197 protein-coding genes, 1 tRNA gene and 2 pseudogenes (1 of these 200 running past the window's edge) are annotated in these 230,686 nt (G+C 54.9%); 102 read left to right on the top strand and 98 right to left on the bottom strand.

The window, feature by feature from the left end:
* Positions 1-132: 132 nt before the first annotated feature.
* The 4 genes from trxC to M0G74_RS06610 form a co-directional block, all read right to left on the bottom strand.
* Complete coding sequence (trxC, locus tag M0G74_RS06625) at positions 133-582, bottom strand: thioredoxin TrxC (RefSeq protein ID WP_248215727.1); 450 nt, start codon at positions 580-582, stop codon at positions 133-135.
* Between the two features lie 165 nt (positions 583-747).
* Positions 748-948, bottom strand: a complete 201-nt coding sequence (locus M0G74_RS06620; protein ID WP_248215726.1) for a hypothetical protein — start codon at positions 946-948, stop codon at positions 748-750.
* Positions 949-1,018: 70 nt separating this feature from the next.
* A complete protein-coding gene (locus M0G74_RS06615) occupies positions 1,019-1,342 on the bottom strand; it encodes a hypothetical protein (protein ID WP_248215725.1) in 324 nt (107 codons plus the stop codon).
* Between the two features lie 564 nt (positions 1,343-1,906).
* Positions 1,907-4,075: a PHB depolymerase family esterase gene (locus M0G74_RS06610; protein ID WP_248215724.1), complete on the bottom strand. Its 2,169-nt coding sequence runs from the start codon at positions 4,073-4,075 to the stop codon at positions 1,907-1,909.
* 293 nt (positions 4,076-4,368) lie between these two features.
* On the opposite strand from M0G74_RS06610, the gene M0G74_RS06605 reads away from it, so the two are divergent.
* Entirely contained in the window at positions 4,369-4,827 is a 459-nt protein-coding gene (locus M0G74_RS06605; RefSeq protein WP_248215723.1) for an ATPase, read from the top strand.
* 476 nt (positions 4,828-5,303) lie between these two features.
* On the top strand, positions 5,304-5,855 hold the full coding sequence (locus tag M0G74_RS06600) for an NUDIX hydrolase (protein ID WP_248215722.1): 552 nt from the start codon (positions 5,304-5,306) through the stop codon (positions 5,853-5,855).
* Here M0G74_RS06600 and M0G74_RS06595 read toward each other — a convergent pair.
* The 7 genes from M0G74_RS06595 to murI form a co-directional block, all read right to left on the bottom strand.
* Entirely contained in the window at positions 5,831-7,123 is a 1,293-nt protein-coding gene (locus tag M0G74_RS06595; RefSeq protein WP_248215721.1) for a hypothetical protein, read from the bottom strand. The two genes, M0G74_RS06600 and M0G74_RS06595, sit on opposite strands and share 25 nt — an antisense overlap.
* Positions 7,124-7,529: 406 nt before the next feature.
* The gene (locus M0G74_RS06590) at positions 7,530-7,988 is read right to left on the bottom strand and encodes a hypothetical protein (protein ID WP_248215720.1); all 459 of its coding nucleotides are present in this window, start codon (positions 7,986-7,988) and stop codon (positions 7,530-7,532) included.
* Between the two features lie 419 nt (positions 7,989-8,407).
* Positions 8,408-9,328: a hypothetical protein gene (locus M0G74_RS06585; RefSeq protein ID WP_248215719.1), complete on the bottom strand. Its 921-nt coding sequence runs from the start codon at positions 9,326-9,328 to the stop codon at positions 8,408-8,410.
* Positions 9,329-9,463: 135 nt separating this feature from the next.
* A complete protein-coding gene (locus M0G74_RS06580) occupies positions 9,464-10,531 on the bottom strand; it encodes a 3-deoxy-7-phosphoheptulonate synthase (protein ID WP_248215718.1) in 1,068 nt (355 codons plus the stop codon).
* A gap of 240 nt (positions 10,532-10,771) precedes the next feature.
* Positions 10,772-14,257 (bottom strand): UvrD-helicase domain-containing protein, encoded by a 3,486-nt coding sequence (locus tag M0G74_RS06575; RefSeq protein ID WP_248215717.1) that lies wholly within the window; start codon positions 14,255-14,257, stop codon positions 10,772-10,774.
* Positions 14,254-16,980: a PD-(D/E)XK nuclease family protein gene (locus M0G74_RS06570; RefSeq protein WP_248215716.1), complete on the bottom strand. Its 2,727-nt coding sequence runs from the start codon at positions 16,978-16,980 to the stop codon at positions 14,254-14,256. The genes M0G74_RS06575 and M0G74_RS06570 overlap by 4 nt, the downstream gene beginning before the upstream one ends.
* A gap of 107 nt (positions 16,981-17,087) precedes the next feature.
* On the bottom strand, positions 17,088-17,912 hold the full coding sequence (murI, locus tag M0G74_RS06565) for a glutamate racemase (protein WP_248215715.1): 825 nt from the start codon (positions 17,910-17,912) through the stop codon (positions 17,088-17,090).
* A gap of 163 nt (positions 17,913-18,075) precedes the next feature.
* Here murI and rmuC point away from each other — a divergent pair, with 163 nt between their 5' ends.
* The 3 genes from rmuC to M0G74_RS06550 are packed head-to-tail and all read left to right on the top strand — an operon-like array spanning position 18,076 to position 20,882.
* Positions 18,076-19,470: a DNA recombination protein RmuC gene (gene rmuC, locus M0G74_RS06560; protein ID WP_248215714.1), complete on the top strand. Its 1,395-nt coding sequence runs from the start codon at positions 18,076-18,078 to the stop codon at positions 19,468-19,470.
* A 3-nt stretch (positions 19,471-19,473) separates the two neighbouring features.
* Positions 19,474-20,409, top strand: coding sequence for an AEC family transporter (locus M0G74_RS06555; protein WP_248215713.1), 936 nt, complete (start codon positions 19,474-19,476; stop codon positions 20,407-20,409).
* The gene (locus M0G74_RS06550; RefSeq protein WP_236250344.1) at positions 20,406-20,882 is read left to right on the top strand and encodes a DUF2489 domain-containing protein; all 477 of its coding nucleotides are present in this window, start codon (positions 20,406-20,408) and stop codon (positions 20,880-20,882) included. Before M0G74_RS06555 ends, M0G74_RS06550 begins: the two co-directional genes overlap by 4 nt.
* 19 nt (positions 20,883-20,901) lie before the next feature.
* Here M0G74_RS06550 and trmA read toward each other — a convergent pair whose 3' ends face one another.
* Positions 20,902-21,990, bottom strand: a complete 1,089-nt coding sequence (trmA, locus tag M0G74_RS06545; protein ID WP_248215712.1) for a tRNA (uridine(54)-C5)-methyltransferase TrmA — start codon at positions 21,988-21,990, stop codon at positions 20,902-20,904.
* 129 nt (positions 21,991-22,119) lie between these two features.
* On the opposite strand from trmA, the gene M0G74_RS06540 reads away from it, so the two are divergent.
* Complete coding sequence (locus M0G74_RS06540) at positions 22,120-22,527, top strand: secondary thiamine-phosphate synthase enzyme YjbQ (RefSeq protein WP_248215711.1); 408 nt, start codon at positions 22,120-22,122, stop codon at positions 22,525-22,527.
* A gap of 24 nt (positions 22,528-22,551) precedes the next feature.
* Here M0G74_RS06540 and M0G74_RS06535 read toward each other — a convergent pair whose 3' ends face one another.
* The 12 genes from M0G74_RS06535 to M0G74_RS06480 form a co-directional block, all read right to left on the bottom strand.
* Complete coding sequence (locus M0G74_RS06535; RefSeq protein ID WP_248215710.1) at positions 22,552-23,757, bottom strand: hypothetical protein; 1,206 nt, start codon at positions 23,755-23,757, stop codon at positions 22,552-22,554.
* A gap of 3 nt (positions 23,758-23,760) precedes the next feature.
* Complete coding sequence (locus M0G74_RS06530) at positions 23,761-24,552, bottom strand: outer membrane lipoprotein-sorting protein (protein WP_248215709.1); 792 nt, start codon at positions 24,550-24,552, stop codon at positions 23,761-23,763.
* Positions 24,553-24,636: 84 nt separating this feature from the next.
* On the bottom strand, positions 24,637-24,807 hold the full coding sequence (locus M0G74_RS06525; RefSeq protein ID WP_248215708.1) for a rubredoxin: 171 nt from the start codon (positions 24,805-24,807) through the stop codon (positions 24,637-24,639).
* 33 nt (positions 24,808-24,840) lie between these two features.
* Positions 24,841-26,376 carry a 3-oxoacyl-[acyl-carrier-protein] synthase III C-terminal domain-containing protein gene (locus tag M0G74_RS06520; RefSeq protein ID WP_248215707.1) on the bottom strand — a complete coding sequence of 512 codons (1,536 nt, stop codon included), beginning with the start codon at positions 26,374-26,376 and terminating at the stop codon, positions 24,841-24,843.
* Between the two features lie 815 nt (positions 26,377-27,191).
* The gene (locus M0G74_RS06515) at positions 27,192-27,632 is read right to left on the bottom strand and encodes an SRPBCC family protein (protein WP_248215706.1); all 441 of its coding nucleotides are present in this window, start codon (positions 27,630-27,632) and stop codon (positions 27,192-27,194) included.
* Positions 27,633-27,639: 7 nt separating this feature from the next.
* Positions 27,640-28,629 (bottom strand): fatty acid desaturase, encoded by a 990-nt coding sequence (locus M0G74_RS06510; protein ID WP_248215705.1) that lies wholly within the window; start codon positions 28,627-28,629, stop codon positions 27,640-27,642.
* Positions 28,626-30,983 (bottom strand): MMPL family transporter, encoded by a 2,358-nt coding sequence (locus tag M0G74_RS06505; RefSeq protein WP_248215704.1) that lies wholly within the window; start codon positions 30,981-30,983, stop codon positions 28,626-28,628. The genes M0G74_RS06510 and M0G74_RS06505 overlap by 4 nt, the downstream gene beginning before the upstream one ends.
* A 428-nt stretch (positions 30,984-31,411) precedes the next feature.
* Complete coding sequence (locus M0G74_RS06500; RefSeq protein WP_248215703.1) at positions 31,412-31,747, bottom strand: TusE/DsrC/DsvC family sulfur relay protein; 336 nt, start codon at positions 31,745-31,747, stop codon at positions 31,412-31,414.
* Positions 31,748-31,754: 7 nt separating this feature from the next.
* Entirely contained in the window at positions 31,755-32,036 is a 282-nt protein-coding gene (tusB, locus tag M0G74_RS06495; RefSeq protein ID WP_248215702.1) for a sulfurtransferase complex subunit TusB, read from the bottom strand.
* A 1-nt stretch (position 32,037) separates the two neighbouring features.
* Positions 32,038-32,403, bottom strand: a complete 366-nt coding sequence (gene tusC, locus M0G74_RS06490; RefSeq protein ID WP_248215701.1) for a sulfurtransferase complex subunit TusC — start codon at positions 32,401-32,403, stop codon at positions 32,038-32,040.
* Positions 32,404-32,407: 4 nt separating this feature from the next.
* Entirely contained in the window at positions 32,408-32,800 is a 393-nt protein-coding gene (gene tusD, locus M0G74_RS06485) for a sulfurtransferase complex subunit TusD (protein ID WP_248215700.1), read from the bottom strand.
* 69 nt (positions 32,801-32,869) lie between these two features.
* Positions 32,870-33,553: a Bax inhibitor-1/YccA family protein gene (locus M0G74_RS06480; protein WP_160153592.1), complete on the bottom strand. Its 684-nt coding sequence runs from the start codon at positions 33,551-33,553 to the stop codon at positions 32,870-32,872.
* A 133-nt stretch (positions 33,554-33,686) separates the two neighbouring features.
* On the opposite strand from M0G74_RS06480, the gene M0G74_RS06475 reads away from it, so the two are divergent.
* The gene (locus M0G74_RS06475) at positions 33,687-34,265 is read left to right on the top strand and encodes a protein tyrosine phosphatase family protein (protein ID WP_248215699.1); all 579 of its coding nucleotides are present in this window, start codon (positions 33,687-33,689) and stop codon (positions 34,263-34,265) included.
* 19 nt (positions 34,266-34,284) lie between these two features.
* Here M0G74_RS06475 and M0G74_RS06470 read toward each other — a convergent pair whose 3' ends face one another.
* From M0G74_RS06470 to M0G74_RS06450, 5 genes are all read right to left on the bottom strand, one after another.
* Positions 34,285-36,915 (bottom strand): endonuclease/exonuclease/phosphatase family protein, encoded by a 2,631-nt coding sequence (locus tag M0G74_RS06470; RefSeq protein ID WP_248215698.1) that lies wholly within the window; start codon positions 36,913-36,915, stop codon positions 34,285-34,287.
* A 37-nt stretch (positions 36,916-36,952) separates the two neighbouring features.
* Complete coding sequence (locus M0G74_RS06465; RefSeq protein WP_248215697.1) at positions 36,953-38,266, bottom strand: glycosyltransferase; 1,314 nt, start codon at positions 38,264-38,266, stop codon at positions 36,953-36,955.
* Positions 38,263-40,512: a hypothetical protein gene (locus M0G74_RS06460; RefSeq protein ID WP_248215696.1), complete on the bottom strand. Its 2,250-nt coding sequence runs from the start codon at positions 40,510-40,512 to the stop codon at positions 38,263-38,265. The genes M0G74_RS06465 and M0G74_RS06460 overlap by 4 nt, the downstream gene beginning before the upstream one ends.
* Positions 40,512-41,216 (bottom strand): TVP38/TMEM64 family protein, encoded by a 705-nt coding sequence (locus M0G74_RS06455; protein WP_248215695.1) that lies wholly within the window; start codon positions 41,214-41,216, stop codon positions 40,512-40,514. The genes M0G74_RS06460 and M0G74_RS06455 overlap by 1 nt, the downstream gene beginning before the upstream one ends.
* A gap of 169 nt (positions 41,217-41,385) precedes the next feature.
* The gene (locus M0G74_RS06450) at positions 41,386-42,669 is read right to left on the bottom strand and encodes an MgtC/SapB family protein (protein WP_248215694.1); all 1,284 of its coding nucleotides are present in this window, start codon (positions 42,667-42,669) and stop codon (positions 41,386-41,388) included.
* A gap of 120 nt (positions 42,670-42,789) precedes the next feature.
* Here M0G74_RS06450 and M0G74_RS06445 point away from each other — a divergent pair, with 120 nt between their 5' ends.
* The 7 genes from M0G74_RS06445 to M0G74_RS06415 all read left to right on the top strand — a co-directional run bounded on the left by M0G74_RS06445 (position 42,790) and on the right by M0G74_RS06415 (position 48,509).
* Positions 42,790-43,080, top strand: a complete 291-nt coding sequence (locus tag M0G74_RS06445; RefSeq protein WP_248215693.1) for a hypothetical protein — start codon at positions 42,790-42,792, stop codon at positions 43,078-43,080.
* 260 nt (positions 43,081-43,340) lie between these two features.
* Complete coding sequence (locus M0G74_RS06440) at positions 43,341-44,558, top strand: site-specific integrase (protein ID WP_248215692.1); 1,218 nt, start codon at positions 43,341-43,343, stop codon at positions 44,556-44,558.
* Entirely contained in the window at positions 44,555-45,001 is a 447-nt protein-coding gene (locus M0G74_RS06435) for a hypothetical protein (RefSeq protein WP_248215691.1), read from the top strand. Before M0G74_RS06440 ends, M0G74_RS06435 begins: the two co-directional genes overlap by 4 nt.
* Positions 45,002-45,152: 151 nt before the next feature.
* Positions 45,153-45,338, top strand: a complete 186-nt coding sequence (locus M0G74_RS06430; RefSeq protein WP_248215690.1) for an AlpA family phage regulatory protein — start codon at positions 45,153-45,155, stop codon at positions 45,336-45,338.
* A 107-nt stretch (positions 45,339-45,445) separates the two neighbouring features.
* Positions 45,446-47,713 carry a DUF3631 domain-containing protein gene (locus tag M0G74_RS06425; RefSeq protein ID WP_248215689.1) on the top strand — a complete coding sequence of 756 codons (2,268 nt, stop codon included), beginning with the start codon at positions 45,446-45,448 and terminating at the stop codon, positions 47,711-47,713.
* A complete protein-coding gene (locus M0G74_RS06420) occupies positions 47,713-48,072 on the top strand; it encodes a hypothetical protein (protein ID WP_248215688.1) in 360 nt (119 codons plus the stop codon). Before M0G74_RS06425 ends, M0G74_RS06420 begins: the two co-directional genes overlap by 1 nt.
* On the top strand, positions 48,069-48,509 hold the full coding sequence (locus tag M0G74_RS06415) for a hypothetical protein (RefSeq protein WP_248215687.1): 441 nt from the start codon (positions 48,069-48,071) through the stop codon (positions 48,507-48,509). Before M0G74_RS06420 ends, M0G74_RS06415 begins: the two co-directional genes overlap by 4 nt.
* 436 nt (positions 48,510-48,945) lie before the next feature.
* Here the strand turns inward: M0G74_RS06415 and M0G74_RS06410 are convergent, their stop codons facing one another.
* From M0G74_RS06410 to rne, 6 genes are all read right to left on the bottom strand, one after another.
* A complete protein-coding gene (locus M0G74_RS06410; RefSeq protein ID WP_248215686.1) occupies positions 48,946-49,500 on the bottom strand; it encodes a recombinase family protein in 555 nt (184 codons plus the stop codon).
* Between the two features lie 579 nt (positions 49,501-50,079).
* Entirely contained in the window at positions 50,080-50,658 is a 579-nt protein-coding gene (locus M0G74_RS06405) for a hypothetical protein (protein WP_248215685.1), read from the bottom strand.
* Complete coding sequence (locus M0G74_RS06400) at positions 50,655-50,984, bottom strand: DUF4325 domain-containing protein (protein ID WP_248215684.1); 330 nt, start codon at positions 50,982-50,984, stop codon at positions 50,655-50,657. The genes M0G74_RS06405 and M0G74_RS06400 overlap by 4 nt, the downstream gene beginning before the upstream one ends.
* 4 nt (positions 50,985-50,988) lie before the next feature.
* The gene (locus tag M0G74_RS06395; RefSeq protein WP_248215683.1) at positions 50,989-51,939 is read right to left on the bottom strand and encodes a hypothetical protein; all 951 of its coding nucleotides are present in this window, start codon (positions 51,937-51,939) and stop codon (positions 50,989-50,991) included.
* Positions 51,940-52,457: 518 nt separating this feature from the next.
* A tRNA-Ser gene (locus tag M0G74_RS06390) sits at positions 52,458-52,545 on the bottom strand.
* A gap of 122 nt (positions 52,546-52,667) precedes the next feature.
* Positions 52,668-55,784 (bottom strand): ribonuclease E, encoded by a 3,117-nt coding sequence (rne, locus tag M0G74_RS06385; protein WP_248215682.1) that lies wholly within the window; start codon positions 55,782-55,784, stop codon positions 52,668-52,670.
* Positions 55,785-56,675: 891 nt separating this feature from the next.
* Here rne and rluC point away from each other — a divergent pair.
* Together rluC and M0G74_RS06375 are read left to right on the top strand one after the other, a co-directional pair.
* Positions 56,676-57,665 (top strand): 23S rRNA pseudouridine(955/2504/2580) synthase RluC, encoded by a 990-nt coding sequence (rluC, locus tag M0G74_RS06380; protein WP_248215681.1) that lies wholly within the window; start codon positions 56,676-56,678, stop codon positions 57,663-57,665.
* Positions 57,666-57,714: 49 nt separating this feature from the next.
* On the top strand, positions 57,715-58,359 hold the full coding sequence (locus M0G74_RS06375) for an HAD-IA family hydrolase (RefSeq protein ID WP_160153601.1): 645 nt from the start codon (positions 57,715-57,717) through the stop codon (positions 58,357-58,359).
* Positions 58,360-58,387: 28 nt separating this feature from the next.
* Here the strand turns inward: M0G74_RS06375 and M0G74_RS06370 are convergent, their stop codons facing one another.
* Positions 58,388-58,975 (bottom strand): Maf family protein, encoded by a 588-nt coding sequence (locus M0G74_RS06370; protein ID WP_248215680.1) that lies wholly within the window; start codon positions 58,973-58,975, stop codon positions 58,388-58,390.
* A gap of 170 nt (positions 58,976-59,145) precedes the next feature.
* Here M0G74_RS06370 and M0G74_RS06365 point away from each other — a divergent pair, with 170 nt between their 5' ends.
* The 15 genes from M0G74_RS06365 (at position 59,146) to M0G74_RS06295 (ending at position 71,840) form a co-directional block, all read left to right on the top strand.
* Positions 59,146-59,688, top strand: a complete 543-nt coding sequence (locus M0G74_RS06365) for a YceD family protein (protein WP_160153603.1) — start codon at positions 59,146-59,148, stop codon at positions 59,686-59,688.
* A gap of 79 nt (positions 59,689-59,767) precedes the next feature.
* Positions 59,768-59,959: a 50S ribosomal protein L32 gene (gene rpmF, locus M0G74_RS06360; protein ID WP_043316110.1), complete on the top strand. Its 192-nt coding sequence runs from the start codon at positions 59,768-59,770 to the stop codon at positions 59,957-59,959.
* 27 nt (positions 59,960-59,986) lie between these two features.
* Complete coding sequence (gene plsX / locus M0G74_RS06355) at positions 59,987-60,997, top strand: phosphate acyltransferase PlsX (protein WP_348983700.1); 1,011 nt, start codon at positions 59,987-59,989, stop codon at positions 60,995-60,997.
* Positions 60,998-61,101: 104 nt separating this feature from the next.
* Complete coding sequence (fabD, locus tag M0G74_RS06350; protein ID WP_248215679.1) at positions 61,102-62,046, top strand: ACP S-malonyltransferase; 945 nt, start codon at positions 61,102-61,104, stop codon at positions 62,044-62,046.
* A 69-nt stretch (positions 62,047-62,115) separates the two neighbouring features.
* Positions 62,116-62,871, top strand: coding sequence for a 3-oxoacyl-ACP reductase FabG (fabG, locus tag M0G74_RS06345; protein ID WP_160153606.1), 756 nt, complete (start codon positions 62,116-62,118; stop codon positions 62,869-62,871).
* 224 nt (positions 62,872-63,095) lie between these two features.
* A complete protein-coding gene (gene acpP / locus M0G74_RS06340) occupies positions 63,096-63,332 on the top strand; it encodes an acyl carrier protein (RefSeq protein ID WP_010130751.1) in 237 nt (78 codons plus the stop codon).
* A gap of 167 nt (positions 63,333-63,499) precedes the next feature.
* Entirely contained in the window at positions 63,500-64,741 is a 1,242-nt protein-coding gene (gene fabF / locus M0G74_RS06335; RefSeq protein ID WP_248215678.1) for a beta-ketoacyl-ACP synthase II, read from the top strand.
* A gap of 61 nt (positions 64,742-64,802) precedes the next feature.
* The gene (locus M0G74_RS06330) at positions 64,803-65,675 is read left to right on the top strand and encodes an aminotransferase class IV (RefSeq protein ID WP_248215677.1); all 873 of its coding nucleotides are present in this window, start codon (positions 64,803-64,805) and stop codon (positions 65,673-65,675) included.
* A 166-nt stretch (positions 65,676-65,841) separates the two neighbouring features.
* Complete coding sequence (mltG, locus tag M0G74_RS06325; RefSeq protein WP_248215676.1) at positions 65,842-66,873, top strand: endolytic transglycosylase MltG; 1,032 nt, start codon at positions 65,842-65,844, stop codon at positions 66,871-66,873.
* Positions 66,874-66,961: 88 nt separating this feature from the next.
* Positions 66,962-67,600 carry a dTMP kinase gene (tmk, locus tag M0G74_RS06320; protein ID WP_248215675.1) on the top strand — a complete coding sequence of 213 codons (639 nt, stop codon included), beginning with the start codon at positions 66,962-66,964 and terminating at the stop codon, positions 67,598-67,600.
* A complete protein-coding gene (locus M0G74_RS06315; protein ID WP_160153610.1) occupies positions 67,597-68,658 on the top strand; it encodes a DNA polymerase III subunit delta' in 1,062 nt (353 codons plus the stop codon). Before tmk ends, M0G74_RS06315 begins: the two co-directional genes overlap by 4 nt.
* A gap of 139 nt (positions 68,659-68,797) precedes the next feature.
* Positions 68,798-69,151 (top strand): PilZ domain-containing protein, encoded by a 354-nt coding sequence (locus M0G74_RS06310; RefSeq protein WP_160153611.1) that lies wholly within the window; start codon positions 68,798-68,800, stop codon positions 69,149-69,151.
* Between the two features lie 178 nt (positions 69,152-69,329).
* Positions 69,330-70,106 (top strand): TatD family hydrolase, encoded by a 777-nt coding sequence (locus M0G74_RS06305; protein ID WP_248215674.1) that lies wholly within the window; start codon positions 69,330-69,332, stop codon positions 70,104-70,106.
* 32 nt (positions 70,107-70,138) lie between these two features.
* Positions 70,139-70,771 carry a dUTP diphosphatase gene (locus tag M0G74_RS06300; RefSeq protein ID WP_160153613.1) on the top strand — a complete coding sequence of 211 codons (633 nt, stop codon included), beginning with the start codon at positions 70,139-70,141 and terminating at the stop codon, positions 70,769-70,771.
* A gap of 88 nt (positions 70,772-70,859) precedes the next feature.
* Positions 70,860-71,840, top strand: coding sequence for a malate dehydrogenase (locus M0G74_RS06295; RefSeq protein ID WP_160153614.1), 981 nt, complete (start codon positions 70,860-70,862; stop codon positions 71,838-71,840).
* Between the two features lie 111 nt (positions 71,841-71,951).
* Here M0G74_RS06295 and asnS read toward each other — a convergent pair whose 3' ends face one another.
* A complete protein-coding gene (asnS, locus tag M0G74_RS06290) occupies positions 71,952-73,352 on the bottom strand; it encodes an asparagine--tRNA ligase (protein WP_248215673.1) in 1,401 nt (466 codons plus the stop codon).
* Positions 73,353-73,692: 340 nt separating this feature from the next.
* On the opposite strand from asnS, the gene M0G74_RS06285 reads away from it, so the two are divergent.
* From M0G74_RS06285 to M0G74_RS06255, 7 genes are all read left to right on the top strand, one after another.
* Positions 73,693-74,214, top strand: coding sequence for a DUF2244 domain-containing protein (locus M0G74_RS06285; protein ID WP_160153616.1), 522 nt, complete (start codon positions 73,693-73,695; stop codon positions 74,212-74,214).
* 70 nt (positions 74,215-74,284) lie between these two features.
* On the top strand, positions 74,285-74,761 hold the full coding sequence (gene bcp, locus M0G74_RS06280; protein WP_248215672.1) for a thioredoxin-dependent thiol peroxidase: 477 nt from the start codon (positions 74,285-74,287) through the stop codon (positions 74,759-74,761).
* 364 nt (positions 74,762-75,125) lie between these two features.
* Entirely contained in the window at positions 75,126-75,572 is a 447-nt protein-coding gene (locus M0G74_RS06275) for a helix-turn-helix domain-containing protein (protein WP_160153618.1), read from the top strand.
* Positions 75,573-75,705: 133 nt separating this feature from the next.
* Positions 75,706-76,038, top strand: a complete 333-nt coding sequence (gene yajC, locus M0G74_RS06270) for a preprotein translocase subunit YajC (protein ID WP_160153619.1) — start codon at positions 75,706-75,708, stop codon at positions 76,036-76,038.
* Between the two features lie 87 nt (positions 76,039-76,125).
* Positions 76,126-77,178 carry a D-cysteine desulfhydrase family protein gene (locus M0G74_RS06265; protein ID WP_248215671.1) on the top strand — a complete coding sequence of 351 codons (1,053 nt, stop codon included), beginning with the start codon at positions 76,126-76,128 and terminating at the stop codon, positions 77,176-77,178.
* Positions 77,179-77,197: 19 nt separating this feature from the next.
* The gene (locus M0G74_RS06260) at positions 77,198-77,392 is read left to right on the top strand and encodes a hypothetical protein (RefSeq protein ID WP_248215670.1); all 195 of its coding nucleotides are present in this window, start codon (positions 77,198-77,200) and stop codon (positions 77,390-77,392) included.
* A gap of 34 nt (positions 77,393-77,426) precedes the next feature.
* Entirely contained in the window at positions 77,427-79,085 is a 1,659-nt protein-coding gene (locus M0G74_RS06255) for an AGCS family amino acid carrier protein (RefSeq protein ID WP_248215669.1), read from the top strand.
* An 85-nt stretch (positions 79,086-79,170) separates the two neighbouring features.
* Here M0G74_RS06255 and M0G74_RS06250 read toward each other — a convergent pair whose 3' ends face one another.
* A complete protein-coding gene (locus M0G74_RS06250; RefSeq protein ID WP_160153622.1) occupies positions 79,171-80,505 on the bottom strand; it encodes a glutamine synthetase family protein in 1,335 nt (444 codons plus the stop codon).
* 310 nt (positions 80,506-80,815) lie between these two features.
* Here M0G74_RS06250 and M0G74_RS06245 point away from each other — a divergent pair, with 310 nt between their 5' ends.
* From M0G74_RS06245 to cysB, 5 genes are all read left to right on the top strand, one after another.
* A complete protein-coding gene (locus M0G74_RS06245; RefSeq protein ID WP_248215668.1) occupies positions 80,816-82,123 on the top strand; it encodes an FAD-binding oxidoreductase in 1,308 nt (435 codons plus the stop codon).
* Between the two features lie 185 nt (positions 82,124-82,308).
* Positions 82,309-84,693, top strand: coding sequence for a TonB-dependent receptor (locus M0G74_RS06240; protein ID WP_248215667.1), 2,385 nt, complete (start codon positions 82,309-82,311; stop codon positions 84,691-84,693).
* A gap of 114 nt (positions 84,694-84,807) precedes the next feature.
* The gene (locus M0G74_RS06235) at positions 84,808-85,488 is read left to right on the top strand and encodes a TetR/AcrR family transcriptional regulator (protein WP_160153625.1); all 681 of its coding nucleotides are present in this window, start codon (positions 84,808-84,810) and stop codon (positions 85,486-85,488) included.
* A 9-nt stretch (positions 85,489-85,497) separates the two neighbouring features.
* On the top strand, positions 85,498-86,427 hold the full coding sequence (locus tag M0G74_RS06230; protein WP_248215666.1) for a 5'-nucleotidase: 930 nt from the start codon (positions 85,498-85,500) through the stop codon (positions 86,425-86,427).
* Positions 86,428-86,689: 262 nt separating this feature from the next.
* Positions 86,690-87,664, top strand: coding sequence for an HTH-type transcriptional regulator CysB (cysB, locus tag M0G74_RS06225; RefSeq protein WP_160153627.1), 975 nt, complete (start codon positions 86,690-86,692; stop codon positions 87,662-87,664).
* 120 nt (positions 87,665-87,784) lie between these two features.
* Here cysB and M0G74_RS06220 read toward each other — a convergent pair whose 3' ends face one another.
* From M0G74_RS06220 to M0G74_RS06210, 3 genes are all read right to left on the bottom strand, one after another.
* Positions 87,785-88,057 (bottom strand): hypothetical protein, encoded by a 273-nt coding sequence (locus tag M0G74_RS06220; protein ID WP_160153628.1) that lies wholly within the window; start codon positions 88,055-88,057, stop codon positions 87,785-87,787.
* A gap of 205 nt (positions 88,058-88,262) precedes the next feature.
* Positions 88,263-89,597, bottom strand: a complete 1,335-nt coding sequence (pabB, locus tag M0G74_RS06215) for an aminodeoxychorismate synthase component I (protein WP_248215665.1) — start codon at positions 89,595-89,597, stop codon at positions 88,263-88,265.
* A 110-nt stretch (positions 89,598-89,707) separates the two neighbouring features.
* A complete protein-coding gene (locus tag M0G74_RS06210) occupies positions 89,708-90,574 on the bottom strand; it encodes a pyruvate, water dikinase regulatory protein (protein ID WP_248215664.1) in 867 nt (288 codons plus the stop codon).
* A gap of 302 nt (positions 90,575-90,876) precedes the next feature.
* On the opposite strand from M0G74_RS06210, the gene ppsA reads away from it, so the two are divergent.
* Positions 90,877-93,240, top strand: a complete 2,364-nt coding sequence (gene ppsA / locus M0G74_RS06205; protein WP_248215663.1) for a phosphoenolpyruvate synthase — start codon at positions 90,877-90,879, stop codon at positions 93,238-93,240.
* Positions 93,241-93,683: 443 nt separating this feature from the next.
* Positions 93,684-94,319 carry a L,D-transpeptidase family protein gene (locus M0G74_RS06200; protein ID WP_248215662.1) on the top strand — a complete coding sequence of 212 codons (636 nt, stop codon included), beginning with the start codon at positions 93,684-93,686 and terminating at the stop codon, positions 94,317-94,319.
* A gap of 134 nt (positions 94,320-94,453) precedes the next feature.
* Here M0G74_RS06200 and M0G74_RS18230 read toward each other — a convergent pair whose 3' ends face one another.
* Entirely contained in the window at positions 94,454-94,582 is a 129-nt protein-coding gene (locus tag M0G74_RS18230; RefSeq protein WP_282450050.1) for a hypothetical protein, read from the bottom strand.
* Between the two features lie 34 nt (positions 94,583-94,616).
* Between M0G74_RS18230 and rraA the strand changes: the two genes are divergently transcribed.
* The 4 genes from rraA to M0G74_RS06180 all read left to right on the top strand — a co-directional run bounded on the left by rraA (position 94,617) and on the right by M0G74_RS06180 (position 100,617).
* The gene (gene rraA, locus M0G74_RS06195; protein WP_248215661.1) at positions 94,617-95,105 is read left to right on the top strand and encodes a ribonuclease E activity regulator RraA; all 489 of its coding nucleotides are present in this window, start codon (positions 94,617-94,619) and stop codon (positions 95,103-95,105) included.
* A 1-nt stretch (position 95,106) separates the two neighbouring features.
* Entirely contained in the window at positions 95,107-95,949 is an 843-nt protein-coding gene (locus tag M0G74_RS06190; protein WP_160153633.1) for a DMT family transporter, read from the top strand.
* Between the two features lie 164 nt (positions 95,950-96,113).
* Positions 96,114-98,327 (top strand): acyl-CoA dehydrogenase, encoded by a 2,214-nt coding sequence (locus tag M0G74_RS06185; protein ID WP_248215659.1) that lies wholly within the window; start codon positions 96,114-96,116, stop codon positions 98,325-98,327.
* A 55-nt stretch (positions 98,328-98,382) separates the two neighbouring features.
* Positions 98,383-100,617: an acetyl-CoA hydrolase/transferase C-terminal domain-containing protein gene (locus M0G74_RS06180; RefSeq protein WP_248215658.1), complete on the top strand. Its 2,235-nt coding sequence runs from the start codon at positions 98,383-98,385 to the stop codon at positions 100,615-100,617.
* An 8-nt stretch (positions 100,618-100,625) separates the two neighbouring features.
* On the opposite strand, the gene pta is transcribed toward M0G74_RS06180, so the two are convergent.
* The 3 genes from pta to M0G74_RS06165 all read right to left on the bottom strand — a co-directional run bounded on the left by pta (position 100,626) and on the right by M0G74_RS06165 (position 105,727).
* Positions 100,626-102,764 carry a phosphate acetyltransferase gene (gene pta / locus M0G74_RS06175; RefSeq protein ID WP_248215652.1) on the bottom strand — a complete coding sequence of 713 codons (2,139 nt, stop codon included), beginning with the start codon at positions 102,762-102,764 and terminating at the stop codon, positions 100,626-100,628.
* Between the two features lie 14 nt (positions 102,765-102,778).
* A complete protein-coding gene (locus M0G74_RS06170) occupies positions 102,779-104,014 on the bottom strand; it encodes an acetate kinase (RefSeq protein WP_248215650.1) in 1,236 nt (411 codons plus the stop codon).
* A gap of 114 nt (positions 104,015-104,128) precedes the next feature.
* Positions 104,129-105,727 (bottom strand): isocitrate lyase, encoded by a 1,599-nt coding sequence (locus tag M0G74_RS06165; protein WP_160153638.1) that lies wholly within the window; start codon positions 105,725-105,727, stop codon positions 104,129-104,131.
* A gap of 224 nt (positions 105,728-105,951) precedes the next feature.
* On the opposite strand from M0G74_RS06165, the gene M0G74_RS06160 reads away from it, so the two are divergent.
* The 4 genes from M0G74_RS06160 to M0G74_RS06145 all read left to right on the top strand — a co-directional run bounded on the left by M0G74_RS06160 (position 105,952) and on the right by M0G74_RS06145 (position 112,609).
* A complete protein-coding gene (locus M0G74_RS06160; RefSeq protein WP_160153639.1) occupies positions 105,952-106,887 on the top strand; it encodes a LysR family transcriptional regulator in 936 nt (311 codons plus the stop codon).
* A gap of 141 nt (positions 106,888-107,028) precedes the next feature.
* Positions 107,029-109,203, top strand: coding sequence for a malate synthase G (locus M0G74_RS06155; protein WP_248215648.1), 2,175 nt, complete (start codon positions 107,029-107,031; stop codon positions 109,201-109,203).
* Positions 109,204-109,400: 197 nt separating this feature from the next.
* The gene (locus M0G74_RS06150) at positions 109,401-110,228 is read left to right on the top strand and encodes a formate dehydrogenase accessory sulfurtransferase FdhD (protein ID WP_248215646.1); all 828 of its coding nucleotides are present in this window, start codon (positions 109,401-109,403) and stop codon (positions 110,226-110,228) included.
* Positions 110,229-110,275: 47 nt separating this feature from the next.
* Positions 110,276-112,609, top strand: a complete 2,334-nt coding sequence (locus M0G74_RS06145; RefSeq protein ID WP_248215644.1) for an FdhF/YdeP family oxidoreductase — start codon at positions 110,276-110,278, stop codon at positions 112,607-112,609.
* A gap of 29 nt (positions 112,610-112,638) precedes the next feature.
* Here M0G74_RS06145 and M0G74_RS06140 read toward each other — a convergent pair whose 3' ends face one another.
* The gene (locus M0G74_RS06140; RefSeq protein WP_248215642.1) at positions 112,639-114,045 is read right to left on the bottom strand and encodes a sensor histidine kinase; all 1,407 of its coding nucleotides are present in this window, start codon (positions 114,043-114,045) and stop codon (positions 112,639-112,641) included.
* Entirely contained in the window at positions 114,042-114,710 is a 669-nt protein-coding gene (locus tag M0G74_RS06135) for a response regulator transcription factor (RefSeq protein WP_160153644.1), read from the bottom strand. The genes M0G74_RS06140 and M0G74_RS06135 overlap by 4 nt, the downstream gene beginning before the upstream one ends.
* A gap of 228 nt (positions 114,711-114,938) precedes the next feature.
* Here M0G74_RS06135 and M0G74_RS06130 point away from each other — a divergent pair, with 228 nt between their 5' ends.
* Positions 114,939-116,477, top strand: coding sequence for a SulP family inorganic anion transporter (locus tag M0G74_RS06130; protein ID WP_248215640.1), 1,539 nt, complete (start codon positions 114,939-114,941; stop codon positions 116,475-116,477).
* 224 nt (positions 116,478-116,701) lie between these two features.
* On the opposite strand, the gene M0G74_RS06125 is transcribed toward M0G74_RS06130, so the two are convergent.
* From M0G74_RS06125 to M0G74_RS06100, 6 genes are all read right to left on the bottom strand, one after another.
* Complete coding sequence (locus tag M0G74_RS06125; RefSeq protein ID WP_248215638.1) at positions 116,702-117,163, bottom strand: GNAT family N-acetyltransferase; 462 nt, start codon at positions 117,161-117,163, stop codon at positions 116,702-116,704.
* 2 nt (positions 117,164-117,165) lie between these two features.
* Positions 117,166-118,374 carry a cupin domain-containing protein gene (locus M0G74_RS06120; RefSeq protein ID WP_248215636.1) on the bottom strand — a complete coding sequence of 403 codons (1,209 nt, stop codon included), beginning with the start codon at positions 118,372-118,374 and terminating at the stop codon, positions 117,166-117,168.
* 34 nt (positions 118,375-118,408) lie between these two features.
* Entirely contained in the window at positions 118,409-119,782 is a 1,374-nt protein-coding gene (purB, locus tag M0G74_RS06115; protein WP_248215634.1) for an adenylosuccinate lyase, read from the bottom strand.
* A 70-nt stretch (positions 119,783-119,852) separates the two neighbouring features.
* Entirely contained in the window at positions 119,853-120,488 is a 636-nt protein-coding gene (gene hflD / locus M0G74_RS06110) for a high frequency lysogenization protein HflD (protein ID WP_248215631.1), read from the bottom strand.
* On the bottom strand, positions 120,485-121,669 hold the full coding sequence (mnmA, locus tag M0G74_RS06105; protein ID WP_348983694.1) for a tRNA 2-thiouridine(34) synthase MnmA: 1,185 nt from the start codon (positions 121,667-121,669) through the stop codon (positions 120,485-120,487). The genes hflD and mnmA overlap by 4 nt, the downstream gene beginning before the upstream one ends.
* 218 nt (positions 121,670-121,887) lie before the next feature.
* Positions 121,888-122,628, bottom strand: a complete 741-nt coding sequence (locus M0G74_RS06100) for an rRNA large subunit pseudouridine synthase E (protein ID WP_248215630.1) — start codon at positions 122,626-122,628, stop codon at positions 121,888-121,890.
* A gap of 217 nt (positions 122,629-122,845) precedes the next feature.
* Here M0G74_RS06100 and icd point away from each other — a divergent pair, with 217 nt between their 5' ends.
* On the top strand, positions 122,846-124,096 hold the full coding sequence (gene icd, locus M0G74_RS06095) for an NADP-dependent isocitrate dehydrogenase (RefSeq protein ID WP_248215628.1): 1,251 nt from the start codon (positions 122,846-122,848) through the stop codon (positions 124,094-124,096).
* A gap of 253 nt (positions 124,097-124,349) precedes the next feature.
* Here the strand turns inward: icd and cspD are convergent, their stop codons facing one another.
* Positions 124,350-124,634 carry a cold shock domain-containing protein CspD gene (cspD, locus tag M0G74_RS06090; RefSeq protein ID WP_160153652.1) on the bottom strand — a complete coding sequence of 95 codons (285 nt, stop codon included), beginning with the start codon at positions 124,632-124,634 and terminating at the stop codon, positions 124,350-124,352.
* Positions 124,635-124,995: 361 nt separating this feature from the next.
* On the opposite strand from cspD, the gene clpS reads away from it, so the two are divergent.
* Positions 124,996-125,391 (top strand): ATP-dependent Clp protease adapter ClpS, encoded by a 396-nt coding sequence (gene clpS / locus M0G74_RS06085; RefSeq protein WP_160153653.1) that lies wholly within the window; start codon positions 124,996-124,998, stop codon positions 125,389-125,391.
* A gap of 135 nt (positions 125,392-125,526) precedes the next feature.
* On the top strand, positions 125,527-127,812 hold the full coding sequence (clpA, locus tag M0G74_RS06080) for an ATP-dependent Clp protease ATP-binding subunit ClpA (RefSeq protein WP_248215626.1): 2,286 nt from the start codon (positions 125,527-125,529) through the stop codon (positions 127,810-127,812).
* Positions 127,813-127,942: 130 nt separating this feature from the next.
* On the opposite strand, the gene infA is transcribed toward clpA, so the two are convergent.
* The 4 genes from infA to trxB form a co-directional block, all read right to left on the bottom strand.
* Positions 127,943-128,161: a translation initiation factor IF-1 gene (gene infA, locus M0G74_RS06075; RefSeq protein WP_010130378.1), complete on the bottom strand. Its 219-nt coding sequence runs from the start codon at positions 128,159-128,161 to the stop codon at positions 127,943-127,945.
* A gap of 311 nt (positions 128,162-128,472) precedes the next feature.
* A complete protein-coding gene (locus tag M0G74_RS06070; protein ID WP_248215624.1) occupies positions 128,473-129,192 on the bottom strand; it encodes an arginyltransferase in 720 nt (239 codons plus the stop codon).
* Between the two features lie 222 nt (positions 129,193-129,414).
* Complete coding sequence (gene aat / locus M0G74_RS06065; RefSeq protein WP_248215623.1) at positions 129,415-130,185, bottom strand: leucyl/phenylalanyl-tRNA--protein transferase; 771 nt, start codon at positions 130,183-130,185, stop codon at positions 129,415-129,417.
* A 180-nt stretch (positions 130,186-130,365) separates the two neighbouring features.
* Complete coding sequence (trxB, locus tag M0G74_RS06060; protein ID WP_160153656.1) at positions 130,366-131,307, bottom strand: thioredoxin-disulfide reductase; 942 nt, start codon at positions 131,305-131,307, stop codon at positions 130,366-130,368.
* Between the two features lie 444 nt (positions 131,308-131,751).
* On the opposite strand from trxB, the gene M0G74_RS06055 reads away from it, so the two are divergent.
* The 7 genes from M0G74_RS06055 to M0G74_RS06025 all read left to right on the top strand — a co-directional run bounded on the left by M0G74_RS06055 (position 131,752) and on the right by M0G74_RS06025 (position 139,642).
* Positions 131,752-134,076, top strand: coding sequence for a DNA translocase FtsK (locus M0G74_RS06055; RefSeq protein WP_248215622.1), 2,325 nt, complete (start codon positions 131,752-131,754; stop codon positions 134,074-134,076).
* 94 nt (positions 134,077-134,170) lie between these two features.
* Positions 134,171-134,788 (top strand): outer membrane lipoprotein chaperone LolA, encoded by a 618-nt coding sequence (gene lolA, locus M0G74_RS06050; RefSeq protein WP_160153658.1) that lies wholly within the window; start codon positions 134,171-134,173, stop codon positions 134,786-134,788.
* Entirely contained in the window at positions 134,781-136,121 is a 1,341-nt protein-coding gene (locus M0G74_RS06045) for a replication-associated recombination protein A (protein ID WP_248215619.1), read from the top strand. The genes lolA and M0G74_RS06045 overlap by 8 nt, the downstream gene beginning before the upstream one ends.
* Before the next feature lie 90 nt (positions 136,122-136,211).
* Positions 136,212-136,586: a fluoride efflux transporter CrcB gene (gene crcB, locus M0G74_RS06040; protein WP_160153660.1), complete on the top strand. Its 375-nt coding sequence runs from the start codon at positions 136,212-136,214 to the stop codon at positions 136,584-136,586.
* A gap of 18 nt (positions 136,587-136,604) precedes the next feature.
* Complete coding sequence (serS, locus tag M0G74_RS06035) at positions 136,605-137,882, top strand: serine--tRNA ligase (protein ID WP_160153661.1); 1,278 nt, start codon at positions 136,605-136,607, stop codon at positions 137,880-137,882.
* 17 nt (positions 137,883-137,899) lie between these two features.
* Positions 137,900-139,279, top strand: a complete 1,380-nt coding sequence (gene cysG / locus M0G74_RS06030; protein WP_160153662.1) for a siroheme synthase CysG — start codon at positions 137,900-137,902, stop codon at positions 139,277-139,279.
* A 99-nt stretch (positions 139,280-139,378) separates the two neighbouring features.
* The gene (locus tag M0G74_RS06025) at positions 139,379-139,642 is read left to right on the top strand and encodes a hypothetical protein (RefSeq protein ID WP_160153663.1); all 264 of its coding nucleotides are present in this window, start codon (positions 139,379-139,381) and stop codon (positions 139,640-139,642) included.
* Positions 139,643-139,744: 102 nt separating this feature from the next.
* Here the strand turns inward: M0G74_RS06025 and M0G74_RS06020 are convergent, their stop codons facing one another.
* On the bottom strand, positions 139,745-140,350 hold the full coding sequence (locus tag M0G74_RS06020) for an NAD(P)H-dependent oxidoreductase (protein ID WP_248215617.1): 606 nt from the start codon (positions 140,348-140,350) through the stop codon (positions 139,745-139,747).
* A gap of 108 nt (positions 140,351-140,458) precedes the next feature.
* On the opposite strand from M0G74_RS06020, the gene M0G74_RS06015 reads away from it, so the two are divergent.
* Complete coding sequence (locus M0G74_RS06015) at positions 140,459-141,403, top strand: LysR family transcriptional regulator (RefSeq protein WP_248215615.1); 945 nt, start codon at positions 140,459-140,461, stop codon at positions 141,401-141,403.
* Positions 141,404-141,488: 85 nt separating this feature from the next.
* Here the strand turns inward: M0G74_RS06015 and M0G74_RS06010 are convergent, their stop codons facing one another.
* Positions 141,489-143,846, bottom strand: a complete 2,358-nt coding sequence (locus M0G74_RS06010) for a penicillin acylase family protein (protein WP_248215614.1) — start codon at positions 143,844-143,846, stop codon at positions 141,489-141,491.
* Between the two features lie 333 nt (positions 143,847-144,179).
* Here M0G74_RS06010 and M0G74_RS06005 point away from each other — a divergent pair, with 333 nt between their 5' ends.
* From M0G74_RS06005 to M0G74_RS05980, 6 genes are all read left to right on the top strand, one after another.
* Positions 144,180-146,756, top strand: coding sequence for a TonB-dependent receptor (locus M0G74_RS06005; RefSeq protein ID WP_248215610.1), 2,577 nt, complete (start codon positions 144,180-144,182; stop codon positions 146,754-146,756).
* A gap of 178 nt (positions 146,757-146,934) precedes the next feature.
* A complete protein-coding gene (gene egtB, locus M0G74_RS06000) occupies positions 146,935-148,317 on the top strand; it encodes an ergothioneine biosynthesis protein EgtB (RefSeq protein ID WP_248215609.1) in 1,383 nt (460 codons plus the stop codon).
* Positions 148,317-149,315, top strand: a complete 999-nt coding sequence (gene egtD / locus M0G74_RS05995) for an L-histidine N(alpha)-methyltransferase (protein WP_248215607.1) — start codon at positions 148,317-148,319, stop codon at positions 149,313-149,315. The genes egtB and egtD overlap by 1 nt, the downstream gene beginning before the upstream one ends.
* Entirely contained in the window at positions 149,299-149,853 is a 555-nt protein-coding gene (locus M0G74_RS05990; RefSeq protein ID WP_248215606.1) for a DUF411 domain-containing protein, read from the top strand. Before egtD ends, M0G74_RS05990 begins: the two co-directional genes overlap by 17 nt.
* Positions 149,854-149,940: 87 nt before the next feature.
* A complete protein-coding gene (locus M0G74_RS05985; protein ID WP_248215604.1) occupies positions 149,941-150,957 on the top strand; it encodes a hydrolase in 1,017 nt (338 codons plus the stop codon).
* 122 nt (positions 150,958-151,079) lie between these two features.
* Positions 151,080-151,598 (top strand): acyl-CoA thioesterase, encoded by a 519-nt coding sequence (locus M0G74_RS05980; protein ID WP_248215600.1) that lies wholly within the window; start codon positions 151,080-151,082, stop codon positions 151,596-151,598.
* Between the two features lie 36 nt (positions 151,599-151,634).
* Here M0G74_RS05980 and M0G74_RS05975 read toward each other — a convergent pair whose 3' ends face one another.
* A complete protein-coding gene (locus tag M0G74_RS05975; RefSeq protein WP_201276811.1) occupies positions 151,635-152,303 on the bottom strand; it encodes a TetR/AcrR family transcriptional regulator in 669 nt (222 codons plus the stop codon).
* 347 nt (positions 152,304-152,650) lie between these two features.
* Between M0G74_RS05975 and M0G74_RS05970 the strand changes: the two genes are divergently transcribed.
* Entirely contained in the window at positions 152,651-153,421 is a 771-nt protein-coding gene (locus M0G74_RS05970) for an outer membrane protein OmpK (RefSeq protein ID WP_248215597.1), read from the top strand.
* Between the two features lie 141 nt (positions 153,422-153,562).
* On the opposite strand, the gene M0G74_RS05965 is transcribed toward M0G74_RS05970, so the two are convergent.
* The 4 genes from M0G74_RS05965 to M0G74_RS05950 all read right to left on the bottom strand — a co-directional run bounded on the left by M0G74_RS05965 (position 153,563) and on the right by M0G74_RS05950 (position 157,361).
* Positions 153,563-154,570, bottom strand: a complete 1,008-nt coding sequence (locus M0G74_RS05965; protein WP_248215595.1) for a 2-oxoglutarate and iron-dependent oxygenase domain-containing protein — start codon at positions 154,568-154,570, stop codon at positions 153,563-153,565.
* Positions 154,571-154,711: 141 nt separating this feature from the next.
* Entirely contained in the window at positions 154,712-155,497 is a 786-nt protein-coding gene (locus tag M0G74_RS05960; protein WP_248215592.1) for an ABC transporter permease, read from the bottom strand.
* Positions 155,494-156,303 carry an ABC transporter ATP-binding protein gene (locus M0G74_RS05955; protein ID WP_248215590.1) on the bottom strand — a complete coding sequence of 270 codons (810 nt, stop codon included), beginning with the start codon at positions 156,301-156,303 and terminating at the stop codon, positions 155,494-155,496. The genes M0G74_RS05960 and M0G74_RS05955 overlap by 4 nt, the downstream gene beginning before the upstream one ends.
* A gap of 68 nt (positions 156,304-156,371) precedes the next feature.
* Positions 156,372-157,361 carry an ABC transporter substrate-binding protein gene (locus M0G74_RS05950; RefSeq protein WP_248215589.1) on the bottom strand — a complete coding sequence of 330 codons (990 nt, stop codon included), beginning with the start codon at positions 157,359-157,361 and terminating at the stop codon, positions 156,372-156,374.
* Positions 157,362-157,961: 600 nt separating this feature from the next.
* On the opposite strand from M0G74_RS05950, the gene M0G74_RS05945 reads away from it, so the two are divergent.
* On the top strand, positions 157,962-159,320 hold the full coding sequence (locus tag M0G74_RS05945; protein WP_248215587.1) for an amidohydrolase family protein: 1,359 nt from the start codon (positions 157,962-157,964) through the stop codon (positions 159,318-159,320).
* A 728-nt stretch (positions 159,321-160,048) separates the two neighbouring features.
* Here M0G74_RS05945 and M0G74_RS05940 read toward each other — a convergent pair.
* The gene (locus M0G74_RS05940; protein WP_207002363.1) at positions 160,049-160,273 is read right to left on the bottom strand and encodes a hypothetical protein; all 225 of its coding nucleotides are present in this window, start codon (positions 160,271-160,273) and stop codon (positions 160,049-160,051) included.
* A gap of 444 nt (positions 160,274-160,717) precedes the next feature.
* Between M0G74_RS05940 and M0G74_RS05935 the strand changes: the two genes are divergently transcribed.
* The 5 genes from M0G74_RS05935 to M0G74_RS05915 all read left to right on the top strand — a co-directional run bounded on the left by M0G74_RS05935 (position 160,718) and on the right by M0G74_RS05915 (position 165,318).
* The gene (locus M0G74_RS05935) at positions 160,718-161,824 is read left to right on the top strand and encodes an ATP-binding protein (RefSeq protein WP_207002365.1); all 1,107 of its coding nucleotides are present in this window, start codon (positions 160,718-160,720) and stop codon (positions 161,822-161,824) included.
* 44 nt (positions 161,825-161,868) lie between these two features.
* On the top strand, positions 161,869-162,417 hold the full coding sequence (locus M0G74_RS05930) for a helix-turn-helix domain-containing protein (protein WP_207002367.1): 549 nt from the start codon (positions 161,869-161,871) through the stop codon (positions 162,415-162,417).
* 281 nt (positions 162,418-162,698) lie between these two features.
* Positions 162,699-163,301, top strand: coding sequence for a TIR domain-containing protein (locus M0G74_RS05925; RefSeq protein ID WP_248215585.1), 603 nt, complete (start codon positions 162,699-162,701; stop codon positions 163,299-163,301).
* Positions 163,265-164,725: an SIR2 family protein gene (locus tag M0G74_RS05920; protein WP_207002371.1), complete on the top strand. Its 1,461-nt coding sequence runs from the start codon at positions 163,265-163,267 to the stop codon at positions 164,723-164,725. Before M0G74_RS05925 ends, M0G74_RS05920 begins: the two co-directional genes overlap by 37 nt.
* Before the next feature lie 8 nt (positions 164,726-164,733).
* Complete coding sequence (locus M0G74_RS05915) at positions 164,734-165,318, top strand: toll/interleukin-1 receptor domain-containing protein (RefSeq protein WP_207002372.1); 585 nt, start codon at positions 164,734-164,736, stop codon at positions 165,316-165,318.
* Between the two features lie 1,405 nt (positions 165,319-166,723).
* Here M0G74_RS05915 and M0G74_RS18225 read toward each other — a convergent pair.
* Complete coding sequence (locus M0G74_RS18225; protein WP_277987244.1) at positions 166,724-167,005, bottom strand: ATP-binding protein; 282 nt, start codon at positions 167,003-167,005, stop codon at positions 166,724-166,726.
* Positions 167,006-167,716: 711 nt separating this feature from the next.
* Here M0G74_RS18225 and M0G74_RS05905 point away from each other — a divergent pair.
* Positions 167,717-169,432 carry a hypothetical protein gene (locus tag M0G74_RS05905; RefSeq protein ID WP_207002374.1) on the top strand — a complete coding sequence of 572 codons (1,716 nt, stop codon included), beginning with the start codon at positions 167,717-167,719 and terminating at the stop codon, positions 169,430-169,432.
* A gap of 1,203 nt (positions 169,433-170,635) precedes the next feature.
* On the opposite strand, the gene M0G74_RS05900 is transcribed toward M0G74_RS05905, so the two are convergent.
* The 3 genes from M0G74_RS05900 to M0G74_RS05890 form a co-directional block, all read right to left on the bottom strand.
* A complete protein-coding gene (locus M0G74_RS05900) occupies positions 170,636-171,460 on the bottom strand; it encodes a metallophosphoesterase (RefSeq protein ID WP_248215583.1) in 825 nt (274 codons plus the stop codon).
* 117 nt (positions 171,461-171,577) lie between these two features.
* Positions 171,578-173,023, bottom strand: coding sequence for a DEAD/DEAH box helicase family protein (locus M0G74_RS05895; RefSeq protein WP_248215580.1), 1,446 nt, complete (start codon positions 173,021-173,023; stop codon positions 171,578-171,580).
* 3 nt (positions 173,024-173,026) lie between these two features.
* The gene (locus M0G74_RS05890; RefSeq protein ID WP_207002384.1) at positions 173,027-173,554 is read right to left on the bottom strand and encodes a hypothetical protein; all 528 of its coding nucleotides are present in this window, start codon (positions 173,552-173,554) and stop codon (positions 173,027-173,029) included.
* Between the two features lie 125 nt (positions 173,555-173,679).
* On the opposite strand from M0G74_RS05890, the gene M0G74_RS05885 reads away from it, so the two are divergent.
* Complete coding sequence (locus tag M0G74_RS05885) at positions 173,680-174,000, top strand: helix-turn-helix transcriptional regulator (protein WP_207002386.1); 321 nt, start codon at positions 173,680-173,682, stop codon at positions 173,998-174,000.
* A gap of 85 nt (positions 174,001-174,085) precedes the next feature.
* On the opposite strand, the gene M0G74_RS05880 is transcribed toward M0G74_RS05885, so the two are convergent.
* The gene (locus M0G74_RS05880; protein WP_207002388.1) at positions 174,086-175,048 is read right to left on the bottom strand and encodes a site-specific integrase; all 963 of its coding nucleotides are present in this window, start codon (positions 175,046-175,048) and stop codon (positions 174,086-174,088) included.
* Between the two features lie 222 nt (positions 175,049-175,270).
* Between M0G74_RS05880 and M0G74_RS05875 the strand changes: the two genes are divergently transcribed.
* The 4 genes from M0G74_RS05875 (at position 175,271) to M0G74_RS05860 (ending at position 179,268) form a co-directional block, all read left to right on the top strand.
* The gene (locus M0G74_RS05875) at positions 175,271-176,266 is read left to right on the top strand and encodes a DNA-binding protein (protein WP_248215578.1); all 996 of its coding nucleotides are present in this window, start codon (positions 175,271-175,273) and stop codon (positions 176,264-176,266) included.
* A 1-nt stretch (position 176,267) separates the two neighbouring features.
* The gene (locus tag M0G74_RS05870) at positions 176,268-176,561 is read left to right on the top strand and encodes a hypothetical protein (RefSeq protein WP_248215576.1); all 294 of its coding nucleotides are present in this window, start codon (positions 176,268-176,270) and stop codon (positions 176,559-176,561) included.
* Between the two features lie 116 nt (positions 176,562-176,677).
* A complete protein-coding gene (locus M0G74_RS05865) occupies positions 176,678-178,912 on the top strand; it encodes a heavy metal translocating P-type ATPase (RefSeq protein ID WP_248215574.1) in 2,235 nt (744 codons plus the stop codon).
* Entirely contained in the window at positions 178,909-179,268 is a 360-nt protein-coding gene (locus M0G74_RS05860; protein ID WP_248215572.1) for a cupredoxin domain-containing protein, read from the top strand. The genes M0G74_RS05865 and M0G74_RS05860 overlap by 4 nt, the downstream gene beginning before the upstream one ends.
* A gap of 299 nt (positions 179,269-179,567) precedes the next feature.
* Here M0G74_RS05860 and M0G74_RS05855 read toward each other — a convergent pair whose 3' ends face one another.
* The 10 genes from M0G74_RS05855 to M0G74_RS05810 form a co-directional block, all read right to left on the bottom strand.
* Complete coding sequence (locus M0G74_RS05855; protein WP_248215571.1) at positions 179,568-180,101, bottom strand: cytochrome c; 534 nt, start codon at positions 180,099-180,101, stop codon at positions 179,568-179,570.
* Between the two features lie 39 nt (positions 180,102-180,140).
* A complete protein-coding gene (locus M0G74_RS05850) occupies positions 180,141-180,440 on the bottom strand; it encodes a hypothetical protein (protein ID WP_248215569.1) in 300 nt (99 codons plus the stop codon).
* Positions 180,441-180,561: 121 nt separating this feature from the next.
* A complete protein-coding gene (locus M0G74_RS05845; protein WP_248215566.1) occupies positions 180,562-181,401 on the bottom strand; it encodes a copper resistance protein B in 840 nt (279 codons plus the stop codon).
* A gap of 11 nt (positions 181,402-181,412) precedes the next feature.
* The gene (locus M0G74_RS05840; protein ID WP_282450047.1) at positions 181,413-183,404 is read right to left on the bottom strand and encodes a copper resistance system multicopper oxidase; all 1,992 of its coding nucleotides are present in this window, start codon (positions 183,402-183,404) and stop codon (positions 181,413-181,415) included.
* Between the two features lie 7 nt (positions 183,405-183,411).
* Positions 183,412-183,939, bottom strand: a complete 528-nt coding sequence (locus M0G74_RS05835) for a DUF411 domain-containing protein (RefSeq protein WP_248215564.1) — start codon at positions 183,937-183,939, stop codon at positions 183,412-183,414.
* A gap of 720 nt (positions 183,940-184,659) precedes the next feature.
* On the bottom strand, positions 184,660-186,528 hold the full coding sequence (nqrF, locus tag M0G74_RS05830; protein ID WP_248215562.1) for an NADH:ubiquinone reductase (Na(+)-transporting) subunit F: 1,869 nt from the start codon (positions 186,526-186,528) through the stop codon (positions 184,660-184,662).
* Positions 186,525-187,256 (bottom strand): hypothetical protein, encoded by a 732-nt coding sequence (locus tag M0G74_RS05825; protein WP_248215556.1) that lies wholly within the window; start codon positions 187,254-187,256, stop codon positions 186,525-186,527. Before M0G74_RS05825 ends, nqrF begins: the two co-directional genes overlap by 4 nt.
* Positions 187,257-187,352: 96 nt before the next feature.
* Positions 187,353-190,076, bottom strand: a complete 2,724-nt coding sequence (locus M0G74_RS05820; RefSeq protein ID WP_248215554.1) for a TonB-dependent receptor — start codon at positions 190,074-190,076, stop codon at positions 187,353-187,355.
* A gap of 182 nt (positions 190,077-190,258) precedes the next feature.
* The gene (locus tag M0G74_RS05815; protein ID WP_248215552.1) at positions 190,259-190,642 is read right to left on the bottom strand and encodes a hypothetical protein; all 384 of its coding nucleotides are present in this window, start codon (positions 190,640-190,642) and stop codon (positions 190,259-190,261) included.
* A gap of 253 nt (positions 190,643-190,895) precedes the next feature.
* On the bottom strand, positions 190,896-191,042 hold the full coding sequence (locus tag M0G74_RS05810; protein WP_207002426.1) for a hypothetical protein: 147 nt from the start codon (positions 191,040-191,042) through the stop codon (positions 190,896-190,898).
* A gap of 135 nt (positions 191,043-191,177) precedes the next feature.
* Here M0G74_RS05810 and M0G74_RS05805 point away from each other — a divergent pair.
* A pseudogene (locus M0G74_RS05805) lies at positions 191,178-191,606 on the top strand (DDE-type integrase/transposase/recombinase); the annotation flags it as partial.
* A gap of 179 nt (positions 191,607-191,785) precedes the next feature.
* Here M0G74_RS05805 and M0G74_RS05800 read toward each other — a convergent pair.
* Positions 191,786-192,121 carry a YnfA family protein gene (locus M0G74_RS05800; protein WP_348983699.1) on the bottom strand — a complete coding sequence of 112 codons (336 nt, stop codon included), beginning with the start codon at positions 192,119-192,121 and terminating at the stop codon, positions 191,786-191,788.
* A gap of 98 nt (positions 192,122-192,219) precedes the next feature.
* On the opposite strand from M0G74_RS05800, the gene M0G74_RS05795 reads away from it, so the two are divergent.
* Both M0G74_RS05795 and M0G74_RS05790 read left to right on the top strand, forming a co-directional pair.
* Complete coding sequence (locus M0G74_RS05795) at positions 192,220-192,945, top strand: DUF6351 family protein (protein WP_348983693.1); 726 nt, start codon at positions 192,220-192,222, stop codon at positions 192,943-192,945.
* A 274-nt stretch (positions 192,946-193,219) separates the two neighbouring features.
* Positions 193,220-194,251, top strand: a pseudogene (locus M0G74_RS05790) (IS481 family transposase).
* A gap of 93 nt (positions 194,252-194,344) precedes the next feature.
* Here M0G74_RS05790 and M0G74_RS05785 read toward each other — a convergent pair.
* On the bottom strand, positions 194,345-196,528 hold the full coding sequence (locus M0G74_RS05785; protein WP_207002430.1) for a heavy metal translocating P-type ATPase: 2,184 nt from the start codon (positions 196,526-196,528) through the stop codon (positions 194,345-194,347).
* Between the two features lie 73 nt (positions 196,529-196,601).
* Between M0G74_RS05785 and cadR the strand changes: the two genes are divergently transcribed.
* From cadR to M0G74_RS05755, 6 genes are all read left to right on the top strand, one after another.
* The gene (gene cadR, locus M0G74_RS05780; protein WP_207002432.1) at positions 196,602-197,024 is read left to right on the top strand and encodes a Cd(II)/Pb(II)-responsive transcriptional regulator; all 423 of its coding nucleotides are present in this window, start codon (positions 196,602-196,604) and stop codon (positions 197,022-197,024) included.
* 71 nt (positions 197,025-197,095) lie between these two features.
* Positions 197,096-197,467, top strand: coding sequence for a hypothetical protein (locus tag M0G74_RS05775; protein WP_207002434.1), 372 nt, complete (start codon positions 197,096-197,098; stop codon positions 197,465-197,467).
* 75 nt (positions 197,468-197,542) lie between these two features.
* Positions 197,543-198,841 (top strand): TolC family protein, encoded by a 1,299-nt coding sequence (locus M0G74_RS05770; RefSeq protein ID WP_248215551.1) that lies wholly within the window; start codon positions 197,543-197,545, stop codon positions 198,839-198,841.
* A 17-nt stretch (positions 198,842-198,858) separates the two neighbouring features.
* The gene (locus M0G74_RS05765; protein ID WP_248215550.1) at positions 198,859-200,124 is read left to right on the top strand and encodes an HlyD family efflux transporter periplasmic adaptor subunit; all 1,266 of its coding nucleotides are present in this window, start codon (positions 198,859-198,861) and stop codon (positions 200,122-200,124) included.
* Between the two features lie 12 nt (positions 200,125-200,136).
* Positions 200,137-203,286, top strand: coding sequence for a CusA/CzcA family heavy metal efflux RND transporter (locus tag M0G74_RS05760; RefSeq protein ID WP_248215548.1), 3,150 nt, complete (start codon positions 200,137-200,139; stop codon positions 203,284-203,286).
* Positions 203,287-204,145: 859 nt separating this feature from the next.
* Positions 204,146-205,390, top strand: coding sequence for a tyrosine-type recombinase/integrase (locus tag M0G74_RS05755; protein WP_248215547.1), 1,245 nt, complete (start codon positions 204,146-204,148; stop codon positions 205,388-205,390).
* Between the two features lie 144 nt (positions 205,391-205,534).
* Here the strand turns inward: M0G74_RS05755 and M0G74_RS05750 are convergent, their stop codons facing one another.
* Genes M0G74_RS05750 through M0G74_RS05735 form a run of 4 tightly spaced genes read right to left on the bottom strand, consistent with a single transcriptional unit; the run spans position 205,535 to position 210,838 of the window.
* Positions 205,535-205,987 (bottom strand): hypothetical protein, encoded by a 453-nt coding sequence (locus M0G74_RS05750; RefSeq protein WP_207002442.1) that lies wholly within the window; start codon positions 205,985-205,987, stop codon positions 205,535-205,537.
* A complete protein-coding gene (locus tag M0G74_RS05745) occupies positions 205,984-208,329 on the bottom strand; it encodes a hypothetical protein (RefSeq protein WP_207002444.1) in 2,346 nt (781 codons plus the stop codon). Before M0G74_RS05745 ends, M0G74_RS05750 begins: the two co-directional genes overlap by 4 nt.
* Entirely contained in the window at positions 208,326-209,840 is a 1,515-nt protein-coding gene (locus M0G74_RS05740) for a site-specific integrase (RefSeq protein WP_207002446.1), read from the bottom strand. The genes M0G74_RS05745 and M0G74_RS05740 overlap by 4 nt, the downstream gene beginning before the upstream one ends.
* The gene (locus tag M0G74_RS05735; RefSeq protein ID WP_207002448.1) at positions 209,837-210,838 is read right to left on the bottom strand and encodes a tyrosine-type recombinase/integrase; all 1,002 of its coding nucleotides are present in this window, start codon (positions 210,836-210,838) and stop codon (positions 209,837-209,839) included. Before M0G74_RS05735 ends, M0G74_RS05740 begins: the two co-directional genes overlap by 4 nt.
* 436 nt (positions 210,839-211,274) lie before the next feature.
* Between M0G74_RS05735 and M0G74_RS05730 the strand changes: the two genes are divergently transcribed.
* The gene (locus tag M0G74_RS05730) at positions 211,275-211,535 is read left to right on the top strand and encodes a hypothetical protein (RefSeq protein ID WP_248215542.1); all 261 of its coding nucleotides are present in this window, start codon (positions 211,275-211,277) and stop codon (positions 211,533-211,535) included.
* Positions 211,536-211,598: 63 nt separating this feature from the next.
* Here M0G74_RS05730 and M0G74_RS05725 read toward each other — a convergent pair whose 3' ends face one another.
* A complete protein-coding gene (locus M0G74_RS05725; RefSeq protein ID WP_248215540.1) occupies positions 211,599-212,279 on the bottom strand; it encodes an NAD(P)H-binding protein in 681 nt (226 codons plus the stop codon).
* The gene (locus M0G74_RS05720; protein ID WP_248215538.1) at positions 212,269-213,777 is read right to left on the bottom strand and encodes an alpha/beta fold hydrolase; all 1,509 of its coding nucleotides are present in this window, start codon (positions 213,775-213,777) and stop codon (positions 212,269-212,271) included. The genes M0G74_RS05725 and M0G74_RS05720 overlap by 11 nt, the downstream gene beginning before the upstream one ends.
* A 196-nt stretch (positions 213,778-213,973) precedes the next feature.
* Here M0G74_RS05720 and M0G74_RS05715 point away from each other — a divergent pair, with 196 nt between their 5' ends.
* Positions 213,974-214,303 (top strand): hypothetical protein, encoded by a 330-nt coding sequence (locus M0G74_RS05715; protein ID WP_248215536.1) that lies wholly within the window; start codon positions 213,974-213,976, stop codon positions 214,301-214,303.
* Between the two features lie 160 nt (positions 214,304-214,463).
* Positions 214,464-215,333, top strand: coding sequence for a mechanosensitive ion channel domain-containing protein (locus M0G74_RS05710; protein ID WP_248215529.1), 870 nt, complete (start codon positions 214,464-214,466; stop codon positions 215,331-215,333).
* Positions 215,334-215,335: 2 nt separating this feature from the next.
* On the opposite strand, the gene M0G74_RS05705 is transcribed toward M0G74_RS05710, so the two are convergent.
* The 3 genes from M0G74_RS05705 to M0G74_RS05695 form a co-directional block, all read right to left on the bottom strand.
* Entirely contained in the window at positions 215,336-215,563 is a 228-nt protein-coding gene (locus M0G74_RS05705; RefSeq protein WP_248216166.1) for a zf-HC2 domain-containing protein, read from the bottom strand.
* On the bottom strand, positions 215,563-216,264 hold the full coding sequence (locus M0G74_RS05700) for an RNA polymerase factor sigma-70 (protein ID WP_248215527.1): 702 nt from the start codon (positions 216,262-216,264) through the stop codon (positions 215,563-215,565). The genes M0G74_RS05705 and M0G74_RS05700 overlap by 1 nt, the downstream gene beginning before the upstream one ends.
* Positions 216,265-216,359: 95 nt before the next feature.
* Entirely contained in the window at positions 216,360-217,439 is a 1,080-nt protein-coding gene (locus M0G74_RS05695; protein WP_248215525.1) for a DNA-binding protein, read from the bottom strand.
* A gap of 223 nt (positions 217,440-217,662) precedes the next feature.
* Between M0G74_RS05695 and M0G74_RS05690 the strand changes: the two genes are divergently transcribed.
* Positions 217,663-218,739 carry a tyrosine-type recombinase/integrase gene (locus M0G74_RS05690; protein WP_248216165.1) on the top strand — a complete coding sequence of 359 codons (1,077 nt, stop codon included), beginning with the start codon at positions 217,663-217,665 and terminating at the stop codon, positions 218,737-218,739.
* Between the two features lie 31 nt (positions 218,740-218,770).
* On the opposite strand, the gene M0G74_RS05685 is transcribed toward M0G74_RS05690, so the two are convergent.
* Genes M0G74_RS05685 through M0G74_RS05675 form a run of 3 tightly spaced genes read right to left on the bottom strand, consistent with a single transcriptional unit; the run spans position 218,771 to position 220,412 of the window.
* The gene (locus M0G74_RS05685) at positions 218,771-219,118 is read right to left on the bottom strand and encodes an AzlD domain-containing protein (protein WP_248215518.1); all 348 of its coding nucleotides are present in this window, start codon (positions 219,116-219,118) and stop codon (positions 218,771-218,773) included.
* Between the two features lie 56 nt (positions 219,119-219,174).
* The gene (locus M0G74_RS05680) at positions 219,175-219,882 is read right to left on the bottom strand and encodes an AzlC family ABC transporter permease (RefSeq protein WP_248215516.1); all 708 of its coding nucleotides are present in this window, start codon (positions 219,880-219,882) and stop codon (positions 219,175-219,177) included.
* Entirely contained in the window at positions 219,879-220,412 is a 534-nt protein-coding gene (locus M0G74_RS05675; RefSeq protein ID WP_248215514.1) for an XRE family transcriptional regulator, read from the bottom strand. Before M0G74_RS05675 ends, M0G74_RS05680 begins: the two co-directional genes overlap by 4 nt.
* A 299-nt stretch (positions 220,413-220,711) precedes the next feature.
* Between M0G74_RS05675 and modA the strand changes: the two genes are divergently transcribed.
* From modA to modC, 3 genes are read left to right on the top strand one after another with little or no spacing between them, the layout of a single operon-like run.
* A complete protein-coding gene (gene modA / locus M0G74_RS05670) occupies positions 220,712-221,479 on the top strand; it encodes a molybdate ABC transporter substrate-binding protein (protein ID WP_248215512.1) in 768 nt (255 codons plus the stop codon).
* Complete coding sequence (modB, locus tag M0G74_RS05665) at positions 221,463-222,161, top strand: molybdate ABC transporter permease subunit (RefSeq protein ID WP_248215511.1); 699 nt, start codon at positions 221,463-221,465, stop codon at positions 222,159-222,161. The genes modA and modB overlap by 17 nt, the downstream gene beginning before the upstream one ends.
* Positions 222,151-223,326: a molybdenum ABC transporter ATP-binding protein gene (gene modC / locus M0G74_RS05660; RefSeq protein WP_248215506.1), complete on the top strand. Its 1,176-nt coding sequence runs from the start codon at positions 222,151-222,153 to the stop codon at positions 223,324-223,326. Before modB ends, modC begins: the two co-directional genes overlap by 11 nt.
* A gap of 15 nt (positions 223,327-223,341) precedes the next feature.
* Here modC and M0G74_RS05655 read toward each other — a convergent pair whose 3' ends face one another.
* The 3 genes from M0G74_RS05655 to M0G74_RS05645 all read right to left on the bottom strand — a co-directional run bounded on the left by M0G74_RS05655 (position 223,342) and on the right by M0G74_RS05645 (position 228,679).
* Positions 223,342-224,196: a TOBE domain-containing protein gene (locus tag M0G74_RS05655; protein WP_248215504.1), complete on the bottom strand. Its 855-nt coding sequence runs from the start codon at positions 224,194-224,196 to the stop codon at positions 223,342-223,344.
* A gap of 101 nt (positions 224,197-224,297) precedes the next feature.
* The gene (locus M0G74_RS05650; RefSeq protein WP_248215502.1) at positions 224,298-227,471 is read right to left on the bottom strand and encodes an efflux RND transporter permease subunit; all 3,174 of its coding nucleotides are present in this window, start codon (positions 227,469-227,471) and stop codon (positions 224,298-224,300) included.
* Positions 227,472-227,476: 5 nt separating this feature from the next.
* Positions 227,477-228,679 (bottom strand): efflux RND transporter periplasmic adaptor subunit, encoded by a 1,203-nt coding sequence (locus M0G74_RS05645; protein ID WP_248215499.1) that lies wholly within the window; start codon positions 228,677-228,679, stop codon positions 227,477-227,479.
* A gap of 416 nt (positions 228,680-229,095) precedes the next feature.
* Between M0G74_RS05645 and M0G74_RS05640 the strand changes: the two genes are divergently transcribed.
* Together M0G74_RS05640 and M0G74_RS05635 are read left to right on the top strand one after the other, a co-directional pair.
* Positions 229,096-229,761 carry a TetR family transcriptional regulator gene (locus tag M0G74_RS05640; RefSeq protein ID WP_248215497.1) on the top strand — a complete coding sequence of 222 codons (666 nt, stop codon included), beginning with the start codon at positions 229,096-229,098 and terminating at the stop codon, positions 229,759-229,761.
* A gap of 361 nt (positions 229,762-230,122) precedes the next feature.
* On the top strand, positions 230,123-230,686 hold the 5' portion of the coding sequence (locus tag M0G74_RS05635; RefSeq protein ID WP_160153692.1) for a carboxy terminal-processing peptidase. Its footprint extends 1,539 nt past the window's final position; the window shows 564 of its 2,103 coding nt (coding positions 1-564); its start codon is at positions 230,123-230,125; its stop codon lies off the right edge, out of view.

Raw genomic sequence — 230,686 nt, 5'->3', positions numbered from 1 at the left:
GAAAGAGACGGCCTGGGCAATTGGCGATACGGCAATCAAGGCAGTACACAGTGAAAGTGTTCGCGCGTATTGCGGTATAGCCAATCGATTTTTACGACGCATGAAATTCCCCCGGAAAAGCACACACAAACGTTAGCTGGACGGCAGGTTCTGCCCCAGCCACTGTACGAATTGTGGCTTGGGCAGGGCGCCGGAAAGCCGTGCAATTTCGCGGCCACGATGGAACACCATCAACGTGGGAATTGAGCGAATCTGAAAGGCGCCGGCCGTCTGCTGGTTGGCTTCTGTATCCAGCTTCACAAACACTGCCCGTGTCGCCATTTCCCCGGCCACTTGGCTGAACACTGGCGCAAACTGCTGGCAGGGGCCGCACCAGGTGGCCCAAAAGTCCACCACGACGGGCAGATCGCTCTTGTCGATAAAGCGGCGAAAACTGGCCTCGTTGGCGTTGACGGGCTCGCCGCTAATCAATCGCGCACGGCACTTGCCACACAGGGGGCCATCGCCCAGGCGCTGGTAGGGCACGCGATTTGGTGTGGTGCAGGCCGGGCAGACGATCTGGGTGAGTTGTGCGTCGGACATCAGAAATTTCCTCAAGCGGGCAGGGTGTCATGGTGAATCGGCCTTGGAAGGCACACCATCCACCTGCCGAATTATTAGTTCTGCCAGCAACTCTGGTTTTGCCATCCACAAAATGCGAGCGGGGCAGTCGAGCGTGCATCAAACAGTCCGGTACCGTCCCCGCACCTATTGTGCCGGCTTATGGCCAAGTACGCGGGCCGGCAGCATAAGCAGGGCGCGCAGGAAGGCAAACAGGGCCTCGAAAGTGATGCCGATGAGGCGAAACGGCAGGGACAGCAGCCATACCAGTGGCCAGAGGATGAGTGCCAATAGCGCTAGTGGCCAGCACAGCACGAAGAGTATTAGCCAAATCAAAAATTTGAGCATCGGTCGTCCTTGTTCGCAGCATTGCTGCGTCTTCAATAGGATGAAATTTCACTAGCTACCGAACGCGGGCTTAAATCCGGCGCCCGGTTTTCATGTCTTTGATGACCAGTTCCCACTCGGAAACACCGTCGATCACCGGAATATTCGCATTTACATGGGAACTGGAGTGGGGCTGTATCACCCAGGCATAGGTTGCTCCGGGCTCTGCAACAATGATCTTGCCATCAGAGCGGCCGATTAGTTCGTAGTTCAATTGCCCCCATTTGTAATCTGAATTGTTGGTGACCTCAAACGTTACCTTGAGGTGTGGGCCAGAGCGCCCTTCAAACTGCACTACGCTGATTTGCCGGGATAAAAATTTCTGCTGGTAATCCAGGAAATTTTTGGAATCCATTGGGTTAAAAAAATAGAAGTAGAGCGCGAACAGGGGGACGAGCAGAAAGGCGGACAGGATTTGTGGGTTTTTGTACCAGTGCTGGTATCCCTGACAATAAGGGCATTTCTGGCAATTGTTTTCAATTTCTTTTTTGCAAAGTTTACACGCTGTCATATTCACCTAATCCCCGGAAAATACTTGGGGCCCATAGCATCCTTGGGGGCATTGTTATTGTTCGCGTATCACTGAAAATCGACCGTTCGGTGTACGTTTGCTGCACGCCTCCGAATTGACCACTCCCAGGAATGAATCCCTGCGATTGCCCAATATATACAAATACGAGCGCGCTCTTCAATTACTCACGGTTACAGAATAGAGACTGGATGAATGAGTGGATCGGATGCACAGTATTTGGATGAAATAGGGAGTAAAGAGATCAGGGAGGGCGGGAAATCGCCACCCGGGCCCTCGTAATCGACAAGGGCAGGGTGGCTCAGGGGTTCTGGCTCCCGGGCGGGTGTAACGCCGTCGTATCAGGAGCCTTTGCATACGATCAGGCAGGTTACGGGCTGGCGGATCAAATCATGGACAGTTGCCTTTCACATAGTAACCAGCGGCGGTCTCTGCCAGTGTGCTGGTCACGAACACGTTGTACAGACCCAGGTTATCGCCGGAGCCGGCCGCATAGGCGTAGCTGCCGTTGGTGGTGGCGCGCCCGGCCTGCACATGGCTGTAGTTGCTGGCGGTGTACTCGGTGCAAGTGACATCACCGTCCGGAGTGCTGTCGCAGGCATTACCGATGCCATCGCCATCGTTGTCTTCCTGACCTGCATTGGCAACGGCCGGGCAGTTGTCCGCGCTGTCGTTTACACCGTCACCATCGCTATCTACCGGCTCACCGTCCGGAGTGCTGTCACAGGTGTTGCCGATGCCGTCGCCGTCGTTGTCTGCCTGATCGGCATTGGCCGCGTTGGGGCAATTATCCAGCGCGTCCTCGACGCCATCACCGTCCGTGTCAGTGGCTGGTTCACCGCTGCCGCCGCCAGAAGAACAGGCCTGGACCGGGCCGGCGCAGCTGCTGTCGCCATCGGCAACCCACTGGCAATCACTACCGGACGGATACTCGCGCATGGTGAACGGATTGGTGCCGAACGCCAGGTAACAGGCTGAGTAACCCACGCCCCAGGTGATATGGCCGGCACTGATATGGAAGTTGTAGTCGCCGGTCTGGCCGGCATCGATATTGAAGGTGACGCTGTCCTGGCTGGAAAGGGCGGTCGCATCGGTCGCAGTAACCGTTGCGGTGTTGTCACCTCCTGGCAGGTTACAGCCTTGGGCGGAATAGCTGTTCCCGGACACACTGGCGGTCACATTGCCGCTGGCAAAGGCCACCTCCACCGTTTGCAGATTCTGGTTCGCATCCACCACGGTGCCAGTCACGGTCGCGCACTGGCCACTGACACTGGCCGCGGTATTGCTCAGCACCGGTGGGGTAGCCGGCGGCTCCGGGCCTACGCGTGTGGTAATACTGGCGGCATCGCCTTCCGCGCTCTCGTTGTCGGTTGCGACCGCGGTCACCTGATAGAGGCCATCGGCCAGGCTGGAGCTGGTTGCGCTGAAGAATCCGACTGCATCCACCGTGGATACACCCAGGGCTTCCACCTCTACCGGTGTGCCGCTGTCCATATTGCTGATGGTGATGGCAACACCGGCCACACTGCCCTCGGCGTCCAGCGCAGTACCGCTGATCGTGAGCAGGCCGCTGCTTTCGCTGGCCGCCAGATTGCTGATTTCAGGGCCGGTATTGCGGTCAACACGCTTGTTGTTGGCAGCGAAGTACTGACCGAGATAGGACGCGTAATTGATGCTATTGGCCGAAATATAGCCACCGGTGGCACCTGCACCTCCGGACCAGGCGTGGGGCACATCATTTAGCCACAGCATGGAAACACGACCGTCTTGCCACAGGGTTTCTTCCGCGGTGAGGTTGCCGGACTCGCTGATGGTATTAGTGCCGGACAGCTTCGCCACACCGTAAACCCCGGCCATGCCGTCGGAGTTCTGCTCGTTGTAGCACTGGTTCACCGTGGTATCCGCATCGCCATGGGCGATGGACGCGACTTGGGTCGAGAAGTGGCTCTGGTAGCTACCGGCATAGGTGTTACAGCGCGACGTCACGTCCGCAGCCTCGCAGGGACCGAGCGCACCGTTGGAGCTGGTGCCGATACTCGGGCCGGCACTGATGCCCATACCGGCGAATACGTCCGGCGCCAGGCAGGCGGTGGTATTGGCAAAAGCCGCACCGGATGAAAGGCCGGCGATATACACCTGATCCGGATCGATGTTGCGGCTGGCGTCGCCACTCATGGTGTTGGCTAGTGAAATCAGATTCTTGTAATCGCCAGCGGAGCGCGACTTGGTTCCCTGCCAGTAGGACCAGCAGCTATAACCGGCCTTGTTCATGGCATCCGGCACCGCAACGACCATGCCGTACTGCTCCGCCGCCTCTTCCAGGTTGGCAGTAAGGAAATTGTCCGTAGGCTGCACACAGCCGTGCAGCACGATCAGCAGGGCCTTGCCGTTACCGATGGGCGATACCGAATCCGGTGTATACACATGCACGGAACTGAAGCCACCAATGGACTGGCTTTGCTGCCAGCTACCGGCGCTGGTCGCCATGCCAAAGAGTGTCGAAAGAAAAAACAGAAATAGGGCAGGGACGCCCGTATTGGACGTTCGTTGATGATTCATCGCTAGTACCTTCATTATTTGAATTATGTTCTGACTGCACAAACGATATACGCGCTAGGCAGCAGGCAAATCGCGCGGAAGACGTTTGCCATCCCAGCATATGCGCGGGTTGGGAGAGGGCCACTAGACCAAGGTTGTAGAGAGGCGCTGAAAATATCTACTGATTCGCAAAATCGGGCTAGCTTTACCAAAAAGCCCAGCTGCGGCCCTGCGATCATTACCTGCAACCCGCTGGCGGGAGAACAACCTACGCGACTTTTGTCGCGCCGATTTCATAGCTGGTGGAGGTAAAGGTGCAAGTCGAAACCCTGAGAGATGTACTTGTGTGGACCCGGGAGTTCCACAAGAATCTATCCGAATGCCTGCAACACTGTGCCGGCAAGAACGAGAACACCCGCTCCCAGATGCTACTGGCATACCTGGCGGTGCACGAACAGGAACTGGCGCAGACCGTCGCCGGTTTCGTCGAAACCGCGGACACCAGGGCGTTGGATACCTGGTGCTACGACTACATGGACAAGCACCCCATTTTGCACAGCGAGCACTGTGACGCGCCTTTCCAGGATCTTGAGCCGGAAGAGATTATGAGTATTGTCACCGACCGGCACGATCAGGTGATCGAGCTTTACCGCTATCTATACGGTAGAGCGGATATAGAGGAAACCCGTGAGCTGATGGAAGAGTTGAAGTCGCTGGAGGAGCAGGAAATCAAGCAGATGGTACAGGGGGTGAATCGGATGCAGGATATGTAATTCAATAAGGGAAGATGCCCCTAAACACCTTGTGAAGGCTATTCACAGAGTCCTCCTCGGTCTTCGAATTGGTACTGGCATGTATTGCCTTGACAGTTTTCATAAACGGCATACAAGTCGGTGCAGTACTGATCAGGATTGTACGAAACGATCATGCCTGTATCGGAATAGTTCGCTATAGCTCCGTCCTTAGTGTGAGCATCCGTGACTGTTCTTTTTATACGTCCGAGACCTTCAACACTTTTAGACCAAGAGCCTTCGGTAAAACAGCAATTAATGCGGTCAGTAAAGCTAGTTCCAGGATGGAGTCCAACAAAGTTCAATACTAGGTTCATTGTTTACATCGATGTTCACATTAGCTCTGAGTTGCGTCCGGCTTTGCCCGCCGGAAATACGAGTGAAACGATTTATTTTCCGTGTGAATCAACTTGTTATATGTCATCATGTGATTAACTAATTGCTAAAAAGTATTCGATATGTATAGAGGGAATCATAAAAAAGGCGAAATTGAAATAACTCGCCAGAACATTGAGTTCAAAAATGAATACGCAACGCTCTACAATGATGATGTTATTTTCCCGTCTGGTGTTCATGGGAAGTACCTACGTTTTGTTTGGAACGCTCCTTATGGGGTAATGATTTTCCCCAAAGATTCAGAGGGGAGACTGCTTCTTGTAAAGAACTTTAGACATGAAAACAGAGGCTGGTCCTGGGAAATACCAAAAGGTTTCGGAGAGATAAATCTAACTCCTTTAGAATGCAGCAAAAAGGAACTTTTCGAAGAGACGGGCTGCAAAGGAAGCAACTGGAAAGTTTTTAAAACCATTACAGAGAAGCAATCAAAAACATTTTTGTTTAACGTAGAAGTTGATTCTAAAGCTTCAATTAACTACCAAGAGAGCAAAGAAGCAATTTCGGAAATTCGCTTCTTTAAACAAAGTGAGTTACATGGACTGCTTTTAAGCGATGAAGTGATTGATCCAATGACAATGTTTTTCATTGCTCAAAATTTATCTACAGATGTGTAAATGGTTTCATTTTTATCATCGTTGCTAAAGTGTTTTGCTTTAATTTTATCATTATCTGCAGAGCTCTCTAATTCAGCTTGAAGCTTATACTTTTCTCGGGTCAATTTTTGTTCCGAAAGTTTAGATCTTCGATCTATAAACTCACTCATAAAAAAGTTAGCTATTGATAATGTGCCACCAGAAAGAGTGTCTGTTAGAGAGAGGCCTAATGCAAAAACCCCTCCTTCTTGAGAGATCTTTCTCATTGGCTCCAAAAACCTTTTTCCTTTAAATTGTTTTGATGTTTTTATACCAAGATGGCGCCGTATGATGTATTGGTCAATGAGGTTTTGGTATGCAATTAAGGAATCCAATGTGTTTTCTAGTGAGTTATCACTAGAAACGCCATTATTGATTTGTTTCTGGTACGTTTTAAATTCGTAGCTATCTCTAAGAAACAGAATATCATCTGACATTAGTTTTGATAAGGCTTGCTCATAACTACTTAAATGTAAATCTGTAGTTATTTCGATCGGTTTTTCTTTTTCTATTTTCTGAGGATCCTGAGGATACGCTAACTCGAAACTACCTTTATGATGTGGAGAGTATATTGGGTTGGTATTCAATACTTTTGGAATTCCAGTAACATATGGCGCATCAGAAAATCTAATAATGTCGTCTTTATGTTTGCTCCATACGTCATGCTTGCCAATTTTGCGTAAATCTGATTCAAAATTCTTGTGCAAAAAAACTCTGCCTAGCCCTTGATCACGGTCTGCTTCTAACAATAAGCGTTCAACTAACAATTTTTGTATGTCGGAACCAAAAACTTGCCTAGCATTTTTACCTCTAAAGATTTCAAAGATGTTGTTTGTATAGTTATCTCGCAACGAAGAATAGGTGTATGGAATTATTTCACATCTTTCATTCACAAAGTCTAAATCACTATCTGACAGAAACTGATCAAGCTCCATGTTTTGCTTTTTTTCCTTATGAAAGGCGTCTCTCACTTTAGTAAGCCTGTCACAATTTGATGTTCCTGAGGGGTCTCTAACTGCAATTGAGACAAGATCCTGAGACATTAAAGCTTTGAACTCAGTACTTTCACTAATCAATGAGCGGAAGTTGGTACAATTAACTGCTTGTGCGTCAGAAATCATTAACTTTTCATTAAAGAGCAAACTATGCTTAAAGTGCGCTTCAAACGAGTTTTTATGAGACAAGTCTCTAGCAATTGGAAGCTCCGTATCCGCTAACATCCAATAAGCTCTATTTATTCCCTTATTCATATTCATATCCTTAGTTTGATATCTCGCAGGTGTATAATGCCCGCGGAGGCCTGAAGGGCCGGGACATTCTTCTTGGAATGGTTATGCTTGGTTAGCGGCACTGGTGAAAATGTGCATATATAAGTACATTATTGATCCCGTCGTCGCTCAAATCTGGATATCTTTTCTGAAGCTCGAAGCTTAAGTTTCTAGCTGATTCTTCAAGATCCAAGTCCTTTTTTAGTTCCAGCGTTAGGAACTCATTACTCCAGGTGGCTATTTCGTGTAAACGAGTGAGCAAAGTGGGACTGTACTCGTCACGCACCCTATCTATATCCAATATGTGTTCAGAAAGTGCATTTATGTCTTCTTTCATGATACCAATATCGAGCCTGACTTTTCGGCTGCATTGCATTGTTAGCTTATGCTACAGGGTGGACTGCTCAAAAACCCTTTCCGCACCAGAAATTTCGCTCACTAACTCAGACAAGGATTTTCGATAGAACCAAATTGGTGGTAAATCTTGGCTCTCTCGAAGCACTAACATACATGAAGACTCTTTACACGAAATTCCTTTTCCGAAAAATTTCAATTTTTTATAAGTTGTTGGGCTTTTCGAAAATTCTATTTGGAGATGGCCATTATTGTTAATGATATTACCTGAAGGGAAGATATCCATACCCTTGCCGTAATTATCGCCATAGCTTAACAACATTATTGCGCTCAAGTCTTTTTCGATCTTTAGGCGATACACGAGAATGCCATTTCCATTAATTGCGTGCCAAACTCCAGGAAGCTCTGAATCTGTAATCGGCTCAGGCATTTCAACGAGTGCCCGAATTTGAGAACAAGTAAAAAAGAGTAGTACCAAGAATATGATCTTCATATATTGGCCCCTAAGCTAACAGTTTGATAGTGGGCGGTGTTACACATATCCTGCTGCCCACTATTTTCATTCAATCCAAATGTCGTATAAGCCGTTTATATCAGGCATTTAGCTCAAATTACGAAGATTGTGCCACTGATGAATATGTTCGTCACGCCCCATATCCCCCTCAAATCAAAATTGCTAACTAATTGATTTATCAGGGAGAGTCGGAAAAACAATCGATTTGCCGAGAGAGAGATCGGGCAAGGTGATCAATTTGCTGGCCAGTGGCGCTCTTCTTATGCCCGTATAAATCTTGGTTCTTGAGGTTTTCAACAATAAAAAAGGGCCGGCAGTGCCGACCCATTGAAATTCACTGTATTTTGATAGGGTTGACCAATAAGTAAATGACCCTTTCTAGCTAATCCTGGCTTTATTTAAATACCCAAATTTGGCAAAACGAAAGACCTGGTATTGGGGTGCAACCTGATCCACAACCCAGGGTTCGTATTCAGTTGCTTCAGGGCTTCCTCTCTATCTGAGTTCAGTCGGGTATTCAGCGCATTCGCATAGGTCTGGACTTTGGCCGGTGCGGTATCGGCGTCGACGACGGATTGCACCACTTTCTTCGCCTGCAGAATCGCCGCTGGACCGAGGGTGAGAATGTACTGTGCGGAGCGACATTCGGTTTCATCTTGCTCATTAACCGCGCTGCCGCCAGCTTTGAACTTGCTGATATGGTGTTCCAGAATACTGCTGGAAATCGGGATTATTCCGGCAACGTGATTGCTCTGGGCACCGGAGAAGGGCTTGATGTAGGCGAGGTGGGATGCCTGGTTTTCTTCCGGACCGTGGCCGATAAAGAAGATATCCAGTCCTCCGAGGGCTTCCAGTTTGTTCAGGTATTTGACCAGTCCGGCTTCCAGATCGTCGGTATCGGTCTGCATGGGCGTAAAGCTTTTGATTTTTTTGAAGAAGTCAGGGCCCAGAATGCGCTCGAAGTCCCGCACGAAGCTGAAGCAGTTGCTCATGCTCATTGGAGCCAGGGCGTCCTGGGTGAATACGTTCAGGCGGCCGAGCAGTTCGTCGTGTTCTGAGGATTTGGCCAGTTCTCCCAGCAAGCGGTGCAGGGCCTGTGCGCCGCGGCCGCCGAGTAGGGCGATGTTGATATCGCCTTCTTTGGCGGCGGCAGATTCGAACAGTTCGTTCAGCATGGCTTGGCCGACTTCTGCTTCGGAGTCGAGTACGGTTGGGGCGATACCGTGGTCGGTCAAGTCTGCGTTTTGCGCTGTGGCTTGAGCCAGCCATACGTTGCCGGCTTCTTCGTTCCGGGTGATGGTTGTGTTGTTGTTTTCCATGGGTTTTACCTCGTTGTTCTCGTCTGCGGTCACTGCAGTTCTGGTCAGGCGTGAATTTTAACTACAAAAAAGCCGGCAATGCCGGCTTTTTGTGAGCTTTGTTCGGCTGGTTCTCAGCCGTTGCGTGCCTTATCCCTAGCGAGCTTTCAGCGTTCCCCGCAGTTGCTCGGCCATGTTCAGCAGCAGGGACTCGGTGGTTTCCCAATCGATACACTTATCGGTTACGGATACGCCGTATTCCATCTGGCTGCGGTCTGCGTTGATCTTCTGGTTGCCAGCCTTGAGGTTGCTTTCCACCATGATGCCGATGATGGACTTGTTGCCATCCAGGATCTGGTGGGAAACGTTGTCGACGACCAGCGGCTGCAGTTCGTGGTTTTTGTTGGAGTTGGCGTGGCTGCAGTCGACCATGATGTTGGGCACCAGGCCGGCGGCTTCCAGTTCTTTCTCGCACACGGCAACGCTTACGGAGTCGTAGTTCGGCTTTTCGTTGCCGCCGCGCAGTACCACATGGCCGTATTTGTTGCCGGCGGTGTGGATGATGGCGACCTGGCCTTCTTTGTTGATACCCAGGAAGCGGTGCGGGTTAGCGGTGGACTGGAGGGCGTTGATGGCTACTTCCAGGCTGCCGTCGGTGCCGTTTTTGAAGCCCACAGCGGAAGAGAGGCCGCTGGCCATTTCGCGGTGGGTCTGGGATTCGGTGGTACGGGCGCCGATGGCGGACCAGGAGATCAGGTCCTGCAGGTACTGGGGCGAAATGGGGTCCAGTGCTTCGGTGGAAGTGGGTAGTCCCAGTTCGGCGATATCCAGCAGCAGTTTGCGGCCGATATGCAGTCCTTCTTCAATTTTGAAGGAATCGTCCAGGTGCGGGTCGTTGATCAGGCCTTTCCAGCCCACGGTGGTACGGGGCTTCTCAAAATAGACGCGCATCACGATCAGCAGAGTGTCGGAGACCTTGTCGGCCAGTTCCTTGAGGCGGTGGGCATAATCCATCGCGGCGTCCACGTCGTGAACGGAACAGGGGCCGATGACAACCATCAGGCGGTGGTCTTTGCGGTCCAGAATATCGCGCACTGCGGCGCGGCCGGCGGCTACTGAAGCTTCTGCAGCCGCGCTGACGGGCAGTTCCGATTTCAGCGCTTCCGGGGTGATCAGGATGTCCTGGGAGACGACGTTCAGGTCGTCGAACTGCTGCGTAGTCATGATGATAATTCGCTACTTTCTGAATAATTTAATCGCGTCCATGCCCGCGGCTCGTGCGCTGCGGGGCAGTTATGCTACCCAGTGCCACAGGAGAGGGCTAGGGTTTCATTTGAAACAGTTTTATGTGTCACGGCTTTTGTGCTTGAGCGCAATATCTGTCATTTCGTTTTGCTGTCACGGGGGATGGATTTGCGCTATGCCGTGATCCGGCCGCCATGTGTAGGATAAGTTTCCCTGTGGTCAATCCGGTGGAAGTTCCACCAATTGCTGTAACAGCGGGAAGTAGAGGGCACAACGGATGGATCTCTCACCGCGCTGGTAAAACAGCCGGCGGTAGTTCTCCAGCTGTCCTCGGTACTTTTCCTGCTGCTGCTCGATAAACGTATCCAGAGCCTCGCCCGCGACAGGTTCCGCGGTTTTGTAATCGATGATCCAGCGGGTGCTGGTGTTCTCATCAATAAACGTGCGGTCGATGATATTGCGCCGCAGCTGGCGGCCGCCGCTGTGGAATTCCAGCTCTGCGGCGGACTCGCGGTGGCTGGCGTCCAGCAACCAACGCCCGGTTTCACAGTTCAGCGTGTTTAACACCGCCTGTTCCACTTTCTCTTGTGCTTTCTCCAGATTGCTGCCGCTCAGCCCGGCCTGCGCCAGGCGCAATTTCCACAGCGGACGCAGCTGTTCACTCAGCTCGATTGGTGACTTGGTCAGCATAGCCGGGTTTTCACTGAGGGTGGCCAGGGTCTCGTGGGCTACGGTGCCGGCGTGGCGAAACCAGCGCAGGGCAACCTGGCCCATGTCGGGGAGGTTGGGCTCGCTGGTCTCTAATGGTTGGTAATCCGGTGTGCGGTACTGAGCCAGCCATTCCCGGACAGGGATGGCCGGGCTCTGCCAGGATTTCGGGACGCGCAGCAAATAATCGTGGTCTTTGCGGTAGTGCGACTCACCCTCTTGCTGTTCCGGGGCTTCCGGCCAGTGGCACCAGTTACTTGTTTCCTCCTTGGGAATGGACGGCCAGATGCTGGCCAGAAGGGCGGCAGCACCTGGGGCCTTGAGAGTGCCTTTCTTTTCATCCCGTTTGACGCAGGCGAGCAGGTGCAGGGAGCGGATGGCGCGGGTGCAACCGACATAGAGCAGGCGGGTTCCCTCTAAACGTTCTCGTTCGCTGTTGTCGTGTCGCAGGTAGTCGAATAGCGGGTCCCTGTCGCCGCGGGCGCTTTTGGGGGCCAGCATAAAGCGGCTTTCACCTTCTCTGTTGAGCCATTCGGCCCAGCGCAGCAATTGGTCGCCACCGGGCTTGCCGCCCTGGTCGAGTCCGGGAATCAGAACGTGTTCAAACTCCAGTCCCTTGGATTTGTGAATGGTCATCACCTGCACGCTGGCGTCCTGGCCGGGGCGGGCGAAGAGCCGTTCCAGTGCGTTGTAAAACTGGGTCCAGTCGGCAATGGTGCTGCCGGTATCGAATTTTTCCAGCAACTGGAAAAAGTCCTGTACATTGTCCAGTTCACTTTTGTGGGCCACAGTGGCAGGGCCGCCGAGGGCCAGCCACAATCCTTCGATCCAGGCTCTCAATGGTTTGCGGCCGCGCTGTTGCCAGGCTTGCAGCAAAGGTACGGCGCTGCGTTGCAGGCGCTGGCGGGCGTCTTCACTCAGCATCGGTATTGCGTTGATTTCCGCGAGTGCCTGTAGCAGTGGACGCGCACTGCTGTCCATGGGCCCCCGGCTGCCTGAATCGTTATCAGTACCGTTGCCCCAATTTGCCAGCGTGAAAAGGTCCGGTAGCTGCAGTCCGCACCAGGGAGCACGCAATACCGAGAGCCAGGCGATACGGTCGCTGGGGTCGAGCAGGGCGCGGGTAAGGCTGAGCAGATCGAGCACCACCATCTTGCTCGCCAGCGGCGCCAGATCCGGGGCCTGGAAGGCAATGCCCGCAGCGCTCAGTGCAGGCAGTACACGGCCCAGGTGTTTTTTCTTGCGCACCAGTATCGCGATGCGGCCATCGGGGTCCCGTTCGCGCAACTGTTGCACTAGGTGCACGGCCTGTTCGGCTTCCAGATCCCGGGTTTCGTCGTTGACACAGCCGTAGAAATTGACCGCAGGAGCGGGCCATTTAGTGCTCTTGAATGCGTGGGATTGCAGGTAGCGCACGGCACCGCGGCTGATGTTGTCTTGTGCCGGAAAAGCGTGCTGGAAAGTATCGTTGACCCACTCCACCACTGCGCCTTCCGAGCGGAAGTTCACCTGTAGATCGAGCGGCTCCAGCTCAACCCGATTGTCGTCCTGGCCGATACCGCGGGCACGGGCGTCGAGGAAAATACCCACGTTGGCGTTGCGGAATCCGTAACAGGACTGCATGCCGTCGCCGACGATAAACAGGGTGCGGCCGTCACCGGGTTCCCAGCCGGCGGTCAGTTTTTCCAGCAGCTGCAATTGCATCTGCGAGGTGTCCTGAAATTCGTCCACCAGAATATGCTGGGTTTGCAGATCCAGTTTTAGCGCCAGGTCGGTAGGCGCATCGCTGTTGCCGAGGGCCATCAATGCGGCCTGGGCCACCTCGGTGTAATCGGTGGCACCCAGTTGCTGGAAGACCAGTTTCAATTGCGCGACGAGTCGCGGCAGCACTTGCGCCAGCGCCTGCAGCAGTTCCCACTGTTCCGGATGTAGCCCCGTTGGCAGGTTGCGGGCCTCGTCGAAGGCTTCGGTTACCGTGGTAGTTTCACTGAGTTCTGCAGACAGTGCGTAGAGACGTTGCTTGTAGGCGTCGGCTCCGGGTAACTCTTTTTCCGTGGGAAAGCCGTGGCGCTTGTCCACCCGTTTACGCGGGCCATTCTTGTCGGTGACCAGCATATTGATCAGTGCCAGCCAGTGGGGCAGGGCGCTGGCATCGGTGCCGGGTAATTCGTCGATACCGGCACAGTCAGCGAGTGGGTGGGCAATGGCGTTGTCGCGCAGGTAGGCACCGGCAAAGTCCGCTAGCTCCAGGATTTCTCCCTGGTAAATGGAGAGACACTCGGCCAGTTGCGTCAGGCGGTCGGCCACCAGCTCATCAATGGCAAAGTGGAAATAATCCTGCGCACCTTCCTGCCCCACACTCAGTAGCGGGCCCAGCCACTGGTCGCGTTTTTCCAGCAGAATTTGCAGCAGCTTGTTGAGTTGGCCGAGATCATTGTCCAGGTGCAACAGCAATTGTTGCAGGGCGATATCCGCGGTGTCGCCGTCGAGGGACTTGAGCAGGTTCACCACGGCCATTTCAAACGCGATCTGGGTTTGCTCGAGGGGCTCCCCGGGTGCGCCCAGTCCGCTTTCGATGGGCAGCTGGCTCGCGAGGCTGCGGCAGAGTCCGTCGATCGTCTGGATGCGCAAGCGCTGGGGCATTTGCAACAGTTGCCAGTTCAGTTCGCGGTCCCGTGCCAGCAATGCGCTGGCGAGATCCCAGGTAATGGCGTCGTGGGGGTTGTCTGGCCTCTGGGTATCGCGCGCGGTCTGCAGCGCCTCGATCAAGCGCTCGCGCATTTCGCCCGCGGCTTTGCGGGTAAAGGTGATCGCCAGCACTTCTTCTGGTTGCTGGCAGCTGGCGAGAAGCTTCAACACCCGCTGGGTGAGCAGGCCAGTTTTGCCGGAGCCCGCTGGGGCAGAGACCGCGAAACTGCGGGTGATATCCAGGGCGCGGGTACGGGCGCTGGCGTCGACCGGTTGCGAGACGGCCTGGGTGGATACTACTTCGCTCATTGTGCTGCCTGCTCTGCCATGTTTCTCTCCGGCCAGCGGTTCAGCGGCCAGAGCTCGCTCTGGTTGGTGTTGTCCTGAGGGCGGTCGAACTGCAGGGAGGCGACGCCGCCGCGGTACTCTCCGGCGAGCAGCTCCAGACCCTGCTGCCAGTAATCGCTGAGATCTTGCCAGGTGGTGTAAGGGGCATCTTTCTGGGTGTCGGCCACCGCCTTGATGCCGTTAATCGGCTGATCCAGTTCACCGCAGCCGCTCCATTTGCAATCGCTGGTGCGCACTTGGCCGAAGGCGATGGCACGTGCCTCCGGTTGGAAGAGGGCGTAGAGCGGCAGCTGCGGTTCGCGAATCCGATCCTGCAGCCATTCGTTAATGCTGGGGGTACCGGTCTTGTAGTCGATCACCAGCTGCTCGCTGCCTGCGAGTAGATCGAGGCGGTCGAGTCGCAGGTTGAACTGCAGTCCGCCAATGGTTACCTGCTGGTCCCACTCAATTTTTTCGACGGTAAAGGCGGGGCGCTGGGACTCCAATTCCAGCCACTGGTCCATCAGTCGCAGCAGCCGCTGTTGTTCCATCGCCCAGAATCCGGCGGGTAGGTGGCCGTGCTTTTTACGGACGTCGCGCAGGGCATTGTCGATGGCAGTTTGAATCTGTTTATTGCGTTCGTCTTCACTCAGCGCATTGAGATGCGTGGAGTCGCGGCAGGCCTGCCAGAATTCCGCCAGCACCTGGTGCACCACATTGCCACGCTCCGCTGGGCTGAGACCGATACTCGGGGCCATAAAACCGCTGGCGCCGAGGCGGTAGCGCAGCTGCGCGTTGAGGGGGCAGAGTGCCTGAGCTTTTAATACCGAGGCACCACCGCGCACGCGCTCGCACTCGATGGGCAGTAACGGCGGCAGTCTGGTGTCGGCCACTTTTTCCAATGCGATGGCGTTGGCCAGTTGCTGATTGTGCTCGGTGAGGCCGTCGCTGCTGAAGACTTCAGATTTTTGCCGTTCGCCGAACAGGTTGCTCAGTCCCTGATGAACGCCGTCTTCCTCGCATGCGTAACTGACCACGATGTCGCCGCTGGCATTCAGCAAATCGTCGGTGAGCTCGCGGGCGAGTTCCAGCTCGCGCTCGGCGCTGGCGCGCGGCATTTTCCAGTGCTTTTGCCACTGGATCGGGAGCAGCGGATTCGGCGATGGGGCTGTCGGCCACTGTTGCTGGCCAAAACCCACCAAACGCAGGTGGTCGAAGGCCAGGCCGCCGGCTTCCAGTACCCCGAGAATCTGTAGGGGCCCATCGCGGGTTTCCGCCTGGAAGGGGGTGCGGCTGGCAATCTGGCGCAGTTGTTGAAGCGCCTGGGATGCGGACAGGGAGCCGGCAAACGCGGAGAGGGTCGCGAAGTTTTCCAGTGCGCTCTCCCAGTGCAGCAGTTGCTGGTATTCCTGGCTGTCCGGGTTGCGTTGCCCCGGCCAGCCGAGTGTGGCGAGAATTTCAGAAAAACGCGCGGCCCAGACTTCGGCCGGAGCGCGCTGCCAGCGGCGCTGGCGGTCGCCAATTTGCTCCAGTTGCCGTGGCAGTTGGGCAGTATCGAGTTTCAGTTCCTCGGTAATGCGTTCTGCCCAGTATCGGAGGGTATCGCCGGTCACCCTGCGCAGCTCCAGTTTCTGCAGCCTGCGGAACAGGGCGCTGCGCAGCCAGAGTTCTTGCTCATTGCCCCAAAATGGGCTGAACAACAGGTTTCGTAACTGGGAGTAATCCCACTCGTCGGCGAGCAGTTCCAGCAGTTGCAATGCTGCTGCGCCAATGGGTGTTTGCGCCAGTGGTGTACCGGCGGAGAAGTTGAATGGCAAGGTATAACGCTGCTGTGCCGGGTCGAGAAACTGAGGCTCCAGCACCCGTGCAAAAATAGATTCCACTTGGGCGCGGCACTGGCCGAGGTTGTTGACCACAATACCGACGCTGGCGCGGCTATTGTTCGCCTTACTGGCTTCCAGTTTTTGCGTGGCCCACCGTGCAGCCTGGTAAAGCTCTTCTTCAAGATTGGTGCAGGGCGCACGGCTTATCTGTGCCTGGCGTTTGGTTGCCAGGTGATCGATCACGTTTTCTGCCGCACTTTCGATAATGGATTGATACAGCGGCGATATCTGCGCGAAGCCCGCAGTATCGATCTGCGGCAGTTTTGGCAGCACGCCCTCGCTGAAGGCCTGCAGTATGCGCTGGTCTCGCTGATCCGGCGTAATGGCGTTGTGCTGTCGCAGTTGATCGGCAAAGGCGCGGATCATGCGAAACAGCGGGAATTCATCGGCACTCAACGACAGTGCGAATTGTTCCAGTAGCGGTTCGATGGCGCTGTCCAGCTGTTCCAGATCGTTCACCAATTGCCACTGCAGCAGCTGCGCCAGGGCGCCATCGGCGTCGCGGCACAGCTGCAGGCTGTTGAGCAGTTCTTTTTCCAGCGCTTCATCAAATGCCCGCTGCCACAACAGCTGGCGCTGTTCACGGTTGAGTACCTGCTGCATCGCCGGTGCCCAGCCCTGTTGTTGCAGGGTGAACCACAATTTATCCAGCCAGCCCTGCATGGACTCCACCGCCGGCGGTGTCCAGCTGGAAGCTGCAGGCTGTTCGCTGGCGTAGACCTGTTGGCAGCGGTTGCGAAGTCGGTTGTTTGGCGTCAGTAGCAGGCCTCCCGGGGGGAGTTGCGCGAGGATTTCCAGGACGGGGAATGCCGGTTGCAGCATGAAAAGGCGAGCCTAATTCTTAAAATTTTGCGGTAGGGTGTGACGGTTAACAGTCGCGGTTTGCGGCGAGGCTGTCAACGGTCGTTGGCGGGCTAAATTATCGACAGTTAACTGACTGGCATTTGCTGGGCTGGCGAAAACTCGGCGAAGGCGAGGGCGATTTGATGGTCTGAATCGGGCGCGCTGCTCAGTAACTGGCTGGCCCCCGCAGTTTCCGGTAGTGCCAGGTTCAGTTCCTGCAGCCACCAGTGCACCCGTCGGGCGATGGCGGGGCCTGAGTCGAGCCAACGAATGCGGCGGGGAGCGAACTGGTCCAACTCTTCCCGCAGTAGCGGAAAGTGGGTGCAGGCGAGCACCGCAATATCCACTTTATCGCCACCGGCGGTGTGGAATATGCGGTGTAGCACCGGCTCAAGATCCGTTGCGGAAACCGTCTCTCCGCGGAGTTTCGCCTCCGCCAAACGTACCAGCTCCGGTGCCGGTACATTGATCACGCGTCGGTCATTGGCGAACTGCTCGATCAACTCACGGGTATAGCGGCGGTTGACGGTGCCCTCAGTTGCGATCAGGGCGATGACGCCGCTCTGGGTTTCCTGGGCAGCGGGCTTGATTGCCGGAACAACCCCCACCACCGGTTGCTGAAGCGTTTCCCGCAGCTGCGGCAGGGCGAGGGTACTGGCGGTATTGCAGCCAACCACAAGGATATCGGCTCCGGTGGCTTCCATCATCGCTGAAGCTTGTTCGACGATGCGTGGACGCAGTTCTTCCTCGCTTTTGGTGCCGTACGGATAGAAACCGTTGTCGACCCCGAAATGCAGGGTGAGCGCGGGTATCTGCCGGCGGATCTCGCGGGCAATACTGATGGCGCCGACGCCGGAATCGAATATCAATGCGCTGGGGGCCTTGTTAGAATGGCCGCTTCCATTGGGCATAACGAAAACCTGTTTCCCTCAATTCTGCATCCCCAGTAATAGTGGAGGGGCTTGCAAATCGGGCCAAGAATACCGCATTCAGCGCCGGGACTGGCAGGTCATTTCGCCCGCAGCGCACCGGCCGGGTTATCCGGGCCTTCCCCAATAAGTTTAAGAGTTTTCTATGATTTCGTTTCCTCTCCAGGTCACACTTGAGCAAGCGGTGTTGGCAGCGGTACTGGTACTGTTTTTGGTGACCCTGACCGCATGGCTCGGTCGCTCAGCGGTAAGCCGGCGACTGCAGGCGCTACAGGGGGAACATCAGGTGGTGGTGGCGCAGCTGGCAAGTAGCCGCGAGCAGGAATCCCGCCAGGAGCTGGATGTTCAGCAGTTGCGCACAGAGCTGGACGCCAAATCGACCCAGTTGGCCCGCTATCAGGTGCTGGTGGAGAAAGGGGAGGCCGCCCTGGCGGAGCAGAAGCAGCAGCTGGAGCAGACCCGAGCCAGCATGACCCAGCAGTTTGAGAACCTCGCCAACCGCATCTTCGAAGAGAAACAACAGGCCTTCCAGCGCCGCAGCGAAGACAGCCTGCGCAAGAGCCTGGACCCGCTGGAGCGCCAGTTAGGCGATTTCCGCAAGCGGGTGGAGCATGTCTACGACCGCGAGAACGCCGAGCGCAACAGCCTCATGGGCCAGATCAAGGCACTGCGGGAGCAGACCCAGCGCATCAGCGACGAGGCGCTCAACCTCACCTCCGCGCTCAAGGGTGACCGCAAAATCCAGGGGAACTGGGGCGAAGTAGTACTGGAGCGCTTGCTGGAAGAGTCCGGCCTGCAGAAGGGCCGCGAGTACGAAACCCAGGTGAGCTTCACTAGCGACGGTCGCCGCCGCCAACCGGATGTGATCGTGCGCCTGCCGGAAAACAAAGACCTGATTATCGATTCCAAGGTCTCTCTGGTGGATTACGAGCGCTATGCCTCCGCCGAGACCGACGAGGAGCGCACCGCGGCACTGAAGCAGCATGTGAACTCACTGCGCGCGCATATTACCGGACTGAACAAAAAGGCCTACGAGCAACTGGAAGGGGTGCGCACCCTCGATTTCGTCTTTATTTTTGTTCCTATTGAGGCGGCCTATATGCTGGCCATGCAGGCGGACCCGGAAATGTTCCGCTTCGCCTATGAGCGCCAGATTGTACTGGTCAGCCCAACTACCCTGATGGCGACCCTGCGCACGGTGGAAAATATCTGGCGTTACGAGAAGCAGAACAAGAACGCGGAAAAAATTGCCGATGAGGCGGGCAAGCTCCACGACCAGTTCGCGCTGGTGCTGGAATCCCTCGACAACCTGGGCAGCCGTATTCGGCAGGCTGACGAGGCCTATCAGGAAACCTACAAGCGACTGGCCACCGGGCGCGGCAATGCGGTCAAACGCATCGACAGCCTGCGCAAGCTGGGTGCCAAGACCCGCAAGCAAATCGCCGCAGACTTGCGCGAGAAGGCCGAAGACAGTCACAAGTTGCCCGCACCAGAGCGAGATATGGACACGGTGGAAGAAACTGCCGAAAGCGAAACCTGATCTATGTGGGAAACCTTCAATTTTGCGCTGTCGGTTACCGGCCCCATTTTCCTCACTTTGCTGGTGGGGTACGGGTTGGCGAGAAGAGGTTTGCTGAGTGAGTCCTTTGTGGACGGCGCCTCGAAGCTGGTCTTTCTGGTAACGCTGCCGGCGCTGTTGTTTTTCAATATTTTCGGGTCCGATGCCCGTGTCACTGATGAGTGGCCGCTATTGGCGGCAGGGCTGATCGGTACTGTGCTCACCGTGCCGCTGGCTTGGCTGACTGCCCGCTCTCTCGAACTCGGCGACCGCAGTGCCTTTATCCAGGGGGCGTTCCGCGGCAACCTGGGCATTATCGGCCTGGCTTGGGCGGCCAATGCCTATGGCCCTAGCGGTCTCGCGCAGGCGGCGCTGTTGATGGCGGTTATCACTATTTTCTACAACGCGGCGGCGGTTGCACTGTTTGCAGTGTACAGCCAGAAGGCCCAGTTCAGCTGGCTAAAGCTGGCAAAAGACATTGCCCGCAACCCGCTGATTGTCGCCATCGTACTGGCGCTGGTGGCCAAGGCGGTGGGGCTCAAATTGCCGCAAATGCTGGTGCAGACCGGCGAGTATCTGGCCTCGGTGACCCTGCCACTGGCACTGTTGTGTATCGGTGCCAGCTTGGATCTCAGCATGCTACGGCGCAGCTCTTTCGGCGCCTTTGCCTCCAGCGGTTTCAAATTGCTGGTCGTGCCGCTGGTATTGCTGGGGGTTGGTTGGCTGTTTCAGCTGGATGGGCAGGCGATGGCGATTCTGTTTTTGCTTGCTGCTACGCCCACGGCGTCCGCGTCCTTTATCATGGCGCGCGCACTGGGTGGCAATAGCCAGTTGGCCGCGAATATCGTTGCGCTCAGCACCCTGTTTTCGATTGTTACTGCCAGCCTGGGGCTGGCGTTGTTGAAGGTGTCTTTTCCATGACCGAACCCATGACCGAAGTACCTGTCTGGATTCTGGTAATCGCCGGACTGATCATTTTTACCCTTTCCGCGATTGCGACTTACTACTGCCTGGAACTGCGCAAGGCGCAAAAGCGGCAAAAGGCGCAGCTGGCGGAGCTGGAAGCGGCAGCGGATGCGCAGCGGGATCGGGTGAACACCAGTATTCAGATCATCGCCAAAACCTTGCTCGATGACGGGGTGGGCCTGACCGAGGCCTCACTGCGGATTCGTGTACTGCTGGATTCCCTGCAGGTCGAGCCGGCAGTGAAAGAGGAGTTTGTGGCGTTTTACCAGGTTGCGGATAAAACCAGCCACATCCCGATCCTTGAGGACTGGAAGAAGCTTTCGCGCAAGGAAAAATTTGCGTTCGAAAAGGAGATGGCGCGGGTGGAAGACGATTATCGGGATTTCGCACTGGATGCAGCCAAGCGGATTCTTGGCCGCAACTTTTAGAAAGTTCGTTTTTTGACTTTTACTTTTTAACCAAAAGCACGGCGGATTCGGTGTGATCCGTATAGGGGAACTGGTCAAAAATCGCAAAGCGCTCAATGCGGTGGGTTTTGGTCAGTTCTTCCAGGTTCTCCAGCTGCGTTTGCGGGTTGCAGGAGATATACAGGATTTTGGGGAAGCGGGCGATCATCGCGCAGGTGTCCGTGTCCAGACCGGCTCTGGGTGGGTCCACCAGTACGGTTGAGAAGTCGTAACTGTCGAGATCAAAATCTTTAAGGCGGCGGAAAGGCCGCACATTGTCGATGGCCTGGGTAAATTCCTCGCTGGAAAGCCGCACGATATCCAGGTTGGTTACGCCGTTGGCTTCAATATTCTCCTGCGCAGCGTTGACCGAAACCTTGGAGATTTCCGTGGCCAGTGCCTTGTTGAAATGCGCCGCCAGGGGAATGGTGAAATTGCCATTACCGCAGTAGAGCTCTAGCAAGTCGCCCTCAGTATTCTCACAGCAGCTTTTCGCCCAGTGAATCATCGAGCGGCAAATATCACCGTTCGGCTGGGTAAAGCTGCCTTCTACCTGTTTGTACTGGTAGCTTTTGCCGTCGATCTCCAGTTTTTCGATCACGTAATCCCGGTCGAGCACCAGCTTCTGCTTGCGTGAGCGACCCAGGATCGGCACACCCAGGGATTCCTGCAGTGCGCGGGCTTCCGCCTCCCAGGCTTCATCCAGCGGCTTGTGATAGATCAGGGTGATCAGCGCGTCGCCACTCAGGGTGGTGAGGAATTCGGTGCAGAACAGGCGCTTTCGCAGAAGCTCACTGTTGTTAATGGCGTCTAGCAACGGCGGCATCAATGCGTTGATCCGCTCGGAGCCGACGGTAAACTCCTCGATAACAAACGGCTTTTTGTACTCGCCCTGTTTGTACATGGCGTAATCCACACGGCCGCCTTCCTGCCACATTTTAAACTCCGCGCGCAGGCGGTAGTGACTGGGCGGGGAGGGGAATACCTCCGGGGTCAGCTCGGTGAAAGGCGCATAGGCCTGCTGCAGGCGGGCCACCTTTTGATCCAGTTGTTGCTGGTAGTCGTCGGTATTTACGCGGTGAAGAGCCATGTGCTGAGCCGTTTCTGTTGCAGGGGGCGACCGGATTAGGGCGCGCGATCATTAGGGGTAGGGGCGCGGATTATAGCGGATGCAGCCTCCAGATAAACGGTTGTGATTTGATGAGTGAGGAAGAGTGAAATGGCACTGGGAAAGCTGGAAATAGTAGTGAACGGGCAGGGACTGCACGAATTTACCGATGAGGTGAGCCACTGGCTGGCCAGTCAGAACCTCTTTGGCAGTGGGCTGTGCACCCTGTTTATCCAGCACACCTCGGCCAGCTTGCTGATTCAGGAGAATGCGGACCCCAGTGCGCGGGTGGATCTTGAGAACTGGCTGAATCGTCTGGTGCCGGAGAATGACCCCCTGTACACCCATACCCTGGAAGGGCCAGATGATATGCCGGCCCATATAAAGGCCTCCTTGACCGCCTGTAGTCTGGGTATTCCGATGGAGGACGGCCGCCTGCTGCTGGGTACTTGGCAGGGTATCTACCTGTGGGAGCACCGTCACCATCGCGGGAAGCGGCGGGTGATTGTGCAGGCCTGAGGAGATCCAGAGGGTTTTCCGGGCTCAGTAGTGGACCTTCAGCTGTAACTCCAGGTAGTCATCGCTCCTGAAATTGTTCAAGACACCACCGCTGCCCGAAAAAGCGCGGCCTTTCACAGCAAATGTCAGGTTCTGCCCGAGGCGACGATCCGCTTCCAGTGAAACCAGCGTCTCACCGCTGTCTGGATCCCAAATGGTGCCTACCAGAATCGAAGTGTCCTGACGATCGTTCAGGGCATAGCGCATTCCCATAAAAAGGTCATTGTTAAATGCGGAAACCGGTGTGAGTGGATCAGTGATGTCTCTGTTGTCATACAGGTATTCAAGGATTAACCCCAGATCACCCCTGCGCCCCATGAACTGGTAGTTCGAATACTCCAGCCCACCAACCAGAGCGCGCATATCTTTGCTATAGCCACGGCGGTACAGGGTTTCCAGCTTCCACAGCCAGGCGTTTTGCGTGTATTGCAGGTCGAGGCTTAACTGCTCGATTTGCTGGTAGTAGGGATGCAGTACACTGGTGGTCATGTCTGGAATCAGTGCCGCTTCCCGATCGGTTCCACTAAACCAGGAAACACCCAGATCCCAGCCATTAAAGTAATGACTGTAACGCAGAGCAGTGTCCAGATGGTTTCGCTCTCGGGAGTCCGCGTAACGGGGGGAGCCGGCGTCCACCGGGAGTGCAAAACCAAGGCGACCTTCAACCCCGGGAAAACTGCGCTCGCGAAAGTAGGGCAGTGCATAGAGTTCCAGGGTGCCCCAGTCTCGAAACAGCGTTACATTGGCGAGAGGCTGGCCCAGCTTGGACTCACCATCGGGGTCTTCGACGGTGTCCGTCTGGTTGATGATGTCCACCAGATGATGGGACTCGGCGACTCCCCAGAATACCTTTCCAATGCCGAGTAAAAGTTCCCAGTCAGACGCGGTACGGCGCCAGCTCAATTCGCGGAGATCACTGTGAGTCCTCTCGGGGTCCACGTAATCATGGCGATAATAGGGAATGGCGGTAAACTGATTTTCGTTGTGGTCTGCACGAATCACCGCCGAAACATGCACGGACAGCGGATTGGTATCTCGTTGGCGGTCAAATGCCGGTGACGCAAAGAAGTTGCGCATATCTATGCCGCCTTCTGCGCTGACTTCCGCCGAGCTGGCTGACACCGGGATACTCAGTAGGGCACTTAGAAGGACTACGACGTTATAGCGTGAAGTGGTCTTAGCCAAAGCCATGGTTTAACGAATCCTGCGAAGTACGGATTTTTCAAAATCCCGGTCACTGAATTCGGTGTCGAAACGATAGTCCGAGTACACCAAATCGGTGCTACGACCCGTCAAGTGATTGACCATTGTCAAACGGTGCGCTCGCCAGAATTTCCCCTCATGCTCACGATAATCCTCCATCTCCAGCGTTTTAAGCAGAGTGTCACGACGGTCGTAAAATTCGACTTTCACCATCTGGCTGCGGGTCTGATCTGTCCAGGAAATCTGCCGGGTGTAACCAGACTCTGCATACTTGGGACGTCGTTCTACGACGTCGCAGACAAATTCGCCGCACGGCTCCGACCGCAAATACTGGTATTCGTACTTTTCAAGTGCCTGCGCAGTAAAGTCTTCGAATGCAAATTCACTGCCGACAAATGGGCCAGATTTATTGGCAGAGCTGATACGTTTTTCGCGACGGAGTGCGGGTAAATACAGCCACTGATCGTCTGGCTCTAAAATCCGCGAATGGGACAGTAATGCGGTACCGCGAACGTCGGCGGGCGTATTGAAGAGAATCAGGCTCTTGTCGCCCAGTAGGGGATCGGTCACCTCTAAGGTTTGTATGGTGAGCGCTCTTGTTGACTCATTTCCAGACGCGTCGCGGAGCACCATGGTGAGATCGGCAATACTGGAATGGAAGCCCCGGTCTGAATTATCCGTTCGCTCAGCGATCTGATAGCCCCGCTGGTCAGCAACCGTTTCTGCCCAGGCTGGGGTAACTGCGATCAGCAAAAATGTCAGACTTGCAAGCGTGTTGACCATACCAGCCCCCATGGACGACGTTATCTTTCTCGAGCGCAAGCGCGTAGTTAAGTTCAACATGGTTAGGTTCTTCCTTATTCCTTTCTAGATTTCGGTCATATCAAAGTCGCCTTTCGACATGCCGCAATCAGGGCATATCCAGCTTTCCGGGACATCCTGCCATGCGGTACCTGCTGGAATGCCCTCTTCAGGTCGCCCCAATTTCTCGTCGTACACAAATCCACACAAAATGCACATAAACTTACGCTGATTCATAGTTCGTCCTTTTGACGGCGGTGTTTCTTGCTTTCAAGCACCGACTGAGATTTTGCGTGCTTCGGAATTAAAATCTGCGGAAACAGATTGAATCTCGGATTTCAGCTTGGCGAAAAACGCTAAATTTTCCGTAGACGTCTTGTCGTGATCGCTCTTGCTCAGCACTTCCACGCTGCCACCGGGAAGTAGCAGGCGATAACTTTCACGAATGAATCGAAGGATCTTGTCGTTTGCGAGCAGTGGCAAGACACAGGGAGAGACGATTATTCGGTCGACTCCCAGCGTGTGCTTCCACAGCTGTTTTACCGCAAGTGCCGGATCATCCTCTTGCGTGTACCCAAGACCGCCAAAATTCTGGTTTTGCGGACTGCTCTCCACCTGGTTGGGAAGATTGATTTTCAGGCAATCTCCGTCGCGGAGTATTTTTAATGCGGTCGTCGGCTGGGGTGCACCACGTGCAATACGTGTCAGGATCATGGAGTTGACTTTAAACCCGGAGCCGAAACTCATCATGAACACCCGTTTTCCGGTTCGGGGTCCTGTCTTCTCAATTTCATCCAGTACGTAAAAAATAGAGGGCGAACTCATATTTGAGCGTTGCTCGAAGACGCGAAAGCTGAACGCCAAATCTCCTTTGGACAGCTTCAGACTTTTTGCCAGCCCCGACAGCACTGCGGTGCCACCTGGGTGCAGGGCCCAGTAGTCGATTTTACTTTGCCAGTCTGGGACTTTCTTTGTGACGGCGTAATGAATCTTCTCGCTGGTTGAGGCGATCTTGGGAACCAGGATTCTCAGGTTTTGTTCAATGCCCCGGGCAGCAACTTTCGGCAAGGTTCTTGACAGCCGTATGGCGGGACCGCCGCTACCCTCAATGTAGCGAATGGCCTCAAATTCCTGGTTTCCTGAGCTGATGGTGCGCACGCTCTCGTCAATACCGTAAAGTGCGGGCTCCCGGTAGGTGCTGATAAGCAACGCTGCGCAGCCTTCTCCAAACACCACATTTGGTATGACACCATCCTGAGATTGATTAAACAGATTGCTGACAGCCTCCAGGGCGATCACCAGGCAGCGTGCCGGCCGATTTTCCGATCTCAGGAAGCGAATACCAGCATCCAGTGCAGCCAGTCCACTGGAACAGGCCATGTCGCCAAGGTTCAGGGTGACCGCATGGGTGGGGAATGAAAATGCGCTGGCGACGATACTGGCCGCACTGGGCATGGTTTTCCCGACGCTACTGGTGACAACAATAAAATCGATGTCTTTGGCGGATTTCCCGGTTTTCTTGAAAAGACCATTGATGGCATCAGTCATCAGGCTGTGAATGGTTTTCTCGTATAGCGCCAGGCGTTGTTCCCGGCAGTTGGTGCGAGAAAGTACTTCAATATCGTGACTTAAGTGCCGAACGCGTTGTGGGCTTTCCAGAAGGAGCTTTCTGTAGAGTTCGCGCGACTCGTTGTCGAGCCCGTCGAGCGTACACTGCTCGAGCTTTTCATAAAGCTTTTCGTTGGTAATCGGTATTCCATAATCCGAACAATGGAAGTCGACTAATTTGACTTTTCTGTTTCCCATGATTCTTTCCGTGAATATTCGGGTTTGCAAAATATTGAAATGGCTGTTGGTAGGGATTCTTCCAGTATCACGCCGGTGATCGGTGAGGACGATTGGGGTTTATCCGTAGAAATTTCAGAATGGACTTCCGAAGCTGATTGATGACAGTCAGTGGAATATCGATCCAAGGTCTCACACAAACCATGACAAAAACGCCATTATCCGCGTCGCTATTCAGGTACTCCATGATCTTGAGTCCGCGACTATCGAGCGACTGAAGGGATGTCTGATCATTGCGTATACGAAACCCAAGGTTCTGGCAGCGACCGGGTATAAGCCCGTTATCCTGTAGGTTGTTCAGGTTGAGGATTTGAGCAGTTTTTCGGTACAACGCTATATTGGCGAATGATTTCGCAGGGTTCAGTATGTCCGGGAATATTCTGGGTGCGATGGCGCGCATGTTCAGATAGCTTCTGGGGTTGTTTGATACGGTACAGAGCGCACTAGTCGTGAACAACTTGGCCCATTGGAAAAGGTAGCGAAAATATAAGTAGCTTCCGAGTTTTCGCTGTACCCCACGGGGACTTTTGTCGGATTTCCCGCTGAGGCTAAAGTGGAGGACCTGGAATCCGTTAACACATTTTATCTGGTAGAACAAAAATGCGCTTGCATTTCCTAAATGGTAATAAATAAGAACGCGTTCCACAGAACGAAGGTAGGATTCGATATGAGCTTCTGGATCTGAGGATACAAAAGATTGTCCAAAGATCGAAAGTATATCCTTCCGTTCTTCGATGGTTGCTGAGCTACATTGAACGTCCTTGATCATGTTTTCCTCAGGGGTTGCTGGGGGAAAGTTCTCTTTTCATAAGCGCATGGCGCTTTGCAAAGGTGCTTTTTGTTATCGGAGAGCAAATGATGGGGTCTGCAAGGCCAAGAAATCCCCCGGAAAATTCGAGTACATCTCGGTATCGGGTTTTTCCACCCAGATCCTCAAAATGATGTTCATGGCGAAAATATTTATATGGCCCTTTTCGCATTTCATCGACGAAGTGGCTATTGGGTTCAAATTCAGTAATTTCTGCTTCGTAAGTGAATGGCAGACCAAACATATAGAAAACAAAGCGTAATCGCTCGCCACAGCTGTGCCAGTGTTCCGGTCCGGAAATCCAGTTTGTTCGATAGGGGAAATGCGACAGGAATCCGGCTCTGGATGCGCAAAATTCAAAGACTTCCTCTACGGGGCGATCGATAATACTTTCAAACTCGAGTTTCATAGTTTGCTTACACCTGTAGGTTCTTTACCGGATCAATGTAGATTTTTACGGGGTCTGAAAGTCGTAGCTTGGCAGAAAACCCCAGCATGGGGACGTCTTCATAAGTGCCGAGATCCCCGGTTGCCTGAACGAGTGAATACACTTCGGGCAGGTTGTGCCATGGGACCGTAGGAAAGTAGTGGTGCTCGGTGTGAAAGTTGAAGTTGTATGCCAGCACCGTTGAGAGCAATTTTGAAAAAGAGGAAGTTCTGGAAACGCTGTCCTGCTCATGCAATGGTATTGGCGTCGACCGAGTTTTCGATGTGAAAGGAAAGATGCCGGAGTGGTGCGTGAAGTTAATGGCTTCAAACCAGAAAAAATAGAAGATGATGGCTGGAAGGATGTAGCTCAACCAGTTTGACATGCCCATTGTAAGTCCCAGTGTGACTTGGGGTACAAGGCACACTATTAGCGATAGCAGTCCGCTGTTTCGACTTTTTCGGGTGGTGCTTTTTTTGAACGGGTGCAGCCAGAACACTGAGAAAATCAATTGAATTGAAGGGATGGGAACACAAAACCACCAAACCCAGCGAAATGCCTGACGTTTTAGGAAAGATGCCTCTCGTAACTTGAGAAGCCCTGCCTGGGTTGGATCCCGGTCGATCACGCCCACCCATTTGTGGTGTTGCAGGTGTAATTCTCGCCAGGGTGTAAAAGGCACCAGGCAGAAGGCGCTCAAAAAGTAGCCGGCCAGTGTGTTGCTCCGCTGGCTGCGAAACATGGCGCGATGACCGCATTCGTGCAGCAGGGAAAAGCAGCGGAACATGGAGATGCCAGCTACGGCTAACCAGAATAGATAGGAAACGCTGAGGATCTCCGACCTGCACAGAAAGTAGATTGAACCCGCGCAAATGGCCGGCTCCATCACAAGCAGTGCGGCGGAGAGGGAGCTGTTTTGTGTGAACAGTCCCCGGCGATGCAATTCTTCCCGAAGCTTGGAGTAAGTGTTGATCTTCAAGAGGCTTCTCCGGCGAGTGATTCATTCTGGGAGGCTTGTGAAGGCTCTGGCTTCTTTCGGGGTTCCAACTTGAGCAGCAGGCAGGGCAGGAACACCAGGTCAATAACAAGCGCCGTCACAATAGTCAGGGCCAGTAGATTTCCCATTTGCGAGGTAGGCTCGAAAGGTGATAGTCCCAGCACCAGAAAGCCGGCAGCGAGAATAATGGATGTTGTCAGGATTGCAGTGCCGGCATCCCGATGCGCATGCTCGATGGACGCTTCCGGCGAATAATTGAGTGCATTGCGTGCGTATCGGTACTTGCTGAGAAAATGAATGGTGTCGTCAACGATGATGCCAATTGCCATCGAAATGACCGCAGAGGTGGCAAGCCCGATGGTGGAAGCCGTAACCGCCCAGATGCCCAGCGCCACAATGGCGGGAGTCACATTGGAAAAGATGCTGATGAAACCGTAGATAAAGGAGCGGAATGTAATACCGATGAGCAGGGAGATCAGGGTAAATGCAAGGGCCGTTCCCCACAGCATGCTTTTGATATTCGAGCGGGAAAGATTGGCAAACGCCACATCCAGGCCTACGGGGTCGGATACCTGCACACTGTCCGGACCGTTTTGGCGCAACCATGTCTGTGCACGGGCTGAAAACGTTAGCAGCTGCTCAGAGCTTGATTTATCCAGAATGACGGTTAGCCGCGAGGCGCGTTTGTCAAAAGCCACCTGATTGGTTAAATCCAGCCCGTAGGGTAGCGACATTTCATAGAGTAATAGGTACTGCGCACTGAGATTGTCGGAATCAGGCAGTTTCAACTGGGTAATATCGTCGCCATGCATGTTCTTGTTGAGACGTGCAATGGTGTCTGGTATGGCGGATACGTAACGTACCTCGGCTTGTGTTCTAAGCCATTCGGAAAACTGGCTGACAAACTGGAGATACTCAACCGATGTGATCGTTGCCGAACTGGTGTCTGAGACTTCGATATCGAAGTCCACCCGGTGTAGCCCGGTTAAATCGCGGTTGATAGCATCCGAATCCTGCCTGAGTTGGAACGAATGATCGAAGTAATTATTCCAGTTATCTTCGAATTGATTGTATGTGGCCAGATAGCAGAATATCCCGAGGGCTGCACAACCGAGAAAGAAGTATGGATTACTGCGGCGGACAATATGGGCTGAGAACCGCGGCATAAGCTGCGTTAAGGCCGGCGCGCGGGGTTGGCGTGATGTAGGCAGGGATAGTAACAGCGCTGGGACGATTACGACTGAAATTACATAGGCGAACAGGCAGCCTAGGGCGATCATATTTCCCAAGTCCTGATAGGGTGGGGACTCGTTAAAATTCAGGCATAGAAAGCCGATGATCGTTGTGATTGAGGTCAGTGTGATCGCATTGAAATTTCGCGATAGCGCGCTGGCAAGTGATTCTTCGACCGATTCACCACTCGCGAGTTTTGCGTAGTAGGTGGTCAGCAGGTGAATACAGTCAGCGACTGCGATAACGAGAATGGCATTGGGGACGAAGCCAGCAACCGGCGCCAGAATTGGATCTGTCCAGCCGATGATCCCGAATACAAAGCCATTGCTGAGTGTTGCGGTCCCCAGCGTCAGGACGATGCCGATAAAGCTCCGTATCAGGAACGCCATCAGTAGGATAATCACCAGATACCCGAAGGGAACCAGATATAGGGTGTCCTGTAGTGCGGCTTCCCCCATGACCTGATTCATCAACACGGATCCCGCGAGATGGTATTCATAATCAGGGTGTTGAGCCTGGGTGCGCTCAATCAGGTTCCGCACGAAAGTGACGGCTTCCGGTGTTTGTTGCATTCTTCGATCGAGCTGGTCGCTGAGCTGAAGGGTAATTTGAATACCCAGTGCACTCCCATCTTCCCCAGCTAGAAAATTCTTTATTAGTGGCTCGGTCTGAGCAATCTCGCGAACTTTCTCATTAATTGTATTTTGCGAGGCGCTATCATTCTCGGGTTTGTACAGGTCTCGAACAAAAATGTCATCTTCTTGCGCATGGCTGTACTGGAAGTTTGTTAGGGAGTCCACCCTCCTGGCATAGGGGGTTTGCCATAGTGCTCTGGTGAGTTCTGTAACGAGAGTCAGTGTTTTTTCTGAATAGGCGCTGTCAGTGGTCGGACTGATTCCAACAAAGAGTGTTTCGTTCTTGGTGTATTTTCTTTCGACCAGATCGATTTGCTGTACGTCAGGATGGTCCGTAGAAAGGTAGACACGGAAATCCGTACTGAATTTCAGGTTTAGGGCACCGGAAATTGCCACGATGAAAAGGCAGGACGCGATAAGCAGTACTTTGCCACGGTTGGCGCTTAGCCAGAAAACATAGCTTTTCATGAACCCTGTCCTTTTGGTTCTTGGGACTTTTGTACCCAATTTATGTTGCGCGATGTATAAAAATGTTAAGAATTCTGTAAAGAAATGCTCTTTATTTTTTATGGTGACTAGAAATTCGCGCGAATACTATGAGTGCAAAAATGCGTTGTCAATCGCAAAGCTTTTATCGTTTTCGGAAAAATTCATTTCATTGTTGTTTTGCGGGCGATTCGTAATTTTTATCGATTTAATTAGTACTTTAGTGCTCTTCTTTTTCGTTAGTTGATGCTGCAGTACCAGTTATTTTTAAAGTAACTTAAATGTAATTCTGATGTAATTCAGGCAGGATTTTTTGGCACGAGAGTACTGCTCTCAGCAGTACTCTGTGTATGAGATTCGGTTAGATTGAATTGAATTGGGGTGGATTGGAGCTGGATCGAAAATGGCAGTTATAGACAATTGGTAGGTTTGGGCAGTCCGGCCAGCTTACTGCCAATTTTTGCGGGGCTCGGGGGGAACAATTGCATCAAAAAAATACTGTTGCCTTTCTCGGCTCCCAGGTGTTGCCCGACATATTTCACCAGCGGTCGCATGGCCGGTGATAGTTCAAATTCTTTGTAAAATGCCTGTAACAGGTGGATGACATCCCAATGGTCGTCGGTTAACTCGATATTCTCCTGAGCCGCAAGGGCTTTCGCAACTTCCGGGCTCCAGTCACCCAGATTGCGGAGGAAGCCCTCTTTATCTACGGGGATTTCTCGGCCTTCAATTATAAAACTATTCATTGCGGACTTACCGGAACCAACTGACGATGGGGTTGTTTTGGGTGCAGAGATTAACCCATTGGGCTTCATCAACTGTTTGGATGGCGGGATCCACGGATACCCCGCGGGCGATCGCATCGGACTTCAGGCAGTACACGGCGCCGCTCATTCGCTGTGCCAGTGCCGGGTCATGGGCTGCATAGACGGCGTCTTCAATTAGCAACAGGCGATCGCCGTCAATGGCGGTGGACAGGCAGTCCTGGAGTGCATTTCCGGCAAAAGGTGACTGGTTAACGATATGTAAAGTCATCTCAGAAACTCAATACCTGATCGAAGCGGGCGATAAAAGTCCCCGGATTTTCCAGTAGTTCGATTTCGGCGCCAGGGATTTCGATGTTTTCGGGATTGATCCCTCGATCTTCCAGGCTTCGGCGGCAAATGTGCAATGTTTCGACGCCAAACATGGGCAATGCCTGCAGGTTCCTGCGCAAGTTCTTCTCGCCAATGGCATCCGGGCTTTGGTCCAGTAATTGGAAGACGCCGTCATTGATAAACAGTACTTCCGGGACCTGGTCCATTGCGGCACACGCCAGGATGGCTTCGAGCCCTTCGCGGGCGATGGTGTGACCGTAGGGTGCATGTCGGCAGACTGCCAGAATCGATTTTACCTGGGGCAAGACTTCAACCTCCGAAAGTGACAACGCGGTCGCTGAGTGCAGTGGCTTCCGCCAGCTGTCCCAGGCCGGCCAGCTCAAAGCCCGATGCCAGGTTGGCGGCGGGCTTTTCCAGACGTGAGGCTTCCGTCTCACTCAGTACCCCGCGGCGCTGGGCGGCTGCGATACAGACGCTGAGCTCGAGCGCGTGTTCACGCTGCAGTTGCTGCCACTGGTGCAGCAAATTCGCTTCATCCTGGGGGGGCGCTGCTAGTGCGCTACCATTTTGAATGCCGTCACTGTAGAAGAATACGCGATAGATGCCGTGGCCGGACTCAAGTACGGCGCGCGCGAAGCGCAGTGCGGTGCTGGCGCCTTCTGAGGCATGGGGTGCGCCGTAAACGACGAGAGTGAATTGCATGTGGGGGCGTTACCGATAAAAAAATGCCCCGCGGAGCGGGGCACTGTGTGAACTGTCTCAGTCCGCTGATCAGTCGTCGCCGGAAGCGAAACCGAAGATGTGCAGCAGGCTGGTGAACAGGTTCAGGATGTTCAGGTACAGCGAGGTGGTGGCCATGATGTAGTTGGTCTCACCACCGTTCACGATACGGCTGGTATCGTACAGGATGAAGCCGGAGAACAGCAGGGCAATTACACCACTCAGGGCGACGCTTGCCAGCGGCATGTAGAAGCCGAAGAAGCTCGCGATCATCATGCCGAGGGCGCAGACCAGTACCGCGATCAGGCCGACAAACAGGAAACCGCCCATGAAGCTGAAGTCTTTGCGGGTAGTCAGCACGTAGGCAGACAGGGCAAAGAAGATCAGTGCGGTGGTACCCAGCGCCTGCATTACAATTTGACCGCCGCCGGCGAGGCCAACGTAGTGGTTCAGCATCGGGCCAAGAGAAGCGCCCAGCAGACCGGTGAAGGCAAACACCACACCCACGCCGGAGGCGGAGTTGGCGGTACGGGGCAGTACGAACCAGACCAGTACGATCGCGGCGATGGAGCAGATGAGGCTCATGCCGCGGCCCATGCCGATGGCCATGGAAATGCCGGCAGTGACTGCACTGAATAGAACAGTCATTGCCAGTAGTGCGTAAGTGTTACGCAATACCTTGGCGGATTCCGAGCGATCCAGTGCTCCGGACTGTGTATAGACTTCTTGGCGCATCTAGCGTCTCCTGCAAGTGAATATGAAATCTTCCGGGATCATATAACCAGCGCTTTAGACCTTCAAGTAGGCGCTGTGTTCGACGATCTGTAATAATTTGGGGCAAATTAGCGTGCACCACCGAGGATCAGAAATGATATTGCTCAAAACCCTGTTCACACGGCGCTTTCTCGCCTTTCAGCGTGGTAAGGTGACTTCTCTGGGTGTCGCGCTGTTCGCGCTTTTCTGGGCGGCGACCGGCTATTCCAGTACCGAAGCGCCCAGCCAGGTTCCCTTTGGAGACAAGATGGGGGCGGAGGTGCTGAATTACAATCGCCTGCGCCCACAATTAGCCACTGGTGGCAGTATAGATCTCGCACAGGTGGAGAGCCTGAAGAACAAGGGATTCAAGACCATTGTGGACCTGCGGACCCCGGAAGAGGGGACCGTAGAAGAGCAGACGGCGGTGGAAGCCGCCGGAATGGTCTATGTGAATCTGCCGGTCTCGAAAGGCGCGCCGTCAGATCAGTTGATTGCCCAGTTGGGCAAGATCCTGGAAAACGCCGATGCAGCTCCGGTGTTGCTGCACTGCGCGTCTGGAAACCGCGTCGGCGCTGTCTGGGCCATTTATCGGGCCAGGCAGGGAATCCCACTGGAGATTGCCATCGAAGAGGGGCGCACCGCGGGTATGCGGGCGTCCCGTGAAGAGCAGGTGCGGGCGCTGCTGCAGTAGGCGGAATTTGTCGACACAGTCATTCCGTGTCGGATTTAGTAAGCGGCACCCGGATGTCCACGATGAGCGGCAGATGATCGGATGCCAGCCGTGTCAGCTCACTGCGTGGCACGTGAATATCGTTGATCTCCAGTGCCTGTTCCACAAACACATAGTCGATGCGCGCTTTGGGCAGGCGGCTGAAAAATGTCCCTTTCGGCTTATGCCCGGGTAGTTTGAGCTGGGCGTCATCGAGCACTGCACTCAACCGCTTGATTTCAGCAGAACCGGGAAGGGCATTGAAATCACCGACGAGAATGCGCGGGCGGCCGCAGTCGTTGTTGCCCATCCACTCCGGGCCCAGTAGTGCGTCGATCTGCCGCATCCGTTCGGCCTTCGCCAGGCCAAGGTGCGTATTGAATATCTGTACCCGGGTACCGTGAAAGTCCAGCTCCATCCACAGGGCCCCCCTGGGTTCTGCACGGCCGTGGTAACGCGAGTGCTCCGGTGGCCCGGGAAGAATCCCTTTTTTGACCAGCCGTATGGGGTGCCGTGACATGATGGCGTCCCCATAGCGCTCATCCTCTATGTGCATGGCTGGTTGGAAGTGGCAATCCATGGAGAGCAGTCGGGATATCTGGTGGGCCTGGTCGACGCCGCCGGTGCGCTGGCGGCGTACATCCACTTCCTGCAGGGCGACGATATCCGGTGAGTAGCGGGCGATGACGCGGGCTATCCGCTCCGGTGACAGCTTGCCGTCCATGCCTTTGCAGATATGCACGTTGTAGGTCATCACCCGCAGGTTTTCACGGTTGCGCTCCTCTCGACGGCTTTTTGTAGCTCGCGTTTTCTCCGCTGGCGGTACCGCTGGCGGTACCGCTGGATGTGGAGCTGGTTGGCTTGCTGGCTGTTCCGGTGACGGTGCAGCTTGAGTAGCGGGCCCGCTCCCGGGTTGCGTGTTATCCGCTGGTTGTGGGGCGACCATTATCGCCGGTGGTGATTTCAATTCCTGCGCAGGATGTGCCTTCAGGAAAGCCAGTGCCGCATTGCGAATATCCCGGGGCCGCCAGTGCTTGCGACCATTGTCGGGGAAGTGAATATCCCCGGGCATGAGTGCAAACGCATGAGTTTCGTTGGGGGCTGCGCCACCGTGGCTGCCGCATTCGATCGCAAAACTGATGCTTTCATTACCTGCACACCAACCGCTGACAACAAAATCGCCGGCATCCGGGTGGCGGCAAAGGTTGGCCAAATCCTCGGCGGCCTCGTCCACGAAAGGGTGGTCGGACCCCAGTACCTTGTGGCCATCTTCTGGCAGGGAAAAGGCACCGTGTCGCCACCAACCGCGGACCTTGCTCAGGGTTTCTCCCTCTTCGTTCACAGTGGTGCTGGTTTTGTCCTCATACAACACCATGGGCGCCTGAGTCTTTTCCACGATCAAGCGGGCGATCTCGGATGGCGGCGTGTCTTTGCAGTGGATGTTGTACAAAAGTGCCAGCGGTCCCATGGCGGAAAGTGCCATGGGGGCTTCGCCCTCGCGATGACTCTCAGGGGGCTTGATGGGGAAGAGCTTCTGGACCCATTGCCCGCCGAATAGCCGCACCCGCTGTAGCTGGACACCGTGGTTGCTGCTGGCGCTGTAACCCTGGGGCTTTTGCGGAAGGCCTGACAGGGCCTCGCTCACTGCGTCTGCAAAGCTGCGCCCGTGTAACGTTTCGTAGGGGATGCTGTCTTCCTGGCCGTGGTCTGAGTAAATCCACACGTCGTAGTGGCGACGGGACGAGCGGTGAGCGGCGCGCCAGATGCGTGCAATCGCATCGTCGATGCCTTTCAGGGTCCAGTGGGCGAATTTGGAACTGGGGCCGCGGCGATGAGACTGTTCGTCATATCCCAGGAAATTGATGTAAATCACCGGCAGGCCGCGGGCGATGTCGATTTTGACCCCCACAGTAGAGAGCTCACGCAGCAGGATAGTGATCGCGATGCGGGTGGGAATGAACATCAGCTCGCGGATAAAGTCCTGCCCGTCGGTAAGACCGCGGATAAAGTCGGCGATAGAGAGCACCAGCTCCAGCAACACCAGGGCGCCCGTGCGGATCAGGCTCCAGAGGTTTGCCAGCACCAGGATGAGTAAGGCCAGGGGGCCGGCTTGCTTGAGCGACGGTCCCCAGCCCTGGGATGCCGGACAGAAGTGGGATTCGTCGTTATCGGCACCGGCGCGAAACACACTGACGTAGCAGCTGCCCTGTTGCAAAAGCGGTTCGTGACCAGCATCTGTCAGGCGCTTCTCGATTTTATTGGCAGCGTTGGATTCGTACATCCGCAGCATTTCCTGCGAATCGGACGACATAAAGCCGAAGGCAGGTACTGCCGCTTTTACCCCGTAAAAAATCTCGGCCTGTACCGCTGGGGTGGTGGCAGGTACTCCGGAGTACATATGATCCAGGTGGTAGTGCTCTTTCTCGATCAGCTTTTTCAGGAATGGCATCTTGCCTTCTGCCAAGGCTTTGTCGAGTTGCGGTCGTGCGAGTCCATCTACCTGAATCAGGACCAGAGCTGGGGCATCGGGGTCACGCTCATTGATTTGTAACTTGAGCATGCGCGCGAGCCATTCGCTACGGCTGATGCGGCGGCGCCAGCGGCGCAAGGTGCTCTCGATACGGGTCATCATGGGGCGCGGTTCATCTCTTTACTTCAGGGGGCCATCTTCAAGGATGATTGTTTCCCGAGCGACCGGAATGGTGTGAACCGCCCAGGTGATCCAGGTCCAGGGCGGCACTGGCTGCGCTGGTCACACCCTCAAGGATTTCCCATTGTGCGCCGATCATATTCCTCAGTCGCATCCACTGGGCGTAGAGGGAGTCGTCGAGTGGCCAGTGTTGATGTACCAGCGACTGGTAATGTTCCAGGGCTTTGGTGGCGCAATTCTCCATGGAAAAACGCTCGGCCGTTGCCAGCGCAGCCTGGCGGAGGTTGGCGTATTCTCCGTGGGGCAGGTCGTGCACCCATTGCAGGGCGGCAAGTAGTTCCCGGGTAGAGTGTTTGAGGACCAGTCGACCGTTAACACGATCTTCCACCACTTCGCGGCTACCGCTGGCATCCAGTGCAACGACCGGTACACCCGCGGCCATGGCTTCCGTGAGCACCATACCCTGGGTTTCGCTGGTGGAGGAGAATCCAAAGACATTCATTGCACTGTAGGCATCACGCTGGGCGTCACCCTGCAAGGTGCCGGTCAGGTGTAGCCGATCGGATAGGCCCTGGGCTTCAAACAGTGTGCGGATTTGATGTTCGATGGGGCCGGTGCCCACTACCAGGAAATGGATATCCGTATTTCGTTGCATCAGTTCGAGGACAGTTTCGGACAGGAAATTGAGATTCTTTTCCGCGGCCAGCCTGCCCAGGTGGCCAACAACAAAGGCCGATTCGGGAATACCGTATTGCCGGCGTGCTGCGATGCCGTCACCGTCCCGGTAATTTTCCAGCTGAACCCCGGTGGGTACAACGTTTACGGGAGACTGGACACCGCGCTCACGCAACAGGTCGGCAACACTTTCGCTGGGAGCGAACACCATGCTTGCTAGATTTCCATAACGCGTCGCCAGTTCAATTACAAACCGCTTTAACGCTTCAGAATCTGCCGGCACATAGTGGGTGTAGCGCTCGTAGAGCGTGTGGTGCGTGAAAACCAGCGGAATTTCACGGCTGCGGGCAATGCGCAACGCGGTCATGCCCAAAAGAAACGGGTGGTGCGAATGCACCAGGTCAGGCTCAAAAAAATCCAGCCTTTCGGTTAGCTCCAGTGACAGGGGCAGGGCAACAGAAAAGTCGCTGCCGTTGAAATTCTGGATGGCAGGAATGCGGACAACATCTTTTTCATTGGCAATTTTTTCCGAGAACTCCGGTGCAACAACCAATACCTGATGACCGCGTTTGCGGTATTCGCGACAGAAGGCATCGACGGACCGTGCTACACCGCCTACGTGGGGCAGGTAGGTGTTGGTGAGCATGACGATGTTCACTTGGGCTGCAGCTCCACAGTTTTTACAAAACGCTCAGGGACTACATGGTGGTACCCGAACGCGCGCACTTCAATGGGAGGCGCTTTTTCGTGCCACTTGCCGCGCCAGGAAATGCGTGGGGTGTCTCCCGGAATAATCTCTATCCAGATGGTGCCAAAGTGTGTAGGCGCCGGCCCGAAGGAGATCATTTCCTGAGCATTGATATCGCTCAACCACTCCGGCGGCAAACCGGACGCGAGAATCAGGGTGTCGCCTTCCTCGCGTACAAAGCAATTGCGCTGCATGGTGACCCATTCGGCGGCGGCCCAGGCGTGTTGGCCATCGCCCATACAGCCGCCGAATGAATGCGGGTGTATCGCTTCCGGCCATTGGCCGGTGGGGGAGGCGAGTTTGGCGACGTTGCGCATTAGCTCAATGCAGCGCGGATCTCCCGCGCGCAGCAATACCTGGGCAACGTGAATGGTGAGATAGGCGTTGATCCCGGAGTGAATCATGTCCTGGAAAAAGCCCCCGGATACAAAGCAGTTTTCCAACAGAAATTCCACCAGATCCAACAGGCGTGGATCGTCTTCATCGTAAAGTTTCAAAGGGTAACCCGCGGCAATGGAACCAATGGCACCAGCATCGAGCCGGCGATTGGGGGAGGCGGGCATGGCCGGGCGTTTCAGGCGGGTGGCACACTTTTGCAATGCGTCATCGACGGTCAACATAAAGTCGTCGGCCTGTGCCTGGAAGGTATCCGCATCCTGGGTATGGCCTTCACGCTGGCAGATGGCTACCGCGGATTGTTGCCCGGCAATACTCCAGAAGTCGTCCCAGAAATAGCAGTCGTTGGGCCCCAGATGCTCTGCACTGAAACCGGCGGGTAGCAGACCGCCGGTCAGGCTGCCGTCTTTGGGTAAGCGTTTGTTGTGAATCCACTGAGTGCCCCGCAATACCGGGTCCAGCCACTCCTGTTTCAGCTTGTGGCCGGTTATCCGGCAGTACTGATCGATAATCCAGAGCGCCTCACCGTTGGAGTCCCATTCGCCGTCCTGGGAGTGAAAATAGCCGTTGCGCTTTTGCCGCGATGGGAAGCGCTCCAGAGCCCGCTCGGCTCTGTCCAGCAGTCCTGCATGAAGCAGCGACTGGATCATAAAGGCCGCGTCACGGAACCAGAACCGTTTGTAGGTATAGGGGCCGGGATACACATCGTGGGGAGAGTGCAGGATCAGTGTGCGCACCGCGGCATCGTACAGAAACTGCATTTCGGCATCCGGGACCGACATGGCGCAGTGCTGGTCGAGGTTTTCTTTCCAGTCATCCCGGGCATTGCCGCTATTCAGTTTGCAGTGCTGTGGAATACTGATCAGCGTATCGACAGTCTGGCCGGGCTCGATACGGAACAGCGCGGCGGCCGTTGCCATGCCGACTTCGCATTCCGTATGGGTTTCGTTGCCTTGATCCCGCAGGTGCAGAGCGATATCCCCTTTGCGGTAGTCTGAGGCGTGGTGCCGATCAACCGGGCGGTCAAAATACAGGCGGTCTTTCCCGTCCACCGTCCAACTGTTGCGATTGCTGTCCAGCGAAATCTTATTGATGAAGGCGACCCCTTCGGGGTTGCAGGGGCGCAACGCAACTACCAGCCAGCCACCCTGTTGATGACTTGCACGCAATTGCATATGGCAATTGTTACTGCCTGTGTCCAGCTCCGCCCAAACCCGGCTCGTAAGCTGGCTGCGGTCGTTGGCGGATTCGGTGACGACCGCAACGCCGCCTTTCAAGTCCAGTTTTTGTGTAACCTGGCCTTCTTGGCACTTGGACGGATACAGGTCAACCTCGTCATCGCCGATGACCCAGCTATCGACAGACCAGCCATCGTAATGGGGGACCAGCAGGCCGCGCGGGTCAACAATCGGCATTTCCTCACTGCCCGGAACGCCCACCGCGGTCCAGTTGCGGTGGCTGAGATTACAGTGGGTAATGGAAAAGGCGCGGGGGATAAACGACACATCCGCCGGGTCAAACTGGCGCTCGATCCAGTAGGGCCAGACCCAGTCCAGATTGTGCTGGATGACTTTGCTGTTCATCAGCGCGCGGGCGTGAAAAATTACCCCAGCGCGCAGCAGCTCGATGGGCTCACTGACTTCCGAGGGCTCGGCAAAGCGCTGCAACCGCGCCATCACCGCCAGTGGGTCGAGAAAGCCGTGTGCGGTGGCGAACTTGCGTACGAAGAACCGCCAGGGGAGCCATTTCATCCAGGGCATTAGGGGTCTCCTTTGTCGATTTTTTGTTTCAGCGCACGGCGTGCCATGCGGGTCAGACCGATAATCGCGAATACCGCGAATGCAAAGCCCAGACCATACAGTGTCCATTCCGTCGGTGTCCGCTCGACGCGCTCACTGCCAATACTCGCGAGATCCGCGGCGATAGAGCCTACATAGACATTGTTCACTGTGATGGGAATTACGCCGATAAAGGTACCGAGTACAAAGTCGCGAAATTTCAGCGGCGTCAGCCCAAAAAAGTAGTTCGTAAGCTTAAACGGGAATAGGGGCACCATGCGGGTAAGCATGATCATGCGCCAACCTTCGTCACGCACGATCTCACCCAGATTGTCTGGCTTGATTTTGGACATCACCCAGGCCGAGGTGCGTTGACCGAATAGATAGCGGGCAATCAGAAATGCGATGGCCGCGCCCAGCGTTGTGCCGACAACCACATATATTGTTCCCTTAATCACTCCGAATACAAAGCCTGCCCCCATGGTAAAAATCACCCCGGGAAACAGGAAAACAATGGCGACGGCAATCACCAGAATGAACCAGATACTCGCCTGCCAGCCAAGGGTATCCATCCATTGCATCAATTCGATCAGGCGATCGTCCAGATCGAAATAGTGCAAGATTGCCAGAACCACGGCGACGGTGACGACACTGATGATGAGTAGCCAGATTGGGGAAAATTTCACGCCATAATGTTCCGGTGGAGTCTGCATTTTTGGGGTTGAATCCCAAAGAGCCAATCGGGGTCGATATGTTTGTACCTTTAAGACTAGCTAACCCAGTGACGGGTGTGTCTACATCAGGCGCTATATATTCGAGTGAAATACTCGTAGCGTGACGCTATTCAGAATTCTGCTATGGCCATAACCAGAGCAAGGCGATACCACCGAAAAAAGGTATGGCAAAGAGGGTAAGAACCTGTCGAAGCAGGGGAAGCCCCCCGAGAAATCCCGCCGCACCCGCCTTGAAAGCCAGATTGGCGAGGCTCGCAATTACCATGGCTCGCCAAGCGGTATTGGTGGCGAGATTGCCAGATCCGGCAAGACTGGCTGTTGAAAGCGTAATTGCATCCACGTCGGTAAACCCCGAAATTAAGGCAACGATATAGATGCCGCGGTGACCGTAGTGCTCCTTGGCGGCGGCAATGGCGAGGATAACCAGTGCGTACAGGGCACCAAAAATAAGGGCTGGCTTCAATTCTGCCGGATTGCTGGGCTCGGGCATGGCGCTTTCCCGCTGTTGTATCCGCCAGAAGGCGAGGGCGCAGACCAGCAGGCTTAACGCGAATAGCGTAATCAGTGGTGGCAGTAGTGCGCCGAGTATGCGCGGTGCAACGACGCTTACCTCCACGAACATGCGGATAAACATACTGGTCGAAGCGATCAGTATCACCAGCGCTGCCAGGCCTACCGCTTTCTGCTGTGTTCGGGCAAGTCGGGCATAGGTCACCGTCGTCGCAGTTGAAGAGATAAGTCCACCGATTAGGCCACTTAGCAGCGTGCCCGCCTTCGCGCCGACTAGTTTATAAGCGGCATAACCGCCAAGACTGATACCTACGATGAGCACGACAAGAAGCCAGATTGAGAAGGGATTCAGCACGTCGTAGGGGCCGAAGGTACGATTCGGCAGTATCGGCAAAATAATCAGTGACAGCACCGCAAACTGCATGATTGAGCGCAGGTCTTTTTCCGAAAGTTTTTCGGCGAAGGCGTGCATGCCTGGTTTGAAATGCAATAGCACGGCAATGGTGCCGCCAACCGCTACTGCCACAGTTTTGTCACCCAAGACCAGAAAAGCGCCTAACAAGAACACCAGTAAAGCACTCACTTCCGTGGTGACACCACTGTAGTCGTCATGACCGCGCAGACGCTCCACATTCCCAAGCAGGATCAATACCGTCATTGCAAGCAGGCCAGTGAGCATCAGCCAGCTCATTCCCGTGTTGAGACTGAGCTCTGCGGTCAGTGCGCCGAACAGTGCGATCAGGGGGAAGGTGCGGATGCCACCCAGGCGGTCGCCAGTGCGCTCCCGCTGCAGACCTATCAGCAGGCCGAGCCCAAGGGCGATGGCGAACGACAGGATGCTGTCGGTGTCGACCATTGGGGACGTGATGGCGGTGGTGTCAGGTGCTTTGTTCATTGCTCAGAGCAGTATCGGCAGAATTCGCGAACTCTTCACGCGCTGGCACAACAAGCTTCGTTAATGGCCTGAACCTTCTCCTATGGTTTTTTATGGGCGTTCTTCAGTGAGGGAAGTGAGATGCGATTAATGATGGAAGTGGTCATTCCGGTGGAAAAAGGGAACGCGGCCGTCAGTGACGGGAGTTTGCAAAAGGCTTTTGAAGATTTCGAGAAGGAAGCTAAGCCGGAAGCGGCGTACTTTTTTGTGCGTGAAGGGAAGCGCGCGGCGCTGTTTGTCTTCGAGACAATGCACCAAGGAGAACTCGTGCGACTCAATGAACCCTTCTTTGTGGCGTTGCACGCAGAGGTCCGGATTACGCCGGTCTTGGTTGCTGAAGAATTGCAGGGAAATCTGCAAGTGAAGGCATAAAAAAACCCGGCATAAAGCCGGGTTTTTCAATATGGCGGTGGGGCAGACCGACAAAATAGGATTCAGAGGGTTACAGGTGGGCCCGATAAAACGCAATATAAATACTGTATTTATAGGTTTTTTATAAATTTATTGCCCAGACGGGTACAGGCGGTTACAGTCCCTTACAAGCGCCAAGTGGCCCAGTAATCGGCCCAGTGAAATTTTAAGACGGGCTTACTTGGCGTGCTGATGATTGTTTTTCAGAGTAAGGGGGGGGAATGCCCAATCTGACCGCAAAGAAAGTAGAGGCCCTGCTGAGGGCTGGAGAGAAGGGTGAGCACAGCGATGGCAAATGGCTGTTTCTGCAAGTCACCGGAATTAACACTGGTAACTGGTATTGCCGACCTACTTTTAGGGGCAAGCGCCCTAAAGTGGGGTTAGGTTCTGTTGATGCTGTTTCACTGGCTGAGGCCCGACTAAAACGTGATGACGTTGCACGGATGATCAGAGCCGGGCTTGATCCTATTGCCGAGCGGAAAAAGGCGGCAGGCGGTGAGGTGGCGTTCGAGCAACAGGCCCTAGCCTATATCGAGAGCCAGCGGCCTGGCTGGAAAAGCCCGAAGCAAGCGCCACAGTGGGAAAGCAGCCTTCGCACCTACGCTTTCCCGACTATCGGAAAAAAGACCCCGGCTACTATCACCACCGAAGATGCGCTGCGTATTCTTCGCCCTATCTGGGATGCGAAGCCGGAAACCGCTCGCCGGGTGCGGAATCGCTGCGAGCTAGTGTGGGATGCGGCAAAGGCACAAGGGTTTTGCGAGGGTGAAAACCCTTTCCGTTGGCGTGGACACCTCGACAAGCTTCTAAGCAAACAGAAAGCAAAACCTCGAGGCCACCACGCCGCGCTGCCGTGGCCTCATATGTCGGCCTTTTGGCAGGCAATCAAAGATCATCCTGACCTGAGCGCGCGCGCCGTCCGTCTGACGTTGCTGTCAGCGTTGAGGACTTCTGAGGTGATCGGTGCGCAGTGGGATGAATTCGATCTCAAGAACCGCCTCTGGACAGTGCCCGCGGAGCGCATGAAGGCGAAAAAAGCGCACCGCGTACCGCTATCTACAGCTGCTGTCGCCGAGCTGGAAGCATTACCTCGTGTCCAGGGCAGCGACTACCTTTTCCCTGGCCAGCGGGGCGCAAAGCACATGAGCAATATGGCGATGCTCAATAAAGTGCGTGGTATGGATGAGGTTTCCGTTGCCAATGGCGGTGATGGCTGGCGTGACGAAAATGGGAAGGTAATCACCATCCATGGGTTTCGGTCGAGCTTTCGGGACTGGGCCGCTGAGTGCAGCCACACGCCCAATATCGTCGCCGAGATGGCGTTGGCCCATACGATTTCCAGTGATGTTGAAAAATCGTATAGACGTGGCGACCTGCTGGAAAAGCGCGCCGCCTTAATGCAGGAGTGGGCGGATTTTGTGACTGGAGGTGAGGCATGAAAAAGCTGAATCACCACCTATTTGAGCCTGTCGGTGATGAGCAATTCCCTGATGCAGTTCGGGTAATCGACTCGCCTGATTGGCAGCACTTCTGCGCCACGGTGCGCGACATCATTGCTCGTTGCCGCTATGCCGCTCATGTGGATACCGACAGGCTGCCCACAGAACTCGAAGTGGTTGCCGCCCGGCTGTATATGGGTGCTCGTCAGCTGCTGAACCGGCCTCCAGCGTCAAACAAAAACGTTGGGCAAAAGAGCGGGCCGTTTACACGCGCTGATGCGTTGGGGATGTTGGTCGGCGTTGAAGTGCGCCCAATGTTCCGCTCAGTGGGGGTACCGCTATCCACCCACAAGGATGGGCCGGCCTTCCTGATTGTCGAGGCGCTGATTGACTATATAGGACTTGCCACCAGCGTCCGCGCCGTACCCCTCAAGCCTGAATAGGTGCGATTGTACCAACTCCCCCCGAAAACTCGTCTGACTTTTCCGGTTTTTCGGGGGGACTCTCTATTGCCTCCCCCTTACCGTTTGCCCACGAACGGACACAAACAATCACATTCACGGGCAATCGATAGCAGCGGCAGGAGGCCACATCATGTCCCAACAAACCTTTATCCGTCTGAAGGACGTGCCGGAACGGTACGGCTTGGCGCTCACTACAGTTGCGCACCTGCAAAAAAGCGACCCTGACTTTCCTAGAACCGTGAAGCTGGGGCCGCGATGTGCCGGGCTGATGATCGAGGAGATGGAAAAGTACCTGGAAAGTCGCAAACAAAAATAAGACCCGCGCGACCGAAGCCGGGCAGGCCAAAAACTCCACAAGATATGCGGTCACTGTAGCACATAATGCGCCCGGATTCTCGCGCTTACCAAGGAAGGTGAGAGCAGATGAAAAATTATCCCCCGCCCACTGAGGGCGAGAACCCTATCCTGCGCGCTGCGCTCCAGTACGCAGAAGCTGGCCGGCCAGTGTTGCCTCTGCACGGCATCATGGAAGGCCGCTGCACCTGTGGCAAGCCCGATTGTTCAAGTCCCGGCAAGCACCCTACAACGCCTCACGGCCTGAAGGACGCTACTACGGACGCCGCTATTATTCGGGGTTATCTGACAGGGCCAGCGCCCCTGAACGTGGGCCTACTGACGGGCGGCAATTTTTTCGTGGTTGACGTGGATGACCCAGAGAAATTCGAGGCCCTGCGGAAAAAAAATTGCTGCGAGATGAAGCCCACGCGCACAGTGAAAACGGCGAAGGGTTATCACCTATATTACAAAACCCCTGCCGGCGTTAGAGTGAAAAATCGAGCCGGGATTGCTGATTGTTTCGATGTGCGCGGCGAGGGCGGCTATATCGTGGCTGCGCCCAGTCGTCACGTTTCCGGGGCTGTTTACACGGCCTCCGACAAATCCCCCCTGGCCGATTCGCCGCAATGGCTGCTCGATCTGATCCTGCCGCCGAAAAACAAAACCGAGCCGTCAGTGGCCACCGGATTGTCCACGAGGTACGGGCAAGCCGCGCTGGATGATGCCTGCCGCAAAGTTGCCGCCGCTGGTGAAGGCACCCGCAACGCCACGCTAAATGACGAGGCTTTCGGTATCGGGCAACTGATCGCTGGTGGTGAAGTCGATCAAGCCGCCGCAAACGCCGCTCTGCTGGACGCTGCCGAATCCTGTGGATTGCCACAGCTCGAGGCTAAAAGAACGCTCAAGAGCGCGTTTAAGGGCGGTTCCAAAGAGCCACGCAAGCCTGAGCCGCGCCCGCCCAAAGCAAAACTGAAAACCACCGGCACTTGTGCGCCTAAGAAACACACAGCCGAGAATGGGCAGACCGCGCAGCAGGAATTGGAGGAGGGAATTTCCTCTTGGGTCGATCCTGTAGTTGGCGCGGAGCTTGCCGACGAAGTACTGGCGACGTTTACACGGCATTCTGTTCTGCCCGATGGCGGTGAGGTTGCGGCCACGCTCTGGACGATGGGCACCTTCGTTTTCGGCGCTTTCCGCATTTTTCCAAAGTTGTTGATATCCAGTCCTGAGCGCCAGTGCGGAAAAACCACGCTGCTGGAACTGCTCGACGCGCTTTGCAATAAGGCCCTCGCCGCCAGCAATGCCACCCCCAGTGTGATTTTCCGGGTGATCGACCAGTGGCAGCCCACGCTCCTGCTCGATGAGGCGGATACGTTTATCTCCGAAAACGAGGAGCTGCGCGGGGTGGTGAACAGTGGTCACACGCGCAAAACCGCGTTTGTGCTGCGCACTGAGGGCGACGGCGGCAACCGCGCACCGAAACGGTTTTCGACCTGGGCGCCGATGTGTATCGCCATGATCAAGTATCCGCCCGACACGATTCTGGATCGCAGCGTGATGTTACCGATGCGGCGCAAGCTGCCCACAGAGACCGTAGAGGCGGTGCCACTGGAAATATGGGAAACCTGCCAGTCAAAGCGGCAGAAGCTGGCACGGTGGGCACTGGACGCTATTGAAGACCTGAAAGTCGCCAGCCCAACCATAGAGGCCACCGGTACCGACCGCGCCCGCGACAACTGGCGACCCTTGTTCGCAATCGCGGAGCATCTGGGCGGGCACTGGCCTGAGTCGGCGAAGATGGCAATGGAAACACTCGAAGCCAGCAAGGAGCCGATTGCCGACCCCGGCACCATGCTCCTCCACGACCTGCGCGATATTTTCGCGGAGCGCGGAGTAGATGCCCTACCTGGGTATGCGCTGGTGGATGCACTCGTGGATATGGAGGACCGCCCCTGGGCCGAATGGAAGGCTGGCCGACCGCTCACCACAACCAGCATTGCGCGCCTACTAAAACCCTACAAAGTGCGGCCAAAGCAGACATGGCTGAACGGCGGCAACCAGCGAGCCTACCGGCTCGAAGACCTTCAGGACGCCTTCGCCCGCTACGCCCCCCAGTGTTTCCCCGATTTAACCGCTAGACCGCTAGACCCCAATAACGACGGGGGCTCCGGCCTAGCACCCGGAAATTCGCAAGTGTTAGACGGCAAAAACCTAGCGCTAGGCATATCACCCTCTAACACTTTGAAAAACGTAAGTGATAGGCGGAAAGCCAGTAACCATACGGGTTCTAGCACCCTAGCGGTTCAAACCGGGAAACACTGGGGGGGCGTGAACCCGGATGAGGAACTTTTCTGATGGACGCGCTCGTTGAACTCAAGCAGCGCGGATTTTCCGCTCGCACCTATGACGGTCGGCTTGCCATATCGCCCGCGAATAAACTTACCGAATCTGACCGCGATTTTGTGCGCCAGAACCGGGAAGCGTTGCTCGCGGCCCTTCGGGATGCCGTGACGGCACCAATCTCGGTTCCACTGTATCGAGTGTGGGACGTGAAGCTGCCGAGCGGCCAGATTGTTCGGATGGTATCGCCGGAAGCCTGCACTGGTGCCGAGGCGCTGGCGGCTGCTCAATTCCGCTGGACGGATTGCCGAGTAAAACCTTATCGACTGGGCAAGGATGCCCATGACGTTAAAACAGCGAACGGAGGCGCATGACGATGAAAGCCATTACCAAAGAAACCGAGAACTATCTTGCCCAGCACGAGGCCGAGGCCGTGGAGCGAGTGCAGCTAACACTGGAGCGCGTCGAGGACACCCGCCGCGACCTGTGCGGCCAGTTCAGTGACCGATCCATGGCGCCAGCCGTGATGGCCCATGAAACCGCCGTAGTGCAGCACACTAAAGCCATCGGCGACCGCGAACGTTGGGCACAGCAGCGAGCCGAGCTTGCTGGAGGTGACCGGATCGACCTCGAGGTCGAGTCACAGGTCGGCGCCACTATGCAGGCAATTGAGGGCTTCGTTGAGGTACACCACGGGATAGCAATCCCTGAAAAGATTGCCTCACAGTTGGAGTGTTTGCTTAACCAACATAGGGACGAGCTGGAAGATACTGTTCTCACACAGGGCGAGGATGCTGCCCTTGCCGACTAAGATTATCCGGCTACCTGCCGCCGCCGTTGAGTCTCTGGATATATATCTGGCGGATGGCGGTGCACGCGGCTGGGTGCCAACCAGGGCGACGGTTTACCAGTGCCGAGAGTCGGTGTGGAAGCGATACCAGCGGTCACGGGAAAAACGATCAGGCGACAGGTTTTTGTGCGCTTTGGATTTAGCCGCCAGCCTACAAAAGCACAGCCTGTAATGGCGCTGTTGGTTCCGTTAATTTTGTAGCTTCTGGCCGTGGCGTGTCGAATTTTGCGAAGACCCTGGTCATGGCGCAAGCAGCCACTTTAACGGGCTGGAGTCAAGAGGCGGTAAAGGCGGAATAAATGAATTTCCACACGCCAATTCCATTTGGCGAGTTATTATATTTTGGGAGCGGGGACGCACCCCTATCGAAATAAATGCAATTCGTAACCGACAGCAGTTAGCCCGCTTTTCTGTACTTATAGATCGACGCCACGCCGATGCCTAGCTCCTTGGCAATAATGGATGGCTTAACTCCCTGAGCGCTTAAAGAGCGAATAGCGTTGATCTTGTGTTCGCTCAGGGGCTGGCGACCGGTGTATTTATTCGGATCCTGCTTGGCCTTGGCGATCCCTGCCAGCTGCCGCTCCCGCCTCAAATTTGTCTCGAACTCAGCGAACACTCCCAGCATTTGCAAAAAGGCCATACCACTAGCCGTGCCGGTATCAATACCCTGGTCAAGAATCTCAAGGCTGGCTCCCATACCACGTACCTCTTCCACGATCTTTAGTAGGTCCCTCATATTCCGAGCCAACCTGTCGAGTTTCCATACTGTGACCTGATCACCTTCACGCAAGTTTTCCAGGATACTGCGCAGTACTGGGCGATCCATTGTTGTTGCCGATGCCTTCTCCTCGCGTAGGTCGCCGCCGGGATAGGCTGTAGTCAGGGCTTCCACTTGTGCGGCCGTAGTCTGATCGGCGCTACTTACCCTAGCGTACAAGAAATTTTTCATTTGGTTCGATACTCTATTTTTGGCGTCTAAAACATTTACATAATATGTGTTTATGCAAGCCAAAAACAACCCTAAACATAGAGTTTTGGGTTTACGCCAGGGGTATACCCTAAATAGATTACGTGTGGATGATTGGGCAGTCTCAGTGCTCTCGTCGTTCTCTTTTGGGGATGTGTGACGGTAACACGCGAGTAGTGGTCATATTATTTGGCAAGCGCTGTCGACTGGGTGGAGTTTTGATATTTAAATTTAGTTGCCCCCCCCGGGGTGACTTGAAGTGTTTGAGCTCTATAAATTTGATCGGAGTCCCAGCAACATAATTCTCAGCGTAAGCTTCGACATTTACTGGGGAAGGGTGACTGAAAATACAGCTCCTTTGAAAACTTAATTAAGTGGGATAACGCGATTCATCCAAAGTGACTTGTATACGAAGCCTCTGCGGTGCAGCCGAATGGTTGGTTTAAAGTGAAAGATTTCAGAAGTGAATCGGGGTAGAGTAAATCGTACTCTGTGCGTGCGTTCCTGGCCGTTGTCCGACATTAATGGCCTTAAGTATTGGCCTGTCGCCAGCTAGATAGATTATGAGTTGTTTATAGTAAATTTCAGGCGGCGCGAACTATCTAGAGTTTTCTCATGGTGTACCGATTGCCTCAACAGAAACCTTCCTGAAAGTATGAAGTTCGTGGGCTTAATGCCTTTCGTTCCTGTTACATAATCCCAGTAGTTAGTTAGTTCATCTTGTAGGTTCTCAACCTGTCCCTTAACGGGGCGGTAGTTTCGACTCTCTCCAACCTGATGTGCGAGAGAAGTAAGGTGCGCGCCTAGTTTTTTGAAGTGACTATATACTTTTGAGCAGTCTGCCTGATCTAAGGTTCTACCTTCTAGGTCGTGAAGCGTGTTTTCAAGTTTTTCCAAGCCTCTATTGAATATAGAAACCTCTTCGATTAACAAATTTTTTTTATGGCGATCTGTGTCGATTCTATTGGTGATTAGATATGGAGCTAAAATTGCCAAGGAAAAAACAACAAATAAATTTCCTAGCTCTATAATGTCAACTTCACGATTGAGTTTTAAAATTGGTAGGCGAGCATAAAGGGCGCCAATATATATACCTGTAATTAAAATGATTGTTGAAACAATCCAGTGCCACACTTTCATTCTTTTTCTGGGTTTTTAATGATGTTAATTGTATAGCGTTTTACATTCTCATCTTCTTTGGAGATTATTTCCACGATCGATAAAACTTTATCTGCCCCGAACTCTTTGGATAGTCGACCAAAAGAAGCTGAAATAAAGGAGGTGGCGTATCCATACGTGCGATCCATATCGATAATTAATCGATTTTTTTTCGCCACTGCCTCTTCAAATTTCCCTTTTAGATGATCTTCATAAAATTCTTGTCCGGATGCGTCGCCATCATCCCGGTATCTTGCTCCGGGCGCATCGCTAAAATCCTCGGCAATAGAAATTTTCAAGTCAGCCATGATTTCAATTCTTCTTTAACTCGAAATAGTAAATGGTTCCGCTGAAATTCTCATTCATTACAGATACAGTGCTGTTGATTAGGTCGACGTATCCGTCATTGGCAATGATTACAAAATTTTCAAAATTTCCGCTTTGCGCACAGTCGGCGATTAGTGGCATGCCTCTTCCGCGGGCTGGATCTTGAGTGCTTGATTTAATCTTTCCATCAACAAGATCTTTCAAAACTTTTTCCAGCTGCATTCCTCGAAGTAGCGATAGATGGTGATTAGCGTTACCACCCGCAACCCTTACGGGTAATGGGCTTCTGATGATATGTTGTTTTACCGGTAAGCTCTCGAAAATACCAACACCCAGGTCGAGGATTACAAACTTAACTACATCCCTTTCGTCATCTGCAAAATATATAAGCCACCAGGGATACTTTCCTGCTATTTCTCTATCGGCATGATTGTTGGTGTTAGCCATGATTTCAATCAAAATTGAATAGAGTTCTTTGATTCGCCGTGACTCTCCGTACAGGAATTTAGTGGCGAGATCGACGGCAGATTTTGCCCAATAATTCTGTACTTTTTTGTTGGTTAGACGTTGTGGTTGCAAGTGTTCCAGGTCTACCACATCCCCTTGCTGTGAAAAGCTGCGAAGTATTCCGAGTTTCTTCAGTTTTTGGTCGCATGCTTTGTCTTTTGGCCAGCGGAACTTTGACGGTTTCAGTAAGCTAATGTTCCGATCTTTGATGAATGCTATCAAGACGGCAACAAATGTTTCTGTGACCGTGGTGGTCTTTTCTAGATCGTAGATGACTGCTGTGCTGCTTTTATATCCAGCTTCAGCTTTCCGAAAGAACTCGATGCATAATTCTGGAGATTCAATAAGCGAGCATATTTCGGGAGCGAGAATCACCGCTTCCGGGTTCAGCTGTTTCTTGTTTCTGAGTGTATGTGTCGGCTGCTGCAAGTTAATGTCTCCGCCGTATTTATGTAGGGCTGATCGCGATCGGGCCTATCGGCGAAATGGATTCTATTGTCATGGTCAGTGTTGAGGGTTTGGGCCCCGGCACTAGCCGCTGAAGCGTCGCTGCTTAGCTCGAGGGTCGATAAGTAATAGCTCGAGATGCGGCAGACGCTAAACCTTACGCGACTTTGAGAAATTTACAATCTAGCCGTTACGGCATTGGCTGTTTTCTCTAGTAGGGAGATTCCGTAATCTTTGTTACTTTCGGCTCGCCTGGCTAAAAAATGTACTTACAGCTGCGGGCCGCTTAGGACTGCGATCTAGGCCTCTGGAGGTCAAAAGTCCGGTCCAGCAGTAAAAAGGGAAGGGCGCTCCAGCAGGGCTTAGCAGAGATACCCAAGAAGCAGGCACAAAAAACCCGCACTAGGCGGGTATTTGTGCCGGGTGGCCCAGTCATTGGCCCAGTGGCTATTTTTTAACCCTGAAAACCTTTTAAAAATCAAAAGGTTACAGGTTTGATATGGCGGTGGGGCAGGGATTTGAACCCTGGGACCTGTTACAGTCAACGGTTTTCAAGACCGCCGCTTTCGACCACTCAGCCACCCCACCAATTTGTCCGGCGCATTATACCGGCATGTTTTCCCGGTACAAGTGCGCAGGCAATTTTTTTAGTAAGTTCAATGGGTTAGCTGCATTTTTGAGCAGCTAACCCACTCGCTCTCCGTGCTTACTCAGCCGGCTTCCGCAGAATCTCCGGTGCTCTCCACTGGCGCGCTGCGCTTGACGCGGGGGTCGTTGGCGGGGCGCTGCAGGGGACGCGGGCTGTGCTCGATATCCGCTGGTTGTGCGGTATCCAGCGGGCGCAGTTCACCAACTTCCGGACGCGCGGTGATGACTTCGAACTCGCCCAGCGGTTTGGGGTTGATTCGGGGGTCATTGCTGGCGCGTGTCAGTTTGCCGCCGGTGGAGGCGGTCGCTGGCTGTGCGGCTTCTACTGGAGCGGCCGGAGCCACTGCTTCTGCTTCTTCAGCGGCCACTGGTTCGCTAGCTGCTTCAGCAGTAACAGCAGGTTGAGGCTGTTCAGTTACCGCTGGCTCTACTTCGCTGCTAGCAATTTCGGCTTCAGTATTTTCAGCCGGTGCTTCCTCGGAAATGGCTGGTGTCGCTTCCGCTACTGGCTTGGCAGTCTCGGACTCGGCTTTTACTTCTGGCGCCTTTTCTTCCGCTTGCGCTACCGTTTGTGCTTCGGCTTGAGCAGGAGCTGCCGCTTCTGTTTTGGCGGTCGCTTCTTGCTTGGCTGCTGGCGCTTCTTCGACGGGCTCCGCGGCTTTTGCGGTTTCAGCTTTGGGCTCGTCTGCTTTCTGCTCGGATTTCAGCTTGGCATCGGCCCATGGCGTTTGCGGGGCAGCTTCTGCGGCCGGCTCTTCGACTTTCGCTTTTGGCTCGCGTTTGCGCTCCGGCTTGGTCTCAGTGCTGGCGACAGACTGTTCGCGTTTGGCCGGCTTGTTGCCGGTTTCACGCTCCGCGGTGTCAATGGCTTCGTTGACTTCGCGGTTCAGTTCCTGCTGCTCGGTTGCGGCCTGAGTGCTCGCCTCTTCACTGCCTTCTGCACTGCTGTCACCACGACGGCCGCGGCGACGGGGCTGCGGGCGGGCGCGTACATTGCTGGGGCGGCGAGCAGGGCGCTGCTGATCATCACTAGAATCTACAGTGGCTGCTGCATTGTCGAGATTAGTGTTTTCGACTTCGGCGGCGGTGCCTTGCTGGTCGTTGCGGCGTTCGCCACGATCACCGCCGCGACGACGGCGGCTGCGGCGCTGGCCTTCACGCTGTCCTTCCCGTTGACCATCGCGCTGACCGTCACGCCCGCTATCGCGGTTGCTGTCACGGGCATCGCTGCGGTTGTCGCTGCGGCGCTCGGCGGCTTCGCTGTCGTCACGGCGCTTGTCGCCGCGCTTGGGGCGATTGTCGTCTTTGCGCTCTTCACTACGTTCGTCGCGACGCTGGTCGTCCCGGCGGTTGCCGCGCTGGTTGCGTCCGCGTCCGCGGCCACCGCGCTGGTTGCGGTTGCGCTGCTGGTAGCCCTTGCCGCGACCGCTGGACTTCTTGTGCTTCTTGCGGTCGTCGTCTTCTTCGCTGCTGAACAGGCCGGTGATGGCGCTGATCAGGCGGCTGAAGAGACCAGGCTTTTCATCGGCCTGTGGCTTGGCTTTCGCTTTGGGCTTGGCGGCCGGGGTGGGGGCCGGTGCCGTGTGGGCGATCTGCTGCACTGCCGGCTGGGCAGGGGCGCGCAGTGGCTCATCTTCCTTGTTCTTGTCTGCGGCTTCTTCAATGGTGCCGGAGATTTTGTAGGAAGTTTCCAGGGTTCCGGAGTCGTCGTCGCGCAGGCGCAGTACTTCGAAGTGCGGAGTTTCCAAGTCAGCGTTGGGGACCACTACCACACGGGTGCTGTTGCGGGCCTCAATGTTGGAGATGGCTTTGCGCTTTTCGTTCAGCAGGTAAGTGGCGACGTTCACCGGGGTGATTGCGCGGATTTCTGCGCTGCGCTCTTTCTTCGCTTCTTCTTCCACCAGTCGGAGGATGGACAGAGCCAGTGACTTGGTGCCGCGAATGGTGCCCTGGCCGCTACAGCGGGGGCAGACGCGGTGAGTGGTTTCACTCAGAGATGGGCGCAGGCGCTGACGGGACATTTCCAGCAGGCCGAAGCGTGAGATACGGCCAACCTGAACGCGGGCGCGGTCCATGCCGAGAGCCTTTTCCATGCGCTTTTCGACTTCGCGCTGGTTGGACTTGTTCTGCATGTCGATAAAGTCGATGACCACCAGGCCACCCATATCGCGCAGGCGCAGCTGGCGAGCGATCTCGTCTGCCGCTTCCAGGTTGATGTTGCGCGCAGTTTCCTCGATGTCGCCGCCTTTGGTGGCGCGTGAGGAGTTGATGTCAATGGAGATCAGCGCTTCGGTAATGTCGATCACGATGGAGCCGCCGGAGGGCAGTTTCACTTCGCGCTCGAAGGCGGTCTCGATCTGGCTTTCAATCTGGTAGCGATTGAACAGCGGGATATTATCGTCGTAGAACTTCACCTTGTTGGCGTAGTTCGGCATGACCTGGCGAGCGAATTCTGCAGCCAGCTGGTAAGCGCCATTATCGTCGACGATCACCTCGCCGATGTCATCGCGCATGTAGTCGCGAATGGCGCGGATGATGACGTTGCTTTCCTGGAACAGGAAGTGGGGCGCTTTGGACTCGTCCGCTTCTTTCTTGATGGCGGTCCACAGTTGCAGCAGGTAGTTGAGGTCCCACTGCAGTTCTTCGCCGCTGCGGCCAACGCCGGCGGTGCGCACGATGATGCCCATACCGGAAGGTACTTCCACGCTGGACAGGGCGTCGCGCAGATCGCTGCGCTCGTCGCCTTCGATGCGGCGAGAAATACCGCCCGCGCGCGGGTTGTTCGGCATCAGTACCAGGTAGCGACCGGCGAGACTGATAAAGGTGGTGAGGGCGGCACCCTTGTTGCCGCGCTCTTCTTTATCCACCTGAACGATGACTTCCATCCCTTCTTTGACTACATCCTTGATTTTGATGCGGCCATCGATGTCTTTCGGGGACTTGTTGAAGTATTCGCGGGAGATTTCTTTCAGGGGCAGGAAGCCATGGCGCTCTGCGCCGTAGTCGACAAAGGCAGCTTCCAGGGAGGGTTCTACGCGGGTGATTTTACCTTTGTAGATATTGGCTTTTTTCTGTTCGCGGGTGCGATTCTCGATGTCGAGGTCATACAGCCATTGGCCATCGACCAGGGCAACGCGCAGCTCTTCCGGCTGGGTTGCGTTGATCAGCATTCTCTTCATGCGTTAGTTTTATCCTTGCAATTGCGCGAAGGTAAAACACCGCTGAAGCTCGCAGGGCTTGAGAGGGTACGGCGGTGGCAGCGGGGGATGCCCGGTCACTCATCGCCGTGGTCGTATGCGCCTCCAGACAGGGGTCACCTCAAACAGGTGCCTGTGGGGCTGCATACTTTGTTAACTCTGAATGCCGACGAATCAGTACAGCATTCAAATCCTGTTGGGCCGGCCCCGATAAGTACTGGGGCGGGTCCCAACTGCTTCCCGGTTTGGGGGAGCATGGGTCACATCTTTCTTCTGGCTCTGGGGCCGGCTCGTGGCTGGGCCCTTGTGGTCAATGCCTGGTAGTTACCGACGGCCCTGGAGTGCATTGGCATCTCTGGCGGCGCGCCGGGGGCCAGTACGGTCGCTGGCGTCTGATTCTCAGAGCGTGATGTAACGAGTCGAGTTTGTTTTCAAGCGCTGCGGGCGTCAGCCCGTCTTACCTTCGCAAAAATCCCGCATTTGGCGGGGTAAGGTCGGCGAGAGCTTCAGGAGTGACAGCTTTGGCTGCATTCCCTGGGCACCATCTTGCGACGCGCTCTCGAGGAGTCTCACCGACAAAGTTTTGTTGATAACGCGGCAATCCGCGCACCGGCCCGACTGGCGGTATTTTCTCAAGAGCGGCACCTGAGTTTTTGTATAGCAGAAAAACCGTGCACCGCCGAAAACCAGCCCCAATTCAGGCCGGCCGAATATACCACGGTGCCAATTCAGCATCAATCACACCGCTTCAAAAGCCCCTGGCTTGCGGCTATCATGCGCCCCATGCGAAGTAACCCCCCAAAAAAGTCCCTCCGTAACCCCCGCACCTCCCGCCGGGTAAATTCTCAAACCGTTTCTCAGGAGGATCCTCAAGTGAAGGAGTCTGGTGAGTCCGCAGGTGATACCGGCGGTCGCCCGTCACTGCAGAGTGGTGTCGGCGTGCAGTTCCTCACTGTGCCTGAAGAGCTGGCCGGCCAGAGGATCGACAATTTCCTGCAGGCGCGACTCAAGGGAGTCCCCCGTTCGCGGATCTACCGGATTCTGCGTAAGGGAGAGGTGCGCGTTAATAAAGGAAGGGTGAAGGCAGAGTACCGCGTTCAGGGCGGTGATCAGGTGCGAGTGCCGCCTATCCGCATGTCTGAGGAGTCAGCGCCGGCGGTTGCAGGTGACCAGCTGCGGCGCCTGCTTGAGGCGTCCATACTGTATGACAAGGGTGGACTGCTGGTGGTCAACAAGCCTGCCGGTCTGGCAGTGCATGGTGGCAGCGGCGTTCGTCTCGGGTTGATTGAGGCCCTGCGCCAAATGTACCCCAAGAGTCCGTTTATGGAGTTGGTGCACAGGCTCGATCGCGATACCAGTGGGGCCATCCTGGTGGCGCGCAAGCGTTCGGTGCTGCTGCACGTTCAGTCCGAGTTGCGTGCGGGCAAGCTGGGTAAGTCTTATCTGGCGTTGGCGGCAGGCAAGTGGCCTCGCGGCCGCAAGCTGGTCGAGGCGCCGCTGAAGAAAAACACCCTGAAAAGTGGTGAGCGCATGGTGGTGGTGGACGGCGACGGCAAGCCGTCGACAACCCGCTTCCAGGTCGAAGAGCGGTTCCCTGGGGCCACCCTGGTCGCTGCGGAACCGGTGACCGGTCGTACTCATCAGATTCGTGTGCATGCGCAGTTTGTGGGTTGCCCGCTGGCGGGGGACGCCAAATACACCGCGGATGAGGTGAATGCGGCATTTCGTGAGCAGGGGTTAAAGCGCCTGTTTCTGCACTCTGCCGGAGTAAGGTGTACCTTGCCTGATGGAACTCGGGTTGATGTTAAAGCGCCCCTGCCTGCCGAGCTTGAGGTGGTACTGTCGAATCTGCGCAAGCCATAGGCTAACCGCCTTGCTGGCGTGATGAGCGAAGCTTATAGAGGGAAGTTGAGTGCTGGTTATTCTTGATTGGGATGGGACTGTCTGCAATTCGGAGGCGCGTATTGTTGCCTGTATGCAGCGAGCGTCTGACCGGGTTGGTTTGCCTGTGCTGGAGCCTGCGGCGATCGGCAATATCATTGGTCTCGGTCTGCCAGAGGCGATCGCCTCCCTGTTCCCCGAGGCGCACAGCGAGCAGCGGGATCAGTTGCGTTCTTTTTATGCTGAAGAGTGGCTGGCGGCCCGGGCCGAGCCTTTGCCGCTATTTGATGGTGTTCTGGCAACGCTGGACCAACTTCTGTGCGCTGGGCACCGGTTGGCGGTTGCGACCGGTAAAAGCCGGCGCGGACTTGAGCGCGAATTTGAAGAGCATGGAGTGGGGCACTTGTTTGCCGCCAGTCGCTGTGCGGATGAGACCGCGTCCAAGCCGGACCCGCTGATGCTGCGTGAGATTCTTGCTGAGATGGGGTGCAGTGCTGGCGACGCGGTGATGGTTGGAGATACCGAGTATGACTTGAAAATGGCGTCGGCAATCAATATGCCCGCCATTGGTGTCAGTTATGGTGTGCACAGTCGGGAACGTCTTGATGTGTGCCGCCCACAGCAGATCATTGACCATTTCGGCGAGTTGTTGTGCTGGCCTCCGCTTGTGGCCTGATGGGTGGCTTGTGGGCTGCTGAGCGTGTCTATTGCGCCTTCAGCGGGTCCATCTGATATTGGCGCAGCAGCTCAATTAGTCGAATTAATGGTAGGCCGATTAGTGTGTTTGGGTCATTCCCTTCCATTTTTTCGAATAGTGCTACCCCTAAAGCTTCCGCTTTAAACGACCCTGCGCAATCCAGCGGCTTGTCGAGCTGCACGTAGCGCTCAGCCTCTATTCGGTTCAATTGGCGGAAGATCACCGTGAACTTTTCGCACAGAGTAGTGTGGGTGTTGTTGGCGGCGTCTACCAGGCAGAGCCCGGTGTGGAAGTTGACCGCCTGGCCGGAGCAGAAAAGCAGCTGTTCTACCGCGTTTTCTTCGGTGCCGGGCTTTCCCAGGTGTTTGCCTTGGCACTCTGCCACCTGGTCGGAGCCGATGATGAGTGCGTCAGGAAATTGACCTGTCAGTGCCAGTGCTTTTTCGGTGGCCAGTCGGCTGGCTAGTGCGATTGCGCTCTCCTGGGGCAATGCTTCTTCCTTTATATGGGGCGCGGCGCATTCGAAAGGCAATCCCAGTTTCTCCAGCAGTGTGCGGCGATAGGGGGAGCTTGAGGCTAGAATCAGTCGGCGCATGGTAGCAGCTGTCCTGGTGCGTCTGGGTTGTTGTGATTGTCGCGGCAATGTGCCGGGTTCGGCTTTGGGTAATGGCGGAAACCCCGTTACGGCAGGCGTTCCGGCGAATGATCATGCGGTGGTTGAATTGTTTTGACAAGGCTCGGGTGAGTCCATAGAATTGCGCGCTTATGTCGATACCCCCCCATAAATCTGCGCTTCCGCGCCGCATTGATGCACGAAAACTGGTGCAGCGTGAGCAGCAATTGGACGGTACTGTGCCGTGGGATGCTTTGCCGCGTCTGGTTTCGTCCACCGAGTCGGTAATTGGTGATGTAAAGGTTGAGCTGGCGTTTGCCCGCGACCTGCAGCGTCATCAGGTGGCCACCGGGCACATTCAGCTGCAAGTTGAGCTGTTGTGTCAGCGTTGCCTGCAGCCGGTGAGTGAGCAGATTGAGGCCGATGTGGCCTGGGGCTTTGTGTGGTCTGAAGAGCAGGGCAATGCATTGCCCAAAACTTTGGATCCGGTGATACAGGAAGGCGATGAGCTGGATCTGTATCAGGTGTTGGAGGATGAGATTTTGCTCAACCTGCCAATGGTGGCTTATCACGACGAGGAATGCGTCTCCAAAGATACATTCCAAAGTGGTGCTGAGGTGTCTGAGGCGGCAGGGCAACAGGAAAACCCCTTTAAAGTACTGGAACAGTTGAAGGGTTCGTCAAACAAGTCTTGAGGGCTGTTTGAAGGGTTTGGGCTCGCCGGTAGGCGCCCCGGTTCCGGTGTTAACTGTTAGTTATGTTTAGGAGCACCAAATGGCTGTTCAGCAGAACAAAAAAACCCGTTCCCGTCGCGGTATGCGTCGCTCTCACGATGCACTGAGCGGACCGACTCTGTCCGTGGATCCGACTACTGGTGAAAAGCACCACCGTCACCACGTGACCAAAGACGGTTTTTACCGTGGTCGTAAAGTGATTGATGTCGGCGGCTCTTCCGAAGAAGAGTAAGCTTTGTCCAGCCAGTTACGATTGGCCGTGGATGCGATGGGCGGGGACTTAGGTCCCCGCTCTGTCGTTCCGGCCTGTGCAAGATTTCTTATCCGCTTCCCTCGGGCAGAGCTCAAGCTCTTCGGCCCACGCTCCCAACTGCAATCCCTTCTTATCAAGCAACCCCCTTCGGTGCGTGAGCGCCTCGAGGTCGTTGACTGTGCCCAGGTGATTACCCAAGGGTGCAACCCGGTTCAGGCTTTAAGGCACAAGCGGGAATCCTCCATGGCGCGAGCGCTGCAGGCGGTGGCCAGCGGTGAGTGTGGCGCTATGGTTACCTCCGGGAATACCGGCGCTCTGCTGGCCCTCGGGCGCAGCATGCTCGGAACCGTTGAGGGGGTTCGGCGCCCCGCATTGGGTAAATCCCTGCCTACGGCCGACGGCTCCTGCTTTTTGCTCGACCTCGGCGCGAATATCGACTGCAGTGCCGAAGATCTGGTGCAGTTCGCGCGCATGGGCGTAGAGGCCCAGCGCGTTTTTTCCGGCAGAGATCCGCTATCCGTGGCGCTGCTGAATATTGGCGCTGAAGAGCACAAGGGTACCGAGGAAATTCGTCGTGCGGGTCAGTTGCTGCAGGCGGACCCTTCGATTAATTACGTGGGATTTGTCGAGGGGCACGATATTTTTACCGGTGTCGTGGATGTAGTCGTATGCAATGGCTTGATGGGTAATGTCGCCATGAAGTCCGCCGAGGGCGTCATACGACTCATAGGTCAAAAAACATTTACGATCGACAAAAAAGCGCCGATCAAGCGCTTTTTTGGCCAATTAGCCATAAATCTGTTGCGAAAATGGCGCGCACAGCTAGAACCCGGTCGCTATAATGGCGCCAGCTTTTTGGGGCTGAAAGGCAACGTCATCAAGAGTCATGGCGGTGCCAGTAGCGAAGCGTTTTACCGCGCCATGCTGACGGCGAAAGAGTGTGCTGAGTCTGATCTCGCGCATCAATTAGGGCGAGCCATGGCTCAGCAGGCCCAGCGTCAGACGGGTTGCGATTAATTGGAACTGCTCAATCATTCGGCGTCTTCCGATGTGAATGGTCATTGAGCAGTCGCGCGGTCCCAACCAGTTAAGGCTCCCATTATTTGGTTGAAGGATGTTCCATGACCAATCCAGTTTTGGCGTTTGTATTTCCCGGCCAGGGCTCCCAGCAGATCGGTATGCTGGCAGAGGCAGCCCAGGCCTTCCCTGAAATAGGCGCAACCTTTTCCGAAGCTTCTTCCGTGTTGGGGTATGACCTCTGGGATCTTTGCCAGAATGGCGCCCAGGAAGATATCAATCTCACTGAGCGAACTCAGCCACTGCTGCTGACCTCCAGCGTAGCGCTTTATCGCGCCTGGTTGTCGCAGGGGGGTGTTACTCCTGCACGTATGGCTGGCCATAGCCTCGGTGAATGGTCCGCACTGGTGTGTGCTGGTGTGCTCGCATTTGAAGATGCGGTGCGCCTGGTGCGCGAGCGCGGCCGTCTGATGCAGGAGGCTGTGCCGGCAGGTGAGGGCGCCATGGCTGCGGTGATTGGCCTGGATGATCAGGTGGTCGAAGCGTCTTGTGCTCAGGCGGCTCAGGGTGAGGTGGTTGCTGCGGTCAACTACAACTCTCCGGGCCAGGTGGTGATTGCCGGTAGCGCCGGAGCGGTTGAGCGGGCTATTGAGGCCTGTAAAGCTGCGGGCGCCAAGCGCGCACTGCCGCTGCCAGTAAGCGCACCTTTCCATACTGAGCTGATGCGCCCGGCCGCAGAAAAGCTGGCGCCGCAGATTGAAGCCACTGTCTTTCATGCGCCGGAAATCCCGGTGATTCACAATGTGCATGCCAAACCCGAATCAGACCCGTCGGCAATCAAAGCCTTGATGATCGAGCAGATCTACAGCCCGGTTCGCTGGACGGCCTGCGTTCAGGCGATGGCTGCGGCCGGTACCAGTCAACTGGTCGAGTGTGGGCCGGGCAAGGTTCTTGCGGGTCTGGCCAAGCGAATTGACCGCGGCTTGTCGGCTGTCAATATTGAAACGCCGGCACAGCTGTCAGAAGCCGTAATTTCCACTGCAAAATAATTTGAGGAACCTATTTCGCTGGCGCGCACCAAATAGGGTCGCGGCGCGAAAGGGATGTCTGGAGAAAATATGTCTTATACAACTTCACTGGAAGGTAAGGTGGCGCTGGTTACCGGTGCTAGCCGCGGTATTGGCGCTGCAATCGCCGATTTGCTCGGCGCGCAGGGTGCTATCGTAATTGGTACTGCCACTAGTGCCGGCGGCGCTGAAAAAATTTCTGCACGTTTTGCGGAGAAGGGCGTCAAAGGTGCTGGCAAGGAGCTGGATGTTACCAGCCCTGAGAGTATCGCAGCCGTTCTTGAATCCGTGAAGGCGGAATTCGGTGCTCCGACAATTCTGGTGAATAATGCCGGTATCACCCAGGACAATCTGCTGATGCGGATGAAGGATGATGAGTGGGATTCCGTGCTGAATACTAACCTCACGGCAGTCTATCGCGTTAGCAAAAGCTGCTTGCGGGATATGACCAAAGCGCGCTGGGGACGCATTATCAATATCAGTTCTGTTGTTGGCAGCATGGGCAATGCTGGCCAGAGCAACTACGCTGCAACCAAGGCTGGTGTGGGGGGCTTTGCCCGCGCGCTGGCAGCTGAAGTTGGTTCCCGCGGAATTACCGTCAACACCGTAGCTCCGGGTTTCATTGATACCGACATGACCAAAGTGCTGCCAGAAGCGCAGCGCGATGTACTGCTCGGAAAGATCCCGCTGGGCCGACTGGGTGCGCCGGAAGAGATTGCCTCTGTTGTTGCATTTTTGGCCAGCGATGCTGGCGGTTATGTGACCGGAGAGACCATTCATGTGAATGGTGGCATGTATATGGGCTAATTTTCTTTCGAGAAAATTGCCATAAGTGATTGATTGGTAAAGAATTTTTTATCATTCAAAGGTTGCTGGGAGGCGGTGCATTACATCCCGAAAAAATCAGGGTACAATGCCGCCTCGCATTAACCATAAGCTGTGTTAGCCGGTTACTGAATCACCACATGATGTGGACATATTTCAAACAGTGACCAAAACAGATTTTTATCCACTAGGAGTTAAATTGAATCATGAGCAGCATTGAAGAGCGCGTAAAAAAGATCGTTGCTGAACAACTGGGCGTGAAGGAAGAAGATGTAAAACCTGAAGCATCCTTTGTTGAAGATCTGGGCGCTGACTCCCTCGACACAGTTGAGCTGGTAATGGCTTTGGAAGAGGAATTCGAAACCGAAATTCCTGACGAAGAAGCAGAAAAAATCACCACTGTTCAGCTGGCCATCGATTACATCAACCAGAACCTTGGTTGATTCCTGCTGGATAGCTAAGTAAGGGGTAGCCGTTACCCGTTACTGTTGTACTGCGAGAGCCGTTCTATGTTGCATAGCGCGGCTCTCCGTCTATTTGAACCTTGTAAAAGCGACCGGTAAGCAAATAATTTTTCCGGCGTGTTTGATTGATTTCGGGGGAGGCGCAAGTGTCGCGTAGAAGAGTAGTTATTACCGGGATGGGCACTGTCAGCCCGCTGGGCAATACCCTTGAAGAGACCTGGTCCGCTTTGCTGGCAGGCAAGAGTGGTGTTGAGCCTATTGATAGTTTTGATGTTTCAGCATTCACCACACGTTTTGCTGCGACGGTAAAAAACTTTGACCCCGAGCCTCATGTTGCGGCCAAAGAAGCGCGCAAGATGGATATTTTCCTGCAGTACGGCCTGAGTGCCGGTATTCAGGCTGTGGAAGATAGTGGCCTGGAAATTACTGAAGTGAATGCCCCGCGTATCGGCGCCTGTATTGGCTCTGGTATGGGTGGTATCGCTGCGATTGAAAACAATGCCTTGTTGATCGCTGAGAAGGGGCCCCGCCGGGTTTCTCCTTTCTTTGTGCCCGGTGCCATCATCAACATGGTTTCCGGCAATTTGTCGATTAAATACGGCATGAAAGGGCCGAATCTGTCCACGACCACTGCGTGTACCACTGGTACCCACGCGATCGGTTTGGGATTGCGCACCATTCAGTATGGTGATGCGGACGTGATGGTTTGCGGTGGCGCAGAAATGGTAACCACGCCTGTTGGGCTTGGGGGCTTCTGTGCAGCGCGCGCACTGTCTACCCGCAACGATGACCCTCAGGCGGCGAGCCGTCCGTGGGACAAAGACCGCGATGGTTTTGTACTGGGTGAAGGTGCCGGTGTGCTGGTGCTGGAAGAATACGAGCACGCAAAAGCGCGCGGTGCGAAAATCTACGCTGAATTGAGCGGCTTTGGCATGAGCGGTGATGCCCACCACATGACTTCTCCGCCGGAGGATGGTGCTGGTGCAGCCCTGTCGATGGCGAATGCTCTGCAGGATGCAAATCTCAGCGCGTCGGCGATTCAATATATCAATGCCCACGGCACCTCGACGCCACTGGGTGACAAGGCGGAAATCGCCGCTGTGCGTTCCGTGTTTGAAGGTAGCCTGGATCAGGTTGCTGTGAGTTCCACCAAATCCATGACGGGCCACCTGCTCGGTGCTGCCGGCGCGATTGAAGCGATTTTCTCCGTGAAAGCGATCATGGATCAGGTGGCTCCGCCCACGATCAACCTGGACAACGTGGATGAGAACTGTACAGGGATCAACCTGGTTCCACACACCGCACAGGAGATGAAGATCGACGCCGTGCTGTCCAACTCTTTCGGGTTTGGTGGTACCAATGGCTCGCTGATTTTCCAGCGGGTTTAATACGACGTCTGAGTCTGTAAAAGGCCCCGGTAGCTTTTAGTGAGTTTGCCGGGGCCACCTCTTGTCCAATATTCCGACTGCTCCCATGGTAAAGCTGCCGACACCTGTTTCTTACACTGCTGCAGGTGCCGTTGAAGCGCTGCCGGCCGACGCTGATTTCTCTGCGGGTCTGCTGGAAACCATGCGTGCCCAATCCGGCACAATTCCTTTGTTGTCACTGCACATGGCTCGTTTTACGCGTTGTGCGGCGGTAGCTACCTCGGAGCTTGGTCAGATCCAGCAGAGTGCACAGCAGCTTGCCACCATGACGGCGAACTGGCCATACGGTGCAAGGATACGTTTTCGCTTCGGACTGCTTGATCAAATTGTGCGCTGGGACTTTTACGCGGTGCCACTTGAGGCGTTTTCTCCCTGGAGCAGGGGGGTGGTGCTGCAGTGCTGTGATACGCGGCTAAACCCATCGGCCTCGGCGTCTCCTTTTTCACTGTCGAAAACGCGAAGTAGTGAGGCGCCAGCCGCCGTGCCGGGCTGTAAATTATTGCGTCGCGAAATTTATGATCAGGCCGGGGGAGAAGCCGCGCTTCAGCCGGAACCAGAGGCGGATGCGCCGCTCAAAGAAGGGTTGCTGTTGGATGCCGATGGGTTGGTCATTGAGTGCTTGCGTTCGAACCTGTTGCTGCACAAAGCCGGGCGTTGGATGACTCCGAGCCTCGACGTTTGCGGGGTGCGGGGGGTGATGCTTGGCTGGCTGGCCGGTCGCGTGGAAATCAGCGAAGATAGGTTTTCCCTCCGGGATCTTGCTCTGGCGGATGAGCTGGCAGTTTGTAACGGTGTGCGCGGCGTGGTTCCTGTAGTCGGCTTCGGGGAGACGGTGCTGGCAACCGGTCCTGCCACAGGGCGTTTGCAGCAATTGATCGCCGAAAATTTATGGTAGAGACACCCTTGTCGATAAAGAGGATCACCTTTGTCGATAAAGAGAGACTCCGAGGTAGATAAAAAGAGGCACTGTGGTAGATAAAAAAAAGAAAACGTCCGGGGCTAAATCTCCTCGTAATCGAGCGTCCTCTGGTCGGGCTAAAAAGAATTTCGGCGGCAGTTGGTTGCGCTGGTTTTTTACGCTTTTTTTCCTGGGGTTGATCGTCGGTGCGGCGGCTTTCTGGCACGCGCAAAATGCACTGGTAAAGCCCCTGTCAGTCCCAGTCGACGGGCTGCGCATCGATGTTGAAACGGGCAGTAACCTTTCCCGCATCCTGAATCGCCTTGAATCCGAGGGCGTGCTGCGCTCACCCCGCTGGGTTCGTTTATACGCAAGGTTCAAAGACCAGAGCAGTATTCATCCGGGGGAGTACATGATTCCCGCGGGCAGCAATGCGATGGACTTGGTAGGCCGGCTGAATCGCGGTGATGTCACCCTGTATCGAGTGACGTTAGTGGAAGGCTGGACCTTCAGCCAGGCGTTGACACAAATTCGCAATGCGAAAAAGATTACACACACCGCAGCCGGTGAATCTGTTGCGGCGGCTGCCTCGGCGTTGGCAATAGACGGAAACCCCGAGGGGCGCATCTTCCCCGATACCTATGTGTATCGGTCCGGCGCGTCGGATCTGGACCTGCTGCAGCAGGCATTCGCGCGAATGGAGATGGTACTTGAGCAGGAGTGGCAACAACGCTCAGAGGGACTTCCCTACAGTAGCGCCTACGAGGCGTTGATCATGGCCTCCATCGTTGAGAAAGAAACTGGAGTTCCCTGGGAGCGCGATGAAATCGCCGGTGTTTTTGTCCGGCGTCTGGGCAAAGGCATGCGCCTGCAGACGGATCCTACGGTTATTTACGGCCTGGGCGATGATTACGAGGGTAACTTAACGCGGGCGCACCTGCGTGGCGCCACACCGTATAACACCTACGTGATCAGCGGCATGCCACCGACGCCCATCGCATTGCCAGGCAAGGAGGCGATTCACGCAGCCTTGCACCCTAAAGCGGGGAATAGCCTGTACTTTGTGGCGAAGGGTGATGGCTCCCACCATTTTTCGTCGTCGCTGTCGGAGCACAATCGCGCGGTGCGTGAGTATCAATTGAAGCGTCGCTCGGATTACCGCTCTAGCCCGGCAGAGGTCAAAAACAGTGATTGATTGTGCCGGTCATTCGGTGGTTTTTAATCGCGGACTCTAAGAATGTGGACGCTAAGAACACACGTCCGCCCAGATTGTAAGTGAATGCATGTCAAATCAGACCAGAGGCAAATTCATCACCCTGGAAGGTGGCGAGGGCGTAGGGAAGTCGACCAATCTGCGCTTTGTCACCCAGTGGCTTGAGAGCCGTGGCATTGAATATGTGCAAACCCGGGAGCCGGGCGGCACTCCGCTGGCTGAAGAATTGCGCGGTTTGCTGCTGGCAAAGCGCACTGAGGCGGTTGACCCCACTGCAGAATTACTGATGGTATTTGCGGCCCGCGCACAGCATCTGAGCCGGGTTATCGAGCCCGCACTGGCGGCGGGGAAGTGGGTGATCTGCGACCGTTTTACCGATGCTACCTATGCTTATCAAGGTGGTGGTCGCGGCTTGGATCGTGCGCTGATTGAAGAGCTGGAGCAGCGGGTGCAGGGCGAACTGCGTCCGGATCGGGTTTTACTTCTGGATCTTGACCCGGCGATTGGCCTGAAGCGCGCGGCTTCTACCGGTGCAGCGGATCGTTTCGAAAGCGAGCAGCTGGCGTTCTTTAACAAAGTGCGTGCAGCTTATCGGGCGCGGGCGGAAGCTGCCCCCGAACGCTATGCGGTTATCGACGCTGCGTGCCCTCTATCGGAGGTGCAACGACAGCTGGAAGAGGTGCTGGTGACAATTGCGGGTGCCGTATGAGTAAGGCGAAGGCCAAGTCACCCAAGGGGCAGGAAGAAGTTCCGGTAGCGGAACCGCAACTGCCAATTCCTTCACCACTCCCCTGGCAGGCATCTCAGTGGCAGCGTCTCGGTGCCCAGTGGATTGCGGGCCGCTGCCCCCATGCGTTACTGATCAGTGGCCAACCCGGGCTGGGAAAGCGACGTTTTGCGGACGCTTTTGCCGCGCTCTTGCTGTGCGATCAGCCTCGCCATGGCCTGGCTTGTGGGGAGTGCCGCGGCTGCCAGCTTCGCATTGCACGCTCTCACCCCGATTTTATCCGCGTTGTTCCGGAGAAAGAGCAGGGGCCGCTCAAGGTCGAGCAGATTCGCCAGCTTGGTGAATTTGTCGGCCGTACCAGTGCGCGAGAAGGTGCCCGGGTCGTCTGGCTGGCACCCGCCGAGGCGATGAACATCAATGCGGCGAATGCGCTACTGAAAAACCTGGAAGAACCTTCCGGTTCCGTGATTTTTCTCCTAATTACCGACAACCCTTCCGGGCTGTTACCGACGATCCGCAGTCGCTGCCAGACCATCGCATTTCCCGTGCCGCCACAGCAGGCCGCGTTGCGCTGGCTGAGCGATAGCGGAGTGGAAGGTGATCAGGCCACCAGTGCGCTAAACCTCGCCGGAGGGGCGCCGCTGTTAGCGGTCAACCTCATGGAACCGGAATCCCGAGAGCTGCGCGAACAGTTTTTACGGGACCTGACGACGCTGAGCCGCGGCAACGAGAGCCCTGTGACTCTGGCCGGGCGCTGGGAGTCGCCAGGGGAGGGGGTGGACCTCAACCTGTTGCTGCAGTTCTGGCAAAGCTGGTTGGCGCAGATGTTGAAAGTGCGTAGCACGGACCAGCCCGCAGACCGGGAGATTATGGCGCTGTTGCAGAGGCTGCCGGGTAACGGTCACGAGGGATTGCGCCCGTTGTTCGGATTTTACGATCAATTGCTGAAGGCGAGAGGCTTGCTCGCAGGTAACAGTAACCCCAACAAGCGATTGCTGATGGAAGAGTTGCTCATTCGTTGGGCGGCGCTTTTTCGATAACCGTGAGTCAGGCGGTAGACAGCCTCTGGTCCTCGGGGTAACTTATCGCGACAGCCCGCCCCGCAGTGAAGAGCGTTGCCGGGCGTAATAACAAGAGCAAATACGCCAGTTATTGGCAGTAGACGATACAGGGTTGAGTATGAAAGGTATGGGGGGCGGTGCGCGCAATGGCATCCTGTCACTGAAAATCCAGGACAAATCCGTGCTGTATGCGGCCTATATGCCGTTTGTGAAAAATGGTGGCCTGTTCATCAATAGCGACAAGACCTACAACCTGGGCGATGAAGTTTTTCTCCTCCTGAGCCTGATGGATGAGCCGGAAAAACTCCCGGTTGCCGGTAAAGTAGTCTGGATTACTCCCAGCGGTGCCCAAGGCAACCGCACACCGGGCATCGGTATTCAATTCAGCGACAAAGAAAATACCGCGCAGAGCAAGATCGAAACCTTGCTGGCGGGCTCTCTCGAGTCCAGTCGTCCTACCCACACGCTGTAACCTCACTTGTCAGGCCCTCATTCGGAGGGCCTTCGCCTTTGCATTGGCACTGGCGATTCCGGTACCCGCCGCGCGCCACAAGCTTCCTATCTGTATAATCCCCAGCTCAATTCTCTGCGCCTTTTAGAGCACCTCTGGCTGGTGTTCTCAGAAGGTCCGGATTCAAAGGCCCCGATTCATGCTGGTAGATTCCCACTGTCACCTCGACAGACTGAAACTCGATCAATTTGACGGCGATCTGGATGCCGTACTCTCACTGGCGCGCAGCCGCGGCGTGGGTAAATTTCTGTGTGTCGGGATCAGTCTCGACAACATCGACGATGTAGTCAGTATTGCCGGGCGCTATGACGACGTGGTGTGCTCTGTTGGGGTGCACCCCTTGGATGTAGATTCCGGGCTGGCAGATGTGGAAACCCTCAAAGAACTGGCGACCAGGCCTAAAGTCGTTGCCCTGGGGGAAACCGGTCTCGATTACTACTACAGCACCGAAACCAAAGAGGTTCAGCAGCAGAGCTTTATTGCTCACTTGCAGGCAGCGGGGCAGGTTGGTTTACCGGTGATCGTACATACTCGGGATGCCCGGGAAGACACGATTGACCTGATCCGCAGCCACGGAAGCCGTGAGCATGCCGGCGTACTCCACTGCTTTACCGAAAGTTGGGAAATGGCCAAGGCGGCACTGGACCTCAACTATTACATCTCACTCTCTGGCATCGTCACTTTCAAAAATGCCGAAGAACTGCGAGAGGTGGCTCGCCAGGTGCCACTGGACCGGTTGCTGGTGGAAACCGATTCACCGTATCTGGCGCCAGTACCGTATCGCGGTAAGCCCAATATCCCAGCCTATGTCCGCGAGGTTGCCGAGTTTATCGCCGATTTGCGCGGGCTGGCCTATGAAGAATTGGCTGAACGCACCAGCGAAAACTTCTACCGACTTTTCCCCCGCGCCGCCTGAGTGCGCGCCGTTTGAACAATCAGGAACTGTTTATGTTGCAGCAGCAATTACACACGATGTTATCTCTGCAGGACGAGATAAATACGCTAGTGAATGAAAACTGGCGCGCTCAGAATTTTCCCTGGTACCGTGCGATCTGGGTTGAAAGTGCCGAATTGTTGGATCACTACGGCTGGAAGTGGTGGAAAAAGCAGCAGCCGGAAATGGAGCAGGTGAAGCTGGAGTTAGTGGATATCTGGCACTTCGGGCTCAGCCTCGAATTACAGCAGGGATCGCCGGAAGCGGTTGCGCAAAAAATGCAGCAGCAGTTATCCAGTGAGCGCCCGGTGGCTGGGGATTTCCGTGAAAACCTGGAATCCTTTACTCGCAATACTCTGGTTGAAAAACAATTTGATTTGGTCGGCTTTGCGCAATTAATGAGCGATTGCGAAATGCCGTTTGAAGACCTGTACCTCCGCTATGTCGGCAAAAATGTGTTGAATCGTTTTCGCCAGGACCATGGCTACAAAGACGGCAGCTACCAGAAACTCTGGAGTGGGCGAGAAGACAATGAGCATCTCGCCGAGCTTGCACAAATTTTGGACAGTTCAGCAGAAAACTTCAGTGTACAGCTATATGAAGCCCTAAAAACTCGTTATCCAGGCTCTACGACGAATTTGGTCTGACAATTTTGGTCAGTTACCGACTAAAGGCTAATGAAATTAATTTGCAAAGCCCTATAATGCGGGCGCCTGAAAACAACGGAGATTAATCGTGAAAGCACCTGTTCGTGTTGCAGTTACCGGCGCCGCCGGCCAGATCAGCTATTCGCTGCTGTTTCGCATCGCTTCCGGCGAAATGCTCGGTAAAGATCAACCGGTCATTCTTCAGCTGCTGGAAATCACTCCTGCACTGGAAGCGCTGAAAGGCGTTGCCATGGAGCTCGAAGATTGCGCCTTCCCGCTGCTGGCGGGCATTGTGCAGTCCGACGACGCGACCGTTGCCTTCAAAGACGCTGAATACGCGCTGTTGGTTGGCGCTCGTCCGCGTGGTCCCGGCATGGAGCGTAAAGACCTGCTGGAAGCCAACGCCGCTATCTTCTCTGCTCAGGGTAAGGCCCTGAACGATGTTGCTGCGCGCAACGTGAAAGTTCTGGTTGTCGGCAACCCCGCCAATACCAACGCACTGATCGCCCAGCGCAATGCGCCGGACCTGGATCCGCGTAACTTCACCGCCATGACCCGCCTGGACCACAACCGTGCCCTGACTCAGCTGGCGAACAAGACCGATTCCACCGTGAACGACATCACCCACATGACCATCTGGGGCAACCACTCTGCGACCCAGTACCCTGACCTGCACCAGGCCAAGGTAAACGGCGAAGACGCCATGGGTAAAGTTGAGCAGGAGTGGTACGAGAACGACTTCATCCCAACTGTTCAGCAACGCGGCGCAGCCATCATCAAGGCGCGTGGCGCCTCTTCTGCAGCTTCCGCTGCCAATGCTGCCATCGACCATATGCGCGATTGGGCGCTGGGTTCTGCCGAAGGCGACTGGACCAGCATGGGCGTATACAGCGACGGTTCCTACGGTATTCAGGAAGGCCTGATCTACTCTTTCCCGGTTGTTTGCAAAAACGGCGACTGGGAAATCGTTCAGGGCGTGGAGATCAATGATTTCTCCCGTGAGAAGATGACCGCTACCGAGACCGAACTGGCTGAAGAGCGTGATGCGGTTGCACACCTGCTGCCGTAAGCTTTGACTTTTACCAAGTTTAAAGCCCAAAAAAAACCCGCACAGTGTGCGGGTTTTTTTGTTCTTGGGATTGGTTAATCCCAAGAGCTTCGCCGTCTAGCGTGTCACCGCTTAGAACTTCACATTGCGCGGTGTGCGCGGGAAGGGGATCACATCGCGAATGTTGCCCATACCGGTCACATAGGAAACGATACGGTCAAATCCGAGACCAAAACCGCCGTGTGGCACGGTGCCGTAGCGACGCAGGTCGCGGTACCAGTCCAGGTGTTCTTTCGGGATGTCCATCTCATCCATGCGCGCATCCAGCTTGTCGAGGCGCTCCTCGCGCTGGGAGCCGCCAATAATTTCACCAATCCCCGGAGCCAGTACATCCATCGCAGCGACGGTTTTGCCATCGTCGTTCATGCGCATATAGAACGCTTTGATGTCCTTCGGATAATTCAACACGATAACCGGCTTCTTGAAGTGTTTCTCGGCCAGATAGCGCTCGTGCTCAGAGGCGAGATCGATACCCCAGGAAACCGGAAACTCAAACTTCTCTTTGCAGTTTTCCAGAATCTCGATGGCATCGGAGTAATTGATGCGCGCGAAGTCGTTGTCGATGATGTTTTCGAGGCGGCTAATCGCGTCCTTGTCGATACGCTGGGCAAAGAAGGCCATGTCATCCGGGCGCTCGGTGAGCACCGCGCGGAAAACATACTTCAGCATTTCTTCTGCGAGATTGGCACAGTCCGCCAGGTCGGCGAAGGCAATTTCCGGTTCCACCATCCAGAACTCCGCCAGGTGGCGTGTGGTGTTGGAGTTTTCCGCACGGAAAGTCGGCCCGAAGGTGTAGACCTTGGAAAGGGCGAGACAGTAGCTCTCAACATTCAGCTGGCCGGACACGGTGAGGAAGGTTTCTTCGCCGAAGAAGTCCTCGGCGTAGTCAACATCGCCTTTGTCCGTGAGTGGAAGATTGGTTTGATCCAACGTGCTGACGCGGAACATTTCGCCGGCGCCTTCACAGTCGGAGGCGGTGATGATTGGCGTGTGTATATAGTTGAAGCCGCGCTCGTGAAAGAAGCGGTGGATCGCCTGAGCAATGCAATTGCGCACCCGGGCAACCGCGCCGCTCACATTGGTGCGGGGGCGCAGGTGGGCATGTTCGCGCAGGTGTTCCATGGTGTGGCGTTTGGGCGACATGGGGTAGGTGTCCGGGTCTTCCACCCAGCCCACCACGGTCACTGAGGAGGCCAGCAGTTCGATCGCCTGGCCTTTGCCCTCTGAGGGCTTGATGGTGCCTTCTATATCCACGGCACAACCGGTCGTCAGACGCAGGACTTCCGATTGATAGTTATTGACGGAGGACTCTACAACCACCTGGATGGGATCGAAGCAGCTGCCATCGTGCACGGCCAGAAACGACAGGCCGGCTTTGGAGTCTCTGCGGGTGCGAATCCAGCCCTGTACGCGGGTGGCCTCGCCTTCTCGCTGGCTGGATTTAAGGAGTGTGTCGATGGATTCAACTTGCATGATGGTGCTCTTGTTGTACGCGCGGGCTGGTGTGCCGCTTCGCCTTGGGCCCACGCGGAACCCTGAGGGCTTTCGAGGAGGGCTTTCGAGCGGCGGTTTACGCGGTTATATACATTCGGCATGGCGTGGCTTTTGGTCACGCATTCCGAAAATCAGACGCCGGCATCTTGCCCGCTGGGCGCGGGAAAATCCAGCCCTGTATCCGGGGCAAAGGCCAGCAAGGGTCGGCAAGCGCCGGGAACCAGCTTGCCCAGTATAGAAGCTGGGTAAGGGTACGTGACTCTTGGTTCGAAATTCCGCTGTCCTACACTGAAACCAGCACAGTGATGGAAGATGTACCATGGTCAAAGAAGTCGGTGGCGCCGGCGCGCGCCGGGCCTGCATCCTGCTTGCGCCCAATCAATCCCTATCGTTGGCAGGCAACCTCTGGGTGTTTATTTCCCTGGTTGCGGTGTCCCTTGGTATCAGTGTCGCTTTTGCGCTCGCTGGTGCCTGGATGGTAATTCCCTTCGCATTTCTCGAGGTACTGCTGCTGGCCGTGCTGTTCGGCTATGTCTACCTGGAAGGGACCCGGCGGGAGGTGATCCGGATCAATGATGACCGCGTAGTGCTGGATTGCGGCCGGGGAAACCTGAAACGCCCCAGTTATCACACCGAGTTTGATAGACACAGCCTGGCGGTTTTGGTGCGAATGGGGGCAACGCCATCGGAACCTGCTAGCGTCACCTTTACCGGACCCGAGGGTTGTCTGGAGGTCGGTGAATTTCTGACAGACGCGGAAAAAGCGGCGCTGGTCGAAAAGCTGGGGAGTCGGGGCCTGCGAGCCCGCAAGGAAAAAAGCTTCCAGCTGCTGGACTTCTGATCGATCAGAAGTTCAGGCTGTCATTGGATATAATGCGTTCCTTTAATGAATAAATAGCAGGGGAGGGACTATGGCATTTCCTAAAATCGGTAATCTTGCACCGGCTTTCAGCCTGAATAACCAGAATGGCGAGAAGGTGACGCTGAAAGATTTTCGCGATCAGAAAAACGTTGTTCTGTACTTTTATCCAAAGGCGCTCACGCCGGGATGCACCACGCAGGCTTGTGGAATTCGTGACAGTGCTGCGGAGCTTGCCAAGCGAGATACTGTGGTTTTCGGCCTTAGCCCGGACCCGGAAAGTAAACTGCAGAAATTTTTCGAAAAGCACACCCTGAACTTTGACTTACTGGCCGACGAAGACCATAAGGTTGCCGACAAGTATGGTTGCTGGGGATTGAAGAAGTTTATGGGGCGGGAGTATATGGGCCTGCTGCGTACCACCTTCATTATTGATAAGAGCGGCCGCCTGCAACACATTATCGATAAGGTCAAAACCAAAACCCACCACGACGATGTTTTGCAGTGGATTGACGAAAACCTGGTGTGATTAGCTCCGCGCGGCATTGTCACTAAATGTGACCCGGGACATGGCGGCAGTATCTTTTTGTGCGCTGATTAAAAAAAATTTACTGTCGTCCCTTGCATTCTCCACAGATGGTCTATACTGGCTTGTGTAAAGGAGCGCCGCCCAACCGTCTGGCCCAGAACGATTGCGTGTGGTGCGAGGAAGTAGTACAAAAAGTAATCTTTCTGGGTAGGCTTCGATGCCTGTTTTCAGGTGCGCCCCCGCACCCAAGTAGTAGTCAGCAACTGTCTTATGTGACTTTTTGCTGGCGGTGGTAAATAGGGACTCGCAGGAAGCGGGCGTAGAACAATAAACCGCGGCTCAAGGAACCCATCAAGGAGCAGCTATGAACCATATTCAGCCAGACCAAGCTTCGCTCTCAGAAGACAAACCACTGCAGCAGGCAAGACTGTCCGGGGATCCGAACATTCTTGATCAGTTGCTGGCGCCACCGGAGGCAACCAGCTTCGGTATCGCCGCTCGAGTTATCGACGTGCTGGAACAACGGATTGGAAAGGCATCTCTGGCAATTCGTCCGGTCTCTTCGGACCTCAGTATGTCCACCCGGACCCTGCAGCGTCGGTTGCAGGAGCACAACCTGAGTTTCGCCTCTCTGCGCGATCACGTTCGCTTCCGCCATGCAGTGCATTTCCTTAAGGACACTGCTCTCAGCGTGGATGGTATTTCCCGAATCCTGGATTTTTCAGACAGAACCAGCTTTACCAGCGCCTTCAAGCGTTGGACCGGCATGTCGCCTACTGGATATCGCCGTCAGGTTCGCCAGCGATTTTAAGCGGACTATCGGCTAAAAACCTCGCATCACGTAATCCAGTGTACCGGGTAACCGGTGCTCTGGATTGCCTCATTTTGTCAAAGCCGTTAGAGTTGGCCCCAGATTTTTGACTGACTCTATCGAGGTTTAGACCATGGATTTCTTTATTCCTGCTGCAATGGCACAAGAGGCGGCTCCGGCTCCTCAGGGGAACCCGCTGATCACTCTGCTGATGTTCGGTGGCCTGTTTGTGTTCATGTGGCTGTTTATTATTCGCCCGCAGCGCAAGCGCCAGAAAGAGCACCAGGAACTGGTTGGTGCGCTTAAAAAAGGTGATGAAGTAGTAACCACCAGCGGCATGCTGGGGCGCGTAGAAAAAGTAGACGATGACTACCTGATTCTGGAAGTGGGCGAAAATATGAAGCTCAAGTTCCAGAAGGTCGCGGTACACGCAGTACTGCCCAAAGGCACCATCAAGAACATCTGATCGTTTCAGGTCGATAGTGGCTTGAGTGATCGTAAAAAACCCGGTATCAACCGGGTTTTTTTGTAATTGAAGAAAGGGGAAACGCCGTTGAGTATCCAGTACCCAGCCAGGGAACCTCTGGCTAACCTGCCCACACCGCTGCAGCCACTCCCAAGAATTAGCGAGAAGTATTCGCAACCTTTTGGGGGACCGAAAATCTGGATAAAGCGCGACGACCTCACCGAAAGTGCCCTGTCCGGCAACAAACTCCGTAAGCTGGAATTTATCATTGCCGAGGCGAAGGCCACCGGTTGCAACACCCTGATTACCTGTGGCGGTGTTCAGTCGAATCATTGCCGGGCAACCGCGCTGGCTGCGGCAAAGACAGATTTAAGGGCTCACTTGATTCTTCGAGGCGGCAGGCAACTGCAGCAAGAGGAGCAACAGGCCGATGGCAATTTGCTGGTGGATTACCTGGCAGGTGCAGAGGTTTCGGTTTATCCGCTGCGCAAATACCTGGATCAATTGCCATCTCTGTTTGAACACTGGGAGCAGTATTATCAGGAACGGGGAGACAAGGCGCTCGCCATTCCCACCGGCGGTAGCGATGGGTTGGGCATCTGGGGCTATATCCGCGGCGCGGAGGAATTGCTGGAGGACTGCCGGCGATTGGGATTTGCCCCCGAACAGGTGATATGTGCCAGTGGTAGTGGTGGCACCCAGGCCGGATTGACACTGGGATGCCAGTTATTGGGCGCGGAAACCGCGGTCACCGGCTACGCCGTTTGTGACGATACAGAATACTTCGTCAACAAAATTGTCGCAGACATTGAAGACTGGCGTACGCGATACGCGCAGTCCTGCGCGTTTGATCCCGGCAAAATTCGTGTCGACGACAATTACATCGGGCCCGGTTATGGTCTGGCAACCGCTGAGGTGTACCGGACCATTGCTGAAGCTGCACGGTTGGAAGGAATTTTGCTGGACCCGGTATACACCGGAAAAGCGTTTTACGGTTTGTTGCAGGATGTTCAGTCCGGCAAGTACGCCGGCGTGCGCAATCTGGTTTTTGTTCATACCGGAGGGCAGTTCGGGGTCTTTCCACATCGGGCCGAATTTATGCGGAGCCTGGGGGGAGCAGGGGGGCTGCCCCAAGATTGATGCGCAGGATTGCCGGTGAATGACGACAAGTTGTGCGACAGAATTGCCGGATTTGGCAAAAAAATTAGTTTTTTGTTTAATTCTTGGCAGAAATAAGGACTATGCTGCTGATGATTGGCGGATTACTGTTCTCCCTGAGGGGAAGCTGCTAATCTGCCCGGCACTTGCAGAAGCCAGGTTTGAGTCGCTGTATTTTATCGCAGCAACCTGGTGATTAATTACACAGAATAATTGCAGTGGGGGTTGGTTTGGAATCGTTCAATCAGTTGTTGTTGACCCTGGATGGTTTACTGGGGTCTGCGCCCTGGTTTCCATGGGTACTTTTGGGTGTAGGCTTTTTCTTCACTCTTTATCTGGGTTTTCCACAAATCCGTTACTTTGGTCATGCGATTAAGATCGTACAGGGCAAGTACGACAAACCCAGTGACCCTGGCGATACCTCCCACTTCCAAGCGCTTGCAACCGCACTGTCTGGTACCGTAGGTACCGGTAATATCGGTGGCGTGGGCCTCGCAATTTTCCTTGGTGGCCCCGCTGCACTGTTCTGGATGTGGGTTACGGCCTTCCTGGGGATGACGACCAAATTTGTCGAAGTAACCCTGTCACATAAATACCGTATTAAAGCGGCAGACGGCTTTTATGCCGGTGGCCCCATGTTCTATATGGAGCGCCGCCTGAACATGAAATGGCTGGCTGTTATCTTTGCCATTGCCACTGTGATCAGCTCCTTTGGTACCGGTAGCCTGCCGCAGGTGAATAATATCGCCCAGGCGATGTACGACACTTTTGGCCTCAGTAAGATGCTCACCGGCGGTGTGCTGGCCATACTGCTGGGCCTGGTGATCATCGGCGGTATTACCCGTATTGCGAAAGTGACCTCCACTATTGTGCCGGTAATGGCGGTGCTCTACATCGTCGGCGCCCTGGCGGTGATCCTGTATAACTACGAAAATATCATCCCTTCATTTGCGTCTGTCTTTTCTGATGCGTTCAACGGCAGTTCCGCCGTCGGTGGCTTCCTCGGGGCGAGCTTCGCATACGCGTTCAACCGCGGTGTGAACCGAGGTCTGTTTTCTAACGAAGCCGGCCAGGGCTCTGCACCTATTGCGCACGCCGCGGCGCGCGCCGATGAGCCGGTATCGGAAGGTATGGTTTCCCTGCTCGAGCCATTTATCGATACCTTGATCATCTGTACCCTGACCGGCTTGGTAATTCTTTCTTCTGGTGTATGGACCGAGAAGCATATGAACCGCTTCGAGCGCGCGGACATGCGCGTGGTCGCTGGCACTTACGATGACAAGGATGAGGGTAATGTAAAGCAGCTGTTCGGATTCCTGAGCGGGCTCGACAGCGATGTGCGCACTTTTACCGGCACCATTGTGGTAGCTGATGGCCTGCCGCTGAACAAAAATGAATTTACGGTAATTAATTCCCGCTCGGTGGCGGAAAACGTTGAGTTCCGGGTAGGTGGAGACAACTACTCCGGTGTGCTCAATGTGAACGATGGGCGTTTGGTGAATCCGAATGTGGATGTGTGGGGGAACTCCCTGCTGCACTCGGTGGCGCTGACCAACCGGGCTTTCCAGAAAGGTTTCTTCGGAGAGTATGGTAGTTACATCGTAACCCTGGGTATTCTGCTGTTTGCTTTTTCTACCGCGATTGCCTGGTCCTATTACGGTGACCGTTCAATGATTTACCTGTTCGGCCCCAAGGCTGTTATGCCGTACCGGCTGGTATATGTGGTGGCTTTCTTCTGGGCGGCCATTGAAGATACTACCGTGATCTGGAATTTGTCGGCGGTGGCGATTGTCTTGATGACCTTGCCGAACCTGTTTGGTATTTCCATTCTGGCGCGGGAAATGAAGGACACAGTGAAAGATTACTGGAAGGACCCGGACCACAAATAATGGGTGCTCAGTAAGCAACAAAAAACCCGGCAAATGCCGGGTTTTTTGTTTGTGACGAATTGAAACTGCCGCTGGAGCGTGTGAATCAGACGTTCAGCAACAGGTATTCACGCTCCCAGGAGCTGATTACCCGGTTGAACTCTTCGTACTCGTCGCGCTTGATGGCAGCCCAGGCGCGCACAAAGGTGTCGCCAAACATTTCCACCGCTTCCGGACACTCCGCCAGCAGGCTCAGTGCGTGCTCCTGGGTGCGGGGCAGGGTAATCGGTTCTCGTGAGCAGTCGCCCTCGTAGGGCTTGCTTGGTTTGACCTTGTTCATCATGCCGAGATAACCGCAGGCGAGAGAGGTTGCAATCGCCAGATAGGGGTTGCAGTCGGCCCCGGGGAAGCGGTTTTCCAGTCGTTTGGCCTGGGGTGAGCTGTCGGGTACGCGCAATCCGGTGGTGCGGTTGTCATAACCCCAGTGCAAACTGGTAGGCGCGGCCATCTCTGGTGTGAACCGGCGGTAAGAGTTTACGTTCGGCGCAAAGAAGGTAATGAAACCCGGGGTGAATTTCTGCATGCCGCCAATAAAGTGCATGAAGATATCGTTCTCCACGCCGTCTTCATCGACAAAAATATTTTTGCCGGTTTTAACGTCGATCACACTCTGGTGCAGGTGCAGGGCGCTGCCGGGTTCATCTTCCATGGGTTTGGCCATGAAAGTGGCGTAGATACCGTGGCGTAACGCGGTTTCACGCACAGTACGCTTGAAGGTAAATACCTGGTCTGCCAGTTTCAGGGGGTCACCGTGCAGGAAATTGATTTCCATCTGCGCGGTGCCGGATTCGTGAATCAGGGTGTCCACGTCCAGGCCCTGGGCTTCACAGAAATCGTACATATCCTCGATGATGGCCTCATACTCGTTAGCGGCATCAATGCTGTAGGACTGTCGGGTTTTTTCTGTACGGCCTGAGCGTCCCACGGGCGCCGAGAGCTTTTCGTCCGGGTCCAGGTTGCGTTTGATCAGGTAGAACTCAACCTCCGGTGCGACCACTGGTTGCCAGCCTTGTTCTGCGTATTTTTCGAGAACAAACTTGAGAATATTCCGTGTGCTGATGGGGTGGGGCTTGCCATCCCGGGTGTAGCAATCGTGAATAATCTGCGCGGTAGGCTCATTGGCCCAGGGGTTCAGGCGGATGGAGTCCGGATCAGGTACCAGCAGCATGTCGGTATCTGCCGGGTCTACCAGCTCATTGTGTTCGTCGACGTAGTCACCGGTAACCGTCTGCACCAGAATGCTTTCAGGCAGGCGGCTGTCTTCGGTGAGGAATTTATCGGTGGGGGTAAATTTGCCCCGCGCATTTCCGGACATATCCGGTACCAGGCACTCGACCTCGGAAATGGAGTGTTCTGCGAGCCACTGGGTAATCTTGTCCATGGTACACCTTGTTAATAGAAGGCCTTTTCCCCGGATGGGGTTCATTAGTATATATCCCGCTCTCATCCCGCAAATAGTGGGATCGAGAGGCCGTCGTCATCGGATCGGAGCAACTTTTTTGTTGTAGATCGCACGGCGGACTTTGATTATGGCAAGAAACCGAATTATCATTCAAGAAATATTGAATAATGCTTCGGTTTTTTCTTGCGTGGGGTTCGTCGAGGGCCCGAGTGCGAGTAGCGGTGGGTCGCTCAATAACAGATGGGCTCACCGTAAAACCGTAGACCAACCCTTTTTCGGAGAGTTATCCATGTCTGCCAGCGGAACCGTGACCAAACTGCTCGGCCACACCGATTCCTATTATGCTTCCAGCGCCAATGAGGCGCCCTCATTTGGTGCGCTTGACCAGACGGTTGAAGCGGATGTGTGTGTTATTGGTGCGGGTTATACCGGGCTCTCTTCAGCGCTGCATCTCGCTGAGCGCGGCTTCAAGGTGGTGGTGCTCGAAGCTGAACGTGTCGGCTGGGGCGCTTCCGGGCGTAACGGTGGCCACGTTGGGGTAGGGCAGCGCAAAGGCCAGGAAGACCTGGAGGCCATGTTGGGCCTGGAAACCGCGCGGCAGCTATGGGATATGGGGCTGGAGGCCGTGCAGACTGTCGAGGAGCTGATTCACAAGCACCAGATTCAGTGTGACCTGAAACGGGGCATCATGCACCTGGCAGCTAAGCCCAGTCACGATGCCTGGCTGAAAGAAGAAGTCGATGTACTGAACCAGCGCTACGGTTACGAGCAGATGCGCTATGCCGACAAAGACGAGGTGCGCTCACTGGTGGGGTCGGAGCGTTTCTATGGTGGCCAGATTGATAGCGGCTCACTGCACCTGCATCCGCTCAACTTTGCCCTTGGGTTGGCGGCCGCAGCGGCAAAGGCCGGGGTTCAGTTTTATGAGCACAGTCGCGTCACCAGTTACCACGGTGGCAGCCCCTGTGTGGTCAACACTGCTACAGGCCAAGTGAAGGCCAAAAATGTCGTACTGGCCTGCAATGGCTACCTGGGGAACCTGGAACCCCGGATGGCCGGGCGCATCATGCCGATCAATAACTTCGTGCTGGCGACTGAGCCTTTGCCAGAAGAATTGGCACGGGAATTGATTGCGAACGACTACGCGCTACAAGACACGCTGTTTGTGATCAATTATTGGAAGCTGTCCGGTGATAACCGGCTGGTTTTCGGCGGGGGTGAGAATTACACCTCCCGTTTCCCTCAGGATATTCGCGCCTTTGTGCGCAAGTACATGCTGGAAATCTACCCGCAATTGGCCAGTACCCGCATCGACTACGGTTGGGGCGGCACCCTGGCGATCACCCTCAATCGCATGCCCAGTATCGGCCGGCTGGAACCCAATGTGTATTACAGCCAGGGCTACTCGGGGCACGGTGTCCCTACGGCCACTTTTGCCGGGAAAATCATCTCTGAAGTGATTGCGGGCACAGAGGAAAGATTTGATGTATTGTCGCGCATTCCGACGCCCAGCTTCCCAGGTGGAACGCTGCTGCGTTGGCCCGGGCTGGTAGCGGGAATGCTCTATTACAGCTTGAAGGATAAGCTGGGCCGGTAACTTCAGTGGTTTCTCTAAAACCTGCTGAGCGTGCGTCTGGAGGCACTCGTTCAATTTTTAGCTAAACCATAATTGAATAATTGTTCGGTTTGTGGGATAACAAACCGGTCACTTCAATTGCCGGGTCCGTCCTGAGTGGTATGAATAGGCAGACACCCGATAAAAATAACCCACGGGGAGTAACGATGACGCTATCTGATCAGCCGATTTTGGCCAGAAAACACCTGCTGGCCTCTGCTGTCAGCGCCGTAGTTGGTGCAGCAGTATTTACCTTCAGCGGTGTTGCCGCCGCTGCGCCAGAAATTGAGGAAGTTACCGTAACTGCGCAGATGCGTGCAGAGTCACTGAAAGACGTTCCGATGTCTGTGAGTGCCTTTACCGGTGACACCATCAAAAATTCCAACATGAGTGACTTCAAGGACCTGTTCGCGATGACACCGGGTATTTCCGGTGAAACCACAGATTCTTATTTCGACTCTGTATCTGTCCGCGGTGTGAACAACAACAGTTTTGGCTCCGGCAGTGATCCCGCGTTGGGGGTATTCCTCGACGGCGTTTACCAGAGCCGCACCGGTGCGACACCGAGCATGTTTGACCTCGAGCGGGTGGAAGTGGTCAAGGGCCCGCAGGGCACTCTGTTCGGCCGCAACACGGCATCCGGCGCTATTTCCATGACTTCCCGTAAGCCGGGTGAAACCTTCGGTGGCGAAATCTCCGTAAGCGCGGGCCAGTACGGACGTGCGGATTTTGAGGGCGCCGTAGACATGCCGGTCAGCGAGGATTTTGCTGTCCGTATCGCTGGGATGCACCAGGAGCAGGAAGGTCATGTGAAAAACCTCGCCGGTGGCCGCAAGCTCGGCGCAAGTGAAGCGGACGCGATGCGCTTCACCGGGGTCTTCACCGGATTTGAAAATACCACCGTAACCCTGCTTGCCCAATACGAAGATCGTGTGAGCGATGGCACCATCTACCGCGCTCTCGGTACTGATGGCGATTACGATGAGGTTTACAACGATCAGCAGGGTGCTGACCAGTCGGAAATCGGTGACGCGGTACTGACCGTCGAACACGATTTCGACAGCACCACCTTCACCTCCATTACCGGTTACAAGACCCACAATTACACCTACGTCGAAGACTTCGATGGCACCGAGCTGCCGATCGATACCTTCGTGCGCGACCAGTCCGGTGACTTCTTCAGTCAGGAGTTCCGCCTGACCTCGAATAATTCAGGCCCCTTCAACTGGGTGCTGGGTGCCAGCTATTACCAGGAAGACCTGGACGCTTACTTCGCCGGTGTGGACGCGGAAGACTTTATCTGTGCCGGTGCCATGGAAGTGGATTACGAGCTGGATGTGGATTCTTCGGCAACCTGTGCCGATTTGGCTCTGGCGTATCCTGACGAAATGGACGATGCCTTCTGGACCGGTGGCGATCCCTGGGAATACGCGCCGACTGCCGGTATGGCAATCCCCGGCAATGTCATGATCGGTGACGGCATGTCCGTTGAAGAGTCCTTCACTCGCGGTGAGTACTCTGGCTGGGGTGTTTTCGCCAACACCACCTTTGATTTGAGCGACGCCACTAGCCTCGGCCTGGGCATTCGCTATACCGAAGACCAGAAGAAATACACCGTAGACTCCCCCTGGCCCGATACCTGGACTGGCGGCTGGAATTACCAGGCCATGTTTACCGATGGCCCGATCACCGGTGATAACACCTGGAGCAATGTTTCCGGTCGCGCGACTCTGAATCACGATTTCTCTGAGTCCGTCACCGCATACGCCAGTGTGGCGACCGGCTACAAGTCCGGCGGTTTCGACTACCTGACCTATCGAGTAACCGATCCGGCATTTGCCGAAGATGAAGACACCTGGCTGGAAGACTACGAGTGGACCGTCGACAGTTCTACCGCGGAGCCCAATAACTTCAATGAAGAGCAGGTGCTCTCCTACGAGTTGGGTGTAAAAGCCCGCCTGCTGGGCAACCGACTGGCACTGAACGCGGCGGCCTTCCAGTACACCTATGAGGACCTGCAGCAGGCGTTCTTTATTGGCGCTGCGGCAGTAACCCGCAACGTGGGTGAGAGCGAAGGTCAGGGCCTGGAAGTGGATGCGCGCTGGCTGATCACCGACAACCTGGACCTGTACATGGGCCTTGCCTGGCTGAATACCGAATTCAGTGGTGCACCGGAAGAGCTGTGTGACGCCTGCGATGGCAACAAAATGGCATTTTCTCCGGAGTTTTCCTCCGCGACTGTGCTGACGTACACCAAAGACATCGGCGTCGGTTCTATGGCGCTGACCGGCGAGTACACCTACACCGGTGAGCAGTTCTCCGACCTGGAAAACACCGACGAAGTGAAACTGGACAGCCGCGGGGTTGTTAACCTACGTGCGTCTCTGACTTCTCCGGCAGAAACCTGGACCGCCGGCGTTTACGTCGAGAACCTGACTGGCGAGGAGTTCTATCACTGGGGTTACGCGGCGGCAGACTATAACCTGCCAGCTACCCAGACAGACCCGTCCCGTGGCCGTGTTGCGGGGGTTAGCCTGGATTACCGCTTCTAACGAGTCTCTTTCATCTCACAGGATGAGCAAAAAAACCGGCGAACTCCGCCGGTTTTTTTGTTAATGGGTCGACAATTTGTGATAAAAAGGCCCTTCAGTTGAAAGGATCAAGCAGTGTCGACAGCAGAACAGAAACGCCGTAAAAATCAGTTGTCACCCCGGCGGGAGCCGGTACAGGCCCGAGCCCGTGAACGGGCCCGGCAGATACTCGATACCACCGGTCGCCTGCTGGAGCAGGTGGGGCTCAACGACCTCACCACTATCCTCATCGCCAAAGAACTGGGTGTATCTGTCGGTTCGGTTTACCACTACTTTCCCAACAAGCACGCGATTCTCTATGCCATGGGCGAGCAGTGGCTGGCCAGCTTGACCGAGCGCCTGGACGAGCTGGCGGCGGCCGACCTGGAAAATCTCAGCCTCAAGGCATTCCTGGATGATTTGGTCTCGCGCTGGGTATCGGTATACCGGGAACAGCGTGGTTTATTGCCGCTGGTGCAGGCCATGTGGGGTATTCCCGAACTCCACGAACTGGATGAGCGCCACGATGAAATGGTGATCAATCATCTGGTGGATATGTTCCGTCGCCTCGGTTTCACCTGTCCTCCGAACGAAACCAACCGGCTTGCCAGGGCTACCCTGGAAACCTGCCACGCCATGATGCTGGTCATCGTGAATCAGCAGGGCGTGCGCTCCGAGCGCACCAGAGAAGATTTGCTGAATATGTTGCTGGTGTTACTTGAGTCCCACCGCAATGATGAAAAGCCCTCCGGGCTGGATGATGTGGAGGCGCCTTGAGGGCGTTGCATGACCATGAGTGAGGCCACTCAAGCGCAGGCAAAACCTACGAATAAGCTCATTATCGCCATTTCCTCGCGGGCCCTGTTCGATTTGCGTGAAAGCCACCAGATCTACGAAGAGCAGGGTGTTGAGGCATTTTCAGCCTACCAGATAGAGCGAGAGAATGACGTCTTGCCCAAGGGGGAAGCCTTTTCCCTGGTGGAGAAATTTCTTCAGATCAACAGCCGACTGGACGGCGAGCCCAGGGTGGAGGTCATCCTCCTGTCGCGCAACAGTGCGGATACCGGGCTGCGTGTTTTCAATTCCATCGAGCATTACGGGCTGAATATCAGCCGCGCTGCCTTCTGTAACGGCGGTAGCCCTTACCGCTATATCGCGCCTTTCGGCTGCCACCTGTTCCTGTCCACCGATGGCAGCGATGTGCGGCGGGCGCTAGAGCAGGGGATTGCTGCGGCGACCCTGATCCCCGGAGGTGCCCGCCAACGCGGCGATGACACCCTGCGATTTGCTTTTGATGGCGATGCAGTGATCTTTTCTGATGAAGCAGAACAGATCTTCAAGCGGGATGGCCTGGCCGCCTTCACGACCGCCGAGCGCGCCTCGGCGCGCCTGCCGTTGCAGGGCGGGCCTTTCAAGGGCTTCCTCGAGGCGCTGCAGCAATTGCAGTCGGAGTTTCGGCCGGAGCAATGCCCGATCAGAACGGCTCTGGTCACCGCCCGTTCGGCCCCTGCACACGAGCGGGTGATACGGACTCTGCGCGCCTGGAATATCCGTATTGACGAATCCATCTTCCTGGGCGGACTGCCAAAGGGGGAGTTTCTGGGCGCATTTGGTGCCGATGTCTTCTTTGACGATCAGCCCAATCACTGTGCGTCTGCGGCCGCGCATGTCGCCACCGGCCATGTTCCCCACGGCGTTGCCAATCTGGAAGAGTGAGACTCGGGTAATTTCTGGCAGGATTGAGAACTATTTTCTGCAATCCATACAGGTTGGCGCGCTTCTCTCCCCGAAAAGTCACTTTTCGTAACCAATTCCTCGCTTTTGAAATGCTGGTGCAGACCCTTATTGGCTCACCAGTCGTTTCGCTGCTATGCTTTTCCCGAATAATGTCACCAAGTTTTTATAACCAACTGCTGGCGCAAAAATGAGCATTGTTGCGTATTAACAGGCCATTGCCAGTTTTCGACAGGGAGAGGCTATGAAGCTGCAGCAGCTGCGCTATATCTGGGAAGTGGCTCACCACGACCTCAATGTATCTGCCACGGCACAAAGTCTGTTCACCTCGCAGCCGGGAATCAGCAAGCAGATCCGGTTGCTTGAGGACGAACTGGGTGTGGAAATTTTTGCGCGCAGTGGCAAGCACCTGACGCGAGTGACGCCAGCGGGTGAGGCCATTTTAAAGACCGCCGGCGAAATCATGCGCAAGGTGGAAAACATCAAGCAGGTGGCGCAGGAGTTCAGCAATGACAAGCGCGGTAGCCTTGCCATTGCCACCACGCATACCCAGGCACGCTACGCGTTACCCACGGTCATCAAGAGCTTTATCGCACGCTATCCGGAAGTGTCCCTGCATATGCATCAGGGGACGCCGATGCAGATCTCTGAGATGGCTGCAGACGGGACGGCAGACTTCGCAATTGCCACCGAAGCCCTGGAGTTGTTCAGTGACCTGGTGATGATGCCGGTGTACCGCTGGAACCGCTGTATTCTCGTGCCTCGCGGCCACGAACTGTGTCAGCTTTCCAAGCTCACGCTGGAGGAGGTCGCCAAGTATCCCATCGTCACTTATGTGTTTGGCTTTACCGGCCGCTCCAAGTTGGACGAAGCGTTTCTGGAAAAAGGATTGTCTCCCAAGGTGGTCTTCACCGCAGCGGATGCGGATGTGATCAAAACCTATGTGCGTCTGGGGTTGGGTATCGGTATTGTCGCAGATATGGCCGCCGTGGAAGATGAAGACAGTGACCTGGTGGCACTGGATGCCAGTGAGCTGTTCGAGTCCAGCGTGACCAAAATCGGGTTCCGCAAAGGGATCTTCCTGCGTGGATTTATGTACGAGTTTATCCAGCAGTTTGCACCGCACCTGACCCGTGAACTGGTGGAGCAGGCTGCGCAGGCCTCGTCACGGGCGGAGGTGGACGAGCTCTTCTCGCATATCGAACTGCCAGTGTACTGAGTCACTTGCCTGAATCCGTGGTTGCAAAAAGCTCGAAACAAAAAGTAAACAATTAAACTAGAAAGCCCGGCAGTTTCAGCCGGGCTTTATGTTTTGGGGTTTACCGAGATGCGCGACGGCTTACCGGTTCAGTACTTCTTTCACGAATTTGAAGTACACCGTATAGACCTCGGGTTCTTTGCCTTCTTCTTCCACAACGAAGAAAGGGGCTCGTTGTACATTGAGGCGCTGCGCCAATTGCATGCCGGCACTCTCCGGATCTCGCTCATCGGCGATGAGCACCTCATCCAGAAATTTTTCCTGATCGTTTTCCTGGAGTTTCTGCTGTACATCGTTGCACTTGGCGCAGAGTGCGCCGTCGGCGAGTATTTTTTTGACCAGGGTAATGCGCATGAAACACGGCCTTATGATTCGCGGCCCGGCATTCGTTACCGGGTAGGAGTGTCTGTCGTTGAGACAATATAGGTTGGCGCGGAATCTAGCAGAGTTGGAAAACCCTTGGAAATACCCAAGGGCGATAGATTTATAACCGGAGCAACTGGCTGCACCAGGCTCATGGGAGGAGGGCGCTGCGGAAGAGGCAGACCGCTGCAAATGGTCAGGAAAACTGCTTTTCCAGGGTTTCCAGGAGTAAACGCACCTTGTGCAGGCACTCGCGGTGTTCGGCTTCCGGGTCGGAGTCGGCCACGATACCGCCACCGGCTGCGCAATGGATGCTGCCATTACTGGCGGTCAGGGTCCGGATCGCGATATTACTATCGGCACGACCACAGCTGCTGATGTAACCAATACTCCCGCAATAAACACCCCTTGGACTCAGCTCCAGCTCGCGTATCACCTCCATGGCCCGTCTTTTGGGGGCACCGGTAATCGAGCCGCCCGGAAAGGTGGCTGCCAGTACGTCAGCAAAACCAAAGTCTTCCGGTATCTGGCCGGTAATGGTGCTCACCAGATGGTGCACATTGGCAAAGCTTTGCAGTTCAAACAACGTCGGAACTCGCACAGTGCCGCGACGGCACACTTTGCCAAAATCGTTGCGCAGCAGGTCCACGATCATCAGGTTTTCGGCGCGGTCTTTACGGCTCGCGGTCAATGCTTGCGCAAGTGCCGTGTCACGCGCCGGATCCTTGCTGCGCGGTGCCGTACCCTTAATCGGCTCCGTCTGCAAAAAGGTGCCGTCCGCGAGAATGAAACGCTCCGGAGACAGGCTTAAAATTTGCCCTTCGGGCAGAGACAGGAATGCGGAAAAGGGCCCTGCAGCCACTTCTCTCAGTGCCAGATAGGCGGAGAGCGGGTTGCCTTCAAAACTGGCGCTAAAGCGCTGGGTAAAGTTGGCCTGGTAAATGTCGCCCGCTTGTATGTATTCGAGAATACGGCGAATTTTCTGCTGGTAGCTTTCCGCCTCAAACTCATGCCGAAATGGAGATCGTAACTGGAAGGCCTCACTACAGCGCGGTGGCTGGCGCCAGTCCAGCGCGCGGAAGCGGGCTTCCAGGTCGCGCTTTTGAATGTCTGTACACGCGGGGTGAAAGACCAGGTGGCTCGCCTGCAGCTGGTGGTCAACGATCAGTGCCCAGGTGTAGAGCCCGAACCGGCCGGCGGGTAGCGGTGTACGGCGTGTGTCTGGGGGAAGGTAGTTGCCGCTGCTGCCCAGTTCGTATCCCGCGTAGCCAATGGCGCCACCGCAAAAGGGCAATTGCTGGTCCACTTCCTGGGGAGCCAGTTCACACAGGAGGTCGTCCAGTGCCTCGAAAGGGGCCGGGTCATCCGCGGAAAGCGTAAGGTTATTGATGGGGTCGGCGCTCAGAATGTCAAAGCGACCACCGCGGGCACTGGGCTGCCCGGAATCCAGCCAAACCGGACAGGGAAGGTCTGCCAGTGCGGCAAAGGCTACACCGGTATTGGTGGAATAGGGCAGGGAGATAATGTGCAAAACGTCAACCAAACTTCCGGCGGGATCCCCGCTCAGGTTTCTTTCGGGCCCCAGGGCTGAAAAGTGCGCCTTTTGGGCGGCGCTACTTTAACCGATTTCTTCCGTTAAATTTAGCTGATTTTGCGTTCTATCCCGGCCTGGGACATCAGGCGGGTGGCCAACTCCTCAACAGAGAGTTCAGTGGCGTCGAGGTAGGGCACTTGTGCCCGCCGCAACATCTGCTCTACCTGGCGCACTTCAAACTCGCATTGCTCCGGAGAGGCGTAACGGCTATTGGCGCGACGTTCCTGTCGAATGCTCATCAGACGTCGCGGGTCGATGGTCAGGCCGAACAGTTTGTGCTGGAACGGGCGAAGTATTTTCGGCAGCGAGGTCGAATCCATGTCCTCTTCGGTAATGGGGTAGTTGGCTGCGCGGAGACCGAATTGCAGGGCCAGATACAAACAGGTGGGGGTCTTACCCGAGCGCGAGACGCCCACCAGAATTACATCGGCACTTTCAAACTCCCGGGTGCGCCGACCGTCGTCGTTATCCATGGCGAAGTGCACTGCGTCGATACGCGCGCTATAGCGGCTGTCGTTGGCGATCCCATGAGAAAGTCCCACCGCCCGCGTGGGGTCCTTGCCAAACAAATTGGCCAACGGCGCCAGGTAGCTTTCGAAAACATCCAGCATCAGGGCCGAGCTCTGGTGTAACTGCTTTCGGATCTGTTCGGAGACGATGGTAGTAATAATGATGGGTTGTAAACCGGACTCGCTAGCGGCCTGCTCAATACGCTGTAACGCCTGATTGACGCGCGCCTCGGAGTCCACATAGGGAAGCGTCACTTGTTCAACCGGCTGATCCCGGAACTGTGCCAGCAGGCTGTGACCGATGCCCTCCACGGTAAGGCCGGTGCCGTCGGAAATAAAAAAAGCGGTGCGTTTTTTATGCGGAGTCGCCTGACCCGGTGGGTTGTTGCCGCCTTGCTCATTCATGATGTTACTTCCTTGCGTATTTACTCTTGCTTATTCACTAAGGGGCTCGCCACGCATGCGGTACGACCTGGCGCAATGGTATATCAGCAGCCGTGTTTTTTCCCAGACGGAATGCTGGCCACAGGCGCTAGTTTCTGCAGTATATTCTGAGTAACAGCGTGGGCGCCGAAGTAAGTTTCACAGATTTTTGTAGGAGAATTACAACAAAAATAGCGCATTTTTAGCGGAGTTTGCGGGGTATTATTTACAAAACCCATCCTTATAATCTGCCGCCAGAAACAGCAGTTGCAGAGGGCAATCCATTGACCACTTACACACTCGATTTCGCGAAGCTGGGCATGGCGGACGTTGACAAAGTCGGCGGTAAAAACGCATCGCTCGGGGAGATGATCTCGTCGCTTTCCGGCGCAGGAGTCAGCGTGCCGGGTGGTTTTGCCACCACCGCAGACGCTTTCCGCGAGTTTTTGGCCAGTGCCCAGCTGGACACCCGAATCGCCGAGCGACTCCAGGGTCTGGACGTGGAAGATGTCACTGCGCTGGCGGCGGCAGGCGAAGAGATCCGCCAGTGGCTGCTGGATACTCCATTCCCCGCGCAGTTGGAAAAAGAGATCCGCGCGGGTTACCAGGCCCTGGGTGGCGGTGAGACCGCCGTTGCTGTTCGCTCCTCTGCCACTGCAGAGGACCTGCCGGACGCTTCCTTCGCTGGCCAGCAGGAGACCTTCCTGAACATCCGCGGTATCGACGCGGTTCTTGAAGCGGTCAAAGAAGTCTTTGCCTCACTCTACAACGATCGCGCCATTGCCTACCGTGTGCACACCGGCTACGCGGATGTGGGCGTGGCCCTGTCTGCCGGTATTCAGCACATGGTGCGCAGTGAGACCGGCGCGTCCGGGGTGATGTTTACCCTGGATACCGAGAGTGGATTCCGCGATGTCATCTTCATCACCGCGGCCTATGGCCTGGGCGAGACGGTGGTTCAGGGCGCGGTAAACCCGGACGAGTTCTACCTCTACAAGCCGGCCCTGGAAGCGGGTCGCCCCGCCATTCTACGTCGCAACCGTGGCAGCAAAGCGATCAAGATGATCTACGACGAGAGCGGCGAATGTGGGCGCTCGGTCAAAACCGTACCGGTACCGGAGCAGGATCGCCTGCGCTTTGCCCTGAGCGACCAAGAGCTGACCGACCTGGCGATCCAGGCCCGTCGTATCGAAGAGCACTACCAGCGTCCCATGGACATTGAATGGGCCAAAGACGGTGACAGCGGCAAGCTGTTTATCGTTCAGGCGCGTCCAGAAACCGTCCGCTCCCGCGATACCGGTACCAGTATCGAGCGCTACAAGCTCCATGAGCGCAGCGACATCCTGTGTGAGGGCCGCGCCATCGGCCAGCGCATCGGCGCCGGCCCGGTACGGGTGCTGGAGTCGGTGGAAGATATGGCCAAGATGCAGGACGGGGAAGTACTGGTCACCGATATGACCGACCCGGACTGGGAGCCGGTGCTCAAGAAGGCCAGTGCCATTGTTACCAACCGCGGTGGGCGGACCTGTCACGCGGCCATTATCGCCCGCGAACTGGGTATTCCCGCGGTGGTTGGCTGTGGTGACGCCACCGAGAAGCTGGCCACCGGAACCCCGGTGACCGTGAGCTGTGCGGAAGGGGACACCGGTTTTGTGATGGCCGGCCAGCTGGATTTCGAGCGCTCTCTCACGGAAGTGAGCGATATGCCGGATCTGCCGTTCAAAATCATGCTCAACGTGGGCAACCCGGATCGTGCGTTTGCCTTCAGCAACCTGCCCAACCAGGGCGTTGGCCTGGCGCGCCTGGAGTTTATTCTCAACCGCATGATCGGTATTCACCCCAAGGCGCTGCTGGAGCTGGATCGCCTGCCGGTAGACCTGCAGAAGAATATCCGCGATCGCATCGGCGGTTACGCCAGCCCGGAAGACTTCATCGTCGAAAAGCTGGTGGAAGGCATTGCCACCCTGGCGGCGGCCTTCGCGCCCAACCGCACGATTGTGCGCTTGTCGGACTTCAAGTCCAACGAATACGCACACCTGGTGGGCGGTCAGATGTACGAGCCCAGTGAAGAAAACCCCATGCTGGGCTTCCGTGGTGCCGCGCGCTATCGCTCCAAGGATTTCCGTCAGTGTTTCGCGCTGGAGTGTAAAGCACTGAAGAAAGTGCGCGACGAAATGGGGCTCACCAATGTCGAGATCATGGTGCCCTTTGTGCGTACGCCGGACGAGGCTCGTCAGGTCATCGAACTGCTGGAAGAGAACGGTCTCAAGCGCGGTGAGAACGGCCTCAAGGTCATCATGATGTGTGAACTGCCGTCCAATGCGTTGCTGGCGGATGAGTTCCTGCAGTACTTCGATGGCTTCTCGATCGGTTCCAACGACCTGACTCAGCTGACCCTGGGGCTGGACCGGGATTCCGGGCTGGTTGCGGAGTTGTTTGACGAGCGCGATCCGGCGGTGAAAATCCTGCTGTCGCAGGCCATTCGCGCCTGTAAAAAGGCCGGCAAATATGTGGGCATCTGTGGCCAGGGCCCGTCTGACCATAAGGACTTTGCCCAGTGGCTGATGGAAGAGGGGATCGATAGCGTGTCTCTTAACCCGGATACCGCAGTGGATACCTGGTTATATCTCGCCAACCAGAAAGTCTGAGGTCAAAAATGCCGGTTAATTGATGCCGGCACGGCTTGACTCTTAAAAAAGCGACCATTTTGGTCGCTTTTTTTATGGGCATAGCAGAAATATTTTTCTACTTTACAGGCACTTTCGATGAACTCATGGTGCCTGGATTGCGGTTCACAACCTTGTGGTTCAACGGGTCAAACCTTAAGGCGATTGCCAATTTCCATAAAAGCGGGCAGACCCCATTGAAATCAATCTAAGCACCTAACCCCCAATCAATAGAATCGAAACAGTCCCTGTCTTTGTGTCCTGCGCTTTTCGGCCATCAGGATGACAATGTGTTTAATCGAGCCAGCTTTTTTCCATTCGCCAGCCTTTTTACACAAGCAGGGGTTACTGATTGAGGTAGTGATAGAGGTGTCAAGATGCAAAGAAGTTCGTCGTACAGACCAAACAACGGCAGTCGAGAATTGATGTCCGTCGCCAGTTCGCCGGGTGGCGGTGGTATGGCGGCGACGATCCATGCATTTAACGGTGGTTTCGAACATCGTATGCGCTGTTCCTGGATGGTGATGCTGGTTCTATTGATTGCCACATTGATGGGCGGGCTCTGGCCGTCCTTTGCCGATGCAAACACCGGTGCCAACTGGTTCGACGATCAAGCGGCCATGAACTCTTCAGGCTCGCCGTCCATCCGTATTAACCTGTCGGAGCAAAAGGCCTACTTCTACAAAGGTGGCCGCCTTGTGGGTGTTTCACTGATTTCATCCGGTAAAAAAGGCTTCAGTACCAGCCCAGGCAAATTCCGTGTGTTGGCAAAACGCCCGAACCACCGCTCGAGTATTTATGGGAGTTATGTCGATCGCAGTACCGGTCGGGTGGTGAAAGCCGACGTGGATACCCGTAAACACCGTCGTCCTTCCGGTACCTATTACCGCGGTGCGAAAATGAATCACTACATTCGTTTCAACGGCGGTATCGGTCTGCATGCGTCCGGACATGTACCGCGCTATCCCGCATCCCACGGCTGTGTACGCATGCCCCCGCATATGGCTCGGAAGTTTTTCCAATATGCCCGCGTCGGTATGCCGGTTTCCGTGAGCTATTAAGAGGTCGTAGCTATTCGATAGCGTGAACACAGGGAAGGGTAAAGAATCGGGCATGGCGATGGCCGGATCATCATTCCCGCATGGATAGCCAACTATTCAGAGTTTCAGATTGCTTGCTCGCAGACGCTTTTGCTTTATTTGGCAAGCCTTGCGCCGGGATTATCCATCAGGGTAATACCCGGCATTTTTATTGTCGGGCTGTGCCGCTTCCTGCCACCGGCTATCATGCCGTTTTGTGTTGTCATCGCAACGTGCAAATTCATCTCCCGTATCTCTCACTACACAGGAGCCTCAATCATGGCCACTTCCGTCATTTCTACCCCTGACCTCTGTGATGAATACCCCGACCTGGTGCAGGTAGTTGAACCCATGTTCATAAATTTCGGGGCCCGGGAGCAATTTGGAGGCGAGATAGTCACCATCAAATGTTTTGAAGATAACTCTCTGGTGCGGGAGCTGGTGGCGGAAGATGGACGGGGGAAAGTGCTGGTTGTAGATGCCGGCGGCTCCATGCGCCGAGCCTGCCTTGGGGACCTGCTGGCGGAAAAAGCCTGCCAGAATGGCTGGGAGGGGATCCTGATGTACGGCTGTATCCGCGATGTGGATGCCATTTCTGAACTAGAGTTAGGAGTACAGGCGCTCGGAAGCCACCCCATGAAGACCGATAAAAAAGGGATCGGTGAACGCAATCTTGCAGTGACTTTTGGCGGCGTCACCTTTAAACCTGGAGAGTATTTGTACGCTGATAATAACGGCGTGATAGTTTCTCCCCAATCACTTATGTAAATTGGTAATAACGGAATCTATTTTATTCGCACTGGTCCTGTTATCTGCGCTTGCGCATGCCATCTGGAATGCGGTGGTCAAGCACAGTGAAGAGGGTTTCCTGCAGCTGGCGATGATTCGCAGTGTTGGCCTGCTCGTAGGCGCGGCGCTGGCGACACAACTACCATTACCCAGCAAAAATGCACTGCCGTTCCTGCTGGGCGGCGCCTTGTTCCAGTACCTGTATTTTTTCCTGCTTTCTCGCTCCTACCGGGCGCTGGATTACGGCACCGCATATCCGATCGCCCGTGGTGTTACGCCGTTGATGGTGGCTTCCGCGGCGCTCCTGTTCCTGGACGAAACCCTGCAGCCCCTACAGATCACCGGCGTATTGCTGGTGACCTGTGGCATTTTCGCGCTCATCATGAAGGAGCTGCGTGTCAGCCGATCCGGGATCCTTTACTCCCTCGGAACCGGTATCGCCATAACCGGCTACACCACCCTCGGGGCAGCGGGGGTCCGGAGTGTACCCAACCCCCTCAGTTTTGTGGCCTGGCTGGAGATCTTGTCCGGCGGCGGTGTCATTTTCGCGGTATTACTCACCCGTCCGCTGAAAGGGTTGGCGTTTGCCCGGACCCATTTTGTGCGGAGTTCATTTTCCGGCGTGCTGGCGTCTGGTGGTTTTGGCATCGCACTTTGGGCCACTTCCATGATGCCGGTGGCGGCCGTTGCTGCGACCCGGGAGGTCAGTATTCTTTTCGCTTCGGTGATCTCGGTGTTACTACTGAACGAACGTTTTTCTGTTCGCCGAATGGTCGCGGCATTGATCATTTTCTGTGGAATTGGCACCCTGGCTCTTGCCTGAGGCCAAATTCCGGTCGCTGTTGCCACACGTTGCAGTCTGTATTTCCGGACTATAGTTGCAGGCAAACATCTCTTTGAACCCTGAATGTACTGCAACGTGATCCTGCGTTGCGCCGCTGTTTTGTGCATCAGGTGCCGTTCGTCATCGTCAGACAAGGATAAATAATGAGTAGCCTGCGCCAGAAGTGGATCACTGCACCGTTATTGAAATGGATCAAGAAAGTTCTGCCTCCCATTTCAGACACCGAACGGGAAGCCATGGAGGCGGGTGAGGTCTGGTGGGACGCGCAATTGCTCTCAGGCAAGCCGGACTGGGATCAGTTACTGAAAATGGGGCCGCCCGAGTTGACCGATGCGGAGCAGGCGTTTCTGGATGGCCCCGTCGAAGAGCTCTGCAAGATGGTAGATGATTGGCAGGTTTCCTATGTCGATCACGATATATCACCGGAGATCTGGGACTTTCTCAAAAAGAACCGCTTCTTTGGCATCATCATTCCTGAAGAATTTGGCGGGCTTGGCTTTTCTCCCACCGCCCACGCGCAGATTGTTACCAAAATTTCCACTCGCAGCACCAGCGTTGGTGTAACGGTAATGGTGCCGAATTCCCTGGGGCCCGGTGAGCTCTTGATGGCCCATGGCACCGAGGCGCAAAAAAGCCACTTTTTGCCGCGACTGGCGGATGGCCGAGAGATTCCCTGCTTTGGCCTCACCAGTCCCGAGGCCGGCTCCGATGCGGCGGCCATGGTGGACAACGGGGTGGTCTGTTACCAGGAATACGAAGGCAAGAAAACACTGGGGATGCGGATCAACTGGCACAAACGCTACATCACTCTTGGACCGGTGGCGACGATTCTTGGCCTCGCTTTCAAACTCTACGATCCGGATCATATTCTCGGCGAGGAAGAGGAGCTGGGCATTACCGTGGCACTGGTGCCCACGGATACGGCCGGGGTAACCATTGGTCAACGCCATCTGCCGGCGATGCAGGCCTTTATGAATGGTCCCAATTGGGGCAAAGACGTGTTTGTTCCCATGGACTGGATCATCGGCGGTCAGGAAAATATAGGCCACGGCTGGCATATGCTGATGAGTGCGCTGGCCGCGGGGCGGGGCATCTCACTGCCATCGCTGTCGACCGGCGGCGCCAAATTGGCGGCACGCACCACCGGCGCCTACGCGCATATCCGCGAGCAGTTTGGTATTCCCATCGGTAAGTTTGAAGGGGTACAGCGCCGCCTGGCTGAGATTGCAGCCATCGCCTATGTGCTCGATTCGGCCCACAAAACCACCACCCGGGCGCTGGATCAGGGGCGCAAGCCGGCCGTGGTCTCGGCGATCATGAAGGCGCATGCGACCCACGGTCTGCGCCAATCCATCAATGACGCCATGGATATTCACGCGGGCAAGGCAATCATGGACGGCCCTTTGAATTATCTGGGCAACGTTTACCGGGCAGTACCGGTCGCGATTACCGTCGAGGGCGCCAATATTCTCACGCGTAGCCTGATGATTTTCGGTCAGGGCGCCATCCGCTGCCATCCCTACCTGCTCAAGGAAATGGAAGCCGCCACCAATCCGGATAATGAGGCGGGGATCAAAGAACTGGATGCGCTGCTGCCCAAACACTTCCTGTTCCAGCTCAAAACCCTCTGTCGTGCTGTTTTTCACGGGTGGACCGGAGGTTTACTTGCCAGTAGCCCGCACGGGGTAGGCGACGCGGCAAAATACTACCGGCAAATGAATCGCTACTCGGCGGTACTCACGCTGGTTACCGAAATCTCACTCATGTCGCTGGGTGGCGAGTTAAAGCGCAAAGAACTGATCTCGTCGCGACTCGGGGATGTGCTGAGCGAGCTCTACCTGATGAGCGCCACCCTCAAGCGTTTTCACGATGATGGCAGCCCGAAGGAGGATCGTCCGCTACTGGAATTTGCCATGCGTGCGGGCTTTCACAACATCGAGGTCAGCCTGATCGAGGTGTTCCACAACTTCCCCATGCGCTTTGTCGGCCAGTTGATGCAGTTTTTGACCATGCCCTGGGGGCATAGCATCCGCTCTGCGTCGGATCGTCAGGCGCGAGCCTGTGCCGAACTGATTATGGCGCCGTCGGAAACCCGGGATCGCCTGACCAGCGGGGTGTTCCCCGGCAACAGTGGCGACGGTATCGATATTGTCGAGCAGGCTTTTTTAAGTAGCCATGAGACCGATGCCATTCGCGAAAAAATGAAGAAGGGTGGCCTGCGTCCGCTAAACCCGGCCACCATTGATAAAGCGGTGGAGAAGAACCTGATCTCTGCAGAGGAAGCGGCCAGGATCAAGGTGACGGCGACTGCCGTGGACAAGGCGATACAGGTGGATCACTTCGACTCACTGAAATAAGCAATCCATCCATGGCGGCTGGCGAAGGTCGGTAACAGCTGGGGAAGAGTCTGCAATGGCACAACTGGAAACATTCAATGCAGTCGTGGATTGCGTTGATGCAGTACTGGAGAAAGTGGGCAAACGCATCGTTCTCGGTTTGCCTCTGGGTATTGGCAAAGCCAACCAGTTTGCCAACGCCCTCTATGCGCGGGCGGAGCAGGATCCTGAGATATCCCTGACCATTTTTACCGCTCTGACACTGGAGCGTCCTGGCGCTGGCAATGAATTGCAGCGGCGTTTTGTGCAGCCATTGCTTGACCGATTGTACGCAGACTATCAGGACCTGGCTTACACCCGGGCGCGCCGCAGGGGGCTGCTGCCAAAAAATATCGAGGTGTGTGAGTTTTTTATCCAACCCGGCAGCTTCTTGAAAGTCCCGTCGGCACAGCAGAGTTATGTCAGCGCCAATTACACCCACGTACCCCGGGATCTGCTTGATCGCGGTGTCAATGTGGTGGCGCAGATGGTGTCGCCGGCCCCGGACGGGAGCGGTGATCTGAGCCTGAGTGGCAATCCGGATCTGACCTTGCCGCTACTGGAATTGGCGCAAGAGCGGGGTTATCCACCCATCACCCTCGTGGGAGAAGTCAATCCGCAGCTGCCGTTCATGGGTGGCGACGCGCGAGTCGCTCCTGCCATGTTCGATTTTTTGCTTGAGGGAGAGGATTTCAATCGCGAAATTTTCCCCGCCCCCAACCCTCCTGTTCGCCTGACGGATTACGCCCTGGCCTTTCATATCGCCGGCCTGGTGAAGGATGGCGGCACCCTGCAGGTGGGTATCGGTGCCCTGGGCGATGCCATTTGCCATGTGTTGCGCCTGCGTCACTGCAGCAACCTGGACTACCGCGACATACTGACGTCCCTGAACCTGGATACTGATAACGCACTGTGCAAATTGCCGCTGGAACTCGGCGTGTTTCAGCGGGGTATATACGGTGCCAGCGAAATGGTACCGGAAGGCTTTTTGCATCTGCGCCGCGCCGGCATCCTGAAACGCGCGGTCTACCCGGATGCGGCCGTGCAGCGAATATTGAATGAAGGCAAAGCCACAGACACCGTTGGCGAAGACCTGTTGATTGCATTGCGGGAAGCCGGTCGCATTCAGTGTCCATTGACGGAAGCGGATACGGCTTTTCTCCAGTCCGCTGGTATTGTGGATCCCAGCTATAGCTGGCGCGGCCACCGTTTTCTCGACGAACACGGTGAGATGGAAGAATGCGACCTGCACAGTAGCGTCGGCCGCAAGAAATTGATGGGTCGCTGTGAGGGGCAAAAACTACCTGGAGGAATCTGGCTGCACGGTGGTTTCTATCTGGGCTCTACGGGCATGTACCGCGCGCTGCGTGCCATGCCGGAGAGTGAGCTGGTTGGCATCAATATGACCGGCATCGACTTCATTAACGAGTTGCAAAAAGGGCACGCCCTTAAAGTTGCCCAGCGGCAACAGGCGCGCTTTGTGAATTCCGCGATGATGGTCACCCTGAACGGCGCGGTAATCTCCGACGGTCTGGAAGACGGCCAGGTCGTCAGTGGGGTTGGTGGCCAATACAATTTTGTTGCTCAGGCGCATGAACTGCCCGGTGGCCGCTCAGTGATTGCTCTCGCCAGTACGCGCATTAGCGATGGCCGAATTCGCAGTAACATTGTGTGGGAGTATCCCCACTGCACCATTCCCCGTCACCTGCGTGACATAGTGGTAACCGAGTACGGCGTTGCCGACCTGCGCGGGAAAACCGACCGCGATGTGATTGTCACCATGCTTGCCATTACGGATTCACGCTTTCAGAAGGAGCTGCTGGAGAAGGCCAGGGCAGCGGGCAAGGTGGAAGCGGAATACGTTATCCCGGAAAATTTTAGCAATAACACCCCGGAACATATCCAGGCGGTGTTCAATCAGGGACATCGGCTGACCCTGTTGCCTTACTACCCTCTGGGTACGGATCTCACCCGGGAGGAAGCGCAACTGGCCATCGGCCTCAAAGCGCTGAAGGAAGAGGGCCGCAAGATCTGGGACTTGTGGCCAGTACTGCGCAAAGGTCTGGTCGCGTGCAAAAGCCGGGCACCGGAGTACAAGGGCGTCCACGACTGCCTGGCTCGCATGGATTTTGAGTACGGTGATACCTTTGAGCACCGACTGGAAGCATATCTAGTTGCCGGGGCGCTGCTGCGATTTGTGGATGGCAACCGACCGCTGGGGGAGGTGGCCGAGCCGTCAGAGCGACGTCCCGATTTCTCCGCCGATGTGTAAATTCAAGACTATTTGAGCTGGCTCGCCTGAATCGCGGTGAGCGCGATGGTGTAGACGATATCGTCTACCAGGGCGCCCCGTGACAGGTCATTGACCGGTTTGCGCATTCCCTGAAGCATGGGCCCAATACTGATCAGGTCAGCACTGCGCTGCACCGCTTTGTAGGTGGTGTTACCGGTGTTGAGGTCGGGGAAAATAAATACCGTTGCGCGCCCGGCGACCGGGCTGCCCGGCGCTTTTTTTTCAGCGACATTTTCCATGATGGCGGCGTCATATTGCAGCGGCCCATCAATCACCAGGTCCGGGCGTTTTTCCTGCGCCAGCTTGGTTGCCTCACGCACTTTTTCCACATCGCTGCCGGTGCCGGACGTCCCGGTGGAATAGCTGATCATGGCGACTCTTGGCTCTATCCCAAAAGCGCTTGCAGAGTCGGCAGATTGAATGGCGATGTCCGCCAGCTCCTCGGCATTGGGGTCGGGGTTGATGGCGCAGTCGCCATACACCAGCACCTGATCCGGCAGCAGCATAAAAAATACCGAAGACACCAGGCTGGCACCGGGAGCCGTTTTAATCAATTGCAGGGCAGGGCGGATGGTATTGGCGGTGGTATGCACCGCACCGGAAACCAGGCCATCCACTTCATCTTCGGCCAGCATCATGGTGCCGAGCACCACATTATCCTGTAGCTGTTCCTTGGCAACGATTTCCGTCAGCCCCTTGCTTTTGCGCAGCTTGACCATGGGCTCGACGTATTTGTTGCGGGCGCTTTTCGGATCAATGATTTCCACTTTGTCGTTGAGCGACAGTCCCTGTTGTTCCGCAACCCGGTGGATTTCCTTGGGGTCGCCCAAGAGTACCGGCCGTGCAATGCCGCGCTCTGCGCAGATGAGCGCTGCTTTTACCGTGCGCGGCTCGTCGCCCTCGGGCAGTACGATGCGTTTGTTGGCGCGGCGGGCGAGCTCAGTCAGGTGGAAGCGGAAGGCGGGGGGCGACAATCGTTTGGGGCGATTGGAATCGCGGCCGAGGGACTCCACCCAGTGGTTGTCCAGGTGACCGGCAATAAAGTCCTGCACCCGTTCGATACGCTCCATATCATCGGTGGGGGTTTCGGTATTGAAGGACTGCAATTGCAGCGCCGTCTGCCAGGTATTGGTATTGACCAGAATTACCGGCAGCCCGGTTTCCATCGCGGGTGCGCAGAGTTTGCGCACCATGGGTTCTATGTAATAACTACCGGTCAACAACAGGCAGCCGATCTTGATGCCGTTCATCGCGGCAAGGCAGGCGGCGACGATCACATCCGGGCGGTCGCCCGAGGTCACCAGCATGGAGCCGGGCTCAAAGCGATAGATCATGTTGCCCAGCGAGCGCGAGCAGAAGGTCACGCTGTGCAAACGCCGGGTATCCAGCTCTCCGTAGTTGATGATTTCCGCCTGGAAATGATCCGCCAGATCCTTCGCCCTTGGTGCCACCAGATCGGCGTTCCACGGAATACAACCGATAATCGGCAATGGACTTTTGCCAAACAGCGAGAGAATTTCCAGATTGCCGCGGCGCACCCTGGGGCCTTCAAACACGCCGGTAATATCTGCACCGGGTGCATCCGGTACCTGCGAGGGCGCGCCTACCTTGTTGACAATACAACCGACAACACGCCCGGCCTTGGCGCCGCCAAAGGTAGCCATGGCCACTTCCAGGCGGTCTTTCAATTGTTGGGTGGAATCCAGATTGGGGCAGACCACCAGCACAATATCTGCATCCAGAGTTTTTGCGATCTGTAGATTGAGTTGGCTGGCAAACTGATTTTCCGCATTGGGTACCAGTCCCTCAACGATGGTGACATCGGCTTTCCTGGCACCCTCCTGGTAGCGCGCGAGTATCTCTTCCAGCAGGTCGGAAAGGTCACCGCGGCCGATCAGTGATTCCACATGGTTCATGCTGAAGGAATCCGGCACTTTCAGGCTGGATGCCTTGCGCAGTATTTCGTTACTGCGATCGCGATTTTTTTCCTGCTTCACACTTTCCGCAATCGGCTTGTAAAAGCTGACGCCGACACCATTGCGCTCCAGGGCGCGCAGTATGCCGATACTGACCGAGGTGATACCTACCCCGACACTGATGGGCACCAGCATAATTGTGCGTGACATGGGTTATTCCTTCGTCATTCCCGGATGCTGGGGTCGTGGTTGGGGGTATCCGGGGGCACCAGTTCCGCCGCATCCCGGGCGATGACCCACTCTTCGTTGGTGGGAATGACCAAAGTGACGGCGGACTGATCGCTTGAGATGGGACCTTCTTCGCCGAAGCGAGCACGGGTGTTGCGCTCGCTGTCGATTTCATAGCCGAGACCTGTGAGATGGGCGAGCACCATTTCACGGATCAGGCTGGAGTTTTCACCGATACCACCGGTAAACACCAGTGCATCCACCTGCGGCAGTATGCCGTGGTAGGCACCGATATATTTCGCCAGCCGGTAACTGAAGATATCCAGCGCCAGTTGCGCGCCACTGTGGCCTTCGGCGGCGGCCTGCTCCAGGGCTCGGCAGTCGTTGCTGAGCTCGGAAATGCCGAGTAAACCGCTTTGCTTGTTGAGCAGGTCGTTGATTTCTTTGAGACAGAAATCCATGCGGCTGCCCAGGTGCATCAGCAGCCCCGGGTCCACATCGCCACTGCGGGTGCCCATTACCAGTCCTTCCAGCGGTGTCAAGCCCATGCTGGTGTCCACGCTGTGGCCATCGCGCACCGCAGTAATCGAGGCGCCGTTGCCCAGGTGTGCGGAAATGATATTGACCTCATTTACCGGCAAATTGAGCAGTTCGGCCGCGCGCTCGGTCACAAAGCGGTGGCTGGTGCCGTGCATTCCGTAGCGGCGGATACCGTGGTCCCGGTAAAGGCTGTAGGGCAGGGCATAGATGAATGCATGGCGGGGCATCGACTGGTGGAAGGCGGTATCGAACACCGCCACCTGGGGCAGTTGGGGGAAGGCCGCTTTGGCCGCTTCGATGCCCAGCAGATGGGCGGGATTATGCAGCGGGGCCAGTGCCACACATGCCTGAATGGCGGCGACCACGGCGTCGTCAATCAGTACCGAGTGTGAGAATTTTTCACCACCGTGTACTACCCGGTGCCCTATGGCAATCAGGCAGTCACGCAAGTCCGCGCGCTCCCCCAGAATGTCCTCTACCAGAAATTGGATCACTTCGGTGTGGCGGGCGTTTTCCGGCAACTTGGCGGTGTGCTTCTGGCCGTCGAGAGTCCAGCTGACGGTCGGCTCTGGCTGTCCGAGGGCATCGCCAATACCCGACAGGGACAGGTCGCCATTGTGGGGGTCGATGATGGCAAATTTGAGCGAGGAGCTTCCGCAATTCAGAACAAGAACTTGGCTGCAAGACGGCATAGGAAACGCTGTTTTGTTGCGGGCTTGCACTAAGCCTAGTTCAAAATAGCGCCAATAAAAAAAGGGCCGCAGAGCGGCCCTTGAAGGGGTGTATAGCGATTCTCAGGGATACGCTTAACCGAACTGGTTCATGGTGTTGTCTTTACCGGCCGCTTTCAGGGCCGCCTCACCGGCGAAGTATTCTTTGTGGTCGTCACCCATGTCGGAACCGGCCATGTTCTGGTGCTTCACGCAGGCGATACCCTGGCGGATTTCCTTGCGCTGTACGCCTTTCACGTAGCCCAGCATGCCTTGCTCGCCGAAGTACTCTTTGGCCAGGTTGTCGGTAGACAGGGCCGCAGTGTGGTAGGTCGGCAGGGTGATCAGGTGGTGGAAGATACCGGCTTCACGGGCAGCGTCAGCCTGGAAGGTACGGATCTTCTCGTCAGCCGCGGCAGACAGTTCAGACTCGTCGTACTCGGCGCTCATCAGGTTGGCGCGATCGTAGGCGGATACGTCCTTGCCTTCTTCTTTCCAGGCATCGAATACCTGCTGGCGGAAATTCAGGGTCCAGTTGAAAGACGGGCTGTTGTTGTACACCAGCTTGGCGTTTGGCACCTGCTTGCGGATCTCATCCATCATGCCGCCGATCTGGCGCACGTGGGGCTTCTCGGTTTCGATCCAGATCAGGTCAGCGCCGTTCTGCAGGGAAGTTACGCTGTCGAGGATACAGCGTGCTTCGCCGGTACCTTTGCGGAACTGGAACAGGTTGGAAGCCAGGCGCTTCGGGCGCAGCAGCTTGCCGCCACGATTGATGACCACATCGCCGTTGGCCAGTGCGGATGCGTCCACTTCTTCGCAGTCCAGGAAGGCGTTGTACTGATCGCCCAGGTCACCGGGCTCTTTGGTAACAGCGATCTGCTTGGTCAGGCCTGCACCCAGGGAGTCGGTACGGGCAACGATCACACCGTTGTCGACACCCAGCTCCAGGAAGGCGTAACGCACGGCGCGGATTTTGGCCAGGAAGTCTTCATGGGGAACGGTTACTTTGCCGTCCTGGTGACCGCACTGCTTCTCATCGGAAACCTGGTTCTCGATCTGGATACAGCAGGCGCCGGCTTCGATCATCTGCTTGGCCATCAGGTAGGTTGCTTCCGCGTTACCAAAGCCCGCATCGATATCGGCAATGATCGGCACCACGTGGGTTTTGTGGTTGTCGATTTTGTTCTGTACCGCCTTCTGTGCAACTTCGTCACCAGCCTCGCGGGCGGCATCCAGCTCGCGGAAGAGGCCACCCAGCTCGCGGGCGTCTGCCTGGCGCAGGAAGGTGTAGAGCTCGCCAATCAGGTGCGCTACTGCCGTTTTCTCGTGCATGGACTGGTCCGGCAGCGGGCCGAACTCACTGCGCAGCGCGGCAACCATCCAGCCGGACAGGTAGAGGTAGCGGCGGTCGGTATTGCCTTCGAAGTGCTTCTTGATGGAAATCATCTTCTGCTGGCCGATAAAACCGTGCCAGCAACCCAGGGACTGGGTGTACTTGGAGGAGTCCTTGTCGTAGTTCTCCATGTCCTTACGCATGATATCGGCGGTGTACTTGGCGATATCCAGGCCAGTTTTGAATTTATTCTGGGCGCGCATGCGGGCCACGGATTCCGGGTTGATGGCATCCCAGGAACTTCCGTTGGCTTCACAGAGCTTGGCGGCCGCTTCGATGTCTTTGGTGTAAGTGGACATGCTGTGTTTCCTCAAAAAGGTGACTGCGAGTAGGTTGTGCGTATCCTAGGAGTGCTGGCATAATTTGGCTAATTTATTGTCATTATTCCCGCTATCCAAAATGTGAATGTGCTGGATGGCGGGTCTGAATAGTGGGTCTGTGATGCGGTTGTTGAATCCATACGCTGACCTGTGTCTGACTTGAACTGCAATGCGGCGCCACCGTCGTTAGAGAGCCCCTGCCCATGAATCTGGAAAGAGCCGATCTCAACCTGCTGGTCTACCTGGATGTCCTGTTGCGCGAGCGCAATGTGACCCGCGCTGCCAATCATCTGGGTCTGTCCCAGCCCGCCATGAGCAACGGTCTCAAGCGTCTGCGGGAACTCTTCGGCGACCCGCTATTGGTGCGTACCCGGGAGGGGATGATGCCCACGGAGCGCGCCATGGAGCTGCAGCCGATGGTGCGGGAAGCCCTGGCCGCCATCGACCAGGTGATCCAGCCGAATCGGGATTTTGCGCCCGCCGATGCCCGCCGCACCTTCCGTATCATGGCCAGTGATTACGCCGAATCCACGTTGATCCCACCGCTGCTGAAGCAGCTGCGCGTGAGTGCTCCCGGTATCAGTCTAGACATCATGACCCCCAGTGATGTGAGCTTCGTGGATGTGGAGCAGGGCAAAGTGGACATGGTGATCAACCGTTTTGATTCCATGCCCCAGAGCTTTCACCAGGCCACCATCTGGAATGACAGCTTTTCCTGCGTACTGCGTGCCGATAACCCCATCCTCCAGGACTACAATCTGGACAGCTATCTGCAGGCCCAGCATATTTGGGTGAGCAAAACCGGTATGGGAGTTGGGGTTGGGGTCAATCCGGAAGACGTGCAGCGCCTGGGCTGGGTGGATGAGGCCATTGGTCGGCTGGGCCAGAAACGGGATATTTCCGTGTTTACCCGCCACTATCAGGTGGCGATGCTACTGGCGGAACAGAGCGACCTGATTGTCACCGTGCCCACACGCCTGGCCCAGCTGGCATCCAGTAATCCGCGGGTAGTACTGCGGGAGCCGCCACTCAAGATCCCTCCGCTGGAGCTGAAAATGGCCTGGAGCCCACTGTTGCAGCAGAGCGCACCCCATCGCTGGATGCGCCGCCTGATTCTCGATGTGGGGCGGCAACTCTGAGCCGATTCACCGGCGACAAGCGGAATTAAATTCATCTAACGAATAGTGAAGATTCCACCTATAAATTAGCGGTATGCCAATTGGCGTGTTTAGAATGCCGCAACTTACCAGTCTAAATTCACCAGAACCATGAGGTCAGACATGACGGAAAGAATCCGTATTGGCGGTCTGCAGATCGCTGCAGAACTGCACGCATTGATTGCGGAAGAGGCAATCCCCGGCACAGGAGTCAGTGCTGATGTGTTCTGGGCGGAATTTGAAAAAATCGTCAATGACCTGGCGCCGGTCAACCGTGCGTTGCTGGAGAAGCGCGATGCCATCCAGGCGCGCATGGACCAGTGGTATAGCGACAACCCCCAGGGTTATCGCGATCTGGGCAAGTACAAGGATTTCCTCAAGGAAATTCATTACCTGGTAGAAGAGCCGGCCGATTTTTCTGCGAAGACGGAAAATGTCGACCCGGAAATTGCCACCATGGCGGGCCCCCAACTGGTGGTGCCGGTGATGAATGCCCGCTACGCCCTGAACGCGGCCAATGCGCGCTGGGGCAGCCTCTACGACGCACTCTACGGCACCGACGTAATCGGTGAAGAGGACGGGGCGGAAAAAGGCGGCGAATACAATCCGGTGCGCGGCAGCAAGGTGATCGATTACGGTCGCGAATTCCTGGATCAGGCCGCGCCCCTCAACGGCACCAGCCATACCGAAGTGCGTGAATACCGTATCAACGGGTCACTGCTGGAAGCCGTATTGCGCAATGGCAAAGTAGCTGCGCTGAAAGACAGTCGCCAGTTCGCCGGTTATCGCGGTGATCAGGAAGCGCCTGAGGCTATCCTGCTGAATCACAATGGCCTGCATTTTGAAATTCAGATCGATAGTACAAGCCACATCGGCAAAGCCGATAAAGCGGGTGTCAAAGACATTCTGCTGGAATCGGCGCTCACCACCATTATGGATTGTGAAGATTCCGTCGCTGCGGTAGACGCAGAAGACAAAGTGGTGGTTTACCGCAATTGGCTCGGCCTGATGAAGGGCGACCTGAAGGAAACCCTGTCCAAGGGCGGCAAGGAAATTGTGCGTACACTGAACCCGGATCGTGAATATGCCGGAGCAGAAGGTGGCAAGCTGACCCTGCCGGGGCGCAGCCTGATGTTCGTGCGCAATGTGGGTCACCTGATGACCAACGATGCCGTTCTGGATAAAGACGGCAATGAAGTACCGGAAGGTATCCTCGACGGTATGATCACCAGCTTGATCGCCATCCACGATCTGCGCGGCAATGGCGATATCAAGAATTCCCGCGCCGGCAGTGTCTATATCGTTAAGCCGAAAATGCACGGGCCGGAAGAGGTGGCATTTGCCAACACGCTGTTCAATCGTATCGAAGATGCCCTGGGTCTTGCGCGCAACACCCTGAAAATGGGCATCATGGATGAAGAGCGCCGCACCACGGTTAACCTCAAAGCCTGTATTGCCGCTGCCAAAGAACGGGTGGTATTCATCAATACCGGTTTCCTGGATCGCACAGGCGACGAGATCCATACCTCCATGCTGGCGGGACCGATGATCCGTAAGGGTGAAATGAAACAGTCCAAGTGGATTGCCGCCTATGAAGACTGGAATGTGGACAGCGGACTGGCGACCGGCCTCAAAGGTCGCGCACAGATCGGTAAAGGTATGTGGGCCATGCCCGATATGATGGCGGCCATGATGCAGGCCAAAATCGGTCACCCAATGGCCGGGGCCAATACGGCGTGGGTACCGTCGCCCACCGCTGCCACCTTGCACGCGCTTCACTACCATAAAGTCGATGTGGCGAAAGTGCAGGAAGAGCTGGCAAAGCACAAACGCGCCAGTCTCGACGACATCCTGACGGTGCCGGTGGCAGACAACCCCCAGTGGAGCGCGGAGGAAATCCAGCGTGAACTGGACAACAACGCCCAGGGTATCCTCGGGTATGTGGTGCGCTGGATTGACCAGGGCGTTGGTTGCTCCAAGGTTCCGGATATCCACGATGTAGGCCTGATGGAAGACCGCGCTACCCTGCGGATTTCCTCGCAGCATATTGCCAACTGGCTGAAGCAGGGTATCTGCACCAGGGCGCAGGTTGAGGAAACCATGCAGCGCATGGCGGCCGTTGTTGACCGCCAGAATGCTGCGGATCCGAGCTACCGGGATATGGCGCCGAATTTCGACGCCAGCATTGCCTTCCAGGCTGCCTGTGAGTTGGTATTTGAAGGCTGTACCCAGCCCAATGGCTACACCGAGCCGGTTCTGCACCGTCGCCGCCGGGAATTCAAGGCCAGCCAGCGATAGCGGTGATAGTCACGAATTTCGCGATTATTGGTTGAAGCCAATGATGGCTCGAGTGTCACCAATGAAAATGAAAAGCCCCGCTTCGCGCGGGGCTTTTTTATGGAGTACAAATTTATGGGCGCCCAAACAACGGAATATTTGTGTAAGCTCAACCAATTCCATGCAATAGAAGCCACCGTTATTCCGCACATTTTCGTATGAAGTACAGCGAACAATCCTATCAACACTATCGTCCTGCAGCTGATAGTGGCAGCCCGCCAGACAAATTACAGCCACTGGCGTCAGAGGTGGCAGTGGGCATCAGTTACAACGGTCTCAACCACGCAGTGATGATGGCGACGCCGGATGATCTGGATGATTTTGCCCTGGGGTTCAGTTTTACCAGCGGAATCATCGAGCAGCGCGAACAGATTCTCGATGTGGAATTAACCCCCGTGGAAGAGGGGGTGCTACTGGAAATCACCCTCAGTCTGCGTGCGCTCAATCGCCTGAAACATCAGCGTCGCAACTTGGCTGGTACCAGCGGCTGTGGTCTCTGTGGGGTGGAAGCTCTGTCACAGGCGCTGTCTATTGACGTGCCTTTACGTGAAGCATCCGCCGATGCGCAGAGCACCCGAAAGCTGAATCCGCCTCTGCCCCCGGTCCATCATTTGGCACAATTGCGCGATCGGTTCCTTTCCGCGCAGCAAGAGCGGCAGTTGCGCGGCGCCATGCACTGCGCCCTGTATGTGGATCAAGCCGGTAATACCCGCCTGTGTCGGGAAGATATCGGCCGACACAATGCGCTCGACAAGCTACTCGGCGCCTGTTTGGCCGAGGGGCTGGATCTTCAGCGGGGTTTTGTCGCCGTCACCAGCCGCTGCAGTCTGGAACTGATCCAGAAATCGGTGCGCGCCAGTGTCGGAACACTCGTCACTCTGTCATCGCCGTCGGATATCAGTGTGCGCTGGGCCAGGCGCTATCGGCTTAACTTAGTGCACCAGCCAAAAGACGATATGCCGCGTATCTACAGTGGTTCCCGTTAATTAGTGTCATCGGCTGATCCGGCAACAAATCGATTCAGGAATGCCCAATGAAAACACCCGTCGACCGCTTTCGCTTCCGCCCCTACCAACGGCCAGCTGCTGGCTGGGGGGCTCTGCGCAGCGTGGCCCACGCCTGGCTCGACAGTCGCCAGCCGTTCAAAAATCTGCGCGCCATGCTGCAGACCAACCAGAACGGCGGTTTCGACTGTCCCGGCTGCGCCTGGGGTGAAGCGCCAAAAGAGGGGCGTATTCGTTTCTGTGAAAACGGTGCCAAGGCGGTGAACTGGGAAGCCTCAGGGCGCGGCGTCGACCGGGAATTTTTCGCCAGCAACGCGTTGCCGGACCTGCTGGCCCAGGACGATTACTGGCTTGAATACCAGGGCCGCCTGACCGAGCCAATGGTTTACGACGGCAGCAGCAATTTCTATCGGCCTATCAGCTGGGAAGATGCGTTTGCCCTGATTGCCGAAGCGCTCAAACAGTTGGCGTCACCGGATCAAGCGGCGTTCTACACCTCCGGTCGTGCCAGTAATGAGGCGGCGTTCCTGTATCAATTATTTGCCCGCAGCTTTGGTACCAACAACCTGCCAGACTGTTCAAACATGTGCCACGAGGCCAGTGGCGTGGCCTTGAAGGCGAGTATTGGCACCGGCAAGGGCACGGTCACCTACGAAGACTTCGATAAGGCGGAAGCCATATTTGTTATAGGCCAGAACCCGGGCACCAATCATCCACGTATGCTGGAGCCGCTCAGTGAAGCCGTTGCGCGCGGGGCGCAGGTGCTGGTATTCAACCCACTGCGAGAGCGCGGGCTGGAGCGATTCCAGGCGCCGCAAAATGCCCTGCAGATGCTCACCGGTGGCGAACTCGCCATGAATACGGATTACTTCCGCCCGTCTCTCGGCGGGGATATGGCGGTCATTCGCGGCATCGCCAAATTCCTGTTCCAGTGGCAGGATGAAGCGGATCAGGCCGGAGAGGCTGGCCCGCTGGATCTTGCGTTCATTCAGGAGCACTGCGCGGACTATGAAGCTTACCGCGCGGTGGTGGAGGCAACGAGCTGGGATGAAATTGTTTCCTACAGTGGACTGGCACTGGATGAGCTGGAGCGCGCCGCACACATCTACAGTCGCAGTAACGCCACCATCATTTGCTGGGCCATGGGCATCACCCAGCACCGCCACTCGGTCGCCACCATTCAGGAAATAACCAACTTGCAGCTGCTGCGTGGCCAGGTCGGCCGGCCCGGCGCTGGCTTGTGCCCGGTGCGTGGTCACAGTAATGTGCAGGGTGATCGCACTATGGGCATTGATGACAACCCCTCGGCACCGTTTCTCGATGCGCTGGAGAAAAGGTTCGAGATGCCGATGCCGCGGGACGCGGGAGTCAATGTGGTCAAGGCGATCGAAGCCATGCTGGAAGGGCGGATCAAAGTGTTTATCGGTCTCGGTGGCAATTTCGCCCAGGCCACGCCAGACACCGAGCGCACCCACAGCGCCTTGCGCAATTGTGATCTCACCGTGCAGATCAGCACCAAGCTCAATCGCAGCCACCTGGTAACGGGCAGGCGCGCATTGATTTTACCCTGTCTAGGGCGCACCGATATCGACATGCAGGCGAGTGGCGCCCAGGCGGTCACCGTGGAAGACTCCTTCAGTATGGTGCATGCCTCATTTGGGCAGTTGAAGCCGCTGTCGAAGGAGATGCGCTCGGAGCCGGCGATTATTGCGGGGATTGCCCAGGCGACCCTGGGAGAAAGACCGGTAGCCTGGTTAAATCTGGTGGAAGAGTACGGGCGTATTCGCGAGCTGGTCGCCGATGTAATCCCGGGGTTTGAGGATTTCAATCGCAAGCTGGAAGCACCCGGCGGCTTTTACCTGCAGAATTCCGCGGGCCTGCGCCAGTGGAAAACAGAAAATGGCAAAGCAAATTTCGTTAGCCACACGCTGCCCGCGCCATTACCGCAAGAAGTGCTCGATAAAATCGGCAAAGAGGGCGCGCGCAAGGCGGATTTGGTGTTGCAGACCCTGCGCTCCCACGACCAGTACAACACCACGGTGTATGGACTAAACGACCGCTATCGCGGCGTAACGGGCAATCGACGCGTGTTGTTCGCGCACAAGGACGATATCCATCGTCTGGGTTTTGCCGACCGTCAGCTGGTGGATATTGTTTCTCTGTGGAGTGACGATGTGGATCGGCGGGTGCAGGGATTTACGCTGATTGAATTTGATATTCCCAAGGGGCAGGCTGCCGCTTACTACCCGGAAGCGAACCCGTTAGTGCCCCTGGAAAGCTACGGCATTGGCAGCTTTACCCCTACCTCCAAGTACATTGCAATCCGCCTGGAACCCAGCGCTGTTCCCCAAAGGATTGTTTAAAGAGCGGTTTTCGCGGTGCCTTTTCAGGGCTACTGTTCACGTTTACCTGGCGGCAGTGCTGGAAAAGTACAGACAAAGCAAGCGCCCGTGGTATCGGGTGCTTCCTGTAATGCGACCGTGGCACCGTGGGCGAAAGCGATTTCTTTCACGATGGCGAGACCCAGCCCGCAGCCTTCACCGGTAATTTTTGAGCGGAAAAACCGTTCAAAAATCTGCGGCCAGTGTTCGCGGGGAATGCCCAGCCCGTCGTCTTTTACCGCAAGTCGAATTTTGTCGCTTTCCCGGATTAGCTCCACCCACACATTGCCGCCTTCCGGCACGTAGAGAATGGCATTTTCCATCAGGTTCCACACCAGCTCCCGCAACAGGAAGTAGTCGCCGGGCACTTTAAATGTGTCCAGAGATTCGCCACTGAAATCCTGGTGCACCTCCACGCTTCGGCCCCGAGCCAGTTCCCGCAGACTTTCCGCGGCCTCGCGTACCACATTGTCCAGCGCGACCGGTTCATTGCGCAGGCCACGACCTGATGCCGTTTCCGCGCGCGCCAGTTTGAGCAGCTGATTATTCAGGTGGGTCATGGCATCGGTGGTCTGGCAGATGCGTTCCAGCGCCTGATGCGCGGTATCCAGGTTCTGTTCCCGCAGTGCCAGCTGCGCCTGTAATTTAATACCAGCCAGCGGCGTTTTCAGCTGGTGCGAAATATTGCCAATAAATTGTTCGCGCGCGCTAAACGCGTCGTCCAACCGTCCCAGCAAACGGTTGGTATTGTCGATTACCGTGTGTACTTCCTTGGGCGCAGCCTGGGTGCTGATGGGGGTCAGGTCCCGGGGTGAGCGATTGGCGAGATCCTGGCTGAGCTTGAGCAGGGGGCGAATCCCGCGACCTAGGGCAAAGGCGACGACCAGCAGTGTCACCACGATCATTGCCGCCTTGGACAGCACCACATCGAGCATCAGTGTGCGAGAGAGTGGGATGCGCTTGTGCAGGGTTTCCGCGACACTCACTACCGCAGTATCAGCGGGGGTATCCGCATTGGCGAGCACCGTGACACTGCGAACCCACTCGCCTTCGATTTGCAAGTTGGTAAAAACCGGTCCCTGTTTCAGGGTATTGATGTTGGCATTGACCCAGGACTCACTCCTGCCGCCGAGCACTTGCCCGTTAAGGGTGGAAACGCGGTAGTAAACTTCATCCAGCTCATCCCATTCGAAAACCTCGATCGCTGCCTCGTCTGCATAGAGCACTAGCTCGCCGTTTTCCCGGCGAACTTCCTGGGCGAGGGAGTAGGCCGAATCCAGTAGCCAGCGGTCAAATACCTGATTGGTCACATGCAGGCCGATGCCGAAGGTAATCATCATCTCGATCAGCAACAGCACAAATAGCGGCCCGCCCACTAGCAGTAGTAGCAGGGAGCGCAAATCAAGGCGGGTGTTCAATCAGCGCTCTCCATCACGTAACCCGCACCGCGCTGGGTGCGAATGGCGAGTCCCGAGTCTTTAAGGCGGCGGCGCAGGCGGTGCACATACACTTCCACCGCGTTATCGCCCACTTCATCGCCCTCGCGACTGAGGCGGTGGGCCAGGCGCGCTTTGGTAACCACCTTGCCGGCACTCAGGGCGAGGATTTCGAGAATTTCGAATTCCCGCGCGGGTAGTTCGAGGCGTTCGCCATTCAGGGACGCGGTGCGCTGGAAGGGGCTCAATTGCAGTGAGCCCAGGGTAACTTCGTCCGTCGAAAGGTTGTGGCTGCGCCTTAGCAGTGCCCGCAGGCGCGCTTCCAGCTCCCGCAGGTCGAAGGGCTTTTCCATGTAATCATCGGCACCCTGGTCCAGGGCGGCGACCTGCTGTTCAACGCCGTCGCGGGCCGTCAATACCAGCACCGGTACACGGCTCTGGCGCGCGCGCACGCGGCGCAGGAGTTCCAGCCCGTCCATATCTGGCAATCCGAGATCGAGAATCATCAGGTCCACATCATTGGCGTGCAACAAGCCTTCGGCGCGCTCGGCATACGGGGCATGCAGCACGGTATAGGCACTCTGCTTGAGAGCCTGCAACAAACCCTCCGCGATCAGTGGGTCATCTTCTACCAGCAAAATATTCATGAAATAGGGGATTCAGTGACGCTTCAGATGAGCGAAAGATACACGATTCCACGGATTTGTACCTGACTCTGCAGACATGCATTTATCGGGTGCAGTGAAAGGTTGCTGAAAGCGACTGCCCGTATTCTGCCGTGCTTCTGTGGCCAGGTCTGGATCAATGTGTCTGGTCACTCTGGTGAATAGTTCCGTCGATCACGATGACTGAAAAGTAGTACAGGAGTTACGGTGATGGATTTGCAGAAATTCAAAAAAGACATTCCCGCGAGTGTCGTGGTGTTTTTTGTCGCGCTGCCACTCTGCCTTGGTGTCGCACTTGCGTCGGGCGCCCCGCTGTTTTCCGGCCTGATTGCCGGTATTGTCGGCGGAATTGTGGTGGGGGCGGTGAGCGGGTCACGGCTCGGTGTTTCGGGTCCGGCAGCAGGCCTCACCGTTATCGTGCTGAGTGCGATTGAAACCCTGGGTTCCTTCGAAATCTTTTTGCTGGCGGTGGTGATCGGTGGCCTGATGCAGATACTGCTCGGATTGCTCCGGGCCGGTATTTTCGGCTATTTCTTTCCCTCGTCCGTGATCAACGGAATGCTGACCGGTATCGGTCTGATCATCGTGCTGAAGCAGATTCCTTATGCCTTCGGCCTGGATGATGGGGCTTCAATGAGCGATGGCCTGTCTGGACTTTGGGCAGGTGTGCACCCCGGGGTGCTGGTGATTTTCGCGCTGTCACTCGCGCTGCTGATAGCCTGGGAAAGCCCGCTGGTAAAAAAATCCCGCTGGCTCAGCATGGTGCCGGGTCCGGTAGTGGCGGTGCTTTCTGCCGTGGTGTTGTACCTGTTGTTTGGCAAGTCTGCGAGCCTGGGGCTGAATGAATCTCACCTTGTGACTGTGCCGGTGGCGACCAGTTTCAATGAGTTTGTTGGCCTGTTTACACTGCCCGATTTTTCACAACTGGCCAATCCGCTGGTGTGGACGGTTGCGGCCACGATTGCCGTCGTTGCGAGTCTGGAAACCCTGCTTAGTGTCGAAGCCATCGACAAGATGGATCCCCTGAAGCGCACCACGCCCACCAATCGTGAACTGGTAGCGCAGGGCGTGGGTAATTCTGTGTCTGGCCTGATCGGCGGCCTGCCAGTGACTCAGGTAATTGTGCGCAGCTCGGTTAACCTGCAGACGGGTGCGCGCTCCAAAGCGTCGACGATTTGCCACGGTCTCTTGTTACTCGTGTGCGTAGCGACACTGCCCACCTGGCTCAATATGATTCCCCTGGGTGTTCTCGCGTCCGTATTGATCCTCACCGGTTACAAGCTGGCCAAGCCGGCGCTGTTCCGCAAGATGTGGGACAGTGGTATGGAGCAGTTTTTGCCGTTTGTTATCACTGTGCTGGGTGTGGTGTTCACGGATCTGTTGACCGGTGTTGGTGTCGGCATGGTGGCCGCGATATTTGCACTGCTGCGACGCAACTATCTCAATTCCCACTTCCTGCATAAAAAACAGGATACGGAAGAGGGTGATCGTATTCGGATCAATATGCAGCTGGCAGAAGAAGTGACTTTCCTCAATAAGGGCGCCATTCGCAAGGAGCTGAGTGAAGTTCCAGACAATGCGCACGTGATTCTCGACAAGCGCAATTGTGTGTATATCAATCACGACGTGGCAGAAACCATCGCTGACTTCATTGAGACTGCGGCTGCCCGCGGGATTGATGTGGACGTGATCGAGCGCAAAAACGTGGTGCCGATCTGGGATGCGAGGGAGTTCAAGGCCGTAGCCTGATAGCTTACTTAGAGGGTTTTCTTAAAAGGCTTTCCTAAGGAGTTTCCCTCGAGCGCTTTCTGCGAGGTTGTGTTGCAAAAAAACAACCTGGCGGAAAGTGAAGACAAAGAGTTAGATCCCCCTTGATTGGATCTGGCTGCATTGGCGGTCAGATCCAATTTTTTTACTTCCGATACCGGATCCTATCGCTACCGAATCCTGCTGCTGCCGAGCCTTGTGTTGGCTCAGCGGTTCCAGTCGTCGATATTTTCACTGGGCTCACTTTCGCTCAGGGTGAGTTCCATACGCACATGGGGGATGTCGGCCTCCATGAATTCCTCCCCGGTCACGGTGAAGCTCGCCTTTTCATAGAAGGGGATCGCGTGTACCTGGGCGTTCAGGTAGGCATTTTTTTGCCCGGAGATACGGGCAAATTTGCAGATGCGCTTGAGCAGTTCCAGCCCGGCGCCGAGTCCGCGGGCTTCCTTCAAAATGGCCATGCGACCGATTTTGCCGCCGCCGGTCAGGCGTCCGGTACCGATTGCCTTGTTGTGGTGGTAAATCAGGAAGTGCTGGGCAGTCTCTTCGTGCTCGTCCCATTCCAGGTCCGGTGGAACCTTCTGCTCTTCCACAAAGACCTTCTGCCGGATATCGCGAATGGTGGCTTTATCAGTCTGCCAGTCGGCCAGGCGCACAAACAGGCTCATGTTTATTCCTCCCAGTCTTCTTCGTCATCCTCATCATCGAGCAGCTCAGGGTAAATCAGACTGCCCTGGGAAACCAGCTGATCCAGCAGGCCGCCATGGGCCATCAGCTCCGGATAGCCGTCTACATCCGATTGGGTGAGGCTGCGGGTGTTGCAGAAGCCCTCGGCGAACAGGAGCGGGGCAGGGAATGCCTCGCCATCGATAAACAGGCTGGCCGGGTCACGGCAAAACGCGCAGCGGGAACCGGGGTTGAGCATCAGTTCGCCCCCCTCGGCGAGATGTTCGCGCCAGTCCTCGGCACTGCCTGCATCCAGCGCTACGGTATCCGGATACTTGGCCTCGGTCATGATGGCTCCGAACCACTGGGCGATATTCTGCGGTTGCTGCAGCCACTCTGCCAGCTGTCGCTGCACACGGCTCACTGTGGCGGTGTCAATTTCTGATGGGTTTGCGGGAAGTGTCAGATCCGCGTCGGTGTAGCGGTAGTGGTCCGGCAAGCCGGCACCGAGTTCTGCTGCCAGGTCTTCCAGCATGGTGCGGGCCGAAGGCGCGCGAAAGCCCACGGAGATGGTGGTGCAGCCACCTTCGGCGATGCCCCAGTGGCTAAATTGTGGCGGCAGATACAGCATATCGCCGGGTTCCAGTAGCCAGTTGGCCTCGGACTCGAAGTCCCGCAGGATATTGAGCTGGGTGCCCTCCACGCGCGGACTGCTGGCATCGGCATTGGGGCCCAGATGCCAGCGGCGATTGCCTTCCGCCTGCAGCAGGAATACATCGTAAAAATCGTAGTGGGGGCCGACACTACCCTGATCGGCAGCGTAGCTGATCATGATGTCGTCCAGGCGCCAGTCGGGAATAAACCGGAAGTGGTCTTTCAATGCGGCAACTTCTGGAATCCACTGGTCAACCGCCTGGATCAACAGTGTCCAGTGGGATTTGGGTAGATTGAAAAAGTCCTGCTCGGTAAAGGGGCCGCAGCGCAGTTGCCAGGGGCCTTCGATTCCCTGTTCTTCGATGAGGCGGGATTCAATCTGCTCCTCCAGCGCCATACCGGCGAGCTCTTCGCCGGATATGGGGGAGGCAAAATCGGGAAAGGCGTTGCGGATCAGCAATGGCTTTTTTTGCCAGTACTCCCGCAAAAAGGTCTCCACCGGGATATCGCCAAGATGGGTCAGCGGTTGAATGGTGTTACGCAAGCCCGACTCCGTCATGGCGACATCTCCGAAAATGTGGATTGAGCGAGGCTCAGATATTGTTTGCCTGGTCGATGGCGTTACCGATGTAGCTGGCCGGCGTCATTTCACGCAGGGACTGCTTGGCGGCTTCCGGCATATCGAGGCCATCGATAAAGGTGGCGAGCGTATCCTTGTTGATACCCTGGCCGCGGGTCAGTGCTTTCAGCTTCTCGTAGGGCTCTTCGATGTTGTAGCGGCGCATGACCGTCTGAATCGGCTCAGCCAGCACTTCCCAGGCGTTGTTAAGGTCTTCCTCGAGACGCGCGCGGTTGATTTCCAGTTTGCCGAGACCTTTCATGGTGGCGGCATAGGCAATCACCGAGTAACCAGCGCCAACGCCCATGTTGCGCAGTACGGTGGAGTCGGTCAGGTCGCGCTGCCAGCGGGAAACCGGCAGCTTTGCCGCCAGGTGCTGGAAGACTGCGTTGGCAATACCCAGGTTACCTTCGGAGTTTTCGAAATCGATGGGGTTGACCTTGTGCGGCATGGTAGAAGAGCCGACTTCACCGGCAACCACTTTCTGCTTGAAATAGCCCAGGGAGATATAGCCCCAGATGTCGCGGTCGAAGTCGATCAGAATGGTGTTGAAGCGCGCAATGGCATCGAACAGCTCGGCGATATAGTCGTGGGGTTCGATCTGGGTAGTGTAGGGGTTCCAGGTCAGTCCCAGTGAAGTGACGAAAGCTTCCGCATTTGCCTGCCAGTCGACATCCGGGTAAGCGGACAGGTGGGCGTTGTAGTTACCCACGGCGCCGTTGATTTTACCCAGCAGTTCCACTTCGTGAATCTGTTGTACCTGACGGCGCAGGCGCGCTACCACGTTGGCCAACTCTTTACCGACGGTAGTCGGGCTAGCGGTCTGACCATGGGTGCGTGACAGCATGGGAACGTCGGCAAAGCTTTTCGCCAGGGTGGCGATTTCATTGACGATCTGGTTCATGGCCGGCAGCAGGACCTGGTCGCGACCTGCGCGCAGCATCAGCGCGTGGGACAGGTTGTTGATGTCCTCGGAAGTGCAGGCAAAGTGGATGAACTCACTCACCGCATTCAGCTGCTCGTCGCCTTTTACTTTTTCCTTAAGGAAATACTCCACCGCCTTCACATCGTGGTTGGTGGTGCGCTCGATTTCCTTGATGCGCTCGGCGTCTTCCAGGGAAAACTCCGCAACAATCTGGTCGAGAATCTGGCTGCTATTGCCGGTGAACGGTTGGACTTCCGCAATCTTTTCGTGACGGGCCAGTTGTTGCAGCCAGCGCACTTCCACTTCCACGCGGGCGCGGATCAGGCCGTATTCACTGAAAATGTCGCGCAACGGGGCGGTTTTGCTTTCGTAGCGTCCATCGATGGGGGAAACCGCGGTAAGGGCGGACAACTCGACAGTCATGGTGTCTCTCCGGTATTGAGCTCTGCCGCTGGTGAAGGAATCCCACAATTGCGGCGGAAAATTGAAAAAATCAGTGTTCCAGTGATTCGTATTTCGCGATCAAGGCGTCCATCGCGGATATCAGTTTCTTGCGTTGAAACAGCAAATGCAGGCGGCGGCCACCCAGCTGCCGCCACAACATGGCGGCGCGCACTCCTGCGAATAGCATGGTGCGAATCTGGTTGGCGATGCGCTGTTGCTGCAGGAAATTGAAATCTCCCAGCACCTGGATGCGGAAGCGGAAGGTACTCAGGGTGTCGCTGTAAATACTTGCGAGATTGGCGTAAACGTTTTCGTGGCCAATGCCGAAGTGGTCCGTTTGCGTCTGTGCCTTTTCCAGCCTGCTGCCGATGATGGACAGCAGGTCCGGTTTCTTCGTCAGCTGACGCTGCAAATAGAGAATGGACAGTACATAGCGCAGGCAGTCGGTGTACTCGGGGTGGGTACGACTAGCCAGTAATTGGCGGGCTGCGCGCAATCCGGGTAAGACTTTTTCGACCCCACCAAACACATCTTCCGTGGTTTCCGGGTTTTGTTGGAAAAGGCTGTAGACCTCGGTTTCCAGTTGCTCCGCCGGCGCGGTACCTGTTTTCGCCAGGCGCTCAACGAGAATTGCCGCCTGGAAAACGCCCGCCAGTGCCAGTGCCTGTTCTCGCCAGCTACTCAAGGGTTGCTCCCTGCTGCCAATTTTTTTCCCTGTGCGTCGAGACCGGCTTCGCCTATCCCGGTTGCCTGATCTATGACCGCGCCACCCAGGCAAACATCCCCCTGATAAATCACGACCGATTGTCCGGGGGTTACGGCCCGCTGGGGCTGGTCGAATGCAATGGTCAGCTGACCATGCTCGCCCACGGTAATCTGACAATCCTGGTCTTCCTGGCGATAGCGGGTCTTCGCCGCAGCCCGGAAAGACTGTGCCGGCGGAGTGCCATTGATCCAGTGCGCCTGGGTAGCGGTGAGCCCCGTGGAGTAGAGCAGGGGGTGGTGCTTGCCCTGGGCAACCAGCAGCACATTGCGCTCCAGGTCTTTACCAACCACATACCAAGGCTGGTCGCCAGCGCCTTTGACGCCGCCGATACCCAACCCCTGGCGTTGGCCAATGGTGTGGTACATAAGACCGCTGTGCTGCCCCATCACTTCGCCTTCCGGCGTCTGCATTTCACCGGGCTGTGCGGGGAGGTATTGCTCCAGGAAGTCCTTGAAGCGCCGCTCACCAATAAAGCAGATACCGGTGCTGTCTTTTTTAGTGGAGGTAATGAAGCCATTTTCTTCGGCTATGCGCCGAACCTCGGGCTTCTCCAGCTCGCCCAGTGGGAACAGCGAGCGGGCAAATTCCGCTTCACCCACCGCGTGCAGGAAGTAGCTCTGGTCTTTGTTGCCGTCGAGTCCTTTCAGCAGGTAGGTGCGGCCGTCTTCATCCCGGCGGCGGGCATAGTGACCGGTGGCAATGGCGTCAGCGCCAAGCATTTCCGCGTACTGCAGAAACACTTTGAATTTGATTTCCCGGTTACACAGGATATCCGGGTTGGGTGTACGGCCCGCCTTGTACTCTGCGAGAAAGTACTCGAATACGTTGTCCCAGTACTCCGCAGCGAAGTTGGCCGTGTGCAATTTGATACCCAGGCGGGCGCACACGGACTCCGCATCGGCCAGGTCCTGCCGTGCGGTGCAATATTCAGTGCCGTCATCCTCATCCCAGTTCTTCATGAACAGGCCTTCCACCTGATACCCCTGTTGCATCAGGAGTAGGGCGGCCACGGAGGAGTCTACGCCACCCGACATGCCTACGATGACACACTTGACGTCGTCCGGGGCGTGAATGCTGGAGTCGCTAGAGGTTTGCTGCACAGGCAAGTCCGAATCTGACATGAATACCGGGGGTTACAGTGAGGCGCCAGTGCGGTATTTCAACCGCAGTGGGGCAAAATTGGGGGCGCATTTTACCTGTGAATCCCCTTTGTGACCAATGGGGGGTTAAACGGGCCCTATTTTCAATGCGAGGGCTTTGGCGCCAATACTCTTTTAACAGCCTAGTCGCTGCGTGTGACATCGGCGGTTTTGCGGACCTAGCGTGGCCGGCGTCGCGCCGGGGTGCGCCGTTTCCCGGGTGTCTTTCCATTGGCTCCATTGGCGGTTCTGCCGCTGGGATTTCTGGCGCTGGAGCTTTCGCCAGTTCTGGAGTGGGGCTTTTTTGCACTCCCACCACGGGGTTTCCCGCGACTAGCGGGTCTCTTCGCGGGTCTCTCTATAGAGGTTGCCCGGGGGGACTCTACCTCCAGGGTGCGCGTTTCTCCAGGGCCCAGCTCGCCCAGGTCCCAATCACCAATTTTGCGGCGAACCAGTCGCAATGTAGGGAAGCCGACAGCCGCCGTCATCCTGCGAACCTGGCGGTTGCGGCCCTCGCGGATGGTCAGTTCGATCCACGAAGTGGGAATCGATTTCCGTTCACGGATCGGCGGCTGGCGGGGCCACAAATCCGGCTCGGCGATGCGGCGGGCCTCGGCGGGTGCGGTCACGCCATCTTTAAGGGAAACCCCTTTCTGCAGCTGCCACAAGGCTTCCGCCGTTACCTCGCCTTCGACCTGGGCCCAGTACACCTTCGGCAACTTGTTGCGGGGGTGCGCAATCTGGTGTTGCAGCTGGCCATCGTCGGTCAGTAACAGCAGGCCTTCTGAATCAAAGTCCAGTCGGCCGGCCGCATAAACCCCGGGGACCTTTATATAGTCCGCCAGTGTAGGGCGGCCTTCGGAGTCGGTAAATTGGCAGAGTACCCCATAGGGCTTATTGAACAGGATCAGGTGGCTCATGGTGCTGTTTGAAATGACGACTACTGCCTTAGTTGTAATGAAACTACAAAAATGGGCGGATGCTGATATAATCCCGCCGATTTTTAGCCAGCCCTGCGACTGCAACGGCGCAAGCAATGGGCGGCAACCATGACCGGCGGTGGATATTCGGCGCATTATGCCGGTTTTCCGCCCACAAAGCCGGACGTTTAGTCAAAGAGTTACGGGAGTCAACTTAATGGGTCATATCCAAGTGCCGGCCAACGGCCAAAAAGTCACAGTCAATGCAGACGGTTCTCTGAACGTACCAAACAGCCCGATCATTCCGTTCATCGAAGGTGACGGTATCGGTGTGGATATCACCCCGGTAATGCGCAAAGTGATCGACGCTGCGGTCAGCAAGGCGTACAGCGGCGAGAAGGCCATCGAGTGGATGGAAATCTACTGTGGCGAAAAAGCGGCTGAAACCTACAGCGGCGACTGGTTCCCGGCTGAAACCCTGGAAGCCATCAAAGAATACGTTGTCAGCATCAAAGGCCCTCTGACCACTCCAGTAGGCGGCGGCTTCCGCTCCCTGAACGTTGCCCTGCGCCAGGAGCTGGATCTGTACGTATGTCAGCGCCCAGTGCGCTGGTTCAGCGGTGTACCTTCTCCGGTTAAAGAGCCGAACAAGGTAGACATGGTGATCTTCCGTGAAAACTCCGAAGACATCTACGCCGGTATCGAGTGGAAAGCCGGTACTGACGAAGCCAACAAGGTTGTTAAGTTCCTGCAGGAAGAAATGGGTGTTAAGAAGATCCGCTTCCCGCAGAACGTAGGTATCGGTGTTAAGCCGGTTTCTGAAGAGGGCACCAAGCGCCTGGTGCGTAAAGCCCTGCAGTACACCATCGATCAGGACCGCGACTCCCTGACCCTGGTGCACAAAGGCAACATCATGAAGTTCACCGAAGGTGCCTTCGCCGACTGGGGCTACGAAATTGCCCGCGAAGAGTTCGGCGCTCAGCTGATCGACGGCGGCCCCTGGTGCAGCTTCAAAAACCCGAACACCGGCAAGGAAATCGTGGTTAAGGATGTGATCGCCGACGCCATGCTGCAGCAGATCCTGCTGCGTCCGGCCGAATACGACGTAATCGCCACTCTGAACCTGAACGGCGACTACCTGTCTGACGCCCTGGCTGCCCAGGTAGGCGGTATTGGTATCGCACCGGGTGCCAACCTGTCTGACGAAGTGGCTCTGTTCGAAGCTACCCACGGTACTGCACCGAAGTACGCTGGCCAGGATAAAGTGAACCCGGGTTCCCTGATCCTGTCCGCAGAAATGATGCTGCGTCACCTGGGCTGGAACGAAGCCGCTGAGCTGGTTGTTAAAGGTGTGGAAGGTGCGATCGAAGCCAAGACCGTTACCTATGACTTCGAGCGTCTGATGGATGGTGCAGAACTGAAGTCCTGCTCCGAGTTCGGTGAGGAAGTTATCAAGCACATGGCTTGATCCTCAGCGAATGAAAAAAACCCGCACCGAAAGGTGCGGGGTTTTTTTTGTCTTTTTTAAGCGCTGGACGAGAGCCTGAGGTTCCAGTTGCCGGATCGGCAAGGTCCCGTGGCTGGCACGTGTGTGCCACTGGCGGTGCGCAGGAAAGTATGTGATCTGTCGCCGGGTTGTGGCGTCATCACCTTGGGGTTATAGCTGGCATTGGCTACCGGGAGCCGAGCGCCCGGTAAGCGCAATGCGAGGTTGCGAGCCGTTAGCCGAGGGCGTCTTCGGTTTCTTTTTCTCGCATGGACTGAGCCTGCGGCGCAGGACTGGAGGCCCGTGGGGCTTCCGTCGTCGGCAGACTGATGTTGGCAGCGTGGTAGCCTTTATCACCCTGAATAATATCGAACTGAACCTGTTGGCCGGCTTTCAGGGTGCGATACCCTTCCATTTGAATTGCCGAATAATGTGCGAACAGATCCTCTCCACCCTCATCAGCCAGAATAAATCCATATCCCTTGGCATTATTGAACCACTTAACGGTACCGGTAGGCATGGCGAAATCCCTCTAAATTGCCGGGGCGACTGCTGGCCGCCAAAAATTGTATTAATTATTGTTATCGCGCTTCATGCGCTTGTTGCTATGCACAAAATCATTTGTACAACGTTTTGCGAGTGCCTTAAACCGCGTTGGCGCGGTTAATACCTCTTGTAGCCAAGACCCCAGCCCTTGTCAAGTGAATCAGCCTGGGCGGACTGTGCCCGGAGGGGTTTGCGGTTACAATGGCCGTTCGCAATTTTCACCGCAGAAGCTGAACCCGACCAAAATGGGCGCACGAGTCGAGACTCAGGCTTGCTACCAATAATGGGGGCGCCAGCACTGTGAACTGATTCCGCAATTCTGATTGACTGGCACTATGGGAAAATCACAAATCATTAAACTACACTCGAACGAAGGCGAGGGTGGTGACGATCACTACTTTCACGGTGCGGAGGGTGGCACCGCACTGGCCGAGGCCAAGCCTCGACTCAAGCGACCGCCAATGTACAAAGTGGTCATGCTCAATGACGACTACACGCCCATGGAGTTTGTGGTTGAGGCGCTGGAGCTTTTCTTTTATGTGAATCGTGAGCGCGCCACGCAACTGATGTTACAGGTGCACACTAAGGGAAAAGCCATCTGTGGTGTCTATACTCGAGATATAGCGGAAACAAAGGCCGCACAGGTAAATCAGTTCGCAAGAGATCACGAGCATCCGCTGTTGTGTGAGATCGAGGCGGACGAACAGGATGAACACGGCGAAGAGGGGTAAAGCAACTGTTCCAGCGCCTGCAGTATCAGCTCCAGGTGCGATTTTCCGGCCGGTTATCCGGCGCCGCAACTCAGGAATACCGGGCGTTTGCCAAAAAAGCCCGGATGACATTGGCCAGTAAGGTTTGAGGTTTAGATGCTCAGCAAGGATTTAGAGGTAACGCTCAATCTAGCGTTCAAAGGTGCACGGGCGAAACGCCACGAGTTCATGACCGTAGAGCACCTGCTGCTGGCGCTGCTGGACAACGAATCAGCGGCTGATGTCCTACATGCCTGTGGTGCAGACCTGAGTGCATTGCGCCGGGAGTTGCTCGAGTTTGTGGACTCAACCACACCACTTATTCCCGAAAATGACACCGAGCGGGAAACCCAGCCCACCCTCGGCTTTCAGCGCGTGTTGCAGCGGGCAGTTTTTCACGTCCAGTCCTCCGGTAAAAAAGAGGTGACCGGTGCGAATGTACTGGTCGCAATATTCTGTGAACAGGAAAGCCAGGCGGTTTATTACCTCAAGCAGCAGAGTGTTGCCCGTATTGATGTCGTGAATTACATCACCCACGGCATCTCTCGTGTCAGCTCTGGCGGCAACAACACCCACAACAACCCCGATCCCTCTCCCGAGCAGGTGGACGAAGATCTCGGCGCAGCTTCCGAGTCCGGTGGCTCTGATCCGCTGGAAAGCTATTCCACAAACCTTAACCAGGAAGCCATTCTCGGTCGTATCGATCCCTTGGTGGGTCGCGCGCCAGAAGTAGAGCGCGTTACCCAGATTCTGGCTCGCCGGCGCAAAAACAATCCGCTGCTGGTGGGCGAGTCCGGCGTTGGTAAAACGGCCATCGCCGAAGGCCTGGCGCGACGCATTGTGGACGGCGAAGTGCCCGAGCCGCTGAAAGAAAGCACAATTTACTCCCTTGATCTCGGCTCACTGCTTGCCGGTACCAAATACCGCGGTGACTTTGAAAAACGGTTCAAGGCGCTGCTGGCGGAGCTCAAGAAGCGTGAACATGCGGTGCTGTTCATTGATGAAATCCACACCATTATCGGTGCCGGTGCTGCCTCCGGTGGTGTCATGGATGCATCCAACCTGCTGAAGCCGCTGCTTTCTAGCGGTCAGCTCCGCTGCATAGGTTCCACCACCTTTAACGAATATCGCGGCATTTTTGAGAAAGATCGTGCCTTATCACGCCGATTCCAGAAAATTGACGTGCATGAGCCCTCCGTGGAGGAGACAGTTCAGATTCTGCAGGGACTCAAGACCTGCTTTGAAGACCACCACAAGGTGCGTTTTACCGACTCTGCACTGGAAGCGGCCGCGCAGCTGGCCAATCGCCATATCACCGAACGGTTCCTGCCAGACAAAGCCATTGATGTAATTGATGAGGCCGGTGCCTACCAGGCGCTACAACCGCCAGAGCAGCGTAAAGACACCATTTCTGTCACCGAGATTGAAAATGTGGTGGCAAAAATGGCACGGATTCCGGCCAAGAGCGTTTCCGCTTCCGATAAGGCGGCCCTGGCCAAGCTTGATGACAATCTCAAAATGGTGGTGTTCGGACAGGATCAGGCCATTGAGGCACTCAGCACCTCCATCAAGCTCTCCCGTGCTGGCCTTGGCGCGGAAGAAAAGCCCATAGGATCCTTCCTGTTCGCGGGCCCCACCGGTGTCGGCAAGACCGAGCTCTGTCGCCAACTGGCTCAGGTGATGGGTATAGAGCTGATTCGTTTTGACATGTCTGAGTACATGGAGCGCCACACGGTTTCACGCCTGATTGGTGCACCTCCCGGCTATGTCGGCTTTGACCAGGGAGGCCTGCTTACGGACGCTGTGACCAAGCATCCCCACAGTGTCGTGCTGCTTGATGAAATTGAAAAAGCGCACCCGGAAGTCTTCAACCTGTTACTGCAGGTCATGGACCACGGCACACTGACGGATAACAACGGCCGCAAGGCGGATTTCCGCAACGTTATCGTGATCATGACGACCAACGCCGGTGCCGAAGTAATGAGCCGCCGCTCCATTGGCTTCGCCAATCAGGATCACAGCAGTGATGGAATGGAGGAGATCAAGAAAATGTTCACTCCGGAATTCCGTAACCGGCTCGACAGCATCATCCAGTTCGGTGCACTGGATCTTGAGGTGGTCAAAACGGTGGTGGACAAATTTGTTGTGGAGCTGCAGGCGCAGCTGGACGAATCCAGGGTCACCCTCGAAGTCGATAGCGAAGCGCGGGAATGGCTCGCTGTGAATGGTTACGATGAGAAGATGGGCGCGCGCCCGATGGCTCGCCTGATTCGCGAGAAGCTGCGCAAACCGCTGGCGGAAGCCGTACTCTTTGGTGAGTTGTCGGAGGAGGGTGGTAAAGTGGAAGTCACCGTTGAAGACGACCAGCTGAAAATCAGGACGGCGGTACCGGCTCTTCACTAAACCTGCGATGACTAAAGGCTAAAGAGCCACTAGCCGCAACGAAAAAAGCCACCGTATGGTGGCTTTTTTATGTGCCGCGCCTGCGGAGCAGGGCGCTGAGCACAATGGCCGACCGAGGCCGGCTGGCAATTTAGCGGGCGCGGTAAGTAATTCGGCCCTTGCTCAGGTCATAGGGTGTCAATTCAACCTTAACCTTATCGCCCGTTAAGATGCGGATGTAGTTTTTGCGCATCTTGCCGGAAATGTGTGCGATTACCACATGTCCATTTTCGAGTTTCACGCGGAATGTGGTATTTGGCAGGGTGTCGATGACCTCGCCTTCCATTTCAATGTAATCGTCTTTTGCCATGCGGCGCAGCAACCTTTGAGTAATTTGTACTAGCTTTTCCGCCTTAAAATTCGGCCCATTCAAGTGAACGATTTCAGTTCAAGGGGGACCCAGCGGTACGACGGGCGTGCATTTTGCACGAAAAGTGATGACAGGCCAAGCGAAACCACGCCTTACCGTGAGACTTGTGTTCAGGACACCTGTATGACCGTCGGCCGGTATTAAATACAAGAACCTAACCGGATTAGGCGACCGGCTGGTTTCCCCTGAGGATACTGCCGGACTGGAGCTCCGGCACCTTGTTACTGACCGGTACCTTGTTGCTGGAAAGTTTAGTCGGATTTCAGGGACCAGCGGTTGTTCTGAAGGATTTCCAAAGGCTGGAACTGGCTCTTGTAGGCCATCTTTTGGCACTGGGCTATCCAGTAGCCCAGGTAAAGGCTGGGGAGCCCAAGGCGGCGAGCCCATTCAATTTGATACAGCACGGAATAGCTGCCGAGACTGCGCTTGATTTCGTCAGGATCGTAAAAGGTGTAAATCGCAGAAACGCCGGTACTCAGCACATCGGTAACGGCCGTGGCAATCAGGCGCCCCCGCGCACGAAACTCCAGATAGCGCGTGCTACCCCAGGCGTTGTTCAGAAAACTGCGGAACTGGTCGCGACTGGGCGGGTACATTTCCCCATCGCCATGGCGTTGCTCTATATAGCGCGCGTACAGCCCGTAATGTTCATCGGTATCGATGTCTTTCAGGTGAAATACATCCAGGTCGCGGTTCCGGCGCCAGCAGCGTCGCTGGTTGCGATTCGGAATGAATAAGTCCACCGGCACCCTGGCGGGAATGCACGCCTGGCAGTGTGTGCACTGCGGGCGATACAGGTAATTGCCGCTGCGCCGAAAGCCCATTTCTGACAAACGGCTATAGAGGCGCTGGTCAACGGGGGTTTGTGGATCCACGAAAACGGTCGTGGCTTCCTGGTCATCCAGGTAGCCGCAAGGGTGGGGCAGGGTGGCCAGTAGTCGCACCGAATCCAGCTGGGAGAACTGGCTCATGACTTGGTGAACCTGATGTGAAATTTGCCGGTATGCGGCTCTACACCCCGATCGCGGATGGAAGCAGGGTAGGCCGGTCGGCGGGTCGTTCTATTCACGATATCAATGGCTCCACGCATTTCTCAGGTCAACTGCTCTCGGAGGATCAAACCAGAGGGTAATTTGCGGTCACAAAAAATACAAATGGACGCCTCAGATACTGTGCGCGACTTTACGAGAAGTTCACATCGATTCGAATAGCTCCGGCGATGGACTGCTGGGCCAGAGGTGAGGAAACTCGGGTTCCTGTGTGCCTTCCGTGTCAGCTGAGTTAGCTGAATCACCGAGGCCGGTACGCAGTAGCGATTCAAAGTCAGCCCGCGACATTTCCTCGGCACCAAGACTGGCCAGGTGTGGGTTGCTCACCTGGCAGTCGATCAGCTGACCACCCCAGTGTGCCACCTGCCGTACCAGATAGGCGAATGCCACTTTTGACGCATCGGTTGCGCGGTGAAACATGGATTCACCGAAGAACACTTTGCCGATGGCAAGCCCGTAAAGTCCGCCCACCAGCTCCCCATTGGACCAGGTTTCGACCGAGTGCGCGTACCCCAGCTGGTGCATATCAAGATATGCCTCACGCATATCGTCGGTAATCCAGGTGCCGGACTCGCTTGCCCGGGGCGCGGCGCAGCCGTCGAGTACTGCCTCAAATGCTTGATCAAAGGTTACCTGGTAGCGCGCCTGCCGAATCACCTTGCGCAGGCTGCGGCTGAATACAAGAGATTGTGGTCGAACCACGCAGCGAGGGGAGGGAGACCACCAGAGAATTGGCTGGTCGTCCGAAAACCAGGGGAAAATTCCTTTCCTATAGGCCGCCAGGAGCCATTCTGGCGTGAGGTCGCCGCCAACAGCGAGTAAGCCGTTTGGATCATCCAGGGCCTTGCTGGTTTCCGGAAATGCAATATTGTCCGGGTCGAGCAGGGTAAGGATCTCATCGGTGCTACTGGTCAAAACTGCGCCTCAATGTCGTTGTTCGAGACTGGTGGTTCGAAATTGATTGCTCAAAGTTGATTACTGGAGAGCGGGGCAGAATAACAGATAGGCAGAGGCCGGGTGGCTCACCAAAAAAACAGGCGGCACAAGGCCGCCTGCTTTCGTCACGCAATGCTCACGCGAGCATTGGCGGTCTTCTTACTGGGCGTCGAGGAAGCGCTCAGCATCCAGAGCGGCCATACAGCCGGTGCCGGCAGACGTTACTGCCTGACGGTAAATGTGGTCGGAGACATCACCCGCGGCAAATACACCCGGGATGGAAGTCTGGGTGGCGTTGCCGTGCAAGCCGCTTTCCACAACGATATAGCCACCGTTCATTTCCAGCTGACCTTCAAAGATGTCGGTATTGGGCTTGTGGCCGATGGCAATAAATACACCGGAAACCTCAACTTCTTTAGTAGAGCCGTCCTGTACATTCTTCAGGCGCACACCGGTAACCCCGTTATCGTCACCCAGCACCTCATCGAGGGTGTGGTGCCAGCAGAGATTGATGTTGCCGTTTTCGGCTTTTTCCAGCAGGCGATCCTGCAGGATTTTTTCCGCGCGCAGGCTGTCGCGGCGGTGTACCAGGGTCACTTCGCTAGCGATGTTTGACAGATACAGCGCTTCTTCCACGGCGGTATTACCACCACCGACCACAACGACTTTCTGGTCGCGGTAGAAGAATCCGTCGCAGGTCGCGCAGGCACTGACGCCACGTCCCTGGAAGGCTTCTTCAGAGGGCAGGCCAAGGTACTGCGCGGAAGCGCCGGTGCAGATGATCAGGGCATCGCAGGTGTAGGTCTCGTTCCCTTTCAGGGTGAAGGGGCGCTGCTTGAGGTCTACTTCGTGGATGTGGTCGAAGATGATGTTGGTGTCGAAACGCTCAGCGTGCTGCTGCATCTGAACCATCAGGTCCGGGCCCTGAAGGTCGTGTACGCCACCCGGCCAGTTTTCGACTTCGGTGGTGGTGGTCAGCTGGCCGCCTTGCTGCATTCCGGTAATCACTACCGGATTCAGGTTGGCGCGAGCCGCGTAAATGGCAGCGGTGTAGCCGGCAGGGCCGGAGCCGAGAATGATCAGACGGTGATGGTTGCTCATGACTGGACTCACAATACTTCGAATTTTAAGGCGTCAATGGATGAAACGGTGTCTAAGGCAGCCTAAGAAATGCAGCGGCATAGACTGCCAGTGTCAAAATTGCGGGCAATGATAGGGGAAAGCCTCTAATGCTTCCAAATAGTTTGGGCTTATTTATCTGATTGCACCCTTTTATAGGCTCATCAAATGACTGGGAGGGTTCGCCGCCATATATGCGGCAAGGTCAAGGGTGTTCAGGCCCACGTGAGATTCTTCTACAGACTTCTACAAATTGCGTGAATTAGTGCCTGTAAGTATTTGTTTTAAATAATAAAATCTAAAGTTAAAGTGTTTTCTAAGCTGTGCTCGCGGTAGCAATTGCCCCAAGGCTGTAGTACACAGAAGCTTTGGCGCTGTGAGCGCCCATATAATCCTGATAAATCCCGTGATGATCGAGGTAAGCCATTGAAGGCTGAAAGTGATAGTGAATCCGCAGGTAGCATCCCGGATTCCCTGATTGCGCGAATTTTGCGCGAAGGTGCCCTTATCGCACTGCTGGCTGGCGCGTTGCTGGCGGGTATAAGCCTGCTCAGCTATAGCCCCCAGGACCCCGGCTGGTCGCACACCGGGCACGGTAGTGGCATCAACAATGCGATTGGCCCCACTGGCGCCTGGGTTGCCGACGTGTTTCTGTCGCTGCTGGGCTGGATGGCGTACCTGTTCCCGATTCTGATTGGTTGGCGAGCCTTCCGCATATTGCGGGATAAAAACGCCCGCTTTCACGGTCCCTTATTCGCGCTGCGCGTTGGCGGCCTGATTGTGCTGCTGCTGTCGGGCGCCGCTCTGGCTACCTTGTGTTTTAGCGAATCCCACCAACCGTTGCCATTTTCCAATGGCGGCATCATCGGCGCATCGATATCCAATTTTATGGAGACCGGGCTCGGCTACGTGGGCGCCACGATTCTGTTGCTCGCGATGTTTGCCATTGGGGTTACCGTCTTCACCGGCATGTCCTGGCTCAAGTTGTTTGAGGATATTGGCCGCAGCGTGCTGTTTGTATTCGGCTGGCTGGCCAGCCGAATGGCGCATGCGCGGCAAGAGCGGGAAGAGAAACGGGTGGCACGGGAGGCCATCGTGGTTCGCAAGGCGGCGGTAGAAGAGGAAAAGCAGCGCACCGCCAAACGGATACCGCCAAAAATCGAACCGGCCGCGCCGCCGGTCAAGCAGAGCCCGCGAGCCAGCAAAGAGAAGCAGGGCGAGCTGTTCAAGGGGCCGGTAACCGGCACACTGCCGCCGCTGTCACTACTGGATTCACCGGATACCAACAAGAAAGCTGGTTTCTCCCGCGAAGCGCTGGAGGCCCTGTCACGCCTGCTGGAATTGAAACTCAAGGACTTCGGGGTAGTGGCGGAAGTGGTCTCGGTTCTGCCGGGGCCGGTAGTGACCCGCTTTGAGATACAGCCCGCTCCCGGGGTAAAAGTCAGCCGTATCACCAATCTCGCCAAAGACCTGGCCCGCTCCCTGGCGGTCATCAGTGTGCGGGTGGTGGAGGTGATTCCTGGCAAATCGGTGGTGGGTATTGAGATACCCAATGAAAATCGCCAGATGGTGCGCCTCTCCGAGGTTTTGGGTGCAGAGGTGTATGAAAAGGCCGGCTCAGCGCTGACCCTGGCGCTGGGCCACGATATCGCCGGGCAGCCGGTGGTGGCGGATCTCGCGAAGATGCCGCACCTGCTGGTGGCCGGTACTACGGGTTCCGGTAAGTCCGTGGGCATCAATGTGATGTTGCTCAGCCTGCTGTACAAATCCACCCCGGACGAAGTGCGGCTGATTCTGGTGGACCCGAAAATGCTGGAGCTCTCGGTTTACGAGGGAATCCCGCACCTCCTGACGCCGGTCATCACTGACATGAACGACGCGGCCAATGGCCTGCGCTGGTGTGTTGGCGAGATGGAACGACGCTACAAACTGATGGCCGCCATGGGTGTGCGCAACCTGGCCGGCTTCAACCGCAAGATTAAGGATGCGATTGCGGCTGGTGAACCGCTGGTAGACCCGATTTGGCAGCCAGACCCCATGTCCAGCGTTCCGGAGGCTGAACAGACCGCACCGCACCTCAAGCCGTTACCGGCGGTAGTTGTGGTTATCGACGAATTTGCCGACATGATGATGATCGTTGGCAAGAAGGTTGAGCAGCTGATCGCCCGTATCGCGCAAAAGGCGCGGGCGGCGGGGATTCACCTGCTACTGGCGACCCAGCGGCCCTCTGTGGATGTGATTACCGGCCTGATCAAAGCGAACGTACCAACCCGCATGGCCTTCCAGGTTTCTTCCAAAGTCGATTCTCGCACCATTTTGGATCAGGGGGGCGCAGAACAGCTGCTCGGGCACGGCGATATGCTATACCTGCCGCCGGGTACGGCGGTCCCCATAAGGGTGCACGGTGCCTTTGTGGATGACCATGAGGTGCACCAGGTTGTGGCAGACTGGTGTCGCCGCGGCGAGCCAGAGTACATTGACGGCATTGTCGACGATGCCAATAACAGTATTCCGGTACCGGGAATGGCGACTGAGGGCGGGGAAGACGACCCGGAAGCGGATGCCCTCTACGACGAGGCTGTGGCATTTGTGACCAAATCGCGCAAAGCCTCCATTTCCTCCGTGCAGCGCCAGCTGCGCATCGGCTACAATCGCGCCGCCCGCATGATCGAGGCCATGGAAGCCGCCGGCGTGGTATCGCCACAGCAGGCCAATGGCAACCGCGAAGTCCTGGCGCCGCCGCCGGCGTAAAACTTTTCGTCGCAATTGCACCCGGTTCAGGCCGGGTTCACTTGCCGCCGACTAGGCTTTAAGGACATTCCCGAACAGTTTACGGAAGGCCACTATGAAACGAATTCTGAGCACAATCTGTGTTGCCCTGAGTATCGGCTTCGGTGCAAACGGGGCCTCGGCAGACGCCAGTGATGAACTCAGTCGACTGCTGCAGCCACTGGGCTCCATCTCCGGTAATTTCCGCCAGACACTCAAGGACCAGAAGGGAAAAACCCTGCAGAAAAGCAGCGGGAATTTTTCCGTCGAGCGCCCGGGGAAGTTGCGCTGGCAGACCGGTGAGCCCTTCCCGCAGCTACTGGTAACCGACAACAAGAAGCTTTGGCTGTACGATCCGGATCTGGAGCAGGTCACCATTCGTCCGGTCGACAATCGCATGAAGGAAACTCCAGCACTGCTGCTGGGCGGTAAAGTCGAAGATATCCGCGGCTCTTTCAGCGTGGAAAACAAGAAGGGTGCTTACTACCTGACCCCGAAAAGAGCGTCAGCGCCGTTCAAGTCCATGGTGATTCGCTTTGACGGCAAGGGCCTGCCTTCTGCCATGACCGTACGCGATGGCATGGGTCAGACCACCGATATCCAGTTCAATGGCCTGAAGGCCAACCCGAAACTGTCCAATTCCATTTTCCGCTTCAAGCCACCGAAGGGCACCGACATCATCCGCGATGAATGACCTTTTCCAGTCGCCTCCCCTGCACCAACCACTGGCCGCGCGTATGCGGCCGCAAACTCTGGCCCACTATGTGGGCCAGACGCATTTATTGGGGCAGGGTAAACCCCTGCGCGAGGCGGTAGAGCGGGGCCAGCTGCATTCCATGGTGCTCTGGGGGCCGCCCGGAGTGGGGAAAACCACCTTTGCGCGGCTATTGGCCGAAGAGTGTGATGTCCGCTTTGCCACGCTCTCCGCGGTGCTCGCGGGCGTCAAGGAAATTCGCCAGGCAGTCGCCGAAGCGGAGCAGCACAGCGCCCAGTTCGGGCGCGGCACCATCCTGTTCGTGGATGAGGTTCACCGCTTTAACAAGGCGCAACAGGATGCCTTCCTGCCTTATGTGGAAGAGGGCACGGTTACCTTTGTCGGTGCCACCACCGAAAATCCGTCCTTTGAATTGAACAACGCGCTCTTGTCCCGCTGCCGGGTCTACCTGTTACGCAGCCTCAGTCAGGAAGAGCTGACTGGCTTGCTGAATCGGGCGCTGCAGGAGGACGAGGAGTTACGCGCGCGCAATATCCAGATGACCCCGGCGGTGCTCGACAAAATTACCCTGAGTGCTGACGGCGATGCCCGCAGTGCCCTGAATCTGTTGGAAATCGCCTGTGACCTGTCGCGGGAAGAGGGTGGCCAGCAGGTCATTGATGAGGCGGTGCTGGCGGAGGTGCTGACCGCGGATGTGCGCCGCTTCGACAAGGGCGGAGACTACTTTTACGACCAGATTTCCGCACTGCACAAGTCCGTGCGCGGCTCCGACCCGGATGCCGCGCTCTACTGGTTTGCGCGCATGATTGATGGCGGCTGCGACCCGCTTTATGTGGCGCGCCGCGTGGTGCGCATGGCCAGTGAAGACATTGGCAATGCCGACCCCAGAGCCCTGGAAATCGCCCTCAACGCCTGGGATGTCCAGGAGCGGCTGGGCAGCCCGGAAGGGGAGCTGGCGATTGCGCAGGCGGTGGCTTACCTCGCTGTCGCGGCGAAAAGTAACGCGGTTTACAGTGCCTACAAGCGCGTACTGGCGGATATCCGCCGGGAGCCCAGCTACGAGGTTCCCATTCACCTGCGCAATGCCCCAACCAAACTGGCAAAAGAGATGGCGCACGGCGCCGAGTACCGCTATGCCCACGACGAGCCAGACGGCTTCGCCGCTGGAGAGTGTTACCTGCCCGAGGCGATTGCCGGGCGACGCTATTACCACCCGGTCAATCGCGGCCTGGAAAGCAAAATCGAGGAGAAGCTTAAGCGTCTGCAGGCGCTCAACCTTCAAAGCCCGATACAGCGCTATCCGCAAAAATAACCGGATTCCGACCTGGCAGTTCTCTGGAGTGTCGAAAAAACGCTATGATCGCCATTTTTCGGCGATTAAAAAATCGATAGGGAGCTCCTGATGCAGTGGATTGCGATTGCCCTGGGTGGTGCCGTAGGCGCGATTCTGCGGCATCTGATCGGTTTGTGGAGCTTCCCGGTTTTTGAGGGCCGGATTCCCCTCGGCACCTTTATCGTCAACGTTACCGGCTCACTGTTGATCGGTATTGCTTACGTAATGATCGTTGAGCGCGGCATGCTCGGGCACGAGTGGCGGCTACTGATCATGACCGGCCTGTTCGGGGCGCTCACCACCTTTTCGACCTTCTCGCTGGAAACTGTGCTGTTGTGGCACAATGGCCAGCCTTTAATAGCGCTGGCCTATGTCGTGGCCAGCTTTCTGGTGTGTCTGGCTGCGACCGCAGCGGCCATCACACTGGGACTGAAATATCTGTAACGCGGTAATCAAAACACCATGCTCGATCCAAAACTGATTCGTAACCAACTCGACGACGTTGCAGCGGCGCTGACCAAGCGCGGTGTGCAGCTGGACACAGCCAAACTGGAGCAGCTCGAAGAGCAGCGCAAGGAACTGCAGACCCGCACTGAGTCCCTGCAGAATGAGCGCAACAGCAAGTCCAAGAATATCGGCCGGGCCAAAGCCGCCGGTGAAGACATTGCACCGTTGCTGAAAGAGGTCGAATCCCTGGGTGGACAGCTGTCAGAAGCCAAGCAGGCCCTGTCTGAGTTGCAGCAACAGCTGGATGATATTCTGCTGGCCATCCCCAACATCCCGGATGCGTCGGTGCCAGAAGGCAAAGACGAAGACGACAACGTCGAAGTGCGTACCTGGGGTTCACCGCGCAAATTCGACTTTGAAGTGCGCGACCACGTGGATCTGGGTGCGGCCCTGAATGGTCTGGATTTTGAAGTGGCCACCAAGCTGACCGGTTCCCGCTTCGCGGTAATGAGCGGAGAAGTGGCCCGCCTGCATCGCGCATTGGCACAGTTCATGCTTGATCTTCACGTAGAAGAGCACGGCTATAAAGAAGCCAATGTGCCGGTGATAGTAAATAGCGATTCCCTGTTCGGTACCTCACAGCTGCCCAAGTTTGCCGAGGACCTGTTCAAGCTGGAGGATGAGCGTGGTTTCTACCTCATCCCCACCGCAGAAGTACCGTTGACCAATTTGTACCGCGACGAAATCGTCGAGGACGCCAGTTCTCTGCCGCACAAATTTGCCAGCCATACCAACTGCTTTCGCTCTGAAGCCGGCTCCCACGGGCGCGACACCCGCGGCATGATTCGGCAGCACCAGTTCGAAAAAGTGGAACTGGTGTGGTTTGCCCGCCCGGATCAATCCAGTGACGCGCTCGAACAGCTCACCAGTCATGCAGAAAATGTTCTGCAGAAACTGAACCTGCCATACCGCACCGTGGTGCTGTGTGGTGGCGATATGGGTTTCGGGGCAACCAAAACCTATGACCTGGAAGTGTGGATTCCGTCTCAGGATAAATACCGGGAAATTTCTTCCTGCTCTCTGATGGGCGACTTCCAGGCCCGGCGTATGAAGGCTCGCTGGCGCAACCCCGAAACGGGCAAGCCGGAACTGCTGCACACCCTGAATGGGTCCGGGCTGGCAGTGGGCCGTACGCTGATCGCGGTACTGGAAAACTATCAACAGGCCGATGGTAGTGTCGAGGTGCCGGAAGTACTGCGTCCTTATATGCGGGGCGCGACCAAGATCGGCTAGCAGTATGGAATAGAACCTTGCGTTACCTGCCTCTCGCTTTTGATTTGAAAAATCGCCCCTGCCTGATTGTCGGGGGCGGCTCCATCGCCACGCGCAAAGCGCGCTTGCTCAATAAAGCGGAGGCCCGCCTGCTGGTCGTGGCTCCGGATATCACCGATGAACTGCGCCAGCTGGTTCTCGCCAGTGGTGGCGAGTACATCGTCGGCACTTACCGCAGCGAGCTGCTGGAAAATGTCGAGATGGTGGTTGCCGCCACCGCCGACAGCGCCGTCAATGCGCAGGTATCTGCCGATGCCCGCGCCCGGCGCCTGCCGGTAAACGTGGTGGATTCACCGGCGCACTGTACCTTTACCTTTCCCTCCATTGTTGAGCGCGGCCCGGTGGCCATTGGTATTTCCAGTGGCGGCTCTGCACCGGTTCTGACACGCATGTTGCGCGCGCAGATCGAGACGTTGCTGTCGCCCGGCCTCGGACTGATCGCCGAGCTGGCTGGACGTATGCGCGACAAGGTGAAAGCAGCTTTGCCGGAAGCCCAGCGCAAAGACTTCTGGCACTGGGTGTTCAACGGTCCCATTGTCGGCCAGGTTGAGCGAGGGCATAAAGCCGAAGCCGAAGCGTCGCTGCTGCAAGAACTTCAGCGTTGGGAGCAAAAACCTGCCGCCAGTGGTGAGGTGTATCTGGTAGGGGGCGGCCCCGGCGACCCGGATCTGCTCACTTTCCGAGCCTTGCGCCTGATGCAACAAGCGGACGTCGTGTTGTACGACCGGCTTGTATCGAGCGAGGTGCTGGAACTGGTGCGCCGGGATGCCGAGCGCATTTACGTGGGCAAGATGAAGCAGTTCCACTCTGTTCCCCAGGACGACATCAATCAGTTGCTGGTGGACCTGGCGAAAGAAGGTAAGAAGGTTCTGCGGCTGAAGGGTGGGGATCCCTTTGTCTTCGGGCGCGGCGGTGAAGAAATCGACAAACTTGCGGAAGCTGGGATTCCTTTCCAGGTGGTACCTGGCATTACCGCAGCCATTGGCTGTTCCGCTTACTCCGGGATTCCGCTGACACACCGGGACCACGCACAATCCGTGCGCTTTATCACTGGGCACCTCAAGCAGGGTGACCTGGTATTGCCCTGGGACGAATTGATTACCAAAAACCAGACGCTGGTGTTCTACATGGGACTTACCGGCCTGCCCACCATCTCCGAAAAACTGGTGGCCAATGGTATGGACCCCGACACACCGGCAGCACTGGTGGAGAAGGGCACTACCCGCGACCAGCGGGTGATTGTAGGCACTATCGCGACCCTGCCAGAACTGGCCGAAACCCACAAAGTGGAAGCGCCAGCGCTCACGATTATTGGCGGTGTCGTTACCTTGCGCGAAAGCCTGGGCTGGTATCAGTAGGGCATCTTCGCACCGTTAAATTCCCACTTCTGATACCCAGAACCAACCACTCGTAAACCTCTATCTATACTGAAGGAGATGTTTGCGAGTGGTGGATATATGTTCTGGATGTTGCTCCGCTTCTATTGCACCCTTCTGGTGCGTAGCTTTGCGCCCCGCGAAAATGAAATTGCGCTGCCTGATGAAGGTGACAGCCACCTGCGCCGCTATTCCCGCCGTTACCGTATTAAACGGGGCTGGGTGAAGAATCTCTGGATTGGCGCATCGCTGCTGATGATCTGCTTTCCTCTGCTGCCCTTTATTGTCGGGCTGGGATTGCTTACCTCATTTCTGTCTTTTGCGATTCTTGACGAAACGGCCTGAGATTTCGTCGCCAATATTCTTCCGGGGTCAGTGACCGACCACAGAAAAAGGGTGACCGAGGTCACCCAAAGCTTACAGGTATGAAACTTTTAACGGCTCAGGTCACGCCAGTTGCGAGAGTCGTTCCCGCGCCGCACTCAGTGCACCATTTCTCGACTCATCACCCATCGCCAAACCTTCGGCGTAGATAAATTCCACTTCGTTTATGCCGATAAATCCAAGGAACTGGCGGATGAAATTCGTTTGCGCATGGTCCTCGCCATACAGCCCCCCACGGGTGATCACCACGTAGGCACGTTTGCCGGTCAGTAAACCCTGCGGACCGTTCTCGGTGTATTGGAAGGTCACCCCGGCGCGCGCGATATGGTCAAAGTAGGCGTGAAGGCTCGACGGCACACTGAAGTTGTACATCGGAATGCCGAATACCAGCGTGTCCGCCTCTCTGATTTCTTCAATCAGGGTGTTGGAAAAGTCGACCACGTCCTGCTGTTCCGGCGTGCGCTCGGCAGGGTCACTATTGAGGGCCTGAAAGCGCTCCAGATCCAGATGCGGCACCGGACTGGCGGCCAGATTGCGGGAAACAATCTCACCGCCGGGATTCGCGGTGAGCCACTGGTCGGCAAATTGATTGGCCAGCTGGGTGGATTGCCCATCGTTCTGAAACAGGCTGGTCTGAATTTTGAGAAGTTTTCTGGTGTGTTTGGTCATTTGTGTGCCTCCAATGGGCTGCTGATAACCCGATGACTTCATTGAAGCATTGATGGATTAGATAAAAAATTATAAAAATATGCTCAAATCTATCTAGAAATCCGATATATGGCAGTTCAGTCAGATTCGATAAGCACCCAAACCCCGAGAATCAGCCTCGAGCAATGGCGCTGCCTGGTTGCGCTGGTAGAGGCCGGCGGATACGCGCAGGCCGCGGATCGGCTGCACAAGAGCCAGTCGTCTGTGAGTTACGCGATTCAGAAGCTGGAATCGACGCTCGGGATGAAGGCCTTTGCTATCGAGGGGCGAAAAGCCGTACTGACGAGCACCGGCCAGATGCTGTACGCCCGCGCCAAACAGCTTCTGAATGACGCATCGGATATCGAGCGCGACGCCCACAAAGCCTCTGCCGGCTGGGAGTCACAGATTGGTATCGCCGTTGAAGTACTGTTTCCTACCTGGCTACTGCTAAATTGCCTGGATCAATTCGGCCGGGAAAGTCCGCAAACCCGTATCGAACTCTATGAAACGGTGCTCGGGGGCGCCCCGGAAGCCTTACAGGACGGGCGGGTCGAACTCGCGATATCGCCCCATGTCCCCCAGGGCTATTCGGGTGAACCCCTGGCGCGACAGGTCCGCATCATCCCGGTCGCGCATCCGGAGCACCCCCTGCATCAACTCGGCCGTGAGCTGACGGTTCGGGATTTACGCAGCCACCGCCACCTGGTTGTGCGGGACTCCAGCTCTACCCGTAACCGCAGCGCGACAACGGTAGAGGTTGCACAGCGCTGGACGGTGACCAATATGGCGACGTCAATCGGCGCAGCCTGCCGCGGCTATGGCTTTGCCTGGCTACCCGAGGAAAAGATTCGCAAGGAGCTGTCGGAAGGCACACTGAAACCACTACCGCTCCGTGGCGGCAGCGAACGTTATTTGCAGATGTATTTGATCTTCGCCGATCAGGAGTCACCCGGGCCAGGCGCGAAGCGGTTGGCGCAGATTATCCGTGACGAGATGGAGGCGGGTTGCCGCGCTGCCCAGTGCGACGCTTAGCCTGGATGCACGGAATACGATGAACAAAAAAGGCGCTCGATTGAGCGCCTTTCCTATCGACCTTATTTATCGGCAGGAATAAAAATTACTGCAGGGTCAGTGTGTAGGTCACCGCCTGTTCCTTCATTGGCGAAGGATTACCCTGCACCCAGTCCAGATGGCCATTGCCGAAGAAAGGGGAGAGCGGGTGGGCGCTCTGACCTGTCGCCATATGGAAAATACCCGATTCCTCATGGCCGGGTGCCACCACCATGCGCTCGGAAGCACCATTGGTGGAAGACTGGAACCTGGGCATGTGGGAGTCACCGGGCAGGTGGTCTGCGGGCATGGCGGTAAACCAGTTGACCGCACTCACCGCTCGTCCCAGCGGGTGTTGAATTTTTGCCGCATTCTGAACACCCCAGGTCTGCTGCTCCAGATCCAACCCGCCCTCAGCCATATCTTCGAGAACGCGATCCAGTGCGGCCAGCTTCAGCGCTTCCCAGGATTCGAATTCCGGGTTAAGCAGGTGTGCCGGCTCATTGGCGAGCATTTCCCATGCCGGATATTCCACCTGGCGGTTTACACGGCCAAATTTAAACTCCGGATCATAACGGCGCATGTAGGTGAGTACCGGTGCCGTAGACAGATCAATAAAGCGCAGGCGGAAGTTGCGCACGATGCGGTAGCCGACGGAGTCAGCACTCGCGCGACCGCCCCAATCGATGACCTGCTCACGTATCGCATCGTAGCCATCAACCCCATCGAGTAATGTGGCGAGCTGTTCCTGCCAGCGGCTGAGGAATACCGCGCGATCGTCCAGCTGAATATCCAGCAAGTCTTGCTCAGTGAACGTCTCGCGAGCGAACAGATCGTCGCGAATCTGTTGTTGACGGGCGCCGAGGGCATAACCGCCGTCACCCATTACTCGGAGGTATTCCCCGTCCATGGTGCGGGAATTTGCCGTCCAGATCCGGTGGGATGGCGGGTTGTACACCTGGGGCTGCTCTGCGGCACTCAGGTATCCGTCCCAGTAGGCGGAGCCATCTGCCCAGCTAACCGAACGGCTGCCATCAAGCCCGACACGGCGGGGAATTGGGCCAGCAACAGTCCAGCCGATATTGCCCTGACTGTCGCCGATCACGAAGTTCTGGTGGGGAATACCCAGTTCAGGTGCCAGATCCATCGCTTCGCGGGTGCTGGAAACCGTTTCCAATTTCAGGATGTTCATATTCGCGCCACGCAGGTCGTGGGCGACCCAGCGGTAGGCGAGGGGGTTACCCTTATGGTCTTCTGCGACAACCGGGCCCCAGATGGTTTTGCGAATCTCCACGCTGGCAGCCGGCTTTCCACTAATGGCAATCTCCTCCTCGACAATGTCGAAGTCCCGCCAGCCTTCCGGCGTACGGTATTGGTTGCCATCTTCGGATAACTCCAGGGGAATCAGGTCACCCCAATCCGCCGTGGTATTTGTGAAGCCCCAGGCTACTTTTCCGTTGCTGCCAGCCACGATAATCGGGCCGCCAGGGAGGGTGGCGCCACGCATTTCAAAATCCGTACCCGGCACCTTCCAGCCCGCACGGAACCAGATATTGGGTACCGTAATCGCGAGGTGCATATCGTCGGCAACAATGGCGCCGCCGTGCTCGGTCAGGGCACCACCCACAACCCAGTTGTTACTGCCGAAGATCATGTCTTCGCTTTCCATCTTCTGGTAAGCCATTGGCTCACCATCTTCTACCAGCGCGGCAATGTTGGTCGCGGGAAGCGCGACAGCTTCGCGCGCGTCACCGATTAACGGCGCATCCCAGATGCCGCCCTTGGGTACGAAAAACGCATAAAGATCGTCTGGCAGCAACTCCGCCAGCGCGTTGTCGCGCAACTCAAAATTACCGGTGGTGCTTTGCAGGGTCATGTACATGCTGAAAATGGTCAGCAAGCTATCGGCGGTGTCCCAAGCGCGAGGCTCCTGGCGGAGCAGGGCGTATTCCCAGGGGGCGGCGCCCAGCTGCGACAAGCCGTAGTTAACCCCGTTGGCGTAGTGCTTGAGAATCTGCTGCTGGTCCTGGGGCATGGCCGCAATGTTGCGCTTGGCCCGCTCCCGGAACTGATGGCGACGTACTTCCTGATCGTGCTCCAGGGCCGCTTCACCTACCAGCTCCGACAGTTCGCCGGCGGAATTGCGTCGCAGCAGATCCATCTGGAAGAAACGCTCCTGGGCGTGCAGAAACCCGAGTGCAAAGGCACTGTCGTTGCGGGTCTCGGCGGTAATAAAGGCCACGCCCTGGGCATCGCGCTCGATGCGAACTGGGCGCTCCAGTTGGCCCGTTTGCAGCTCCCCTTCGAGCAGGGGAAGGCTCTGTCGCAGCCAAAGCCAGGTGGCGATCGCAACTAGCGATAAGAGGACAGTGGTGGCAATGAGCGCTTTCACAATACGCCTTGGCCAGGGGGTGCTTTTGATCATCGCAGAATCTCTCGGGTAAAAAGCAAAATCGTTATTTTAGGACTTCGAGGACTAACGTACCGGTGTCAACCCGGTAAGAGTGTACCAGTGCTGACCGGGGGAATAATGGTTACCGAAGGACTTAGTCTGGTCACAATATCGCTGTTTTGGTTGAATAAAATGCCAACGTGGCGCACTAGTTCACATTTCGCGTTACGAAAACTGACCAGTCACAAGAAAAAGGTCACCACAAGCTTTTCTTAGGACACTAGTACCCGTAAGATGGCCGAACATAACTATCCAAAATGACCATTTTCCATCACGCTTTTCATATAACTAAAACGCGAGGACGCGATGATGTACAACGCCGACCAGTCCGGTAAAAACCGGTCCTTCACCCTGTCCACTCTCTCTGCTGCCATTGCCTTTACCGCACTGAGCGGTGCTGCTTCTGCGGCGGAGATTGAAGAAGTTGTGGTAACCGCACAGAAGCGTGCGGAAAACCTGCAAGACGTTCCAATTGCCATTTCTGCTTTCACCGGCGACAGCATGAAGGCCATGGGCGTAAAAAACCTGACCGACCTGGGTAAATTTACCCCGGGCGTTGAAATGAACAACGATACCCCGCTGCAGCCTACCTACAGCGTGCGCGGTATCGAAACCGGTGACTTCACCGTGGGTTCTGACCCTGCGGTAGCCGTTTACGTTGACGGCGTTTACACCGGTCGTGGCGCAGGCGCTGAAGTGCCGCTGGCAGATATCGAGCGTGTCGAGGTACTCAAAGGCCCGCAGGGAACCCTGTTCGGCCGTAACGCTACTGGCGGCGCCATCCATATCATTTCCAAGAAGCCGCAGGCAGACGACACCACCGAATTGAACCTGACCGCAGGTAATTATGGCCGTCAGTCCACCGACCTGCTGCTCAATCGCCAGCTGACCGATAACCTGTACGGTCGCTTCACTGCGTCGACCAACCGCCGCGATTCTTTTGCCGATAACAAGGCTGGAGATTTCGAAGTTGGCAACATTGACACCCAGACTTACCGTGCCTCTTTGCTGTGGGAGCCTACCGCGGATACCGAGGTTCTGTGGCGTGCTGAGTACGGCGTAATGGATCAGGGTAGCGCACTGCGTACCTCCATCGTTCCGTCTCTGCAGGCGGAAGCCGGTGGCACTGACGTGTTTGGTGACTACGCGCTGGACACCCCGACCATTGAAGATCGTGATTCCTGGGGTACCTCTGTCTCCGTGGTGCACGATTTTGAAAACGTGACCTTCACCTCCATCACTGCTTACCGCGGCTTTGAAGCCCACCTGCAGCAGGACGAGGACGGCACCGCGAACCCGGATTACATGTTTGGCTCTGCCAACTTCGACGATCAGACCCAGTTCTCTCAAGAATTCCGTCTGAACGGCGCCACCGACACGCTGAAGTGGACTCTGGGTGCTTCTTACTCTCGCGAAGAGCTGGAACACACCACCGACGCTTACTTCACTGCTGGCTCTCTGGAATCTTTCGCCGTCTACGAGGGCGTAAAAGCGCAGGTAGAAGCACTGGGTCTGGATCTGACCACCACGCAGGTGGAAGACATGGCTTACCAGCAGCGCCAGGCAATGATCGCTGGCGGTCTGGAAGGTGCGGCTGTTGCGACCTTCGTATACGACCTGATGGTGCAATCTGGACAAGCGGACGCGCTGCTGCAACAAATGGGCTCACCAGTGCCTGCGAGCATGCTGAACCGTGAGCAGATGGCCGCTCAGTTGATGGCCGGCATCACCCCCTGGGTAATGGCCGACACCCCCTGGACCGAATCTGTACTGAACAAGGGCGACTATCGCTCAGCGGCGATCTACGGTGACGCCACCTGGAGCCTGACTGACAAGTTGGACCTGACCGTCGGCGCGCGTTACACCGCCGATGAGAAAGACTTCTCCATCGTCAGCTCTTACCAGAACACACTGCCACTGGCACTGGCCGGCGGCATGGTCGATATCATGGGGCCGGATGGTAGCGTCATTGGTCAGCTGCCGATTCCAAGCATCCCGGTTGGCGCCATCCCTGCACCGCGTTTCGGTATGGCATTTAACAACAATGGCGTTGCTGACCTGAATCAGGATCTGAGCGACTCCTGGAGTGACCTGTCTGGCCGTCTGGTTCTGGATTACCGCTGGAACGACGACGTGATGACCTTCATCTCCGTGGCTGACGGCTTCAAAGCTGGTGGTTTCAACAGCTTCAGTGCAGCACCGGGCATCGATCCGTCCTTCGACCAGGAAGGTGTTACCAACCTCGAAATTGGCCTGAAGAGCAGCCTGTTCGACAATGCCGTGCGCTTCAACGCATCTGTGTTCGCGTATGACTACAAGAACCTGCAGCAGCTGGACCTGGTAGGCGCGCCTATCCCCAACTACTACCTGCGTAATGCCGATGCCGAAGGGCAGGGTGCTGAGTTTGAAGTCCAGTGGGCCGCCACCGATAACCTGTTTATCGCTGGTAACTACTCTTTCCTGGATACCGAGTACACCCGTTACCAGATCATCGAATCCATCGGTGAGACAGAGGAAACCCATTCTCGCGTAGGTCAGCCCCGCGTTGGCACCCCGGAGAACAAGTTCAACATCATGGCGGAATACACCTGGGATCTGACCAGTGGTAGTAACGTTGTGCTGCGTGGCGACTACAACTGGACCGACGAACGTGTTGGCTCCATCAGCGACCCGGCCCGGGTTATCCCGGACTACCAGCTGATGAACCTGCGCGCCGGCTGGAACAGCGCTTCCGATCGTTACTCTGCGGCCCTGTGGGTGCAGAACGTAACCGACGAAGAAATCGCTGGCGGCTACGGCGGTACCGGTGCAGCCATTGGTGCCAGCCCTGCATGGCGCTTTATGCCGCGCATGTACGGTGCAGACTTCACCGTGCGCTTCTGATCACAGATATTGTGACAGACAACAAAAGGGTCGGCTTCGCCGGCCCTTTTTTGTGCCCGAGGGAAATGTAAGGAAAATTCGTGGCGCGGATTCCTTCGCCTGCACCGGCATTGTCATGGGAATTCGCCACAATGGTTGTATGATCAATAACAGTCACCGCCGTCGACCGAGCTAAGGGATGAGTCTGATAACAGAAGCTGGTTCATCAGTATCGCAAAGCACTGGATCTGAGCACTTGGGGCAAGACGAGGCTCGGGAGCTTTCCCTGGATGAGCGAGCCGCACTACTCAGCCACTTCCAGCAGGTACGGAGCGAAACCGAAGGTCTCACCGACCCGCTGACGGCGGAAGATATGCAACTGCAGTCCATGCCCGATGCCAGCCCCACAAAATGGCACCTCGCGCATACCAGCTGGTTTTTTGAAACCTTCATTTTGCGTCAATATCTCCCCGATTATTACGTCTACGATCCCGCCTACCACCAACTGTTCAATTCCTACTACAACTCTCTCGGCAAGCCTTTTGCCCGCCCCCAAAGAGGGCTACTTTCTCGTCCGTCCATCGAACAGGTCTATGCCTACCGGGCGCAGGTCGATCGGGCCGTGGAGCAGTGGCTGACAGAGGAAGATGTCACGGCAGGCCATGCCCAACTGCTGGAACTCGGAATCCACCATGAGCAGCAACATCAGGAATTACTGCTCACGGATATCAAACACGCACTTTCCATGAATCCGCTGGCACCAGCCTACCGGGAAGATCTCGCGTGGGACAGTGAAGGAGCAGATACCGCTGCACCGCTGCGATGGTTGCAGGTGCCCGAGGACAACTACACCCTAGGGTGTGATGGAGAGTTTTTCAGTTACGACAACGAAGGCCCGGCGCACCAGCGTTTTCAGCAGGCTTTTCGTATCGCATCTCGTCTTGCCACCAACGGGGAATATCTTGAGTTCCTGCAGGACGGCGGCTATGAAGAACCTCGCCTGTGGCTATCCGATGGCTGGAGCCATGTGCAACAAGCCTGGCAAGAGCGGCGACAACAGGGTGACGCCCTGCAGGCACCACTGTATTGGCGGGAAATTGACGGGGAATGGTTTGAATTTACCCTGGCGGGATTGCAGCCACTCGACTTGCAGGCACCAGTCTGTCACCTCAATTTCTACGAGGCCGATGCCTTCGCCAGCTGGGCGGGCCAGCGACTACCGACAGAGTTTGAGTGGGAAATTGCCGCCTGGCTGCACTGTCAGAAGAATGCGGCACAACAGGCAAAAATGCTTGAAAACCGAAGTTTTCAGCCACTGACCGAGACAGATAGCGATGGCAATTTACAACTCCTGGGCAACGCCTGGCAGTGGACCTCCAGCGCCTATCAACCTTATCCGGGCTACAAAGCCAGCACAGATGCGGTCGGCGAATACAACGGCAAATTCATGTGCAACCAGATGGTTCTGCGGGGCGGCTCCTGCGTGACACCGCGCAGCCATATCCGAATCAGTTACCGCAATTTCTTCTATCCTCACCAAGCCTGGCAATTTTCCGGGATTCGACTGGCGGGAGACATATAGTGAATTTGGCAGCGACCGTGGCAGACAAAGCAGGGAAGGCATGGCATCAAGCGTCCACTCAATTGGACCAGCAGCGACAACAGTTCGCACAAGATGTAGTGGCAGGGCTGTCTGCCCGGCAGAAAACACTGCCGTGTAAATATTTGTATGACGAAGCCGGCTCCAAGTTATTTGAGGCGATTTGCGAACTTGACGACTACTACCTTACCCGTACCGAAGGGCAAATTTTCGAGTACCGATTACCAGAGATAGCGCAGGCCCTGGGGCCGGAGGTCGTATTACTGGAACCAGGGGCAGGCAACTGTGAAAAGGCCGAGCCGCTGCTCGCCGCCATGTCCGAGCCAGTAGCCTATTACCCCCTGGATATATCCCCGGAAATCCTTCTTGCGGCCCAGCGCAGGATTCAAGGGCAGCTACCGCAATTGGAAGTCGTACCGGTGATTGGCGATTTCACCGATCCGGCGGCCTGGGACTCCCTGCCAAAGAGTCACTATCGCAAGGTCCTGTTTTTCCCCGGGTCAACCATTGGCAATTTCACGCCTGAAAAAGCCCGCGAGCTGCTGTGTCAATTTTCCGCACAATTGTCCAGCGGCGATGGCCTGCTGATAGGCGCGGATTTGGTAAAAGATTCTGTGGTATTGGAGCGGGCCTATCACGACAGCAACCACGTTACGGAAGCCTTCAATAAAAACCTACTGCACCGTATTAATAGTGAACTGCAGGGCAATTTTGATATCGATGCGTTTGCGCACCGGGCTTTCTATCACAGCTTGCGCCAGCGCGTGGAAATGCATCTGGTGAGCCTGGCGGCGCAGAGCGTCGAAGTGGCGGGCACACAGTTTCATTTTACCGAAGGTGAAACCATCCATACCGAGAACAGCCATAAATACACCTTACCTGGACTGCAGGCACTGCTGCAGGAAACAGGCTTTAACACCAAGCAATACTGGACGGACAATAATCATCACTATGCGATTTTCTATGCCGAAGTACCTTGACCTGAGGGTGAGTGCCTCATTGTTTTTTAAAGCCGCCGTTTTTGCGTTTATGGCCTACGGACTTTCCGCCTGCAGCACCAGCGGCAGCGCGCCCGGAGGTACAAACGGCAGTGGCGATCAGCCCAGTCACAAAGAGGACATGGTCGTATACAAGTCGCCGTTTTGCCTCTGCTGTAAAGACTGGATCACGCACCTGCAGCAGAATGCGATTAACGTCGGCAGCGAAAACGGCCTGGATACTGCCAGTGTCAAACAGAAGTGGGGGGTGCCGCCCAGCATGCAGGGATGCCACACCGGTGTATGGCGTAACCAGTATGTTTTTGAAGGGCATGTACCCGCGCGTCTGATTCGGAAATTCCTGTCCGATCCACCCAAAGACAGTATCGGGCTGGCCGTCCCGGGTATGCCTCAAGGAAGCCCGGGCATGTACCGGGGTGGGGATTTCGAGCCTTATGTCGTCTACCTGATCATGACGGGTGGAGAATACCGTTTTTATGAAAAAGTAACTTCGCCGGAACCTGCCGGTAAATCCGTTTAGTCCTCTGGTAACTTACCGGCCACAAGGTTAGGCTTTCGGCCCTTCACCGCATTCATCGCGGTTATTTTCAGCAAGGGCCGTTTTACATTGAGTCACACTGCTTTCGATACCGGCAAAGAGAAGAGCCTGATCAATCATTTTCAACCTGGGATAGGCCTCGGAAACTGCCATCTGCAGACCATTTTCTCTCGCTATCACCGGCCCAGGCCCTGGATTCGTACCCAGCTCCAATGGTTTACCACCCCGGATCAGGACCGCCTGGCCCTGCATACCCCCACGCCTCTTTGCGATAACCGGGAAAGGCCGATTGTCCTGATACTGCATGGGTTGGAAGGTTCTGTAGAATCTCCCTACGTACAGGGCCTGATGCAGGTATTGATGGGTACCAAATTTCAGGTCGCAGTAATGCACTTTCGCGGTTGCGGCGGCATTCCTAACCAGTTGCCTCGGGCCTACCACAGTGGCGACAGCGAAGACCCCCGATGGCTCGCGACCCAATTACGCGAGCATTATCCCAACACACCGTTGATGGCCGTAGGCTATTCCTTGGGCGGTAACGTCTTGTTGAAATGGCTGGGGGAAGACGGGGAGGGCAGCCCGCTGAGCGCAGCGGTATCCGTTTCAGCCCCATTGGACCTTCACCTTTCCAGTCGCAGAATGAACCTGGGCTTTTCCAAGGTTTACCAGCGCCACCTGCTTACAAGCCTGAAGGAAAGCCTGGGACGTAAAGCGCAGGATCCAGCGCTGGCCAAGGCCATGCCTCCGCTGAATCAAGCGCGCTATTTCAGCAATTTTCGCAACTTCGATGACCACTTTACGGCCCCACTGCATGGGTTTCAGGGCGTAGACGACTATTACACGAGGGCGTCGAGCCGCCCCTTCCTGAAGAATATCGCACGTCCAACCCTGCTTATTCACGCAATGGATGACCCATTTGTCTGTCCGGATGCGGTTCCCGGTTCCAGCGAGGTAAGCCCAAGTGTTCAGCTCGCCATCAGCAAGCGGGGAGGGCATGTGGGTTTTGTGAGCGGCAGTTTGTGGCGACCAGAATACTGGCTCGAGTCTGCTATTCCTGACTTCCTGGGCCAGATACAAGGCAAATAATCTCCGCGGCAGGCCCGCATCTTGCAGATCGATTACTTTGAAGCGTCTGGATCCAGATCTGACGTATCGCCAGATACAGTGGAGAGACCATGAGGCAAATGGTAGGAACGAGGGAGATTGAGATGGAAGCCCGAGATCACCAGCTCAGCATGAGCGTTTTGATGACGCCAGACATGGCCAACTTTTCCGGCAAGGTACACGGTGGTGAACTGCTGTCTTATCTGGACAAAGTGGCCTATGCCTGTGCCAGCCGTTTTGCCGGCTGCTATGTGGTTACACTGACTGTAGACCGCGTGCTATTTAGGGAGTCGATCAACGTGGGGGAACTGGTGACTTTCCTCGCGTCCGTAAACTACACGGGCAATACCTCAATGGAAATCGGTATCAAGGTGGTTACCGAAGACATTCGCAAGCGGACCACCAGGCACACTAATAGCTGCTATTTCACGATGGTTGCACTGGGAGAAGATGGACGCCCCATTCCTGTGCCCAAGTTTGAACCCATCACATTAATCGAAAAGCGCCGCTTCGAAGCGGCTATTTTGCGCCGCAAGTTGCAGAGAGGGCAGGAAGAGGCGCACATGGAGATCAAGAAAAAGGTGGAGCAGGAACTGGGCGGCGACCTCCGCGAACTTGCCTAGCGCCGGACGCGAACTGCGATAGAGCAAAAATTGGGGTCAGCCTTTCCAGCTGGGCGTAAGGCCGCACCTGGCAAGAATCATTTCGGCTACAAAACGGCCGATACGCTCAATGTCAGTATCGTCGTACTCACCTTTGTTCAGAAGCTTGAGGATCTGGGATTCAAAATCTCCGTAGTGCTGGCTGGATGACCAAATCATGAACAACAAATACTCCGGATCCACCGGCTGTATTTTTCCCTGCGCAATCCAACTATTAATCACTTCAACCTTGTGCCGGAACCATTTGCGCATGTTGCCGCGTATGTATTCATCCAAATACGGCGCTCCGGCAATGATTTCCGTAGCAAAAAGCTTGGAGGGTAGTGGGTTTTCACAGGACTGCCGCACCTTGTTCAAGATGTAAGATTCCAGTGCATCCCGGGGATCATCGTCTTCGGTTACTTCAAAACTGCGGTTCCACTCGCTAATGATTTCCTCAAGTACCGCCGCGTACAGTAGAGATTTACTCTTGAAGTAGTAGTGGATATTGGCTTTGGGGAGACCAGCCTGATTGGCAATGGACATCATACTGGCGCCTTTGTAGCCATACTGGGCAAAGATTATCTTTGCCGCCTCTAAGATGTCCTTGTAATTCTGCTCCCGAATTTTACCCACTTTGTATTTCTTATCTGCCTCCAGTGAAGCTTTTACATCCTCAATCTTCACATCCGTCCCCTGTGAAACCAGCCAATGCGTGGCGTGAGCGCTGCCATTTGCGACGTTATCGGATAAATCCGATCTGTACGGTCAAATTATTTATTCAAATAGACCTGAATATACGAACAGCAAAAGAAAGTCATCATTGTTCAACAAAAACGCACCCTCAAAACTGTTGTCCGATCGGACAGCTTTCTGTATTATTTTTCTGGTTGATCATTTTCCTATTAGGCGCGCATCCAATTGGCGCCCAACAATAAAGAGTGAAGTACCTAGTCGAAAATCTCTAAGGGAGATTTCCGGGTAGGTATTTATGTGGGTCTCATAAAGCGAATACTCAATTTATGAGGATCAACATGAAAATGATGAAAAAATCCCTGGCTGCGCTTTCCTTGGTAACTTTGGCAAGTGGTGCCCAGGCTGAAATTACCTGGAGCAATACATCTGTAACCCTGTTATCTGCAAATGAATACCTGAATCCATTTAGTGGCGAAGACGGTAGTGGCAGCGTACTGACATTTGCCAATGCCGCGTCCTATAACTGGGGAAAAAGCTTCTTTTTTGTCGATCGCTTCAAGACCGATGATAAAGAAACGCTCGAAGATAGTTCCTACGGCGAGCTGAATGTGGATTTCAGCCTGACCGGTGGTAAAGGATTCGAGGCAGGTTTGATCAAGGATGTCTATGTGGCAACGACTTGGGAGTATGCAGCGTCGCCCAATGTGGACAATCTACTGATCGGCTCCTCTGTACGCTGGCGCCTGCCGGGGTATGCATGGATAGACACTGGTCTTTACGTTCGTGATAACGGCAAAAACAAGTACGGTGTGGAAGAAGATACCAGTTACCATTTTGCCAGTGCCTGGGGCATTCCGTTTTCCCTGGGTGACACGAAAATGAGTCTGGAAGGGTTCATTGACCTGCAAACCTCTACGGAAACCAATTTTGGTCAGGATGTGCCGATGAAAATCGTGCTACAACCGAAATTGAAGCTGGATATGGGGGGAATCTTCGGCAATCCCGGTACTTTCTTCGCAGGCCTGGAATACGACTACCGCAAGAATATGTACGGGGTAGACGGCCAGGATCAAAAGAACCCTCAGCTGTTTGTCGAATTTAGTCTTTAATTAAGCATTACCCCGGCCACTGGCCGGGGTTTTTGTTAGTGGTGAGGATAGAAGAAATATCAGAGCGCGCCAGAAGCAGGTAGTGAAGGGAGGGGATGAGATAGGATAGGAGTAGGGCGCATAATACGCGCCCCGGTTAGATCAGCCCTTGGAGTCTGCGAAGTTCGCGTTAATTCGAAGCTTCAAGTAATCCGCCGCACTGATCGGCGCATAGCGTTTCTGGGGACCTTGAATCATCATGTCTTTATTCGCCTGGCAGAAGTAGGCCATGCTGTAACGAGAATGCTGTCCTTCTTCCGGACGCGGCATCCTCACACGGTGCAATGTGGACTTGAGCTCATCGTCACTCCAGCGCATCAACATATCGCCAATGTTACAGGTGATAACGCCATTTTGCGGAATTACGGGATACCAAACGAGCTGGTTGCGCGCGTCTTTGCCACCGCAAACCTGTAGTCCTCCCTGATTTTCCTGCTGAAACACCATCGTTAGGCAGTCAAAATCCGTGTGCGCACCAGCGCGCCAGCTTTTTCCGTCGAGTTGTTCCGGATTATCGATCGGCAGATAGTGCAGCAGACGCAAGGTATTCTGGTATTCAGCCGATTCCGGATGGTGCGCCCGGGTGAAGAAATCCCGGTCGAACCCCAGGCGCTCAGCAAAGCAGGACAGGACCTGCATTCCCAATTTCCAACACTGCCGTTCAAAATCCAGCATATCGCTATGGAAGTTGGGTAGCACCTCGTCTGAGGGCCAAAGTCTGGTCATATTGGGCAGGGTGATCTGGTAGGACTCCTTACGGTCAGCAACCCCCGTAGAAGGGCGTACCTGAGCCATGTATTCCCATCCAGCATTTGTCCCGTCTTTGAGCGGATATTGCTGCTTCTCGCCCGTGTCGAGTGCGAAGAATTCTTCGGAAAGGCGAAACGTTTTCTGTATGTGTTGCAGCGGGATACCGTGATTCGAAAGCTGGAAAAAGCCAACTTCAGTGGCCGCTTGCCATAAGGCTTCGGTAATTTCCTCACGGCGTTGTTCAAAATCGGACAGGTCGATTAACGGGATAATACTGCTTTCGGCTTCCTCCCCTAATCCGCCGAGTGTTGATTCAAACTTGAGTTCATCCAGTGCATATTGCACGTTACTGGTTGTCATTGTGGTCTCCATAAAAGTTGCGACCGTTCGGCCGCGATTGCTAATGGAGCAATGCCTGGTTCCTGTTGGGATACCTGCCGCTTCTACTCCTGATTACCCGTCACTGAACTGCACATGGCAACGGGAAAGCCAGTATCTGGCTTACACGCGCTGATCCTTCGGTAGACTCCAGCTAAAGAAGCGCTTTTGAATCCACTGCACCAGCTTGAACAGTGCCAAACTGACCGCAGACAAAAATATGAGAGAGGAAAACGCCTGCGGCACTTTAAAGAAGGATGTCGAGAACTGGATGAAATATCCCAGCCCTTTTTCCGCGGCGACAAATTCCGCAACGACTGCACCGATGATGGAGAGCGTAATGGCGACTTTCATACCACTGAAGATATGCGGCGTGGCGTAGGGCAGGCGTATCTGCAGTATCTCCTTGCGACGACCGGCCCGGAGTGAGCGGGATAGCTCGATCAGCTCACTTGGGGTTTCCAGCATGCCCGTCGTCATGGCCACCACAAGCGGGAAGAAGGTAATCAGGCAGGTAATGGTAAGTCGCGGGGCGTCCCCGGTTCCGAAGATCACAATAATCAGGGGCGCTACCGCTACCACAGGGGTCGACTGAATAATGACCAAAAGCGGATACAGTGTCTTGGTCATATAGCGAGAGCAGACCATAGCGACCGCCAGGGGAAAGCTGATCAGCATCGAGAGGCCAAAACCCAATACCGCAACACGCAATGTCGCCCACAGATGATCCAGCCAACGAGCGGAATCCACTTCGTAAAAGGCATTTATTATTCGACTGGGCGAGGGCAGTAGATAATCGGGTATCGACAGTGTGCGACAGAGAATTTCCCAGAGAGGGACAATGCTGAGCAGCGTCACCATAGGCAGCAACTGCTTGAGACGTTGTGGATTCATGATTGTCTGAGTCATAGGTTTACTACTTTTGCGATAGATGGCGCGGGGGCGGCGTCACGGGGCTGGTAGATATATCGACGGATTTCATCGGTATAACGACCGAAGCGACTGTCCTGAATGGTTGCCGTGGAACGGGGACGCGGCAGGTCGATGGCTATTTCACCGCTGATGGTTCCGGGTCTCTCGCTCATGATCAGCACACGGTCTGCAAGTAGCACCGCTTCTGAGATGGAGTGGGTAATAAACAGAACGGCTTTCGGTCGCTCGTGCCAAATTTTCAGCAGATCAAAACCCATCTCCTCACGAGTCAGGGCATCAAGCGCCGAGAAAGGCTCGTCCATAATTAGAATTTCAGGGTCGAGAAGTAGCGCGCGGACGATACCAACACGCTGTTGCATACCGCCAGAGAGCTCATCGGGCATGCGTTCGGCAAATTCCGACAGTCCTGCCATCGCGAGCAGTTCATCCGCTCGCCGTTTATCCACTGTTTTTACGGCCCCGTGCTTATGTCGTATGGGAAACAAGACATTCTCTTTCACGCTGAGCCATGGTAACAGCGTGGGCTTTTGAAATACGATCCCGGTTTCATCCCGCGGTCCTTCGACTTCTTTGCCGAACATTTCCACGGCACCTTCGGATGGGATCAGAAGACCGGTGAGGAGTCGCAACAGGGTAGACTTGCCACAACCGGAAGGTCCAACTACGGCAACAAATTCATGCTTACTGATATCAAAGTTCACATCGTGCAATGCCTTGATGGCCTTGCCTTCATCGCTAATGTAAGTATGCCCAACGCCTTTCAAGGTTACGTAAGGATTCATTTTTTTCTCCAGTAGGGCCGGGCACTCGCACCCGGCTCGCGCTCTTTATTTCGTCCTTAGTAGCCAGCTCAGTCCAGCAGTTGTCGACTCACTGCCGCTTCCGGGTCCAGCGCCGCAGCGTCCAAGCCTTTTGCTTTGGCGACGATCTGCCAGGTTTTTTCCAGGCGTTTTGCTTCCAGAGCACCAAGTCCATCTTTTGCGCTGATGTCGTTGTACACCAGTGATTTGATGGATTTGATGGTCTCGGCAGCAATTAATGCATCGACTTCGGGTACCGCTGTGTGCACAGCAGCACCACTCTCTTCCGGGTTAGCCCAGGTATAGTCCATGGATTTTTTATAGGCGCGTACAAAGCGCTTGGCTACGTCCGGTCGCTCGTCAATAAAGGTTTCACTGGCGATCAGAGATGATGAGTAGATTGAAAGGCCGGCGCTATACCAGGGAATAACCTTGATCGACTTGCCCGCGCCTTCTGCTTGCGCCCGGTATTTCGGGATGTCCGTTACCCAGGCAATGATGGCATCGGTAGCGCCGTTCACCAGCATAGGATTCAGTGCGCCAGGATCCGCCTTAATGAGCTTCACGCTGTCTTCGGGAAGGCCGCTCATATCCAGCAGCAGTGGCAGGAACATATTGGAGGAAGTGAACGGGGAGGAGGCGAGGCGCTTGCCGTCTATGTCCGCTACCCCGTTGATACCGCTATCCTCCAGGGTGAAAAACGCGTGGGGCGCATCGCTGAAAACGGTCATCACCGCTTTGACTTCCACATTGCTTTCCGCGCGGGCGGCGAGCAGGGCGCCGATATCTGCAAGGCCAACATCGGATCGGCCGGTAGCCAGCTTGGTAATGGCGTCAGTGCTGCCTCGACCCTGGGCGATCTCGACTTCCAGCCCCTCGTCAGCAAAGAACCCCTTGGCAATACCAACGTAAACGGCCGCTTTATCCCCGCCCGGCAGCCAATCCAGTTGAAAAGTGACTTTATCGGCAGCCCACAGCGCCGGTGAGCACAGCAGCAAAACAAAACCCGCAAGGGTCTTCGAAAAGTTGAGTAGACGCATGATCTGTCTCCATATCAATGTATTTGATTGGGGCCGACGTGATACGTGCGATTAAGGTGGGCAAACTGCTGCGACAGACCTGCGGACAGATTTAGTGGTAGGTATTGGGTCTCACCGCAACAAGCTTCCTGATAGCAGCAGCTACCCGGTTCTTGAATCACGCCGTGAGCAATGACCGGGTAGAGTATCTCAAACCGCGAGGCTTACCTGTCCGCTTATACTCAACGCTAAAGTGCGCACAATTGACTTAGCAAATGCTGTGCCACTAATATTTATTGACCGATACGACAGTAATTTGTGGGTTTTTCAGGATATTGTTCGGTTTTGATTATCTTGCGATGCTCACTATCGGTGCACACAGAGGTAGGGCGCCGCGAATTGGTGCGCTAGCTAGTGCGAAAATGATGCGCAGGTGAAGCTTGTGAAAATGGTATCCCGCGTGATCAAGAATGGTGCGCGGCCATAGTCAATTTTTGATACTAAATTGTCGATACATGGCCTCCGTCACAGCATCAATCGTAATAACATCGGACAGAGTAGAAGCGGTCGGGTCGTTCCTGGACATTGCTCTTGGTCTGTAATTGTCCAAGGAATTTAGACGTGGATTATCTGATCAAAAATGCAGAAGCGGTTCATGCTCCCCAGTCCGGGAATGTGACCGACCTTAGAATTACCAATGGCTACATTGCAGAACTGGGCCGGGATCTCGCTCCAGCACCCGGCGAAACGCTAATCGATGCCCGTCAATGTGTTGTACTGCCGGGGCTCGTCAACACCCACCACCACCTTGCCCAGTCTGTACTGAAAGGCGTGCCCGAAGGCTTGAATCAGGGACTAGGGGAGTGGTTGGCATCGGTTCCTTACCGCTTCTGGCCACACTTCACTCCCCGGCTGATGTATCTCGCCGCGACATTGGGATTGTCTGAATTGCTGCGCTCGGGAGGAACCACCTGCGCAGACCACCATTACCTTTACCATGCCGGCGTTACCGAGGAACTGGAGGATGCGGTGTGGCAAGCGGCGGAGGATCTGGGTATCCGTCTCGTGCTATGTCGCGGCGGTGCAACCGTCTCCGGTTCACATAAAGGCATGGCGCGGGCCGGTATTCGCCCCGAAAATATCGATACCATGCTCGAGCGTATCGACGCTAGCCGCAGCCGCTATCATCAGCCACACTCCAATGCCATGCGCAAGCTGGTCGTCGCGCCAACCAGTTTGATTCACTCGAGTAGGGCAGAGGACCTACGCGCACTCGCGGCCTACGCCCGCGAACATGACTTGCGACTACATTCCCACCTTCTCGAAGTCCCTTTCGACGAATCCCAGGCCCAGGCGCTGCATGGCTGTTCTGCCGTCGAGTATGCCGCCCGTTGCGACTGGTTAGGGCCCGATGTCTGGTTTGCACATCTGGTACAGGCCACGACGGCAGATATCGAGCAACTGGCCGCAACCGGTACCGGAATCAGCCATTGCCCAACCTCCAATTGCCGTCTTGGCAGCGGCATTGCGCCAGTGACCGCAATGGATAAGGCCGGCATGCCGGTATCACTGGGGGTTGATGGCTCTGCATCTTCTGAGTCTGCCTCCATGATTCAGGAGGCAAATCTGTCCTGGTTGCTGCACCGGGCCGTACATGGACCTGACGCCACAACACTGGAACGCTGCCTGGATTGGTCGAGCGTAAACGGCGCCAGATTGCTGGGTTTGGACAATACAGGTGAATTGGCGATTGGCCGCGCAGCGGATCTGGTGGTCTACGATCTGGCGCATTACCGATACAACGGAGTGCATGCGCGCACGTTAGCTCCAGTGATGGCCGGCGAACCTGTAAAAGTGAAAGCAAGCTTCGTACACGGCCGCCAAGTTGTCGATAACGGCGAAGTAGTTGGCCTCGATCAGGCGCAAGTTGCCAGCGAATTGAGCCGTGAAATGCTGCAGTTATTGAAGCGTGCCAGCTGACGTTGGTGCTAGCGCGTAAACGAGTGGCATACCTGGTTGTATTAATTGGTGCATGTTCTGGTGCACTTGAATTCTCAAGCCCCGAACAGGGGCATCTTGCTTCTTCGCAACGTTATTGATGTCTCTAGAAGTTAGAGACGAGAAGCGGGATTTTCTAATCCTGCACTCAGATCGCGCGGCTTCGCCACAAATCAATCTATGCCGTGCGAACAGAAATTTTTCGCGATATTTACTGGCCGGACGGGCAGGATTTATCGATGTCAGCGAAGTTCTCTAGAGAAGTTCTTTGCAGAACTGGGTTACCGACCAAAGAGCTGTTGAAGGATAACGGTCAGCCGGAGTCATCGTGGGCATCCACATCCAAAAAGCCTCACTCTCACCATTAAATACACGATTTAACAATGTATGCCGTTTCGAAAAGTGTTGCATTCTAACTTCGCAGCTAAAGCTCAAATATCCTGAGCTTATCCCGCTTAGAAACAGTCTTTATTAACTGCTCGTATGTTGCACTAAGAATTCCAATGTCTGTTGCAAATTTGGCTATTTGACGAAGTTGAGAGAAATGTTGCGTAACAACTCGCTAACTTATTGATTTCTATGAACAAGTTCGGCTCGGATGTTTAAGCATGGCTGTAGGCTTCAGCCAATGCCAATCGCAACGCCCGCTCACAGCGCATCACCGTCGCTAAGACAGAAGGGTAGAACTGGCTATCACGAGTCTACGGCACTTACAACTCCAGATCTCCCACTCGGGTAGGCATGCACCTGGGCTTGAATCCGTTGGCGTGGCCTCTATGCCCCCCTGAGCGCTTGTAGGCGGCGGCACCCAGGTACTCTATCAGCATCAGCTCGCTATGCAGCACTTCGAACGCTGACCCTAGGTCATCAAATCCCTGCTCGGACAGGATTTCAGCCATAGCGGTAATTGCGGTATTCTCATTGTCGCAAGTCACGGTTATTTCCTTTAGGGTTTTACTTTGTTTGTCGACAATCAGTCTAACGGTGGCCTGCTCCTAAATCATTGTGCAGGCGAATTTACAGAATGGATGGTGCACTACCCAATACGTTCTGAGCGCACAGTTATTAAAGCATTGTGTGGTTTTATGGAAGTATTTGCATGCTATTAATTTGTTGGCGCAACTGCCTCCTGAAGAATAGCGAAATAGTGATATTTGAACAGGCTCGATTGGGGTAAATGTTAGCCGGGGGCATGTTATTTTTTCTGGATAGTTCGCTTTGCGGAAGAGAAAATGTTCCTCTGATTTCTTTCGATATGCCCCTCCTGAAAAGATTGCAATTTGATTCGAACTCATATGTTCTTTGGATAAATAGCAGTCATAATTTAATGCCGATTTTGATTCTAATTTACTACACCACGAATCTAAGGATTTTATTGAGTGATGCTTGATAAGGAAAAAATAAAAAACATCCTTCGTAAGTCTCCGGGGCTTACTGGAAGACAAATTTCGAAGATTCTTGGAGTCGAAGATAAGTCTGCATTAAATAAAATTCTCTACGCAAATTCTGACGGGCTAATACAGAAGGGGTGGAAATGGTATGTACCTGATGAATGCCATATTTTTGACTTGACTGGAAAGTCGAATTGGGTTAGTGAGCATGACTTTGAGAATAGCCTGAAGATAGCTGGATGTTTGCTATCCTCGGAAGAGGATAGGTGTGTAATACGATTCCCTAAAAATTGTAAAATACTTTTAATTGCTGGGGCCAGAGTAATTGCTCTGGCAAACCAAGCCGCCTATCTAGGTAAGTCTATCGAACTGGACTTTACAAATTGTCAAAGTACAAAGAACTACCTTGATCGACTGGGATTCTTCGATCACTTGAATTCCGATGTTGCAGTATTGCCAGCGAGACCTGCCGGTTCTAAAGCGAAACAGTATCGAGGTAACAGTGAAAGTTTGGTTGAAATTGCTTCAATCAATTTGGAAAAATTTGACTATTCCTTACCTAAAAATCTCACCAAACGCTTTGCCTTTCACGCAGGTGAAAACTATTACCAATCTGCCTTTACTATCTTTTCGGAGTTGATTGGCAATGTACAGGAGCATAGTGAGACTCCCACGCCTGGCTTTGTCGCACTGCAGCTATATAAGGGTAAGCGACGTCATATCCAAACAGTGATTTCTGATAGCGGACTTAGCATAGCCTTGACGCTAAAGCGCAATTTGCAAATGCACTATCCAAACCTTTTCAAGGAGCTTGAACTGTCAAGCGTTGACGCGGATATTTACTTGGTTTCACGGGCATTGACACAAGGGGGCCTAAGTCAGTTCGGCTCCCATCCTGATGAAGCGGCCAGAGGATTGGGTCTTAAGCGGACGCAAAGCCATGCCGCCAAGTACAATGCGATCGTAGTTGTGCGACAGCCAGAGTTCGAGTTGAAAATTAAATATAGAGATGGGGAGCTAGTCGACATTTCTCAGAAAAAAGGACTATGTCGGATCGATGGAACTCAAGTTTGCTTTGATTTTTACCTAGACTAAGATTAGTATGTTCTCCTTAAATTAATCCTGTTAAGCAGAACCGTATGTTAGTTAAACTGCTCGAACTTACAGATAATAATGACCATCCATTCGGCAATATATTAGGCCGAGAAGTGTTTAAGCGGCTGCAATGTGTTGTAGATATGAATCCTCTAAGCAAGTCGTTTGAAATATCTCTGGAGGGTATTGTGGCAACGGACTCTTCCTTTCCGCGAGAGAGCGTTATCGCATTATCAAAGCAGCTTCGTGGCGAAAAGTGGTTTTACATTACTCACGTCAGCTCCTTGGATCTCATTGATAACTGGGACTATGCGGCTATTGCCAAGCAACAGTCTTTGGTACTGATATCGGATAAAGAAACTCGGGTCATAGGGCCAGATGCAAAAACATCCACTAGAGAGCTGTTGAACTTTGTATTGAGCCAAGAAGGAGCAAGTACCGCGAATGTTGCTAAAGCTCTAGGAATCTCAGTGCAGAATGCAAGTACCAGGCTAAAAAACCTTACAAATCAAGGGCTTATCATGAGGCGTGAGGTCTCTTCACCAACCGGTGGGATTGAGTTTCTTTATGCTGGACCTCAATTTTCTGGTTAAACAGGTTGATTTAAGGGGATGTTGGGTATAGAGTCTATCGCATGGGTACGGGATACCCATTTTTAATGCTCTCAGGTTAAACTGCTTTATTTAAGGAGATTCAAAATGGCTACAAATCCCCCCAAAGGTGATGGTCGTCGCAATGGTGCCGTACGCGATCGCTCTCAAACTCGGACTACTAGTGGTCACTGGGTAAAACGGGACGCTAGTACCGGGCGTTTTATGGATGTTAAGACCTCTGACAAGACACCGTTTAAGGGTGTCCGGAAAGAGAAGTAACAATGGCGATGTGTGCTGGAGTGAGACGAGATGGGGCACGCTGTTCAATCCTATGTTCCGGTGGCCACAAATACTGCAAGCATCATCTGTCACAAGGAACATGGGAGAAAGCAGCCAGCTTCGGCACCGGCGCTCTATTGGGCCAACTAATTGCTCCAGGATTGGGGGCGGCGCTCGTTGGTGGTGCATCCTACTTGTTGGGAAAAAATATCATCGGAGAAACAGTAATGTTTACGAAAAGAAGAGTATTTGTGAGTTTCGACTTTGATGAAGACCGAGCCTTGAAAGATTTCATCATCCAGCAAGCGAGAAACCCTGATTCACCATTTAATGTAATTGATCATAGTTTGAAAGAAGCTGCTCCTGAGCGGTCCTGGAAAGATAAGGCACGGTCAGCAATCAAACGATCCGATATCGTACTTGTTATGGTCGGCCCAAAAACTTATAGAGCCCCAGGTGTCTTGGCTGAGGTATCGATGGCCAGGGAGGAGCGTATCCCTATAGTTCAGGTTATTGGCTATAAAAATGGGGCGTACACGCCAGTTCCCGATGCCGGAAGGTTGTATCGTTGGAATTGGGAAAATCTAAAAAATTTATTGGGGTGATGTCATTGGTTTCTATTGAGAACTTCATTAAGAAATTTTCTCGTGAGATTGACGAAAATAATGCAGCTATTTTTGCGGGAGCAGGGCTGTCAGTTGGTGCTGGGTTCGTAAACTGGTCTGATTTACTGCGAGAAATAGCTGAAGAATTGAATTTGGATGTCGATAAAGAGACTGATTTAGTATCGCTAGCCCAATACCATCTAAATGATAGAGGCGCGAATCGAGATGGGTTGAATCGGGCGATAATCGATCATTTTTTGAATGAAAATTCTGTAACAGAGAACCACCGTATTTTAGCTAGATTACCAATAGCGACATACTGGACAACAAATTATGACTGTCTAATCGAAAGGGCTTTGAGCGAGGCCGGAAAGATCCCAGATGTTAAGCACGCGAAGGCTGATCTTCCACGAACAATTCGTAATCGTGATGCGGTCGTATATAAAATGCATGGCGATGCCCAGTACCCTAACGATGCAGTTATAGCTAAAGATGACTATCAAACTTACATGCAAAAGAGGGGGCCGTTTGTCACTGCTTTAGCTGGTGAGTTGGTTTCTAAAACATTCTTATTTCTAGGCTTCAGTTTTAGTGATCCAAATTTAGATCATGTCTTAGGTCGGATACGGTCAGAGGTAGGTATATGTCAGAGAACTCATTACTGCATACTTAGAAAAGAGCAGCAACAAGAGTCAGATAGCCCCGGTGATTTCGAGTATCGACAGATAAAACAGAACCATTTTGTTAATGATCTTAAGCACCGATATAACATCCAGACTGTTTTGATAGACTCATATGATCAAGTTACAGAAATACTCAAGAAAATTGAATGTGTTCATAAGCGAAAAACTATTTTCATTAGTGGTGCAGCAGACGACTATTCACCATGGAGCGACGCTGATGCGATGAATTTATGTGCGGATATTTCAGCATTGGTAGTGCAAAAAGGTTTTCGTATAGTTAACGGTCTCGGCCTGGGCGTCGGTAGCGCGATTGTAGAAGGTGCATTACGAGAAATATACAGAAACCAAAGAGGAAAGTTGACTGATCAACTGCAAATTCGTCCTTTCCCACAGTCAGACGACGCTAAAAAAATATGGCGGCGATACAGAGAAGATATGTTGGATTACTCTGGAGTGGCGATATTTATCTTTGGGAACAAAGCCATTGAAAATGGTTTGGCTAGTTCAGCTGGCATGAGGGAAGAGTTTGACATCTCTTTGGCGAAAGGTGTTTTGCCCCTTCCGCTAGGTTTCACGGGAAGCATTTCCGAGGAGTTGTGGCGTGAAGTTGTGTCTAATTTCGAAAATATTTTTCCGAAAAACCTTAAAAATATTAAACCTTACCTGTTGTCCTTAGGGGACAAGACAAGGTTAGATAAAGATCATTTGAAAACTCTTGAGAGTATATTGAATAATTTATAGGTCCTTTAATGGCATTCTTCACAAAAGACGAAGTACGGCAAGCTGCCCGCGCGAAGGTAAATAATAGTTACAAAATCAATGCCAAAGCTATTTTGGAGTCAGAGATAAGATCTGCGACTTCCTACGATAGCTTTGATGTCTTTCTATCTCACTCCTCAAAAGATGCTGAATTAGTTTTGGGCGTAAAGGAAATTCTCACGCGTAAAGGAATCAAAGTATACGTTGACTGGCAAGACGATCCTCAGGCCAATCGGGAGAGCGTATCTGCTGAGACCGCTGAACTTTTGCGCGCTAGAATGAAGCAGTCGAAGTCTTTGATTTTTCTCGCTACGGACAACGCTTCAGGATCAAAATGGATGCCTTGGGAGCTGGGCTACTTTGATGGGTTTAGTGGCGGCTCAGTTGCAGTATTACCTGTTTTAGACTATGCCTCTTCATCTTTTAGAGGGCAAGAGTACCTAGGGCTATACCCAACTGTTGATAAAGGCCAATATTCCAATGGCCAACCTGAAACCTTTGTTAGAAAGCCGGGTGCATGGTTAACTCTCGATTCGTTTCGAAAAGGAAATACTTCTTGGAACAGCTATAGATAATTTGTTGTATTTCAGACTTTCTCTACCGGGTGGCGGTGTTTCAGAAAGCTTTCTGTCAGTTCAGGTTCAGTTTACAAGCTTTTAAATCTCGGCCTTTAGGTAATCCTTGACGCAATACTTCGGAATTCGACGTGGCATCGGATTCACAAAAATACTATTACACTTAATTCTTCGGTTGACTGGTCGAAATCGACTCATTTTTCACTTTTTCAAGGCTATCTATAGCGTGCTCGAGCTGTCAGCAAGGACTGAATACTGCCCCCTATCGGACAAAAAATTTCGAAGTACACTTGCCCACTGCGCCCAAATCACTATTCGGTCGTTGTGGCTAGTGAGCGGATTGCGCCAGCAGTGAGTTGGTACTTCAATTGATAGTTCTTTAACGATATCGAAAGAAAAATCGCGTAAAGCTCAATACTTCGTTGATTTATATGGACTAGTCTAGGTGCATGGTTGACGCATGACACTTAAATGGGTGATGGACTGATTTCGGGTAAATCGCTCGTCTCTTGATCCCTAATCCATGGATTTTATTAGCTATTCTTCTATGGGGTTTGACCAGAATTGGGCATTTGGATGGTCCACGGGAGCGAGAGTGTGACTAGTCAAATACAAATACTGCGATCTTTACCAGTAATAAGCCTGCTGGAAAAAGTATCGTCCGAGAGCTGGACGACACGCAATCGGCGCTGGCGCAATCCTATGTAGCCTGTACCAATATTTCTGGTCACTTCCCACAGAAACTGCTAGAGATAAGTGGAGCCGACCTAGGTGCTCATGGCGCTCCATCTTTCCGGGTGCAGGTTTCGTTAGAATTGGCGATGGTACGATTTGAGGTTGAGAGCTGGGGGATGGGGTAGTTGAGGGCGTTTGATCCTGGAAAGCGCTTCATAACATGTAACGAGCGCTTGCCGATATCGCTCACCGGCTCCTTAAGTGTCCCGCCGCAAGCCTTTACCTGACCACATTGGCCTTCATGGTATACCAGTGTCAATGGCTACTCATTTTGAACCACCTTCGGCCAATGACATTGACCGCACCCAGTGCGGTAGAACCGGTAGTTTTCTGCTTCAGTCGACAGCTCTCTCCTCCCAGCATGAAGATATGTTAGTGGTGGATGACCGGGTTGCTGATGGGCACCGCCACGTTGTAGTCGTGTAAGAATCCTCCCCAGGCAGTGAAGTCTTTGTTGGTGGTCTCAGGATGATTGAGCGGTACTCGTACAGCTTGTTGATCAACTGGAGCAGGTTGCAGCGGGCCTGGCGTGTCATCGCTGTTCATCAATGATGAGTACGTCTTATTTACCCAGTTGGGTAAGCCGCTTTTTCAGCTCGCCCTTCATCTCCGCCAGTTCCAGGTCTTCGATCAACGCTAGCGCGGTGCGGAACAGGACTTTGTAGTCGGCCTAGACCGCTTTCTGGCCGCTGCCAATGGCCAAGTGGGTCTTGCCCGCGCCGGGCGATCCAATGAACACGAGATTCTCCCGCTGGTCAATAAAGCCGAAGTCCAGCAGTGCATTCGCCTGGCGCTTGGTCATGCTGGTTTGGCGACGGTAGTCGAAGCTTTCCAGTGGTTTCTCGGCCAGACGCTGAGCAAAGACTAGGTAGGACAGCTCCTGGCTTTCCGCTTCGGCGAGCAGATTCTGCAGGGACCGGTACTGCGCGGTGGTGAGATCAAGCTGGCTCATGGGTCACCTCCTGGCCGCTGGGTCGGTTAAATTGGACCTAGGTACTCAGCCACTGGTGTCAGCTGGCTGTCTCGCGGTGAGCTGCGGGTGTTACAACAACACCTACGGCGATCCCGGGCGTCCGGTGCGTGGGCCTTCAGCGGGTCATGGGCGCCTGTCAATTGGTCTTTGTAGATCCGCGGCGAGGCGCTTTGAGCGGCTCGCAGGGGTCCGAGGCCTAGCCTGTTGGTAGCAATCCGCCGATGGCGGCTTTCTGGTCGGCGATGCGCTGGGCTAGGTCGCGGTAGTGATTGTTGTTCTTGATGATGCGGCCCTTTTCCCGGCAGAGGGTATGGTGGGCGATCTATTCCCCGGTTTCCAGGTCGTGGAGTTGATATCATCAAAAATATGAGATGACTATATTGTGTTTATATGGTAGGACTGCGCAATGCCCTCTGTCGACGTCTAGTGGAACCAGAAAGTCTTCAGGTTTGATCGAGAACAGTCAATATTTGCCCATCAATACTCACCTTCGCTTTAACTAAGAAGTATTTAACGATGTGAAAACCGGCGATCAGCTGACCGGGTATTTACAGAAGAAAAGTTGCTTTATCAAACTCACTTCTGCGTCACATAATGTCTAAATTGCCATAAATTGGCGCGCATAACTGCACTGATGCTGGCTTCTTTTATATATAGTACCGCTGAACGTCATAAAACAGGGATGTCAATATGGTTATACTGCGTAGTTTACGTCTAATAGCATATGTTATTCTTTTAAGTTCATTTTCATTTTTCGCTATTTCACAAGAAAGTATTCCTGATTCAGATTCGAAATCAGTTCATTCAATTACGAAAGAAGCTATCGGTAAGTCAAAGAAGAAAATTACTAGAGAAGACCTAACTCAGCTAAGTGAACGAGGAAAGCTAACAGTAACAAAATCTAAAAAGAGACTACGTTCAATCTATCATCTAGATGGAATTAACATACAAATAGTCAGCGAATCGAAAGATGGCGATATTATTGATCTAAGTTTCAAAGTTGGATCTCTGGTTGTTGACTTTAGTTACGGGGTTAGTACGAACGACTTCTCCATAAATGGTTATGGTACATCACTGACATCCGTAGAAAAGGTGGCATTTCAGTCCCTGTCCTATAAGTTAGACTCTGAAGGTTGGGCGAAAAGCCGAAACTTGCAAAAGCAGTTGATATATAAAGCTACAGGATGGCTGTCAGGTACACCCGTAGGGGAACCGATCAGCGAAATATCAGGAAAGATTCAAATTGATGCGAGCGCATCAACGGGTAACGGAGAAGCTAAAGATGATGCTAGTAATGATTATGCTAAAAGTGAAGTAATTGATGAAATAATATATCCGAGTGCGCCTTGTGAAAATCCAGATTCAGCTTTAGCGCCGAGTGCTAGCTGTCCACCGCCTCCCCCTCCATGCTACAACCTCTCAGATAATGACAATGTGACATATTTTACATGTGGATGGGCTTATAGAACTACTTCACATGACGCATGTCCTTCGCATGGCTTGAGAAGTTATACGCACCTAATTGGATGTACGACACAAAATGACTGTGTTGGTCGGTGTGGTCCGGGATGTGGCGGGACTGATGGTACTGGGGTTTACTCCCAAGATTGCGCTGATCACGATATGTGCTGTGATGTGCACGGGCATTGTTTAAGCGCAGTGGGAAATCTTTGCAGCGATGAGTGGCGAGAAGCCGCAGACGATTTTTTGTCGTTTTCCAACTGTCATGACTGTTTGAATCCCGAGCCTCCAGTTTGTGGAGGATCTCTTGCTTCCACTACAACGCTATTGTTGGGGGATGGAACGAATGGTATTCAAATTAGCGAACTCAATTTTGATCTTTATAGATCAAAAATCAATCCTGGCAAACCGACATTTGTTGAAGAGTGGGGCATCTTGGAAAAAACCGGGATGGGTAAGTTAGCTTTAAAGGGAGCATCTACTGAACAGTTTTCAGATAAGCTCGACTCAATATATGGCTCTCTTGAGTTCGAAATGACGGGCGCTGAGAGAGAGGTGCTAATAATAGAGGCTGCTGATGGAGCACACGACCCTTCAATGATGGGGCGGCTTCCGACAATTAGATTTGAGGAGAAATTTCCACCTGGTTTGCTTAAGAAAAGTGAGTCCATTTGGTTTCGCTCTGAAATAGATGAAAACGGAGCTGTTGAGAGCGTGCAAATTTTGAATGAGAAATTTAGCGATTCTAGGAAATTAAAAGAGGCTATTTCTAACGGAGTAGGTAGTTCGATATCATCTGCTATGCCTCATCGCATGGTTGTTTTCGGAAGAGCTGAGGCTGCCGATCGGGGTTACATCAAGTCTGATGAAAGTCTTGTTTTGGTCCCTCAGTGTTGTGGTGGCGGTGGTGGGTGTAGTTCAGATCCCAATATTCAGTGCCCATGACATTAGGTTTTTAGTGTTAAGGGGCTGTATAAGTGAAATCTTATTTATTGAAGACTTTTCTGGTCGCATTTATTGGGTTCAACGTAGTTGGTTGTGGAACAATAGTTAGGACTGGATTTGATAACACCCCGAATCCTTGTAAAAAAGAATTAAGCTATGTTTTCGGAGGTGTAAAACTGGATAGCATGCATATATGTACAGCCGCTGCTTCACACTCAAATTTTCGTAAAATAATTATACCGTTTGCTCTGGTTGATTTACCACTCAGCGCCATAGCAGATACTGTTATACTTCCATATTCTGCATATTTAGACCACAGAACAGATAGTGAGTGCGCAATGAAAGGTAAGTAGATTTTGCAGCCCGATAACCCGTGAGGTTATCGGGTTAGTAGTTAGGGAAATTCTGAATAAAACCGTGAATTGGATTAGTTCAGACCAGATCTGACACATCTCCTTGAGAAGAAGGGGTTTGAACGAATCTTGGACAAAGTGTGGATTGCTTCATTCTGTGGTTCGGCTTGTATACTGGCTTGATCACCAGCTCGGGTATACGGGAAAATCATGAGTCAGGATGGGGTGTGCCGCCGGCTGGATGCCGAACTGCGATCTCAACTCAGCACTCAAATCATCGCTCTTTTCACCCACTGGGAGTTGCCTAAGTCTCAGCAATACACCCTGCTTGGCCTTCTCCTGGATAGGCCTGTGATCCCGGAAGGGCTCCGTCAGGGAGAGCCCTTGGCGGATGACACCGATACGCTAGACCGGGTGCGGATTCTTCTCCGAACACACAAAAGCCTACGGATACTTTTTCCAAGAAATCAGGATCTAGCGTACTGTTGGATGTCCACACCGAACAGGGCCTTCCGTAACCATTCTCCGGTGGAGGTTGTTGAACAGCGCGGCATGCTAGGTCTCCACCAAGTCCGACCCTATCGACACAGGCAGGTAGGGCATTGTAGTGGGCTACCAACAGAAGCACCTGATTGCACATCAGATACTCCTATTTCGCGTAGCTGTTATGTGCCCCAAATTGAAAATACGTCTTAATGGCAAGCCAACTTTCGGGCTCATTGTGGGTATAGCGGGGTGCACCGGTGTCTTACCGGTAATAATTCCGCTCATATTTGTTGTCCACTTGTTGATAGGTGGATACCTAAATTACACGGCGGAATTAGGTTGGGACCGCAGGTGTACCGGATGGCTACCTTGAAAACTCACTAACGCATATCAAAGCCAACTGCTCGCCTCCCTCGCCACGATAGGTGTCCAAAAAGTAGCAGTTGCCCACGGAGACTGGCCTGGGTACGAAATTGTGGCCAAGGTAGAGTGCATCGATGCCGCTGATCTGAAATGGGGCAAGCGCTTCCGGTTGGGCATGGTCAATTGTGTCCAGGTGCTCCAGGAATAATCGTTTGTATTCGGCCAAAGTACGCTTTACATTGCCCAGGCCGAGCAGATGCCTATACAGCTGGCTCGCTAGGGAACGATCCCACAAGAACTGCTCCGCAGCGCTAGCCATTCGCTCGTCGTTTTCGAGTGATATGTCTGCTGACCAGGCCTCTTCGATAGCGGTTAAGGCGAGCTGAGTCCGTGGCCAGCTACCGCCGATAACATTGGCGTGGACTAGCCCGATACACTGGCGGCCGGTATCCAGCTCAATGGCCCAAGGCCAGCGTCTGACCTGGCTCACTAAGTGCTGCCTCTGAGCCCGCGGCAGCATGTAGAACCATTCACCGCCGTTAGCGCGATGCCTGGCAGCGGTCTCGGGGTTCTCGAACCCGGCGATCATCATCGCTTCATGATTGCCAGCAACACTGAAAAAGGTTTGTTGATCAATCATTGCGAGGAGGGCTTCGCTATCCGGACCTCGGTCGACCAGATCCCCAAGAAAGAACAGGCGGTCAAGAGATGTGTCGAAGGTGACCTCCTGCAATTGCGTAAGCAGTTGCTGCAAGTGGCCGTGCACATCGCCGACGACAAAGTCCCGACCCGTAAGATTCCTGTCAATTTTGAGAAATAGACTCATGAGAAATTCGCGCGGTTGATTGAAGGCTGAGAGTTTCCGCTTTCGATACCTCTCAAACGAGCGACACTGAGACGAATAATGACAGTTTACCGCATTGATATGTCGTAGTTGAGGTTATCAATAGCTTTTGGCCAACTGTGGCGATAACCGTTTGCGAATGAAATTTCCAGATATGTTTATTGATCTCAAGTAGTTTCTTGATAAGTCTGAATCTTGGTATGTGGCGTCAATCGGCAGTTCCAAATCTTGCCTTTTGTCGTTAACTCTTACCGTCGAGTAGACAACCTCCGGCTCTTGAGGGGAAAAGCTGATAGTTCCCGATTTCTGACTATTTACATTTGATCTGGGCAGAATCTCGACTGAACTTACTTGGTCATGATTTTTTGAAAGAAATGATTTTATAGTGGCGGTATTTGGGATGTCACTTTCAATTCTTTCTGCGTAATCCATTAGCGTTGGTTCTGCGGGAAAATACATATACCCAATTTCATTAGGGCCGCCACCGGAACGCAGAATTCTGCCAAGGATTTGGCGGAAGTACAGTTCGGTTTTTACTCGGGTTAAATGACAGCATACCTGAAGGCGGGGGATATTCGTTCCTTCACTGATCATGCCAACCGATATGATCCATTTCCTATCTGATTTCTTGAAGTTGTGGATCGTAGATATGGAATTTTCATTTTTGTGCGTTACGATATCGGCATGTTCACCTAATTCACCAGCAAGAATTGCATGTATCTTCTCGGCATGGGCAATTGATGTGGCGACTATTAATCCACCAGAATTAGGCTTTTTCGTCCGTAATGAATCCAATTTCTGATTGGCTTGATTCAAGCAGTAGAGAATTAGGTCTCGGCTTTCCAATAGCTCCTGATAGGTGCAGTCAGATTCGGTAAGCAAACTTCTGAAAGATCGATACAGTTTACTATCATCGTCGCGCTGAAACTGAACTTGATTGTTGTCAATAGCAATCATAACTGGCGTTCGGCACACACTATCTAATATCGCTTCATTGAGGCCGTATTGGTAATCACAGTGAACCATATGATTTTCATCGCAATAGTTTGCCAGGACTACGGGTAGTAGGTCTGATCGCCAGGGCGTTCCGGTGAGTGCCAATGTATAAGATGCGCGTCCTTGTATATGGGTGATAATTTTTTCACCCCAGGCGTTTGAGTACTCAATACTGTTGCCCGCGCAATGATGGATCTCATCAAAGATTACGAAGACTCTGTATTGCTCAAAAAGGGCCCAAAATCGCTCTCCGAGATTACGCAATGACTGGTATGTCAGCGAAGATCCGGAAGACCCAAGCAATCCGTCAATGCGATTGCCGGTAATTTGCTCCAACTCATATCTAAAATCCTCAGCCACTACAACAGAAGGAGAAAAGCAAATTACTAAGTCTATTAGATTTGAGTCAAATAATTGATTGGCTAGGGTGGATGCCATTACTGTTTTCCCTGCACCAGGAGTTGCTAGACACATGAAATGTGTTTTTCCCGTACTGTAATACTCAAGCGCTTGTGATATGCACTCGGACTGCCATTTTCGTAATTGCATTGATTAAGATCGCTTTACTTCAGCGAGTACGGCCTCGATAGCCTTGACTCGTCCCTGCGTTCTAGAAAATTGATCACGCGCACGATCGTAGAGCACTTGGATTTGGCTCCTTTTCTCCGGCGCTGTTTTACTTAGCTCTTCATACTCTTCGACTTCCCCGATCGCCTCCAAAAGCTCGATTTTGTATTCATGTAACTTTCCCTCAAGTATCGCGAGAAAGCTTTCATTTGGGGCGTTGGGCTCTTGTGTCGATAAAGGAGCAACGCGCGCCACAGAGAAGATTCGATAGAAATCTTCAGTAAGTTGATACTGCTTAGCTCTGCCGGATGTTGAGGAGGTGCCCACAATTAACTGATCGCCTTCCAGGGCTTTGACCGCCCGGGCAACAATCTGGCTTGCCGCGCGCTTGGTGGGGCTGGTGCAGCGAGGAGACGCAAAGTAGGCCTGAGTAAGCGCAGGACAAGTGAAACTGTCAAACTTTCCCGAAACCAGCAAGTCGAGTAGTTCCGGCTTAATTTTCGATGGAGTCATGGGGGAGCGCAATCGAGTAGAACATAAATATACAGCTTGGAGGTGGCGCTTAGGATTCCTAAGTATACCGGATGCCCATATACTTAGACAATCTAAGTCCCTGAGAACTCGAAGATGCTTATATTTTGCCCAACTCTTCTCCCATCCCGTTGCGTCTGCTCCAAGCGCGCACCGCGAAAGGCATCAGCCAGAAGGAGCTGGGCATCCGCTTGGGTATTGAGCCTGGCTCGGCCAGTAGTCGCATGACGCATTATGAAAAGGGGCGTCATAGCCCTGATTACCAAATGCTCAAAAGAATCGGCAAAGAGCTGGGTGTGCCCGTAGCGTACTTTTTCTGTGAGTCGGATGTCTTGGCGGAGCTGATTTGTAAAATCGATAAGCTTTCTAAAAAGCGGCAACTAGAGCTTCTTAGGCAGTTAAATGCATCACCAAGCCACGTAGAGTGATCTCTTCGGCCCGGCGAGGGAAGGGGATCCAGCTAGCCTTAATTGTTCAAAATGTAGCTATTTGATCGGAACCGGGTTGCTTCATTTATTCTGGCAGATTGTGAATAGGCTTTCTCGTCGAGATGTTTTGTTCGATGCGCTGTTGTGAGAACGGATCCGCAGCATCGACATACCGCATTGCCGATTGAACATCCTTCCACCCCACATATTCCATCAACGTTTTCGTATCCCAGCCATTAGCATTTGCCCAATTTGCAAATCCACGGCGCAACGAGTGGCTGCTGACATTCTTGTGGTGCAATCCCGCTTGCTCAATCATGTGTCGAAGTAGGGGGGATATGCTGTTTGAGGCAAGTTCAGTTTCAGAAAGGTGTCCCCAGCGGTTAATGGCTCGAAATACGGGCCCCTCGGCGATATCTGCATTCTTTATCCATTCTTCGTAAGCCGACACCGGGCATAGGTGGCTCAACGCCGGCACCTTGAGTTCACGACCGAGGCTTTGTCTGTCACCTTTGCTTCTCGGGAGATAGATCGTCATTCCTTCTCCTGGTCTAACTGTCACCAACTCCACCCGTAGCCGACAAATCTCATCGCTGCGGAATCCACGCCAGAACCCCAGCAGAAGCAGGGCGCGGTTGCGAGCGTGCACGATGGAGGCCTTTCTGTCACCTTTTTCCACTGCAATGGATAGCGCCAACTCTAGCTGGCCGGCAATAGTAGTCAGCTCCTCTAACTGTATCGGGCGTGCACGCTTTTCTCTGGTCGGGTGTAGCTCCCTAATACCCTTGAGTACTTTTTTTACTATCGGTGCCTTGGTTGGATCTGGAAAGCCTTGATCTCGATGCCATTGGGCCAGGCCTGAAAGGCGTAACTTCAGCGTATTGATGGCCAGTGTTTCAGCGTGATCTGCCAGATACCGAGCGACACTATCTGCTGTTGCTGGCAGGAATCCGCCCCAGCTGACTTCAAAGTGTTGAACTGCTGCCTGGTAGCTGCGTCGCGTGTTTTCACGGGTAGCCGCGTGAATATATTGGTCGATGTTGCTCATGCGATTCTTGTCCGCGCCCTGGGTTGAGTTGCCAGGTGGATGTTGGAGTGAAAGAGGGTTTCGTACCGGCTGAGGTTAGTTTATGACAAATATGGCAGCTAACAATGGATAATTCATTATTATCTATTTTTAGATGTGATAAATAATTGCCAGCCATTAATCATCATTTTAGTATGTATATACATAGTACATACCACAGTACGAAATAATAGGAGTAGGCAAATGGCTCGCGCAGGAATCAATAAGGTCCTTGTTCAGCAGGCTCGCGATACCGTGCTGGCTCGGGGTGAGAATCCTTCGCTGGATGCGATACGTATAGAACTCGGTAATACCGGGTCCAAGACCACCATCCACCGCTACCTCAAGGAGATTGAAGAGGCTGAAGGAGCCCGGTTAGATGATGGGCACCTGCTCAGCAAAACACTTCAGGAAATGGTGGCTCGCCTAGCCCATCAATTGCGAGAGGAAGCCAGGGAGTTGGTTTCTGATGCCGAAAAGCGGCACCAAGACCGGGAGATACACTGGAGGCGTGAGAATGAAAGCCTGCAGGCCGCGCTGAAAACCAGCAATGAAAAGGCCGAAGTGCTTGAGCAACGACTTGCAGACACACGTGTATCGTTTGACGAAAAGACGTCTGAACTCCAATCTGAGTGTCTTAGGTCGGAACGACTGCAACAGCAGGTTGAGGATCTTAAGGTGCGCCTCGCAGATAAGGGCGCCCATCTGAAGTCACTGGAGGACAACCATCAGCACGCGCGAGATGCTCTCGAACACTACCGCCAGGCCAGCAAAGAACAGCGAGATCAAGATATCCGCCACCACGAACAGCAGGTACAGCAACTTCAGGCGGAGCAGCGTCAGCTCAATCAAACGATCATCGTGAAACAGGGAGAATTGACACAGCTTAACAAGGACAATGCTCGCCTGGCCACTGAGCTGGCCGCAGCGCGCAAACAGGCAGGTGGCCAGGAGGATTCTCTGCGGCTGTCAGAACAGCGGTTTACTTCAATGCAAGAACAGCTGAACCAAGTCAACGCTCAGCTGACACTCAAAACACATGAGTGCGATGTGCTTAAGAAACAGCTGAATCGAACACAGTTGGAGCTGAAAGAAAATATGCAAAAACAAACAGCATTGGATATTTCTCTTGCCGAGGCCCGGATCAGTTTGGGCCACTTCAAAGCGATCGCAGAGGCTAAAGCCGACGCTCACAGCTGATGTGGAGAAGCTGGCGGACGCGACGCGAAGTCCTCTGGAGGTCGAAAAGTGTCTTGTTTCCTTGCTTTCCGGGCACAAGCTGAAACTGAAGCGGGACAAAGGAAAATTTCCAGAAGCCGTGATCAACCTTCAAAAGGTCATTGATGCGAGCATGCTCATCATCCACATCGAGCAACTCTTGATGGAGATGGACCGGGAAACCGATTTCAGCCGGCACATCATCCCAGTGCAGCAACACCACGCCAGGAAGCAGAAAATTTTCAGAATCCGATTGACACTTAATATACGAGACTAGCGAAGTCAATTCGTGCGCTGGATTATAGTATGCCAAGTAATTAGTGTTTGGGCTTGCCTTCTCCTTACGGCAAGCTCCTGGAGTGCCCTTCACTGACCACGACTTAGGATAGGAAGATGGTTGAGAGCAAAAAGGTGTTTTCCCTGCACGGCGCCTCCTGTGCCAGCTGCGTGAACAAGATTGAAACGGCGTTGAACCAAGTGCCAGGTGTGATACAGGCGAGGGTCAACCTGGCCGAGAAAACTACCTCAGTATGGGGCCACGTTGATGAGGATGCCTGTGTGTTGGCGATCGAGCAAGCCGGCTACGGCGCTGAGCTGGCGACTGTCAGTGATCGTGAGCTGCGCGAGCAGCAACGCGAGGCGGACCAAAAACATTACCGAGACTTACTGTGGCGCGCAGGGCTGGCTCTGGCCCTAGGACTGCCGCTAATGGCCTGGGGGCTGATCACCGGCGAGATGTCAGTGCATGCGCCGGCGCAACAGATTGCCTGGGGACTTGTGGGGTTTGCCACTCTTGCGGTGCTCATATATTGCGGCGGTCACTTCTTCACCGGTGCTTGGAAGGCTTTTCGCCACCACAATGCAAGTATGGACACGTTGATCGCACTGGGCACCGGCACAGCCTGGCTGTTTTCCATGCTAGTGGTAGTGGCGCCGCAGCTGCTGCCGGAGATGGCACGCCACGTGTATTTCGAAGCCAGTGCCATGATCATCGGACTGATCAACCTGGGTCAGGCACTGGAGGTGCGAGCCCGAGGCCGCACCAGCGCGGCAGTTGAAAAACTACTGCAACTTCAAGAAGTCAGTGCGCGAGTGCTGCGCAACGATGAAGAGGTGGATGTGCCGGTGGATGAGGTACAGCTGGGCGACCGGTTGCGGGTGCGCCCTGGGGAGAAGATTCCGGTGGACGGCACAGTGCTTGAGGGCAGCAGCCTGGTGGACGAGTCCATGCTCACTGGTGAACCGGTACCGGTGAAGAAGGCACAGGGCGATTTCCTCTCCGCCGGCACCCTAAACAAGAATGGCAGCCTGCTGTTCACTGCGGAAAAAGTCGGCTCCGAGACCCGACTGGCACAGATCATTGAGATGGTGAAGAACGCGCAGAACTCACGCGTCCCGATAGCCCGGCTGGCGGACAGGATTTCCGCGGTCTTCGTGCCGGTAGTGATGGTGATCGCCGTGCTGGCGGCACTGGTCTGGTTTAACTGGGGGCCGGAGCCCAAGGTCGCGCATATGCTTGTGGTGGCCACCTCAGTGTTGATTATCGCTTGCCCTTGCGCACTGGGGTTGGCCACACCCATGTCGGTAATGGTCGGCGTTGGTAAGGGTGCAGAACACGGCGTGCTGGTACGTAACGGGAAGGCTCTGCAGCAGGCGAGTAAACTGACCACGCTGGTGGTAGACAAGACCGGCACACTGACCGAGGGCGCCCCCAAAGTTACCGACCTCGAAACTGAAGGCGACAAAGACGAGTTGCTGCGCCTCGTGGCTAGTTTGGAGCAGGCCTCGGAACACCCGCTAGCGGAGGCCATAGTGGATGCGGCGCAAGAGCGGGGTATACGCCTGAGCACGGTGCAGCACTTTGAGGCCATTATTGCGCACGGCGTGCGCGGAGAGGTGGATGGTCACAAGCTGCTGCTCGGTAACCGCAAACTGATGCTGCGCGAAAATGTTGATGTCGACCATTGGCAGGCGGCCGTCGAAGCACTGGCTGGCAAGGGACGCACCGCCATGTATGCGGCGATCGACGGCAGGGCTGCCGGCCTGATCGCGGTGGCGGATCCGCTACGCTCAGACGCAAGATCCGCCATTCAGCGCTTGAAAAACCTCGGCCTTGAAATCCAGATGCTCACCGGTGATAACGGAGCCACAGCAGATGCGGTGGCGACGCAGTTGGGCATAGACTGCGTGCATGCGGAACTGCTGCCAGAGGACAAAGAGAACATTGTCGCCGATCTGCAGGCGAAGGGCGGGCACGTAGGTATGGCCGGTGATGGCATCAACGATGCTCCGGCGCTGGCGCGTGCGGAAGTCGGCTTTGCGATTGGTGCGGGCACCGACGTAGCCATCGAGACCGCCGACGTTACACTGATGCGTTCATCGCTGCACGGCGTGGCTGACGCGATCGAGCTTTCGCGAGCGACGTTACGCAACATTAAACAGAACCTGTTTGGTGCCTTTATCTATAACATCCTAGGTATTCCTATCGCCGCTGGACTTTTGTATCCGATCACTGGAAGCCTGCTGAGCCCGGTAATCGCTGGTGCGGCCATGGCGCTCTCGTCAGTGACCGTGGTCAGCAATGCTAACCGGCTGCGCCTATTCAAACCTTCGGAGGTAAACGCATGAATTTGTTGATCAATCTGCTGGGTTTGGCACTGATCGTTGGCATCGTCTGGTGGTTCTGGTTGAGTAAAAGGGCGGCGCCGGCGGCCGTGGCTCCCGCCGCATCCGTGATTATGGTCAAGGATGGGGTCTATGAGCCGGAGCGAATTCAAGTACCCGTCCATGAGGAAACTACGTTGCACTTCCTTCGAGAGGATCCTAGCCCCTGTGCCGAATATGTGGTGTTCGCAGATCTGGATGTAAACGCGCAGCTAGCGGTTGGCGAGGAGACCGAGGTAAAACTGCCGGCGATGGAAGCGGGGGAATACCCCTTTACCTGTCAGATGCAGATGTACCGCGGGACTTTGGTGGTGGCATAGAGGGTATTCTGGTGTAGGCGAAGGTCTAGGTCATGGGCTGCTCCTACAGCTTTTGCAGCAGCGGTCCACGACCGCGAAAAAAACCTTCTTCTTATTTACTGGACCAGTGCACATGCACGATCTTCCCGTCGTCGCCCATGCGAGTGAGTCCCATGGTTTCCAGTCAGGAAAACAGTGTCGGATCTAAATCCGCGAGCGGCTCAGCGCTGTGTGCCATGGCGGGCGCACAGCGCTGAGCAGGATACAGAATCCTGATGTGTGAATGGATTTGAACTGTTCTTGCAGTTCAATTTTTCCTGTCAGTGATGACCTGAATCTTCTTCATCGCGTGCAGTAATGATCTGGTATTGCTGTGGCGTCAAGTCAGGCAGCTTCTGCAAAAATGCCACCATAGCCCAGATGCGCCCGTCGTCGTGCGTGGGGCCCCAGGCGGGCATACCGGAGGCCTTGATGCCGTGCTTGATGATCCAGAATTGTTGGCGCACGTGTTGTTGTGGATCGCCGCTTCCCGGCTTGGTAAGGTCAGGCGGTGCCGGGTAGAGGCCGAGACTGAAATCGCTTTCTGTTACTCCCGGCTTCAGGTGGCAGCCCGCACACATGTCGTTGTAGTCGGCGCCGCCTGAAAGCAGCAGTTCCGGGTCCTTGAGCTCCGGGAGCTGCACGTTCCGTGACGCGCGGGCGATGGACTTCTCGCGCAGAGTCTCCAGCAGCCAGTGGGTCACTCTAGTGTGTGGTTCGTCGGCTCCCATGGGGTAGGTTCCTGAGTAGACGAACGCGATTAGTCCACCAGTGGCAATCAAGGCAATGAACAACAGTGATTTTATTGCTTTCAAAATATTTCTCCAGAAAACAGGGGCTGCAGCCCCCATTCCCTATTTCTCCTGCTGTTCCTGGGCGGTACCGCGAGTGTGGCCTTCGTTGTGTTCGGCATGCTCCCCGTGACTCTCTTTATGGTCAGTGTGCTCCTTTTGCTTCATCTGCCCCGCGCACCTTTTCATCATCGCCTGCATGACAACAGGATCATTGGCATCCATTGTCGAGTGGTCCATGTCTTTCATCGACGCACAGTTGGCTTTTTCTACATTTTCCTTGTGCATACTAGGGTCGTGGGCCTGAGCGGTGCTCGCGGCGATTAGGGAGAGCGCGCATAGTAGTTTGTTGAAAGTTTTCATGAATATCTCCAAGGTTTTCTAAATGGGCCGCGTTCCATTATCCAAACTTGAGTTTGGCAATTATAAGCGGGCGGTCCGCGGCTCTTTATAGTGCGATAAATTGCAAGTCCCGATTACCCGACTAGAACCATGCGTGCAACCCGATTACCCAGGTTGTTTCACTAGTGGCTTCGCCGTCATCGCGGGCGAAGTCCGCGGTGTTACCGAATTTCTTCTCGTAATTGACACCAATATAAGGCGCAAACTGTGGAGTGAATTCGTAGCGTAAGCGTAGGCCGGCTTCAACGTCGGAAAGTCCGGACCCAGTATGGGTTTCAGGTGTGTTCTGGCCGAAGAAATTCACTTCAATTTCCGGACTTAAAATCCACTGCTGAGTGAATAGGAGCTCGTACTCGGCCTCCACACGTAGGGCGGTCTCCCCGTCTTCGCCGACAAACAGCGATGTGTCGACCTCGAAGAAGTAGGGCGCGAGCCCGTTCAGGGCAAGGACGCCCCAGTTGCGACTGTCGCTTTCCAGTTCGAAGTCGTGGCGCACGCCCATCTGGATATCCCAGTAGGGGGCAATGGCGCGGCTGTACAGTGCCTGCAATTCGGCTTTTTCCGTTTCGCCTTCCGCCCGTTCGACTTCCGTCTTGAACCATGCCTTGTGCTTGTCGCCGCCGAACCACACGCTGCCTTCCAGCGCGCTGCCATCGTCCTCGCGTGCCTCCAGCTGGTCGATGGTGACCTTGGTCAGTAGCACCTCGTGGTCCATCACGTGATCGGGTTCGTTGGGGGCGTGACGGAGGTTTGGTGCAGCGGCTGCGCTGGCCTCTTGCGGTGCCGGATAGCCGTGCCCCATGTGCTGATGGGCCGCGTGTTCATCGTCCTGCATCGAATGGGTGTGCTGTGTGTGCGATTCTTCCGCGGCGTGCGCCAGTGGCGCCGCCAGGGTTAATGCCAGTAGGGTTTTTCTGTTCATTTGCATTGTCCTCATACCACTCTTACTTCGCGGAACATGCCGGGCATGTGGTACAGCAGGTGGCAGTGGTAGGCCCAGCGGCCGTAGGCATCGGCAGTCACCAGATAACTGATTTTGGAGCCCGGTTGCACAATGATTGTGTGCTTGCGCGGGATGTACTCGCTGTCGCCGGTTTCCAGTTCACTCCACATGCCGTGCAGGTGAATGGGGTGCGTCATCATGGTGTCGTTCACCAGGGTGATGCGAATACGCTCGCCGTATTTCAGCATCAGGGGCTCGGCATCGTTGAACTTGATTCCGTCCATCGACCACATGTAGCGGTGCATATTGCCGGTGAGATGCAGTTGAAGTTCACGGGTGGGCTCGCGCCTGTCGATAGTGGGGGTAAGGTTGCGGATATCCGCATAGGTAAGTACTCGGCGACCGTAACGGGTGTCGTGATCGCGCAGTCCGATACCTGGATCATTCAGTCCGTTGCCGGGCATCTCTGAGCGCATATCCACGCCGTAGCGGTATTCGCTGGGCAGGTGCACGATGGGGCTGTTGCTACCGTGTCCGGCGCGGCCCAGGCCATCGGTAAACCAGACGCCCTGCATGCCGCCGAGCTCGGGGCGTCCACCGTTCAGGCTGTACTGCCCGGCGTTACCGGATTGCATGCCGGCGTGCTGGGAGTGATCCATGCCGCTCATGCTGCCCATATCGTGGCCACTGTGGTCCATGCCACCCATGTCGTGGTCTCTGTGGTCCATGCCATCCATGCTGCCCATGTCGTGGCTGCTGTGGTCCGTGCCGCTCATGTTACCCATGTCGTGACCGCTGTGGTCCATGCCGCCCATGCCGCTCATATTGTGGCCGGAATGATCCATGCCCATATCGCGGTGGGTGAGAACCGGGGCGTAATCCATCGCAGGAACTTCGGCGCGAAGCTCCGGGTGCGGAGTCAGGGTGCCGCGGGCAAAACCACTGCGGTCAATAGTCTGGGCGAAGAGGGTATAGGCGCGGTCGTCTACCGGCTCAACCACGACATCGTAGGTTTCCGCTACGCCGATACGGAACTCATCCACGGTAACCGGCTCGATGTTCTGGCCGTCGCTCGCCACCACCGTCATTTTCAGACCCGGAATCCGGATATCGAAAATCGACATGGCGGAACCATTGATAAAGCGCAGGCGCACCTTCTCCCCGCGTTTGAACTGCGCCATCCAGTTTCCATCCGGGGTCTGGCCGTTCATCAGGTAGGTGTAGGTGTAACCGGTGACGTCGGAGATGTCGCGATCGGACATACGCATCTCGTTCCACATCTTGCGGTCTTGCCAGGTCTGGGCGACCCCTTTCTGACGGATTTCATCCCACAGATCGCCGGCGGTACGGCGTCGGCGATTGTAGTAGTGCCCCTCTTTTTTGAGCTTGGCGTAAATGTCGTGTGGCGACTCGTCGCTCCAGTCGGAGAGCATCACCACGTAATCGCGATCGCAGGCGACCGGGTCGGGCTCTGCCGGGTCGATGACTATGGATGCGTAATGCCCCTGCTGTTCCTGGAAGTCCGAGTGGCTGTGGTACCAGTAGGTGCCGCTCTGATTAACGTCAAACTGATAGGTAAAGGTTTCACCCGGGCGGATGCCGTTGAAGCTGAGCCCGGGCACACCATCCATACCTGTGGGCAGGATGATGCCATGCCAGTGGATCGAGGTGTCGTGGGCTAGATGGTTCGTTACATTGAGGGTGACGGTTTCTCCCTCTTTCCAGCGCAATATGGGGCCGGGCACCGAGCCATTGATTGCGACCGCGGTGCGTTCGCGGCCAGTGAAATTCACCGGCTGATAATTTACGTGCAGATTAAACTGGTTGCCGCGCAACGTTTGTGGCACCGGATTGGCTCGGGTTGCAGCACTGTTGGCGCCCGCGGGCATGCCCATCAGCGCCGCGCCGGCGGCAACGCCAGTGACAAAGCGACGCCGGGACAGGGCCGGCAGCGTAATCTGGGGTTCTCGGTTTCTGTTCATGAGTACCTCAGTGTTTTTGTTCAAAATGATCGATATTCGCGTATACCGCGGTGCTGCCATCTTTATTGAGTTGGAGCACCTGGTAGGGAGTGAAGCGGTCGCCCACTTCCATTCCGGGGCTGCCGAGTGGCATGGCGGGTACCGCCAAGCCACGGGAACCAGCGGGCGGGTTTTGCAGGAACTGCCTAATCAGCTTTGCCGGGATATGCCCTTCGAAAACATAGCCGCTCGACGACACACTGGTGTGGCAGGATTGGAACTCCGCGGCAATTTGGTACTTGTCCTTGACGGCATTCAGGTCCGAAACATTCTGCGCGTCGACTTCGAAGGCGTTGGCGGCGGCATGTTCCACCCACAATTTGCAGCAACCGCAAGTGGCGCTTTTATAGGTAACTAATGTTGACGCGATAGGGGCGATGGCCGTGGAGGCTGCATCGGCACTGTTTTTGCCTAAATCGTGATCGGCTTTGGCACAAGCGGTCAGTATAAGCAGCGCAGAAATTGCGAGGCTTCGAAGAAAGAAGTTCTGTTTCATGAATTATGTCCACCTTTTTTTCGTCGCGTTTACGCGGCGATGTTGTACTCCAGTTTCGGCTATGAGATTGGGTACAACAGCAAAACACATGAGATAACAAAGCGTGGAGCCCTGTTATTACGACAGTGTGTAATGAAGAGAAGTGCGCCAAACGGCGTGCGGGGATCCGCGGGTCAGGCAGGCTGGGGCGGTTTGATAAGCGACTCGGGTTCGGCAGATGAGGCGAGATCCCGGTAAGTCACATGCAGAGCGGTTCGAGGAATGGAGATACTAACCGTTTCCACTGGCGGCAACACAGTGGTGCAGTGGCTGGGACAACAAGTACAGCTGGTATTGCAAGGTTCGCCAGTGGTGTTCACACCAGCTTTGGAGGATTCTGCACAGTGATCGGCGCTACTGACTGACGGAGCAGTGTGCATGTCTCCGCAATGAGCGGATACTTGCGGATTATCCACTGGTACATGGTGAGCCGCTTCGCCATCGACACCGGTATTTATGAACGCGGCTTTGGCCATTGATGGTGCAGACATTTCCGCGCACGACTGTGCGGCCGCCTGTCCGAAGACAGACAGCAACATGAGCGTTGCCATGATCCGTGCGATAAGTCTTTGCATGTCAGCCGTGTGTTTGTTGGAGCCAGAAGGTTAGACGGTGTTTGGCTCTATGGCAAGTCGACAACGGCGCGCACCGAAAGGTTTCCGGTGCGCGCCGTTTATCCTGTTAATTGCCGAAATCATCAAACGCGATCTGCTCTTCACGCACGCCGAGTTGCTTCAGCATGGCGATGCTTGCGCGCAGCATGGCGGGTGGCCCGCACAGATAAAATTCGCAATTGCCGACGTCCGCATACTGGCGCAGGTAACTGTCCGCGGCGATATCGCTGATAAAGCCTGTCGCACCATCCCACGTATCTTGCGGACGCGGGTCCGACAGGCCCAGCTGCCACTGGAAGTTGTCGTGCTGCTGTGCCAGTTCATCGAACAGTTCTGCGTAAAACACCTCGCGCAGATTGCGCGCCCCATACCAGAATCGCATTGGCCGCTGGGTGCCGTGATTGCGTAACTGGTCGACAATCATCGAGCGCAGCGGCGCCATACCCGCACCGCCGCCGATCAGGATGATTTCGCGCTCGCTGTCCTGTACATGGAAGCTGCCAAATGGGCCACTCAACTGCACCTGATCGCCCGGCTGGAGATTGAACATGTAGCTGGAGCCGGCACCTGCGGGCAGGGTTTCCAGTCCCGCGGGCGGGGGCTGTATCCGCACATTGAGCAGAACGGAATCATTGCCACTCGCATCGGTGCTTTCCTGCGGTGCATTGGCCATGGAATAGGAACGGCGCAGAGGTGATGCGTGACTGCTGCCGGCGGCGCCGAGCCAGGGCTGCCAGTCGTCGCTGTACTGTGTGTCGAGTGGCATGTCGGCGAGGCGCAACTGGTGCGGCGGAATCTCCACCTGCACAAAGCCTCCGGCGCGGAAACCGAAGGGGCGTTGATCTTGCAGCGTCAGGCGGATCTCCTTGATGAAAGGCGTCAGGAAGCGGGTCTCCTGGACCTCGGCGGTGAAGGCTCCGGCCTGCAACACAGCGTCATCCAGTATCAGGCGCGTGGCAGCGACGGCCCTTTGTTGGCAGGCGAGGCGCTGGCCAGCGGCCAATTGCGCCGCGGACAGCAGGGCTTTCTCCCCGCTGGTGATCGGCGCGTCGGCGTCGAGCTGCACCTGGCACAGGCCGCAGCTGCCACCGCCGCCACAGTTGGAAGGCAGCTGCACGCCACTGGCGGCGAGACCGTCGAACAGGTTGACGCCGCTCGGCAATGCCAGCTCCTGCACAGGGGTGGCCGCCTGATCGAGCAGGGTTACTGCCACTTTGCTGCCGCGCAGTTTCGCCAGCAGGTTGAAGTCGTGGCGGGAGAAGCTGGAGAACAACATCACACAGCCGGAAATGGACAGCAGCAGGGCGCCGATACCGAAGATCACAACGAACGGATTGTTGAAATCCTGGCGTTCGGTGTAATCCATGATGTGCAGCATCCAGAAAATATCGAACAGCCGCCAGGTGTCGTTGCGGCGCTCGAGTACGCGGCCGTCCGCCGCCGAGATATACAGGCTGGTATTGCCTTCGTCCGCGATATCGACACGCCATACGGGCCCATCGTGACGGCGGGACTCCATGTTCGGCTGCGACAGACGCTGCGGGGCACCGATCAGGTTGTCGTCACCGGCGTAGTCGTGCGCTGCAATGGTGGCCGCCATCGCCGCGTCAATCACTAGCGGGTTGCCGCTGCGGGCATCGCGCAATTCAATGCCTGCAGTGGTCTGTACCCGGTATACCGGACGGTCAAAGCCCGGCTGCAGGCGAATATCGACTACGGCACTACCGGCGTCGTGATACAGGCCGGCGATTTCTGCGTGGGCGCGCAGAGGCTCTCTCTGGGAAAGGGGCGCTGCCTCGTGGCGCTCGGCCAGATGGCGGCCGCTGACCACACTGGAGTCGAGCAGTGCGAAGGCGAGGCCGCTGGCCAGCCACAGTGCCAGCTGAACGCCAATGACCAGGCTCAGCCATTTGTGTGCGATCTTGATGAAATTCATTGTGCACCTCCCGCTGCGGCCGCGTTGTCGGACCTTTTTTCCCTGCGCGCAAAGCTGTAGAACAGCAGGATCAGGCCGGCCAGTACACCGGTCAGGCTCACGAGGGTGACGATCAGCAGCAGCGGGTTGTGGATATCGGCCCGCTCCTCGTAATCCATGATGTGCAGCATCCAGAAGAAATCGAACGCGCGCCAGTAATTGTGGCGGCGGGTGACCAGCGCTCCAGTATCCGGGTCAACATAGAAACTGGTGCCATAGCGGTCGTCAAAGTTGACCCGCCACAGGGGCAGAGCGCGGGATTGCAGCTCGGTGGGCGGGTTTTCGGTGATCAGTTCGACGGAGACCGCAGGCAGGCTGCCGGCGTAATAGTGCTCCGCTAACGTGCGCGCGCGGTCGCCGTCGATGGGGGACACTTGGCGGCCGCTGCGGGCGTCGATCAGGTGTGCGCCCTCGCCGGTATTTACCACATAGTAAGGGTTACCCTGCAACGCCTTGAGCTGGATGGATTTCACCCAGCTATAGCGCGCTAGTAACGCCTGGGTGGGCGCCAGTGTGCCCTGTTCCGTTGGCAGCGGCTCGCGCAGGTTCTTGACCAAGTGATCGCCGTGGATAAAGTCCAGGTCCATCACCACCATGTAGACGCCGCTCAGGGTCCACAACAGGGCCTGGACGCCGACAAACAGAAACAGCCACTTGTGGACTTTTCTGGAAAGGGATGCCGTTTGCATTGCTTTTATTCTCGGGTGTTTTCTCAGATACAGCTGGTGAGAAAATGCACAGCTGGCGGGAGTGTACCTCCCGCCGCTGTGAATGTCTCAGGTGACTCAGTCGAACCGGTAGGTCATACGCAGGTAGCTGCGCATGCCGGCCAGATCGTAGGTCATGGTGTCGGTGTTGCCGTCGGTCCAGCTGGCTACCCGCGGTGCTTCCTGGTCGAACAGATTGTCGATACCCATGCTCATTCGCAGCGCGTCGTTCATGTCGTAGCTGAACTGCACGTTGTGGTAGAAGATGTTGGGCATGCTGGAGCCGATACCGCTGTCCGCGTTGAAGTCATCCCCCTCACCGATCATGCGTACCGAGTAGGTGCTGCTCCACTGATTACCGCGGGTGGTCAGTGACGCATTGGCACGCCAGTGCGGATAGCCGCCGTTGCCGCTGCCGATAAAGCCGTCGAGTACGAAGGGTTCGTCGCCATCGAACGCGGTGGTTTCGTACTCCTTCAGATAGGACGCCTTGAAGTCAGCCGTGTGCGACAGGCCAAACATGTCGAAGTCGTACAGGGCGCCGAAGTCGATACCCTGCATCACTTCGTTGCCGGTGTTGAACTTCTGAGTGGACAGGTAGTTCACATCACCGTTGACCGGGTTGCGGGTGTGCTGGTCCGGTGCACAGAAGGCATGGTTCAGGTTGGCGGAGTCGTAACACATGGCCAGCTTGGTGGAACCGGATACCTCGCGGATGGCGTCGTCGATTTCGATATCGAAGTAATCGACGGTCAGTGACAGGCCGTCCAGTGGCTGCAGGACTACACCGAGGGTAAACGACTCGGCACTCTCGGGTGTCAGGTCCGGGTTGCCACCGCGGTCGGTGAGAATGGTAGTGCCGAGCTGCGTGTAGTTCAGCGGTACCCCGGCTGCCTGACAGTTTTGGTAGCGGTTGCTGGACGGATCCAGGGAGGCGTAGCCGGAACAGGGGTCAGTGGTGGTGAGGTTGCCCTCGGATACGCCGCCGAAAAGCTCCGGTACATTGGGCACACGGAAGGCGGTGGTCATGGTGCCGCGCACTTTCAGCATGTCGTTGACCTGCCAGTTGAGGCCCGCCTTGTAGGTGTCCTCCCCCTCGAACAGGTCGTAGTCCGAGTAGCGCAGGGCCAGGTCGAGTTCCAGGGACTGCACCAGTGGCAGATTAGCCAAAACCGGTACCAGTACTTCGGCGTAAATCTCCCGTGCTTCGGTGGAGCCGGAAATCGGATCCTCCTGGTTGCCCAGCGCATAGCCCGCCTGCACCAGGGAGTCTGGCTGGCGCCAACCGCGGTCTTCACGCCACTCGACACCGGCGGCCATACCTACCCTGCCCGCGGGGAGTTCGAATAGGGAGCCGTTGATGTTGGCGCTCACGCTTTTCTGCTCGTTGCCGCCGGTGCCCTCCTGGTTGAACACGATGTAGTCGAGTACGTCACTGGTCACATTACCGTAGCCCAGGTAGTCGCCGCAGGGAATTCCGTTCATGCCGCACATACTGGGATCGAGGGTCTCGCCCACACGCTGCATGTTGATGTTGTTGCCGATGGCATCTGTGGCGGTATTGCGACCCCAATTCAAGGCTACGTCATAGCCCCAGTTGTCGTTGAGGTCGCCCTCGATACCGGTGACCATGCGCCAAGTATCCACCTCCTGGTAAAAGTTGCGCGGGCCGTTTTCTAGCAGGCGACGGCTCTCGAGTACAAAGTCACTACCGGTGGGGTTGGTGGGGTGGTCGGCGCTGTAGGCAAGGCTGCTCAGGCTTGCCGGAGAGGCTGGCTGCATGGACTGCCGATTGGTGTACATCAACTCGGTAAACAGGGTCGCGGACTCCGAGATTTCAAAGTTGCCCAGAGTGGTAAAGCTGAAGCGCTCGATCGGCTGCACCGCATTGAAGTAAGGGTTGTAGTTGAAGCCGTGCTTCTGCCCGTCGTAGGGCTCGTAAAAATCGCCGTCGCCATTGGGGTCCTGATTGAAGTTGACCCGGGTAGGCTCGGTCAGCACGGTGCCATCGGCCAGTACCGCGCCCGCGGGCAGGGTAGTGCGGCCGCCGATGGTGGAGGAACTGCCGCTGCACTCGCTGTTACTGTCCAGCGGGCAGGGCACGCGGTCGACCAGCGGGGAGGCCTCATTGTTCTGGTAACTCATATTGACCATCAGGTTGCCGCGATCGCCGGACACGCCCCAGGTCAGGTCGAGCACGGTTTCCTCGCCATCACCGAGGGCGGTCTGGCCGTACTTGCCCTCGATTTCTAGGCCGTCGAACTCCTTTTTGGTGATCAGATTGATGACACCGGCAACGGCGTCGGCGCCGTAGGTAGCGGAAGCACCGTCTTTCAGGACTTCGACGCTGGAGATGAGGGACATCGGGATCATGGACAGGTCGACGCTGCTGTTGGCGCCGGTACCGCCGTTGACCACCCGGCGGCCGTTGACCATGACCAGGGTGCGATTGATGCCCAGGCCACGCAGGTTGATCTGCGGCGTGCCCCAGCCGTTGGATGTCCAGTAGGCGCTGGTCTGGTTGCCGCCGAAGCCGGCTGCCGCAGGCAGGGACTGCAGCAGGTTTTCCAGCGAGCTAATGCCGGTGGCTTCGATACTCGCTTCGTTGAGTACCGTTACTGGTCCTACGCCCTCGATATCTTTGCGCTTTATCCGGGTACCGGTGACATTCACTTCTTCAATTTGCGTCTGTGTTGTTTCCCCGGCCTGTTGGGCCGACGCCATGTGGGTATAACCCGCGGCCACAGTGGCAAGGGCGATGAACAGCGGGGTTCTGGTCAGTCTGAAGCTTGTTGAATTCATGTTGTTGTCCTTCTCTGGGAGACTTTCGTTATCGTCGCGTCCGCTGTAGCGATGCGCTATTTGGCGTAAAGCGTCGCGGAGGCTGATGTAGATCGTGTCGACAAACGGGAGTATTCGAGGCGCGACAGTTGGGCGCTCATGCGTATGACCCGGGCATTTATTCCGGGCGCACTGATCCCGTGTCAGAGAAGAATCGGTGGGCGCAGTGTGGTTTCGGGCAGCGGGGTGCTGTGGGAAATGTTGTAAAGCGTGATGCTGGTGATGACGGGGCGGGCAGGCTCTGTGTATTCCGCCGCGGGAATGGCACTGGCGCAGTGGCCGGGGCAACAGCTGCAGGCCTGCTCACAGTTATTTGCCGGTGAAGACTCCGCGGCCTCTGTGTCACCTCCCTGGTGACAGTGATGTTGGTGAGCGCCCTCGGCGCACTGTTCAATCCGGGCCGATGCAGTGGTCAGATTGTGCTCTCCGCTTCCCGCCTCCCGGGATCCGCAGGGCGCCGCAAACGCCTGACCGTTCAAGGTCAGCGTCAATAACAGCAGCAGTATGCGGGTCAGGTCAAAGGACATGGGCGTCAGAGACTTATGTGTTATTTCATCTGATTGCCTTCGAGATTAAGTGGAATCACTTGTATGTACAAGTTGTCCGCACCGAAGTGAGGGGCCGGGAGGGGGAGTGGTTAAATGAAAATGACGACACATCTAATATGGCTCGCCCAAATTACCCGGCTTTCGAGGACGTTCTTCCTAAGGAATAGTTAATTTTTGGTTGGGCTTGGCTATTTGGAGCCTCTGAACGGGCCACCTGCTCGCAGCACTGATCTCAATCAATGCCGCGGTGGATGTCCGCATTACCCTTTTCGATAAGCGCCACATGCAGTTGCGTGGTATCCGGTAGCGGGTGCATGGCGTAGTAGAGAAGCCCGGGGGCGTCCCCGTCGGCCAGGGTTTCGTCGAAAGAGACACCCATTTACAGGTGGTAGCCCTCCAGGTTGATCCGGCCCTGCCCTTAGGAGATACCAGTGCCGCGGGGCAGGGCAAGGTGCAGAAGCTGTCTGAGCTCGATCTCGGCGAGCTGCCCGCATTCCCACCAATGCCAGCGAGCTGGATCGGCGCTCGATGGGCGTATCTGGCGGTAGTAATAGATCTCTTTGCACGTAAGCCAGTTGGTTGGGCGCTAACGATGGCCTATGAATCACGAGGACAACCTGAAGGTATCGTGTTTCCCTCGGACCAGGGATGCCAGTACACAAGCCTCGCATTCCGACAGCTGCTGTGGCGCAACAGAATGACACATAGTCTGAGCCGCCGCGGAAACTGCTAGGACAACGCACCGACTGAGCGCTTCTTCCTGAGTCTCAATACAGAGTGGGTGCCGGAAACCGGCTACAAGTCCTTCCCTGCGGCTAAACAGAGAATCACAAGTAACATCATTGGCCATTACAGCCAGATACGACCCCACCAGAAAAACGATGGTATGCCGCCGAATATGGTGGAAGAAAAATATTGGAATGCTCAGAGTTCAGTGGCGTAAAAGAGTTGACCACTACAGGCAGGCAGTCCATCGCCGAAGCCCGAACTAGTCTGGTCCATTTCGAAGCAGCTGCAGAAGCACAACGTGACTTCCCTGCGGGGCGTCAATCGGGTGATAAGTCCAGGAAGGTCTATAGGTGGGCGATGTCGCACTCAGTTGAGGAGGCTGGCAGTGGTCCACTATCCTTTGCTTTGCCAACCCAAAACTATGATTGACATGCCGAGCAATGCAACGCCGGCGCCTATCCAGTCGAAGGCGGACAGCTTTACTCCATCTACGACTCGAAGCCAGACCAGCGCAGTAGCCACATAGATGCCACCATAGGCTGCGTAGACGCGACCACTCGCGACCGGGTGTAATGTGAGCAACCAAACGAAGATTGCCAGACTCATCGCTGCCGGAATCAGCAGCCACACTGACCCGCCTTTCCGCAGCCAAAGGTAGGGCAGAAAGCAGCCGACGATCTCTGCGAGGGCTGTTACTACGTAAATTCCCGTTGTTTTCAGAATCAAGATCGATAGCTCCACTGTTGATTGACCTCAAAAAAAAGGTTGGCCGCGTCGTCTGCCGGGAGTATCTATTATGATGACATATGTCGTCTTAGGTCTAATTAATGTGCTCCCATCCCAACGGTGGGAAATGGGGTGTCGGAGAACTTTTTGCTAGCACCTTTATGATGATCCTGAACTTCCATCACTCCTCGAGTTTGCTTGCTCCACTTTTTCAGCGGTTTAATGCAGTGTCCCTTGTAAACCCGTGTCTAATGGTTCGTTCAGAGTGCAGCCTGTCAGTCGCGGGGTTGTTTAGGAACTACTCCCCCATTGCTGAAGCGCTAGATGTGATTGATCGCTGGATCCTGAGTATAAAAAAACGCCCGGAAAATGGAGTTGTGAAGAATCGTCCTAGTGACGCTAGTGATATGTGTTTTGACAAAGACGGAGTTGTCATCGCATCAGGTATGGACGTATGGAACCGTGCTTCCGGTAGTCAACCCACTGGCGAGTGTAGAAAGAAATATCCTGTTTATAGCAATTCACGACAAGTCGCAGGCGCACCGCTGTCAGACAGTATTTTTAAATGCACGCTGCAGTCGATCGATACTGCGTTAAATGAAGGGCTATATGGCCAGTTAACTACAGATGTACTTGAACGCCTGAGGGTGATGAAGAGAGTGTTCCCAAGCGGTATTTGTGACTATACGGCACCCGATGTAGGGCGCCCAAAGGAGATTTTGGTCGACAAGCATGTCCCTGTCACTATCGCGGGGAGACTAATAGAGCCTGATTACCGCGATTCCCGTGAAATTGCCGCTGAAAATGAGAGTAACGAAGAACCATAGCGTTATATATTTATACGCTTTTAGGGGATCAAAGCTGGGCTGCTGGCTATCGATTGGCACATCGCTGCTTGCTCAATAGACGCTGTTACGGGAACACTAAAGGCGTAATAGTGTAGAAATCTCATTTACATTTTTTCACAGACTGACTGTTACTGTGCGAAGTCTCTGATTTGGTTTCGTTCAGACCAAATCTGACACACCTCCTTGAAAAGAAGGGGTTTACCGGTTTTGATGAAGGTGCGTAAACCCGAAGTCAAAACCAAGGATAAACCCCATGATCCATACTAACGATCGCATCATTAAACACAAGACCGGGCTGCTTAATCTGGCGGCAGAGCTTGGTAACATCTCCAAAGTCTGTAAGATGCTCGGTGTGTCTCGAGACACTTTCTACCGGTACAAAGAGGCAGTTTCCATTGGTGGAGTTGATGCACTGCTGGAGAATAACTGATGGGTACCAAATCACAAGAATCGTGTTGATTCCGCTATCGAGAAAGCGGTGCTGGCATATGCCGTTGCGGAACCCGCTCATGGCCTGGTGCGGGCGTCCAATGAGCTGCGCAAACGCGGTGTATTTTCTCACCGAGCGGGGTTCGCAGTATCTGGCTAAGACGCGACTTGGCCAACTTCAAACTTCGCTTGAAAGCGCTGGAAGCCAAAGTTGGCGAGGAGGGTCTGATCCTAACGGAGTCCCTGATGCAGGCGCTAGAACGCTAACGTACTGATGACAAATCCTGCGGAGAGATCGAAACCCAGCATCCGGGCTACCTGGGATCGCAAGACACCTTCTACGTCGGGACATTCAAGGGTGTTGGCCGTGTATATCAGCAGACCTACGTGGACACCTACGCAAAGGTGGCGCACTGCAAGCTGTACACGACCAAGACGCCAATCACGGCTACGGACCTGTTGAATGATCGGGTGCTGCCGTTCAATGCAGCTCAAAAGCTGCCTGTACTACGCACCCTGACCGATCGTGGTACCGAGCACTGCGGTAAGCTGGAGCAGCACGATTACTAATTGTACTTGAGCGTGAATGAAATCGAGCATACGAAAACGAAGCCGCCATCCACAGGCCAACGGCACTTGCGAGCGTTTCCACAAAACGATTCTGCAAGAATTCTACTAGCCATCGTTGCGGCACAGGATATACGGGTCAGTCGAGGTACTACAGGAAGATCTGGACGAATGGTTGGCGTATTATAATAATGAGCGCACGCACCAAGGCAAGATGAGCTGCGGCCAAACACCGATGCAAACGCTCGAGGATGGCAAAAAGATCTGGATGGAAAAGTTCGTAAACTGAACTTGACCTGACAGAGCACCTTCTGGAAAACCGATAAGTGTGAGATCAAGTCTGAACTACTACAGATAAACGCATATATCAGTACTGCACCCTTTATCGGTGCATTAACCTCAACCCGTTAAATACTACCAACAGGCTGGTCCCCATGTCGGCAAAAACGGCCATCCACATGGACGCCAGTCCGGCAAATGCGAGCGCCAAGAATACGGCTTTGATCCCCAATGCCATTACGATGTTCTGTCGTAGAATACGCGAAGTACTACGAGACAACCGAATAAAGGTGGCGATCTTGCTTAGGTTGTCATCCATTAGTGCGACGTCGGCTGTTTCTATTGCGGTATCTGTGCCCGCAACACCCATCGCAAAGCCGATGTCGGCACGAGCGAGTGCCGGTGCATCGTTAATTCCATCGCCGACCATGCCGGTATGGTTTTGCTCGGTCAGAACTTCAATTTCTCGGAGCTTGTCCTCTGGCAACAAATTGCCCTCAGCACGGTCAATGCCCACCTGTTTGGCAATGGCCCTCGCCGTATGTGGGTTGTCACCAGTCAACATCAGGGTTTTTACGCCCAAATCATGCAGCTCTGCTATCGCTTCGCGACTGGTGTCTTTAACTGTGTCAGCCACGGCGAATAGTGCCAGGACACCGGCTTTACCCACCAGCATGATGACCGTTTTACCTTGGGACTCCAGGTTGTTTAGGCGTTGCTCCAATTCCCTCGAGCACACCCCTAGCTCTTCTACAAGTCGATGGTTCCCGAGGTGTAAATCCTCGCCATCGATTTCGCCCTTGACGCCGCGACCCGCTAATGCTGAAAACGCTTTTACTTGACGCAGTGCGATGCTGTCGTCTTGTGCCGCTTGGGCTACCGCCATGGATACTGGGTGATCGGAGCGCGCGGCCAGGCTAGCCGCGAGTGAGCGTACTGTATTGACGTCATTGTTGGCCCAAGGTTCGAAGTCGGTTTGTGCGGGCTTGCCGCGAGTGATGGTGCCTGTTTTATCCAGTGCCAACCAGCGCAGGCGTCGACCATCCTCGAGGTAAACGCCACCCTTGATCAGGATGCCGTGCCGGGCCGCAGCCGCGAGTCCGCTGACGATGGTAACCGGCGTGGCAATCACCAGTGCGCATGGGCAGGCGATAACCAGTAATACCAAGGCTCGGTAGACCCACTCTAGCCAGGCGCCACCGAATAGCAGGGGTGGCAGCACTGCTGTTGCCAGAGCGACCACGAAAACTAATGGTGTATACCAGCGCGCAAATGAGTCTACGAAACGCTGGGTCGGCGCTCGGCTACCTTGAGCGGCTTCTACTGCGTGAATTATCCGCGCAAGTGTAGAGTTATCGGCCGCAGCCGTGACCCGATATTCAAGCCCACTGGACTCATTGATACTGCCGGCAAACAACGAATCACCTGGGGCCTTGTCCACTGGTAAGCTTTCGCCGGTGATTGGGGCCTGATTTACAGCGGATAGGCCTTCAATGACTTCGCCGTCGAGGGCGATTCGCTCGCCTGGTCGCACACGCACGCGGCTGCCGATATCAACCTGTTTTGCGCTTATTTCCTCCCAGCGTCCGTCGTCCATTTGCACGGTTGCTGTTTCCGGAGCCAGGGCCAATAGTTCACGGATCGCGTTGCGCGCCCGATCCAGGGATTTGGCTTCGATCAGTTCCGCTAGGGTGAAGAGCACCATCACCATCGCGGCCTCTGGCCAATGGCCAATCAAGAGGGCACCGGTCACTGCAATGGACATCAGTGCATTCATGTTCAGGTTGCGATTCTTGAGCGCTATCCAACCTTTCTTGTAGGTTTTCAGGCCTCCACCTGCAATGGCCGTGAGGGCTAGCAGCATCACGAGCCAGTTGTTGCCTCCTTGCTGCCAATAAACCACTTCTGAGGCCAGAGCGGCAGCAGCAGCAACCCCGAGCACCCACCAGTTGGCGGTTGCAGGTGGTGGCGCGGTATCCCTGTCGACGGCATTCGCTAACCGTGCATCCAGGTCCAATGTCCCCAGCACCGCAAGTAGCTCACCTTGCATTCCCTTGGCATGGTGCACTTGTAGCGTACGCTGAACCAGATTGAAGTCGAGGTGGTAGATTCCCTCCATGCCAGACAGCTTGCTACGGATCAGAGCCTCCTCGGTCGGGCAGTCCATTTTGGTAATCGACAGGTTTGTCGTCTCAACGTCTTTGTCCGGCCTAGAGTAGGACTTCTGAGTCAGCTCTTCGGTTGATTTTGTGCCGCTACAACAATTGTCTGATTCGGGCCTATTCATGTGCGTCTCGATAGCCAATGGGTACTACTGGGATTAGAATCCCTATAGCCACTATAGAGTCAAGAGGGTAGTCATGAGTTATAAGATCGGAGAGGCGGCGAGGCTGGCGGGGTGTAAGGTAGAGACTGTGCGTTACTACGAGCAGATGGGGTTGTTACCCGCGCCAGCACGCTCTGAGGGGAATTTTCGGCTATATAGTGATTCCCAAGTGGAGCAGCTGAGCTTCATCCGTCATTGCCGGTCCCTCGATATGTCGCTGGAAAATATTCGCGAGTTACTTCAGTTTCGCGAGATGCCCAGCAAAAGCTGTGCCGGGATTAACCAGTTGATTGACGAGCACATCGACTGTGTGGAATCTCGAATGGATGCGCTACAGCAACTGCGGCAACAGCTTCGGAACCTGCGGAACCGATGCTCAGGAGAGCGGTCCATAGAGTCCTGTAAAATTCTGCATGGATTGACCGGGTGTCCCTGTCATTCAACGGAGGCGGGATAATCGAAATTGGAATTTATCCTTACATGTTGTTAAATTGTCGCTAACCACAAGATAACCACAGATTTTCTGCAATGAACTACGCTCGTGTCTGCTTTCTACTGATCGCACTGCTGGTCTTCCAGACCGCAGTAGCGTTCTATGATAGCCATGAAGCGTTGCAGGATATTGCTACGCACGTACCGCCTCATCACCTGGACGCTCAAGAGGAAGTGACGTTTACTCCCAAACGACAAAACGTAGACGTTGAGTTGGGATCTGGTTCACATCCAGGTGGACCGGACTTTTGTCACCACTGCTGTCATTGCCATGGTGTTGGTGTGTTAGGTCTTCTTGGTCAAGTATCGCGCTTTGTCGTTGTTCGCAGCATCGCTTTGCGTGAAACAATTAACCCTTCTTTCCCCTCTGGTTATTTTTCCTCACTTTTTCGCCCTCCCAAAGCCTGAGTTACGCCCTGAATCCGCGCACGCCTTGTAGTTTGGCGGGCGCGTACTTTTCATGACATAACTTGGGAATACCCTATGTTGTTTATTTTTACGCATGTCGTTCGTGCGTACTTTCGGCTTGCTGTGATTTTATCATTGCTGCCGTTTTTGTGGACGCCACTTGCGCAGGCCCAGGGGGCTGAGCAATTACCCCAGATCACCTTGGCGGAAGCGATTGACCGCACGCTTTCTCAAAACCCAGAGTTGGCGATTTACCGCCTTCGTGAACAAGCACTTGCCGGTAAGGTAGCAACTGCAGCTCTACGGCCACCTGTAGGCCTTGGGGCTGAACTTGAAAACTTTGCTGGCGAAGGCGGTGCTGATAACGCGGAGCTCACGGTATCACTTTCATCTGTCATCGAATTGGGCGGCAAGAGTTCAGCGCGAGTCGGTGCGGTGTATGCCCAGCAGGATCTGTTACTGGCCGAGGAGCAGGCTACAGCGCTCGATCTGTTGGGGAGCGTAATCCGTCGCTATGTCGAGGTATTGGCAGCACAACAGCGGCTGGCATTGGCTCGGGAGTCGGCAGCACTTGCTGACGACACCCTTGAAACCGTCGATCGTCGTGTAAAAGCTGCAGCATCGCCAAAAGCCGAGAGTCTAAGAGCCCGGGCCGCGGTTTCCCGTGCTCGCCTAGCGATTGATTCGGAAGAACGGCTGGTTAAATACCATAAATTGGCGCTGGCCTCTTTGTGGGGTGGCGATGCTACTTCCTTCCGCCTGGACTCCAATGAGCTCTACCGTTTTCCGGCATCTGATAGCTTTGCGGTGCTCTTCAGCCGCGCCCAACAAAATCCAGCCATCGCCCGTTTCGCTTCCGAGGAGCGGCTGCAAGATGCAGAGCTGCGTTTAGCCGAGGCGCAATCAAGCCTGGATGTTGGTTGGTCTGCTGGCATTCGGCACTCCCGTGAAATCGGTGAGACCACATTGGTCGCCGGGTTTGAGTTACCTCTATTTCCTGCGCGCCGGAACGCCGGCGCTATCACGACGGCTATCGCAGAACGAGAGCGCGTTGCGGTAGAGCGAGAAGCTGCGCTACTGCGGCTGAAGAGCCGGCTGTTTCGTGCGGTCAGCGGGCGTGAACAGGCATTGACGACAGTAGAGACGCTGAGGGGTGAGGTTATCCCAACTTTGCGCGATGCCCTGGCAGAAGTGGAGCGTGCTTACCGTCGTGGCCGTTACTCCTACTTGGAGTGGGCGTCCGCGCGTGAGGAGTTGATAGGAGCCCGTCAGGCTGAAATTGAAGCAGCTAGCGCTGCGCTGCGCTTTGGCGCTGAAATAGAACAAATGACCGCCGCACCGCTATTGTCTGCGGGCGCTGAGCCAACCAAATGAAAAAGATTTGAACACCCATGAAATACAGAAATAAATTGCGAAGCATATTCGCAGCAGTGCCATTGGCTGCGCTACTGGCGTGTACGGCCGCTCTCGTGGTGCCCACTTTGGTCGTCGCCTCCGCTGAAGAAGAACACGGAGAAGAGCACGGCGAGCATGAGGAAGAAAGGGGGCCAAACGGGGGGCGCCTGCTAGAGGAGGGCGACCTCGAAGTGGAGTTACTGATATCTGAGCGCGGCGGGACAGCAGAACTCCGAGCCTGGATTAGTGAACGTGGAAAGGCACTCACGAAAGCAGGCGATGCGCGACTGGCTGTCGAGTTAACGCGGCTGGGTGGCAAGGTAGATCGTTTCAATTTTGCACCAGCAGATGGCTTCTGGCTTGGCAAAGGCGCAGTGGAGGAACCGCACTCGTTCGATGTAAAGGTTTTGCTGGCGCGGAATGCTGAACGTGCTGAGTGGCACTATGAATCGTACGAGGGGCGGGTGGAGATTGCCTCCGAGATGGCCGCCAAAGTAGGCATAAAAACGGCAGCTACCGGTCCAGGGGAAATTAGCCAATCGCTCACCCTGTACGGAAAAACTGCACTGGCGCACGGCAGCTTGAGTCACGTCCGCGCACGGTTTCCGGGGCCAATCAAAACAGTTTCGGCGGAGATCGGCGATCGGGTACGCAAGGGGCAGAAGCTGGCTGAAGTAGAGTCCAATGATAGTCTTCAAGTCTACCCGATAACGTCACCCATCGATGGGTTGGTCATCGACAAGCAGGCTAGCAGTGGTGAATACAGTGGGGAGCGAGAGCTGTTCACAATTGCCAATTATGATCAGTTGTGGGCGGAGCTACGGCTGTTTCCTTCGCAGCGTGGTCAGGTTGCCCGCGGCCAAAAGGTCACCTTGCAAGCCGACGGTCAAGTCGTGGACACGCAGGTAGCGAATCTGGTCCCGGGCACTCCGGGTCAGCCGTTCGTTCTGGTTAGGACGCCTATCGACAACCGAAAAATCAGCTGGCCACCTGATTTGATGCTAGAAGGTCAGGTGCTTGTTGATCATGTAAGGGTGCCGCTGCTTGTGGAGAGTCGCGCTCTGCAGCCTCTGGGGGATGGCATGGTTGTCTTTGTGAAGGTTGGCGATAGCTACGAAGCCCGACCGGTAGAGCTGGGGCGCTCAGATGGGCGTGTAACTGAGGTGTTGAGTGGATTGGAGGTAGGGCAGCGCTACGTCACTGCCAATAGCTACCTGATCAAAGCCGACATCGAAAAATCTGGCGCGGCCCACGCTCACTGAAGGAAATCATTCATGATTGAAGCAATACTGCGTTTCTCAATTGAGCGACGTTATCTAATGCTCTCCCTGGTGCTGCTACTTATTGGCGCCGGAGTCTGGAGTTACCAAACATTACCGATTGATGCAGTGCCAGATATCACCAATGTCCAGGTGCAAATCAATACGGAGGCACCCGGTTACTCGCCACTTGAGGCGGAACAACGTATTACATATCCGGTTGAGACCGCTTTAGCAGGCCTACCTAATTTGTCTTATACGCGCTCACTTTCCCGCTACGGACTGTCGCAGGTGACGGTGGTTTTCGAAGAGGGCACAGACATCTATTTTGCCCGCAATTTGATTGATGCACGACTCGGCTCGATCAAGGGAGCGCTTCCGCCCGGAATGGAACCGGAAATGGGACCCATTGCCACCGGGCTCGGCGAAATTTTTATGTACACGGTAGAGGCATTACCTGGTGCAACACAGGAGGATGGGAGCCCCCTGGATGCAACAGCCTTGAGAGAAATACAAGACTGGATCATTAAGCCACAGCTCGCGCTTGTACCGGGTGTCATTGAGATTAACACGATCGGTGGCTACGACAAGCAGTACCACGTGATGCCAAACCCTCGCAAGATACTCGCCTTTGGTTTGACCATGGATGATGTCATCGAGGCGTTGAGGCGCAACAACGATAACCGTGGTGCAGGATTCGTCGAGACGAATGGCCGTCGCCTGCTGGTGCGCTCTCCGGGCCAGCTTCAGGATATCGCTGATATCGAGAATGTTGTGGTGGCTAACCGAGATGGGGTACCGGTCAAAATTTCCGATATTGCCGAAGTCGCCATTGGGAAGGAACTTCGGACAGGCGCCGCTACACGAGATGGCAAGGAAACCGTACTTGGTACGGCAATGATGCTCGTTGGTGAGAATTCTCGAGCTGTTGCTCAGGACGTGGCAGCAGCCATAGAGAGAATCAAACCCTCACTTCCCGAAGGTGTACGCCTGGAGGCCGTTTACGATCGCACGACCCTGGTGGACAAAGCCATACGCACAGTGCAAAAGAACCTGGTAGAAGGCGCTTTACTGGTCATCGCTGTATTGTTCCTTTTGCTGGGAAACCTACGCGCCGCATTCATTACAGCCGCGGTGATTCCACTCTCTATGCTAGCCACAATTGCTGGTATGGTGAAAACGGGCGTATCCGCGAATTTAATGAGCCTGGGAGCGTTGGACTTTGGCCTGATTGTCGACGGCGCAGTAATTATTGTTGAAAACGCTATTCGCCGACTATCGGAGGCACAGCGTCGCAATGGCGCCATCCTGCCCCTCCAGGAGCGCTTGGAGCTTGTATTCCATGCGACTAACGAGGTCATACGCCCCAGCCTGTTTGGCGTGCTGATCATTACTGTGGTCTATATCCCGCTATTTTCACTTACCGGTGTGGAAGGAAAAATGTTCCACCCGATGGCGGCCACGGTGGTAATGGCATTGCTGGCGGCACTTGTGTTGGCACTGACCGTGGTTCCGGCAGCGGTAGCAGTCTTCCTGAGTGGCAAGATCAGTGAAAAAGAAAATCCACTGATTGTAGCGGCTAAATCTCTATATCGACCACTACTGCTGACCGCAATGCGTGTGCGTTGGCTGGTACTGTCCGCAGCCGCGGGGCTGGTTATCGTCTGTGCCTGGCTGGCCACCACGCTGGGGTCAGAATTTATTCCACAGCTTAACGAAGGTGATATTGCCCTTCATGCAATGCGAATTCCTGGCACCAGCCTTGAGCAGTCATTGGAAATGCAGGAATCCCTGGAGCAGCGCATTAAAGCCTTTCCGCAGGTAGACAAAGTGTTTGCCAAAACCGGTACCCCAGAGGTGGCTACCGATCCTATGCCGCCCAATGTAGCTGACAATTTTGTGATTCTGAAACCGCGTGATGAGTGGCCCAATCCCGACAAGCCCCGCGATGAACTTATCGAGGAAATCGAAGCTGCATTGAGCGAGCTTCCAGGCAATAACTACGAGTTTACGCAACCTATTGAGATGCGCTTCAACGAGCTGATTTCCGGAGTGCGTGCAGATCTGGGTATTAAAGTGTTTGGCGACGACCTGGATCAGCTGGTGGTATCCGCGAATGAAATACTGAACGTATTGCAGGGCATAGAAGGCGCTGCCGACGCTCGGGTAGAACAAGTTGAGGGGCTGCCAGTAATGTCGGTCATGCCCAAGCGAATCCAGCTTGCTCGTTACGGACTCGATCTGCAGACATTGCAGGATCTGGTCGCTACTGCGGTCGGTGGCGAAAACGCGGGTTTAATTTACGAGGGCGACCGACGCTTTCAGTTGGTGGTGCGCTTGCCAGAACATATACGACGCGATCTGGATCGCCTCGGTGAGCTGCCAGTGCCACTTCCAGCGGGCGGCTTTGTGCCGCTCATGGAGGTCGCCGATCTGGCAATGGCGCCAGCTCCCAATCAGATTAGCCGTGAGAACGGCAAGCGCCGGGTGGTGGTGACTGCGAATGTGCGAGATCGCGACTTAGGATCTTTTGTCACAGAGGTAAAGCAACGGGTGAGCAATGAAGTCCAGTTGCCCGCTGGATACTGGCTGAAATACGGTGGAACTTTTGAGCAACTGGAATCCGCCAGCCGCCGCCTATCGATCGTAGTTCCGGTGACCCTGCTAATTATTCTAGGATTGCTGGTGACAGCCTTCGGCTCTTTGCGGGATGCGCTCATTATCTTCACGGGCGTGCCGTTGGCATTGACCGGTGGTGTACTGGCGCTTTGGTTACGAGATATGCCACTTTCGATTTCGGCCGGGGTAGGTTTCATCGCTCTTTCCGGTGTGGCCGTGCTTAATGGCTTAGTGATGCTGTCGTTTATTCGTGAGCTATGGCGGGAGCGGGGTGACCTTGTGTCATCGATCATTGACGGTGCCATGATACGGTTACGACCCGTGCTCATGACTGCATTGGTCGCCAGTTTGGGGTTTGTACCAATGGCGCTGAATACAGGTACTGGTGCGGAAGTTCAACGCCCGTTGGCGACCGTAGTAATTGGTGGAATTATCTCTTCTACGCTTCTAACGTTACTCGTGTTGCCTTTGCTCTATCGAATAGTGCATGGCGAGGACCGACCTCTAACAGCGCGTACCGAAGAAATAAACCCCGATATTGTTTGACATTGTGTAGCGGAGGAAGCTTTTTACTGCGCATGCTTTAAAATATATGAGGGTCTAGCGCAAATAATACTGGGCTGGCCTTCTTTCTTTTTAGTTTTATTTCAATCTCAAACTCCCGTTCATTTACATCGCTCGCTACACTCGGGATCTCATTGACTAACGGGCTGGTTTGGTATCATCCACTGGCATTCCTACTCGCATCGACCAATCTCGTAATTGAGCTCGAAATTGTACCTGCCAATTTCCTGAGTCAGAAGTTTGCGGCTCAAGAACACTTGCGCGGGATTTATCGGATACTGCTTATGTCGTTGATTGTGCGGTTCACTTGCAATGCAATATGGCCTTAAATTCATAGAGCGAAGAAAACAGAGGTGAATGATTGTGCTGAGAGTGAGCCAACAATCTGGAAAGAGCTGGACCATATCGGCAAGCGCTACCATCCACCTCGAAACCCGTCCTGCAAATTCGCGCGGTAGGAAGTCAGCTTTGATACCTAATTGAATCGAAAATGAGTGGCATCGTGCTCGCGACATCGCTCAACTGTGTTACGCCCCCAAGTCTCCTGCAAAGTCCCGTGATAGATGCCGCTAATTCTTCCTTCTTAGGAGCAGCATCGTTTACATACCTGATGGGTGCCGGCGGTGGTCAGGATACAACCAACAACCTTTCTAATAACTCTCTATCGGACAACGACATCCTGAAGTTCCTGCCCGAAATTTGTCTCAGGGCGTTCGTGTAACGAGGGAATACCCGCTACCCCTGCAAATTTCATATACGCTTTCGTATTCGACATAGCATGCTAAGGCCAGTAGAATGGGTAACCAACTAAAAACCCGGACTTCGTCTTCAGGCTTTACTCATGGCAACTCCAAAACCCGTCGCTTTGTACTCAGCCTATAGCGACCTCAAGAACTTCGACTTTCGCGACTATCCAGATCTCAACGAATTCCTCGAATCCGGCGAATCCTGGTGGATGTCTCATTGGCGCTGGGGTCAAGAGTTCCTGAGTTATACGGGCCGAAATAAGTCCGAGCACACCTTTACACGCTTTCGCAATGAAACCGAGCGCTTTCTGTTATGGGTATTCCTATTCAAAGGCACACCCATGGAACGATTACGCAAGGCCGATATCCTCGAGTACGCGGATTTTTGCTGGCAGCCACCAGTATCTTGGATCTGCCTGGCAAACCACGAAAAGTTTCTGTTTAACAATGGCCGGTACGTACAGAATCCGTCCTGGGCTCCATTCAAGCTCAAGCTGCCCAAAAACAGCGAGTCCTCAGATTCCAAACCAGATAAGAAGAAATACAAACCCTCGCAGGAGACCTTAGCTTCCATCTTCACTGGGATTATTGCTTTCTATAAGTATTTAATGAACGAGGAACATCTATATGGCAATCCTGCACAAATTGCTAAGCCAGATTGTCGCCATTTCATTAAAGATGCCCAAGTAAAAGAAGCTCGCAGGCTTACCGAAGTCCAGTGGCAATATGTGTTTGATGTAGCACTGGCCATGGCCGACGAAGACCCTATCTATGAACGAAGTCTGTTTATTATTTGTGCGCTGAAGACCTTGTTTCTGCGAATTTCAGAACTTTCTGAACGTCCTCAGTGGACACCTATCATGAGCCACTTTTGGCAAGATTCGGATGGAAACTGGTGGCTAAAAATCTTCGGTAAAGGCCGAAAATTGCGAGACACAACGGTCCCCGACAGCTTTATTCCATTCCTTAAACGCTACCGCGCTTATAGAGGTCTAAGTCCGTTGCCGGCTTCAAGAGAGAATCACCCTCTCGTAGAGAAAATTCGAGGGCAAGGCGGCATGACATCCCGTCAGCTTACTCGGGTCGTTCAACAAGTTTTCGACCGTGCCTATAACGAAATGCGTCAGGCTGAGGGTGACGATAGCGCGCATAAGTTAAAAGAAGCATCTACACACTGGCTGAGACATACAGGAGCGAGTATGGAAATTGAGCGCGGCCGCGCCTTAAAGGACTTATCTGAGGATTTAGGGCACTCCAGTATGGCCACAACCGATACTGTTTATGTCCACACAGAAAGCAAAGTTCGGGCTAAAAGCGGGAAGCAACGCGGCGTGAAGTGATGCTGATCCCTGTACTTGCCACTTCAAGAACTGAAATTTAATTTCTTTATATTTCAATTTGTTTGATAGATCAGCGGAAAAAGATAAGCGTATTCCGCTGGATCTCCAGCATACAAAAACAGCAACAAATTGGCTTATTGTGATTTATTCCAGGGAATCGTGGTTGCCATTCTCCACCCCCGGCAGTGCTTGCATTTCTGCTAGTTGAAGCCTGGTATTTTCCCATGCTGGGAAGAACTTACGCCATGCTGCCAAACCTCCTATTTCACCAACTGCAAGAAGCATGGCTTTATGGGATGCAATGAGTAAGTCACGCTCTGATTTTAGTGCCTCAATTTCTTGTGTTAAATGAGCCACTCGCGCCTGTAGGTTAGAACGAGACTGCTTGTCGGTTTTTTCAATAAGTGCCTTAAGTTCAGCTTGGCGTGCGCAGTATCGATCGAATACTGCCTTACGATCGGGCTGACGGGTAATATCGCTAGCGTGTTTGAAAGGACTGTCTTTATCTCGAGCTACCGAGCGGGCGGTAATTCGAATGTTGTCGTTAAGCATGCGTTGGAGGATCGCTTCAAGCGCTTGAATCTTCTGAATCTTCACTCAGGCCTCCTGGTCTTGGGAGCATCAATTACGCTGGTACCGTACTTATTCTCTACGGCGCTGTATAGGTCTTTGCCGTCTGGGAAAGGATGCTCCAGCGGAGCTGTTTCAATAATTTTCTCAAGGCTTTCCAGTCGGGACTGGGCGTGCTTTAACTGGTTTTGCCACCCAATATTTCTGTGGGCTATTGGTTTGGCCTCAATGACATTTACTACGTCAACCATACGCTGCTTCAATTTTTCTAGCCGCTGTTGTTCTTCTGGTATGCCCGAACGGGTCAGATGGCGGCAATCGTAGCATTCAAGATGCTTGGGGCAAGGGTCAATGGTAAAGCTATTTACACAAAATCCAAAAGGGGTTGCATGTAGGCCGTCGGCCTCGGCAGAGAGATACTTAAAAGCCTCGTCATCTCCCATTTCTTCCTGAATCTTGAGAAACTCATCTACGATCGGGCCGCGAATTCTTTTTGCCATAATCATCTGTAGGGTTTCTTGAGCTCTAGGAGCCATAGAGTCGGCGCCTTTAGGTAGGTCGATGTGCGCAAGATCTTCCGCCAAGCTACGATGATCATATATGTAGCTTTGGGCGACGCTTCGCCGATTAAATCGCTTGGTAATAATTGTGTCAGCCACGCCGAGTCGGAAGAGCTCCGCATTTTGGAGGTGACGGAGTGAATGCGTGTTCAGCCTGAGAGATCGATCTTCGTCGGAATGGCCATAGCGGGAAAAAATGTTGTTCGCTTGTGCTCCTAGTTGCAAATGCAGGTCTGCGGTAGAGGCGCGCCCGACAGAAAAATACCTATTCACGTCCAGTATCCCTCCAGATCGCTCTTCGACAATGGCACGAATAGGCATCAAAAACATTAGTGCTTCAGGGCTCAGCCGGCCACCTTCATTTATTAAAAAACTTTTCGTTTCAGGTAGTTTCGTAGGCATACTGGATCTTATTAGAGATTCGGCATCACTCACATGAATAAACGCGTTCTTCCAGTCGATATTCCCAGTGAACGGCTCACCGCTTTCCCTCCGGATCGTAACTGGGAGGCGATTAAAGTATTTCGCGCAATTTTTAGATACACCGCTTATAGAAATTTCACGGATCTGATACTCGCGTATTTTATCTAGGTAAGACGGGTCAAATGTTTCTTTGTATTTGCTGACTAAGTTCTGGGGTAGTGATGAGTTGGATATCGAGAGGGCACCGGATAATCGGCTATATATATCCCATGCGGGAGCCAGTGCGTCAGGTAGGAGCTCTGGCAGTAGCCGTCCAGTTGCAACCTGCAATCGCAATTTTTCTCGTAGGGGTTTAGTGAGTCTTTCCGCTTCACTCAAAGTTTCTAGTACTACGTCTTCGAATATAAGAGGCACATTTTGAATACTTTCGAAAAGAGTTACTCCCATCACATTTACATCGACAGCTTGTTTCTCCGCAAAATGCCTAATGTATAGAGAGCGAGCAATACCTCCTTTTTCGGCCAGGACTTCACGATCCCCCGTTAAATGTTCGACCCAACGACACCAGTCAACAGGAAGCAATACATTCTCGCCAACCCGAAATCCACTGATGATGGCAAGTTTTATTTGCAAAAACCGAATCGAATCCACAAACGTATTGGGTTTTTCAGTAAAAACAATACGAACCAACTCCCAAAATGCTTTCTCTTCTGGAAGTTTAGCTGAGCCTTTTCGTTCAGAAAGTTCGAATCTAACCTTGCTGGTGTTTCTGTAATTATTGTTACCTTGCTTTAGTTCTGAAACATTAATAGCGGAGTCTTCTTGGCCTTCGTATGCAGTACAAAACTTCTCTAAAGGCGATCGGTTAGAAATGTGTAAACTATCAATCAACGTTCGAATAACCATGATGATATTAGCGGCGACTTTACCCGACGACCCAAGTAAAAGCGCGACGTTATATGCACTTTGTACCGTTTTAGGAGTAAGTTCCCAGGGTGCTTCGCTCCCAGCGCAGGTAGCTATTATTCTTAACGATCTTCCGATATTTACTAGTGCATGGTTTGGTTTGTTCCGCTTGATGAGGAGCTCGTTAAGCAAGGCAGCTTGGTAAAAATCGCGCCAATGGTCTGACATCGGTCCTGGTGAAATTGATGATTCACCCCCCACCCCACAAAGGAAATTAAAGATTTTTAAAGCCTTTGCATCATTCCCTAATGTCGAAAGCCAGAAGTAAGGTGGCGTTGCTAACCCGCAAATATCGGCCAAATCCCATCGCTCGGATTTCGGTACTCTCCCCTCAAGATCGAATGATAAATCCCAGCGAAGATCTTTAGATTTTGCTAGAGACTTTCCTTTATTAACGAATTTTCGATAGAAATTGTTCATTCCAGGTTACCAAGAATCGTAATGTTACTTGATCTTATCTCTTGCGCAATTTGCAATGCCGCCTCAAACATCCGTCTTAATTGGGTATAGGCAGGGCTTTCTTCATTGAAGCGAGACGAGTTAGCGAACTCTTTGACAACCGGCCGCAAACTATCTACTACCGACTCATGCACGGTCGCGTCCGATAATGGCAGGAATTTCCTGCATGTATAACAACTCATAACAGGGTTTTTCGAGCACATTGACTGTCCAATAGAGCAACTCCCGATACCAGAAATAGGGACACCATGAGGGATCCCACCTATTTGCTCGTCTGGAGGGCGGCGCAGGAGGCTATTTTTATCAATAGTTCGAGTTCTAGCTACTTCTGCAACAGCGGAATAGACACTAGATATAGCAAGAGCCTGATTAACTCGCTCTGCTTGTGTTGGCGAGGTATCAAAGTAGACGTTGGCTGACAGTGTGGTAGCGTGCCCCATGAACTCAGATAGCGCAATGTGAGATATTCCGGCGTCCGCCAAGCGCTGTGCTGAAGTGTGCCGTAAATCAGTAGGACTCCAGCGTGTACCGGTAATTTTTTCAGCAAGATCTCTTAGTGTTACCGACAGTCTCTTCGGAGGGAGATCGAAATATTTGTCTGTCGACTTAGTGCTCCCAGCTTTGTTTTGAAGGCGCCGAGCAGTGTACTCGATAAAAATTGGGCACCATTCGTATTTCACTCGCCGGGTTACCCTACGTTGTGCCTCACTGCCCCTTTGTTTGAGTAGAGGTATTGACAAATGTACCGTGCCATTTTCATATAAGCGGACATCAGTTGTCTTAATGCGCGCGATTTGCCCCGGCCTACACCCATATTGATGAGCAATGATCAATATACAAGCGTCTCGAAGCTGCCTAGTTTTTTGACTCGCTGGCGCCGTTCCGACGGAGTCAGTAAGCTCATCTAAATAATCTATCAGCAATGACTGATGATCCAGGGGCAGAAAACACTCGCCCGATCGCACGTTTTTATAGATGTCGCGGGCGGGTGATTTTAATTGTGTGACATAAGGCCGCATTTCTGGCCGCCAGAATCCGGCGGACAAATTGCAAAGCGAATGAATCATTGTTCGAAGGCTGAGCGCGTAACCCCACGTCTGAGATGGTTGCACCTCATTAATCCAAAGATCACGAAATTCTTCCGGACGTAATATTAACGCCTTAAGGAAATGTTCGGAATTTTTCAAAACCCCATTGCATACGGATGTTGCCCCAGAAGGGTCTAATCTCGAAAAAACATCTACTGCAACGTGCTTAAATATGGACTTCAGATCATAAGTAAGATCTTTGAATTCAAGGCGAACTTTCTCGCCATCAAACTGAATTTCCCAGCGATCAGAATACTCGGGGCCTTGGATCGAATGGAATTGTTCATAAAAATCATCGTAATATCGAAATGAACTGGGCAACCGTCCCAATTCAGTCGCAATGACTGCAATTTTATCAGTAAATTCTGATGTCGAATGGATCACAGCTCTTTCCCTGAAATCGATCTGAGAGTCGCAAGCAGACGGTCGTAGTTTTCGTCCCACATATCTGCAGAATTCGACTCAAAATATGCTCGAGCGTAATGTCGTGGCATTGATGAAGCGGGTGACCATCCAAAAAACACCCGAAGCTTTTCGATTGCGACATCAAGATCGTCGCCAAGTAAAATATATCGACCTAATCGGTTTACTGCGCACGTATGTCGAAGGTCGTGTGCGCAAACGCCTGACAAACTTCGTGCTGCCAATGCATTCTTCGCTGAAGGTGACAAGTTTTTAGTAACCACTTCAAATACACGGTGAATTGATCGAAGGGAGAGTGGTTTATCTTGTTGTGAGCCAAACAAATAACCATGTGTTGTACCACGGCGGTAGTTGGCCAGAAAAATGTCCGAAACTAAAACGATTTCCTCACTAAGTGGTAACTGGCGCCGGGAGTGGGCGGTCTTCAGGCTAGGGGCATTGAAGCGACTATCCTCATCATCATAGGGGTTTTCGGCAATGTTCAACCAGTATTTTTCGCCTCCAGTGTCGACATCAAAATCAGACTTGATAGCGTCCGCTGGCAGAATAGCAATCTCACCACGTCGCAGGCCAAGGTGCAGCATCAGGAGAAAAATCAGGAAATTCCGCCACTTCAGCGCTTCATTTCGAAATGGGTTCCGTGAGGATGTCGGGGAGAAAATTTCATAGACTTCCTCTACTACCGCTACAGGTAATGCTCGAATAGGAGCTGGGGGTTTTGGTCGCGTAGGTGTCACCAAGGAATACAAGCGATCAAGTCTTATTAACCGGCTATGGATTTTTTCATAATCGTTCGCAGATGAAGCACTGAGGTGGCGCATAATATCGCGTACGAATGATTTCGCTGAATCCCATGTACGGTTGTTATTGATCTCACGTAGGTGTCCGTCATTTCTGAGGCTAGCTAGAAAACTACTCAGCGCCGATTCGAGCGCGGGCATATCTAGTTCAGAGAGCATTCGATCCAGAGCTCCTGATCCGTAGAGTCGATCAGTTACCTGATAGAACTTTTCCACGGCATAAAGATAATGGCCTCGCGTTGTGGAACCTATTTGAGCTTTCAAGACATCAGCCCACACAGTTGCCCAGAATCTAGGTAGGCCTAGCTCATCGACCAGTAGCCAACCTTTGGTCGACTTAGGAATATAGGACGTTCGAAGTTTAATGCATGCCATAGGCGGTGATGCTAGAGACCAAGACCAGGCGTTGGCAAGTGTTAGATTATATATCTACTAGGAGATATTCAGGTGCTGAACAATTAGAATGCAACACTTCTAAAACGGCATTCACTTAACATAATCTATATTATGCGCACAATTGTATGGCACGCTATGATTGTAGAGGGTCAGCTTCCGCTTCGCTAAAATCAACGGATTACATCAAATAGTTCCCCATATGGCTTCAGTACTCGAACAAGAACACAGCCTGATTCTCGCGCTCTATGGCTCATTGACCAATCGCAGCGGCTTTCATGCATTCCTTGAAGCACAAATCTGTGAAAGCCTCGCCAACGGCCAGGATATCCAGACGATCGCCGATTTCAGGGGACGCAGTGTGGCCACAGTGCGAAATCAACTGAAGAAAATCTTCGAAAAAACCGGCTGTACTCGCCAGGGAGAGTTGATCAGCCGAATTCTCTCCGCATTGTTGCGCTAAGCGGTAAAACACTTTGTTCAGGCTCCATTTGTCAATATTTGGCGAACGGAGCCTTACTTGCACTCACGCCAGCTCAGCGGAATCGACGATATGGACACCCGGTGGGGCCCGGAGTGCTGCATCCAGCAGCGCGCCCGCGATCTTCTCCGCCGGGTTAATACGCCAACGTCGCGGCAATATGGGCCCGGTAACCTTGAGAAGTACCGTCGCCAGACGCTCACCGAAACGAAACTCATCACGCTGCCCGCCAATCAATCCCGGACGCACAAAGGTCAAGGATTCGAACCCAACGCCTTGCAGCGCATGTTCAACCTTTCCCTTGGTTCGGTTATAGAAAAAGCGCGAGTCCGGATCAGCCCCGACGGCAGAATTGAGTGCATAAGTTGGTGTGCCGTACAGTCTGGCGAAGTGCGCAACCGCCAATGGGTAGTCGTGATCCACCTTGAATAATGCTTCACGAGAAGCCGCTTTGCGCATCGTAGTACCGAGGGTGCAGATCACCGCGTCTGCCTCCCACCAGCCCTCTTGCCCTGATAGCTGATCGAAGTCCACGATGGGCGCATGTAATTTAGGGTGTGCGTTTAACGAGGGGTATACGGTTAACGGGCGCCTCACCGGGGCGACCACGGACACAACCTGCGGGTTACTTAATGCTTGCCGTATCACTTCTTTGCCGACCAGGCCCGTTGCACCGACCAACAGAAGGCGTTTGTGAGTTTGATTCTCCGGCACGTTACTGGTCATGTTTGCGAATTCTTTCACTGACGTGGAGATTCTCTGATGGGGATGCGCCAGATGAAGGAGTCATATTGAGAAAATGCACAGTGTGATCCTCCTGCCATGAATAGAATGGATTCCAACGTAATCGCAATTGCGCGGCAGCGCTGATACGCAAAGCACCGCGTTCGCCGCGCAGAGCCAAGCCACCCAATTGAATTCCGGGCCCCTTACCCTCGGGGCGCCCGCCGTAAATGCTGTCGTCTGGCGGAAAAGGCAAGGCGACATGGGAGAGAGAATAGATATTCTTCGGCCAGCGCAGGCCCAGCGACTCTTGAAGATGGCCGCCCTGCTCTCCTTCTGGCCAGTGGCGAGCGACGACATCCGCAGAACCTCTGCCAGCGTTGGTTACCATGGTCAGGGTGTAGTTGCGGTGCGGAGCCTGCTGAATCGCGGCGAGCATCCGGTCTGGTTTCCATGTCAGAAGCGGCTCTATTTGCACCTGGCGATTGATGTCGAAGAGCACCAGTTGATGCCCGCCTTCTGGCAGCAGGTTGTAGAGATGCTCCACCACGGCGGTCGCCTCTACCGTGGCGTCAACCACCGATGCAAACGAGAGGATGGGAGGCATGTCACCGAGCGCACGCTCTTTGGAAAGCGCTCTGACACGCTTTTTGATCTCCCTGGTAATCTCGTGAGAAAGCGCAGCGGCATTGATGGCAAAGGATCCGTATTTGAAGGGCTCGTATTCCAGCGAATGCACGCTATCCCAGGCTACCTTGTCCATCCCCAGGAAATGCCCAACCCGGGCCTGCCATACCGCCAGTGCCGCCACCGGTGAGATACCGATTTCCGGGGATAACAGCACAAGCTTCTCAACCCGCGGTAATTCGGGGTTGTCCAGCGTGCTAAGCGCGTAGTGGATCCCAAGTGCCGCGCCATTGGAATAGCCGACGATGTAGATGGGGCGCCCTTCTCCGGTTTCCGCCAGATGGCGCATTGCGAGCTTGACGGCCGCCGCCATATCTTGCCAGCTGACGGTGGTCAGCCCGGACGGCGCTGTTCCGTGCCCCGGGATTCGAAGCCCCAGCACCGTGGCGCCGGATTCGTGGAACCGCTGCCCCAGGTGACGAAGGCTATAGGGAGCATCGGTGAGTCCGTGCAACAGCAATACCATTGCGTGGGGATTGTTCCGCTCCAACAGGAAACTGCGATTCCAGTTGGGCGACCAGCGTGCGGGGTCCGCCAAACTGCCCCTCTGGTAGCGATTGAAACTGCTCTCAGTGGCCGGGGCCGTTTTCGCGTAAATTTCTCGGTCAAGTTGCGCAAACAATCGGTCTTCCAGCGCCAAGTATTCCGTGAAGCTGGCTACTTGTGTCTCCTCGGTGAACTCCTCATCCAGCTCGGTCGTCAGCCAGATCGGCAGCTCTGGGCCACGGTTTAAATAGACGATGTAGCCTGTCACAAGCAGCAGCAGGCTTGTGGCAACACTGGCGAGCAGTAGCCGAACGGTGGCGGGCAGCATGCGAAATGGGTTTCGTAGAGGTTTCAGGTGCGCGCTCCCCATAGGTGAAGTGTGACGTCCGTCATAAGCCGCTCGTCCGCCTGTTGCTGTCGCGCGAAAATATTGTCATTGAATTCATGGTGTTAGCCCTTTGGGACGTATGTTCCCATTAGCGATTCCGCTAGGATGCGCCCTCATTTTCTCGGGGGAGATTACCATGTCAATTGGACAGAAAATATTTAACGCCATCGAACTGTTTTCCGCGGAAGCGCCGCATTTCCAACGTTTTATCGCCGCACTCAAGGATACACTGATCGAAAACGGCGCTGCGCCCAAAATGGCAGAGCGCACCGCAGAGGTAACGGCTGATGCGCTGTCCCAGGAGTCTGCCGGTGACCATCACCTGGGAATGGCGCAGCTGATCGCGTTTCATCCGGAGCTGTTGGAAACCATGGGTAGTGACCTGCCAACGATCAGTGCCATGCACAAATATATGTCCTTCTATCTCAGCTTTGCCGATGATGCTGCTGCGGTCAGTATCAACTGACCACCATCACGGGGTTTTGACAGACTCTGCGACTACCGGTGGATTTCCGCGCCCTTGTATTACACCTAACGGCTGTTTAACATCCAGCCTCGGTTTGCCGCGGTGACTGGCTAAACTGATTTATCCCTCCTGATTTTTCACCGAGCGTCCTGGGTTTTTCATGTTGATCGAGCTGTACCATAAGTTTGCGGACAACAAGCTGGTGTTGAGCCTGCTGCTCATTGCCACGGTAATTCTATTGCGCTTCCTGCTGACGCTTCTATTCAAGAAGTCCGGCTGGGCGCGTCAGGATGTTCGGCGCCGAATTCACATGGTGCATAACTTCAGCAACCTGCTGATGGTGATCAGTCTTTTTGCAATCTGGGTTTCTGAATTACGGGATTTTGCGCTGTCGATCGCAGCGTTTTCGGTGGCCATTGTCATTGCGCTTCGGGATGTAGTCGCCTGCCTTGTGGGAGGGCTCTACCAGGCCAGTATGCGCTCTTTCACCATTGGCGACTGGGTGCGGATTGGTGATCAGTTTGGCGAGGTCATCGACAACAACTGGCTGAGCACCACCCTGCTGGAAATTGATCCGCACGGCCTCGGTAACGGGTATACCGGTACCACCCTGTATGTGCCCAACAACGTGTTCTTCACCCAACCGGTAAAAAACCTGAATTTCATGCGCCGCTACATTGAGCATACCTTTGCCATCGTGCGTGAGAACAAGGGCGATAATCCATTCGCCATCAAGCCCTACATCACCGAGCGCGTACTGGAGCACTGTGAATCCTTCAAGGATGTGGCCGAACGCTACTGCAAATTGATCGAGAGTCGTATGGGCGTTGATCTGGCTGGCACCGAGCCGAAAATCAAGTTCAGCACCAGCGAACTTGGACACGACGTATTGACGATCACCCTGTTCTGCCCTCGTGAAGAGGCGACGAATATCGAACAGAAGGTTACCGAGGACTTCTACCTGTTCTGGTATGGGGCCAAGGCTGGCCCTGCAGGTGGCGCTTTAGAGTCAGTCGAAGCACCCGTTTAAGCTCAAGAGTCTAGATCGGAGCTGCCACGTGTGGCTCCATCTTTCCCGTCCGCCTCAGATGCTGTCTTCGCGTAGCCTTTCGACAGCTGGCGCAAGGTGCGCATCTGATCGCCGAAATTGCGACAGCCACGACACATCAGCAGATGCAATTTCAGCTGGAGTTTTTCACCCCCGTGTAATGGTCGCTCCAGCTGTTCCGAGAGCAATCGAGAGGCTTGTTTGCAGTTCATCATGCCGTGGATTCTCCTCTCGATCTTGCTGCGGACGTTTCAAACCAGCTGTTCTCCAGGCATTCACGCAAGCGCAACCTGGCGCGGTACAGAATCACATGAAGGTTACTGGTAGACAGCGCCAACTGACTGCAGATTTCCTCGGATTCCAGCTCGATAAATTCCCGCATCATAAACACCCGCGCCTGCTTTTCCGGCAAGCCATTCAAGCAGGCATCAAATACTCGCCAGAAGTGGTCGCTCTGCACGCCCCCCTGCGGGCCATTCCAGCTGGTCGGACGCTCTGCCCGGTGCCAGTGACCATTGGTCTTAAACAGGGCATCCATAAATTGTTGCTCCCGCTGCTCCTCGTCGCCGAGCTGACTGGAGGCAATAACCCGCTGACGGTAGCGCAGGGCATCGGCAATTTTGAATTTGAGAATCGAGAAGACCCAGGTATTCAGGGCCGACTGGCGGGCAAAGGACTCGATATTTTTCAGCGCCCCGGCTAGCGCTTCCTGCACCGCATCTTCCGCTTGATCGTCATCGCGCAGCTGCAGGCGCGCAAATTTGAGCATCTGAGCACGTAATTCCGCCAGAAACTGCGGATCAACCAGCTGTTCTTCTACGGTGGCGCCAGAGGGACCAGAAACAGCGGCGTCACGCTCGACACCGGAGCTTCCCTCCTCCACGAAACTGTCACTGCCCTCTGAATCACTCATATTATTGCCGTTTTCTATACTTGCTCGTTATTAGTCGCGGTTCAGGCCGCATACTTACAGACTCCAATGAAAAGGTATAGAGCGCCCTTACCGAACTACGGCTGCAACGCAGTGTCCTGTGTCTGCACTGCGCGTTCCAGCTGCACCAGTTGACCTTTCAGCTCCGCCTTTTCCTGAAGCGCCTGTTGGTGTTCCATACGCAGTGACGTCAAGTTCTCGCGCAACCGCTTAATCTCGATTTCCAGTTTACTGCACGCTTGGCGCTGCAGCTCGGACTCCCGGGTACAGGCCGCATTGCTGCTCGACAGACCGGCAACCTGATCTCTCAGCTGCGCGATTTCCGCGGCACTTTCCTGCAATTTAATCGCCTGCGCGTTATGGTGCTGCCGCATTGAGTCAAGTTCCGCGCGCTCGGCAGTGAGCGCCTGTTGCGCCAGCTGCAGTTCTGAAGCCTGCGCTGCGCTGCGAGAACCCAGCTCCGCAAACTGCTGTTCACGTTCATCAAGGCGTCGCCCGGCAACGGATAGCTGCTCATTCAGATGGGCGATCTGCCCGTTCAGTTGCGCGGTGCTCTGGCGAAACTGGTCCCGCTCCTGCTGGCGATCATCGGCGATTCGCTGCTGAAAAAACTCGAAGTGCTCTCTTACCGTACGATTCTCCTGCTTGAGTTCATCGACGCTATTGCGGAGTTCGGCAATCCGCACGCCCGCCTCCTCCCGCTGAAATTCACTTTTAGCCAGAGCTGCTCGCGATTCATCCAGAGATTTGTGTAATTCCCGATTGCTTTCTTCAGAACTACCCAGCTTTTGTTCCAGCTCCTGCAGGCTGGCGCTACGCTCCGCGAGAACTACTCGCGCCTGCACAAGTTCTGCCCGCACAAGTTCCAGCGCTTCCTCGGATTCTTCACGTACGGTATCTATTCTGCGATCAGCATCGTCTTGAATACGCTGTTGCAGACCCTTTAACGCATCCACCAGATCTTTCGGCAGACCGCCAATTTCACTTTGGGCATTGCCCGTTTCCGCTTTCCAGCGCTTCAGCAAGGGCGCAATCGTGCTTTTGCTACCGGTACCCAGCTCCTCCCGCACGCGATCGACGGTTGGCTCTTCGCCGCGCTGCTTGATGGTGTCTGCTGCCTGGACGATATCGAAATAGTTGACGCCTGTACGTGCCATTTTGGTTCCTTGTCGGCCGAACTGGCCGATTCCTTTATTCTCGGTTTCGGTTAATTTCGTACTGTATTACATGTTACGTAATAATACATAATTCTTTCTTTTTTGCTTACCTTTTAACATCGAATTTCTAACCAACGATAATTAAACTTATCGTGGGTTATGTTTTCTTAGTGTGAGAAAATACCCGCCTCACCAGTACAGAATCCAACTTTTGGACACGACCCTGGATATGGAAAAGTCTCCTCTCGAACTGCCAAGCCTCGAATCGCCAAGCCTCGAATCGCCAAGCCTTGAATCCGCCCGACTCGATACGCCGGAACCCCGCAAACAACTGCCCAGGGAAACCGTGCAGGCGTACCTGAATGCCGCCACCTCAGAAAGCACCCGCAAGGCATACCGTTCCGCAATCCGGCAATTCGAAAAGTGGGGCGGACGACTACCGACGGACAGCGAAACCTTGACCCAATACCTACTTGGCCGGGCGCAAACACTGAATCCACGGACTCTTGATTTACACCTGACCGCTATCGGGCAGTGGCACCACTATCAGGGCATCGCAAACCCGGCCCAGGAACCGCTGGTGCAGAAGACCATGAATGGCATCCGCCGCCTTCACGCCAAGCCCAAACAAAAGGCAAAGGCCCTGCGACTGGAGCACATCGCGCAAATGGCAAACTACCTGCGCGCACGCACGGACAGCAGGAAAAAGTATCGGGACCTGGCATTGATCTTGGTCGGCTTCTTTGGAGCATTTCGACGCAGCGAGCTGGTCGCGATTCGGGTTGAAGATCTGATATGGGAGGAGGATGGCCTGATTGTGCATTTGCCGCGATCAAAGACAGACCAGACGGGCCAGGGCATGCAGCGCGCCCTCCCCTTCGGCAACAAATCGGTGTGCCCGGCATCCGCCCTCAGAGATTGGTTGGCGGCAGCCAATATTACGGAAGGACCCGTATTCTGTGCGGTAAACCGCTGGGATCAGGTTCAGCGCAAGCCACTCAACCCAGGCGCAATCAATCAGCTACTGAAGCAACTGGGCGCTGAGTGTGGCTTTGACTTTATTGGCAACCTGAGCAGCCACAGCTTCCGCCGAGGGCTATCCACCTCCGCGGCACGTGAAAAGGTAGATTTTGAATTGATCAAAAAGCAAGGCGGCTGGAAGAGTGATGCAACGGTGTGGGAGTACATCGAAGAGGGGCAGCGGCTGACCGACAATGCCGCAACCGCGCTAATGGAAAAAATGGCCGCAATCAGCGCTGATCCTGCCGGGCCGGTCGATGACGACCAGCATCAAAGCTAAAGAGTGTGGCAACTACCGCATAACCTGAAAATCAGACAAGGAAACTGGCCAGGAAAATCACAACCCCGTAAACAGCGACACCGGCCAACACCGGCCACCCCAGAGATCTGGTTTTCTGCCAGACCACCATCGTTACCAGTACTCCGAATACTGTCGCCAGGCCCGACGCCAAACTGAGCTTGCTCGGCACCAGTGACACGCCAAACATGGCCGCGATCATAAGCGGCCCGAGCACACTGAGCCAGGTTGGCATGGCCTCCAGGGTATTCTTGGTGCTGCGCCGCAGCAGATGGCGCCGCATCCAAACCAGAGGAAGTGCGCGCATCAGGTAGGTCCCGATCGCCGCGGCAATCAATGCTGCCCAGAGTTCAGCCCCCATTCCAGCCCCCAGTCCACTCGCTAGTCCAGTGTCCACTCTACTTCTCTCTTATATTGCTACTTGAGCGCGCCTAACCCGAAAAAGACCACAGCGCCGGCAATCGCGGCAACCGGAATTGCCGCATTCGTCATGCCATTCAGTGAAAAGACCAGCGCAACCACCACCGTGCTACCGAGCGCAAGCGACCACAGCCGGGAGGTAAACCGAGGTGCCAACAGCACCAGGAAAAGCGCCGGCAAGGCAAATGGCATCACCTCGGCAAATAACGGCCACTGTTGTGTCAATTCCTTACCCGCTACAGCCCCAAGCGCCGTGCCACCAATCCAGCTGAACCAGGCCAGCAAGCTACTACCGAAGAACCAGCCAATTCGCGCGTCCGGGGCAAGTTGCGGCAAGCGCGTATGCGCCAGAGCGAAGATTTGATCCGTAAGTCCGTGCATCAACCAGGGCCACCAGCGGCTACCGGTCAGCCAGGGAACCAGATTGGGCCCATAAATGACATGGCGCGCGTTAATCAGCAGCGTCATCACCACCACAAACCACAGGGGAGCACCGGAGGCGACCATGGCGACAAACAGGAACTGGGATGCACCGGCGTATATCAGCACGGAGATGGCAACGGCTTCCCAGCTACTGAATCCGGACTGGACCGCAATAAGCCCAAAAGAAATCGCCACTGGAATATAGCCACCCAGCAAAGGAACGGATTCGCGTACCCCCATCAGCCAAGGGCGATTGTTGCTAGTCTCAGCCTGCAAGCTCACGGCGTTTCTTCTCCGCGAGCAGCGTAAACGATCGTAACCAGCAGCGTGGCCCAGGCATCTCCGGTTCGATAGAGGTGAGGATGATCGGCCGGGAAACTATGACTCTCACCCGGGCCCAGTAGTCTGGTATCACCCTCGAGTCCGGCTTCCAGCACACCACTGATGACCATTACCGACTCTCTCGCGCCAGGAGTATGCGTCTCGGCAACACGCAGGGTCTGCGGAGCACATGACATCCAGTAGGCGTCGACTTGGGGGTTGTCGCCGCCACGGTCGATCAGCCGCACCTGTACTCCTTCATCTTCTACCGGTGATGTCATTGGCTCGACCAGCTGACTGAAGGGCACCTCCAGCTGCACAGCAATACGCCAAATAGTATCGAGGGTAGGATTTCCATTGCCCTGCTCCAGGCGAGACAGGTTTGACTTGGCAATGCCGGCTGCCGCCGCGAGCTGTGAGAGCGAGATACCGCGAGCCATCCTCAGGTTCTGAAGATGTCGCCCCAGGGTATCGAGAGAGAGTTTGTCCACCTGCAGTTCCCGCAGTCGTTCGATATAAGGAACGCTTTATAACGGAATCGTTCCATAAATGGAACACCTCGCACACGAAATAAGAGATTCACCGGCGCAACGCTTCTGTACACCAGCCGCTTACCCCAATTCATCGCCGCTAACTTCTCGGGTTTAGCGGCTCACCCAACCGCTGGAAGGCGAGTTGGAGCTTGCCATTATTCGCTATATACCCAAATATATAACGACTCCGGAAGCGACGTTAAATGGGGGCTTGGGTGAGGATTTTGGTGCAGGGATCGGGCTTTAGGGGCGCAACAGTGCGCGCATTACTTCTTTTATGGTTGCTCTCCCCGACAATGACGCGGGCGGACGAGTTGATCATCGCGGTAGCCTCAAATTTCACCGCGCCCATGCGTGATATTGCCAAACAATTTGAGCAAGACAGCGGTCACAAGGTGACGCTGGCATTTGGTTCTTCCGGGAAAATCTTCGCCCAGATCAGCCATGGGGCACCCTACCAGGCATTTTTTTCTGCCGACCAGGCGAAGCCTGCGCAGTTAATAGAACGGAAACTCGCTGACGCCGACAGCCGTTACACCTATGCCGAAGGCAAGCTGGCACTATGGTCCATTAAGCCCGGGTTTGTGGGCGCTGACGGAGAAGTGCTCAAGGGCAACGAATACAACAAGCTTGCACTGGCCAACCCCAAGCTAGCCCCATACGGCGCGGCAGCGCTGGAAGTGCTGCAACATCTCGAACTGGAAGAGCTAACCCGTGCGCGCTGGGTGCAGGGAGAAAATATCTCCCAGACCTATCAGTTTGTGGCGAGCGGCAATGCAGATTTGGGGCTGGTAGCGCTGTCGCAGATTCTCAAGCAAGGCCACATCGCCGAAGGTTCCGCGTGGATCCCTCCTTCCAAGCTTTACAAGCCGATCCGACAGGACGCGGTCATTCTCAAGGGCGCCGCTGGTATACCGGCGCTACAGGAATTCTGGCGATTTATACAAAGCCCCGAGGTGCACGCAATCATTCGCGCCTACGGTTACAGCACCCCCTCACAAGCCGGGGATGAACATGTTGAGTGACGCCGACCTCGCAGCCATCGGGTTAACACTGCGGCTTGCCACAACCGTTACGATTTTGCTGTTGCTACTCGGTACTCCACTGGCACTGTGGCTTGCAAAAACCCGTTCTCTCTTTAAAGGCCCGGTAAGCGCACTGGTGGCGCTACCGTTAGTATTGCCGCCAACGGTACTCGGTTTTTATCTGCTCATTTTTATGGGCCCGTCTGGCCCCATGGGACAATTCACCGAGATGCTCGGACTGGGCACCCTGCCCTTTACCTTCTGGGGATTGGTCGTGGCCTCACTGCTCTACTCATTGCCGTTTGTGGTACAGCCCATTCAGAATGCCATTGAGGCGCAGGGAACACGGCCCGATGAAGTGGCTGCAACATTGGGAGCCAGCCCGTGGAACCGCTTTTGGCATGTGACCCTCCCCCTGGCCAAACCCGGCATTCTTACCGCGTCGGTACTCGGGTTTGCTCACACTGTCGGTGAATTCGGCGTGGTTCTGATGATCGGCGGTAATATTCCCGGAGAGACCCGCGTGGTCTCCGTCCAGATTTACGACCACGTCGAAGCGCTGGAATACACCCAGGCCCACTGGCTGTCGGCGGCGATGATCGTATTTTCCTTTGTGGTGTTGCTGGCACTGTATCTGCTCCAGCAGCGCAAGTCGGCTCTGGGGGTGCGCTATGGCGTTTGAGCGCGGTAAAGACACCCGGTCAGTCGAAGGAATTACCGGACACTTCTATCTACCTATGCCGAGCCAGGCGAATAACCGGCAATTTTCCCTGGATGTTCAGCTGGCGTTACCAGGACGTGGTGTTACCGGCATCTTTGGCCCTTCAGGCTCCGGTAAAACCACCCTGCTCCGCTGCATTGCCGGACTGCAACCCTGTGAAAATGGCAGCCTCTCTGTCAATGGCGCACAGTGGCAGTCGGTTCACAAGCCGCAAAAGGCACTGGCGGTGCACAAGCGGCCGCTCGGATATGTGTTTCAGCAACCGAGTCTGTTTCCGCATCTGACCGCAGCAGGTAATCTGGCGTTTGCGCGCAAACGTGCTTGGGAAAACGTAACGATTGCGGAGTACGAGCAGGTGAACGCACTGATGGGTATTGAGCATTTGCTGAACCAATACCCGGCCGCACTTTCCGGTGGCGAACAACAACGTGTCGCTATCGCCCGTGCGCTAATGGTGAAACCGCGCCTGCTGCTGATGGATGAACCCCTCGCTTCGCTGGATCAGATGCGAAAGCGGGACATATTGCCCTACCTGGAGAAACTGCACCGAACACTGGACATACCCGTTCTTTATGTCAGCCACTCGGTGGATGAGATTGCCCGCCTGGCAGATCACCTGCTGTTAATGGAAAACGGAAAAATCCTGAATGAAGGACCGGCAACGGAAATCCTGTCGCGGACAGACTTCCCGGTGCAACTCGGGGACGACTTGGGCGTATTGGTGCAAGCGAAAATTGCCGAGCGCAACAGTGAATGGCACTTGGCGCGGGCGCAATTTGACGGCGGCAATTTGTGGTTGCGGGATAGTGGGGAAGCGATTGGTGAGGACATTCGTGTGCGCATTCTGGCGCGCGATATCAGCCTGACGCTTGAGCAAGATACCCGGACCAGCATCCTCAACCGTGTGTCAGTTCGGGTACAGGAAATCAGTGCAGATCGCGATCCGGCGATGGTGCTGCTGCGCTTGAAACCCATCACCAACGCAACTCCGGCGACCTTAGAACCTCACGCAATCACTGAAACCCGCCTGATTGCACGTATTACCCGCCGATCGCTGCAACAATTGGCCATCCATGCCGGCAGCGAAGTCTGGGCGCAGATCAAGTCTGTTGCGATTGTCCGATAACCAGTAACAAGGCGATTACTCGACCATCAGGATCACACTGGAGGATTTGAACAGCGCACTAGCTTCATCTCCCTCCGCCAGTGCCAGTTCCTTAACACTTTCGTTGGTAATGATGGCGCCAATGGTTTTGCCATTTCCAAGCGCCAGCGAAACATCACTGTTCACCGCACCCTGTTCGATGCGACGCACGGTGCCGCGCAACTGATTGCGCGCACTGGTTTTCAGTCCCGATTCTTTTGCGAGAATCACCCAGGACGCCTTTACCAGGGCAATTGCAGTGGCCCCCACCTCTAATCCAAGGGCGGTGATGCTGTCATTGGTTATGATTGCTACCAGTGGTTGTTCCGCGCCGATATCCAAAATGACTTCTGCATTTACCGCCCCGGGTTTGACCGCAATGACCGAACCCCGAAACTGATTGCGCGCGCTGGTTTTCATGGTGCCTGCCCCTGCAAATTCCGCGATATCCGCAAACTCCCGCACTTTGCGCCCGACGCGCTCTAGAAACAGTGCGTGCTCCGCTTCCAGTGCGGTAAACCCCTTGAGAACCTTCTCCCCCATCTGCGTAAGCGCGGTTCCACCGCCCTGGGAGCCACCGGCGCTGCGTACCACCAGCGGCGCGCTGGCCAGATTGTTCATGGCATCAATACGATCCCAGGCAGTTTTATAGCTGATGCCAACGGATTTTGCTGCGGCGGAAATGGAGCCGCACTCGGCAATCGCCCGCAGCAGTTGCGCCTGTTGCGCAGCAAACGACGGCTTGCCGTCGCGACCCAGCGTGAGGCTTCCCTGTAGCTGAGAATGCGGTTGAGAGCCTGATTGCGAGTCCGGTTGAGAATCCGACCGAGAGATTTCTTGCTTCTTTTTCATTGCCGCAGTCTAGCGGTTTTGGTCGGTGAAATTCCAGAAACAAAAAAGGCCGGGTTGCTTACGCATTACCCGGCCAAGGTTTACAGACTGGTTAAATGGGATCAGGCGGGCTCTGTCTGCTTTTCAGACTTTTCGGCCTCAATACCCAGCTTGCCCATGAATTCTTCGTCCGCGTTTTGCGCGGTCTTTTTCCCGAACAACTTCTGCACCACCACGAAGAACAGTGGGATAAAGAAGATACCCAGCAAAGTACCCACGATCATGCCCCCGAGTACACCGGTACCGATGGCTTGCTGGGCACCGGAGCCGGCGCCGGACGCAATTGCCAGGGGCAGCACGCCCAAGCCAAACGCCAGCGAGGTCATGATGATCGGACGCAGACGGTCGCGCACTGCATGCATGGTGGCTTCAATCAGCTCCATACCCGCTTCCAGGTTCTGCTTGGCAAACTCCACGATCAAAATGGCGTTCTTACTGGTCAGACCCACGGTGGTGAGCATGGCAACCTGGAAATAGATGTCACGCTCGAAACCGCGCAGGTTACTCGCCACAATCGCACCGAGAATACCCAGCGGAGCAACCAGCAGTACCGCGGTCGGCACCGTCCAGCTCTCGTAAAGCGCGGCCAGACACAGGAATACGATCAGTACCGACAATACGTACAACAGCGTGGTCTGTGAGCCGGCCTGCTGCTCTTGATAAGACAGCGCGGTCCACTCCAGTCCGAAGCCTTCCGGCAACTGGCTTACCAGGCGCTCCATTTCTGCCATGGCATCACCAGAGCTTACGCCGGGTGCGCCCTGCCCCTGAATCTGCACCGCCGGTACACCGTTGTAGCGTTCCAGGCGCGGGGAGCCGTAGTCCCAGTCAAAGGTGGCGAAAGACGATACCGGAACCATCTCACCGTTGCTGTTGCGCACGGACCACAGGCGGAAGTCTTCCGGGTTCATCCGGAAAGGTGCGTCGGCCTGCATGTACACACGCTTGATACGGCCGCGATCGATAAAGTCATCGATGTACTGACCGCCCCAGGCAACGCCAAGGGTGCTGTTGATATCGCCAATGGATACACCAAGCGACGCGGCTTTCGCGTTGTTCACCTTCAGTTTGAACTGCGGCGTATCTTCCTGGCCGTTCGGACGCACGCCGGCTAAAAGCGGGCTCTGTGCAGCCATACCCAGCAGTTGATTACGTGCATTGGTCAGCGCTTCATGCCCCAGATTGGCATTGTCCTGCAGGTACATCGCAAAACCGGCAGAGGTACCCAGCTCCGGCAGAGCCGGCGGCGAGAAAGCGTAGGCAATGGCATCCTTGATCTGGCTCAGCGCGCCCATGCCACGCATGGCAACCGCACCCGCCTGCTCGGAATCCTCCTCGCGCTTGTCCCAATCCGTCAGCTTGATAAATGCCATGGCATTGTTTTGGCCACTACCGGCGAAGCTGAAGCCCTGTACCGAAAATACAGATTCTACCAGTTCGGATTCATTATCGAGGAAGTGGTTTTCCAGCTTCTCGACTGACTCCATGGTGCGCTCCTGGGTGGCACCAACGGGTGTTTGTACCAGCGAGAAGAGCACACCCTGATCCTCTTCCGGCAGGAAGGAACTGGGCGAACGCACGAACAGGAACACCATGACCGCGCTCAGCAGTACAAAGAGCACCATAAAGCGGCCGCTGCGGGCGAGAATACCGCGCACGCCACGCTGGTAAGAGGCCGCGCTGCGATCAAAATTGCGGTTGAACCAACCGAAGAAACCTTTCTTACTGCCGTGATCACCGGGCTTCAGCATGGTGGCGCAAAGCGCAGGTGTCAGTACGATCGCAACAATCACCGAGAAGGTCATGGCGGCAACAATGGTGGCGGAGAACTGGCGATAAATAATGCCGGTAGAACCGTCCATAAACGCCATAGGCACGAACACCGCCGACAGCACCACCCCGATACCGATCAGCGCACCGGTAATTTGCTTCATGGATTTCTTGGTGGCTTCCTTGGGCGAGAGCTTTTCCTCGTGCATCACCCGCTCAACGTTCTCCACCACCACGATGGCATCATCCACCAGCAGGCCGATGGCGAGAACCATGGCGAACATGGTGAGCATATTCACCGAGAAGCCGAGAACTGAAAGCACCCCAAAGGTACCGAGCAATACTACGGGCACGGCAATGGTGGGAATGATGGTGGCGCGCAGGTTCTGCAGGAACAACAGCATCACCAGGAACACCAGGATGACCGCTTCCACCAGCGTCTGGATCACGCCCTTGATCGACACTTCCACAAACGGCGTGGTATCGAAAGGAATCACCGTTTTCAGACCAGCGGGGAAATTCGAGTTAAGTTCCGCCAGTTTCTCTTTGACGGCCGCCGCGGTTTCCAGCGCGTTTGCACCGGTAGCCAGGGAGATCGCCACACCGGTGGCCGGCGCACGGTTGTAACGGGTCAGGAAGTCGTAGCTCTCGGTACCCATTTCCACACGCGCGACATCCCCCAGCTTCAATACTGAGCCATCCGGGTTTGCCCGCAGTACCACGTTGCGGAATTCTTCCGGTGTCTGCATACGGCTTTGCGCGGTGATGCTGGCCGTCAGCTGCTGACCGTCCACCGCCGGTGTGCCGCCGAGGCTGCCAATGGCTACCTGGGAGTTCTGGTTGCGCACGGATGCCATGATGTCGGACGGCGTCAGCTTGTATGCGTCAAGCTTGTTCGGGTCCAGCCAGATACGCATGGCGTACTTGGAACCAAATACCTGAATACTGCCCACGCCGGGCACCCGGCTGAGTGGGTCCACCAAGTTGGATACCACGTAGTCCGCGATATCCTCTTTTTTCATGCTGCCGTCGGTCGAAACAAAGCCCGCAACCATCAGGAAGCCGGCGCGGCCTTTACCCACGGTCAGGCCCTGGCGCTGTACGATTTCAGGCAACAGCGGCATAGCCAGCTGCAGCTTGTTCTGTACCTGTACCTGGGCAATATCCGGGTCGGTACCGTTGGCAAACGTCAGAGTCACTTCCGCAGTACCAATGGACTGACTGGTGGCAGACATATACAGCAGACCGTCGAGGCCCTTCATATTCTGCTCGATCACCTGGGTCACCGAGTCCTCGATGACTTTGGCCGAGGCACCGGGATAAGCACCAGAAATGGAAACCACTGGCGGCGCGATATCCGGGTAGCGCTCTACCGGTAACTTGCTGATCGCGAGACTGCCGAACAGCATCACGACGATGGCGATCACCCACGCAAAAATCGGGCGATCGATAAAGAAACCTGCCATTTCAATTACCCCTTGCTGGCGTCGCTCTGCGCGCTATCTGCGGTTTCATTTTTCGGCGCCGGCAAGTCTACCGGTGCAGGCGCAGCGGCCTCACCGGCGTTCACTACCACACCTGGGCGAACCTTCTGCAGGCCTTCAACAATCACGCGATCACCAGCCTTCAGGCCACTCTCGACCAGCCAGCTGGCACCCACAGTTTGAGAGACCTGTACCGGGCGTACTTCCACGGTATTGCCTTCACCAACCACCATCGCGGTGGTGTTGCCCTTGGGGTCGCGCGCGATGCCTTGCTGCGGCACCAGTACGGCATTTTCACGCTGCCCACTGCCTACGGACGCGCGCACATACATTCCCGGCAACAGCGCATGGTCCGGATTGGGCACCACTACGCGCAGGCGAACACTGCCCGTCGTCGGGTCGACACTCACCTCAGAGAATTCGAGTTTGCCAGCGTGGGGATAGGGACTGCCGTCTTCGAGAAGAATGGAGACCGGCAGGTCGTCGGTGTTCTCCATGGTGCCCGCTGCCAGCGCCTTGCGCAGGTTCAGCAATTCGCTGACTGACTGGGTCAAATCCACATAAATCGGGTCCAGCTGCTGGATCGTCGCCAGCGGCGCTGCCTGATTGGCATTCACCAGAGCGCCCTGAGTCACCGAGGAAATTCCGATACGACCGCTGATCGGCGCACTGATTCGGGCGAACTCCAGCGTTACCTTGCTGCGTTGCACCGCCGCTTTTGCTGCGGCCACATCCGCTTTCGCCTGCTGCAGTGAGGCAACCGCGGTATCGTTGTCCTGCTTGCTCACTGCACCGGTCTTTACCAGCTCTTGGGTTCGGCCGGCCTGGAGTTTTGCCACATTCAGTGCCGCCTGCGCCCGCTCCAGCGAGGCCTTGGCACTGTCGTAGTCGGCCTGATAGCGGGCGTCATCCAGCTGATACAGCGCTGCGCCAGCTTCAACAAGACCGCCCTCTTTAAACAATTGTCCCTTGACGATGCCATCCACCTGCGGGCGCACTTCCGCCACCTTGAAGGGATTGGTTCGCCCGGGCAGCTGACGCGTCAGGGTAACCGGCTCACTCGCCAGGGTGACGACGGTGACCTGCGGCGTATGCCCTTGCATGGCTTGCTGCTTTTCCCCGCAGGCTGACAGCAGCGCTACGGCAAGCAACAGGCTGCCGGAGATCAACGACTTCTTTTTCTGCAACATGACGACCTCGTGATTGCGTCCATACTGGCGCCGAAATACGGGCACCAAGGGAAGTGGAATCCTGGTTGAAAGATGCCGCTCACGACGAACTCCCCCGGAGCGGCGATTCCCAACTGACCGTGACAGGCTGACTGATAGACCCGGTCAATAAAGAAACAGATGGACCAGACAAACGTGACTTATCTGGCGAATACCGACAATTTAAATACATGCATGAATGAATATCAACTATTTATTCACGCGTGCATATGAATTATCATTTCGGCAGAGCAACCGGCGGTACACAGAAAATCTCGCGTGTCAAAGCCGATGAGCCCGATACCCTCAGATATCCTCAAAAGTGGGCCGGGCGACCAACCAGCATGCTCGTGCGAGGCTTCAATTCGCACGATGTCGCATATTCAGGATCGGATTTCATGGCCAAACGCAGAAAAGAAGACGCACTGGAAACTCGTGAACGCATACTCGATGCCGCTATCGAAGTCTTCGACCGCCGTGGCGTGTCACGCCCCTCCCTGACTGAAATTGCGGAGCTTGCGGGCGTGACCCGCGGCGCCGTTTACGGTCACTTCCAGAATAAGGCCGACCTGTTCAGCGCCCTGGCCGACCGAATCCAGCTACCGGACGAATCCCTCTGCCAGGCGCCAATGGAAGGCTGCACTGATCCTCTGGGCGAGCTCCGCAAGCGCTGGATGTTTATGTACCGGGAAGTGATGAACAATGTGCAGTGGCGCAGGATCTTTGCGATTATTTTTCTCCGTTGTGAATGGGTGCCGGAAAACGGTGAAATCAATGAACGTTGTGCTGAGGGGCACGCGGATGCCAATTCTCGGCTTCGCAACCTGCTTGAAACCGCCGTCACCGTTGGTCAGTTGCCGCAAGACCTGGATGTACCGGTAGCGGTGCCGGTCGTACACGCCGGAATTGTCGGCCTGCTACAGGAGTGGCTGATGAACCCGGATGCGTTCGATATTGCCGAGGTCGGCGCCCGCCACGTGGAAGCCATGTTGGAGATGCTGCAGACCTCCCGATTCCTTAGAAAAGTCACCGATACGACTCAATCGTCAACTGTCGCGGTTTAGTCGGGTCATTTTGGCCATTTGGACGGCCATTGGTCCGAGATTTTTCGCTTCAACTGAGCGCAATCGACACTCAATTAGTCGAAATCGAGTGAAAATAGTGAAGTCGAGAGGAAATCCGGGCCCCGAATTGACGGTTTTGTGAGCAAACCCCCATCTTCACGGGGCAATTGACGGAAAAATCATCCTGCAAATTACCGCAATCTGCGCACCATTGGCCTCGTACAAGAAGCAATTCATGCCTTTCGGAGCTTTCAGCCTTTATACTTGTCCTAAGCTATAAGTCGCCACTGCTCCGGAGATCCATGTCCGGCCCTATTTGACAGTGGGACGCCTTGAAGTAGGACGTATAAAGAGACTCCATATGCTTAGCAATCGAATAGCCGCTCTGATTTCCGGCCTTTCAATCTCCTTCCTGGTCCTCATCTCGCCGGCCAGTCTGGCAGACGTCGAAGATCTTAAACCCCACGAAGACCAGGGCGGCACCGCCCGTGAGATCGTCAGCAAGCTCGAAATGCTGCATTACAACAAGCTCAAAGTGGGCGATGAAATGTCCACCGGGCTGTGGGACGAATACATCGACAGTCTCGACCCCACCAAGAGCTACTTTCTGTCCTCTGATATCAGCGAGTTTCGCCAGTGGCGTACCAAGCTCGACGACGACCTGAAGGCAGGCAACGTGGATCGCGGCTTCGAGATCTACAACCGCTACCGCATGCGGGTTTCCGACCGGCTCAACAACATCCTCTCCCAGCTCGACGGCGGCCTGCCGAAGTTCGACTTCAGCAAAGAAGAGTCTCTTGAGCTGGATCGGGAAAAGAGCGACTGGCCCCAGTCCATCAGCGCTGCCGATGACCTCTGGCGCAAGCGTCTCAAGTCCAGTGTGCTGAACCTGCGACTGACCGACAAAAGCGACGAGGAAATCGCC

The organism is Microbulbifer sp. CAU 1566, from assembly GCF_023156515.1.
GTDB lineage: Bacteria > Pseudomonadota > Gammaproteobacteria > Pseudomonadales > Cellvibrionaceae > Microbulbifer.
The sequence above is the reverse complement of the archived record's forward strand: the minus strand, read 5'-3'. Positions and strand labels throughout refer to the sequence as shown.

What these genes read in the sequence shown, in the direction of transcription:
- M0G74_RS06275 (WP_160153618.1), top strand. Translation starts at nt 75,126, where the DNA reads ATGAACCATATTCAGCCAGACCAAGCTTCGCTCTCAGAAGACAAACCA.
- M0G74_RS06155 (WP_248215648.1), top strand. Translation starts at nt 107,029, where the DNA reads ATGACGGAAAGAATCCGTATTGGCGGTCTGCAGATCGCTGCAGAACTG.
- tmk (WP_248215675.1), top strand. Translation starts at nt 66,962, where the DNA reads ATGTCAAATCAGACCAGAGGCAAATTCATCACCCTGGAAGGTGGCGAG.
- icd (WP_248215628.1), top strand. Translation starts at nt 122,846, where the DNA reads ATGGGTCATATCCAAGTGCCGGCCAACGGCCAAAAAGTCACAGTCAAT.
- M0G74_RS06540 (WP_248215711.1), top strand. Translation starts at nt 22,120, where the DNA reads ATGGCACTGGGAAAGCTGGAAATAGTAGTGAACGGGCAGGGACTGCAC.
- M0G74_RS06150 (WP_248215646.1), top strand. Translation starts at nt 109,401, where the DNA reads ATGAAGTACAGCGAACAATCCTATCAACACTATCGTCCTGCAGCTGAT.
- M0G74_RS06240 (WP_248215667.1), top strand. Translation starts at nt 82,309, where the DNA reads ATGACGCTATCTGATCAGCCGATTTTGGCCAGAAAACACCTGCTGGCC.
- M0G74_RS06595 (WP_248215721.1), bottom strand. Translation starts at nt 7,123, where the DNA reads ATGAATAAGGGAATAAATAGAGCTTATTGGATGTTAGCGGATACGGAG.
- M0G74_RS05735 (WP_207002448.1), bottom strand. Translation starts at nt 210,838, where the DNA reads ATGCTCTCTGAACTAGATATGCCCGCGCTCGAATCGGCGCTGAGTAGT.
- M0G74_RS06580 (WP_248215718.1), bottom strand. Translation starts at nt 10,531, where the DNA reads ATGACTACGCAGCAGTTCGACGACCTGAACGTCGTCTCCCAGGACATC.
- M0G74_RS05915 (WP_207002372.1), top strand. Translation starts at nt 164,734, where the DNA reads ATGGCATTCTTCACAAAAGACGAAGTACGGCAAGCTGCCCGCGCGAAG.
- nqrF (WP_248215562.1), bottom strand. Translation starts at nt 186,528, where the DNA reads ATGAATTTCATCAAGATCGCACACAAATGGCTGAGCCTGGTCATTGGC.
- M0G74_RS06430 (WP_248215690.1), top strand. Translation starts at nt 45,153, where the DNA reads ATGTCCCAACAAACCTTTATCCGTCTGAAGGACGTGCCGGAACGGTAC.
- M0G74_RS06460 (WP_248215696.1), bottom strand. Translation starts at nt 40,512, where the DNA reads ATGCCCTGGATGAAATGGCTCCCCTGGCGGTTCTTCGTACGCAAGTTC.
- tusD (WP_248215700.1), bottom strand. Translation starts at nt 32,800, where the DNA reads ATGCAATTCACTCTCGTCGTTTACGGCGCACCCCATGCCTCAGAAGGC.
- M0G74_RS06125 (WP_248215638.1), bottom strand. Translation starts at nt 117,163, where the DNA reads ATGAGCCTGTTTGTGCGCCTGGCCGACTGGCAGACTGATAAAGCCACC.
- M0G74_RS05965 (WP_248215595.1), bottom strand. Translation starts at nt 154,570, where the DNA reads ATGACAACCAGTAACGTGCAATATGCACTGGATGAACTCAAGTTTGAA.
- trmA (WP_248215712.1), bottom strand. Translation starts at nt 21,990, where the DNA reads ATGGCTCTTCACCGCGTAAATACCGACGACTACCAGCAACAACTGGAT.
- M0G74_RS05705 (WP_248216166.1), bottom strand. Translation starts at nt 215,563, where the DNA reads ATGAACTGCAAACAAGCCTCTCGATTGCTCTCGGAACAGCTGGAGCGA.
- M0G74_RS06220 (WP_160153628.1), bottom strand. Translation starts at nt 88,057, where the DNA reads ATGCGCATTACCCTGGTCAAAAAAATACTCGCCGACGGCGCACTCTGC.
- M0G74_RS05865 (WP_248215574.1), top strand. Translation starts at nt 176,678, where the DNA reads ATGGTTGAGAGCAAAAAGGTGTTTTCCCTGCACGGCGCCTCCTGTGCC.
- M0G74_RS06020 (WP_248215617.1), bottom strand. Translation starts at nt 140,350, where the DNA reads ATGACCAAACACACCAGAAAACTTCTCAAAATTCAGACCAGCCTGTTT.
- M0G74_RS06300 (WP_160153613.1), top strand. Translation starts at nt 70,139, where the DNA reads ATGTTGCAGCAGCAATTACACACGATGTTATCTCTGCAGGACGAGATA.
- M0G74_RS05990 (WP_248215606.1), top strand. Translation starts at nt 149,299, where the DNA reads ATGCCGAAGTACCTTGACCTGAGGGTGAGTGCCTCATTGTTTTTTAAA.
- M0G74_RS05955 (WP_248215590.1), bottom strand. Translation starts at nt 156,303, where the DNA reads ATGAATCCTTACGTAACCTTGAAAGGCGTTGGGCATACTTACATTAGC.
- M0G74_RS18225 (WP_277987244.1), bottom strand. Translation starts at nt 167,005, where the DNA reads ATGAGCCAGCTTGATCTCACCACCGCGCAGTACCGGTCCCTGCAGAAT.
- clpS (WP_160153653.1), top strand. Translation starts at nt 124,996, where the DNA reads ATGGGAAAATCACAAATCATTAAACTACACTCGAACGAAGGCGAGGGT.
- trxC (WP_248215727.1), bottom strand. Translation starts at nt 582, where the DNA reads ATGTCCGACGCACAACTCACCCAGATCGTCTGCCCGGCCTGCACCACA.
- M0G74_RS06415 (WP_248215687.1), top strand. Translation starts at nt 48,069, where the DNA reads ATGACGATGAAAGCCATTACCAAAGAAACCGAGAACTATCTTGCCCAG.
- M0G74_RS06005 (WP_248215610.1), top strand. Translation starts at nt 144,180, where the DNA reads ATGATGTACAACGCCGACCAGTCCGGTAAAAACCGGTCCTTCACCCTG.
- M0G74_RS05745 (WP_207002444.1), bottom strand. Translation starts at nt 208,329, where the DNA reads ATGAACAATTTCTATCGAAAATTCGTTAATAAAGGAAAGTCTCTAGCA.
- M0G74_RS06370 (WP_248215680.1), bottom strand. Translation starts at nt 58,975, where the DNA reads ATGCGCCGACTGATTCTAGCCTCAAGCTCCCCCTATCGCCGCACACTG.
- M0G74_RS05825 (WP_248215556.1), bottom strand. Translation starts at nt 187,256, where the DNA reads ATGCAAACGGCATCCCTTTCCAGAAAAGTCCACAAGTGGCTGTTTCTG.
- M0G74_RS05730 (WP_248215542.1), top strand. Translation starts at nt 211,275, where the DNA reads ATGGCTTCAGTACTCGAACAAGAACACAGCCTGATTCTCGCGCTCTAT.
- lolA (WP_160153658.1), top strand. Translation starts at nt 134,171, where the DNA reads ATGAAACGAATTCTGAGCACAATCTGTGTTGCCCTGAGTATCGGCTTC.
- cysB (WP_160153627.1), top strand. Translation starts at nt 86,690, where the DNA reads ATGAAGCTGCAGCAGCTGCGCTATATCTGGGAAGTGGCTCACCACGAC.
- M0G74_RS06425 (WP_248215689.1), top strand. Translation starts at nt 45,446, where the DNA reads ATGAAAAATTATCCCCCGCCCACTGAGGGCGAGAACCCTATCCTGCGC.
- M0G74_RS06045 (WP_248215619.1), top strand. Translation starts at nt 134,781, where the DNA reads ATGAATGACCTTTTCCAGTCGCCTCCCCTGCACCAACCACTGGCCGCG.
- M0G74_RS06025 (WP_160153663.1), top strand. Translation starts at nt 139,379, where the DNA reads ATGTTCTGGATGTTGCTCCGCTTCTATTGCACCCTTCTGGTGCGTAGC.
- M0G74_RS05650 (WP_248215502.1), bottom strand. Translation starts at nt 227,471, where the DNA reads ATGGCAGGTTTCTTTATCGATCGCCCGATTTTTGCGTGGGTGATCGCC.
- M0G74_RS05815 (WP_248215552.1), bottom strand. Translation starts at nt 190,642, where the DNA reads ATGTCCTTTGACCTGACCCGCATACTGCTGCTGTTATTGACGCTGACC.
- M0G74_RS06615 (WP_248215725.1), bottom strand. Translation starts at nt 1,342, where the DNA reads ATGGATTCCAAAAATTTCCTGGATTACCAGCAGAAATTTTTATCCCGG.
- M0G74_RS06570 (WP_248215716.1), bottom strand. Translation starts at nt 16,980, where the DNA reads ATGCTGCAACCGGCATTCCCCGTCCTGGAAATCCTCGCGCAACTCCCC.
- M0G74_RS06210 (WP_248215664.1), bottom strand. Translation starts at nt 90,574, where the DNA reads ATGAATGAGCAAGGCGGCAACAACCCACCGGGTCAGGCGACTCCGCAT.
- yajC (WP_160153619.1), top strand. Translation starts at nt 75,706, where the DNA reads ATGGATTTCTTTATTCCTGCTGCAATGGCACAAGAGGCGGCTCCGGCT.
- M0G74_RS06130 (WP_248215640.1), top strand. Translation starts at nt 114,939, where the DNA reads ATGGATTTGCAGAAATTCAAAAAAGACATTCCCGCGAGTGTCGTGGTG.
- M0G74_RS05700 (WP_248215527.1), bottom strand. Translation starts at nt 216,264, where the DNA reads ATGAGTGATTCAGAGGGCAGTGACAGTTTCGTGGAGGAGGGAAGCTCC.
- M0G74_RS05720 (WP_248215538.1), bottom strand. Translation starts at nt 213,777, where the DNA reads ATGCTGCCCGCCACCGTTCGGCTACTGCTCGCCAGTGTTGCCACAAGC.
- modB (WP_248215511.1), top strand. Translation starts at nt 221,463, where the DNA reads ATGAACATGTTGAGTGACGCCGACCTCGCAGCCATCGGGTTAACACTG.
- M0G74_RS06620 (WP_248215726.1), bottom strand. Translation starts at nt 948, where the DNA reads ATGCTCAAATTTTTGATTTGGCTAATACTCTTCGTGCTGTGCTGGCCA.
- tusB (WP_248215702.1), bottom strand. Translation starts at nt 32,036, where the DNA reads ATGACTTTACATATCGTTAACCAGTCACCTTTTGCCGGAAATGCACTC.
- M0G74_RS06120 (WP_248215636.1), bottom strand. Translation starts at nt 118,374, where the DNA reads ATGACGGAGTCGGGCTTGCGTAACACCATTCAACCGCTGACCCATCTT.
- rraA (WP_248215661.1), top strand. Translation starts at nt 94,617, where the DNA reads ATGGCCACTTCCGTCATTTCTACCCCTGACCTCTGTGATGAATACCCC.
- M0G74_RS05695 (WP_248215525.1), bottom strand. Translation starts at nt 217,439, where the DNA reads ATGGCACGTACAGGCGTCAACTATTTCGATATCGTCCAGGCAGCAGAC.
- M0G74_RS05820 (WP_248215554.1), bottom strand. Translation starts at nt 190,076, where the DNA reads ATGAATTCAACAAGCTTCAGACTGACCAGAACCCCGCTGTTCATCGCC.
- M0G74_RS06440 (WP_248215692.1), top strand. Translation starts at nt 43,341, where the DNA reads ATGCCCAATCTGACCGCAAAGAAAGTAGAGGCCCTGCTGAGGGCTGGA.
- M0G74_RS06400 (WP_248215684.1), bottom strand. Translation starts at nt 50,984, where the DNA reads ATGGCTGACTTGAAAATTTCTATTGCCGAGGATTTTAGCGATGCGCCC.
- M0G74_RS06550 (WP_236250344.1), top strand. Translation starts at nt 20,406, where the DNA reads ATGACCGAACCCATGACCGAAGTACCTGTCTGGATTCTGGTAATCGCC.
- murI (WP_248215715.1), bottom strand. Translation starts at nt 17,912, where the DNA reads ATGCCCAATGGAAGCGGCCATTCTAACAAGGCCCCCAGCGCATTGATA.
- M0G74_RS18230 (WP_282450050.1), bottom strand. Translation starts at nt 94,582, where the DNA reads ATGAATTTGCACGTTGCGATGACAACACAAAACGGCATGATAGCCGGT.
- M0G74_RS06165 (WP_160153638.1), bottom strand. Translation starts at nt 105,727, where the DNA reads ATGTCCACTTACACCAAAGACATCGAAGCGGCCGCCAAGCTCTGTGAA.
- M0G74_RS06450 (WP_248215694.1), bottom strand. Translation starts at nt 42,669, where the DNA reads ATGAACAAAGCACCTGACACCACCGCCATCACGTCCCCAATGGTCGAC.
- purB (WP_248215634.1), bottom strand. Translation starts at nt 119,782, where the DNA reads ATGACTGTCGAGTTGTCCGCCCTTACCGCGGTTTCCCCCATCGATGGA.
- M0G74_RS06520 (WP_248215707.1), bottom strand. Translation starts at nt 26,376, where the DNA reads ATGGGAAACAGAAAAGTCAAATTAGTCGACTTCCATTGTTCGGATTAT.
- M0G74_RS05860 (WP_248215572.1), top strand. Translation starts at nt 178,909, where the DNA reads ATGAATTTGTTGATCAATCTGCTGGGTTTGGCACTGATCGTTGGCATC.
- infA (WP_010130378.1), bottom strand. Translation starts at nt 128,161, where the DNA reads ATGGCAAAAGACGATTACATTGAAATGGAAGGCGAGGTCATCGACACC.
- M0G74_RS05905 (WP_207002374.1), top strand. Translation starts at nt 167,717, where the DNA reads ATGGTTATACTGCGTAGTTTACGTCTAATAGCATATGTTATTCTTTTA.
- bcp (WP_248215672.1), top strand. Translation starts at nt 74,285, where the DNA reads ATGGCATTTCCTAAAATCGGTAATCTTGCACCGGCTTTCAGCCTGAAT.
- M0G74_RS05845 (WP_248215566.1), bottom strand. Translation starts at nt 181,401, where the DNA reads ATGAACAGAAAAACCCTACTGGCATTAACCCTGGCGGCGCCACTGGCG.
- M0G74_RS06365 (WP_160153603.1), top strand. Translation starts at nt 59,146, where the DNA reads ATGTCGATACCCCCCCATAAATCTGCGCTTCCGCGCCGCATTGATGCA.
- M0G74_RS06530 (WP_248215709.1), bottom strand. Translation starts at nt 24,552, where the DNA reads ATGGTCAACACGCTTGCAAGTCTGACATTTTTGCTGATCGCAGTTACC.
- crcB (WP_160153660.1), top strand. Translation starts at nt 136,212, where the DNA reads ATGCAGTGGATTGCGATTGCCCTGGGTGGTGCCGTAGGCGCGATTCTG.
- modC (WP_248215506.1), top strand. Translation starts at nt 222,151, where the DNA reads ATGGCGTTTGAGCGCGGTAAAGACACCCGGTCAGTCGAAGGAATTACC.
- M0G74_RS06470 (WP_248215698.1), bottom strand. Translation starts at nt 36,915, where the DNA reads ATGATGACCCGTATCGAGAGCACCTTGCGCCGCTGGCGCCGCCGCATC.
- M0G74_RS06170 (WP_248215650.1), bottom strand. Translation starts at nt 104,014, where the DNA reads ATGCCGTCTTGCAGCCAAGTTCTTGTTCTGAATTGCGGAAGCTCCTCG.
- fabG (WP_160153606.1), top strand. Translation starts at nt 62,116, where the DNA reads ATGTCTTATACAACTTCACTGGAAGGTAAGGTGGCGCTGGTTACCGGT.
- M0G74_RS06610 (WP_248215724.1), bottom strand. Translation starts at nt 4,075, where the DNA reads ATGAATCATCAACGAACGTCCAATACGGGCGTCCCTGCCCTATTTCTG.
- M0G74_RS06480 (WP_160153592.1), bottom strand. Translation starts at nt 33,553, where the DNA reads ATGCGCCAAGAAGTCTATACACAGTCCGGAGCACTGGATCGCTCGGAA.
- M0G74_RS05900 (WP_248215583.1), bottom strand. Translation starts at nt 171,460, where the DNA reads ATGAGTCTATTTCTCAAAATTGACAGGAATCTTACGGGTCGGGACTTT.
- M0G74_RS05810 (WP_207002426.1), bottom strand. Translation starts at nt 191,042, where the DNA reads ATGGGTGTCTCTTTCGACGAAACCCTGGCCGACGGGGACGCCCCCGGG.
- M0G74_RS06585 (WP_248215719.1), bottom strand. Translation starts at nt 9,328, where the DNA reads ATGGAAAACAACAACACAACCATCACCCGGAACGAAGAAGCCGGCAAC.
- M0G74_RS06575 (WP_248215717.1), bottom strand. Translation starts at nt 14,257, where the DNA reads ATGAGCGAAGTAGTATCCACCCAGGCCGTCTCGCAACCGGTCGACGCC.
- M0G74_RS06535 (WP_248215710.1), bottom strand. Translation starts at nt 23,757, where the DNA reads ATGGCTTTGGCTAAGACCACTTCACGCTATAACGTCGTAGTCCTTCTA.
- M0G74_RS06310 (WP_160153611.1), top strand. Translation starts at nt 68,798, where the DNA reads ATGAAAGGTATGGGGGGCGGTGCGCGCAATGGCATCCTGTCACTGAAA.
- M0G74_RS05880 (WP_207002388.1), bottom strand. Translation starts at nt 175,048, where the DNA reads ATGAGCAACATCGACCAATATATTCACGCGGCTACCCGTGAAAACACG.
- rmuC (WP_248215714.1), top strand. Translation starts at nt 18,076, where the DNA reads ATGATTTCGTTTCCTCTCCAGGTCACACTTGAGCAAGCGGTGTTGGCA.
- M0G74_RS06180 (WP_248215658.1), top strand. Translation starts at nt 98,383, where the DNA reads ATGGCACAACTGGAAACATTCAATGCAGTCGTGGATTGCGTTGATGCA.
- fabD (WP_248215679.1), top strand. Translation starts at nt 61,102, where the DNA reads ATGACCAATCCAGTTTTGGCGTTTGTATTTCCCGGCCAGGGCTCCCAG.
- M0G74_RS06285 (WP_160153616.1), top strand. Translation starts at nt 73,693, where the DNA reads ATGGTCAAAGAAGTCGGTGGCGCCGGCGCGCGCCGGGCCTGCATCCTG.
- pta (WP_248215652.1), bottom strand. Translation starts at nt 102,764, where the DNA reads ATGTCACGCACAATTATGCTGGTGCCCATCAGTGTCGGGGTAGGTATC.
- M0G74_RS05770 (WP_248215551.1), top strand. Translation starts at nt 197,543, where the DNA reads ATGTTGTTTATTTTTACGCATGTCGTTCGTGCGTACTTTCGGCTTGCT.
- M0G74_RS05725 (WP_248215540.1), bottom strand. Translation starts at nt 212,279, where the DNA reads ATGACCAGTAACGTGCCGGAGAATCAAACTCACAAACGCCTTCTGTTG.
- M0G74_RS05970 (WP_248215597.1), top strand. Translation starts at nt 152,651, where the DNA reads ATGAAAATGATGAAAAAATCCCTGGCTGCGCTTTCCTTGGTAACTTTG.
- M0G74_RS06475 (WP_248215699.1), top strand. Translation starts at nt 33,687, where the DNA reads ATGATATTGCTCAAAACCCTGTTCACACGGCGCTTTCTCGCCTTTCAG.
- asnS (WP_248215673.1), bottom strand. Translation starts at nt 73,352, where the DNA reads ATGCAAGTTGAATCCATCGACACACTCCTTAAATCCAGCCAGCGAGAA.
- M0G74_RS05930 (WP_207002367.1), top strand. Translation starts at nt 161,869, where the DNA reads ATGTTAGTTAAACTGCTCGAACTTACAGATAATAATGACCATCCATTC.
- M0G74_RS05765 (WP_248215550.1), top strand. Translation starts at nt 198,859, where the DNA reads ATGAAATACAGAAATAAATTGCGAAGCATATTCGCAGCAGTGCCATTG.
- M0G74_RS06260 (WP_248215670.1), top strand. Translation starts at nt 77,198, where the DNA reads ATGACGACAAGTTGTGCGACAGAATTGCCGGATTTGGCAAAAAAATTA.
- M0G74_RS05685 (WP_248215518.1), bottom strand. Translation starts at nt 219,118, where the DNA reads ATGGGGGCTGAACTCTGGGCAGCATTGATTGCCGCGGCGATCGGGACC.
- M0G74_RS06200 (WP_248215662.1), top strand. Translation starts at nt 93,684, where the DNA reads ATGTCCGTCGCCAGTTCGCCGGGTGGCGGTGGTATGGCGGCGACGATC.
- M0G74_RS05655 (WP_248215504.1), bottom strand. Translation starts at nt 224,196, where the DNA reads ATGAAAAAGAAGCAAGAAATCTCTCGGTCGGATTCTCAACCGGACTCG.
- M0G74_RS06135 (WP_160153644.1), bottom strand. Translation starts at nt 114,710, where the DNA reads ATGAATATTTTGCTGGTAGAAGATGACCCACTGATCGCGGAGGGTTTG.
- M0G74_RS05960 (WP_248215592.1), bottom strand. Translation starts at nt 155,497, where the DNA reads ATGACTCAGACAATCATGAATCCACAACGTCTCAAGCAGTTGCTGCCT.
- M0G74_RS06185 (WP_248215659.1), top strand. Translation starts at nt 96,114, where the DNA reads ATGAGTAGCCTGCGCCAGAAGTGGATCACTGCACCGTTATTGAAATGG.
- M0G74_RS06435 (WP_248215691.1), top strand. Translation starts at nt 44,555, where the DNA reads ATGAAAAAGCTGAATCACCACCTATTTGAGCCTGTCGGTGATGAGCAA.
- cspD (WP_160153652.1), bottom strand. Translation starts at nt 124,634, where the DNA reads ATGCCTACCGGTACCGTTAAGTGGTTCAATAATGCCAAGGGATATGGA.
- M0G74_RS05835 (WP_248215564.1), bottom strand. Translation starts at nt 183,939, where the DNA reads ATGAAACAGAACTTCTTTCTTCGAAGCCTCGCAATTTCTGCGCTGCTT.
- M0G74_RS06590 (WP_248215720.1), bottom strand. Translation starts at nt 7,988, where the DNA reads ATGAAGATCATATTCTTGGTACTACTCTTTTTTACTTGTTCTCAAATT.
- M0G74_RS06410 (WP_248215686.1), bottom strand. Translation starts at nt 49,500, where the DNA reads ATGAAAAATTTCTTGTACGCTAGGGTAAGTAGCGCCGATCAGACTACG.
- M0G74_RS05755 (WP_248215547.1), top strand. Translation starts at nt 204,146, where the DNA reads ATGGCAACTCCAAAACCCGTCGCTTTGTACTCAGCCTATAGCGACCTC.
- M0G74_RS06555 (WP_248215713.1), top strand. Translation starts at nt 19,474, where the DNA reads ATGTGGGAAACCTTCAATTTTGCGCTGTCGGTTACCGGCCCCATTTTC.
- M0G74_RS05645 (WP_248215499.1), bottom strand. Translation starts at nt 228,679, where the DNA reads ATGTTGCAGAAAAAGAAGTCGTTGATCTCCGGCAGCCTGTTGCTTGCC.
- M0G74_RS05715 (WP_248215536.1), top strand. Translation starts at nt 213,974, where the DNA reads ATGTCAATTGGACAGAAAATATTTAACGCCATCGAACTGTTTTCCGCG.
- M0G74_RS06010 (WP_248215614.1), bottom strand. Translation starts at nt 143,846, where the DNA reads ATGATCAAAAGCACCCCCTGGCCAAGGCGTATTGTGAAAGCGCTCATT.
- M0G74_RS06145 (WP_248215644.1), top strand. Translation starts at nt 110,276, where the DNA reads ATGAAAACACCCGTCGACCGCTTTCGCTTCCGCCCCTACCAACGGCCA.
- clpA (WP_248215626.1), top strand. Translation starts at nt 125,527, where the DNA reads ATGCTCAGCAAGGATTTAGAGGTAACGCTCAATCTAGCGTTCAAAGGT.
- M0G74_RS06305 (WP_248215674.1), top strand. Translation starts at nt 69,330, where the DNA reads ATGCTGGTAGATTCCCACTGTCACCTCGACAGACTGAAACTCGATCAA.
- M0G74_RS06525 (WP_248215708.1), bottom strand. Translation starts at nt 24,807, where the DNA reads ATGAATCAGCGTAAGTTTATGTGCATTTTGTGTGGATTTGTGTACGAC.
- rpmF (WP_043316110.1), top strand. Translation starts at nt 59,768, where the DNA reads ATGGCTGTTCAGCAGAACAAAAAAACCCGTTCCCGTCGCGGTATGCGT.
- M0G74_RS06315 (WP_160153610.1), top strand. Translation starts at nt 67,597, where the DNA reads ATGAGTAAGGCGAAGGCCAAGTCACCCAAGGGGCAGGAAGAAGTTCCG.
- M0G74_RS06420 (WP_248215688.1), top strand. Translation starts at nt 47,713, where the DNA reads ATGGACGCGCTCGTTGAACTCAAGCAGCGCGGATTTTCCGCTCGCACC.
- cadR (WP_207002432.1), top strand. Translation starts at nt 196,602, where the DNA reads ATGAGTTATAAGATCGGAGAGGCGGCGAGGCTGGCGGGGTGTAAGGTA.
- M0G74_RS06160 (WP_160153639.1), top strand. Translation starts at nt 105,952, where the DNA reads ATGAATCTGGAAAGAGCCGATCTCAACCTGCTGGTCTACCTGGATGTC.
- M0G74_RS06445 (WP_248215693.1), top strand. Translation starts at nt 42,790, where the DNA reads ATGCGATTAATGATGGAAGTGGTCATTCCGGTGGAAAAAGGGAACGCG.
- M0G74_RS05795 (WP_348983693.1), top strand. Translation starts at nt 192,220, where the DNA reads ATGTGCTCCCATCCCAACGGTGGGAAATGGGGTGTCGGAGAACTTTTT.
- M0G74_RS05895 (WP_248215580.1), bottom strand. Translation starts at nt 173,023, where the DNA reads ATGCAATTACGAAAATGGCAGTCCGAGTGCATATCACAAGCGCTTGAG.
- M0G74_RS06405 (WP_248215685.1), bottom strand. Translation starts at nt 50,658, where the DNA reads ATGAAAGTGTGGCACTGGATTGTTTCAACAATCATTTTAATTACAGGT.
- trxB (WP_160153656.1), bottom strand. Translation starts at nt 131,307, where the DNA reads ATGAGCAACCATCACCGTCTGATCATTCTCGGCTCCGGCCCTGCCGGC.
- M0G74_RS06600 (WP_248215722.1), top strand. Translation starts at nt 5,304, where the DNA reads ATGTATAGAGGGAATCATAAAAAAGGCGAAATTGAAATAACTCGCCAG.
- M0G74_RS05640 (WP_248215497.1), top strand. Translation starts at nt 229,096, where the DNA reads ATGGCCAAACGCAGAAAAGAAGACGCACTGGAAACTCGTGAACGCATA.
- M0G74_RS06245 (WP_248215668.1), top strand. Translation starts at nt 80,816, where the DNA reads ATGTCTGCCAGCGGAACCGTGACCAAACTGCTCGGCCACACCGATTCC.
- M0G74_RS06015 (WP_248215615.1), top strand. Translation starts at nt 140,459, where the DNA reads ATGGCAGTTCAGTCAGATTCGATAAGCACCCAAACCCCGAGAATCAGC.
- serS (WP_160153661.1), top strand. Translation starts at nt 136,605, where the DNA reads ATGCTCGATCCAAAACTGATTCGTAACCAACTCGACGACGTTGCAGCG.
- M0G74_RS05950 (WP_248215589.1), bottom strand. Translation starts at nt 157,361, where the DNA reads ATGCGTCTACTCAACTTTTCGAAGACCCTTGCGGGTTTTGTTTTGCTG.
- M0G74_RS05840 (WP_282450047.1), bottom strand. Translation starts at nt 183,404, where the DNA reads ATGAACAGAAACCGAGAACCCCAGATTACGCTGCCGGCCCTGTCCCGG.
- M0G74_RS05980 (WP_248215600.1), top strand. Translation starts at nt 151,080, where the DNA reads ATGGAAGCCCGAGATCACCAGCTCAGCATGAGCGTTTTGATGACGCCA.
- M0G74_RS06250 (WP_160153622.1), bottom strand. Translation starts at nt 80,505, where the DNA reads ATGGACAAGATTACCCAGTGGCTCGCAGAACACTCCATTTCCGAGGTC.
- M0G74_RS05925 (WP_248215585.1), top strand. Translation starts at nt 162,699, where the DNA reads ATGGCGATGTGTGCTGGAGTGAGACGAGATGGGGCACGCTGTTCAATC.
- M0G74_RS05775 (WP_207002434.1), top strand. Translation starts at nt 197,096, where the DNA reads ATGAACTACGCTCGTGTCTGCTTTCTACTGATCGCACTGCTGGTCTTC.
- egtB (WP_248215609.1), top strand. Translation starts at nt 146,935, where the DNA reads ATGAGTCTGATAACAGAAGCTGGTTCATCAGTATCGCAAAGCACTGGA.
- M0G74_RS06100 (WP_248215630.1), bottom strand. Translation starts at nt 122,628, where the DNA reads ATGAGCCACCTGATCCTGTTCAATAAGCCCTATGGGGTACTCTGCCAA.
- M0G74_RS06505 (WP_248215704.1), bottom strand. Translation starts at nt 30,983, where the DNA reads ATGAAAAGCTATGTTTTCTGGCTAAGCGCCAACCGTGGCAAAGTACTG.
- rne (WP_248215682.1), bottom strand. Translation starts at nt 55,784, where the DNA reads ATGAAGAGAATGCTGATCAACGCAACCCAGCCGGAAGAGCTGCGCGTT.
- M0G74_RS05760 (WP_248215548.1), top strand. Translation starts at nt 200,137, where the DNA reads ATGATTGAAGCAATACTGCGTTTCTCAATTGAGCGACGTTATCTAATG.
- acpP (WP_010130751.1), top strand. Translation starts at nt 63,096, where the DNA reads ATGAGCAGCATTGAAGAGCGCGTAAAAAAGATCGTTGCTGAACAACTG.
- M0G74_RS06070 (WP_248215624.1), bottom strand. Translation starts at nt 129,192, where the DNA reads ATGAGCCAGTTCTCCCAGCTGGATTCGGTGCGACTACTGGCCACCCTG.
- M0G74_RS06230 (WP_248215666.1), top strand. Translation starts at nt 85,498, where the DNA reads ATGACCATGAGTGAGGCCACTCAAGCGCAGGCAAAACCTACGAATAAG.
- M0G74_RS05890 (WP_207002384.1), bottom strand. Translation starts at nt 173,554, where the DNA reads ATGACTCCATCGAAAATTAAGCCGGAACTACTCGACTTGCTGGTTTCG.
- M0G74_RS05875 (WP_248215578.1), top strand. Translation starts at nt 175,271, where the DNA reads ATGGCTCGCGCAGGAATCAATAAGGTCCTTGTTCAGCAGGCTCGCGAT.
- M0G74_RS06500 (WP_248215703.1), bottom strand. Translation starts at nt 31,747, where the DNA reads ATGAATAGTTTTATAATTGAAGGCCGAGAAATCCCCGTAGATAAAGAG.
- M0G74_RS05785 (WP_207002430.1), bottom strand. Translation starts at nt 196,528, where the DNA reads ATGAATAGGCCCGAATCAGACAATTGTTGTAGCGGCACAAAATCAACC.
- M0G74_RS05710 (WP_248215529.1), top strand. Translation starts at nt 214,464, where the DNA reads ATGTTGATCGAGCTGTACCATAAGTTTGCGGACAACAAGCTGGTGTTG.
- M0G74_RS05850 (WP_248215569.1), bottom strand. Translation starts at nt 180,440, where the DNA reads ATGAAAACTTTCAACAAACTACTATGCGCGCTCTCCCTAATCGCCGCG.
- M0G74_RS06515 (WP_248215706.1), bottom strand. Translation starts at nt 27,632, where the DNA reads ATGAAACTCGAGTTTGAAAGTATTATCGATCGCCCCGTAGAGGAAGTC.